At 62.8% G+C, this 225,261-nt stretch carries 204 protein-coding genes, 1 tRNA gene and 1 pseudogene (1 of these 206 only partly in view); 94 read left to right on the plus strand and 112 right to left on the minus strand.

The genetic code is table 11. From position 1 onward, the window contains the following. Positions 1-137: 137 nt before the first annotated feature. A complete protein-coding gene (locus tag ACQKPZ_RS02745; protein WP_427535434.1) occupies positions 138-2,501 on the minus strand; it encodes a penicillin acylase family protein in 2,364 nt (787 codons plus the stop codon). 86 nt (positions 2,502-2,587) lie between these two features. Here ACQKPZ_RS02745 and ACQKPZ_RS02750 point away from each other — a divergent pair, with 86 nt between their 5' ends. Then, entirely contained in the window at positions 2,588-3,154 is a 567-nt protein-coding gene (locus tag ACQKPZ_RS02750) for a sugar O-acetyltransferase (protein ID WP_427535435.1), read from the plus strand. Here the strand turns inward: ACQKPZ_RS02750 and ACQKPZ_RS02755 are convergent. Continuing rightward, positions 3,133-3,702, minus strand: coding sequence for a DUF6436 domain-containing protein (locus ACQKPZ_RS02755; RefSeq protein WP_427535437.1), 570 nt, complete (start codon positions 3,700-3,702; stop codon positions 3,133-3,135). The genes ACQKPZ_RS02750 and ACQKPZ_RS02755 overlap by 22 nt on opposite strands. A 233-nt stretch (positions 3,703-3,935) precedes the next feature. Between ACQKPZ_RS02755 and ACQKPZ_RS02760 the strand changes: the two genes are divergently transcribed. Next, complete coding sequence (locus ACQKPZ_RS02760; RefSeq protein ID WP_427535438.1) at positions 3,936-4,862, plus strand: alpha/beta hydrolase; 927 nt, start codon at positions 3,936-3,938, stop codon at positions 4,860-4,862. Here ACQKPZ_RS02760 and ACQKPZ_RS02765 read toward each other — a convergent pair whose 3' ends face one another. Further along, complete coding sequence (locus ACQKPZ_RS02765; protein ID WP_105947244.1) at positions 4,863-5,615, minus strand: DUF2059 domain-containing protein; 753 nt, start codon at positions 5,613-5,615, stop codon at positions 4,863-4,865. 113 nt (positions 5,616-5,728) lie between these two features. Between ACQKPZ_RS02765 and ACQKPZ_RS02770 the strand changes: the two genes are divergently transcribed. Both ACQKPZ_RS02770 and ACQKPZ_RS02775 read left to right on the plus strand, forming a co-directional pair. Beyond that, positions 5,729-6,361 carry a 2OG-Fe(II) oxygenase gene (locus ACQKPZ_RS02770; RefSeq protein ID WP_427535623.1) on the plus strand — a complete coding sequence of 211 codons (633 nt, stop codon included), beginning with the start codon at positions 5,729-5,731 and terminating at the stop codon, positions 6,359-6,361. Next, positions 6,348-6,851, plus strand: a complete 504-nt coding sequence (locus ACQKPZ_RS02775) for a DUF523 domain-containing protein (protein ID WP_391130492.1) — start codon at positions 6,348-6,350, stop codon at positions 6,849-6,851. The genes ACQKPZ_RS02770 and ACQKPZ_RS02775 overlap by 14 nt, the downstream gene beginning before the upstream one ends. A gap of 122 nt (positions 6,852-6,973) precedes the next feature. Here the strand turns inward: ACQKPZ_RS02775 and ACQKPZ_RS02780 are convergent, their stop codons facing one another. Continuing rightward, positions 6,974-7,462, minus strand: coding sequence for a transporter substrate-binding domain-containing protein (locus ACQKPZ_RS02780; protein WP_427535439.1), 489 nt, complete (start codon positions 7,460-7,462; stop codon positions 6,974-6,976). Positions 7,463-7,684: 222 nt separating this feature from the next. Here ACQKPZ_RS02780 and ACQKPZ_RS02785 point away from each other — a divergent pair, with 222 nt between their 5' ends. Then, positions 7,685-8,161 carry a DUF4399 domain-containing protein gene (locus ACQKPZ_RS02785; protein WP_391130486.1) on the plus strand — a complete coding sequence of 159 codons (477 nt, stop codon included), beginning with the start codon at positions 7,685-7,687 and terminating at the stop codon, positions 8,159-8,161. Positions 8,162-8,326: 165 nt separating this feature from the next. Here the strand turns inward: ACQKPZ_RS02785 and serA are convergent, their stop codons facing one another. After that, positions 8,327-9,556, minus strand: coding sequence for a phosphoglycerate dehydrogenase (gene serA, locus ACQKPZ_RS02790; RefSeq protein WP_391130483.1), 1,230 nt, complete (start codon positions 9,554-9,556; stop codon positions 8,327-8,329). Between the two features lie 171 nt (positions 9,557-9,727). Between serA and ACQKPZ_RS02795 the strand changes: the two genes are divergently transcribed. The 4 genes from ACQKPZ_RS02795 (at position 9,728) to ACQKPZ_RS02810 (ending at position 13,908) form a co-directional block, all read left to right on the plus strand. Beyond that, positions 9,728-11,125: an FAD-binding oxidoreductase gene (locus ACQKPZ_RS02795; RefSeq protein WP_427535441.1), complete on the plus strand. Its 1,398-nt coding sequence runs from the start codon at positions 9,728-9,730 to the stop codon at positions 11,123-11,125. Between the two features lie 25 nt (positions 11,126-11,150). Further along, positions 11,151-11,816, plus strand: a complete 666-nt coding sequence (locus ACQKPZ_RS02800; RefSeq protein ID WP_391130477.1) for a fumarylacetoacetate hydrolase family protein — start codon at positions 11,151-11,153, stop codon at positions 11,814-11,816. Positions 11,817-11,998: 182 nt separating this feature from the next. After that, entirely contained in the window at positions 11,999-12,916 is a 918-nt protein-coding gene (locus ACQKPZ_RS02805; RefSeq protein ID WP_427535442.1) for an SdiA-regulated domain-containing protein, read from the plus strand. 89 nt (positions 12,917-13,005) lie between these two features. Beyond that, on the plus strand, positions 13,006-13,908 hold the full coding sequence (locus ACQKPZ_RS02810) for an SdiA-regulated domain-containing protein (RefSeq protein WP_427535444.1): 903 nt from the start codon (positions 13,006-13,008) through the stop codon (positions 13,906-13,908). Between the two features lie 103 nt (positions 13,909-14,011). Here the strand turns inward: ACQKPZ_RS02810 and rpiA are convergent, their stop codons facing one another. Further along, positions 14,012-14,686 (minus strand): ribose-5-phosphate isomerase RpiA, encoded by a 675-nt coding sequence (gene rpiA / locus ACQKPZ_RS02815; protein ID WP_016502110.1) that lies wholly within the window; start codon positions 14,684-14,686, stop codon positions 14,012-14,014. Positions 14,687-14,821: 135 nt separating this feature from the next. Between rpiA and ilvA the strand changes: the two genes are divergently transcribed. Both ilvA and ACQKPZ_RS02825 read left to right on the plus strand, forming a co-directional pair. Beyond that, on the plus strand, positions 14,822-16,336 hold the full coding sequence (gene ilvA, locus ACQKPZ_RS02820) for a threonine ammonia-lyase, biosynthetic (RefSeq protein ID WP_391130469.1): 1,515 nt from the start codon (positions 14,822-14,824) through the stop codon (positions 16,334-16,336). Between the two features lie 146 nt (positions 16,337-16,482). Then, positions 16,483-16,908 (plus strand): DUF2269 domain-containing protein, encoded by a 426-nt coding sequence (locus ACQKPZ_RS02825; protein WP_427535445.1) that lies wholly within the window; start codon positions 16,483-16,485, stop codon positions 16,906-16,908. Positions 16,909-17,023: 115 nt separating this feature from the next. Here ACQKPZ_RS02825 and ACQKPZ_RS02830 read toward each other — a convergent pair whose 3' ends face one another. Beyond that, a complete protein-coding gene (locus tag ACQKPZ_RS02830; protein WP_427535446.1) occupies positions 17,024-17,680 on the minus strand; it encodes an HAD family hydrolase in 657 nt (218 codons plus the stop codon). 140 nt (positions 17,681-17,820) lie between these two features. On the opposite strand from ACQKPZ_RS02830, the gene ACQKPZ_RS02835 reads away from it, so the two are divergent. Both ACQKPZ_RS02835 and ptsP read left to right on the plus strand, forming a co-directional pair. Beyond that, positions 17,821-18,300: an RNA pyrophosphohydrolase gene (locus ACQKPZ_RS02835; protein WP_023532670.1), complete on the plus strand. Its 480-nt coding sequence runs from the start codon at positions 17,821-17,823 to the stop codon at positions 18,298-18,300. A gap of 22 nt (positions 18,301-18,322) precedes the next feature. Beyond that, complete coding sequence (gene ptsP, locus ACQKPZ_RS02840) at positions 18,323-20,602, plus strand: phosphoenolpyruvate--protein phosphotransferase (protein ID WP_391126644.1); 2,280 nt, start codon at positions 18,323-18,325, stop codon at positions 20,600-20,602. 133 nt (positions 20,603-20,735) lie between these two features. Here ptsP and ACQKPZ_RS02845 read toward each other — a convergent pair whose 3' ends face one another. Further along, positions 20,736-21,482, minus strand: coding sequence for an NRDE family protein (locus ACQKPZ_RS02845; protein WP_427535447.1), 747 nt, complete (start codon positions 21,480-21,482; stop codon positions 20,736-20,738). Between the two features lie 129 nt (positions 21,483-21,611). Between ACQKPZ_RS02845 and ACQKPZ_RS02850 the strand changes: the two genes are divergently transcribed. The 3 genes from ACQKPZ_RS02850 to ACQKPZ_RS02860 are packed head-to-tail and all read left to right on the plus strand — an operon-like array spanning position 21,612 to position 24,240. Next, positions 21,612-22,394, plus strand: a complete 783-nt coding sequence (locus tag ACQKPZ_RS02850) for a sulfite exporter TauE/SafE family protein (RefSeq protein ID WP_427535449.1) — start codon at positions 21,612-21,614, stop codon at positions 22,392-22,394. Between the two features lie 16 nt (positions 22,395-22,410). Continuing rightward, positions 22,411-23,217, plus strand: coding sequence for a prolipoprotein diacylglyceryl transferase (lgt, locus tag ACQKPZ_RS02855; protein ID WP_003249027.1), 807 nt, complete (start codon positions 22,411-22,413; stop codon positions 23,215-23,217). 51 nt (positions 23,218-23,268) lie between these two features. Continuing rightward, a complete protein-coding gene (locus tag ACQKPZ_RS02860) occupies positions 23,269-24,240 on the plus strand; it encodes a thymidylate synthase (protein ID WP_105947256.1) in 972 nt (323 codons plus the stop codon). A gap of 123 nt (positions 24,241-24,363) precedes the next feature. On the opposite strand, the gene cadR is transcribed toward ACQKPZ_RS02860, so the two are convergent. Beyond that, positions 24,364-24,807, minus strand: coding sequence for a cadmium resistance transcriptional regulator CadR (gene cadR, locus ACQKPZ_RS02865; RefSeq protein ID WP_427535451.1), 444 nt, complete (start codon positions 24,805-24,807; stop codon positions 24,364-24,366). Positions 24,808-24,890: 83 nt separating this feature from the next. Here cadR and ACQKPZ_RS02870 point away from each other — a divergent pair, with 83 nt between their 5' ends. Together ACQKPZ_RS02870 and ACQKPZ_RS02875 are read left to right on the plus strand one after the other, a co-directional pair. Continuing rightward, the gene (locus ACQKPZ_RS02870; protein ID WP_427535452.1) at positions 24,891-27,104 is read left to right on the plus strand and encodes a heavy metal translocating P-type ATPase; all 2,214 of its coding nucleotides are present in this window, start codon (positions 24,891-24,893) and stop codon (positions 27,102-27,104) included. Positions 27,105-27,113: 9 nt separating this feature from the next. Next, entirely contained in the window at positions 27,114-27,983 is an 870-nt protein-coding gene (locus ACQKPZ_RS02875) for a LysR family transcriptional regulator (RefSeq protein ID WP_427535453.1), read from the plus strand. A gap of 183 nt (positions 27,984-28,166) precedes the next feature. Here the strand turns inward: ACQKPZ_RS02875 and ACQKPZ_RS02880 are convergent, their stop codons facing one another. Both ACQKPZ_RS02880 and ACQKPZ_RS02885 read right to left on the minus strand, forming a co-directional pair. Then, complete coding sequence (locus ACQKPZ_RS02880; protein WP_427535454.1) at positions 28,167-29,216, minus strand: alkene reductase; 1,050 nt, start codon at positions 29,214-29,216, stop codon at positions 28,167-28,169. A gap of 17 nt (positions 29,217-29,233) precedes the next feature. Next, positions 29,234-29,536 (minus strand): ArsR/SmtB family transcription factor, encoded by a 303-nt coding sequence (locus tag ACQKPZ_RS02885; protein WP_391138099.1) that lies wholly within the window; start codon positions 29,534-29,536, stop codon positions 29,234-29,236. Positions 29,537-29,686: 150 nt separating this feature from the next. On the opposite strand from ACQKPZ_RS02885, the gene ACQKPZ_RS02890 reads away from it, so the two are divergent. Then, positions 29,687-30,271, plus strand: a complete 585-nt coding sequence (locus tag ACQKPZ_RS02890; RefSeq protein WP_427535456.1) for an ACP phosphodiesterase — start codon at positions 29,687-29,689, stop codon at positions 30,269-30,271. 62 nt (positions 30,272-30,333) lie between these two features. Here the strand turns inward: ACQKPZ_RS02890 and ACQKPZ_RS02895 are convergent, their stop codons facing one another. Both ACQKPZ_RS02895 and olsB read right to left on the minus strand, forming a co-directional pair. Continuing rightward, positions 30,334-31,122 carry a lysophospholipid acyltransferase family protein gene (locus ACQKPZ_RS02895; RefSeq protein ID WP_427535457.1) on the minus strand — a complete coding sequence of 263 codons (789 nt, stop codon included), beginning with the start codon at positions 31,120-31,122 and terminating at the stop codon, positions 30,334-30,336. After that, positions 31,122-31,877 carry an L-ornithine N(alpha)-acyltransferase gene (gene olsB, locus ACQKPZ_RS02900; RefSeq protein WP_403194546.1) on the minus strand — a complete coding sequence of 252 codons (756 nt, stop codon included), beginning with the start codon at positions 31,875-31,877 and terminating at the stop codon, positions 31,122-31,124. Before olsB ends, ACQKPZ_RS02895 begins: the two co-directional genes overlap by 1 nt. A gap of 159 nt (positions 31,878-32,036) precedes the next feature. Here olsB and ACQKPZ_RS02905 point away from each other — a divergent pair, with 159 nt between their 5' ends. The 6 genes from ACQKPZ_RS02905 (at position 32,037) to ACQKPZ_RS02930 (ending at position 36,893) form a co-directional block, all read left to right on the plus strand. Then, positions 32,037-32,924: an acyl-CoA dehydrogenase gene (locus tag ACQKPZ_RS02905; protein ID WP_427535459.1), complete on the plus strand. Its 888-nt coding sequence runs from the start codon at positions 32,037-32,039 to the stop codon at positions 32,922-32,924. 179 nt (positions 32,925-33,103) lie between these two features. Further along, entirely contained in the window at positions 33,104-34,183 is a 1,080-nt protein-coding gene (locus tag ACQKPZ_RS02910; RefSeq protein WP_427535460.1) for a serine hydrolase domain-containing protein, read from the plus strand. Beyond that, positions 34,180-34,485 (plus strand): amidase, encoded by a 306-nt coding sequence (locus ACQKPZ_RS02915; protein WP_427535462.1) that lies wholly within the window; start codon positions 34,180-34,182, stop codon positions 34,483-34,485. The genes ACQKPZ_RS02910 and ACQKPZ_RS02915 overlap by 4 nt, the downstream gene beginning before the upstream one ends. A gap of 44 nt (positions 34,486-34,529) precedes the next feature. Further along, positions 34,530-35,111 (plus strand): YceI family protein, encoded by a 582-nt coding sequence (locus tag ACQKPZ_RS02920; RefSeq protein WP_391138081.1) that lies wholly within the window; start codon positions 34,530-34,532, stop codon positions 35,109-35,111. 1 nt (position 35,112) lies between these two features. Continuing rightward, positions 35,113-36,270, plus strand: coding sequence for a phospholipase D-like domain-containing protein (locus ACQKPZ_RS02925; protein WP_391138078.1), 1,158 nt, complete (start codon positions 35,113-35,115; stop codon positions 36,268-36,270). 44 nt (positions 36,271-36,314) lie between these two features. Then, a complete protein-coding gene (locus ACQKPZ_RS02930) occupies positions 36,315-36,893 on the plus strand; it encodes a DJ-1/PfpI family protein (RefSeq protein ID WP_391138075.1) in 579 nt (192 codons plus the stop codon). 105 nt (positions 36,894-36,998) lie between these two features. On the opposite strand, the gene ACQKPZ_RS02935 is transcribed toward ACQKPZ_RS02930, so the two are convergent. Continuing rightward, on the minus strand, positions 36,999-37,397 hold the full coding sequence (locus ACQKPZ_RS02935) for a nuclear transport factor 2 family protein (RefSeq protein ID WP_427535463.1): 399 nt from the start codon (positions 37,395-37,397) through the stop codon (positions 36,999-37,001). Between the two features lie 115 nt (positions 37,398-37,512). Here ACQKPZ_RS02935 and ACQKPZ_RS02940 point away from each other — a divergent pair, with 115 nt between their 5' ends. Beyond that, a complete protein-coding gene (locus ACQKPZ_RS02940; RefSeq protein ID WP_427535464.1) occupies positions 37,513-38,103 on the plus strand; it encodes a GNAT family N-acetyltransferase in 591 nt (196 codons plus the stop codon). A 52-nt stretch (positions 38,104-38,155) separates the two neighbouring features. Here the strand turns inward: ACQKPZ_RS02940 and ACQKPZ_RS02945 are convergent, their stop codons facing one another. Further along, positions 38,156-39,679, minus strand: a complete 1,524-nt coding sequence (locus ACQKPZ_RS02945) for a fumarate hydratase (protein ID WP_391132221.1) — start codon at positions 39,677-39,679, stop codon at positions 38,156-38,158. A 249-nt stretch (positions 39,680-39,928) separates the two neighbouring features. Here ACQKPZ_RS02945 and ACQKPZ_RS02950 point away from each other — a divergent pair, with 249 nt between their 5' ends. Beyond that, the gene (locus ACQKPZ_RS02950; RefSeq protein ID WP_427535465.1) at positions 39,929-40,849 is read left to right on the plus strand and encodes an iron-sulfur-binding ferredoxin reductase; all 921 of its coding nucleotides are present in this window, start codon (positions 39,929-39,931) and stop codon (positions 40,847-40,849) included. 124 nt (positions 40,850-40,973) lie between these two features. On the opposite strand, the gene pyk is transcribed toward ACQKPZ_RS02950, so the two are convergent. Beyond that, positions 40,974-42,428: a pyruvate kinase gene (gene pyk / locus ACQKPZ_RS02955; RefSeq protein WP_110742660.1), complete on the minus strand. Its 1,455-nt coding sequence runs from the start codon at positions 42,426-42,428 to the stop codon at positions 40,974-40,976. A gap of 179 nt (positions 42,429-42,607) precedes the next feature. Here pyk and ACQKPZ_RS02960 point away from each other — a divergent pair, with 179 nt between their 5' ends. The 3 genes from ACQKPZ_RS02960 to sbcB all read left to right on the plus strand — a co-directional run bounded on the left by ACQKPZ_RS02960 (position 42,608) and on the right by sbcB (position 44,953). Next, on the plus strand, positions 42,608-42,994 hold the full coding sequence (locus tag ACQKPZ_RS02960) for a tetratricopeptide repeat protein (protein WP_427535467.1): 387 nt from the start codon (positions 42,608-42,610) through the stop codon (positions 42,992-42,994). 123 nt (positions 42,995-43,117) lie between these two features. Continuing rightward, positions 43,118-43,477, plus strand: coding sequence for a PilZ domain-containing protein (locus tag ACQKPZ_RS02965; RefSeq protein ID WP_391132214.1), 360 nt, complete (start codon positions 43,118-43,120; stop codon positions 43,475-43,477). A gap of 42 nt (positions 43,478-43,519) precedes the next feature. Then, complete coding sequence (gene sbcB / locus ACQKPZ_RS02970) at positions 43,520-44,953, plus strand: exodeoxyribonuclease I (protein WP_427535468.1); 1,434 nt, start codon at positions 43,520-43,522, stop codon at positions 44,951-44,953. A gap of 76 nt (positions 44,954-45,029) precedes the next feature. Here sbcB and mvaT read toward each other — a convergent pair whose 3' ends face one another. Further along, entirely contained in the window at positions 45,030-45,407 is a 378-nt protein-coding gene (mvaT, locus tag ACQKPZ_RS02975) for a histone-like nucleoid-structuring protein MvaT (protein ID WP_391132210.1), read from the minus strand. Between the two features lie 284 nt (positions 45,408-45,691). Between mvaT and purU the strand changes: the two genes are divergently transcribed. Then, on the plus strand, positions 45,692-46,543 hold the full coding sequence (purU, locus tag ACQKPZ_RS02980) for a formyltetrahydrofolate deformylase (protein WP_403194568.1): 852 nt from the start codon (positions 45,692-45,694) through the stop codon (positions 46,541-46,543). 292 nt (positions 46,544-46,835) lie between these two features. On the opposite strand, the gene ACQKPZ_RS02985 is transcribed toward purU, so the two are convergent. From ACQKPZ_RS02985 to ACQKPZ_RS03005, 5 genes and pseudogenes are all read right to left on the minus strand, one after another. Continuing rightward, complete coding sequence (locus ACQKPZ_RS02985) at positions 46,836-47,828, minus strand: lysylphosphatidylglycerol synthase transmembrane domain-containing protein (protein WP_427535470.1); 993 nt, start codon at positions 47,826-47,828, stop codon at positions 46,836-46,838. Beyond that, positions 47,825-48,589: a DUF2334 domain-containing protein gene (locus tag ACQKPZ_RS02990; protein WP_427535471.1), complete on the minus strand. Its 765-nt coding sequence runs from the start codon at positions 48,587-48,589 to the stop codon at positions 47,825-47,827. The genes ACQKPZ_RS02985 and ACQKPZ_RS02990 overlap by 4 nt, the downstream gene beginning before the upstream one ends. After that, the gene (locus tag ACQKPZ_RS02995; RefSeq protein ID WP_427535472.1) at positions 48,582-49,703 is read right to left on the minus strand and encodes a glycosyltransferase family 4 protein; all 1,122 of its coding nucleotides are present in this window, start codon (positions 49,701-49,703) and stop codon (positions 48,582-48,584) included. Before ACQKPZ_RS02995 ends, ACQKPZ_RS02990 begins: the two co-directional genes overlap by 8 nt. 235 nt (positions 49,704-49,938) lie before the next feature. Then, a complete protein-coding gene (locus ACQKPZ_RS03000) occupies positions 49,939-50,703 on the minus strand; it encodes a methyl-accepting chemotaxis protein (RefSeq protein WP_403194814.1) in 765 nt (254 codons plus the stop codon). A gap of 93 nt (positions 50,704-50,796) precedes the next feature. After that, positions 50,797-51,813 (minus strand): annotated as a pseudogene (locus ACQKPZ_RS03005) (cache domain-containing protein); the annotation flags it as partial. A gap of 170 nt (positions 51,814-51,983) precedes the next feature. Between ACQKPZ_RS03005 and ACQKPZ_RS03010 the strand changes: the two are divergent. Beyond that, complete coding sequence (locus tag ACQKPZ_RS03010) at positions 51,984-53,459, plus strand: helicase HerA-like domain-containing protein (protein WP_427535473.1); 1,476 nt, start codon at positions 51,984-51,986, stop codon at positions 53,457-53,459. A 201-nt stretch (positions 53,460-53,660) separates the two neighbouring features. On the opposite strand, the gene ACQKPZ_RS03015 is transcribed toward ACQKPZ_RS03010, so the two are convergent. After that, positions 53,661-55,133, minus strand: coding sequence for an inorganic phosphate transporter (locus ACQKPZ_RS03015; RefSeq protein ID WP_391132198.1), 1,473 nt, complete (start codon positions 55,131-55,133; stop codon positions 53,661-53,663). Positions 55,134-55,441: 308 nt separating this feature from the next. Then, complete coding sequence (locus ACQKPZ_RS03020) at positions 55,442-55,642, minus strand: hypothetical protein (RefSeq protein WP_391132196.1); 201 nt, start codon at positions 55,640-55,642, stop codon at positions 55,442-55,444. A 474-nt stretch (positions 55,643-56,116) separates the two neighbouring features. On the opposite strand from ACQKPZ_RS03020, the gene pcaR reads away from it, so the two are divergent. The 7 genes from pcaR (at position 56,117) to pcaC (ending at position 64,116) form a co-directional block, all read left to right on the plus strand. Continuing rightward, positions 56,117-56,989, plus strand: coding sequence for a pca regulon transcriptional regulator PcaR (gene pcaR, locus ACQKPZ_RS03025; protein ID WP_427535474.1), 873 nt, complete (start codon positions 56,117-56,119; stop codon positions 56,987-56,989). Positions 56,990-57,315: 326 nt separating this feature from the next. Then, positions 57,316-58,662 carry an MFS transporter gene (locus tag ACQKPZ_RS03030; RefSeq protein WP_391132192.1) on the plus strand — a complete coding sequence of 449 codons (1,347 nt, stop codon included), beginning with the start codon at positions 57,316-57,318 and terminating at the stop codon, positions 58,660-58,662. 206 nt (positions 58,663-58,868) lie between these two features. Next, positions 58,869-60,071, plus strand: coding sequence for a 3-oxoadipyl-CoA thiolase (gene pcaF, locus ACQKPZ_RS03035; RefSeq protein WP_391132190.1), 1,203 nt, complete (start codon positions 58,869-58,871; stop codon positions 60,069-60,071). Between the two features lie 187 nt (positions 60,072-60,258). Further along, a complete protein-coding gene (locus tag ACQKPZ_RS03040; RefSeq protein ID WP_025753926.1) occupies positions 60,259-61,548 on the plus strand; it encodes an MFS family transporter in 1,290 nt (429 codons plus the stop codon). Between the two features lie 9 nt (positions 61,549-61,557). Further along, positions 61,558-62,910, plus strand: a complete 1,353-nt coding sequence (locus ACQKPZ_RS03045; RefSeq protein WP_427535476.1) for a 3-carboxy-cis,cis-muconate cycloisomerase — start codon at positions 61,558-61,560, stop codon at positions 62,908-62,910. Between the two features lie 11 nt (positions 62,911-62,921). Beyond that, positions 62,922-63,713, plus strand: a complete 792-nt coding sequence (gene pcaD, locus ACQKPZ_RS03050) for a 3-oxoadipate enol-lactonase (protein WP_391132186.1) — start codon at positions 62,922-62,924, stop codon at positions 63,711-63,713. 10 nt (positions 63,714-63,723) lie between these two features. Further along, the gene (gene pcaC, locus ACQKPZ_RS03055; protein WP_012273983.1) at positions 63,724-64,116 is read left to right on the plus strand and encodes a 4-carboxymuconolactone decarboxylase; all 393 of its coding nucleotides are present in this window, start codon (positions 63,724-63,726) and stop codon (positions 64,114-64,116) included. A 105-nt stretch (positions 64,117-64,221) separates the two neighbouring features. Here the strand turns inward: pcaC and ACQKPZ_RS03060 are convergent, their stop codons facing one another. The 6 genes from ACQKPZ_RS03060 to ttgA all read right to left on the minus strand — a co-directional run bounded on the left by ACQKPZ_RS03060 (position 64,222) and on the right by ttgA (position 73,314). Continuing rightward, positions 64,222-64,734, minus strand: a complete 513-nt coding sequence (locus ACQKPZ_RS03060; protein WP_427535478.1) for a DUF962 domain-containing protein — start codon at positions 64,732-64,734, stop codon at positions 64,222-64,224. A gap of 80 nt (positions 64,735-64,814) precedes the next feature. Beyond that, positions 64,815-65,738 carry a LysR family transcriptional regulator gene (locus ACQKPZ_RS03065; RefSeq protein ID WP_427535479.1) on the minus strand — a complete coding sequence of 308 codons (924 nt, stop codon included), beginning with the start codon at positions 65,736-65,738 and terminating at the stop codon, positions 64,815-64,817. Between the two features lie 202 nt (positions 65,739-65,940). Continuing rightward, positions 65,941-67,194 (minus strand): OprD family porin, encoded by a 1,254-nt coding sequence (locus ACQKPZ_RS03070; RefSeq protein ID WP_427535481.1) that lies wholly within the window; start codon positions 67,192-67,194, stop codon positions 65,941-65,943. A 358-nt stretch (positions 67,195-67,552) separates the two neighbouring features. Beyond that, positions 67,553-69,007, minus strand: a complete 1,455-nt coding sequence (locus ACQKPZ_RS03075) for an AdeC/AdeK/OprM family multidrug efflux complex outer membrane factor (protein ID WP_427535482.1) — start codon at positions 69,005-69,007, stop codon at positions 67,553-67,555. Beyond that, complete coding sequence (gene ttgB / locus ACQKPZ_RS03080; RefSeq protein WP_391132175.1) at positions 69,004-72,156, minus strand: multidrug efflux RND transporter permease subunit TtgB; 3,153 nt, start codon at positions 72,154-72,156, stop codon at positions 69,004-69,006. Before ttgB ends, ACQKPZ_RS03075 begins: the two co-directional genes overlap by 4 nt. 3 nt (positions 72,157-72,159) lie before the next feature. Beyond that, positions 72,160-73,314, minus strand: a complete 1,155-nt coding sequence (gene ttgA / locus ACQKPZ_RS03085) for a toluene efflux RND transporter periplasmic adaptor subunit TtgA (protein ID WP_427535484.1) — start codon at positions 73,312-73,314, stop codon at positions 72,160-72,162. Between the two features lie 257 nt (positions 73,315-73,571). Between ttgA and ttgR the strand changes: the two genes are divergently transcribed. Next, positions 73,572-74,204, plus strand: coding sequence for an efflux transport transcriptional regulator TtgR (gene ttgR, locus ACQKPZ_RS03090; RefSeq protein WP_391132171.1), 633 nt, complete (start codon positions 73,572-73,574; stop codon positions 74,202-74,204). A gap of 205 nt (positions 74,205-74,409) precedes the next feature. Here ttgR and ACQKPZ_RS03095 read toward each other — a convergent pair whose 3' ends face one another. Beyond that, positions 74,410-75,861 (minus strand): MDR family MFS transporter, encoded by a 1,452-nt coding sequence (locus ACQKPZ_RS03095; RefSeq protein WP_427535486.1) that lies wholly within the window; start codon positions 75,859-75,861, stop codon positions 74,410-74,412. Between the two features lie 437 nt (positions 75,862-76,298). Here ACQKPZ_RS03095 and ACQKPZ_RS03100 point away from each other — a divergent pair, with 437 nt between their 5' ends. Further along, a complete protein-coding gene (locus ACQKPZ_RS03100; RefSeq protein ID WP_391132167.1) occupies positions 76,299-77,168 on the plus strand; it encodes an isocitrate lyase/PEP mutase family protein in 870 nt (289 codons plus the stop codon). 257 nt (positions 77,169-77,425) lie between these two features. On the opposite strand, the gene ACQKPZ_RS03105 is transcribed toward ACQKPZ_RS03100, so the two are convergent. Further along, positions 77,426-78,331, minus strand: a complete 906-nt coding sequence (locus ACQKPZ_RS03105) for a LysR family transcriptional regulator (protein WP_427535488.1) — start codon at positions 78,329-78,331, stop codon at positions 77,426-77,428. Positions 78,332-78,433: 102 nt separating this feature from the next. Here ACQKPZ_RS03105 and ACQKPZ_RS03110 point away from each other — a divergent pair, with 102 nt between their 5' ends. Beyond that, positions 78,434-79,309 carry an MBL fold metallo-hydrolase gene (locus ACQKPZ_RS03110; RefSeq protein WP_427535489.1) on the plus strand — a complete coding sequence of 292 codons (876 nt, stop codon included), beginning with the start codon at positions 78,434-78,436 and terminating at the stop codon, positions 79,307-79,309. A 27-nt stretch (positions 79,310-79,336) separates the two neighbouring features. Next, positions 79,337-79,951, plus strand: coding sequence for an NAD(P)-dependent oxidoreductase (locus tag ACQKPZ_RS03115; protein ID WP_427535491.1), 615 nt, complete (start codon positions 79,337-79,339; stop codon positions 79,949-79,951). 98 nt (positions 79,952-80,049) lie between these two features. Here ACQKPZ_RS03115 and ACQKPZ_RS03120 read toward each other — a convergent pair whose 3' ends face one another. Beyond that, positions 80,050-80,925 carry a LysR substrate-binding domain-containing protein gene (locus ACQKPZ_RS03120; RefSeq protein ID WP_427535492.1) on the minus strand — a complete coding sequence of 292 codons (876 nt, stop codon included), beginning with the start codon at positions 80,923-80,925 and terminating at the stop codon, positions 80,050-80,052. 114 nt (positions 80,926-81,039) lie between these two features. On the opposite strand from ACQKPZ_RS03120, the gene ACQKPZ_RS03125 reads away from it, so the two are divergent. Beyond that, positions 81,040-82,677, plus strand: a complete 1,638-nt coding sequence (locus ACQKPZ_RS03125) for a 5-guanidino-2-oxopentanoate decarboxylase (RefSeq protein WP_427535493.1) — start codon at positions 81,040-81,042, stop codon at positions 82,675-82,677. Between the two features lie 135 nt (positions 82,678-82,812). Here the strand turns inward: ACQKPZ_RS03125 and ACQKPZ_RS03130 are convergent, their stop codons facing one another. Beyond that, complete coding sequence (locus ACQKPZ_RS03130; protein ID WP_427535494.1) at positions 82,813-83,733, minus strand: AraC family transcriptional regulator; 921 nt, start codon at positions 83,731-83,733, stop codon at positions 82,813-82,815. Positions 83,734-83,935: 202 nt separating this feature from the next. Between ACQKPZ_RS03130 and ACQKPZ_RS03135 the strand changes: the two genes are divergently transcribed. Beyond that, positions 83,936-84,229: a putative quinol monooxygenase gene (locus tag ACQKPZ_RS03135; RefSeq protein WP_049278214.1), complete on the plus strand. Its 294-nt coding sequence runs from the start codon at positions 83,936-83,938 to the stop codon at positions 84,227-84,229. Positions 84,230-84,245: 16 nt separating this feature from the next. Then, the gene (locus ACQKPZ_RS03140) at positions 84,246-84,512 is read left to right on the plus strand and encodes a hypothetical protein (protein WP_427535495.1); all 267 of its coding nucleotides are present in this window, start codon (positions 84,246-84,248) and stop codon (positions 84,510-84,512) included. Here the strand turns inward: ACQKPZ_RS03140 and ACQKPZ_RS03145 are convergent, their stop codons facing one another. Both ACQKPZ_RS03145 and ACQKPZ_RS03150 read right to left on the minus strand, forming a co-directional pair. Beyond that, complete coding sequence (locus ACQKPZ_RS03145) at positions 84,513-85,118, minus strand: flavin reductase family protein (RefSeq protein WP_427535497.1); 606 nt, start codon at positions 85,116-85,118, stop codon at positions 84,513-84,515. 117 nt (positions 85,119-85,235) lie between these two features. Then, on the minus strand, positions 85,236-85,523 hold the full coding sequence (locus ACQKPZ_RS03150; protein WP_427535499.1) for a hypothetical protein: 288 nt from the start codon (positions 85,521-85,523) through the stop codon (positions 85,236-85,238). A 341-nt stretch (positions 85,524-85,864) separates the two neighbouring features. Here ACQKPZ_RS03150 and ACQKPZ_RS03155 point away from each other — a divergent pair, with 341 nt between their 5' ends. After that, on the plus strand, positions 85,865-86,617 hold the full coding sequence (locus ACQKPZ_RS03155) for a COG4705 family protein (RefSeq protein WP_391132145.1): 753 nt from the start codon (positions 85,865-85,867) through the stop codon (positions 86,615-86,617). On the opposite strand, the gene ACQKPZ_RS03160 is transcribed toward ACQKPZ_RS03155, so the two are convergent. From ACQKPZ_RS03160 to bglX, 5 genes are all read right to left on the minus strand, one after another. Further along, positions 86,596-87,735, minus strand: coding sequence for a Fic family protein (locus ACQKPZ_RS03160; RefSeq protein ID WP_427535500.1), 1,140 nt, complete (start codon positions 87,733-87,735; stop codon positions 86,596-86,598). The genes ACQKPZ_RS03155 and ACQKPZ_RS03160 overlap by 22 nt on opposite strands. Before the next feature lie 157 nt (positions 87,736-87,892). Continuing rightward, positions 87,893-89,212: an MFS transporter gene (locus ACQKPZ_RS03165; RefSeq protein WP_427535502.1), complete on the minus strand. Its 1,320-nt coding sequence runs from the start codon at positions 89,210-89,212 to the stop codon at positions 87,893-87,895. 277 nt (positions 89,213-89,489) lie between these two features. Continuing rightward, a complete protein-coding gene (locus ACQKPZ_RS03170; RefSeq protein ID WP_427535504.1) occupies positions 89,490-90,824 on the minus strand; it encodes a sigma-54-dependent transcriptional regulator in 1,335 nt (444 codons plus the stop codon). Continuing rightward, on the minus strand, positions 90,818-92,575 hold the full coding sequence (locus tag ACQKPZ_RS03175) for an ATP-binding protein (protein ID WP_427535506.1): 1,758 nt from the start codon (positions 92,573-92,575) through the stop codon (positions 90,818-90,820). Before ACQKPZ_RS03175 ends, ACQKPZ_RS03170 begins: the two co-directional genes overlap by 7 nt. A gap of 147 nt (positions 92,576-92,722) precedes the next feature. Beyond that, positions 92,723-95,014, minus strand: a complete 2,292-nt coding sequence (gene bglX / locus ACQKPZ_RS03180) for a beta-glucosidase BglX (RefSeq protein ID WP_427535508.1) — start codon at positions 95,012-95,014, stop codon at positions 92,723-92,725. 186 nt (positions 95,015-95,200) lie between these two features. On the opposite strand from bglX, the gene ACQKPZ_RS03185 reads away from it, so the two are divergent. Beyond that, positions 95,201-95,818 (plus strand): TPM domain-containing protein, encoded by a 618-nt coding sequence (locus ACQKPZ_RS03185; RefSeq protein ID WP_427535509.1) that lies wholly within the window; start codon positions 95,201-95,203, stop codon positions 95,816-95,818. Positions 95,819-95,981: 163 nt separating this feature from the next. Further along, entirely contained in the window at positions 95,982-97,196 is a 1,215-nt protein-coding gene (locus ACQKPZ_RS03190) for a class I SAM-dependent methyltransferase (RefSeq protein WP_427535510.1), read from the plus strand. 46 nt (positions 97,197-97,242) lie between these two features. Here ACQKPZ_RS03190 and ACQKPZ_RS03195 read toward each other — a convergent pair whose 3' ends face one another. From ACQKPZ_RS03195 to ACQKPZ_RS03235, 9 genes are all read right to left on the minus strand, one after another. Next, positions 97,243-98,253 (minus strand): DUF4917 family protein, encoded by a 1,011-nt coding sequence (locus ACQKPZ_RS03195; protein ID WP_427535512.1) that lies wholly within the window; start codon positions 98,251-98,253, stop codon positions 97,243-97,245. A gap of 79 nt (positions 98,254-98,332) precedes the next feature. Then, complete coding sequence (locus tag ACQKPZ_RS03200) at positions 98,333-98,620, minus strand: helix-turn-helix domain-containing protein (RefSeq protein WP_427535513.1); 288 nt, start codon at positions 98,618-98,620, stop codon at positions 98,333-98,335. Further along, complete coding sequence (locus ACQKPZ_RS03205) at positions 98,617-98,937, minus strand: type II toxin-antitoxin system RelE/ParE family toxin (RefSeq protein ID WP_427535514.1); 321 nt, start codon at positions 98,935-98,937, stop codon at positions 98,617-98,619. Before ACQKPZ_RS03205 ends, ACQKPZ_RS03200 begins: the two co-directional genes overlap by 4 nt. Positions 98,938-99,122: 185 nt before the next feature. Further along, on the minus strand, positions 99,123-100,829 hold the full coding sequence (locus tag ACQKPZ_RS03210) for a SulP family inorganic anion transporter (RefSeq protein WP_427535516.1): 1,707 nt from the start codon (positions 100,827-100,829) through the stop codon (positions 99,123-99,125). A 165-nt stretch (positions 100,830-100,994) separates the two neighbouring features. Further along, positions 100,995-101,068 (minus strand) — tRNA-Gly (locus ACQKPZ_RS03215). 111 nt (positions 101,069-101,179) lie between these two features. After that, positions 101,180-102,067 (minus strand): (R)-3-hydroxydecanoyl-ACP:CoA transacylase, encoded by an 888-nt coding sequence (phaG, locus tag ACQKPZ_RS03220; protein ID WP_391132127.1) that lies wholly within the window; start codon positions 102,065-102,067, stop codon positions 101,180-101,182. Between the two features lie 447 nt (positions 102,068-102,514). After that, on the minus strand, positions 102,515-103,207 hold the full coding sequence (locus ACQKPZ_RS03225; protein WP_427535517.1) for a pseudouridine synthase: 693 nt from the start codon (positions 103,205-103,207) through the stop codon (positions 102,515-102,517). Between the two features lie 9 nt (positions 103,208-103,216). After that, a complete protein-coding gene (locus ACQKPZ_RS03230; RefSeq protein ID WP_427535519.1) occupies positions 103,217-103,429 on the minus strand; it encodes a cysteine-rich CWC family protein in 213 nt (70 codons plus the stop codon). Next, positions 103,422-104,903, minus strand: a complete 1,482-nt coding sequence (locus ACQKPZ_RS03235) for a sensor domain-containing diguanylate cyclase (RefSeq protein ID WP_427535520.1) — start codon at positions 104,901-104,903, stop codon at positions 103,422-103,424. The genes ACQKPZ_RS03230 and ACQKPZ_RS03235 overlap by 8 nt, the downstream gene beginning before the upstream one ends. A 212-nt stretch (positions 104,904-105,115) precedes the next feature. Between ACQKPZ_RS03235 and ACQKPZ_RS03240 the strand changes: the two genes are divergently transcribed. Beyond that, positions 105,116-105,565 (plus strand): hypothetical protein, encoded by a 450-nt coding sequence (locus tag ACQKPZ_RS03240; RefSeq protein WP_391132119.1) that lies wholly within the window; start codon positions 105,116-105,118, stop codon positions 105,563-105,565. Between the two features lie 129 nt (positions 105,566-105,694). On the opposite strand, the gene ACQKPZ_RS03245 is transcribed toward ACQKPZ_RS03240, so the two are convergent. Continuing rightward, a complete protein-coding gene (locus ACQKPZ_RS03245) occupies positions 105,695-106,801 on the minus strand; it encodes an enoyl-CoA hydratase/isomerase family protein (RefSeq protein WP_427535521.1) in 1,107 nt (368 codons plus the stop codon). Between the two features lie 126 nt (positions 106,802-106,927). Between ACQKPZ_RS03245 and ung the strand changes: the two genes are divergently transcribed. Further along, a complete protein-coding gene (gene ung, locus ACQKPZ_RS03250; RefSeq protein ID WP_012273947.1) occupies positions 106,928-107,620 on the plus strand; it encodes a uracil-DNA glycosylase in 693 nt (230 codons plus the stop codon). Between the two features lie 120 nt (positions 107,621-107,740). Here the strand turns inward: ung and ACQKPZ_RS03255 are convergent, their stop codons facing one another. The 5 genes from ACQKPZ_RS03255 to ACQKPZ_RS03275 form a co-directional block, all read right to left on the minus strand. Further along, entirely contained in the window at positions 107,741-108,772 is a 1,032-nt protein-coding gene (locus ACQKPZ_RS03255) for an AbrB family transcriptional regulator (RefSeq protein WP_427535522.1), read from the minus strand. Beyond that, complete coding sequence (locus ACQKPZ_RS03260) at positions 108,765-110,279, minus strand: tripartite tricarboxylate transporter permease (RefSeq protein WP_391132113.1); 1,515 nt, start codon at positions 110,277-110,279, stop codon at positions 108,765-108,767. The genes ACQKPZ_RS03255 and ACQKPZ_RS03260 overlap by 8 nt, the downstream gene beginning before the upstream one ends. 3 nt (positions 110,280-110,282) lie before the next feature. Beyond that, positions 110,283-110,741, minus strand: a complete 459-nt coding sequence (locus tag ACQKPZ_RS03265; protein ID WP_391132111.1) for a tripartite tricarboxylate transporter TctB family protein — start codon at positions 110,739-110,741, stop codon at positions 110,283-110,285. A 177-nt stretch (positions 110,742-110,918) separates the two neighbouring features. Continuing rightward, on the minus strand, positions 110,919-111,899 hold the full coding sequence (locus ACQKPZ_RS03270) for a Bug family tripartite tricarboxylate transporter substrate binding protein (protein WP_201200917.1): 981 nt from the start codon (positions 111,897-111,899) through the stop codon (positions 110,919-110,921). Between the two features lie 32 nt (positions 111,900-111,931). Then, positions 111,932-113,221, minus strand: coding sequence for an OprD family porin (locus ACQKPZ_RS03275; RefSeq protein ID WP_427535524.1), 1,290 nt, complete (start codon positions 113,219-113,221; stop codon positions 111,932-111,934). A gap of 200 nt (positions 113,222-113,421) precedes the next feature. Here ACQKPZ_RS03275 and ACQKPZ_RS03280 point away from each other — a divergent pair, with 200 nt between their 5' ends. Further along, the gene (locus ACQKPZ_RS03280; protein WP_391132106.1) at positions 113,422-114,093 is read left to right on the plus strand and encodes a response regulator; all 672 of its coding nucleotides are present in this window, start codon (positions 113,422-113,424) and stop codon (positions 114,091-114,093) included. Continuing rightward, positions 114,086-115,465, plus strand: coding sequence for a sensor histidine kinase (locus tag ACQKPZ_RS03285; protein WP_427535526.1), 1,380 nt, complete (start codon positions 114,086-114,088; stop codon positions 115,463-115,465). The genes ACQKPZ_RS03280 and ACQKPZ_RS03285 overlap by 8 nt, the downstream gene beginning before the upstream one ends. A gap of 126 nt (positions 115,466-115,591) precedes the next feature. On the opposite strand, the gene ACQKPZ_RS03290 is transcribed toward ACQKPZ_RS03285, so the two are convergent. Together ACQKPZ_RS03290 and ACQKPZ_RS03295 are read right to left on the minus strand one after the other, a co-directional pair. Further along, positions 115,592-116,398, minus strand: a complete 807-nt coding sequence (locus ACQKPZ_RS03290) for an HDOD domain-containing protein (protein ID WP_427535528.1) — start codon at positions 116,396-116,398, stop codon at positions 115,592-115,594. Between the two features lie 55 nt (positions 116,399-116,453). Next, positions 116,454-117,395, minus strand: coding sequence for a YgfZ/GcvT domain-containing protein (locus ACQKPZ_RS03295; protein ID WP_427535530.1), 942 nt, complete (start codon positions 117,393-117,395; stop codon positions 116,454-116,456). Between the two features lie 133 nt (positions 117,396-117,528). On the opposite strand from ACQKPZ_RS03295, the gene ACQKPZ_RS03300 reads away from it, so the two are divergent. Together ACQKPZ_RS03300 and ACQKPZ_RS03305 are read left to right on the plus strand one after the other, a co-directional pair. Continuing rightward, positions 117,529-117,783, plus strand: a complete 255-nt coding sequence (locus tag ACQKPZ_RS03300) for a succinate dehydrogenase assembly factor 2 (protein WP_009684770.1) — start codon at positions 117,529-117,531, stop codon at positions 117,781-117,783. Beyond that, positions 117,767-118,225, plus strand: a complete 459-nt coding sequence (locus ACQKPZ_RS03305; protein WP_427535532.1) for a protein YgfX — start codon at positions 117,767-117,769, stop codon at positions 118,223-118,225. The genes ACQKPZ_RS03300 and ACQKPZ_RS03305 overlap by 17 nt, the downstream gene beginning before the upstream one ends. Positions 118,226-118,342: 117 nt before the next feature. On the opposite strand, the gene nadB is transcribed toward ACQKPZ_RS03305, so the two are convergent. Next, on the minus strand, positions 118,343-119,947 hold the full coding sequence (gene nadB, locus ACQKPZ_RS03310) for an L-aspartate oxidase (RefSeq protein WP_427535534.1): 1,605 nt from the start codon (positions 119,945-119,947) through the stop codon (positions 118,343-118,345). Between the two features lie 434 nt (positions 119,948-120,381). On the opposite strand from nadB, the gene rpoE reads away from it, so the two are divergent. The 10 genes from rpoE (at position 120,382) to pdxJ (ending at position 130,398) form a co-directional block, all read left to right on the plus strand. Further along, positions 120,382-120,963: an RNA polymerase sigma factor RpoE gene (gene rpoE, locus ACQKPZ_RS03315; RefSeq protein WP_003252049.1), complete on the plus strand. Its 582-nt coding sequence runs from the start codon at positions 120,382-120,384 to the stop codon at positions 120,961-120,963. 31 nt (positions 120,964-120,994) lie between these two features. Continuing rightward, the gene (locus tag ACQKPZ_RS03320; protein WP_391132092.1) at positions 120,995-121,585 is read left to right on the plus strand and encodes a sigma-E factor negative regulatory protein; all 591 of its coding nucleotides are present in this window, start codon (positions 120,995-120,997) and stop codon (positions 121,583-121,585) included. A 12-nt stretch (positions 121,586-121,597) separates the two neighbouring features. Beyond that, positions 121,598-122,563, plus strand: coding sequence for a MucB/RseB C-terminal domain-containing protein (locus ACQKPZ_RS03325; protein ID WP_427535536.1), 966 nt, complete (start codon positions 121,598-121,600; stop codon positions 122,561-122,563). A 209-nt stretch (positions 122,564-122,772) separates the two neighbouring features. Beyond that, complete coding sequence (locus ACQKPZ_RS03330) at positions 122,773-124,170, plus strand: DegQ family serine endoprotease (protein ID WP_403194816.1); 1,398 nt, start codon at positions 122,773-122,775, stop codon at positions 124,168-124,170. Positions 124,171-124,351: 181 nt separating this feature from the next. Continuing rightward, positions 124,352-126,151 carry a translation elongation factor 4 gene (lepA, locus tag ACQKPZ_RS03335; protein ID WP_233690152.1) on the plus strand — a complete coding sequence of 600 codons (1,800 nt, stop codon included), beginning with the start codon at positions 124,352-124,354 and terminating at the stop codon, positions 126,149-126,151. Positions 126,152-126,156: 5 nt separating this feature from the next. After that, positions 126,157-127,011, plus strand: a complete 855-nt coding sequence (gene lepB, locus ACQKPZ_RS03340; protein WP_049276347.1) for a signal peptidase I — start codon at positions 126,157-126,159, stop codon at positions 127,009-127,011. Between the two features lie 163 nt (positions 127,012-127,174). Continuing rightward, complete coding sequence (rnc, locus tag ACQKPZ_RS03345) at positions 127,175-127,864, plus strand: ribonuclease III (protein WP_391132087.1); 690 nt, start codon at positions 127,175-127,177, stop codon at positions 127,862-127,864. Continuing rightward, on the plus strand, positions 127,857-128,759 hold the full coding sequence (era, locus tag ACQKPZ_RS03350; RefSeq protein WP_427535538.1) for a GTPase Era: 903 nt from the start codon (positions 127,857-127,859) through the stop codon (positions 128,757-128,759). Before rnc ends, era begins: the two co-directional genes overlap by 8 nt. Before the next feature lie 171 nt (positions 128,760-128,930). Beyond that, on the plus strand, positions 128,931-129,614 hold the full coding sequence (recO, locus tag ACQKPZ_RS03355; protein ID WP_391132083.1) for a DNA repair protein RecO: 684 nt from the start codon (positions 128,931-128,933) through the stop codon (positions 129,612-129,614). Positions 129,615-129,675: 61 nt separating this feature from the next. Further along, entirely contained in the window at positions 129,676-130,398 is a 723-nt protein-coding gene (gene pdxJ / locus ACQKPZ_RS03360; RefSeq protein ID WP_152954894.1) for a pyridoxine 5'-phosphate synthase, read from the plus strand. 127 nt (positions 130,399-130,525) lie between these two features. Here pdxJ and ACQKPZ_RS03365 read toward each other — a convergent pair whose 3' ends face one another. Continuing rightward, positions 130,526-131,908 (minus strand): heavy metal sensor histidine kinase, encoded by a 1,383-nt coding sequence (locus tag ACQKPZ_RS03365; RefSeq protein ID WP_427535540.1) that lies wholly within the window; start codon positions 131,906-131,908, stop codon positions 130,526-130,528. Next, on the minus strand, positions 131,905-132,579 hold the full coding sequence (locus ACQKPZ_RS03370) for a heavy metal response regulator transcription factor (RefSeq protein ID WP_427535542.1): 675 nt from the start codon (positions 132,577-132,579) through the stop codon (positions 131,905-131,907). Before ACQKPZ_RS03370 ends, ACQKPZ_RS03365 begins: the two co-directional genes overlap by 4 nt. A gap of 349 nt (positions 132,580-132,928) precedes the next feature. Between ACQKPZ_RS03370 and ACQKPZ_RS03375 the strand changes: the two genes are divergently transcribed. Beyond that, positions 132,929-133,132 carry a hypothetical protein gene (locus tag ACQKPZ_RS03375; RefSeq protein ID WP_009684756.1) on the plus strand — a complete coding sequence of 68 codons (204 nt, stop codon included), beginning with the start codon at positions 132,929-132,931 and terminating at the stop codon, positions 133,130-133,132. Positions 133,133-133,201: 69 nt separating this feature from the next. Here ACQKPZ_RS03375 and cmoB read toward each other — a convergent pair whose 3' ends face one another. The 7 genes from cmoB to ACQKPZ_RS03410 all read right to left on the minus strand — a co-directional run bounded on the left by cmoB (position 133,202) and on the right by ACQKPZ_RS03410 (position 144,380). Next, a complete protein-coding gene (cmoB, locus tag ACQKPZ_RS03380) occupies positions 133,202-134,158 on the minus strand; it encodes a tRNA 5-methoxyuridine(34)/uridine 5-oxyacetic acid(34) synthase CmoB (protein ID WP_427535543.1) in 957 nt (318 codons plus the stop codon). Then, positions 134,155-134,898, minus strand: a complete 744-nt coding sequence (cmoA, locus tag ACQKPZ_RS03385) for a carboxy-S-adenosyl-L-methionine synthase CmoA (protein ID WP_427535544.1) — start codon at positions 134,896-134,898, stop codon at positions 134,155-134,157. Before cmoA ends, cmoB begins: the two co-directional genes overlap by 4 nt. A gap of 89 nt (positions 134,899-134,987) precedes the next feature. Next, positions 134,988-135,380 carry a protease inhibitor I42 family protein gene (locus ACQKPZ_RS03390; protein ID WP_427535545.1) on the minus strand — a complete coding sequence of 131 codons (393 nt, stop codon included), beginning with the start codon at positions 135,378-135,380 and terminating at the stop codon, positions 134,988-134,990. 170 nt (positions 135,381-135,550) lie between these two features. After that, positions 135,551-137,971 carry an endopeptidase La gene (gene lon, locus ACQKPZ_RS03395; RefSeq protein ID WP_427535546.1) on the minus strand — a complete coding sequence of 807 codons (2,421 nt, stop codon included), beginning with the start codon at positions 137,969-137,971 and terminating at the stop codon, positions 135,551-135,553. A gap of 261 nt (positions 137,972-138,232) precedes the next feature. Further along, on the minus strand, positions 138,233-140,644 hold the full coding sequence (locus tag ACQKPZ_RS03400) for a glucose/quinate/shikimate family membrane-bound PQQ-dependent dehydrogenase (RefSeq protein WP_427535548.1): 2,412 nt from the start codon (positions 140,642-140,644) through the stop codon (positions 138,233-138,235). 29 nt (positions 140,645-140,673) lie between these two features. Continuing rightward, positions 140,674-142,008, minus strand: a complete 1,335-nt coding sequence (locus ACQKPZ_RS03405) for a carbohydrate porin (RefSeq protein ID WP_427535549.1) — start codon at positions 142,006-142,008, stop codon at positions 140,674-140,676. Between the two features lie 323 nt (positions 142,009-142,331). Next, positions 142,332-144,380: a TonB-dependent receptor gene (locus tag ACQKPZ_RS03410; RefSeq protein WP_427535551.1), complete on the minus strand. Its 2,049-nt coding sequence runs from the start codon at positions 144,378-144,380 to the stop codon at positions 142,332-142,334. A gap of 164 nt (positions 144,381-144,544) precedes the next feature. On the opposite strand from ACQKPZ_RS03410, the gene ACQKPZ_RS03415 reads away from it, so the two are divergent. Next, positions 144,545-144,766: a VF530 family DNA-binding protein gene (locus ACQKPZ_RS03415; protein ID WP_427535552.1), complete on the plus strand. Its 222-nt coding sequence runs from the start codon at positions 144,545-144,547 to the stop codon at positions 144,764-144,766. A gap of 1 nt (position 144,767) precedes the next feature. After that, entirely contained in the window at positions 144,768-145,403 is a 636-nt protein-coding gene (locus ACQKPZ_RS03420) for a Pr6Pr family membrane protein (protein ID WP_427535553.1), read from the plus strand. Positions 145,404-145,523: 120 nt separating this feature from the next. Here the strand turns inward: ACQKPZ_RS03420 and ACQKPZ_RS03425 are convergent, their stop codons facing one another. The 3 genes from ACQKPZ_RS03425 to ACQKPZ_RS03435 form a co-directional block, all read right to left on the minus strand. After that, positions 145,524-146,285 carry a siderophore-interacting protein gene (locus ACQKPZ_RS03425; RefSeq protein WP_391132056.1) on the minus strand — a complete coding sequence of 254 codons (762 nt, stop codon included), beginning with the start codon at positions 146,283-146,285 and terminating at the stop codon, positions 145,524-145,526. Then, entirely contained in the window at positions 146,278-146,823 is a 546-nt protein-coding gene (locus ACQKPZ_RS03430; RefSeq protein WP_403194700.1) for a PadR family transcriptional regulator, read from the minus strand. Before ACQKPZ_RS03430 ends, ACQKPZ_RS03425 begins: the two co-directional genes overlap by 8 nt. 89 nt (positions 146,824-146,912) lie before the next feature. Further along, positions 146,913-150,062: a transglycosylase domain-containing protein gene (locus ACQKPZ_RS03435; protein WP_427535554.1), complete on the minus strand. Its 3,150-nt coding sequence runs from the start codon at positions 150,060-150,062 to the stop codon at positions 146,913-146,915. 392 nt (positions 150,063-150,454) lie between these two features. Here ACQKPZ_RS03435 and ACQKPZ_RS03440 point away from each other — a divergent pair, with 392 nt between their 5' ends. Next, the gene (locus ACQKPZ_RS03440; protein ID WP_391132050.1) at positions 150,455-151,873 is read left to right on the plus strand and encodes an amino acid permease; all 1,419 of its coding nucleotides are present in this window, start codon (positions 150,455-150,457) and stop codon (positions 151,871-151,873) included. A 124-nt stretch (positions 151,874-151,997) separates the two neighbouring features. Here the strand turns inward: ACQKPZ_RS03440 and ACQKPZ_RS03445 are convergent, their stop codons facing one another. Both ACQKPZ_RS03445 and ACQKPZ_RS03450 read right to left on the minus strand, forming a co-directional pair. Continuing rightward, entirely contained in the window at positions 151,998-153,617 is a 1,620-nt protein-coding gene (locus ACQKPZ_RS03445) for an FMN-binding glutamate synthase family protein (protein ID WP_391132048.1), read from the minus strand. Positions 153,618-153,942: 325 nt separating this feature from the next. Continuing rightward, positions 153,943-158,223 (minus strand): DEAD/DEAH box helicase, encoded by a 4,281-nt coding sequence (locus ACQKPZ_RS03450; RefSeq protein WP_427535625.1) that lies wholly within the window; start codon positions 158,221-158,223, stop codon positions 153,943-153,945. A 247-nt stretch (positions 158,224-158,470) separates the two neighbouring features. Between ACQKPZ_RS03450 and ACQKPZ_RS03455 the strand changes: the two genes are divergently transcribed. Further along, complete coding sequence (locus ACQKPZ_RS03455; RefSeq protein WP_427535555.1) at positions 158,471-158,884, plus strand: NUDIX hydrolase; 414 nt, start codon at positions 158,471-158,473, stop codon at positions 158,882-158,884. Here ACQKPZ_RS03455 and metR read toward each other — a convergent pair. Next, positions 158,868-159,785: a transcriptional regulator MetR gene (gene metR, locus ACQKPZ_RS03460; protein WP_403194710.1), complete on the minus strand. Its 918-nt coding sequence runs from the start codon at positions 159,783-159,785 to the stop codon at positions 158,868-158,870. The genes ACQKPZ_RS03455 and metR overlap by 17 nt on opposite strands. A 196-nt stretch (positions 159,786-159,981) precedes the next feature. Between metR and ACQKPZ_RS03465 the strand changes: the two genes are divergently transcribed. Beyond that, positions 159,982-160,977, plus strand: a complete 996-nt coding sequence (locus ACQKPZ_RS03465; RefSeq protein ID WP_391137352.1) for an alpha/beta fold hydrolase — start codon at positions 159,982-159,984, stop codon at positions 160,975-160,977. 117 nt (positions 160,978-161,094) lie between these two features. Here the strand turns inward: ACQKPZ_RS03465 and ACQKPZ_RS03470 are convergent, their stop codons facing one another. The 7 genes from ACQKPZ_RS03470 to ACQKPZ_RS03500 all read right to left on the minus strand — a co-directional run bounded on the left by ACQKPZ_RS03470 (position 161,095) and on the right by ACQKPZ_RS03500 (position 167,968). Beyond that, entirely contained in the window at positions 161,095-161,430 is a 336-nt protein-coding gene (locus tag ACQKPZ_RS03470) for a GlpM family protein (protein ID WP_025754578.1), read from the minus strand. Positions 161,431-161,455: 25 nt separating this feature from the next. Then, positions 161,456-162,784, minus strand: coding sequence for a sigma-54-dependent transcriptional regulator (locus ACQKPZ_RS03475; RefSeq protein WP_427535556.1), 1,329 nt, complete (start codon positions 162,782-162,784; stop codon positions 161,456-161,458). Then, complete coding sequence (locus tag ACQKPZ_RS03480) at positions 162,781-164,685, minus strand: sensor histidine kinase (RefSeq protein WP_403194717.1); 1,905 nt, start codon at positions 164,683-164,685, stop codon at positions 162,781-162,783. The genes ACQKPZ_RS03475 and ACQKPZ_RS03480 overlap by 4 nt, the downstream gene beginning before the upstream one ends. Before the next feature lie 73 nt (positions 164,686-164,758). Next, positions 164,759-165,493 carry an amino acid ABC transporter ATP-binding protein gene (locus tag ACQKPZ_RS03485; protein WP_003258023.1) on the minus strand — a complete coding sequence of 245 codons (735 nt, stop codon included), beginning with the start codon at positions 165,491-165,493 and terminating at the stop codon, positions 164,759-164,761. Next, a complete protein-coding gene (locus tag ACQKPZ_RS03490; protein ID WP_391137341.1) occupies positions 165,490-166,161 on the minus strand; it encodes an amino acid ABC transporter permease in 672 nt (223 codons plus the stop codon). The genes ACQKPZ_RS03485 and ACQKPZ_RS03490 overlap by 4 nt, the downstream gene beginning before the upstream one ends. Then, positions 166,162-166,908, minus strand: a complete 747-nt coding sequence (locus ACQKPZ_RS03495) for an amino acid ABC transporter permease (RefSeq protein ID WP_391137338.1) — start codon at positions 166,906-166,908, stop codon at positions 166,162-166,164. It abuts the gene before it with no gap. 142 nt (positions 166,909-167,050) lie between these two features. Beyond that, positions 167,051-167,968, minus strand: a complete 918-nt coding sequence (locus ACQKPZ_RS03500; protein ID WP_427535557.1) for a glutamate/aspartate ABC transporter substrate-binding protein — start codon at positions 167,966-167,968, stop codon at positions 167,051-167,053. A 339-nt stretch (positions 167,969-168,307) separates the two neighbouring features. On the opposite strand from ACQKPZ_RS03500, the gene ACQKPZ_RS03505 reads away from it, so the two are divergent. After that, positions 168,308-172,630, plus strand: coding sequence for an NEL-type E3 ubiquitin ligase domain-containing protein (locus ACQKPZ_RS03505; RefSeq protein ID WP_427535558.1), 4,323 nt, complete (start codon positions 168,308-168,310; stop codon positions 172,628-172,630). Positions 172,631-172,651: 21 nt separating this feature from the next. Here ACQKPZ_RS03505 and glpD read toward each other — a convergent pair whose 3' ends face one another. The 4 genes from glpD to ACQKPZ_RS03525 form a co-directional block, all read right to left on the minus strand. Next, positions 172,652-174,190, minus strand: a complete 1,539-nt coding sequence (glpD, locus tag ACQKPZ_RS03510) for a glycerol-3-phosphate dehydrogenase (protein ID WP_427535559.1) — start codon at positions 174,188-174,190, stop codon at positions 172,652-172,654. Between the two features lie 174 nt (positions 174,191-174,364). Next, positions 174,365-175,120 carry a DNA-binding transcriptional repressor GlpR gene (gene glpR, locus ACQKPZ_RS03515; protein ID WP_391137326.1) on the minus strand — a complete coding sequence of 252 codons (756 nt, stop codon included), beginning with the start codon at positions 175,118-175,120 and terminating at the stop codon, positions 174,365-174,367. A gap of 236 nt (positions 175,121-175,356) precedes the next feature. Continuing rightward, on the minus strand, positions 175,357-176,856 hold the full coding sequence (glpK, locus tag ACQKPZ_RS03520; RefSeq protein WP_427535560.1) for a glycerol kinase GlpK: 1,500 nt from the start codon (positions 176,854-176,856) through the stop codon (positions 175,357-175,359). Positions 176,857-176,906: 50 nt separating this feature from the next. Continuing rightward, positions 176,907-177,758: an MIP/aquaporin family protein gene (locus ACQKPZ_RS03525; protein WP_427535561.1), complete on the minus strand. Its 852-nt coding sequence runs from the start codon at positions 177,756-177,758 to the stop codon at positions 176,907-176,909. A 303-nt stretch (positions 177,759-178,061) separates the two neighbouring features. On the opposite strand from ACQKPZ_RS03525, the gene ybaK reads away from it, so the two are divergent. Further along, on the plus strand, positions 178,062-178,532 hold the full coding sequence (gene ybaK, locus ACQKPZ_RS03530) for a Cys-tRNA(Pro) deacylase (RefSeq protein WP_016488787.1): 471 nt from the start codon (positions 178,062-178,064) through the stop codon (positions 178,530-178,532). 120 nt (positions 178,533-178,652) lie between these two features. Here the strand turns inward: ybaK and ACQKPZ_RS03535 are convergent, their stop codons facing one another. Both ACQKPZ_RS03535 and argF read right to left on the minus strand, forming a co-directional pair. Then, entirely contained in the window at positions 178,653-179,762 is a 1,110-nt protein-coding gene (locus ACQKPZ_RS03535) for an ABC transporter ATP-binding protein (RefSeq protein ID WP_427535562.1), read from the minus strand. Then, a complete protein-coding gene (gene argF, locus ACQKPZ_RS03540) occupies positions 179,759-180,679 on the minus strand; it encodes an ornithine carbamoyltransferase (protein WP_105945840.1) in 921 nt (306 codons plus the stop codon). Before argF ends, ACQKPZ_RS03535 begins: the two co-directional genes overlap by 4 nt. Positions 180,680-181,053: 374 nt before the next feature. Here argF and ACQKPZ_RS03545 point away from each other — a divergent pair, with 374 nt between their 5' ends. Both ACQKPZ_RS03545 and grxD read left to right on the plus strand, forming a co-directional pair. Beyond that, a complete protein-coding gene (locus ACQKPZ_RS03545; RefSeq protein ID WP_427535564.1) occupies positions 181,054-183,159 on the plus strand; it encodes a molybdopterin oxidoreductase family protein in 2,106 nt (701 codons plus the stop codon). A 91-nt stretch (positions 183,160-183,250) separates the two neighbouring features. After that, positions 183,251-183,586 carry a Grx4 family monothiol glutaredoxin gene (gene grxD / locus ACQKPZ_RS03550; RefSeq protein ID WP_056802131.1) on the plus strand — a complete coding sequence of 112 codons (336 nt, stop codon included), beginning with the start codon at positions 183,251-183,253 and terminating at the stop codon, positions 183,584-183,586. A gap of 57 nt (positions 183,587-183,643) precedes the next feature. Here the strand turns inward: grxD and bfr are convergent, their stop codons facing one another. Continuing rightward, positions 183,644-184,117 carry a bacterioferritin gene (gene bfr / locus ACQKPZ_RS03555; RefSeq protein WP_427535565.1) on the minus strand — a complete coding sequence of 158 codons (474 nt, stop codon included), beginning with the start codon at positions 184,115-184,117 and terminating at the stop codon, positions 183,644-183,646. A 201-nt stretch (positions 184,118-184,318) separates the two neighbouring features. Further along, complete coding sequence (locus tag ACQKPZ_RS03560) at positions 184,319-184,537, minus strand: bacterioferritin-associated ferredoxin (RefSeq protein ID WP_045185737.1); 219 nt, start codon at positions 184,535-184,537, stop codon at positions 184,319-184,321. Between the two features lie 224 nt (positions 184,538-184,761). Between ACQKPZ_RS03560 and ACQKPZ_RS03565 the strand changes: the two genes are divergently transcribed. After that, complete coding sequence (locus ACQKPZ_RS03565; RefSeq protein WP_264360545.1) at positions 184,762-185,364, plus strand: peroxiredoxin; 603 nt, start codon at positions 184,762-184,764, stop codon at positions 185,362-185,364. Between the two features lie 158 nt (positions 185,365-185,522). Here ACQKPZ_RS03565 and rnt read toward each other — a convergent pair whose 3' ends face one another. Both rnt and pyrC read right to left on the minus strand, forming a co-directional pair. Continuing rightward, positions 185,523-186,170, minus strand: a complete 648-nt coding sequence (rnt, locus tag ACQKPZ_RS03570) for a ribonuclease T (protein ID WP_391138263.1) — start codon at positions 186,168-186,170, stop codon at positions 185,523-185,525. Between the two features lie 23 nt (positions 186,171-186,193). Beyond that, positions 186,194-187,240 carry a dihydroorotase gene (gene pyrC / locus ACQKPZ_RS03575; RefSeq protein WP_391138259.1) on the minus strand — a complete coding sequence of 349 codons (1,047 nt, stop codon included), beginning with the start codon at positions 187,238-187,240 and terminating at the stop codon, positions 186,194-186,196. Positions 187,241-187,370: 130 nt separating this feature from the next. Between pyrC and ACQKPZ_RS03580 the strand changes: the two genes are divergently transcribed. Continuing rightward, positions 187,371-188,309: a flagellar protein MotY gene (locus ACQKPZ_RS03580; RefSeq protein WP_427535566.1), complete on the plus strand. Its 939-nt coding sequence runs from the start codon at positions 187,371-187,373 to the stop codon at positions 188,307-188,309. A gap of 283 nt (positions 188,310-188,592) precedes the next feature. After that, positions 188,593-189,810 carry an argininosuccinate synthase gene (locus ACQKPZ_RS03585; RefSeq protein WP_391138253.1) on the plus strand — a complete coding sequence of 406 codons (1,218 nt, stop codon included), beginning with the start codon at positions 188,593-188,595 and terminating at the stop codon, positions 189,808-189,810. A gap of 71 nt (positions 189,811-189,881) precedes the next feature. Here ACQKPZ_RS03585 and ACQKPZ_RS03590 read toward each other — a convergent pair whose 3' ends face one another. Continuing rightward, on the minus strand, positions 189,882-190,349 hold the full coding sequence (locus tag ACQKPZ_RS03590; protein WP_427535567.1) for a hypothetical protein: 468 nt from the start codon (positions 190,347-190,349) through the stop codon (positions 189,882-189,884). A 370-nt stretch (positions 190,350-190,719) separates the two neighbouring features. On the opposite strand from ACQKPZ_RS03590, the gene ACQKPZ_RS03595 reads away from it, so the two are divergent. Next, positions 190,720-191,343, plus strand: a complete 624-nt coding sequence (locus ACQKPZ_RS03595) for a response regulator (RefSeq protein ID WP_427535568.1) — start codon at positions 190,720-190,722, stop codon at positions 191,341-191,343. A gap of 53 nt (positions 191,344-191,396) precedes the next feature. Here ACQKPZ_RS03595 and ACQKPZ_RS03600 read toward each other — a convergent pair whose 3' ends face one another. From ACQKPZ_RS03600 to metG, 7 genes are all read right to left on the minus strand, one after another. Continuing rightward, entirely contained in the window at positions 191,397-191,573 is a 177-nt protein-coding gene (locus tag ACQKPZ_RS03600) for a PA3496 family putative envelope integrity protein (RefSeq protein ID WP_391135529.1), read from the minus strand. 104 nt (positions 191,574-191,677) lie between these two features. After that, positions 191,678-192,316, minus strand: coding sequence for an endonuclease III (gene nth, locus ACQKPZ_RS03605; protein ID WP_427535570.1), 639 nt, complete (start codon positions 192,314-192,316; stop codon positions 191,678-191,680). A 4-nt stretch (positions 192,317-192,320) separates the two neighbouring features. Continuing rightward, the gene (locus tag ACQKPZ_RS03610; protein ID WP_427535572.1) at positions 192,321-192,845 is read right to left on the minus strand and encodes an NADH:quinone oxidoreductase; all 525 of its coding nucleotides are present in this window, start codon (positions 192,843-192,845) and stop codon (positions 192,321-192,323) included. Next, positions 192,838-193,440, minus strand: a complete 603-nt coding sequence (locus ACQKPZ_RS03615) for an RnfABCDGE type electron transport complex subunit G (RefSeq protein WP_427535574.1) — start codon at positions 193,438-193,440, stop codon at positions 192,838-192,840. The genes ACQKPZ_RS03610 and ACQKPZ_RS03615 overlap by 8 nt, the downstream gene beginning before the upstream one ends. After that, positions 193,437-194,411: an RnfABCDGE type electron transport complex subunit D gene (locus ACQKPZ_RS03620; RefSeq protein WP_427535575.1), complete on the minus strand. Its 975-nt coding sequence runs from the start codon at positions 194,409-194,411 to the stop codon at positions 193,437-193,439. The genes ACQKPZ_RS03615 and ACQKPZ_RS03620 overlap by 4 nt, the downstream gene beginning before the upstream one ends. Next, positions 194,408-194,956: an Rnf-Nqr domain containing protein gene (locus tag ACQKPZ_RS03625; RefSeq protein ID WP_427535577.1), complete on the minus strand. Its 549-nt coding sequence runs from the start codon at positions 194,954-194,956 to the stop codon at positions 194,408-194,410. The genes ACQKPZ_RS03620 and ACQKPZ_RS03625 overlap by 4 nt, the downstream gene beginning before the upstream one ends. 89 nt (positions 194,957-195,045) lie before the next feature. Further along, entirely contained in the window at positions 195,046-197,085 is a 2,040-nt protein-coding gene (metG, locus tag ACQKPZ_RS03630; RefSeq protein ID WP_427535578.1) for a methionine--tRNA ligase, read from the minus strand. A gap of 158 nt (positions 197,086-197,243) precedes the next feature. Here metG and apbC point away from each other — a divergent pair, with 158 nt between their 5' ends. Beyond that, positions 197,244-198,338 carry an iron-sulfur cluster carrier protein ApbC gene (apbC, locus tag ACQKPZ_RS03635; RefSeq protein WP_427535580.1) on the plus strand — a complete coding sequence of 365 codons (1,095 nt, stop codon included), beginning with the start codon at positions 197,244-197,246 and terminating at the stop codon, positions 198,336-198,338. Positions 198,339-198,523: 185 nt separating this feature from the next. On the opposite strand, the gene ACQKPZ_RS03640 is transcribed toward apbC, so the two are convergent. Next, positions 198,524-198,733, minus strand: a complete 210-nt coding sequence (locus ACQKPZ_RS03640; protein ID WP_016488765.1) for a cold-shock protein — start codon at positions 198,731-198,733, stop codon at positions 198,524-198,526. A 328-nt stretch (positions 198,734-199,061) separates the two neighbouring features. On the opposite strand from ACQKPZ_RS03640, the gene dcd reads away from it, so the two are divergent. Then, complete coding sequence (dcd, locus tag ACQKPZ_RS03645; RefSeq protein ID WP_003258001.1) at positions 199,062-199,628, plus strand: dCTP deaminase; 567 nt, start codon at positions 199,062-199,064, stop codon at positions 199,626-199,628. Between the two features lie 94 nt (positions 199,629-199,722). Continuing rightward, positions 199,723-199,950 carry a hypothetical protein gene (locus tag ACQKPZ_RS03650; RefSeq protein ID WP_264311882.1) on the plus strand — a complete coding sequence of 76 codons (228 nt, stop codon included), beginning with the start codon at positions 199,723-199,725 and terminating at the stop codon, positions 199,948-199,950. A 6-nt stretch (positions 199,951-199,956) separates the two neighbouring features. Here ACQKPZ_RS03650 and pdeM read toward each other — a convergent pair whose 3' ends face one another. From pdeM to ACQKPZ_RS03675, 5 genes are all read right to left on the minus strand, one after another. Then, positions 199,957-200,607, minus strand: a complete 651-nt coding sequence (gene pdeM, locus ACQKPZ_RS03655; RefSeq protein ID WP_427535582.1) for a ligase-associated DNA damage response endonuclease PdeM — start codon at positions 200,605-200,607, stop codon at positions 199,957-199,959. Beyond that, a complete protein-coding gene (locus tag ACQKPZ_RS03660; protein WP_427535583.1) occupies positions 200,604-203,057 on the minus strand; it encodes a ligase-associated DNA damage response DEXH box helicase in 2,454 nt (817 codons plus the stop codon). The genes pdeM and ACQKPZ_RS03660 overlap by 4 nt, the downstream gene beginning before the upstream one ends. A 67-nt stretch (positions 203,058-203,124) precedes the next feature. Beyond that, positions 203,125-204,240, minus strand: a complete 1,116-nt coding sequence (locus ACQKPZ_RS03665; RefSeq protein WP_427535585.1) for a succinylglutamate desuccinylase/aspartoacylase family protein — start codon at positions 204,238-204,240, stop codon at positions 203,125-203,127. 322 nt (positions 204,241-204,562) lie between these two features. Continuing rightward, positions 204,563-206,221: an ATP-dependent DNA ligase gene (locus ACQKPZ_RS03670; RefSeq protein WP_427535586.1), complete on the minus strand. Its 1,659-nt coding sequence runs from the start codon at positions 206,219-206,221 to the stop codon at positions 204,563-204,565. After that, the gene (locus tag ACQKPZ_RS03675; protein WP_427535587.1) at positions 206,218-207,234 is read right to left on the minus strand and encodes a ligase-associated DNA damage response exonuclease; all 1,017 of its coding nucleotides are present in this window, start codon (positions 207,232-207,234) and stop codon (positions 206,218-206,220) included. The genes ACQKPZ_RS03670 and ACQKPZ_RS03675 overlap by 4 nt, the downstream gene beginning before the upstream one ends. A 207-nt stretch (positions 207,235-207,441) precedes the next feature. Between ACQKPZ_RS03675 and ACQKPZ_RS03680 the strand changes: the two genes are divergently transcribed. Both ACQKPZ_RS03680 and ACQKPZ_RS03685 read left to right on the plus strand, forming a co-directional pair. Then, on the plus strand, positions 207,442-207,624 hold the full coding sequence (locus ACQKPZ_RS03680; protein WP_427535589.1) for a type II toxin-antitoxin system HicA family toxin: 183 nt from the start codon (positions 207,442-207,444) through the stop codon (positions 207,622-207,624). Further along, complete coding sequence (locus ACQKPZ_RS03685) at positions 207,621-208,070, plus strand: type II toxin-antitoxin system HicB family antitoxin (RefSeq protein WP_427535590.1); 450 nt, start codon at positions 207,621-207,623, stop codon at positions 208,068-208,070. Before ACQKPZ_RS03680 ends, ACQKPZ_RS03685 begins: the two co-directional genes overlap by 4 nt. Before the next feature lie 38 nt (positions 208,071-208,108). On the opposite strand, the gene ACQKPZ_RS03690 is transcribed toward ACQKPZ_RS03685, so the two are convergent. Together ACQKPZ_RS03690 and ACQKPZ_RS03695 are read right to left on the minus strand one after the other, a co-directional pair. Further along, complete coding sequence (locus ACQKPZ_RS03690; RefSeq protein WP_427535592.1) at positions 208,109-210,550, minus strand: penicillin acylase family protein; 2,442 nt, start codon at positions 210,548-210,550, stop codon at positions 208,109-208,111. 103 nt (positions 210,551-210,653) lie between these two features. Further along, positions 210,654-211,994 carry a PLP-dependent aminotransferase family protein gene (locus ACQKPZ_RS03695; RefSeq protein ID WP_427535593.1) on the minus strand — a complete coding sequence of 447 codons (1,341 nt, stop codon included), beginning with the start codon at positions 211,992-211,994 and terminating at the stop codon, positions 210,654-210,656. A 170-nt stretch (positions 211,995-212,164) separates the two neighbouring features. Here ACQKPZ_RS03695 and ACQKPZ_RS03700 point away from each other — a divergent pair, with 170 nt between their 5' ends. The 4 genes from ACQKPZ_RS03700 to ACQKPZ_RS03715 are packed head-to-tail and all read left to right on the plus strand — an operon-like array spanning position 212,165 to position 215,770. Then, positions 212,165-212,878, plus strand: a complete 714-nt coding sequence (locus ACQKPZ_RS03700; protein ID WP_427535594.1) for a serine O-acetyltransferase — start codon at positions 212,165-212,167, stop codon at positions 212,876-212,878. Next, positions 212,875-213,663, plus strand: a complete 789-nt coding sequence (locus ACQKPZ_RS03705; RefSeq protein ID WP_427535596.1) for an alanyl-tRNA editing protein — start codon at positions 212,875-212,877, stop codon at positions 213,661-213,663. Before ACQKPZ_RS03700 ends, ACQKPZ_RS03705 begins: the two co-directional genes overlap by 4 nt. After that, positions 213,660-214,871 (plus strand): MFS transporter, encoded by a 1,212-nt coding sequence (locus ACQKPZ_RS03710; RefSeq protein WP_427535597.1) that lies wholly within the window; start codon positions 213,660-213,662, stop codon positions 214,869-214,871. Before ACQKPZ_RS03705 ends, ACQKPZ_RS03710 begins: the two co-directional genes overlap by 4 nt. After that, positions 214,868-215,770, plus strand: coding sequence for a pyridoxal-phosphate dependent enzyme (locus ACQKPZ_RS03715; protein ID WP_427535599.1), 903 nt, complete (start codon positions 214,868-214,870; stop codon positions 215,768-215,770). Before ACQKPZ_RS03710 ends, ACQKPZ_RS03715 begins: the two co-directional genes overlap by 4 nt. A 29-nt stretch (positions 215,771-215,799) precedes the next feature. On the opposite strand, the gene ACQKPZ_RS03720 is transcribed toward ACQKPZ_RS03715, so the two are convergent. Genes ACQKPZ_RS03720 through ACQKPZ_RS03735 form a run of 4 tightly spaced genes read right to left on the minus strand, consistent with a single transcriptional unit; the run spans position 215,800 to position 217,457 of the window. Further along, the gene (locus tag ACQKPZ_RS03720; RefSeq protein ID WP_110679145.1) at positions 215,800-216,003 is read right to left on the minus strand and encodes an SEC-C metal-binding domain-containing protein; all 204 of its coding nucleotides are present in this window, start codon (positions 216,001-216,003) and stop codon (positions 215,800-215,802) included. A gap of 7 nt (positions 216,004-216,010) precedes the next feature. Further along, on the minus strand, positions 216,011-216,481 hold the full coding sequence (locus tag ACQKPZ_RS03725) for an LEA type 2 family protein (RefSeq protein ID WP_391135477.1): 471 nt from the start codon (positions 216,479-216,481) through the stop codon (positions 216,011-216,013). A 2-nt stretch (positions 216,482-216,483) separates the two neighbouring features. Then, positions 216,484-216,960 carry a YchJ family protein gene (locus tag ACQKPZ_RS03730; RefSeq protein ID WP_403194785.1) on the minus strand — a complete coding sequence of 159 codons (477 nt, stop codon included), beginning with the start codon at positions 216,958-216,960 and terminating at the stop codon, positions 216,484-216,486. A 2-nt stretch (positions 216,961-216,962) separates the two neighbouring features. Beyond that, entirely contained in the window at positions 216,963-217,457 is a 495-nt protein-coding gene (locus tag ACQKPZ_RS03735; protein WP_391135471.1) for a DUF6231 family protein, read from the minus strand. 159 nt (positions 217,458-217,616) lie between these two features. Between ACQKPZ_RS03735 and ACQKPZ_RS03740 the strand changes: the two genes are divergently transcribed. The 4 genes from ACQKPZ_RS03740 to ACQKPZ_RS03755 all read left to right on the plus strand — a co-directional run bounded on the left by ACQKPZ_RS03740 (position 217,617) and on the right by ACQKPZ_RS03755 (position 220,244). Further along, a complete protein-coding gene (locus ACQKPZ_RS03740) occupies positions 217,617-218,309 on the plus strand; it encodes an OmpA family protein (RefSeq protein WP_016713781.1) in 693 nt (230 codons plus the stop codon). An 89-nt stretch (positions 218,310-218,398) separates the two neighbouring features. After that, complete coding sequence (locus ACQKPZ_RS03745) at positions 218,399-219,118, plus strand: OmpA family protein (protein WP_427535601.1); 720 nt, start codon at positions 218,399-218,401, stop codon at positions 219,116-219,118. Between the two features lie 99 nt (positions 219,119-219,217). Continuing rightward, the gene (locus ACQKPZ_RS03750) at positions 219,218-219,493 is read left to right on the plus strand and encodes a DUF1145 domain-containing protein (RefSeq protein WP_012273852.1); all 276 of its coding nucleotides are present in this window, start codon (positions 219,218-219,220) and stop codon (positions 219,491-219,493) included. Continuing rightward, on the plus strand, positions 219,486-220,244 hold the full coding sequence (locus ACQKPZ_RS03755) for a collagen-like protein (RefSeq protein ID WP_427535603.1): 759 nt from the start codon (positions 219,486-219,488) through the stop codon (positions 220,242-220,244). The genes ACQKPZ_RS03750 and ACQKPZ_RS03755 overlap by 8 nt, the downstream gene beginning before the upstream one ends. A 152-nt stretch (positions 220,245-220,396) precedes the next feature. Here ACQKPZ_RS03755 and ACQKPZ_RS03760 read toward each other — a convergent pair whose 3' ends face one another. Further along, positions 220,397-220,861, minus strand: a complete 465-nt coding sequence (locus tag ACQKPZ_RS03760) for a CopD family protein (protein ID WP_274080773.1) — start codon at positions 220,859-220,861, stop codon at positions 220,397-220,399. A 98-nt stretch (positions 220,862-220,959) separates the two neighbouring features. Here ACQKPZ_RS03760 and dinG point away from each other — a divergent pair, with 98 nt between their 5' ends. Then, positions 220,960-223,104 (plus strand): ATP-dependent DNA helicase DinG, encoded by a 2,145-nt coding sequence (gene dinG, locus ACQKPZ_RS03765; RefSeq protein ID WP_427535605.1) that lies wholly within the window; start codon positions 220,960-220,962, stop codon positions 223,102-223,104. Positions 223,105-223,184: 80 nt separating this feature from the next. Continuing rightward, positions 223,185-225,261 carry the 5' portion of a beta-galactosidase gene (locus ACQKPZ_RS03770; RefSeq protein ID WP_427535607.1) on the plus strand. Its footprint extends 158 nt past the window's final position, so the window shows 2,077 of its 2,235 coding nt (coding positions 1-2,077); the start codon lies at positions 223,185-223,187; the stop codon falls past the right edge of the window.

A 225,261-nucleotide genomic window follows, 5' to 3' on the forward strand; every position in this document is an offset into this window, starting at 1 on the left:
CGTGTGCTCTCCCTATCGGGGGGCCGCTTTGCGGCCCATCGCCACACAAGGCCGCTCCTACAGGGGACCGCGCAAGTCCAGGACACGCGGCCCCGTGTAGGAGCGGCCTTGTGTCGCGATGGGCTGCGAAGCAGCCCCTACGGCGCTGGCACCAATCGCAAGGTACTCTGCGCCGGTATCATCCCCATCTGCGCCTTTTGATACTGCCCCTGCACATACCCTTCGGCCTGGTCCGCGTAATGCCGGTCGAACGGTACGCCACTCTGCCCAACGGGGTTGCTGGTCAGTGCCTGCCCGGCATCGGCAAAGTCGATCAGCCGCCGCGTAGATGGCCCATAGGTCACCGGCCAAGGTGCCGGGCCGATCTTCGCCGACAGGTTGTTCGGCACCTCGTGGGTACCAGGCGCAGCAAACGGGCCAACGTTGAACAGCAGGTTCAGCGGCTTTTTCACCCCCAGTGGATGGTTGTGGGTCAGGGTATGGGCCTTGCCCCATTGCCAGCTGGCCGGGTCGCTACCCAGAGTACCGCGCAGGTGTTTCAGGCTGGCCTGCCACGCCGTGCGCACCACCTCTGTTCGGCCAGTGCGGTGGTTGCCACCCCGGGTGTTCCACCAGGGCGAATCGGCATCCGCCGCCAGGCGGGGCAAGGCGGCGTCGATGGCGCGGGTGCTGATCAGCACCGGGAACCAGGTGTCGCCCAGTTCGTCATGCAGGGCCGCGAAGGCCACCTCATAGAGAAACTGGTTGAACAGCGTGGCGCTGGTCGAGTCCACCGGGTAGTCGCCGCGCCAGGCGGCCAGTTGCTCTACCAGTTCCTTCTCTTCGTCACCTTCGGCCACCGAGCGCAGGGTTGTCAGTAGCGGTGCAAGGGTGCGCGGGCCGTGGTCACTGGCGGTGTCCAGTTGCAAGGCCTGGCTGTTCTGCGTATCCCATTTCACCTCAGGGTTGGCCAGCTGGCGGTCGAGTTGGCGGCCACGGTCGGGCAGGTTGTAATAGCCCGGTATCGGCACCGCTGCCGGCGGCTGGTAGTTGGCCGAGACAATATAGCCACGCGCCGGGTTCTCTTGCTGCGGGTTGACGCTGAAGGGGTAGAAGCCGAGCTTGTCGGCCTGCGCGCTGGCGCCGTCGAGGATGAACGCCGGGTCGACGCCATCGGGGCGGATGGGTAGCTGCGCAGCGGCCCACCAGCCGATATCGCCCCGGGCATTGGCCCAGACAAAGTTCAGCCCCGGCGCATGGACCTTGGCCGCAGCTTCGCGCATCTTGCCCAAGGTGTCGGCGCGGTTAAGCTGATAGAAGCCTTCCAGGATCGGGTTTTCTGTTTCCAGAAACGCCCACCACATGGCGATGGGCGTAGGCCCGGCCGTGGCGCCCAGCACGTCGTTGACGATCGGGCCGTGAGGAGAACGGCGCAGGCTGAGGTTGACCGGTGCTTCGCCTTTGACCGCGATCTGCTGCTCGGTCTTCTCCAGCGCCTGCCATTTGCCATCGACCATGACCTGGTTGGCGTCGGCCGGGTTGGTGCGCTCGGCAATCAGATCTACATCGTCGTTCTGGAACATGGTCAGGCTCCAGCCGAAGTCGCGGTTGTGGCCGAGCAGGGCAAACGGATTCAGCGCCTGGAAGTAGCCATACAGGTTGAAGCCGGGCGCCGATAGCTCGGCTTCGTACCACACGGCCGGCACCGCGAAGCTGATGTGCGGGTCGCCGGCCAGCAGCGGCTTGCCACTGCGGGTATGGCTGCCTGAAATGGCCCAGGCATTGCTGCCTTCGAACTGTGGGATGCCGGCTTCGACCAGCGCCTCGTGGCTGAGGCGGGCTAGGGCTTCCAGGCTTTGCCAGTCGGCAGCGGCCAGTGGCGTACCCAGCGCCCCCTCGGGCTGCCAGCCGAGGTCGAAGATGTTCAGGTAATCGGGGCCAAGCTGGTCGCGGATGTAGGTGAGCGCAGGTTCGGTGCGGAACGCGGCGGCAAAACTGTAGGCCAGGTAGCCGGCGATGCTCAGGGTGTCTTCGGCAGTGAATGGGCGCGGGGTGATGCCGAGCAGGTCGAACTCCATGGGTTTGGGGTGGCTGGCCTGCCAGTTATTGACCCCGTCGAGGTAGGCTTGCAGGGCCTGCCAGGCGGGCGACTGCGGGTCCTGCCGGTTGGCCATCAATGCGGCCTGCTCGCGTATGCGCAGGCTGCGGAACAACGTGTCGGTGGGCAGCAGCTTGTCGCCCAGCACCTCGGCCAGTTCGCCGCGGGCCAGGCGGCGCATGATTTCCATCTGGAACAGCCGGTCCTGGGCATGCACGTAGCCCAGGGCGCGGTACAGGTCTGGCTCGTTCTGCGCTTGCAGGTGCGGCACGCCGCGGGCGTCGTAGCGCACGCTGACCGGCGCTTGCAGGCTGGCTATGGCCACCTCGCCCTCCCGCTGCGGCAGCTTGCCCTGCACGTACCAGTAACCGGCGCCGGCGGCCGCGGCAACGACCACGGCCAACAGGGTCAGGCTGCGTTTCATGCAGACTCCTTGTGCGTCAAAGCAGAAAATGTGGTCCGATCATCGGCGGATTCGCGAACAGAGCATAGCCCCGGGAAGGAGATTCCATGTCACTCAGCGAAAAACAGAAGATGCTTGCAGGCCAGCTCTACCATGCTGGTTGCCCTGAACTGCAGGCTGAGCAGATCACCAACAAACACTGGATGCACCGCTACAACAGCAGCGTCGAACTGCTCAACGATGCACGCCATGGGCTGTTGCTGGAGCACTTCGGCCAGGTTGGCGAAGGCGCGGTGATCCGTCCGCCGTTCTATTGCGATTACGGCTACAACATCAGCGTTGGCCGCAATACTTTCATGAACTTCAACTGCGTGATCCTCGACGTGATGCCGGTGCGTATCGGTGACGACTGCCAGATCGGCCCGAATGTGCAGATCTACACCGCCGACCACCCGCTGGACCCTGACCTGCGGCGCAGTGGGCTGGAGAGTGGGCGGGCGGTGACCATCGGCAACAACGTGTGGATCGGCGGCGCGGCGATCATCCTGCCGGGGGTGAACATTGGCGACAATGCAGTGGTGGGGGCCGGGAGTGTGGTCACCCGCGACGTGCCGGCCGGTGCAACGGTGGTGGGTAACCCGGCGCGGGTGCGTCAGCCCGCCCAAGGGCAATAACAGCCGACCGCCAGGGTATTGGAGGCGCTGACCTGACGGCCGTCGAGCAACGCTTTGAGGATGGGCTCGACGAAACTGTTGCTGGCGTTGCACACCGCGCCCTCGCTGTACGGGCCGAAGTAGGCGAGGTGGCCCTGTTTGTCCCAGATGGCTACGGCCGGGGAGGCGGGCAAGTGCTCGCTGCCGGGCAGGCTGGCGAGAGGCTTGAGGGTGGTGAGGTTGGCGGGCAACTGGCCGTGGCTGCCGGGCTTTTGCAGCACGTGGAAGCTTACGCCCTGGTCGGCGAACTGGCTGACCAGGTCGCCCAGGTGTTGCTGGTTGCCGACGTTGCAGGGGCAGGACGGGTCCCAGAAGTGCACCACGCGGATTGGGCCAGGGCCGGCGAGTTCGGCGGGTAGTTGCAGCTGGCTACCGTCGAACAGTGTGGCCTGGTTGTCGAACGGGCGCAGGTAGCGGGCCTGGAAGGTGGTGTAGGCCTGCCAGAGGATGACGGCGCCGACTAACAAGGCGATTACCGTGCACAGCGGTTTGATGATCCGAGTCTTCATGACGTTTCCGCGATCCCCTGTAGGAGCGGCCTTGTGTCGCGATAGGGCCGCATAGCGGCCCCGGCAGTATCAGCGTGGTGCAGAAATCCCGGGGGCGCTTCGCACCCCATCGCGACACAAGGCCGCTCCTACAGGGGATCGGTGGTTGATGTTCGATGGTGAGCAAGCTTGCCATGGCGTGGGCCAGAGCTGAATATCCCAGATCAATACTTGCTTCGCTGTGGATGTACCCGATGCCCGCTGCCTTTCACCCGGACCAAATGCGCTCCCGCCTGGCGCCATTGACCGCTCGCCAACCGTTAACGGCCGAAGCGCACGACTACCAGCGCTTCTACGGCCTGAACCTGCCGGCACAAAGCTGGCTGGGCAGTTTCCAGGCGGCGGGATTCGACCTGGTCGGGCAGGCCTGGTTACCCGAACATCCAAGCGCGACGCTGTTTCTGCTGCACGGCTATTACGACCACATGGGCCTGTATCGGCATGTGATCGACTGGGCGCTCAAGCAGGGTTTCGCGGTGATCAGCTGCGACCTGCCCGGCCACGGCCTGTCCAGTGGCGAACGGGCCAGCATCAGTGATTTCGCGGTGTACCAGCAGGTGCTGGAGGCGTTGTTCGAACAGGCGCTCACGCTGCACCTGCCGCGCCCTTGGCACCTGTGTGGGCAGAGCACTGGCGGTGCCATTGCTGTGGATCACCTGTTGCACCAAGGTGAGCGCAGCCCGATCGACGGGCAGGTCATCCTGTTGGCACCGTTGGTGAGGCCTTGCTCCTGGCGCTGGTCGAAACTGAGCTACCGCGTGCTGCGTCACTTCGTGAACGGTATCGAACGGCGCTTCAGCGAAAACACCAACGACCCGGGCTTCCTGGCATTCCTGGAGGCAGACCCGCTGCAACCGCGGCGCCTGCCTACCGCCTGGGTGGGCGCACTGATCGCCTGGGTCAAGCGCATCGAGGCCGCGCCGCGCAGTTCGCGGCGGCCGTTGATTGTGCAGGGGGAGGCCGATGGCACGGTGGACTGGCCCTACAACCTTGAAGTGCTCAAGGCCAAGTTTGCCGAGCCGCAGATATTGATGCTGCCCGAGGCACGCCACCACCTGGCCAACGAGCTGCCGGGCATTCGCCAGCGCTACTTCGACTTCATCGACCAGCGCCTGGGTTGATCACTTCAGGTCGTTGCTGCTCTGGCCAACCGCCAGCCCGGCGCGCACGGCGGCCAGGGCAGCCTGGTAGTACGCCTTGCCGTCGGGTGACTCGGCAAAGGTGGCGAACTCTTCCAGCTCGGCGTCGGACAGGTCGCGGTAAACGTACAGCAGGGTGTTGTTGAGGTCTTCGCCGATCTGGTTCATCAGGCGCTGGCGCTGGCCGTCGAGCAGGCCCTGGGCCTGGCCGCCGCCAAACAGGCCGGGGATCATCGAACTGAGGCTGTCGGCTGCCACGCCGGCGATGGCCAGGCTGACTTCGGCACCAGCCTCACGCGCGGGCAGGGCTTGTGCCAGGTGGCCGATGACCAGCAGGCGGTCGTCGCTGGCCTGGATCTTCGGCAGGCCTTTGGCATTCTTGGCCAGCTCGTCCTTGCGTGTGGCCTTCAGCTCGGCTGCCACCACCTTGCGCCCCAGCGGCGACTGGAAGAACGCCAGCGCCGGTGCCGGATTGGCCAGCGTGGCGCGCAGCTGCGCCTGGGCGCGACGGTCCACCGCCTGGGCCTGGAAGCGCTGGTTGCTGTTGTTGACCAGCGCCTGGTACACGGCGGGTGGCAAACTGTTGCGGTAGCGCGCCTGGGCGGCGGTGAGGGCATCGTTGAAGTGGGCGCGCTGGTCGGGCCAGCCGGCGGCCTTGTACAGTTGATCCAGGTTGTCTGCCCAGACAGGCATGGTGCAGATCATCAGCAGAATCAGGGAAAACAGACGGCGCATTCAGGACTCCTGTCGGCAGGTGGCTATTGTCCTTGGCCCGGCGCCGGTTTGTCGAGATATCCGCGTATTTCTCGGCCAAGTGGCGCTGTGCGCCGGCATGGCTAATGGATATGATGCGCGCCATGCACAACTCCCCCGAACACCCGATGCTTGCGGCCGTCGTCGACGATCTGGCCACCCATGGCTGGTCCCAGCAGGCGCTGTTTTTGCCTGCCGACCTGGTGCGCGCGCTGGCGGCCGAATGCCGGCGCCGTGATGCCGAAGGCGAACTCAACCCGGCAGGGGTTGGGCGCGGGGTTGCCCAGGAGGTGCGCGAGGCCATCCGCGGCGATCAGATCCAGTGGATCGACCCTGGGCAGGCAGAGGCCTGCGACCAGTACCTGGTGGCCATGGACCAGTTGCGCCTGGCCATCAACCAGGGCCTGTTCCTGGGCCTGGAAGACTTCGAAAGCCACTTTGCCCTGTATCCACCGGGGGCATTTTATCGCCGGCACCTGGACCGTTTTCGCGACGATGACCGGCGCATGGTGTCGGCCGTGCTGTACCTGAATGAAGGCTGGCAGCCGCAGGACGGTGGCCAGTTGCGCATGTTCCTGGCAGACGACGTAGAGCATGACGTTGAGCCCGTGGCGGGCTGCCTGGTGGTATTCCTGTCGGGTGAAGTGCCCCACGAAGTGCTGCCGGCCGGCCGTGAGCGGTTGTCATTGACGGGTTGGTTCAGGCGCCGTGGCAATGACCCGTTCTGATTTGCCCAAGGTGCTGGTCAGCGCCTGCCTGCTGGGGCAGCCGGTGCGTTATGACGGCCGGGCCAGCGGCCATCCCGACCTGTTGCAGCAGTGGCAGGCAGAAGGGCGCGTAGTGCCGTTGTGCCCGGAGGTGGCCGGTGGCTTGCCTACCCCGCGCCCGCCTGCGGAGATCCCGGGCGGGCAGGGCGGCGAGGTGCTTGATGGTGGGGCGCAGGTGATCACCGTGACGGGCGAAGATGTCAGTGCCGAGTTTCTGGCCGGGGCGCAGCTGGCGTTGGAGCTGGTGCGGCGGCATGGCATTGGCGTGGCGGTGCTGAAGGCGGGTAGCCCTTCGTGTGGCAACCGGTTGACCTATGACGGCACATTCAGCGGTGTGAAGGTGGCGGGGGAAGGGGTGACCACGGCGTTGTTGCGGCGGGCGGGGGTGCTGGTGTTCAGTGAGCTGGAGCTGGAAGAGGCGCAGCGGGCGCTGGCTGGGCTTTCAGTTTAAGCCTGTCCCGGCCCTTTCGCGGGCACGCCCGCTCCCACAGGATCACCACATGATTCAAGACCTGTGCAGTACCTGTGGGAGCGGGCGTGCCCGCGAAGAGGCCGGGACAGGCACTCGATAATTTACTGCCCGGCCGCAGTCTCCTGCACACCCTTGAACCACTTCTGCTCAAGCTCGGCCGTGCGGCCACTGTCCTTCAGCCGTTGCAGCGCATTGTTCACCGCGCTCTCGAACGCCGGGTTGTCCTTCTGGAACGGAATCACCAGCTTCTTTTCGCCAATCGGCAGGCTCGCATCGAGTGGGCCGTCGCCTTTTGGCGCATCAGTCGATGGCGTGAGTGCAATGTCATATTTGCCACTCTCGACGCCGCTCAGCACTTCGGCGGCTGGTGCCTCGACGAACTCGGCGCGCAAGTCCAGTTCCCGGGCCAGGTCCTGGCCAAATTCGATGTCGAAGCCCGTCAGGCGATCGTCTTGCTTGAAGGCGTACGGCGAGTTGTCAGGCTGCACGGCAATGCGCAGTTCGCCCCGGTCGGCGACTTCGTCAATCAGCTCCGCCTGGGCCAATGGACTGATCAGTACTGCCAGCAGTACCCCTATGGTCGAACGCATGAATGCCCCTTTTCTTTTAGCAGATGAGTAACTTTCGTCACGGCTTTCTTCCTCGCCGTGATCGAGCGCAGCCTATGACCTTGAAGCCTCGGCAATGTTTAACCATGACCGAAATATTTCTGTCAGACAATGTGAACACCTTGGCGAATATTTCAACTAAGGTGAACTACCGCTGCTTTTGGACACCGGCAGCGGTCATTAAGTGAATCACAGGAGAAGTGAATGAACAGCCTATTTTCGCGTGCTGCCGTTGCCGGTCTGCTGATGGGAGCGTCGGTTTTCGCCGTTGCTGCGGACGCCCTGAAGAGCCAGGAGCCGCCCAAGGAGGCCAAGGTCTTCATCGTTTCCCCCGCCGATGGTGCAACAGTCGACAAGACCTTTACCGTCAAGTTCGGCATCGAGGGTATGGGCCTCAAGCCTGCAGGTGACCAGACCCCGCACACCGGGCACCACCACCTGCTGGTGGATGTGGACAAAGAGCCGGTCGCCGACATGCCGCTGCCGACCAGCCTGATGCCAGAGGCCGGCACCGCACTGCCAGCAGGCCCGCAAGTGCTGCACTTCGGCAAGGCTCAGACCGAAACCAGCATTACCCTGACCCCGGGCAAGCACACGCTGCAACTGATTCTGGGTGACCAGTATCACGTGCCGTTCAAGCCAAGCGTCGAGTCGAAGAAGATTACTGTCGACGTGAAGTAAGCGTTGGACTCTTCGCGGGCTCGCCCGCTCCCACAGGAATCCCGTAAGCCTCGGGTTTGCGGTCATCCTGTGGGAGCGGGCAAGCCCGCGAAGCAGGAGACGCCGATTTCACAGGCAAAAAAAGGGAGGCCGTCAGGGCCTCCCTTTTTCATGCCGCCAGCGAACTTAGAACAGTACGCGGGAACGGATGGTGCCCTTGACCTGTTGCAGTTTCTCTTGCGCCAGGTCCGAGTACTCGGCGTCAACGTCGATTACCACGTAGCCGACTTTCTCGTTGGTCTGCAGGAACTGACCGGAGATGTTGATACCGTTCTCGGCGAAGACTTTGTTGATCTCGCTGAGCACGCCTGGGATGTTTTCGTGGATGTGCAGCAGGCGGTGCTTGCCTGGGTGGGCCGGCAGGGCCACTTCCGGGAAGTTGACCGAGGACACCGAGGTACCGTTGTCGCTGTACTTGACCAGCTTCTCGGCCACTTCCAGGCCGATGTTGGCCTGGGCTTCGGCGGTGGAACCACCGATGTGCGGGGTCAGGATCACGTTGTCCAGGCCGCGCAGCGGGCTTTCGAACTCTTCGTCGTTGGAGCGTGGCTCGACCGGGAACACGTCGATGGCGGCGCCGATCAGGTGCTTGTCCTTGATGGCGGCAGCCAGGTGGTCCAGCTCGACCACGGTGCCACGGGCGGCGTTGATCAGGATCGCGCCCTTCTTCATTGCACGGATTTCCTTCTCGCCGATCATCCACTGGGTGGATGGCAGCTCAGGCACGTGCAGCGAGACGATGTCGGCCAGGCCCAGCAGCTCGTTCAGGCTGGTGACCTGCACGGCGTTGCCCAGTGGCAGCTTGGTCAGCGGGTCGAAGAAGTACACCTGCATGCCCAGGTTCTCGGCCAGGACCGACAGTTGGGTACCGATCGAGCCGTAGCCGACGATGCCCAGCTTCTTGCCGCGGATTTCGAACGAGTTGGCCGCGCTCTTGATCCAGCCGCCACGGTGGCAGGAGGCGTTTTTCTCAGGGATGCCGCGCAGCAGCAGGATGGCCTCGGCCAGTACCAGTTCGGCCACCGAACGGGTGTTGGAGTACGGCGCGTTGAACACGGCGATACCGCGCTCGCGGGCCGCTTCCAGGTCTACCTGGTTGGTGCCGATGCAGAAGCAGCCAACGGCGACCAGTTTCTTGGCGCAGTCGAAGATCTCTTCGGTGAGCTGGGTGCGCGAACGGATGCCGATGAAGTGGGCATCGGCGATCTTTTCCTTCAGCTCGGCTTCCGGCAACGAACCAGTGAGGTATTCGATGTTGGTGTAGCCGGCAGCCTTGAGGGTATCGACTGCGTTCTGGTGCACACCTTCAAGAAGAAGGAACCGGATCTTGCTCTTGTCGAGAGAAGTCTTGCTCATCTGCGTAAACCTGTATCCCGGAGAAAAAATGGCGAGGGGTGATGCCAGGCGCTAGGGCAGCCTTAGCATGAACAGCGGGAGGGCTATGCTAGCATACGCGACACAATCTGAGCTTATCCCGACAGGTGAAGAGTGCTCAGGGTGACTATGAATAAGTCGAGAGTTCCAGCGATGACCCACCCCGCTGTAATTGAAGAACTGATGACCCTTGTCGACCCTGGCAAGGTCCTGACTGACGCGGCTTCCCTTGAGGCCTATGGCAAGGACTGGACCAAGCATTACCCGCCGGCGCCCACCGCCATCGTGTTCCCCAAGACAGTAGAGCAGGTGCAGGCGATTGTGCGTTGGGCCAATGCGCACAAGGTGGCGCTGGTGCCCTCTGGCGGGCGTACAGGCCTTTCTGCCGGCGCCGTGGCGGCCAATGGCGAGGTTGTCGTTTCCTTCGACTGCATGAACCAGATTCTCGGCTTCAACGCCTTCGACCGCACCGTGGTCTGCCAGCCAGGCGTGATCACTCGGCAGTTGCAGGCCTACGCCGAAGAACAGGGCCTTTATTACCCGGTGGATTTCGCTTCCAGCGGTTCAAGCCAGATTGGCGGCAATATCGGTACCAATGCTGGCGGCATCAAGGTGATTCGCTATGGCATGACCCGCAACTGGGTCGCCGGGTTGAAAGTGGTCACCGGCAAGGGCGAATTGCTGGAACTGAATAAAGACCTGATCAAGAACGCCACCGGCTACGACCTGCGTCAGCTGTTCATTGGCGCCGAAGGCACGCTGGGGCTCGTGGTCGAGGCCACCATGCGGCTGGACCGGGCACCGCGCAACCTCACGGCGATGGTGCTGGGCACGCCTGACTTCGACTCGATCATGCCGGTGCTGCATGCCTTCCAGGGCAAGCTGGACCTGACCGCCTTTGAGTTCTTTTCCGACAAGGGCCTGGCCAAGATCCTTGCGCGCGGCGATGTGCCGGCACCGTTTGCGACCGATTGCCCGTTCTATGCGCTGCTGGAGTTCGAGGCCAGCACTGAAGAAGTGGCCAACGAAGCCCTGGCTACCTTTGAGCACTGTGTCGAGCAGGGCTGGGTGCTGGACGGGGTGATGAGCCAGAGCGAAACCCAGCTGAAAAACCTGTGGAAACTGCGCGAATACCTGTCGGAGACCATCTCGCACTGGACACCGTACAAGAACGACATTTCGGTCACTGTGTCGAAAGTGCCGGCGTTCCTGCGTGATATCGACGCCATCGTCGCAGAGCATTACCCGGATTACGAGGTGGTGTGGTACGGCCACATCGGCGATGGCAACCTGCACCTGAATATCCTCAAGCCCGAACACATGAGCAAGGACGACTTCTTTGCCTCGTGCACCAAGGTCAACAAGTGGGTGTTCGATATCGTCAAACACTACAACGGCTCGATCTCGGCCGAGCACGGCGTGGGCATGACCAAGCGCGATTACCTGGCCTACAGCCGCTCACCTGAAGAAATCGCCTGCATGAAGGCGATAAAGGCCGTGTTCGACCCTAACGGCATCATGAATCCGGGTAAGATCTTCGCTCCTGAATAAAAAGCAGTATCCAGAGGAGTCGGCCATGAGTTACCAGCACCAGTACGTAGACGGCACGCGCATTCACTTCCCGCTGGGCAAGGTGGTGTGCATCGGCCGTAACTATGCCGAGCATGCCAAGGAACTGGACAACCCGATCCCCACCGAGCCGCTGCTGTTCATCAAACCGGGCAGCTGCGTGGTGCCGGCCGAGGGTGGCTTCAAGATCCCGGCCGAGCGTGGTTCGGTGCACTATGAGGCGGAAATCGCCGTGCTGCTGGGCAAGCCGCTGTCGGCCCACCCGACTGAAGAAGAAGTGCTGGACGCCATTTCCGGTTATGCCCCGGCGCTGGACCTGACCCTTCGCGACGTACAGGCCAAGCTGAAAGAGAAGGGCCTGCCGTGGGAACTGGCCAAGAGCTTCGACGGCGCCTGCGTGTTGCCGCCGTTCGTTTCGGCTGGCAGCTTCGAGGACGTGACCGACATCCCGGTGCGCCTGACCGTCAACGGCGAAGTGCGCCAGGACGGCAACAGCGCGATGATGTTGAACCCGATCGTGCCGATGATCCAGTACATGGCGGCGCATTTCTCGCTGCAGCCGGGGGATGTGATCCTCACCGGTACCCCGGCGGGCGTGGGGCCGTTCAATGTGGGGGATGAGCTGGTGCTGGAACTGCCGGGTGTGAGCCGCTTCGAAAGCCGGGTGCTCTGATTCAAGACCGGGTTGGCTTCTTCGCGGGCGCGCCCGCTCCCACAGGTACAGCGCCGCCCTTGAGTGTTGCGCGGTTCCTGTGGGAGCGGGCGTGCCCGCGAAGAGGCCAGTCCTGTTTACCGATTTTTCACACCCGATCCGGATAATGCGCGCACCTACGCCCATTTCCCCAGGAACCTCGCATGCCATCACCCTCCGCCCCGGCAACCTCCAAGCGTCGCTTCTACCTGCGCTGGCCCTTCGGCCTGGCCGTGGCGGCGGTGATCGGCTATGGCGTGGCCGTTGCCATGCACTGGGATGACCGTGGCGCGTTGTGGGTAAAAGAAAGCTTCGAAAGCACTGCCGAGCGCAGTGAAAGCGTGTGGCTGCCGGACTACCAGGTGGACATCGATGCCAAGCCGCTGCCGGGCATGGACGATGACGAAGCCTCGGACCTGGCTTTCAACCCGCGTACCCGTACCCTGTTCGCGGTAATGGGCAAGAACCCGATCCTGGTCGAGCTGAGCCTGGACGGCGATGTACTGCGCAAGATCCCGCTCAACGGCTGGAACAACCCGGAAGGCGTCGCCGTGCTGGAAGACGGGTACCTGGCGATCACCGACGAGCGCCTGCACGACCTGACCGTGGTCAAGGTGGATGCACAGACCACCTCGTTGAACCACGACGACTTCCAGAGCCACGACCTGGGCCCGTCGGTGAAAAGCAACAAAGGCTTTGAAGCAGTAGCCTGGGACCCACTGCGCCAGCGCCTGATCATCGGCGAAGAGCGCCCGCCCAAGCTTTACACCTGGAACAGCGATGGCCGCAGCCCGCTCAAGGGTGACAAACAGCCGTTGCCCAGTGATGAGCTCGATCTGCGCAACCTCTCGGCGCTGGGCGTCGACCCGCGTACTGGCCACTTGCTGGTGCTTTCGGCCGACTCCAACATGCTGCTGGAGCTGGACGAACAGGGTCAGCAAGTCAGCTTCATGACCTTGCTGGGTGGCTTCAACGGGCTTGAAGACACCATCCCGCGTGCTGAAGGCGTGGCCATGGACGACAAGGGCAACCTGTACATGGTCAGCGAGCCGGCGCTGTTCTATCGCTTCAAGAAAAACTGACAGCACCTTCAGATTTGCCTGACGCTGGCATTAAGCTTTGCTTCAGCCGTTAATGGTTAGATTCGCCATCCCTGTGTCGAGTCTGCCCTATGCGCCGTTTTGTTCGTCTGTTTCTGATACTTGCCGCCCTCGGCCTGCTCCTGCTTGGCTGGGCCGGGCAGGAGTTTCGCCTGTTCGAGCGTGGCTGGTTCAACCTGAAGACCTGGTGGCAGCCCGCCGAGCAGAGCATTGGCCTGGACCGCTACCGGGTGGTGGTGGAGGCCAAGCCGGTCGAAGGGCTGGATGACGACATCTCGGCGCTGACCTACGACCCCGACCGCAAGACCCTGTTCACCGTCACCAACGCCCGTTCGGAGCTGATCGAGCTGTCGCTGGACGGCCGCATCCTGCGCCGCGTACCGCTGACCGGTTTCGGCGACCCGGAAGCCGTCGAGTACGTTGGGCCGAACAGCTACGTGATCACCGATGAGCGTCAGCAGCGGCTGATTCGCGTGCGCCTGGAAGACGACACGATGTTCCTCGATGCCGGCGATGCCGAGCAGCTCAGCCTGGGCATCGGCCTGAACGGCAACAAGGGCTTTGAGGGCCTGGCCTACGATTCGGCGGGCAAACGCCTGTTCGTGGCCAAGGAGCGTGACCCGATGCTGATCTATGAGGTGCACGGCTTCCCGCATGACAACCCGGACAAGCCTTATGCCGTGCATGTGGTGCAGGACCGCAAGCGTGATGCGCGGCTGTTTGTGCGGGATTTGTCGAGCTTGCAGTTCGATGAGCGCAGCGGGCATTTGCTGGCGCTGTCGGACGAGTCGCGTTTGGTGCTGGAGCTGGATGTAAAGGGCCGGCCGCTCAGTACCTTGTCGTTGCGCAAGGGTTTCCAGGGGTTGCAGGCGACGGTGCCGCAGGCGGAGGGGATTGCGATGGATGAAGCGGGGACCATTTACCTGGTCAGTGAGCCGAACCTGTTCTATGTGTTCAAGCAGCCGGCTGATTGATGGATTTGAGGGCCTATTCGCGGGCGCGCCCGCTCCCACAGGTATGCCACAGGTTTCAGACCCTGTGCAGTACCTGTGGGAGCGGGCGTGCCCGCGAAGAAGGTTACTCGGCCTTCAGGCTCTTCACACCTTCAGCGGTACCCAGCAGCAGCAGATCCGCTGGCCGCGCCGCAAACAGGCCGTTGGTCACCACGCCAACAATGGCATTGATCTGCGCTTCCAGCTCCACCGGGTTGGTGATCTGCAGGTTGTGCACATCGAGGATCACGTTGCCGTTATCGGTCACCACACCCTCACGGTAAACCGGATCACCGCCCAGCTTCACCAGCTGGCGGGCCACGTGGCTGCGGGCCATCGGGATCACTTCGACCGGCAGCGGGAAGGCGCCCAGCACCGGTACCAGCTTGCTGCCGTCGGCGATGCAGATGAAGGTCTTGGCCACGGCCGCGACGATTTTCTCGCGGGTCAGGGCTGCGCCGCCGCCCTTGATCAGGTTCAGGTGCGCGTCGCTCTCGTCGGCACCGTCCACGTAGAACTCCAGCTCGCTGACGCTGTTCAGCTCGTAGACCGGGATGCCATGGCCCTTCAGACGCTGGGCGGTGGCTTCGGAGCTGGCGACTGCGCCGTCGAAGGCGGTCTTGTGCTGAGCCAGGGCGTCGATGAAGAAGTTGGCTGTCGAACCGGTACCGACGCCGACGACGCTCTTTTCATCCAGCTTGGGCAGAATGAAGTCGACAGCGGCCTGGGCGACGGCCTGTTTGAGTTGGTCCTGGGTCATGCGGGCTCCGAAAAGGGGCAGGGCGGTTTTCAAAGTTGCCTAGTATAACGGCTTGGGCGGCTTTGCTGTGGTCGCCCGACGTAGCGCTGGGGTAGACTCCCAGCCCTTGTCCCGCGGCCCAGTGATGCGTTCCCGATGCTCGAACAGTACGTCAAGAAGATCCTCACCTCGCGCGTCTATGACGTTGCCGTCGAAACCCCGCTGCAGAGCGCCGGGCAGCTGAGCAAGCGCCTGGGCAACCAGATTCTGCTCAAGCGCGAAGACCTGCAGCCGGTGTTCTCGTTCAAGATCCGTGGGGCGTACAACAAGCTGGCCCAGCTGAGCCCGGAAGAGCTGGCCCGTGGCGTGGTTACTGCCTCGGCCGGCAACCACGCCCAGGGCCTGGCCCTGGCGGCGCGTGAGATGGGCATAAAAGCCACAATCGTGATGCCCAAGACCACCCCTGAGATCAAGATCGAAGGCGTGCGGTCACGCGGTGGCAAGGTAGTGCTGCATGGCGACTCGTTCCCCGAGGCGCTGGCGTATTCACTGAAGCTGGTGGACGAAAAGGGCTTTGTCTACGTTCACCCCTACGACGACCCGCACACCATTGCCGGCCAGGGCACCGTGGCGATGGAAATCCTGCGCCAGCACCCTGGCCAGCTGGATGCCATCTTCGTGCCCGTGGGCGGTGGCGGCCTGATTGCCGGCATTGCCGCCTACGTGAAGTACCTGCGCCCGGAGATCAAGGTGATCGGCGTGGAGCCGGACGACTCCAACTGCCTGCAGGCGGCCATGGCGGCGGGTGAGCGCGTGGTGCTGCCGCAGGTCGGGTTGTTCGCCGATGGCGTAGCAGTGGCCCAGATCGGCCAGCACACCTTTGATATCTGCCGTCACCATGTGGATGAAGTCGTTACCGTCAGTACCGACGAGATCTGCGCGGCTATCAAGGATATCTACGACGATACCCGCTCGATCACCGAACCTGCCGGCGCGTTGGGCGTGGCCGGCATCAAGAAGTACGTTGAGCTGTACGGCGTGGCCGGGCAGACCCTGGTGGCCATCGACTCCGGTGCCAACGTCAACTTTGACCGCCTGCGCCATGTGGCCGAGCGTGCCGAGTTGGGTGAGAAGCGCGAGGCGATCATCGCCGTGACCATTCCCGAGCGCCCGGGCAGCTTCAAAGCCTTCTGCGAAGCCATTGGCAAGCGGCAGATCACCGAGTTCAACTACCGCAAGCACACCTCGGACGAAGCGCACATCTTTGTCGGCGTGCAGACGCACCCGGAGAGCGACCCGCGAGCGGCGCTGGTGCAGCACCTGACCGAGCAGGGCTTCCCGGTTACCGACTTGACCGACAACGAACTGGCCAAGCTGCATATTCGCCATATGGTCGGCGGTCATTCGGCCGGTGCCAGCGACGAGATGGTGCTGCGCTTCGAGTTCCCCGAGCGGCCGGGGGCGTTGTTCAATTTCCTTAACAAGCTGGGCGGGCGCTGGAATATTTCGATGTTCCATTATCGCAACCATGGCGCGGCAGACGGGCGCGTGGTAGCGGGGTTGCAGGTGCCGGAGGATGAGCGCCACCTGGTGCCGGCAGCGTTGGCCAAGATCGGCTACCCGTACTGGGACGAGACCGAGAACCCGGCCTACAAGCTGTTCCTGGGCTGAGCGGCTAAGCTAGGCCTTAGGGCCTATTCGCGGGCTTGCCCGCTCCCACAGGTACTGCGCAGGCCTCAGGCGTGTGATATCCCTGTGGGAGCGGGCAAGCCCGCGAAGAAGCCAGCACGAAATGGCCTGCTCAAGGACACAGTGACATGGAACACCTGACCACCCTGAAAACCCTGCACATCATTGCCACCGCCCTGCTGCTGCTGGGCGCCCTTGGCCTGGTTATCTGGACCGTGCGTGCCCGCAGGCAAGGTGATGCCGAGGCCTACGCCAAGCTGCTGCGCCGGCCGCTGGTGTTCGTCTGGCTGGTGATGGGCCTGTGCCTGGTCAGCATGCCGTTCACCGGCTGGTGGCTGGTGCATCTTGTCGGCTGGCCGTTGGGGCAGACCTGGGTGCTGGCGTCCAGCGTCATCTATACCTTCGGCGCGTTTGCCGTGTGGTGGCTGGTGGTGCGGCTGAACCGGCTGCGCAAGGCTGAGGTCGTGGGGTTGCGCTTTACCCTGGCGCTGGCGGTGTTCAGCGGGGTTTGCTTCCTGTCCATTGCCGGGCTGATGGGGGCCAAACCGGTCTGAGGCCGGGGGAGGGCTTCGCCCTCCATCGCGACACAAGGCCGCTCCTACAGGGATACGCATTCCCCTGTAGGAGCGGCCTTGTGTCGCGATGGGCCGCAAAGCGGCCCCGGCAATCTCAAGCCCTGAGCGAAACCACCGGCCACCCGCGCTTCTCGGCCTCGGCCCGCAGGTTCGGGTCGGGGTCCACCGCCACCGCATGCGTAACCCGCTGCAACAACGGCAAATCATTCATCGAGTCGCTATAGAAATAGCTGTCCTCAAGATCAAAGCCGTTCTCCAGCATCCACCGCTCCAGGCGCGTCACCTTGCCTTCACGGAAACACGGTATATCGGTACTTCGCCCGGTATATCGGCCGTCGTTCATCTCGCACTCGGTCGCCAGCAGCACCTTTACCCCAAGCCGCCGGGCAATCGGTGCCGTGACGAAGCGGTTGGTAGCGGTGATGATCACCAACTGATCGCCGGCTTCACGGTGCTGCTGCAGCAAGGCCAAGGCCTTGGGCAGGATGATCGGCTCGATGCAGTCGCGCATGAAATCGCGGTGCCATTCATCGAGTTGGGCCGCAGGCGTAGCCGCAAGGATTTCCATGGAGAAGGCCAGGTAGGCCTGCAAATCCAGGGTGCCGTTGAGGTAGTCCTGATAGAAGCCATCGTTGCGTTGTTTATAGGCAACCGGGTCGAGAATGCCGCGCTGGCAGAGGTAGTCACCCCAGGCATGGTCGCTGTCGCCACCGAGGAGGGTATTGTCCAGGTCGAATAAAGCCAGGCGCATCGCAGTCACTCGCATCAGCTACAGGGTGGCCCGCAGAATACGGAGTTTTCACGCGGCTGCACATAAGCTTGGCCGGCGCGTTGCTGCGCTCGCAAGCTTTGTGGAACAATGCGGTGACATGCGTTTGCGAGGTTGCTGCCGTGATCGACCCGGATGGTTTTCGCCCCAATGTCGGGATCATTCTCACGAATGATGCCGGGCAGGTGCTATGGGCTCGCCGGATCAACCAGGATGCCTGGCAGTTCCCCCAGGGTGGTATCAACCCTGACGAGACGCCGGAAGATGCCCTGTACCGCGAGCTGAACGAAGAAGTTGGCCTTGAACGCGATGATGTGGAAATTCTTGCCTGCACCCGCGGCTGGTTGCGTTATCGTTTACCCCAGCGCCTGGTCCGTACCCACAGCCAGCCGCTGTGCATCGGCCAGAAGCAGAAGTGGTTCCTGCTGCGCCTGATCAGCAACGAACAGCGGGTGCGGATGGACCTGACCGGCAAGCCGGAATTCGACGGCTGGCGCTGGGTAAGCTATTGGTACCCGCTGGGCCAGGTTGTGACATTCAAGCGCGAGGTATACCGGCGCGCCCTGAAAGAGCTAGCACCGCGCCTGCTGACGCGCGACTGACGACGGAGTTCGACCCCGAGCCATGCTCAATACGCTGCGCAAGATCGTCCAGGAAGTAAACTCCGCCAAAGATCTCAAGTCGGCGTTGGGGATCATTGTCTTGCGCGTCAAGGAGGCCATGGGCAGCCAGGTCTGCTCGGTCTACCTGCTTGACCCGGAAACCAACCGCTTCGTGCTGATGGCTTCCGAAGGCCTGAACAAGCGCTCCATCGGCAAGGTCAGCATGGCCCCCAACGAGGGCCTGGTCGGCCTGGTGGGCACCCGGGAAGAGCCGCTGAACCTGGAAAACGCCGCCGACCACCCGCGCTACCGCTACTTTGCCGAAACCGGTGAAGAAAAATTCGCCTCCTTCCTCGGTGCGCCGATCATCCACCACCGCCGCGTGGTAGGGGTATTGGTCATCCAGCAGAAGGAGCGCCGCCAGTTCGACGAAGGCGAAGAAGCTTTCCTGGTTACCATGAGCGCCCAGCTTGCCGGGGTTATCGCCCACGCAGAAGCCACCGGTTCGATCCGTGGCCTGGGACGCCAGGGTAAAGGCATTCAGGAGGCGCGCTTCGTTGGCGTGCCGGGTTCGCCGGGTGCCGCTGTCGGGCGTGCCGTGGTCATGCTGCCACCGGCCGACCTGGAGGTGGTGCCGGACAAGACCGTCGATGACATCGACGCCGAACTCAAGCTGTTCCAGAACGCCCTCGAAGGCGTGCGCGACGACATGCGCAAGCTGTCGGCCAAGCTGGCTACCCAGCTGCGCCCGGAAGAGCGCGCACTGTTCGATGTGTACCTGATGATGCTCGAAGACGCGGCCCTGGGCGGTGAGGTGACCGAGGTCATCAAGACCGGCCAGTGGGCCCAGGGCGCGCTGCGCCAGGTGGTGGGCGAGCACGTCAACCGCTTCGAGCTGATGGACGATGACTACCTGCGTGAGCGTGCCTCCGACGTCAAGGACCTTGGCCGGCGCCTGCTGGCCTACTTGCAGGAAGCCCGTTCGCAGTCGCTGGTGTACGCCGACAACACCATCCTGGTCAGTGAAGAACTGACCCCGGCCATGCTCGGCGAGGTGCCGGAAGGCAAGCTGGCTGGCCTGGTCTCGGTACTGGGCTCGGGCAACTCCCACGTTGCCATCCTGGCCCGCGCCATGGGCATCCCTACTGTGATGGGCCTGGTCGACCTGCCTTACTCCAAGGTCGACGGCATCGAGATGATCGTCGACGGCTACAAGGGCGAGGTGTTCACCAACCCCAGCGATGTGCTGCGCAAGCAGTACAGCGAAGTGGTCGAGGAAGAGCGCCAGTTGGCCAAAGGCCTGGATGCCCTGCGCGAACTGCCCTGCGTCACGCCGGACGGCCACCGCATGCCGCTGTGGGTCAACACCGGCTTGCTGGCCGACGTGGCCCGCGCCCAGCAGCGTGGCGCCGAAGGGGTTGGCCTGTACCGCACCGAAGTGCCGTTCATGATCAACCAGCGCTTCCCCAGCGAAAAAGAGCAGCTGGCCATCTACCGCGAGCAGCTGGCGGCCTTCCACCCGCTGCCGGTTACCATGCGCACCCTCGACATCGGCGGTGACAAGGCGCTGTCGTACTTCCCGATCAAGGAAGAAAACCCGTTCCTCGGCTGGCGTGGCATCCGCGTCACCCTCGACCACCCGGAAATCTTCCTGGTGCAGACCCGCGCCATGCTCAAGGCCAGCGAGGGCCTGAACAACCTGCGCATCCTGCTGCCGATGATCTCCGGCATCCACGAGCTGGAAGAGGCGCTGCACCTGATCCACCGTGCCTGGGGCGAGGTGCGTGACGAAGGCACCGATGTGCCGATGCCGCCAGTGGGCGTAATGGTGGAGATCCCGGCAGCGGTGTACCAGACCAAGGAGCTGGCGCGTCAGGTGGACTTCCTGTCGGTGGGGTCCAACGACCTGACCCAGTACCTGCTGGCGGTGGACCGCAACAACCCACGGGTCGCCGACCTGTACGACTACCTGCACCCGGCGGTGCTGCAAGCGCTGAACACCGTGGTGCGTGATGCCCATGGTGAAGGCAAACCGGTGAGCATCTGTGGCGAGATGGCGGGCGACCCGGCGGCGGCCATTTTGCTGATGGCGATGGGCTTCGACAGCCTGTCGATGAACGCCACCAACCTGCCGAAGGTGAAGTGGATGCTGCGCCAGGTGAACATGGGCAAGGCCAAGGAACTGTTGGCCGAGGCCTTGAGCCATGACAACCCGCAGGTTATCCATAGTTCGTTGCAGTTGGCGTTGAAGAACCTTGGGCTGGCGCGGATGATTGGGCCTGGGGCCAATAAAACCCTGTGAAATTTTGGGGCCGCTTTGCGGCCCATCGCGACGCAAGGCCGCTCCTACAGGGATCGCGTATCCTTGGGCAACCGCATTACCTGTAGGAGCGGCCTTGTGTCGCGAAAGGGCTGCAAAGCAGCCCCCTTGGGCCTCAAGCCTTGAGCTCCACTTCCCCCAAATGCCCACCAAACGGCCCAAAACTACGCTCAATAAGCCGCCTTTTACCCTGATCATCCACAATCAGCACAGTACTCGCCCGCGTCCCATAATTCTGGCTGGCAATAAACACACTCGACAGCAACTTCTCGGTCGCCATCCCCACGCCGGTCTCCGGTAAGTCACCATCCGCCGCAGGCTCGCCATCCGCCAGCAACGCCAGCAATCGTGTCGGCTCGGGCGTCTCCAGCAACTTCTCCAGCCCGCTTCGCGCCTTCAACAGCTTCGGCCACGGCGTATCCAGCCCGGCATTGGAAAGCCCGTAAACTCCTGCCTCAAGCAGGCGTGGCGCCGCGTCTCGGGCATTCAGGTAACCCAGTTGCCGCTCGTCACCTACCAACAGGTTGAACCCAGAATACTGCCCGCTGCGGCTGGCCACCTGGTCCAGGTAAGCCTCAACCCCTAGCTCGCCCTGTAAATACGCCGCCACCAGTTCACCCCGCGAGCGGGCCCCCAGCGGCTGGCCCGGGTCGCGGATATTGGTCAGCGCCGCAAAGCGCCCCTGCGGGCCCACGCCCAGCCAGGTACCACCGGCCTCCAGGTCGCGCCCGGCATACACCCCGGGCGCATCCTCCCAGGCCGCCAGCGCCTGGGTAGGGCGGGCATGGAACTCGTCGCGGTTGGCCGCGACGATCAGCGGCAGGGCATGCCCCGGCCGCCAGGCAAATACGATCAGGCACATCGGTTGGGCCTCTGTGTTTCTTGCCACTGTACCCACAGCGGCGGGGCGGATCCATCCTGACACAGAGTTCACTAGAGCCCCGAGCCCGGCTTCCGTTACCATGCCGGATTGTTTTTCTGGGGAAGCCGAATGGAATTCGTGCTCTATCTGCTGTTGGGCGCCTGTGCCGGTGTGCTGGCCGGGCTGTTCGGCGTGGGCGGCGGCATCATCATCGTGCCGGTGCTGGTGTTCAGCTTCACCTTGCAGGGGTTCGATGCCTCGGTGCTGACCCACCTGGCAGTTGGTACGTCCTTGGCAACCATCGTCTTTACCTCGATCAACGCCGTGCTTGAGCACCACCGCAAGGGGGCGGTGCAGTGGCCGATCTTCGCCTGGATGACCTTGGGCATCCTGCTGGGTGCTGGTGTCGGCGCCAAGACCGCCTCGCTGATTCAGGGGCCTCTGCTGCAAAAGATCATCGGCGTGTTCGCCCTGGTCATCGCCGCACAGATGGCCCTGGACCTCAAGCCCAAGGCCAGCCGTGGCGTCCCCGGCAAGCCCGCGTTGATCGGCGCCGGCGGGGTGATCGGTTGGGCCTCGGCCATTTTTGGGATCGGAGGCGGGTCGCTGACCGTACCGTTCCTGACTTCGCGCAGCCTGCCCATGCAGCAGGCGGTGGCCACGTCCTCGGCCTGTGGCCTGCCCATTGCGATGGCCAGTGCCCTGAGCTTCATGGTGCTGGGCTGGCACGAGGAGCACCTGCCGGCCCACAGCCTGGGTTACGTGTACTTGCCGGCACTGGTCGGTATTGCCGTGACCAGCATGTTTTTCGCCCGCTTCGGCGCGCGCCTGGCGCACAAGCTGTCGCCCCGTTTGTTGAAACGCCTGTTCGCAGCCCTGCTGTTCTGTGTCGGCCTCAGCTTTTTGATTTGAATCGAGAGGAAGTTCCATGCTGCCTTACCCGCAGATAGACCCCGTGGCCTTGGCCATCGGGCCGCTGAAAATCCACTGGTACGGCCTGATGTACCTGATCGGCATCGGTGGCGCCTGGCTGCTGGCCTCGCGCCGTTTGAACCGTTTTGACCCTACCTGGTCACGCGAAAAGCTGTCCGACCTGGTGTTCTGGTTGTCGATGGGGGTGATCGTCGGTGGCCGATTGGGCTATGTGCTGTTCTACGACCTGCATGCCTACCTGGCCAACCCGACGCTGATCTTCGAAGTGTGGAAGGGCGGCATGTCGTTCCACGGCGGCTTCATCGGGGTGATGCTGGCGGCCTTGTGGTTCGGCAAGCGCAACAACAAGTCGTTCTTCGAGCTGATGGACTTCGTTGCCCCGCTGGTGCCGATTGGCCTGGGGGCCGGGCGCATTGGCAACTTCATCAATGCCGAGCTGTGGGGTAAACCCACCGACGTGCCATGGGCGATGATCTTCCCGCCGTTCAGCGACCCGGCGCAGTTGCCGCGCCATCCATCGCAGCTCTACCAGTTTGCCCTGGAAGGCGTGGCGCTGTTCGTCATCCTCTGGCTGTTCTCGCGCAAGCCGCGGCCGACCATGGCGGTTTCCGGCATGTTTGCGCTGTTCTATGGCATCTTCCGCTTCATCGTCGAATTCGTCCGCGTACCGGATGCCCAGCTCGGCTATATCGCCTGGGGCTGGCTGACCATGGGTCAGATTCTGTGCGTGCCGATGATCCTGGCTGGCCTTGGCCTGATCTGGTGGGCTTATAATCGCAAGCCCACGGCGAAACCCGCCTGATTAATCCCACGGCAGGGGCGATCCCCCTGCCGTTTTTGCTACAGGTAAGCCATGAAACAGTATCTGGACCTGGTCCGCGACGTTATCGACAACGGCACGCTGCAGGAAAACCGCACCGGCATCCGCACCATCAGCCTGCCGGGCGCCATGCTGCGCTTCGACCTGCAGAAGGGCTTTCCGGCCATTACCACGCGCAAGCTGGCGTTCAAGTCGGCGATCGGCGAAATGGTCGGCTTCCTGCGTGGCGTGAAAAACGCCGGCGAATTCCGCGAACTGGGCTGCAAGGTCTGGGACCAGAACGCCAACGAAAACGCCCAGTGGCTGGCCAACCCGTTCCGCCAGGGCCATGACGACCTGGGCGAAATCTACGGTGTGCAATGGCGCCAGTGGCCGGGCTACAAGCGCATCCCGCTGAGCAACCCGGCTGCCATCGAAATGGCCGAGAAGGCCGGTTTCCGCCGCATCGCCCAGGACGAAGAGGACGGCGTCGCGTTCGTCATCCTGTACAAGGCCATCGACCAGGTGCGCCAGTGCCTGGACACCATCGCCAACGACCCGGGCAGCCGCCGCATCCTGTTCCACGGCTGGAACTGCGCGCAGCTGGACGAAATGGCCCTGCCGCCGTGCCACCTGCTGTACCAGTTCCACCCGAATGTAGAGACCAAGGAAATTTCCCTGACGCTCTACATCCGCTCCAACGACCTGGGCCTGGGCACGCCGTTCAACCTCACCGAAGGTGCGGCACTGCTGTCGCTGTTCGGCCGCCTGACCGGTTATACCCCGCGCTGGTTCACCTACTTCATCGGCGATGCCCATGTGTATGAGAACCACCTGGACATGCTGAACGAGCAGCTCAAGCGCGAGCCGCTGGAGGCGCCGAAGCTGGTGATCAGTGATCGCGTGCCGGCGTTTGCCGAAACGGGCAAGTACGAGCCGGAGTGGCTGGAGAAGATCGAGCCGAGTGATTTCTGGCTGGAAGGGTATGAGCACCATGCGCCGATGACGGCGCCGATGGCGGTTTAAGCCTTTGGATTGCCGGGGGCGCTTTGCGCCCCAATCGCGACACAAGGCCGCTCCTACAGGAGATCGCGCCCCCTGTAGGAGCGGCCTTGTGTCGCGAAAGGGCTGCAAAGCAGCCCCAGAATTTCAATGCCCGTGACTTCGCCCCACATGCGAATGCTCGGTATCCGGCACCGATACCGCCCCGTTCGTCTCCAGTTGCTGCAAAATCGCGCACTCTGCGCCCTGCGCGCTGCAGCGCCGCCGCAGCTCGACCAGTTGCTCCTGCAACGCCACCAGCCCATCGATCCGCGCCTGTACATGCTCGATATGCTCGTCGATCAGCGCATTGACGCTGCCGCATGAGTCATCCGGGCTGTCGCGCAGGCGCAGCAGGCTGCGGATCTCGTCCAGGGTCATGTCCAGCGTGCGGCAGTTGCGGATGAAGGTCAGCCGCTCGACGTGGGCCTGGGTATAGAGCCGATAGTTGCCTTCGGTGCGCGCGGGCTCCGGCAGCAGGTTTTCACGCTCGTAGTAGCGGATGGTTTCCACCGCGCAGTCGGTGGCTTTGGCAAGTTCTCCGATCTTCATCACGAAACCTCGAGCAAATGGCTTGACCCTATAGTGGCTACAGGGTGTTCACTTGGCAACAGGCTCAACTTAAGGATGACCCCATGAACCAGCCTGTCAGCCACGAACACAAGCACGACCACCACGCCCACAGTTGCTGTGGCGCTGCCGCTGCGCCCGCCAAAGTGCAGCTGAGCGAGAAGGCCAGTAGCCATTCACGGTTCAGCCGTTTCCGCATCGAGGCCATGGACTGCCCCACCGAGCAGACCCTGATCCAGGACAAGCTGGGCAAGCTGGCCGGTATCGAGCAGCTGGAGTTCAACCTGATCAACCGTGTGCTGGGCGTACGTCATACCCTGGACGGTACCGCTGACATCGAGCGGGCCATCGACAGCCTGGGCATGAAGGCCGAGCCAATGGCTGCCGAGGATGACGGCAGTGCCAGTACGCCACAACCGGCCAAGACCCGCTGGTGGCCACTGGCATTGGCGGGTATTGCCGCAGTCGCCGCCGAAATCGTGCATTTCTCCGCCGCCGCACCGGAGTGGGTGGTGGCGGCCCTGGCGCTCGCCGCGATTCTTGGCTGCGGCTTGGGTACCTACAAAAAGGGCTGGATCGCCCTGAAAAACCGTAACCTCAACATCAACGCGCTGATGAGCATCGCCGTCACTGGCGCGGTATTGATCGGCCAGTGGCCGGAAGCGGCCATGGTGATGGTGCTGTTCACCGTCGCCGAGCTGATCGAAGCGCGCTCGCTGGACCGCGCGCGCAATGCCATCGGCGGGTTGATGCAGCTGACGCCAGACATGGCCACGGTGCAGCAGGCCGATGGCCAATGGCGCGAGATGGAGGTGCGGGAGGTGGCCATTGGCGACTTGGTACGCGTGCGCCCCGGCGAACGTATCGGCCTGGACGGTGAAGTGACCAATGGGCAATCGAGCGTCGATCAGGCACCGATCACCGGCGAAAGCCTGCCTGTGGAGAAGGCAGTGGGCGACAAGCTGTTCGCCGGCACCATCAACCAGGCAGGGGCACTGGAGTTTCGCGTCACCGCCGCCGCTGGCCAATCGACACTGGCGCGGATCATCAAGGCCGTGGAGGAGGCGCAGGGCGCGCGGGCGCCTACCCAGCGCTTCGTCGACCGTTTTTCGCGCATCTACACCCCAGTGGTATTCGCCATCGCCCTGGCCGTGGCGGTGATTCCGCCGCTGTTCATGGCCGGTGCGTGGTTCGACTGGATCTACCGCGCCCTGGTACTGCTGGTGGTCGCGTGCCCGTGCGCCCTGGTGATCTCTACCCCGGTGACCATTGTCAGCGGCCTGGCCGCTGCTGCGCGCAAAGGCATCCTGATCAAGGGTGGGGTGTACCTGGAAGGCGGTCGCCACCTGGACTTCCTGGCCCTGGACAAGACCGGCACGATCACCCACGGCAAGCCTGTGCAGACCGACGCCAAGGTGCTGGAGCCGCTGTTCGAAGGCCGTGCGCAAGCGCTGGCCGCCAGCCTGGGCGAGCGTTCGGACCACCCGGTGTCCCGCGCCATTGCCCAGTTCGGCAAGCAGCAAGGCTTGGCCTTGAGCGAGGTCGATGATTTCGCCGCCCTGGCCGGGCGCGGGGTGCGTGGCACCATTGCCGGTGAGGTTTACCATTTGGGCAATCACCGCCTGGTCGAAGAACTGGGGCTGTGCTCGCCCGCGCTGGAAGCCCGACTGGATGCGCTGGAGCGCCAGGGCAAGACGGTGGTCCTGCTGCTTGACCGTTCCGGCCCGCTGGCCCTGTTCGCCGTTGCCGACACGGTCAAGGACAGCAGCCGCCAGGCCATCGCCGAGTTGCATGAGCTGGGCATCAAGACTGTCATGCTGACCGGTGACAATCCACATACCGCGCAGGCCATCGCCGCCGTGGTGGGCATTGATCGTGCCGAGGGCAACCTGTTGCCTGCCGACAAGCTGAAAACCATCGAAGCGCTGTACGCGCAGGGGCATCGGGTGGGTATGGTCGGTGATGGTATCAACGACGCGCCGGCGCTGGCCCGCGCCGAGATCGGCTTTGCCATGGCGGCCGCCGGTACCGACACCGCCATCGAGACTGCCGATGTGGCGCTGATGGACGACGACTTGCGCAAAATCCCGGCCTTCGTCAGGCTGTCGCGCCAAAGTGCGGCGATCCTCATGCAGAACATCGTTCTGGCGTTGGGCATCAAGGCGATTTTCCTGGCGATCACTTTTGCTGGCATGGCGACCATGTGGATGGCGGTGTTCGCCGACATGGGTGTGAGCCTGCTGGTGGTGTTCAACGGCTTGCGCCTTTTGCGCAAATAGAGGACGTGCATGCTGAGTTCGGAGCTGAAAGCCTTCTACATGGTGGCCCGCCTGGGCAGCATCACCCTGGCGGCGAAGAAGCTCGGGCTTAGCCAGCCCACGGTGACCACGCAGATCCGCAACCTGGAAAGCCAGTACGCGGTAGAGCTGTTCTACCGCGGCGGGCGGCGCCTGGTGTTGAGCGAAGAGGGCGTGCGCCTGCTGCCGATGGTCAAGGCGCTGTTGCAGCAGGAGGCGGACATCGAGTTCGAACTGCGCAACAGCGGTCAGGCCCAGGGCAGCCTGCGCATTGCCGCCACGGCGCCTTACTACATTCTCGACCTGGTGAAGATCTACCGCGAACGCCTGCCGCAGGTGGAAGTGGCGGTGGAGATCGGCAACTCACAGCAGGTGCTGGAAATGCTCGAGGACTATCGGGTGGATATCGCCGCTTCGTCGCAGCTGGTAGAAGACGCCCGGCTGGTGCGCCGGGTGCTGGGCACTGATCCATTGGTTGTGGCGGTGCACCGCAACCACCCGTTGGCCCACCGCCAGGCGGTGTCCATCGACGTGGTGGCCGGGCATTGCCTGCTGATGCGCGAGAAAGGCTCGACCACGCGCAAGCTGACCGAGCAAATGATGCAGGAGGCCGGGGTGACGGCCGGGGCATTGCTGGAGATTGGCAGCCGCGAGTCGATCCGTGAGGCAGTGCTGCGCAACATTGGCATCAGTGTGATTGCCCGGCATGAGGTGCCGCACAATCCTGAGTTGCGGGTACTGGCCCTGGAGAATGCGCCGGTGATGCATGAATACCTGTATTGCCTGAAAGAGCGGCGCCAGGCGCGGTTGCCGGCGGCATTCCTGGGGGTGGCGCAGGAAGTGGCGGGTTCGCACTTGTAGGAGCGGCCTTGTGTCGCGAAAGGGCTGCGCAGCAGCCCCGGCAATTCATGCGGCGAAGCTGAAATCCTGGGGCTGCTGCGCAGCCCTTTCGCGACACAAGGCCGCTCCTACAGGGGATCGCGTACCCCTGTAGGAGCGGCCTTGTGTCGCGATAGGGCCGCAAAGCGGCCCCGGCAATATCAATCAAAGCCGCGGGTAATCGATATACCCCACCGGCCCCTTGCCGTAGAAGGTCTCCGGCCGCGCCTCGTTCAACGGCGCATCCGCCGCCAGCCGCGCCGGCAGGTCAGGGTTGGCAATGAACGGCACACCAAACGCAACCGCATCGGCCTTGCCGCTGGCCAGCGCCGCATTGGCACTGGCTTTGTCAAAGCGTTCGTTGACGATGTACGGGCCGCCAAATGCTTCCTTGAGCAGCGGGCCAATGCTGTCATCCGCTTCCCGCTCACGCGAGCAGATAAAGGCAATGCCACGCTTGCCCAGTTCCCGGGCCACGTAGGTAAAGGTTTCGGCCCGGTCGGCATCACCCATGTCGTGCGCATCGGCACGCGGTGCCAGGTGCACGCCCACGCGGCTCGCGCCCCACACCTCGATGGCCGCATCGGTCACCTCCAGCAGCAGGCGAGCACGATTTTCCAGCGAACCGCCGTAACGGTCGGTGCGCTGGTTGGTGCTGCTTTGCAGGAACTGGTCGAGCAGGTAGCCGTTTGCGCCGTGGATCTCCACACCATCGAAACCGGCCGCCTTGGCGTTTTCCGCGCCGCTGCGGTAGGCCTCGACGATGTCGGTGATTTCTTCGGTTTCCAGCGCACGCGGGGTGGGGTAGTCACTCAGCGGGCGTACCAGGCTCACATGGCCCTTGGGCTGAATCGCGCTGGGGGCCACCGGCAGCTCGCCGTTCAGGTAGCTGGAGTGAGAGATGCGGCCAACGTGCCACAGTTGCAGGAAGATGCGCCCGCCTGCGGCATGTACGGCCTTGGTGACGTTGTTCCAGCCACGCACCTGTTCATCGTTCCAGATGCCAGGGGTATCGGGGTAGCCGACGCCCATGGCGCTGACCGAAGTCGCCTCGCTGAGAATCAGCCCGGCGCTGGCGCGCTGCACGTAGTATTCGGCCATCAGCGCATTGGGTACGCGGCCTTCGTCGGCGCGGCAGCGGGTGAGCGGGGCCATGATGATGCGGTTGGGCAATTGCAGGTCGCCCAGGGTGATCGGATCGAAAAGCGTGGTCATGGTGGTTACCTGCCTTGTCAAAGTGCTTGGCGCAGTTGTTCGAGGAACGCCTCGATGGTGGCCTCGTTGCGTTTGAAGAAGTGCCATTGGCCGATCTTCTGGCTGCTGATCAGCCCGGCGCGTTGCAGGGTGGCCAGGTGGGCGGAGACAGTCGACTGCGACAGGCCGCAGCGTTGGTCGATCTGCCCGGCACAGACACCGTTATCAGTGCTGTGGTACTGGTCGGGAAACTGCGTTGCCGGGTCTTTCAGCCAGCTGAGGATTTCTCGCCTGACCGGATGGGCCAGCGCTTTTATGATTTCGTCGAGATCGAGAGGCATGGGTTGAGGCTCGTTGTAGCGGTATATCGCGATAGGGCGAAATGTAAATCGCCAGGTACCGATATACAAATACGAACTCGTTCTGAGCTGAGTACGAATCGCTATATCGCGTTATAACGATATTGGCGTTGTCAGTGCTAGACTCCGCCCATGAACTACCTCGCACATTTGCACCTGGGTGGCCCGGCGCCGCAACAACTGCTTGGCAGCCTTTACGGCGACTTTGTCAAAGGTTCGCTGGAAGGCCGCTTCCCGCCTGCGCTGGAGGCAGCCATTCGGCTGCACCGGCATATCGACAGCTACACCGACCAGCACCCGCTGGTGCTGGCGGCATTGGCGCGTTTTCCGCGTGAGCGGCGGCGCTTTGCCGGTATCGTGCTGGATGTGTTCTTCGACCATTGCCTGGCGCGGCATTGGGCCGATTATGCCGAGCAGCCGCTGGATCAGTTCACAGGGGCGTTCTATCGGGTGTTGCTGGCAGAACCGGAGTTGCCGGGGCGGCTGGCGCGGATTGCGCCGTTCATGGCGGCCGATGACTGGCTGGGGGCGTATGGCGACTTTGCCACGCTGGAGCAGGTGTTCAACGGCATTGCGCGACGGCTGTCGCGGCCGGAAGGAATGGCTGGGGTGATGGGTGAGCTGGAGCGGCTGTATGAGCCGCTGATGGCGGACTTTCGCGAGTTCTACCCGCAGTTGCAGGCGTTTGCTGCGGCGGGGCGGATGTCTGACAGTTAGTTCTGTGCTGGTTTCTTCGCGGGCAAGCCCGCGAAGAGGCCGGGTCAGAAAATGCGAGAGTCTCAGGCAGCCCGCGCCTGCCGCCGTGGCGCCATCTCGATATCTTCAACCCCGAACAGCGCCAGGTGAATCGCCTGCTGCGCCTGCACCGCCAGCACCGCACGCTCCTTGCCCACGCTACCTATCGGCGGCAGCAGGTGAATGCACACCTCGCCCCGCGACTGGGCAAACAGGCGCATCAGGTGCGACACCAGGTCATCATCGCCAATGAAAGGCGCAACCGGGTCGATCTGGCCATCGCGCAAGTACTGGATAGCCACCGGTTGCACCGCCACCCCCCGATCAATGGCACCAGCCAGCAGGCGCCCGTGGAAGGTGCGCAGGGTACGGCCGCTGGTGGTGGTTCCTTCAGGGAAGATCAGCAGCGGCCGGGCCATGCCCAGTTGCCCGGCAATCTGCTCACGCAGCCGCTGGCTGTCGCCGCCGCCACGGCGGATGAACAGGGTGCCGGCCTTTTCCGCCAGCCAACCGGCTACAGGCCAGTGGCGTACTTCAGCCTTGGACAGGAACGACAGCGGCATCAACATGCCGAGCAGAGGAATGTCGGTCCAGGAAACATGGTTGCTGACCCACAGCATCGGCCGCTGCGGCAGCTCGCCGACGACCTTCACGTCGAAGGGCAGGGCAGCGACCAGGCGTTTCATGAACAGACAGGTCCAGCGCTGGCGCCGTTCGATGGGGGGCTTGAAGCCCAGGCGTTCGGCGAGGGCGATCAGGCTGGCCATCAACATGCCCAGCGCCAGTACCAACAGCAGTCGAGCCAGGCGGGCCATTACCCGCAGCTTCGGCATCAGACTGCCGCCTTGAAGTGGCGGGCGTAGCGCGGGCACAGGTCGTCGCGCTTGAGCAGGATGAAGACGTCGGCTACCTGGAAGTCTTCGTCCCAGCACGGCTCGCCACAGATTTTCGCGCCCAGGCGCATGTAGGCCTTGAGCAGCGGTGGCATTTCGGCGATGACGTTGCCGGGCAGGGCCAGGCTCGGCAGCGGGTTCTTCGGCTCGGCGCGCAGGTGTTCGGTGCACAGGTAACGGTCACGCAGGCGCTGCATCACGGCGTGAGCCTGCACGCCGCCGTCCTGCATGGGGATACTGGCGCAGCCCATGAGGTAGCTGTAGCGGCCCTCGTTGAGCACCTCGGCCAGTTCGCCCCAGAGCACCGCGATGGTGCCGCCGTTGCGGTAGTCGGGGGCGACGCAGGTGCGGCCCAGTTCGAGGATCGGCCCTTGCAGTTGCAGCAGGCCGTGCAGGCGGAATTCTTCTTCGCTGTAGAAGCGGCCCAGGCTGCTGGCGGCCTGGTGGTCGAGCAGACGAGTGGTCGCGACCAGCTCGCCGGTGCTCAGGTCACGTACACCAATGTGGCGGCAGTGCACGTCGTAGTCGTCCATGTCCAGACCCTGCTCGGCGCCCTTGAGCTTGGCCTTGAATTCTGCACTGAACACTTTGTAGCGCAGGGCCTGGGCCTCTTGCAGCGCCGCGGCGCCAACCAGGCGTTCGGCTTGCAGACGGCGTTCGGTGCTGTTGTCGCCAGCGTGAGCGATCCGAGTCATTACGAGTCTCCATAAGCCAGCCATGAAGGGTTGCGGCCGGTCGGCTTTGTTGTGCAAAGTCAGCCTAGGTAGGCGCGGTGTCACCCCTGTGAATCTTTGGTGATGCTTGCGTGACACCCCCCAAACCTTGAGCAGAATTCCCCAGCAAGGAGTCGTCTGATGGCCTGGTTGCAACGTTTGAATGACCCGTTTCGTCATGCGCTGGCGGGCACCCTGGGCGAAACCTATGGCGCACTGCTTGAGCGCCTCGGCCCGGTGGCCCCCTTCGAACTGGCGGTACTCGGCGCGCGCGCGATGGCCACGCCGGGCCTGGCCTTCCTGGTGGGTTACCAGGCTGCCTTGCGGGTGCTGTGGCCCAGTGCGCCGGCTAGCCTCGGCGCCTTGTGCGCAACCGAACGGCGCAGTGTGCGGCCGGCGGACATGCACACGCGCCTTGATGACTTGCGGCTGACGGGCAGCAAGGATTTCGTCACGGCAGGGTTGGAAGCGGAGTGGCTACTGGTGGCGGCGCGTAGCGAAGCGGCTGGCGAGGCACCCCGGTTGAACCTGGCGGTGGTCTACCCCGGGGAGCCCGGGGTGACCCTGGAGCCATTACCGACCCTGCCGCTGATGCCGGAAGTCGGCCATGGCCGGCTGTTGCTCGATCAGGCCGCGTGCGAGTTGCTGGCCGGTGACGGTTGGGATGCCTATGTAAAGCCGTTCCGCTCGCTGGAGGACTTGTACGTGCTTACCGCGTTGACAGCCTGGTTGTATGGCGTGGGGCAGGCGTGTGCGTGGCCACAGGGGTTGCGCCTGCAATTGCTTGGGTTGCTGGCCGGGTGTGCAGAGGGTGGCCGTCAGTGTGCCGACAGTGTGGGATGCCATTTGCTGTTGGGCGGACTTTTTGCGCAGTTCCAGGCGTTGCGGGGGGAGATTGATGCGGCATTGGCGGCCGGGCCGGCGCATTGGGCGCAGATCTGGCAGCGGGACCAGGGGGTGATGGCGTTGGCGACGGTGGCCCGGGAGAAGCGGCTGAACAAGGCCTGGGGTGCTGCGGGATTGTCATGAATGCCTGTTAGGGTGGCGTGAACTATTGAATCCTGGGGCCGCTTCGCGGCCCTTTCGCGACACAAGGCCGCTCCTACAGTAACGGCATCAAACTTGAGGCTGACGCGATCTTCTGTAGGAGCGGCCTTGTGTCGCGATAGGGCTGCGCAGCAGCCCCAAAATTGCGAGCCTGAAACGCGATGTTGAACGGTCTGCTGTTGCTTTTTTGCATGGTCATGGCGTCCGCCAAGGCTGAGGATTGGCCTGCCCCTGACTGGCACAACGACCCTGCTCCCCACAACTGGCAAGCCGTCGACGCCTACGCCTTCCCCCCCCGCGCCCCTGACCGCAGCGGCATCCGCACCGACGCCCTGCTGATCATCCGCGATGGCCGCATCCTCCACGAACGCTACGCCGCCCCTACCACCGCCGCCACCGCACACCTGACCTGGTCGATCAGCAAGAGCGTACTCGCCACCCTCATGGGTGTGGCCCAAGGCGAAGGGCGCTTCCAGTTGCAGGACCCGGTCACGCGTTTCTACCCCGCCATGCGCGAGCACCCGGGCGTACGCATGGTCGACCTGCTGCACTGGGCCAGTGGCCTGGACTGGCAGGAAGACTACGAATTCGCACCGCTCAAGTCCTCGGTGGTGGCCATGCTGTATACCCGTGGCCACGAGGACATGGCGGCCTATACGGCGGCGCGGGGTGCGTCGGCCAGCCCCGGTCAGCGATTCCTCTACTCCAGTGGCGACAGCAACCTGCTGGCTGCTGCGCTGCGCGGCATGCTCGATGCCGGGCAGTACGCCGATTACCCCTGGCACGCGCTGTTCACCCCCTTGGGTATCGAAAGCGCGGTGTGGGAGCGCGACCGGGCGGGCACCTACGTGGGCTCTTCCTATCTGTACCTCAGCGCCCGTGATCTGGCGCGTATCGGCTTGCTGATGCAGCGCGACGGCCAGTGGCAAGGCCGGCAACTGCTGCCCAAGGCCTGGGTGGCTTTCAACCGCACTGCGTTTGACCATGCCCAGCCTGTGCCCGGTGAAGCCAACCCGGGCGGCCACTGGTGGCTCAACCAGCCGCTGGCCGCTGCTGGGCGGCCTTGGCCCAATGCGCCCGCAGATACCTTCGCCGCCCTTGGCCACTGGGGCCAGGCGCTGTATGTAGTGCCTGCGCAAAAGCTGGTGATCGTGCGCTATGCCGATGACCGCGACGGCAGTTACCAGCACGACGAACTGCTCAAGCGGGTATTGGCGGCACTGGCCGGGGAGGGGGCATGAAGCGCTTGCTGCTGCTGGTGCTGCTGGTGCTGTTGGGGTTGCTGGTCTGGGCCTGGCACGAGCGCCAGGCACTGGCAGATTTCCCTGGCATCCTCTCGGCCTATTCGGCCAAGGAGTATTGTTCGTGCCGCTTTGTCATGGGTTTCGAGCAGGCGTACTGCCAAGGCTATGTGAAGCAATGGCTGCCGCTGAGCCTGCTGGAGGAAAACACCGCGCAACGGCAAGTCACTGCCGTGGGCCTGGGGCGGCGCAACCAGGCTGCCTGGCAGGGCCAGCGCGAGGGCTGCCGCTTGCTGCCATGAAGGCGGGCGGGTAAGGTTGGCGGCCTGGTTTCACGAGATCTGTCATGTTCAAGCTGCCCCGTCTGTTGCCCGCCTTGTTGCTGGCTTTTTGCCTGCCCGCCCATGCCAATTGGCACCTCGATGGCGAGTCTTCACGCCTGTCGTTCATTACCGGCAAGAACGGTGATACGGCCGAAGTGCATCGCTTCCTGGTGCTGCACGGCAAGGTCGACCGTAAGGGCGCGGCCGGGCTGAGCATCGAGATGGATTCGGTAAGCAGCGGCATCCCGCTGCGGGACGAACGCATGCGTGACGACCTGTTCGAAGTCGAGCGCTTTGCCGAAGCCAAGGTGCAGGCACAACTGGACCTGCGCCCGATCAACGACCTGGCCAATGGTGCACAGATCGAACTGCGCCTGCCGCTCACCGTTACCCTGCATGGCCAGTCGCACAGCTACAACGCCCTGCTGCTGGCCACCCGCCTGGATGAGCGGCGCTTTCAGGTGGTAACCCTCGAACCCCTGGTACTGCGTGCCGAGGACTTCGGCCTGCTGCCTGGCCTGCAAGCCCTGCGCAAGTTCGCCGGGCTCAAGTCCATCAACCCGTCGGTACCGGTTAGCGCGGTGCTGATCTTCACCGCCCGCTGACATGCCGGGGCCGGTCTTCCCCTGGCGGGATGGCAACCAGTTCGAACTGCTGATCGATGGCCCCGAGTTCTTTCCGCGCATGCTGGCGGCGATTGTGCGCGCCGAGGTGCAGGTCGACCTGGAGTTGTACCTGGTCGAAGCGGGGGCCTGTGCCGAGGCGGTAGTCGAAGCGCTGGAGCAGGCCGCCCGGCGTGGCGTGCGGGTGCGCTGCCTGTTCGATGACTATGGCTCGCTGGCCTTCAACAGCGCCCTGCGCCAACGGCTGGTTGACGCCGGTGTGTACTTGCGCTGGTACAACCGACTGCGCTGGAAGCGCGGCCTGCGCAACCTGTACCGCGACCACCGCAAGCTGCTGCTGGTGGATGAACGCTGGGCGGTGGTGGGCGGCACGGGGGTTACCGATGAATTCTGGACGCCGGGCGATGCGACCAGTGAATGGCACGAGGTGATGGTGCAGATCCAGGGGCCGGTGGTGAACGACTGGCAACTGCTGTTCGACCGCCAGTGGTCGGCCAACAACCGTCGCACCGCCTGGCGCCCTGCCGAAGGCTTCGGCCTGCCGCGCCTGCCCAAGGTGCCAGCGCAAGGGCAGGGCATGGGCCGGGTGGCCTATGCCGACGCCCGCCAGCACCAGGACATCCTGCATTCGCTGGTGCGGGCGCTGAACAGCGGCAAGCAACGGGTATGGCTGGCCACGCCGTACTTTCTGCCGACCTGGAGCGTGCGCCGTTCGTTGCGCCGGGCTGCCAGCAAGGGGCTTGATGTACGGTTGTTGCTGACGGGACCACGCACCGATCATCCATCGGTGCGCTACGCCGGGCACCGTTACTACCCACGGCTGCTGCGTGCAGGGGTGCGGATTTTCGAGTACCAGCCGTGCTTCCTGCACCTGAAGATGGCCGTGGTAGATGACTGGGTCAGCGTCGGTTCGTGCAATTTCGACCACTGGAACCTGCGGTTCAACCTTGAGGCCAACATCGAGGCGCTGGACCCACCGTTGACGGCGGCGGTAGTGGCCAGTTTCGAGCGCGACTTTGCCTTGAGCGAGGAAGTCGACCTTGACCACTGGCATGCCCGCCCCCTGTGGCGCCGGGTGAAACAGCGGATCTGGGGCTGGATCGACCGGCTGGTGGTCAACCTGCTCGACCGGCGTGACTGACAGCGGCTATCGTGCAGTATCTGTTAACCGAAGGAGTGGGTGCGATGACGGCTAAGAAGATTCTCATGCTGGTGGGCGACTACGTCGAGGATTACGAGGCGATGGTGCCGTTCCAGGCCCTGAGCATGGTGGGCCACACCGTGCATGCGGTGTGCCCGGAAAAGGTGGCAGGGCAAACCGTGCGCACCGCCATCCATGATTTCGAGGGTGAGCAGACCTACAGTGAAAAGCCGGGGCACAACTTTGCCCTGAACCATGACTTCGTGCGGGTGCGGGCCGAAAGTTACGACGCGCTGCTGATTCCGGGGGGCCGTGCGCCGGAGTACCTGCGCCTGGATGAAAAGGTGCTGGAGCTGGTGCGCGCCTTTGACCAGGCAGGCAAGCCGATTGCAGCGGTGTGCCACGGTGCCCAGCTGCTGGCGGCGGCGGGGGTGCTGGAAGGGCGCGAATGCAGCGCGTACCCGGCGTGTGCGCCGGAAGTGCGGTTGGCGGGTGGCACGTTCATCGATATCGCCGTGGACCAGGCGCATGTGGATGGCAACCTGGTGACCGCGCCAGCGTGGCCGGCGCATCCAGCGTGGCTGGCGGCCTTTCTCAAGGTGCTGGGCACCCGTATCGCCTGACCGGGCCTCTTCGCGGGCACGCCCGCTCCCACAGGTTCAGCACACATTTCAAAACCTGTGCAATCCTGTGGGAGCGGGCGTGCCCGCGAAGAGGCCGGTACAGGCTTAACTTACCTGCTCAACCCAGTCATTGAGGTTGTAGTAGTTGGTCACCCGGGCAATCTTGCCGCAGTGGATGTAAAAGAAAGCGCCCGCCAGCAGCACGTAGGTTTGCCCCTTGGCCGCCGGCAACCCTTCGTCATCCGCCAGGTATTCACCCTGCACCGTGAACTCCGCCGCCGCACGGCTGCCATCGGCGTTTTGCATCACCACGATGTCGGCCAGGCGTTCGCGGTAGCAGCGGTTCATCTTGTCCATGAACGCCGCAAACCGGGCCTTGCCCATCTGCCGCTCGCCCTGGTTGATGTCATGGATCACATCCTCGCTGAGCAGGGCGAGAAAGCCCGGCATGTCGCCGGCGTTGAATGCGGCGAAGTAAGCATTTACCAGCTCGGTAGCGGTCATGGAACAATACCTGTCGTGTAGGGAAAAGGCGGGTCGTTGCGCCGGATGATAGGGTTTCCCCTCAAGCCCGGCTTAGCCGAGCGCGTCATCCACATCGACAAAACGACCGCCAAGCATGGAAATACGCCTGTTGCACGGCGCCGCTATCGCGCCATACATCGATGACCTCGTTCGCCTGCGCCTGACAGTGTTCCGCGAGTTTCCCTTCCTTTACGATGGCACCCCTGAGTACGAGGCCAACTACCTTGCCACCTATGCCCGCTCCGGGCGCAGCCTGGTAGTGCTGGCACTGGACGATGGCAAGCTGGTGGGAGCCTCCACGGGCCTGCCGCTGGTGGATGTTGCACCCGAATTCCAGCAGCCGTTTCTGGCCCATGGGCGTGACCCGGCCGCTGTGTATTACTTCGGTGAGTCGCTGGTGCTGCCGGAATATCGCGGTCAGGGCCTGGGGGTTCGCTTCTTCATCGAGCGCGAGTCCTACGCGCACAAACTGGCCGAGTTCGATTACTGCGCGTTCTGCGCCGTGGAGCGCCCCGGCGTGCATCCGCTGCGGCCTGCGGACTACAAACCGCTGCAGGGCTTCTGGCGCAACCGCGGCTTCCTGCATGACCCATCGCTGCGCACCCGTTACGCCTGGCGTGACCTGGACGCGCAGGAAAGCTCGGAAAAGATCATGTCGTTCTGGACCAAGGAACTGCCAACTTGATCCTGTGAAAACAACAACGGCCCCTGTTGGGGCCGCTGTTGTTACATCAGGTTTACTTCACTTCGACTGCCAGGCTTTCGGCAATCTTGCTCTGCCACAGGGCAGGGCCAGTGATGTGTACCGACTCACCGTTGCTGTCCACGGCAACGGTCACCGGCATGTCCTTGACCTCGAACTCGTAGATCGCTTCCATGCCCAGCTCGGCGAAGGCCAAAACCTTCGACTTGCGGATGGCCTGGGCTACCAGGTAGGCAGCGCCACCTACGGCCATCAGGTACACGGCTTTGTTGTCCTTGATCGCCTCGATGGCAGTCGGGCCACGCTCGGACTTGCCGATCATGCCCAGCAGGCCGGTTTGTTCGAGGATCTGGCGGGTGAACTTGTCCATGCGGGTAGCGGTGGTCGGGCCAGCCGGGCCTACCACTTCGTCACCGACCGGGTCGACCGGGCCAACGTAGTAGATGAAGCGGCCTTTCAGGTCCACCGGCAGCGATTCGCCGCGGTTGAGCATTTCGACCATGCGCTTGTGCGCGGCATCGCGGCCGGTCAGCATCTTGCCGTTGAGCAGGATGGTTTCGCCCGGCTTCCAGCTGGCGACTTCTTCCGGGGTGATGTCGTCGAGGTTGACGCGACGGGCGCTCGGGCCGGCTTCCCAGACGATTTCCGGGTAGGCGTCCAGCGACGGCGCTTCCAGCTCGGCCGGGCCGGAACCATCGAGCACGAAGTGGGCGTGACGGGTGGCTGCGCAGTTGGGGATCATGCACACCGGCAGCGACGCGGCGTGGGTCGGGTAGTCCATGATCTTGACGTCGAGCACGGTGGTCAGGCCACCCAGGCCCTGGGCGCCGATGCCCAGCTGGTTGACCTTCTCGAACAGCTCCAGGCGGATTTCTTCCAGGCGGTTCTGCGGGCCACGGGCTTTCAGCTCATGGATGTCGATGGATTCCATCAACACTTCCTTGGCCATGACGGCGGCTTTCTCGGCGGTACCGCCGATGCCGATGCCGAGCATGCCAGGCGGGCACCAGCCAGCGCCCATGGTCGGAACGGTCTTCAGCACCCAGTCGACGATCGAGTCGGACGGGTTGAGCATGGCCATCTTCGACTTGTTCTCGGAACCGCCACCTTTGGCAGCCACGTCCACTTCAACCTTGTCACCTGGGACGATGGAGTAGTGGATGACCGCCGGGGTGTTGTCCTTGGTGTTTTTGCGAGCACCGGCCGGGTCGGCCAGGATCGAAGCACGCAGGACGTTTTCCGGCAGGTTGTAGGCGCGACGCACACCTTCGTTGATCATGTCGTCGACGCTCAGGGTGGCGCCGTCCCAGCGCACGTCCATGCCCACGCGCACGAACACGGTAACGATACCGGTGTCCTGGCAGATCGGGCGGTGGCCGGTGGCGCACATGCGCGAGTTGATCAGGATCTGGGCGATGGAATCGCGTGCAGCGGGCGACTCTTCACGCAGATAGGCCTCGTGCATGGCCTGGATGAAATCGACGGGGTGGTAGTACGAAATGAATTGCAGGGCGTCGGCGACGCTCTGAATCAGGTCGTCTTGCTTGATCACGGTCATGCAGCGCGCTCCTCTTAAAGACGGGAACATTCAAAAAGACGCATCGACGGTGCCGACCAGCATGTCGAAGCGCCTTGCAAGGCGCCGGCAGGTCAGGCCGACGGAAAAAGGCGCGGCAGTATAGCGCGCATCCGTGCCGGGTACACCTGCGGCCGGTCTGGACCATGGTCGGCAGTGCGTGGGCATCCTTTTTGCTGCCGTAGCGCGCTTGGCTTAAAGTGGACTGTGATTTGTGGAGAAAGACCGACCATGCCCGAACTTTGCGTGGGCGAGCGCCGCTGGGCGGTGCCGACCGGCAGCAACCTGCTCGACGCCTTGAATGATGCCGGGCTCAACGTGCCCTACAGCTGCCGTGCCGGCAGTTGCCATGCCTGCCTGGTGCATTGCCTGGCCGGGCAACCGCTGGATGCCTTGCCCGAGGCCCTGGCACTGGACAAGCATGCCCTGGGCTGGCGCCTGGCCTGCCAGTGCCGGGTGGTCGAGGACTTGAATGTGGCGCTGTTCGACCCGCAGCGCGATGGTGTGCCGGCGCATGTCTGCGCGCTGGACTGGTTCGGTGACGTGTTGCGTGTACGGCTACGGCCCGAGCGGGCGGTGCGTTACCAGGCGGGGCAGCATGTGGTGTTGTGGCATGGTTCGGTAGCGCGGCCTTATTCCCTGGCCAGCCTGCCGGGGGAAGATGACTTCCTGGAGTTTCACATCGATTGCCGGCGCCTGGGCGCCTTTTGCGACAAGGCTCGGGGTTTGCAGGTAGCAGATGTGCTGCGCCTGGGTGAATTCAGGGGTGGTGCCTTGCATTACGACCTGGATTGGCAGGACCGGCCGCTCTGGCTGCTGGCGGCCGGGACCGGGCTTGCGCCGTTGTGGGGCATCTTGCGTGAGGCTGTGCGACAAGGGCATCGCGGCGAGATTCGGGTGCTGCATGTGGCGCGGGACAGCGCCGGGCACTATCTGGCTGAACCACTGATGCAACTGCAGGGCGTGCAGGTCGAGTTGGTGCTGGCAGAGCAGATGGATGAAGCACTGGCGGGGTTGCGGCCGTCTTCGCGGCAGACGGTGGCGCTGGTGTGCGGGGCGCCGGGGAGCGTCGAGCGGTTTGCCCGGCGGTTGTTCATTGCCGGGGTGCCGCGGGGGCAGGTGTTTGCTGATGTGTTTGTCGAGCATGCCTGAGATAGCTGGGAGGGCTTTGCCCTCCTGTCGCGACACAAGGCCGCTCCTACAGGGGAATGCGTATCTCTTGTAGGAGCGGCCTTGTGTCGCGAAGGGCCGCAAAGCGGCCCCCTTTCAGGCAGGATCAGCCGACCAGCGGGTCACCAACGTGCAGGATCTTCATGCCGTTGGTGCCACCGATGGTGTGGTAGCTGTCGCCCTTGGTCAGGATCACCCAGTCACCTTGCTCCACCAGGCCACGCTTGAGCAGTTCGTCGACCGCTGCCTGGCTTACCTTGTCGGCCGGCAGCGATGCCGGGTCGAAGGCGATCGGGTACACGCCGCGGAACATGTTGGCGCGAGCCTGGGTAGCGCGGTGTGGCGACAGGGCGAAAATCGGCACGTGCGAGCGCAGGCGCGACATGATCAGCGGGGTGTAGCCGCTTTCGGTCAGGGCGATGATCGCCTTCACGCCCGGGAAGTGGTTGGCGGTGTACATGGCCGCCAGGGCGATGCTTTCGTCGCAGCGCTCGAAGGTGGTGTGCAGGCGGTGGCTGGACTTCTGGCTGGTCGGGTGCTTTTCGGCGCCCGAGCAGATACGCGCCATGGCCTGTACGGCTTCGATCGGGTAGGAGCCGGCGGCACTTTCTGCCGACAGCATCACCGCGTCGGTGTTGTCCAGCACGGCGTTGGCCACATCGGACACTTCGGCACGGGTCGGCATCGGGTTCTGGATCATCGACTCCATCATCTGGGTCGCCACGATCACCGCCTTGTTGTTGCGGCGGGCGTGCTGGATGATCTTCTTCTGGATGGCGATCAGCTCGGCGTCGCCGATTTCCACGCCCAGGTCGCCACGGGCAACCATGACGGCGTCAGAGGCGAGGATCAGCTTGTCGAGGGTCTCGTCGTCGGCAACCGCTTCGGCGCGTTCGATCTTGGCCACCAGCCAGGCGCTGCCGCCGGACTCGTCACGCAGCTTGCGTGCGTATTCCATGTCGCTGGCGTCACGCGGGAACGAAACGGCCAGGTAGTCCAGGTCCATTTCCGCTGCCAGCTTGATGTCGGCCTTGTCTTTCTCGGTCAGGGCCGGTGCGGTCAGGCCGCCACCTTTACGGTTGATGCCTTTATGGTCGGACAGCGGGCCACCGATGATCACCACGCAGTGCAGGGCATCTGCGGTGGCGGTTTCGACGCGCATGACCACACGGCCATCGTCGAGCAGCAGTTCGTCACCGACGCCGCAGTCCTTGACCAGGTCCGGGTAGTCGATACCGACGATGTCCTGGTTGCCTTCGGTCAGCGGGTGGGCGGTGGAGAAGGTGAACTTGTCACCAATCTTCAATTCGATGCGCTTGTTGGCGAACTTGGCGATGCGGATCTTCGGACCCTGCAGGTCGCCCAGCAGTGCAACATGGCGGCCATTCTTGGCGGCGATGTCGCGGATCAGGCGCGCGCGGGCCTTGTGTTCGTCCGGCGTGCCGTGGGAGAAGTTCAGGCGTGCCACGTCCAGGCCCGCGAGGATCAGCTGTTCGATCACTTCCGGCGAGTTGCTGGCGGGGCCAAGGGTGGCGACGATTTTGGTACGGCGGATGCTCATGCACAGACTCCTATAGTGAAGCGCAGCGAAAGGCTACTCCTGAATCTCGCTGTAGTCATTGTTCCGTTGCACTACCTGCGACCAAGGCAGGGTGGCATTTGAACGGGCAGGGTATCCTTGCAAAACCCTGTGAAGATTTGTTGGCGTTGGCCGATACACAGGCATTAAAGGAGATCCCCATGCGAGCCCTGATCGTTTTAGCCCTGGCGGCCAGCGCCGTCGGCTGCACCCGCTGGTCCATGGACCACCACCTGAACAATGCCTACCGCGCCTACGACCGTGGCGATTGCGCACGGGTGATGCTGGAGCTGTCGCAGGTCGACCGTACCAGCCGCTCGCGGCCGTTCATCCACCCCGAAGTGTCGCTGCTGCGTGGCCAGTGCCTGGAGCGCCAGGCGCTTTACGTGGATGCCGCGCAGACCTATCAGTACCTGATCCAGAAGTACCCGGGCAACGAATACGCCTACCGGGCGCGGGCGCGCCTGCAAACCCTGGAAAAACTCGGGCATTACCGCGGCGGCGAAACGGCTGTGGCCAACCCGGTGACGACTGCACCTTGGCGCTAACACCAAGGTGTGGTTTATTTCACGAGATTTGCTGCGCACGCTGCGCTAATCTGTAACTCAGCTGTTACAACAACCGCCAGTACCTTGTATTCCTGGCATCAGGTACGGAATACACTCGCGATCATGTTCAACAAGCGCCACATCGAACGTCATCAGCTGCCTTGTGTCCTCAAGGTGTTCAACCGGTTTACCAACCAGGAAATCGGCCAGCTAGGCAATGCCTCCGAAGATGGCTTGATGGTCATCAGCCAGCTGCCCGTCATGGTCGGGCCTGATTACGAACTGCAACTGCGCATGCCGTTGGTCGGCGGGGGGCATCAGTTCGTCAACCTGACTGCCAGTTGCCTGTGGTGCCGCGAAGACCAGACGCCAGGGCACTACGATTCGGGCTTCATGCTGCTGCAGGCGCCTCGCGAGTACGACGAGTTCGTGCGCTCATTGCGCGACTATTTCAGCTTCCACCCCGCCAACGCTTCTGTCTGAGGCTGCGTTAGAATCGGGTCGACCTTGATACAGGACGATCCCGTGACCTCCAGCATTTTCTGGCACGACTACGAAACCACCGGCATCAACCCGCGCTGCGACCGGCCATTGCAGGTGGCCGGTGTGCGCACCGACTTCGACCTCAACGAGATCGACGAACCGATCAGCCTTTATTGCCGGCCCTCCGACGATATTTTGCCGCACCCGGCCGCCTGCCTGGTGACCGGCATCACGCCGCAGTTGCTGGCTGAGCAGGGGCTGTGCGAAGCCGAGTTCATGACCAGGGTCCATGCGCAGCTGGCGCAACCGGGCACCTGTGGCGCTGGCTACAACACCCTGCGTTTCGACGATGAAGTGACCCGCTACAGTTTGTACCGCAACTTTTTCGACCCCTATGCCCGAGAGTGGCAGGGCGGCAACAGCCGCTGGGACCTGATCGACATCGTGCGCACTGCCTACGCCTTGCGCCCGGACGGTATTCAATGGCCGCAACAAGATGGGCGCACCAGCTTGCGCCTGGAGTTGCTGAGCAAAGCCAATGGCATTGACCATGGGCACGCCCATGAAGCGCTTTCCGACGTGCGGGCAACCATTGCCCTGGCCCGCCTGATACGGCAGAAACAGCCCAAACTGTATGACTGGCTGTTCCAGTTACGCAGCAAACATAAAGTGCTGGAGCAGGTCCGCTTGTTGCAGCCACTGGTGCATATATCCGGGCGTTTTTCGGCAGCGCGCAATTACCTGGGTGTGGTATTGCCACTGGCATGGCACCCACGTAATCGCAATGCACTGATTGTGTGCGACCTGCATCAGGAAACCCTACCGTTACTGAGGGAAAGTGCTGAAGTTTTGCGCCAGCGTTTGTACACCCGCCATGAAGAGTTGGCCGAGGGTGAATTACCGGTGCCGCTGAAACTGGTACAAATCAATCGTTGCCCGGTGCTGGCACCGTTGTCGGTATTGCGCCCTGTCGATCAACAACGGTTAGGCCTGGACTTGACGTTGTTACAATTGCGTGGCGAACAGTTGGCCAGCCAACAGGCGCAGTGGCAAGACAAGCTGGAGCACATCTACGGCAAGGAAGACTTCACCCCGAGTGAAGATCCGGAGCAACAGTTGTATGACGGTTTTATAGGGGACCGAGACCGCCGCTTATGTGAGCAAGTGCGTGCGCTGGAACCCGCGCAGTTGGGCCGTGGGCACTGGATGTTCGATGACCCGCGCTTGCCCGAACTGCTGTTCCGCTACCGGGCGCGCAACTTCCCTGAGACCTTGAACAGCGAAGAGCGCCAGCGCTGGCATGGCTTCTGCCAGCAGCGCCTGAGCGACCCGCAGTGGGGCGCACCGAATACGCTGGGTGACTTCGAGCAAGCGCGCCAGCAAGCCTGGGAGCGCGCTGACGAAGCCGGCCGACGCGTGCTGGAGGCTTGGCAAATGCATGCCCGGCAATTGCAGGCACAATTTGCAGTTGGCTGATCAACAGACAAACAAAAACGCCGGCAATGTGCCGGCGTTTTTGTTTGCGATAAGCAAAGCGCGATTACGCGGACAATCAGTCCAGCAGGGTCGCCCAGCTTTCAACCACGTCGCCGCCCCAAGTGGCTTTCCACTCTTTCAGGGTTTTGTGGTTGCCGCCTTTGGTTTCGATGACTTCACCGTTGTGCGGGTTCTTGTATTGCTTGACCTTGCGGGCACGCTTGGTGGCAGTGGCCTTGACCGCGCCGCGAGGTGCCTTGCTCAGTTTCGACTCTGGGTCGAGCAGGGCAATCACGTCGCGCAGCGACTTGGAGTATTCACCCATCAGCGTGCGCAGTTTGCCTTCGAACTCCAGTTCTTTTTTCAGCTTGTCATCCTGCGACAGGTTGGCCAGGCGGGCCTGAAGTTCCTTGATGGCTTCTTCGGTGGCGCGGTACTCGTTGATCAGGGACATGGAGTGTTCCTTAATGCGTGTTCAGAAATGTGTGGGCCAATAATAGACAGGCGATACTCACAAGTAAACATGGTACTGGGCAATTAACTGTTAATTAAGCTGTGACAATATTTCTCTACGTGAACAAAAATTTACATAAAGACCCTGCGTTTCGTCATGACGGTCAGACACTACTCGCGCAGCGATTGCTGATCCACACAGGCTATCGCAGCTGCAATCAATACTGCGTTTTTTCTGGCGGGCCGCTAGAATAGGCGCCTTTGCGAAGTTCTGGAGTCTCATTCATGCGCACCTATCGTCTGGTGATCGCCTGCCCCGACCGTGTAGGTATCGTGGCGAAAGTCAGTAATTTCCTGGCCTTGTACAATGGCTGGATCAACGAAGCCAGCCACCACTCTGATGAGCAGAGCGGGTGGTTCTTCATGCGCCATGAAATCCGTGCCGAATCGCTGCCATTCGGTATTGAAGCCTTCCGCGAGGCGTTTGCGCCCATCGCCGAAGAGTTCTCCATGACCTGGCGCGTTACCGACTCGGCGCAGAAAAAACGCGTGGTGCTGATGGCCAGCCGCGAGTCGCATTGCCTGGCCGACCTGCTGCACCGCTGGCACACCGACGAACTGGACTGCGATATCCCTTGCGTTATTTCCAACCACAACGACCTGCGCAGCATGGTCGAGTGGCACGGTATTCCGTTCTTCCATGTGCCGGTTGACCCCAAGGACAAGGCCCCGGCCTTTGCCGAAGTGTCGCGCCTGGTCAATGAGCATGCCGCCGATGTGGTGGTGCTGGCGCGCTACATGCAGATCCTGCCGCCGCAGCTGTGCCAGGACTATGCCGAGAAGGTAATCAACATCCACCACAGCTTCCTGCCGTCGTTTGTTGGCGCCAAACCGTATCACCAGGCCTCCCTGCGCGGCGTGAAGCTGATCGGCGCGACCTGCCACTACGTCACCGAAGAGCTGGACGCTGGCCCGATCATCGAGCAGGACGTGGTGCGTGTCAGCCATGCCGACAGCATCGAAGACATGGTCCGCTTTGGCCGTGATGTGGAGAAGATGGTGCTGGCCCGTGGCCTGCGTTACCACCTGGAAGACCGCGTGCTGGTGCATGGCAACAAGACTGTGGTGTTCGACTGACACAGTTGGGTTGCCTGTGAGATTTTGGGGCTGCTTTGCAGCCCATCGCGACACAAGGCCGCTCCTACAAAGTGTACGCCGTGCTTTGTGTAGGAGCGGCCTTGTGTCGCGATGGGGCGCAACGCGCCCCCGGCAATCTTGAATGGAAAACTGATGGCCAAACAGCGCAACCAACCCACCGCCTCACCCCCTCCCACCCTCGGCGAAGGCTGCCTGGCCCGCTACGACCCTGAAGCCCTGGATGAAAGCGACGGCACCGACTTCCCCGGCGCTGCCGAACTCTGGCAACAGCTCAACCCGCCTGACCCCGCCAGCGCTCCAGCAACGGACGGGCCAACAGGCACACAAACACCGGCCCACCCGCCAGCAGATAAAAGTAGTAAGTAACCGCCCGCCAGATCAGGATGGCCGCCGCTGCGGTCGAACTGCCCACCAAGGGCGTCAACAGGCTGGCCGAGGTCAGCTCGGCAGCTCCGGCCCCTCCGGGCAACAGGCTGAATTGTCCGGCGCTGAGCGACAGCATCTGCACAAGGAAGCTGGGGATCCACGCCAAGTCCACCCCCAACCCCCTCAATACCAGGTACAACACGCTATAGCGCAAGCACCAGTGAGCGCAGGTCAGGGTAAACACCAGGCTGAGCGTTCGCTTGGGCAGGCGCCAGGTTTGCGCCAGTGCGTCGATGAAGTGCAGCACTTTGCGTGCCCAGCGGCGTTTGCGCTGTTGGCTCATGCCCAGGCGCTGAAGCAACTTGCCATTAACGCGCATCACCGTGCGCCGGTAGCGCAGCAGCCCGATTACCCCGGCCAGAGCAGTGCAGAGCAGCAACGCGCTGCCCATCAGCATGCTTTCCTGGCTGCGGCCCAGGCTGTGGAATAGCGCATAGCCGGCTATGGCCAGCATGGCGCAGAAGAAGAACACCAGGTCGTTCAGTTGGTCCATGGCGAAAACGGCGCCGCTGCGTGCCGGGCCGATGCGGTGGCGCGCGAGCAAGGCCATGAGGGTCAAAGGCCCGCCGCTGCCGCCAGGGGTGGTGCAGATGGCGAATTCGGTGGCCATTACCACGCCGAGGCTGCGCAGGTGCCCAAGCCGTGTGCCTTGCTGGCCCAGGAGCAGGCGCAGGCGGATGGCGTTGATGACCCAGCACAGCAGGATCATGCCCAGCAGCATGAGCATCAGCGCGGGGTCGAAGCGCTGCAACCTTGGCAGCAACTCACTGCCACCGAGCAGGGTTGGCACCAGCACAGCGCCGAGCAGTGCCAGGCCCAGCCAGGTCAAGCGGTTCATGGGTTGGCCTGGCGGTCCAGCCAGGCCGACTTGGTCAGTGGTTCGCGGCCTTGAGCCAGCAAACCGCGCAAGGTGTTCAGCCAGTAGTCACGAGAGGTGCGGTGACGCATGTCTACCGGGTGCAGGCCCAGGCGCAGGGTGTCGGCGTCGCGCCAACGCCGGCATTGCCAGTCGCACAGCACCCTGGAAAGCCCCCGGCGCCAGGCGCTGCGGGCACTCCACACCAGCCCTGGGGCCTCGATCGCGGTGAAGTCCGGCAAACGGTACAGGTGCTGCGGTGTGCTGGTGTACCGCAGTGGCAGGCGGCGCAGGGCCTGGCGGGTACCTTCGCTCATCAACCAGGCCGGTGCGACAAAGCCGGCTACAGGCCAGCCCTGCTGGTGAAACAGGCCCAGGCCCTGCTCCAGCCGTTGCAACGCCTGCTGCTGGTCAAGGCCATGGAACTCGCCTTCGTGGGTGTAGATGCGGCGCATGAAGTATTCGCCGGGCGTGCGTGGCGGCGGGCCGTTGTCGGCGTGGTAATAGCCGTGCAGGGCCAGTTCGTCGCCCTTGGCCAGGCGCCGTTCAAGCAGGCGGCAGAAGGTGGGGGAGCGCAGCAGCAGGTTGCGCTGGTGAAAGTCCGGCACCACCAGCCATGTCATGGGGATGCCGCCGAGTGTGTCGATGGCCTCGACGAAGGGTTGATAGTCGGGCCAGGTCTCGGGCGCCACATCGTGCAGCACCAGCATCAGGCTGCGCGATGCTGGCTGCGCCTCAGCCATGGGCGCGTACCTGCGACGGGTGGCCGAGTACGGCCTGGTAGTGCTGCAGAAGGCCGCACACCACGTTGTCCCATGAGTAATGCTGCTCCACGTGATGTCGGGCCTGTGCCCCGAGTTTGCGGACACCGGCCTCGAATGCCTCACGCACGGCCGCCGCCATGGCCTGGCCATCGTTGGGGCGGCACAAGCGCCCGCACTGCTCATTCACGATTTCGCCAAAGGCGCCAGCGCGCACGGCTACCACGGGGGTGGCACTGGCCATCGCTTCAAGTATGACCAGGCCGAAGGTTTCCTGGTCCCCAGCATGCACGAGCAGGTCGGCACTGGCCATCAGCCGTGCGACCTCCGGCGCGGGGTGGAAGTGGTCGATCACGCTGACATTCTGCGGCACATTGGCCGGCATGTTGGAGCCCACCAGCAGCAGGTGGTACGGGCTACCCAGCTGCTGCATGCAGTCGAGCAGCACGGGCAGGTTCTTTTCCCGCGAGCCACGGCCGGCATAGATCAGCAGGCGGCTGGTGTCGGCAATACCCAGTTGCGCACGTAGCTGCGGGTCGCGCTTTTCGGGGTTGAAGGTGGCCAGGTCCACACCCAGGCGCTGTACATGCACATCATGTACGCCCAGGCGACGCAGTTTGTCGGCCATGACCTGACTGGGTGCCAGTACCCGGTCGAAATTGCCGTACAGCTTGCTGACATATGCTTCGACATTGGGCGTGAACCAGTTGCCCATGCGGTTGCTGACCAGCAAGGGCAGGTCGGAGTGGTAGAAGCCGATTACCGGCACATCGAGCTGACGCCGCGCCTCCAGCGCTGCCCAGGCAGTCAGGTAGGGGTCGCCAACTTCGATCAGGTCGGGCTTGAGCGTGCGTAGCGTTTTGCACCAGGGGGCCAGGCGTACCGGAAAGCGGTAGCCCTTGCCGAACGGCAGGGGTGGGGCGGGTACTTGAAAGATGCCATCGGCATGCTGGGCGCTCGCGCCGGGTATCAGCAGGCTGTGGCGTACATCATCAATGGCGTCGAGGCGGCGGTGTTTGGCATCAAGATAGGTTCGTACGCCGCCGCTGGCCGGGGCGTAGAACATGGTGATGTCGGCAATGTGCACGATCAGCATCCCTCCGGGATCGTCTTCGGGTCTGTCATGCGGCGGTAACGGGCCGGCGATGACGCGCCTAAAGGTTGACCTTTCAGAAGGATAGTTTGTTCGATCGGGCTTGGGCGGTGTAGGGCGGGGGAACTGCACCGGCTTCTTCGCGGGTAAACCCCCCACAGGTAAAACACAAACCTTCAGGTTTGTGCAGGCCCTGTGGGAGCGGGCAGGCCCGCGAAGCAGGCGACGCGGTACGTGCTTAAATGCGGAAGCTGCCCACCAGGTGTTTCAGGCGGCCGGCCTGCTGCTCCAGGTCCGAGCAGGCGCGCAAGGTGGCCTGCAGGTTCTCCACGCCTTCCTGGTTGAGCATGTTGATCTCGTTGATGTCCATGTTGATCGCCTCGACCACGGCGGTCTGTTCCTCGGTGGCGGTGGCTACCGACTGGTTCATGCCGTCGATCTCGCCGATGCGCACGGTAACGCTGTCCAGCCGCTCACCGGCCTGGTTGGCGATCTGCATGCTGTCCTGGCTGTGGCGCTGGCTTTGGTCCATGGTCTCGACCGACTCGCGGGCGCCTACCTGCAGCTCTTCGATCATGGTCTGCACCTGCTGCGCAGATTCCTGGGTGCGGTGCGCCAGGTTGCGCACTTCATCGGCCACCACGGCAAAACCACGCCCGGCTTCACCCGCACGGGCCGCTTCGATGGCAGCGTTCAGCGCCAGCAGGTTGGTCTGCTGGGAAATGCTGGTGATCACTTCAAGGATCTGGCCAATGTTGACGGTTTTGTTGTTCAGGGTCTCGATGTGCGCGCTGGAGCTGACGATCAGGTCGGACAGGCGGTTCATCGCGGCAATGTTGCGCTCGACCACTTGCTGGCCCTCTTCGGCCAGCAGACGCGCCGAACTGGCGTGCTGCGAAGCCTGGGCGGCGTTCCCGGCGATTTCCTGAGCGGCTGCGCCCAGTTCGTTGATGGCGGCGGCCACGCTGTTGGTGCGGTTGCTCTGTTCGTCGGAGTTGGTCATCGACGAGTTAGAGGCGCTGATGACACGCAGGGCCACTTCGTTGACCTGTTCGGTGGCCGAGGACACTTCGCGGATCGAACTGTGGATACGCTCGACAAAACGGTTGAAGGCGCTGCCCAGAATGCCGAACTCATCGTGGTTGTGAATGCGCAGGCGTTTGGTCAGGTCGCCTTCACCCTGGGCGATGTCCTCCATGGCGCGGGTCATGGTGTGCAGGGGCTGCATCAGCACACGGATCAGCAGGCCAAGCAGGCCGATGATGATCACCACCGCCACCACCGTGGCGATTACCGCCGAGGTGCGGAAGGTGCTGAGCATCGAGAAGGCCTTGTCCTTGTCTACCGACAGGCCGATGTACCAGTTGGCCGAAGGCAAGCCGGTGATCGGGGTGAAGGTAAGCAGGCGGGTTTTGCCTTCACTCTGTACTTCGGTCAGTTCACCGGTGAGTTTCGGGGTGTGCTGCGGGAACAGGTCCGACAGCGATTTCATCACCAGGTCCTTGTCGGGGTGCACCAGGATCTTGCCTTGGTCGTTGACCAGGAAGGCGTAGCCCATGCCGCCGAAGTTCAACGAGTTGATGATCTGCACCAGGCCGTCGAGGGCAAGGTCGCCACCGACCACACCGACACTGCTGGAAACCTTGTTGAGGATGCCGATGACCATCTTGTTGGTGGTCATGTCGATGTAGGGTTCGGTCAGCGTTGCGCCGGCGGCGCTCATGCCGTCCTTGTACCAGGGGCGGGTACGAGGGTCGTAGCCGTCGGGCATTTTGGCGTCGGGGCGCACGCTGAACCCGCCATCGACCTTGCCCAGGTACACGGTGAGGAAGCTGGAAACCAGCGCATTCTGGCCCATCAGGGTTTCGGCGTTGGCCGGGTCCTGGGCTATGTTCTGTGCCAGGTTTTCCACCAGTTTGATACGGCCTTCGAACAGGTTGCGGATGTTGGTCGAAGTGGAGGCGCCCATTTCAGCCAGATAGTTTTCCAGGTCCTCGCGGATCGCATTACGCTGGAGGTAATCGTTGTAGAGGGTGAAAAGGCTGAAGGCGAGCATCACGATCAATGATGCCGCCAAAAGAATCTTGTGGCTGAAACGAAGGCTTTTGTTCATGGCGTAATCGGTTCCGCTAAGGTTTTATATCAGGCGTTCGCACGGGTGAAGCGGTAAGGATGTGCAATATCCCGAAAAGTCCCTTTTCGGTTGTTCCTCTCTGATTAAGGCAAATATCACCCAAAGGTATCGGCCGAATTAAGGTAAAGCTTGAGCAGAGGATTAATGAGATGTCGGAATCTTCGACCATCGTTGTAGGTGCAGGCCCGGATGGCCAGCCAGTAGGGCAAGCAATGCGGTTGGCCAACCGTCACGGACTGGTGGCGGGCGCGACGGGTACGGGCAAGACCGTGACTTTGCAGCACCTGGCGGAGGTGTTCAGCGATGCGGGGGTGGCGGTGTTCGCGGCCGACGTCAAAGGCGACCTGTGTGGGCTGGGGGCTGCCGGCACGCCGCAGGGCAAGGTGGCTGAGCGCATCGCAGGCATGCCCTGGCTGGGGCACGCGCCTCGGGCCTACCCGGTGAGTTTGTGGGATATTGCCGGGCAGTCCGGCCACCCGCTGCGCACCACGCTCAGTGAAATGGGGCCGCTGCTGCTGGGCAACTTGCTGGAGCTGACCGACAGCCAGCAGGCGGCGCTATACGCGGCGTTCAAGGTGGCCGACCGTGAAGGCCTGTTGCTGCTGGACCTGAAGGACCTCAAGGCGCTGCTTGCGCATCTTAAGGACAACCCGCAGTTGCTGGGTGAAGACAGTGCGCTGATGACCACTGCATCTACCCAGGCCTTGTTGCGTCGGCTCGCCACCTTGGAGCAGCAGGGCGCTGAAGCCTTGTTTGGTGAACCGGCTTTGCAGCTGGAAGACTTGCTGCGGCCGGACACGGACGGCCGTGGGCGCATCCACCTGCTCGATGCCAGCAGGCTGGTGCATGAGGCACCCAAGGTTTATGCGACTTTCCTGCTGTGGCTGCTGGCTGAGTTGTTCGAGCAGTTGCCCGAACGTGGCGATGCCGACAAGCCGGTATTGGCCCTGTTCTTCGATGAAGCGCATTTGCTGTTCAACGGTACGCCCAAGGCGCTGCAGGACCGCCTGGAGCAGGTGGTGCGGCTGATCCGCTCCAAGGGCGTGGGGGTGTATTTTGTCACCCAGTCACCGGGTGACTTGCCGGATGCGGTGCTGGCCCAGTTGGGCTTGCGCATTCAGCATGGCTTGCGGGCGTTTACTGCCAAGGAGCAGAAATCGTTGCGCGCGGTGGCCGATGGTTTTCGCCCCAACCCGGCGTTTGACACCCTGGCGGTGCTGACCGAGTTGGGGATTGGCGAGGCGTTGGTGGGCACGCTGGAGGAGAAGGGCACGCCGGCCATGGTGCAGCGGGTGCTGGTTGCGCCGCCGCAATCGCGGATCGGGCCGTTGTCTGCAACCGAACGCACTGCACTGATTGCCGCTTCGCCACTGGCGGGGCGTTATGACAAGCCGGTGGACCGTGAATCGGCCTATGAAATGTTGACCCAGCGCAAAGGCGAGGCGGTGGAGCCTGCGCCGCAACCCAAGGCAGATGAGGAAAGCCTGGCCGACAAGGCGGGCGAATTCTTGCAGAGTGCAGCGGGGCAGGCGATCAAGTCGGCTGTGCGCCAGGCGGCCAACCAGTTGGGGCGGCAGCTGGTGCGCGGGTTGATGGGGTCGCTGCTGGGGGGCAAGAAGAGGTAGTCAGCGTGAGGGCTTGCGCTGTATCTGTAGGAGCGGCCTTGTGTCGCGATGGGCTGCGCAGCAGCCCCGGCAATATCTGCTGGAACCAAGATCCCGGGGCTGCTGCGCAGCCCATCGCGACACAAGGCCGCTCCTACAAGGGGGCGCGTCAGGCACAAAAAAAGGCGCCTGCGAAGGCGCCTTTCTCTATGCGGGTATCACTCAGCCAATGGCTTTGGACGCCAGCCAGAACAGGCCGGCTGCCAGGCCCATCGAGGCCGGCAGGGTGAGTACCCAGGCCAGCAGGATGGTCTTCACGGTGCCGCCTTGCAGGCCGCTCTTGTTGGCGACCATGGTGCCGGCCACGCCGGACGACAGCACGTGGGTGGTGGATACCGGCAGGGCGAACACGTTGGCCATGCCGATGGCACAGGCTGCGGTGATCTGTGCCGACATGCCCTGGGCATAGGTCATGCCCTGCTTGCCGATCTTCTCGCCAACGGTCAGTACCACGCGCTTCCAGCCAACCATGGTGCCCAGGCCCAAGGCCAGGGCAACGGCCACGATGACCCAGAACGGCGCGTACTCGGTAGTGGCGGTCAGGTCTTTACGCAGTTTTTCCAGGTCGGCCTTTTCACGGGCTTCCAGGCCAGGCAGCTTGCCAACCTTTTTCGCCGTGTCATCCAGGCACAGCAGGTAGCGGCGCACTTCAACGCGCTTGTCTGCACTCAGGCTGTGGTAGTCGGTCACGCCCTGAAGCGAGGACTGCAGCGCGGCAATGGTCGGCTCGGTCTGTTGCGGGTTGCAGCTGAACTGCTCCGGCAGGTCGCTGGCCTTGGCTTTGCCCAGTGCCAGGAACTCGCCCAGGGTGGCGGCGTTACGCTGGTAGAACTGGCTCATGTGCAAGGTGGCGTCGCGGGTACGCTCGATCTGGTAGGTGGTGCTGTTCAGGTCGAGGACGAACTTGGCCGGGACGATGCCGATCAGTACCAGCATGATCAGGCCGATGCCCTTCTGGCCATCGTTGGAGCCGTGTACGAAGCTCACGCCCATGGCCGAAACCACCAGTACCATGCGGTTCCAGAATGGCGGGTGCTTCTTGTCGTCGAGCTTGCGGCGCTGGTCGGGGGTTTTGTGCATCTTCGACAGCGGGCGCCACCATTTCAGGCCAATCAGCACCAGGGCTGCAACGGCGAAGCCGGCCATTGGCGAGACCACCAGCGACATGGCGATGTCGATCGCCTTCTGCCAGTTCACGCCGTCGCCCAGCGGGATGTCGTTGATCAGGGCGTTGGCCAGGCCAACACCGAGAATGGAGCCGATCAGCGTGTGCGAGCTGGAAGCGGGGATGCCGAAGTACCAGGTGCCCAGGTTCCAGGTGATGGCCGCGGCCAGCAGCGAGAAGACCATGGCCAGGCCGTGTCCGGTGTTCACATTGATCAGCAGCTCTACCGGCAGCAGGTGCACGATGGCATAGGCCACCCCGACACCGCCCAGCAGAACGCCAAGGAAGTTGAACACGCCGGAGAAGAACACGGCGAGGTGCGGCGGCATGGCTTTGGTATAGATGACGGTAGCTACCGCGTTGGCGGTGTCATGAAAGCCATTGATGAACTCGAAGGCGAGTACGAAGGTCAAGGCGAGCAGCAGGCTCACCAACACCCAGGCATCCAGTCCGCTGAATAAATCGATCATGAAGGTTGTCTGGCGGTCATAGGGGGGCGGGATTATGCCAGAAAACCTTGGCAATCGATGCACCTGCTACAGACCGATGGCAATCTTCCGGGTGAGCACGCGCTGTGCGCATCAGGGCTTCGAGGCAGAGAAATGTCCGTTAAATGGCCCTAAATCTGGCGAAATCCTGCAAAAAGCTCAACAAATACCCGTTCTTCCGATATTCAAACGGATGTATGAAATTTGTGTAATTCCATTTCACCTTCGGCCTGACGGTAAAGATAGACCGCGCCCAGGGCCGGGCGGCGACGCGCTGGCGTGGCCCGAGGTCAGGGATTGTCGCCGCGCAGTTCCTTCTCCATACGTTCCAGTTCCTGGCTGAAGGACTGGTCACGGATGCTGGCACGTTTGCGCCAAGGTTTGCGTTCCGGGTCCGGTTGTGCGGCGTAGGTGGTGACTTCGCCACCGTAAACATCTTTGAAGCGTTCAGCCTGGCGCTCGAGTTCTGCGCGCAGTTCGTCTTTTGTCACATGCAGTACCTGAAAAAGTGTGATGACTGTTGTTATGCGTTGTGCAGCGTGCACATGCCTTGTTGGCCGCATTGGCCTGATACCGCGGAAGGTTGTACTGCCACGGAAGCGTCGGGCCTGCACCATCGATTATAGCAACCGATAATTTACCGAACATCGTTATTTACCCAACACTGACATCATCTGACATAAGTAAAGGGCGGTGCCGGCAAACTGTTTGCACCCTTCGTACATGTTTGAAAGGCATGGCGGATAAAAGTTCGCTGCAATGCGGGGCAAGGCCCGAATGAAAAACGGCCTCGCCAAAAGGCGAGGCCGTTGCCTGGGGACTTCTACGGTGGGTACCTGACCAGTCTCTCCAAAGAAGCCACAAGTGGCCAGAGAAAGGTATAAGCAAAAGTGTCGGCGGTCAATTGCGATTATCGGCCGTTTGTTCGATAATCGCACGAATGGGCGTTTTTTTTGAGGTGTGCGATGAGTGACGAAACCCTGGCCAACGATTCCGTCAATCCGGAGCCTGCGCGACCCGCTTCGGCCATGGCACCACCGATCGTGGCCTCCCCCGCCAAGCGCATTCAGGCGTTTACCGGCGACCCGGATTTCATGACCTCCCTGGCACGTGGCCTGGCCGTGATCCAGGCTTTCCAGGAGCGCAAGCGCCACCTGACCATCGCCCAGATCAGCCACCGCACCGAAATCCCGCGCGCAGCGGTGCGCCGGTGCCTGCACACGTTGATCAAGCTGGGTTACGCCACCACCGACGGGCGTACCTATTCGTTGTTGCCCAAAGTGCTGACGCTGGGGCATGCCTACCTGTCGTCGACGCCGTTGGCGATTTCTGCGCAGCCATATCTGGACCGTATCAGTGATCAACTGCACGAGGCCGCCAACATGGCCACCCTCGAAGGTGACGACATTCTTTATATAGCCCGTTCGGCCACGGTCGAGCGGCTGATATCGGTCGACCTGTCGGTGGGCGGGCGCCTGCCGGCCTATTGCACATCGATGGGGCGCATTCTGCTGGCGGCGATGGACGACACCAGCCTGCGTGAGTACCTGGAGCGCGCAGACCTGAAGGCGCGCACCAGCCGCACCCTGAATGACCCTGAGTCACTGTTCGCCTGCATCCAGCAGGTGCGGGCCCAAGGCTGGTGCGTGGTGGACCAGGAGCTGGAGCAGGGGCTGCGTTCGATTGCAGTGCCGATCTATGACGCATCGGGGCAGGTGCTGGCGGCGTTGAACGTGAGCACCCATGTCGGGCGGGTGACGCGTAGCGAGCTGGAGCAACGTTTCCTGCCGATTTTGCTGGCTGCCAGCCGCGACCTCTGCCATCAGTTGTTTGGCTGAGAATGCCGGGGGGCGCACAGCGCCCCATTCAAAAATTGAACAGGCAAAACCGTTTCTTGTGCGATAAACGCACAGTGTCGTTCCGGGTGAATTGCTTCACCAGCGCCCGCTGATTAATGTTTCTCGCAACGGTCGGCCCTGCCGACCGAACAAGAAAAACATAAGAGGCACTTACCATGAATACTGTCCCCTCGCTGCCGCGGCCGCACCCGCGCGCAGTTCCGTTGTATCCAGGCTGACGCAGGCCATATTCCCCAATCATCGCCCTCTGTGCCGGTTGCCCGTGTGCAGTGGTCTGGCTGTGCCCTACATTCTGGATAACAACAATGAACCAAGCGCAAAACAGCGTCGGCAAAAGCCTCGACGTTCAGTCGTTCATCAATCAGCAGCCTTTGTCCCGCTATCAATGGCGGGTTGTGCTGTTGTGCTTCCTGATTGTCTTCCTCGATGGCCTGGACACCGCCGCCATGGGCTTTATCGCCCCGGCGCTGTCGCAGGAGTGGGGGATAGACCGCGCCAGCCTCGGCCCGGTAATGAGTGCCGCGTTGATCGGCATGGTGTTCGGCGCCCTGGGCTCCGGGCCGCTGGCTGACCGCTTCGGCCGCAAGGGCGTGCTGGTAGGTGCAGTGCTGGTGTTTGGCGGCTTCAGCCTGGCCTCGGCCTACGCCACCAACGTTGACCAGCTGCTGGTGCTGCGCTTCCTGACCGGCCTGGGCCTGGGTGCGGGCATGCCCAACGCTACCACGCTGCTGTCCGAGTACACCCCCGAGCGCCTGAAGTCGCTGCTGGTGACCAGCATGTTCTGCGGCTTCAACCTGGGCATGGCCGGTGGTGGCTTCATTTCCGCCAAAATGATCCCGGCCTATGGCTGGCACAGCCTGCTGGTGATCGGTGGCGTGCTGCCATTGCTGCTGGCGTTGGTATTGATGGTATGGCTGCCGGAGTCGGCACGGTTCCTGGTGGTGCGCAACCGCGGTACCGACAAGGTGCGCAAGACCCTGTCACCCATCGCGCCGCACGTGGTGGCCGAAGCGGGCAGCTTCAGCGTGCCAGAGCAGAAGGCCGTTGCAGCACGCAACGTGTTTGCCGTCATTTTCTCCGGCACTTATGGCCTGGGCACCGTGCTGCTGTGGCTGACCTATTTCATGGGCCTGGTGATCGTGTACCTGCTGACCAGCTGGCTGCCAACCCTGATGCGTGACAGCGGCGCGAGCATGGAGCAGGCCGCGTTCATCGGTGCGCTGTTCCAGTTTGGCGGTGTGCTGAGTGCTGTGGGTGTGGGCTGGGCCATGGACCGCTTCAACCCGCACAAGGTGATCGGCATCTTCTATCTGCTGGCCGGGGTATTTGCCTACGCAGTGGGGCAGAGCCTGGGCAACATCACCGTGCTGGCCACGCTGGTGCTGATTGCCGGCATGTGCGTGAACGGGGCGCAGTCGGCGATGCCGTCACTGGCGGCACGCTTCTACCCGACCCAGGGCCGGGCCACCGGTGTATCGTGGATGCTGGGTATTGGCCGGTTTGGCGCGATCCTCGGCGCCTGGAGTGGCGCGACACTGCTGGGCCTGGGCTGGAATTTCGAGCAGGTGCTGACCGCGCTGCTGGTGCCTGCCGCACTGGCGACCGTGGGTGTGATCGTGAAAGGGCTGGTGAGCCACGCGGACGCGACCTGAGCAGTATGCGGGGCCGCTTTGCGGCCCCTTGCAGCGCGTTGATTTAAGGTTAGCAAGGCAACAAATTGTTCGTTAATCGCACAAATAGTCGATTATCGGATTGTAAGCCACCCGCCTGTCTCCTTAATCTGAGCTCACCGAAGCACCCTGACCAGTAGCCTCCAAACGTACCGCCGCGGCCCATGGCCAGTGGCAGGAGAAGCCTAATGCGCGACGTATTTATCTGTGACGCCATCCGCACCCCGATCGGCCGCTTCGGCGGCGCGTTGGCGGGTGTGCGTGCCGACGACCTGGCTGCCGTGCCGTTGAAAGCGCTGATTGAGCGCAACCCGACTGTGCAGTGGGACCAGGTTGACGAAGTGTTCTTCGGCTGTGCCAACCAGGCCGGTGAAGACAACCGCAACGTAGCGCGCATGGCGCTGCTGCTGGCCGGCTTGCCCGACAGCATCCCGGGCGTCACCCTGAACCGCCTGTGCGCGTCGGGCATGGATGCCATCGGCACCGCTTTCCGCGCCATTGCCAGTGGCGAAATGGAGCTGGCGATTGCTGGCGGCGTCGAGTCGATGTCGCGTGCGCCGTTCGTCATGGGCAAAGCCGAAAGCGGCTATTCGCGCAACATGAAGCTGGAAGACACCACCATCGGCTGGCGCTTCATCAACCCGCTGATGAAGAGCCAGTACGGCGTGGACTCCATGCCGGAAACTGCCGACAACGTGGCCGATGACTACCAGGTTTCCCGCGCTGACCAGGACGCTTTTGCCCTGCGCAGCCAGCAGAAAGCTGCAGCCGCACAGGCTGCCGGTTTTTTTGCCGAAGAGATCGTGCCGGTGCGCATCGCGCACAAGAAGGGCGAAATCATCGTCGAGCGTGACGAGCACCTGCGCCCGGAAACCACGCTCGAGGCATTGACCAAGCTCAAACCGGTCAACGGCCCGGACAAGACCGTCACCGCTGGCAACGCCTCGGGCGTGAACGACGGTGCTGCTGCGCTGATCCTGGCGTCGGCGGAAGCAGTCAAGAAGCACGGCCTGACCCCGCGTGCCCGGGTACTGGGCATGGCCAGCGGCGGTGTTGCACCACGGGTTATGGGCATTGGCCCGGTGCCGGCGGTGCGCAAGCTGACCGAGCGCCTGGGTGTGGCGGTAAACGATTTTGATGTGATCGAGCTTAACGAAGCGTTCGCCAGCCAAGGTTTGGCGGTGCTGCGTGAGCTGGGTGTGGCCGATGATGCGCCGCAGGTGAACCCTAACGGCGGCGCAATCGCCTTGGGCCACCCGCTGGGCATGAGCGGGGCGCGCCTGGTGCTGACTGCGCTGCACCAATTGGAGAAAAGTGGCGGGCGTAAGGGCCTGGCGACCATGTGTGTAGGGGTTGGCCAGGGTCTGGCTTTGGCCATCGAGCGGGTTTGACCTGTACCGGCCTCTTCGCGGGCACGCCCGCTCCCACAGGGGAACCACGCCTCCCGCTGTGGGAGCGGGCGTGCCCGCGAAGAGGCCGGTATGTTCGACTCAAGGCCAATTGCCAGCTTCAAAGCGGAACGAGTGTGTTACCAGGTATGTCTAGACTTACCTAGGACCCTCCAGGAGTAAACCCGTCATGACCTCAACCTATTACACCGGCGAAGAACGCAGCAAGCGTATCTTCGCTATCGTTGGTGCCTCATCAGGCAACCTGGTGGAATGGTTCGACTTCTACGTCTACGCCTTCTGCGCCATCTACTTTGCCCCGGCCTTCTTCCCCTCCGACGACCCGACCGTACAGCTGTTGAACACGGCGGGGGTATTCGCCGCTGGCTTCCTGATGCGTCCTATCGGTGGTTGGATTTTTGGCCGCCTCGCTGACCGCCATGGTCGCAAGAATTCCCTGATGATCTCGGTGCTGATGATGTGCTTCGGCTCCCTGATGATCGCCTGCCTGCCTACCTATGCCAGCATTGGCACCTGGGCACCGGCGCTGCTGTTGCTGGCCCGCCTGATCCAGGGCCTGTCGGTGGGCGGCGAGTACGGCACCACGGCCACCTACATGAGTGAAGTGGCCCTGCGCGGTCAGCGCGGCTTCTTTGCTTCGTTTCAGTACGTCACCTTGATCGGCGGCCAGTTGCTGGCGGTGCTGGTGGTGGTGATCCTGCAACAGTTGCTCACTGAAGATGAACTGCGTGCCTGGGGCTGGCGTATCCCCTTCGTGGTGGGCGCCATCGCCGCGCTGATCTCGCTGATGCTGCGCCGCTCGCTGCACGAGACCAGCAGCGCCGAAACACGCCAGGACAAGGATGCCGGCACCATCAAGGGCCTGTTCCGCAATCACGCAGCAGCCTTTGTTACCGTGCTCGGCTACACCGCCGGCGGCTCGCTGATCTTCTACACCTTCACCACTTACATGCAGAAGTACCTGGTCAACACTGCCGGCATGACCGCGAAGAACGCCAGCTATGTGATGACCGGCGCGCTGTTCCTGTTCATGGTGCTGCAGCCGTTCTTCGGCATGTTGTCCGACCGTATTGGCCGGCGCAATTCGATGCTGCTGTTCGGCGCCTTGGGTACCCTGTGCACCGTGCCGCTGCTGATGGCGCTGAAAACCGTGACCAGCCCGTTCATGGCCTTCGTGTTGATCAGCCTGGCGTTGTGTATTGTCAGTTTCTACACCTCGATCAGCGGCCTGGTGAAGGCCGAGATGTTCCCGCCACAAGTGCGTGCGCTAGGTGTGGGCCTGGCCTATGCAGTCGCCAACGCGGCATTCGGCGGCTCCGCTGAGTACGTCGCCCTTGGCCTGAAGACCCTGGGCATGGAAAACACTTTCTACTGGTACGTGACGGCCATGATGGCGATTGCCTTCCTGTTCAGCCTGCGCCTGCCGAAGCAGGCGGCATACCTGCACCACGATGATTAAGGACGTGGCATGACCAATCAACTGTTCGACGCCTACTTCACCGCGCCGGCCATGCGCGAGATTTTCTCCGACCGTGGCCGCTTGCAGGGCATGCTCGATTTCGAGGCCGCGCTGGCCCGCGCCGAAGCCGCTGCCGGGCTGGTGCCGCACAGCGCCGTGGCTGCCATCGAGGCGGCGTGCCAGGCCGAGCGCTATGACGTTGGCGCGCTGGCCAATGCCATCGCCACTGCTGGCAACTCGGCGATCCCGTTGGTGAAGGCGTTGGGCAAGGTGATTGCCAGTGGCGTGCCCGAGGCTGAGCGCTACGTGCACCTGGGTGCCACCAGCCAGGACGCGATGGACACCGGGCTGGTGCTGCAACTGCGCGATGCCCTCGACCTGATCGAAGCCGACCTGGGCAAGCTGGCCAATACCCTGTCGCAGCAGGCCTTGAAGCATGCCGATACGCCCTTGGTGGGCCGCACCTGGCTGCAACATGCTACCCCGGTGACCCTGGGCATGAAACTGGCCGGCGTGCTGGGGGCATTGACCCGCCACCGCCAGCGCCTGAGGGAACTGCGCCCGCGCCTGTTGGTACTGCAGTTCGGCGGCGCTTCGGGCAGCCTGGCCGCCCTGGGCAGCAAAGCGATGCCGGTGGCCGAGGCGCTGGCCGAGCAACTGAAGCTGACCCTGCCTGAGCAACCCTGGCATACCCAGCGCGACCGCCTGGTGGAGTTTGGCTCGGTGCTGGGCCTGGTGGCCGGTAGCCTAGGCAAGTTTGGCCGCGATATCAGCTTACTGATGCAGACCGAGGCGGGGGAGGTGTTCGAGCCTTCCGCGCCGGGCAAGGGGGGGTCTTCCACCATGCCGCACAAGCGTAACCCTGTGGGCGCGGCGGTACTGATTGGCGCTGCCACCCGTGTGCCTGGCCTGGTGTCGACCCTGTTCGCCGCCATGCCTCAGGAGCACGAGCGCAGCCTGGGCCTGTGGCATGCCGAGTGGGAAACCCTGCCGGATATCTGCTGCCTGGTCTCCGGCGCGCTGCGCCAGGCCCAGGTGATTGCCGAAGGCATGGAAGTGGATGCAGCGCGCATGCGCCGTAACCTCGACCTGACCCAAGGGTTGGTGCTGGCCGAAGCGGTGAGCATCGTCCTTGCCCAGCGCCTGGGCCGCGACCGCGCCCACCACTTGCTGGAGCAATGCTGCCAGCGTGCAGTGGCCGAACAGCGCCACCTGCGTGCCGTGCTGGGTGACGAACCGCAGGTCAGCGCCGAGCTGTCTGCCGAGGAACTCGATCGCCTGCTCGACCCTGCCCATTATCTGGGCCAGGCCCGCGTCTGGGTGGCGCGTGCCGTATCCGAACATCAACATTTCACTGCCTGAAGGAGACTGCTGTGGCGCATTTGCAACTGGCCGATGGCGTTTTGAACTACCAGATCGATGGCCCGGAGAACGCCCCGGTGTTGGTCCTGTCCAACTCGCTGGGCACCGACCTGGGCATGTGGGACACCCAGATTCCGCTGTGGAGCCAGCACTTGCGTGTGCTGCGCTACGACACCCGTGGCCACGGTGCCTCGTTGGTCACCGAAGGCCCCTACAGCATCGAACAGCTGGGCCGCGACGTGCTGGCCCTGCTCGATGGCCTGGATATCCAGAAAGCGCATTTCGTCGGCCTTTCGATGGGCGGCCTGATCGGCCAGTGGCTGGGCATCAACGCCGGTGAACGCCTGCACAGCCTGACCCTGTGCAACACCGCCGCCAAGATCGCCAATGACGAGGTGTGGAACACCCGTATCGACACCGTGCTCAAAGGTGGCCAGCAGGCCATGGTCGACCTGCGCGATGCCTCCATCGCCCGCTGGTTCACTCCGGGCTTTGCCCAGGCCCAACCAGAGCAGGCCCAGCGCATTTGCCAGATGCTGGCGCAAACCAGCCCGCAGGGCTATGCCGGCAACTGTGCAGCGGTGCGTGATGCCGATTACCGTGAGCAACTGGGCCGCATCCAGGTACCGGCGCTGATCGTGGCCGGTACCGAAGACGTGGTCACCACCCCCGAGCATGGCCGCTTCATGCAGGCTGGCATCAATGGTGCCGAGTACGTCGACTTCCCGGCGGCGCACCTGTCCAACGTCGAAATCGGTGAGGCCTTCAGCCGCCGTGTGCTCGACTTCCTGCTGGCTCACTGAGGACAACGCCATGGACGAGAAACAACGTTACGACGCCGGCATGCAAGTACGCCGTGCGGTACTTGGCGATGCCCACGTGGACCGCAGCCTGGAAAAGCTCAACGACTTCAACGGCGAGTTCCAGGAGATGATCACCCGCCACGCCTGGGGGGATATCTGGACCCGCCCGGGCCTGCCGCGCCATACCCGCAGCCTGATCACCATCGCCATGCTGATCGGCATGAACCGCAACGACGAGCTGAAACTGCACCTGCGTGCGGCGGCCAATAACGGCGTGACCCGTGACGAGATCAAGGAAGTGCTGATGCAGAGCGCGATCTATTGCGGCATTCCGGCGGCCAACGCCACGTTCCACATGGCCGAGTCGGTGTGGGATGAGCTGGGCGTAGAATCGCGCAGCTGACTGTTGTGGGAGCGGGCGTGCCCGCGAAACTGGCGACGCGGTGGATGGCACCGGCGCTGCCGGTGTTCGCGGGCACGCCCGCTCCCACAGAGACCGCGTAAGTTTTTACAGGGCGCGCACGGCCACCGGCCCTGCGTTGGCTTCGACAGCGCGCTTCAGGGCCGGGCACAGGCCCAGCATGAATGCTGCTTCTGCCACCACGAACAGCGGCCCGATGATCAGGCCGCTGACATCGTCGACAAATGCAGGTTTGCGGCCTTCGTAGTAATGGCCGACGAACTGGATGACCCAGCCCACTACGAATGCCCCCAGCCCGGCGCTGAGCCATAGCGCTGTTGTCTGTACGGCCAGCACCTGGCCGACCCATAGGCACAGGCCCAGCAACAGCCCCATCACCAGCCCGAAGCGCAGGTCCAGGCGCAGGTAGAACCACACCGAGGCCGCCGCTGCCAGCAGGGCAGGGGATAGCCACATGCCAGCCATCTCCCAGCCTGGGCGCGACAGCAGGATGGTGACTGCCAGCACGATCATGGGGATGCCGACGAAGTGGGTGGCGATGTTGCGTGGGTCGCGGTGGTAGCTGGCGTATTGGCTCAGGTGGTCGACGAGGTTTTTCATTGTTGTGCCTACCTGTTCAGTGTTGTTTTGCCTGTACTGGATAGTGATCAGGATAGCCCGCAGCCACCACTATCATCAGCTCAGCGAATGGCAGCAGCCCGTACTGGCGTATCCAGCCCCACCAATGTGTCTATCATCGCCCGCGCTGCAGGCGACAGCCGGTAACCGCTACGGCTGACCACCCCGCAACGCACGCTCAGCACCTCCAGCGCCGGCGGCAGGTTGCGCCAGTGCAGGCGCACCAGTGTGCCGGCAGCCAGGTCTTCGGCCACCGCCTCTTCGCTGGCAGTGCCAACCGCATCGCTGGCCTGCACAACACTGCGCAGCACCGCCAGGTGTTCGGTTTGCAGGTGCGGGGTGAAGTCGCTGCGCCCACTGAGGTTGGCCAGGCGTTTGCGCACACCGGGAGCTAGCAGGGCACTGGCAAGTGGGTAGCTGAACAAGTCGTTGGTCGACAGGCTGTCCTTGGCCAGCAACGGGTGGCCCGGGCGGCAGAAAAACAGGCCGGGGCGTGGCGACAGGGGCTCGGTGTGGAAGTAGGGGTCGGCTTCGAACGGGCGGATATCGTCGACGAAAAACTCGATCTGTTCACGGCGCAGGGCCTGACCCAGGCGTTCGGCATTGTCCACCAGCAGCGAGGTGCGGATGCCCGGATGGCGCTCGATGAAGTGGCGCAAGGCGTCCGGGACCAGGCGCACGGCAAGCGCCGGGCCACTGCCGAAATGCAGCTCGCCGGCGTCGAGCTTGGTCATTTGCAGCACTTCGTTGCTCAGTTGCGCGGCACCCTGTACCAGGCGGCGTGCATGTTGCAATACCACCAGGCCCTCGGGGGTGGGTGGCAGGGCTTTGCTGGCGCGGTCGACCAGCGGGCAGCCGAAGGTGTGTTCCAGGCCTTGGATGGCGCGGCTGAAGGCGGGTTGGGTAATGCCCATGGCCTCGGCGGCACGGACGAAACTGCGGTATTCGGTGAGGGCGATGAAGTAGCGCAGCTGGCGGAGGTCCATGTCACGGCTCTGGGGCGGGGGTCAGGGGCCTATTCAAGCTGTTACAGCTTATGTCGTCAAAGAAGGTTTATGGATTTAGTTATTTCTTATAGTTATTTACAAGGGCTTCTGGCCTCTTCGCGGGCAAGCCCGCTCCCACAGCTAGGGCGCACGATTCAAGACTGGTGCAATCCCTGTGGGAGCGGGCTTGCCCGCGAAGAATTTAAAGGAGATTCAGCGGGTAGCTGACAATCAGGCGGTTCTCATCGAACGCGTTGGTGCTGAAGTCCCGACGCATGGTGGAGTTGCGCCATTTCACCGACAGGTCCTTGAAGCTGCCCGACTGCACCACGTACGCCAGTTCGGTCTCCCGTGCCCATTCCTTGCCATCATCCACGCTGCCCACGGTAACGTTGTCGCCCTTGATGTAGCGGTTCATCAGGGTCAGCCCAGGCACGCCAACGGTCGCGAAGTTGAAGTCATGGCGCACCTGCCAGGACCGCTCCTTGGCATTGTCGAAGCTGGAGTTGTAGCTGTCGTTGGCCAGGGTACCGCCACTGGTGCCGTTGACCCGCATCCAGGCATCGTCACCGCTGACCTTCTGCAAGCCCACGTAGACGGTGTGGCCTTGGTAGCGCGCCGAAAGCATGGCGGAGGCGGTGCGGTTGTCCAGCTTGCCGGCGCGCTCTGCGCCGTCTTCCTTGCCGATGAAGTAGCCCAGGTTGGCGCCCAGGGTCCAGTCGCCCAGCGGCTGGCTGTGCGTCAGGTTGAGGTATTGCTGGCGGTAGATGTCTTTGAGCTGGGCATCCCACAGGCCGATCATGGTGCGCTTGTCATTGAAGGTGTACTCGCCACCGCCAAAGTTGAAGCGATCGGAGGTGAACGCGCCTTTGCCGGTCATCGACATGTCTTCCATGCTGGCGTCGTTGCGCGGGCTGTTGCCGCGGAACTGGCCGGCGTACAGCGTCAGGCCGGCAATCTCCTTGGAGGTCAGCTGGCCACCACGGAAGGTCTGCGGCAGCGAGCGGCCATCGTCCGAGCGCAGGATGGGTAACACTGGCATCCATTCACCGACTTTCAGCTCGGTTTCCGACAGCTTGGCTTTCAGCGCTACACCCAGGCGACCAAAGTCATCAGCCGGGCGGCCGTCGTCGTGCACGGGCAGCAGGTGCGTGTTGGTGGTGCCTTTGCCGCCGTCGAGCTTGACCGAGTACATGCCTAACACGTCCACCCCGAAGCCGACGGTGCCTTGAGTGAAGCCGGAGCGGGCGTCGAGAATGAAACTTTGCGTCCATTCTTCGGCCTTGGCCTGTGGGTGAGCCGGGTCGACGAAGTTGCGGTTGATGTAGAAGTTACGCAGGTTAAGCGTGGCCTTGGCGTCCTCCATGAAACCGCCCTCTGCGGCGAACAGGGGGAAGGCGCAGGACATGGCCAACAGGCCGGGCAGCAGCTGGCGTGCGGTGTGCGAAGTGCTCATCTGTCGTGGATCTCTTGTTTTTATGGGTGAGCCGGTGCGCTGCAGGATGCGGCCTGCAGGTGCGGGGCTTTTTTGATGAACTTGGGCAACGTTGCGTGGGGGGATGGTGCGCGGTAGCGCAGGGGTGAGGCAATTCGCCGCAAACGGAACGGGGCGATAATCGAACGGAATGTTCCAGTTGGTTAATTAGTTGCCAGTACCGGCCTCTTCGCGGGCTTGCCCGCTCCCACAGGATCACCACAGCCTTTGAAACTGTGAGGACCCTGTGGGAGCGGGCAAGCCCGCGAAGAGGCCGGCACTGGCAACATAAAACAAAAAGCCCACCGCGAGGGTGGGCTTGATGCTGCTACAAGCTCAATCAGCCTTTCGGTGCTTCCACCGATGCCTGCTGGTTGGCCTGCCCGGTCTGCTCATACCAGCCACCGCCAAGCGCCTTGTACAGGTTGACCTCGCTAGTCAGCTGCGACAGGCGGTCGGTAATCAGCGACTGCTGCGCGCTGAACAGGTTGCGCTGGGCGTCGAGGAAGGTCAGGTTGCTGTCGATACCGATGCGGTAGCGGCGTTCGGCCAGGCGGTAGTAGTCCTGGTTCGCCTGCACCAGGTCGCGCTGCGCCTGCAACTGCTCTTCGAAGGTCTTGCGCGCCGCCAGGCCATCGGAGACTTCCTGGAAGGCGGTCTGGATGGTTTTTTCGTACTTGGCGACGTTGATGTCCTTCTGGATCTTCGAGTAGTCCAGGCTGGCTTTCAGGCTGCCAGCGTTGAAGATCGGCAGGTTGATCTGCGGCTGGAACAGCCAGGTGCCTTGGCCACCTGCGAACAGGTGACCCATGTCGGGGCTCAGGCTGCCCGCATTGGCTGTGAGGCTGATGCTGGGGAAGAACGCTGCACGGGCGGCGCCGATGTTGGCGTTGGCGGCCTTGAGCAAGTGCTCTGCTTCCTGGATGTCCGGGCGACGCTGAAGGATGTCCGACGGCAGGCCGGCGGGTACTTCGGCCAGCTGGTCGGCATCCAGCTGCAGCGGCTTGGCCAGGTCGGCCGGAATGCCGGTGCCCAGCAGCACGGTCAGGCTGTTGACGTCCTGGGCGACCAGGCGCTGGTACTGCGAGTACTTGACCCGTGCGCCTTCCACGGCGGTGCGGGCCTGGCTCACATCCAGTGCCGAAGCCACGCCGACTTCATTGCTGCGACGGGTGAGGTTGTAGCTTTCCTCGTAGGTCTTCAGCGTTTCTTCGGTCAGCTTGAACAGCGCCTGGTCGGCCTGCCAGGTGTAATAAGCGTTGGCCACGCTGGCCACCAGGGCGATCTGCGTGGAGCGACGTGCCTGCTCGCTGGACAGGTAGGTTTCCAGTGCTTGCTCGGTCAGGCTGCGCACGCGGCCGAACAGGTCCAGCTCATAGGCACTGACGCCCAGGGTGGCCGAGTACTGGCTGGTGATGCCCGATTCACCGGTTTGCGACATGTTCGCCGGCACCCGTTGGCGGCTGCCGCTGCCGGTGGCCGAAACCGCCGGGAACAGGTCGGCGCGCTGGATGCGGTATTGCGCGCGGTAGGCGTCGATGTTCAATGCCGCAACGCGCAGGTCGCGGTTGTTGACCAGCGACGTCTGGATCAGCTGCTGCAGCGCCGGGTCGTGGAAGAACTGGCGCCAGCCCTGTTCGGCAGCGGCAACGTCTGCCGACTGGGTCGGCGAGTACGCAGGGCCTTGCGGCCACTGCGCTGCCACCGGCGATTCCGGGGTCTGGTAGTCAGGGATCAGCGAGCAGCCGCCAAGAATGAAAGCGGTTACCGCCAGGGACAACAAAGACTTGGTCATTGCCCAGCCTCATAACGTGGAGTTTCAGGGGTGGCGTCTTTTTCCGGCTCTTTGCTGCCGAACAGCGACGACACTGCGACGAAGAACAGAGGTACCCAGAAGATAGCCAGCACGGTCGCACTGATCATGCCGCCAATTACACCGGTACCGATGGCATGCTGGCTACCGGCGCCCGCGCCACTGGCGATGGTCAACGGTACCACGCCGAGGATGAATGCCAGCGAGGTCATGATGATCGGGCGCAGACGCATGCGGCACGCCTCGATCGCCGCGTCATACAGGCTGCGGCCTTGCTCGTGCAGCTCCTTGGCGAACTCGACGATCAGAATGGCGTTCTTCGCCGCCAGGCCGATGGTGGTCAACAGGCCGACCAGGAAGTACACGTCGTTGGACAAGCCGCGCAGGCTGGTGGCGATCAGTGCACCGATGATACCCAGCGGTACCACCAGGACGACGGCGATCGGGATCGACCAGCTTTCGTACAGGGCTGCCAGGCACAGGAACACGAACAGGACCGAGAGGGCAAACAGCGCCGGCATTTGCGAACCGGAGAGTTTTTCCTCGTAGGACATGCCGGTCCAGGAGAAGCCGACGCCGCTTGGCAGTTCGCCAGCAATGCGCTCGACTTCGGCCATGGCTTCACCGGTACTGTAGCCTGGCGCTGGCGCACCCAGGATTTCCATCGCCTCTACACCGTTGTAACGCGACAGCTTCGGCGAACCGTAGGTCCATTCGCCCTTGGCGAAGGAGGAGAACGGCACCATCTCGCCAGCGCCATTGCGCACATACCACTTCTGCAGGTCTTCCGGGCTCATCCGTGCGTTTGGCTCGCCCTGGATGTACACCTTCTTGACCCGGCCGCGGTCGATGAAGTCGTTGACGTAGCTGGCACCCAAAGCAATCGACAGGGTGTTGTTGATGTCGGCGATGGTCACGCCCAGGGCGCTGGCACGTTCGTCATCAATGGTCAGCTGGTACTGCGGCTCGTCGTTCAGGCCGTTAGGGCGCACAGCCATCAGGATTTTGCTTTGTGCTGCCTTGGCCAGGAACTGGTTGCGCGCTTCCATCAACTTCGCGTGGCCAATACCGCCGCGGTCCTGCAGGAACACGTCGAAGCCGGTGGCGTTACCCAGTTCGAGCACTGCTGGCGGGGCGAAGGCGAACACCATCGCATCGCGGAAGCTGAAGAAGTGCTGCTGGGCGCGTTGGGCCAGGTTGAACACACTGTTCTCGGCAGAACGCTCGCCCCACGGCTTGAGCATGATGAACGCCATACCCGAACTCTGGCCACGGCCGGCGAAGTTGAAACCGTTGACGGTGAACACCGAGGCCACCGTGTCGGCTTCTTCTTTCAGCAGGTACTCACGCATCTGGTCGACGACCACCTGGGTGCGCTCGGCGCTCGAACCGGCCGGCGTCTGCACCTGGGCGAACAGTACGCCCTGGTCTTCTTCCGGCAGGAACGCGGTGGGGATGCGGGCGAACAGCCAGATCATGCCGACCACGATCAGTGCATAGGCCAGCAGGAACGGCACCTTGTTGCGCAGGATGGTGCCGACACTGCGCTCGTAGCCGTTTACGCTGCGGTCGAAGTTGCGGTTGAACCATCCGAAGAAGCCACGCTTGGCCACATGGTGCTCGCCCTTCTTCAGCGGCTTGAGCATGGTGGCGCACAGGGCCGGTGTGAAGATAAGCGCCACCAGCACCGACAGGCCCATGGCCGAGACGATGGTGATGGAGAACTGCCGGTAGATCACACCTGTGGAACCACCGAAGAAGGCCATGGGCAGCAGTACCGCCGACAGCACCAGGGCGATACCCACCAGGGCGCCCTGGATCTGCTCCATCGAGCGCTTGGTCGCCTCTTTGGGCGGCAAGCCTTCTTCAGACATGACCCGTTCGACGTTTTCCACCACGACGATGGCATCGTCCACCAGCAAGCCGATGGCAAGCACCATGGCGAACATGGTGAGGGTGTTGATGCTGAAGCCTGCGGCGGCAAGGATGCCGAACGTACCCAGCAATACCACCGGTACGGTCATGGTGGTGATGATGGTGGCGCGGAAGTTCTGCAGGAACAGATACATCACCAGGAACACCAGGACCACGGCTTCGATCAGGGTGTGGATCACGCCGCTGATCGACTCGGTGACCACCGGGGTGGTGTCATACGGGAACACAGCCTTCACGCCAGGCGGGAAGAACGGCTCCAGGTCGGCGATGGTCTGGCGCAGTGCCTTGGCGGTGTCCAGGGCGTTGGCACCAGTCGCCAGTTTTACCGCAAGGCCGGAAGCCGGCTTGCCGTTGAACTGGGCGCTGACCGCGTAGTTTTCACCGCCCAGGCCGACCTGGGCTACGTCACCCAGGCGTACTTGCGAGCCGTCATTGTTGACCTTGAGCAGGATCTTTTCGAACTGCTCGGCAGTCTGCAGGCGGGTCTTGCCGATAATGGTGGCGTTCAGCTGGGTACCCGGCAAGGCCGGGAGGCCACCGAGCTGGCCGGAGGACACCTGCACGTTCTGCGCAGCCACGGCGGTCTTGACGTCGACCGGGGTCAGCTGGAACTTGTTCAGCTTGGCCGGATCGAGCCAGATACGCATGGCGTACTGCGCACCGAACACCTGGAAGTCACCCACACCGGCCGTGCGCGAGATCGGGTCCTGCATGTTGGAGACGATGTAGTTGGCCAGGTCGTCCTTGGTCATGCTGCCGTCTTCGGACACCAGGCCGATCACCAACAGGAAGTTTTTGACTGCCTTGGTCACACGGATACCTTGCTGCTGCACTTCTTGCGGCAGCAGCGGGGTAGCCAGGTTCAGCTTGTTCTGTACCTGCACCTGCGCGGTGTCGGCGTTGGTGCCTTGCTCGAAGGTAGCGGTAATGGTCATGCTGCCGTCGGAGTTACTTTCCGACGACACATAACGCAGGTTGTCGATACCGTTGAGCTGCTGCTCGATCACCTGAACCACGGTGTCCTGCACGGTTTGCGCCGAGGCGCCCGGGTAGGTCACGGCGATGGCGATGGCCGGCGGCGCGATGCTGGGGTACTGGTTGATCGGCAGCTTCAGGATCGACAAGGCGCCGACCAGCATGATCACCAAGGCGATCACCCAGGCGAAGATCGGGCGATCGATAAAGAACTTCGACATGGTTTACTCCGCTTTGGCGTCTGCTTTCGTCGCGTTGGCCTGATCAGGGCTACCCGGCTTCTTGACGTTGGTGGCTTCGCTGACCTTGACCTCGACACCTGGGCGCACGTATTGCAGCCCTTCGGTGATCAGGCGGTCACCCGGGTTGAGGCCTTCTTCGATCAGCCAGTCGCTGCCCAGGGTACGGTTGGCCTTGAGCTGGCGCAGTTCGACCTTGTTCTCCTGGTTGACCACCAGTGCGGTCGGTGCCCCTTTGAGGTCACGGGTTACGCCTTGTTGCGGGGCCAGAATGGCGTTCGCGTTGACCCCGGCCTTCAGCCGCGCATGCACGAACATGCCTGGCAGCAGGGTGTGGTCGGGGTTGGGGAACAGGGCGCGCAGGGTGACCGAACCGGTGGTTTCGTCCACGGAAACTTCGGAGAACTCCAGGCGACCTTCCTGCTTGAACAGGCTGCCGTCTTCCAGTACCAGCTGCACCGAGGCGGCGTTATCGCCGGCCTTCTGCAGTTGGCCGCTTTCCAGGTCACGGCGCAGCTTGAGCAGCTCGGCGGTGGACTGGGTGACGTCGACGTAGATCGGGTCCAGTTGCTGGATAGTGGCCATGGCGTTGGTCTGGCCATTGCTCACCAGTGCACCTTCGGTGAACGAAGAACGCCCGATGCGGCCACTGATCGGTGCCAGCACCTTGGTGTAGCGCAGGTCGATCTGTGCACTTTTCAGCGAGGCATCGGCCTGCAATCGTTTGGCATTGGCGTCGTCGTATTCCTGCTTGGACACCGCCTGTTCGTCGATCAGCTGCTTGTAGCGTTCGGCCAGCGAGCGGGTAGCCTGCAGGTTGGCCTGGGCATTGGCCAGGTTGGCTTCGTATACGGCAGGGTCGATCTGGTAGAGCTGCTGGCCTTCCTTGACCTCACTGCCTTCCTTGAACAGGCGCTTGAGGATGATGCCGTTGACCTGCGGGCGCACTTCGGCGACGCGGTAGGCACTGGTACGCCCCGGCAATTCCGAGGTCAGGGTGAAGGCTTGGGGCTGAATGGTCACGACGCCGACCTGAGGAGCCTGCGCCGCTGGCGCTGCTTCTTCTTTCTTACAGCCACTGAGCAGGGTTGCCAGGGCGACGGCGGAAACCAGAGCGGTAACGGCTGGCTTGAATTGCATGAGGATCCTCGGGTCGCTGGAGCAGGGAGACGCTCAAGAGTAGTGGAAGAGTCTTGATCTGGAAAAATTGCTATCCGGTGGATAAATAGCTTGCTAAGGAATATACTTACATTCATGGTTGTTTGTAAATACCGCTGGGTTGTACCTGGTTACTGCCACAGCCCTTGATTAGCTCATCCGCGAGGCGCCCTGCAGAGGCGCCCCCGGAGCGTTCCCCGCACGCACTGCGCGTTCGGGCCAGATGAGGTTGTACTGCCATGGTCCGTCGAACCAAAGAAGAAGCCCAGGAAACCCGCGCCCAGATCATAGAGGCGGCGGAAAAGGCCTTCTACAAGCGCGGGGTTGCGCGAACCACCCTGGCCGACATCGCCGAACTGGCGGGGGTGACGCGCGGGGCGATCTACTGGCACTTCAACAACAAGGCCGAGCTGGTGCAGGCGTTGCTCGACAGCCTCCACGAAACCCATGACCACCTGGCGCGGGCGAGTGAAAGCGAGGACGAACTCGACCCGCTTGGCTGCATGCGCAAGCTGCTGTTGCAAGTGTTCAACGAGCTGGTGCTCGATGCCCGAACCCGGCGTATCAATGAAATCCTGCATCACAAGTGCGAGTTCACCGATGACATGTGTGAAATTCGCCAGCAGCGCCAGGGCGCGGTGCTGGATTGCCACAAGGGCATTACCTTGGCGTTGGCCAATGCCGTGCGCCGGGGCCAGTTGCCTGACGCGCTGGATGTCGAGCGCGCAGCGGTGGCCATGTTTGCCTATGTCGATGGCCTGATCGGTCGCTGGCTGTTGCTGCCTGACAGTGTCGATCTGCTAGGTGATGTCGAAAAATGGGTCGACACCGGGTTGGATATGCTGCGCTTGAGCCCGGCGCTGCGCAAATGACACTTTGTTAAGGATTGTGAGGGAGTGTTTCCTCTTTGTATTAACAGTGGATTAATAAGACAGGCACAGATCCTGTAGGAGCGGCCTTGTGTCGCGATCGGGCTGCATAGCAGCCCCGGCAATTTTGCTACTGCTGCTGAAATCCTGGGGCTGCTGCGCAGCCCGATCGCGACACAAGGCCGCTCCTACAAAAACGCGCAGGTTCTTAACGGCCGCGTAGTTGCCGATCCGGCAATGCCACTGCGGCAACCAGGCCGAGCACCGCAATCAGTGCACTCCCCATCAGCAAATGTCGGAACGTCTCCAGCAGGCGCCCTTGCGTGACCAGGTCCACTTCACCGGCCTTCAGGCTCCCTAGCAACGGGTTACCCAGCATTTCAAATCCGCCCTGATGCAGCAGCGCCAGCAACAGGCTGGACATGCACGCCACGCCCATGGCCCCGCCCAGCGAACGGAACAGGTTGGTGGTGCTGGTGGCCACACCAATGTCCTTGCTGTCCACCGCGCTTTGCGTGCCTACCAGCGATGTCGGGAACTGCAACCCGCAGGCAATCCCGGTCAGCAGCATGAACAGTGCGCTGAGCGAAGCGGATTGTGGAGGGGTCAGCGCCATGGCGAAAATGGCCGCTGGCATCAGCAAGGCACCCGCGAGAATCTGCGGCTTGTAGCGCCCGGTGCGGCTGGTCATGCGGCCCCCGGTGAAGGCGCCCAAGGGCAGCCCCATGGCCAGTGGCAACAGGTGCAGTGCGGCGCTGTCGGCGCCAGCACCCGTGATGCCCTGGTAGCGCAAAGGCATGAGCATCGTCAGGGAAATCGACTGGAAGCTGGCGAAGAAGATCACACCCCAGCACAGCACCGCCACGCGGTTGCTGAACAGGCCCAAGGGTAATAGCGGCTCCGGGCAGCGCCGCTCATGTGTGATGAACAACGCCAGGCCCAGTACAGCGCACGTGAACAGGGCCAGTACGGCAGGGTCAATCCAGGCGTGCCCCTGACCGACAAGGGTGATGCCCAGCAACAAGCTGCCCAGGCCAAGGATCAGCAGCAGGGCGCCGAGGTAATCCACCTGGGCTTCCCGTCGCTGCGCCGGCATGCCACCGAGGGCACGGCGGATCGCCCACAACGCAACCAGCCCCAGCGGCAGGTTGATCCAGAATACCCAACGCCACGACAGGTACTCGGTCAGCCAGCCGCCCAGCACTGGCCCGGCGACGCTGGCCACGGCATACATGCTGCTGAAATAACCTTGGTAGCGGCCGCGCTCACGCGGTGGCACGAAATCGCCGATGATCGCCTGGCTGACCGAGACCATGCCGCCCGCGCCAATGCCCTGCAGTACACGGGCCAGCACCAGCTGCTGCATGTCCTGGGCCATGGCGCACGCGATGGAGGCCAGGGTAAACAGGCTGATACCGGTCAGGATCATCCGGCGCCGTCCGTACAGATCGCCCAGTTTGCCGTAGATCGGCACGGCCACGGTCATCGCCACCATGTAGCCGGAGATGACCCACGCCAGCAGGCCGACATCGTTGAACCGGGCCGAGATTGCCGGCAGCGAGACGGCGACGATGGTCTGGTCCAGTGCGCCGAGGAAGATCGCAAGCATCAGGGCGGTGAGCACGTTGCGCAGGGTGGTGGGGGGCAGGGCGGCGGTCACGGTAATACCTTGTAATCGGTTGTGGCTTCTTCGCGGGCATGCCCGCTCCCACAGATAACACTCAGGATCAAGGCAGGTGCTGTACCTGTGGGAGCGGGCGTGCCCGCGAAGAGGTCCTCGAATTGTAACCTGAGTTAGGTAGCTTCCTATGTACTATCTGCATCCCCTATGCCGAATCGGCATTGGCGCATTCATCCAGTGCTGCATGGCTGCGTGATATCGTTGGTATGCCACAGAGGCTGAAATTCGCGGCCTGCACCAGCTTGGTGCAACATTCTGCCGCAGGTTTTTCAGTGTGCTGTCTCCCACACCTTTTATTCCTCTGCCTGCATGTCGAGCATGACCGCCCAGATGGCGACGGTTGGAACAGGTCAGGTAGACCCGATTACAGGGGTCGGTAGTTACCGTTCAAATTTCAACTTATTTGCGGAGTGATCATGCCCAAGGCTTCCCATCAAGATCTGCGTTTTGCCTTCCGCGAGCTGCTCGCTTCAGGTTCCTGTTACCACACCGCATCGGTGTTCGACCCGATGTCGGCGCGTATTGCCGCAGACCTGGGCTTCGAGGTCGGTATCCTCGGTGGTTCCGTTGCTTCGTTGCAGGTATTGGCCGCGCCGGATTTCGCCCTGATAACCCTCAGCGAGTTCGTGGAGCAGGCCACACGGATTGGTCGGGTAGCGCAACTGCCGTTCCTGGCTGACGCCGACCATGGTTATGGCAACGCATTGAACGTGATGCGCACGGTGATAGAACTGGAACGCGCCGGCGTGTCTGCACTGACCATCGAAGACACCCTGCTGCCGGCCCAGTTCGGGCGCAAGTCCACCGACCTGATACCGGTCGAAGAGGGTGTTGGCAAGATTCGTGCGGCGCTGGAGGCCCGGGTCGATTCGTCGTTGGCCATCATTGCCCGCACCAACGCAGGTGTGCTCACCACCGAAGAAGTCATCGTCCGCACCCAGAGCTACCAGAAGGCCGGTGCCGATGGCATCTGCATGGTGGGCGTGAAAGATTTCGAGCAGCTAGAGCAAATTGCCGAGCACCTGACGGTACCGCTGATGCTGGTCACCTATGGCAACCCGAACCTGCGCGATGACGAGCGACTGGCGCGCCTGGGCGTGCGTATCGTGGTCGATGGCCACGCGGCCTACTTTGCTGCGATCAAGGCCACCTACGACTGCCTGCGCCTGCAACGCGGCCAGCAAAACAAGTCGGAAAACCTCAGCGCGACCGAACTCTCGCACACCTACACCCAGCCAGAGGACTACATCCGCTGGGCCAAGGAATACATGAGCGTCGAAGAGTGACCGGCGGCGCGCCGTCAACTCAACGGACGGCGCTCAAGGTTGCGGTGTGAGGCACGCAATGTGCCTGCACGCAGCTGTTGGCGGCACTGGGCTGGCTACGTAGCAGCTCGGCGCGCCAGCAGGCTGAGCCGTACAGCCCTGCGACAGCAGTCAAGGCCATGACAAGGGCGACTCTTCTTGATTTGATGCCCATGGTGCTCACCTCCTGTTACAGCGACAGGTGACACCTTTAAGCGTAGGCTATTTCTGGCATTACATCACAGGTCCCGATCCCACTCCGGCTCGTCCTTGAACCGTTGCACGAGGAAATCCAGCATGCTGCGCAAGGTCGCCGGCATGTGCTTGCGCGACGTGTACACCGCATTCAGGTTCAGTTCACGGGGCTTGGCCTCGGGCAACAGGCGTACGAGTTCGCCCCGGCGCAGGGCCTCGGCGGCCTGGTAAGTCGGCAGCATGGCGATACCCGCGCCAGCCAGCGCCGCCTTTTGCAGTGTCATCGCCTCGTTGGCGCTGATGTTCCCCGTCACGGGTACGGCGACCTGATGGCCGGTGACCTCGAAATGCCACAGGCTGTGGCCAAAGTAGGCATGGGTCAGGCAATTGTGCCGGCTCAGCTCTTCTACCTGTTGCGGGGTGCCATGCTCGTGCAGGTAAGCCGGTGCTGCGCATACCACCGAACGGCATACACTCAGGCGCCGGGCGATCAGGTTGGGGTCCAGGTCGTTGCTGGTGCGGATGGCCAGGTCGATGCGCTCGTCCACGAGGTTGACCGTACGATCGAGCATTTGCAGCTCTACTTTCACACCCGGGTAGCGTCGCACATAGGCCGCTACCGCATCCACCAGTTGCGCCTGACCGAAGGAGGTACTGACGCTGATGCGCAATGCCCCCTTGGGCGCATCGTCCGGTTGTTGCACGGCGGCCTGCAGGTCGCCGGCCAACTCCAGTAATTGCCGACAGCGGGGCAGGGTTTCCTGGCCGGCGGCGGTCAGGCTGAGCTTGCGTGTGGTGCGCTGCATCAACCGCGCACCCACCCAGTCTTCAAGCTCTGCCAGGTAACGCGACACTACCGGCCGCGACAGTTGCAGATGGTCTGCCGCTGCCGACTGGCTGCCCAAGTCGACGACGGTGACGAAAACGCGCATGGCGTTGAGACGGTCCATGATTTGCCCGGTTTCAGAAACAAACTATGTCCGAGCATCGCATTTTTTGTGACGGATCGGGCAACTAAGCTGTTGGGCATTGTTCTTCTGAAGGCTTTTCCCATGTCCTTGTTCACTCCCTTGCGTGGCCTGTTGCTGGCTTGCATAACCCTGGCCGGCCCGTTGCGGGCTGCCGAACCTTTGCAACTGGACGTCTATAACCCAGGGCATGAGGCGATTTTCCCGGTCAGTTCGGTGATCGTCAGTGGTGAGCACGACGCCGTGCTGGTCGATGCCCAGTTCGGCAAGGCCCAGGCCGAACAGTTGGTGCAGCGCCTGCGGGCAGGCGGCAAACGCCTGACCAGCATCTATATCAGCCATGGTGACCCGGATTACTACTTCGGCCTGGATACCCTGACCCAGGCCTTCCCCGATGCCAAGGTGCTGGCTTCTGCCGCCACTGTCGCGCATATCCGCCAGACCATGGACGCCAAGCTGGCGTACTGGGGCCCGCAGATGGGGGCGGATAAACCGGCACGGCTGGTGCTGCCACAGGTACTGAAAGGCAATCGATTGACGCTGGAAGGGCAGGCCCTTGAGGTGGTTGGCCTTGACGGCCCGCAACCAGATCGCAGCTTTGTGTGGATCCCGTCGATCAAGGCGGTGGTCGGCGGCGTGGTGGTGTCTGAGCACATTCACGTGTGGATGGCCGATACCCAGACGGCCAAGTCCCATGCCGACTGGCTCGGTACCTTGGCGCACATCGAAGCACTGGCGCCGCGTACGGTGATCCCGGGGCATTACCTGGGGGACAGCAGCCGCTCGTTGGAGGCCGTGCGTTTCACCGCAAACTACATACGTGACTTCGATGCCGAAGCGGCCAAGGCAAAAGACGCTGGCGCGTTGATCGAGGCCATGAAGCAACGTTACCCGGGCCTGGCCGATGAAAGCTCCCTGGAGCTGGGGGCCAAGGTCGCCAAGGGCGAGATGAAGTGGTAATTCCGTTCAATTGATGGAGAGTTTCCCATGAGCAAGATCGCAATCATCGGTGCCACTGGCCGCGCTGGCAGCCAGTTGCTGGAAGAAGCCCTGCGCCGTGGCCACAATGTGCTGGCCATTGCCCGTGACCCTTCGAAACTGGAGGGCCGGGACGGGGTGACCGTAAAGGCGGTGGATGCCAAGGACAGCGCGGCCCTGCAAGCTGCGGTCGCGGGTGTGGACGCTGTGCTGAGCGCAGCGCATTTCTCGACCATCGAGCCGCACGCAATCATCGAACCGGTCAAGCGGGCCGGGGTCAAGCGCTTACTGGTGGTGGGCGGTGCGGGCAGCCTGCTGCTGCCCTCGGGGCACCGGGTGATCGATAGCCCGGACTTCCCGGAAGCCTACAAAGCCGAAGCCACTGCCGGGGTGCGTTTTCTGGAGGCGTTGCAACGGGAGCCGAACCTGGACTGGACCTTCCTGTCGCCGTCGGCGGAGTTCGTTGAAGGTGAGCGCAGAGGGCGGTATATGTTGGGCAAGGATCATTTGCTGATTGGTGCGGATGGCAAGAGCTGGATTACCTTTGCCGATTATGCGATTGCCCTTCTGGATGAACTGGAAAAGCCGGCGCATTCGCGGCAGCGGTTTACAGTCGGGTACTGAGTCGCCTGCTTCGCGGGCATGCCCGCTCCCACAGGTACTGCACAGCTTTCAAATCCTGTGCTGTACCTGTGGGAGCGGGCGTGCCCGCGAAAGGGCCCTCACAGGCGGGCCTGGCCCTCCAGCCAATCCAGCAACTCCAGCAACCCCGGCGGCAAGCTTCTCGCCTGGCTCACCAGATAATATCCCTTACCGGTCACCACCTTGAGCGCAAACGGCATGCACAGCCGCCCGCCGCGCAAGTCATCACCAATCAGCGACCAGTCGCCAATGGCTATGCCCGTCCCCTGCGAGGCCATGGCCATCGCCATGTCCAGCGTCTCGAAATGCTGCTTGGGCCCATGAGTGGCCAGCGTGACCCCAGCTGCCTGTAACCACAACTGCCAGTCATGCTCATCCCGCGAGGGGTGCAGCAACATGTGCCGCGCCAGGTCGTCCACTTGCTGCAACGGTATCGGCCCCTCACGCAGCGACGGTGCACACACCGGCGTCAGCTGTTCATCGAACAACTTGCGTACGTGTAACCCATGGTTCGGCGGGTCGCCATAGACCACCGCCGCATCGAAGCCCTCCCGGCGAAAGTCCACCCCGTGCTGCACCGTGGTGGTCAACTCGACCGGCACATCCGGGCGCAATGCCTGCCACTCCATCAGGCGCGGCAGCAGCCAGCGCATCACGCAGGTCGGCGCCTTGAGCTGCAAGGTTGTGCTGCGTCCGCCCACCTCATGCACGCCTTGCTCGATCAATGCAAACACCTGCTGCACCCGTGGCAGCCAGTCCTGGCCTTCACGGGTCAGGCTCAGCCCGCGGGCCTGGCGCTGGAAAAGCGCATAGCCCAGGTGCTCCTCCAGGGCCGCGATCTGGCGACTGACGGCGCCTTGCGTGATGTGCAACTGTTGCCCGGCACGGGTGAAGTTGCAGTGCTGGGCGGTCACCAGAAACGTGTGCAGGGCGGGCAGGGGCGGTAGGCGTTTCATTGCGATAAGCCATGATTACAGGACATGGCTAGTATGTGTTTTTTTGCATTGTGGTGGTAGTCATGGGTTGGGTCCAATAAGCGCATAACCCAACCAGATTCATGGTGAACCCTGATGGCAACTTGCGGCGAAGTATTGGTCAAACTCCTTGAAGGCTATGGCGTGGACCATGTCTTCGGCATTCCCGGTGTACATACCGTGGAGCTTTACCGTGGCCTGGCGGGTTCGTCCATTCGCCACATCACCCCGCGCCACGAGCAGGGTGCCGGGTTCATGGCTGACGGCTATGCGCGCACCCGTGGCAAACCCGGGGTGTGCTTCATCATCACCGGCCCGGGCATGACCAACATCACCACTGCCATGGGCCAGGCCTATGCCGACTCGATCCCTATGCTGGTGATTTCCAGCGTGCAGTCCCGTGACCAGTTGGGCGGTGGCCGTGGCAAGCTGCACGAACTGCCCAACCAGGCAGCGCTGGTGTCGGGCGTAGCAGCGTTTTCCCACACGTTGATGAGTGCAGCAGACCTGCCACAGGTGCTGGCCCGTGCATTTGCCGTGTTCGACAGCGCACGGCCACGTCCGGTGCATCTCGAAATACCGCTTGATGTGCTGGTGGAACCTGCCGATTTCCTGCTGCCGGGCCGGCCCGTACGCGGCAGCCGTGCGGGGGCTGCGCCGCAAGCCGTAACACAAATGGCCGAGCGCCTGGCCGGTGCCAAGCGGCCGTTGATCCTGGCCGGCGGTGGCGCGTTGGCAGCCGGTGCTGCATTGGCACGCCTGGCCGAACACCTTCAGGCACCGGTGGCGCTCACCATCAATGCCAAGGGTTTGCTGCCGGCCAGCCACCCGCTGCAGATTGGCTCTACCCAGTCGCTACCGGCTACACGGGCGCTGGTGGCAGAGGCTGACGTGGTGCTGGCGATTGGTACCGAACTTGCTGAAACCGATTATGACGTGACCTTCAAGGGTGGTTTCGAGATCCCGGGCAGCTTGCTGCGTATCGATATCGACCCGGACCAGACCGTGCGCAATTACCTGCCAGAGCTGGCGCTGGTGGCAGATGCCGAACTGGCCGCCGAAGCCTTGCTTGGTGCTTTGCAGGCCCAGCCGCAACCGGTACGCCAAAGCACTTGGGGTGTGGCCCGTGTGGCCAGCTTGCGCCAGGCACTGGCGGCAGGCTGGGACCAGCCGACATTGAGCCAGACGCGCTTGCTGAACGCCATTCTCGAGCGCCTGCCCAACGCCATTCTGGTGGGCGACTCGACCCAGCCGGTATACACCGGCAACCTGACCCTGGACATGGATCAGCCACGTCGCTGGTTCAATGCTTCGACCGGCTACGGCACCCTGGGTTACGCGTTGCCGGCGGCCATGGGCGCCTGGCTCGGGAGCGCGGAGCAAATCGGCCAGCGTGCGCCTGCGGTGTGCCTGATTGGCGATGGCGGTATGCAGTTCACCCTGCCTGAGCTGGCCAGCGCGGTGGAGGCGCAGGTGCCGTTGATCGTGCTGCTGTGGAACAACCAGGGGTACGAGGAAATCAAGAAGTACATGGTCAACCGGGCGATCGAGCCAGTGGGCGTGGATATCCATACCCCGGACTTCATCGGTGTGGCACGGGCCTTGGGCGCGGCTGCGGAGAATGTGGAGGATGTGGCGCAATTGCAGGCAGCACTGGCGCAAGCGGTTGAGCGCAAGGGGCCGACGTTGATTCAGGTTGATCAGAATCAGTGGCAAGGGACAGTTTCGGGTTGAAGTGAAGCTGTTGTCTGTGCCGGCCTCTTCGCGGGCTTGCCCGCTCCCACAGGTACAGCACAACTTTCAGAGTATGTGCAGCACCTGTGGGAGCGGGCAAGCCCGCGAAGAGGCCGGCACAGACAACACTAAGTGCTAGCCTGCAGTGGCTCTCAATCTGGCCACATCGCGAATCGGCGGCGCTCCATACAGCCTGCTGTACTCCCGGCTGAACTGCGACGGGCTTTCGTACCCCACCCGATAGGCGGCCACCGCCGCTTCAAGCCCGTCATTGAGCATCAGCCGCCGCGCCTCTTGCAGGCGCAGTTGCTTCTGGTACTGCAACGGGCTCATGGACGTCACGGCCTTGAAACGGTGGTGCAAGGTCGAGGTGCTCAGGTTTACCTCACGGGCCAGGTCCTCGATACGCAAGGGCAGCTGGAAATTCTGGTTGAGCCAGGTGATGGCCTGGCAAACCCGGTGCGTCTGGCTGTTGGCCAAGGCGATTTCGTACAACCGGTAACCCTGTGGCCCCCGCAGCAGTCGGTAGAGAATCTCTCGGCGGAACAGCGGCGCCAGCATCGCGATATCGCGCGGGGTGTCCAGCAGGCGGATCAGCCGTAGCAGGGCGTCGAGCAACGCTGCGTCGGTCTTGTCCACATACAGGCCGCGGCCGGAAGGCCGGTTAGGCACCAGCATCGGCCCGCTTTCGGCAATCAGCTGGCTGATCTCTGCCGGGTCCAGGTCCATGCGCAACCCCAGGCTGGGGTGCTCGGGGCTGGCGTCGAGCTTCACACCACTTAGCGGCAAGGTTACCGAGACCACCATGTAGTGCAACGGGTCGTAGGCGTACTGTTCGTCACCGAGGAACAGGCTCTTGCTGCCCTGGGCCAGGATGCACAGCGCGGGTTGTGCCAGGGTCGGTACCGAGCGCACGTTCTCGGTGTAGCGCACCAGGTACAAGTCATCAATAGCCGACGCCGGGCCGTGGGGGTCACCGGCATGTCGGCGGATCAGCTCCGCAAGCTCCTGGCGCTGCATTTCCAGGGTCGGGTCGGTGGATGTGGCGGTGGTCATGATGGCTTTCCTCTACTGACCGACGCAGCATAGGTTTGGGCAATGGCGGGCGCTAGTCGAAAGCTGCACGCCGATTGCCTGATCCTGCCGTTCTGCAGGATCAGGCAATCGGCGTGCAGTAATGGCCTAACGCGTCGCGCGGGTGAGCCCCTAACCTTGGCAGCCTGGCTTTTCTGTCCGCCTGCTTCAAGGAGATTGTGCAATGACCTTAAAACAACCGGTCACCCACCTTGCTTTCATCCGTGCCAGCAGCGGGCGCTCGGCGGAGCTGGGTGCACGCCTGCGTGACTTGCTCGAGCCCTCGCTGCGCGCACCGGGTTGCCTCAGTTTTACGGTGCAGCGCTCCCAGGCCGATGCCGACTTGTGGTTGCTCAGTGGCAGCTGGCAGGATCAGCAGGCGATGAGTGGCTACTTCGCTTCGCCGACCCTGGACGTGTTTGGCGAACTGGTGCAGGCGCAGGTTGTCAGCAGCCTGGACTTGCATACCTTCGATTGAGGGTGAATGAGGTAAAGTGACGCCCTTGTTCAACCAGGTGGATAGCAACATGGCACGTAGGGAATTCACTCATTTCGAAGCGGTATCGGCGATGGTGCCGGTGGAGGGTGGCGGCTACAACGCGGCCATTGCGGTCAAGGCCTTGAACATGGGCGGCGCACCGCGCTTTCACAAGGTGCTCGACGGCGAGGTGTTCAAGGGCGCCGTGGCTGCCGACGAAGCGGCCACGGCCGAGTTGCAGCGCCTGCAGGGCGTCAGCGAAGAGGGCGAGCTGATCTGGTGATCAGGCCGATGGGCGGGCCATCTTGAACAGGTTGCCCAGCTCGAAGTAGTCCGCCGGGCCACCACCACGCAGGATCGGTTCGGCGGCAGCAGTGTCGTAGATGCCGTTTTTCAGCAGATGCTCGGCAATGTGCACTGCCACCACCTCACCCAGTATCAGCCAGCTCGGCACCGGTTCCTGGTCGGCACGTTTGAGCTGGATAATCTGGCTGACCTTGCATTCGAATGCCACCGGGGTTTCGCCTACACGGGGCACGCCGACGATGCGTGACGGCGTGGCAGTGAGGCCGCTCAACTCAAACTCGCTCACCTCGGCCCCAACGGGCGCGCAGCTCTGGTTCATCTGCTCGGCCAGTGGGCGGGTGGCCAGGTTCCAGACGAATTCGCCGGTCTGCTCGATGTTGTTCAGGCTATCTTTGCGCCCGACGCTACAGAAACCGATGATTGGCGGGATGTAGTTGAAGGCGTTGAAGAAGCTGTAAGGCGCCAGGTTCAGGCGGCCTTCGCGGTCTTGCGAGGAGATCCAGCCGATAGGGCGGGGGCCGACGATGGCGTTGAACGGGTCGTGGGGCAGGCCGTGGCCTTTGGCAGGTTCGTAGTAGTACATCTGTGCTGGGCTTGTAGGCCCACCTCCTGGGTGACGAGGTGCCTAGTGTGCCAAGCCTGTGCCCGCCTGAAAATGATCAAGCCCGGCCAAGGCCGGGCTGGGTGCTCGTATCAGGGATCAGCTGATGCGGTGGGCGTTGGTGCGGTCGAAACCGTCTTCGGCGAAACGCTGGCCGCCAGTGCGGTCGAAACCGTCTTCGGCAAAACGCTGGCCACCGGTGCGGTCAAAACCGTCTTCGGCGAAACGTTGGCCACCAGTGCGGTCAAAACCGTCTTCAGCGTAGCTGGCGGACTGGCTTTGCACCGCGGCAAAGCTGTGAGCGTTGGTACGGTCGAAGCCATCTTCGGCGAAGGCGCCAGCTGCGAAAACCGAGAGGGCCAAGGTGAGGATCAGTTTGTTTTTCATGGTCGTTGCTCCAGGGGTTCGTGAGTTGTTTGTTTCTATGGGTTTAATGCTACGCCGATTAATTTGATTAAAAAGCGCAAAAAATAGCAGTAATAAATCTAATATATCGATGTATATGCGTGCTTATACCGTGAATCAGGCGGTTGCCTGGCTCAGGGGGCGTCGACGCATGCGCCAACGTTCTGCCAGCCATTGCAGCTTGATAGGGGTGAATTAATGGGGCGTTAAGAAGGAAAAATCTTACGGAGATGGCTGGTGAACGTATTTTTCATCTACCACCAACCGATTTTTCAGACGTCGCTCAGCACCATCGCCGCACCTCAAACTGGAGCGGCACAACAATGAACAAACTTCCGCAAATCACCTTGGCCTTCTGGGTCATGAAGATCTGCGCTACTACCCTTGGCGAGACGGCAGGCGACTTGTTGTCGATGACGTTGAATGTGGGCTATGCCGTCAGCTCGCTGATGCTGATCAGCGTGTTCCTGCTGACGTTGCTCGGCCAGCTCTACTCGCGCCGCTACCACCCGATGCTGTATTGGCTGGTGATCCTCTCCACCAGCACTGCTGGCACCACCATGTCCGACTTCATGGACCGCACGCTCGGCCTGGGTTATGCCACGGGGTCGGCCGTGCTCATCGGTATCCTGCTGCTGACCTTCCTGGTCTGGCGCCTGAGCGGCAACCCGCTGGATGTAACCCGTATCAAGAATCGCTCGGGCGAGTTGTTCTACTGGGTGGCGATCCTGTTTTCCAACACGCTTGGCACCGCCCTGGGCGACTACCTGGCCGATGATTCGGGGCTTGGTTTTGCCGGCGGCGCACTGCTGATCGGCAGCGCCATCGCATTGGTGGTAGTGGCCCGCTACTGGACGCGCATCCCTGGTGTGGTGTTGTTCTGGGTAGCGTTCGTGCTAACCCGCCCGTTTGGCGCCACCTTGGGCGACTTCCTTACCAAACCTCACGAAAAGGGCGGCCTGGACTTCGGTACGATCGGTTCGTCGGCAGTGCTGGGCGGGGTATTGCTGGTACTGGTGCTGATGGCCAGCTGGTACCAGCGCCGTGAGCCACGTCAGGCGTTGGAGATGTCCTGAGTGTTGATACGGTAACGGGTACTGCGGCCCCCGCCTGGCAACCGGACCAGGCAAGCCTTGTCGAGCAGATCGGTAAGGTGGCGGGTCGCAGTGGCCTTGGATACCTTCGCCACTGCCTGGTATTGCGTCGCGTTGATGCCGTCTTCGAAGCCGCGCGGCCCACCATCGAGTAACCGGTTGAGCACCTTGACCTGTTCGGGCAGCAAGCCATCTGCCCGATGCGCCTGCCAGAACCTGGCCTTTGCCAGTATGCGGTCGATGTTTACCAGTGCCTGTTCAAGGCTGCGTAGCAGGGTGGCGAGAAACCAGTTCAGCCACCGGGTGATATCCAGGCCGCCTCTCTGGCTACTTTCCAATACCTGGTAATAGCCGGCCCTGTCGTCAAGGATGCTGGCGGACATGGCATAGAAGCGAATGGCCTGGCGCTCGCCTTGGGCCAGGGCCAGGTCGGTGATCGCTCGGGTCAGCCGACCATTTCCATCGTCAAACGGATGCAGCGTGACAAACCAGAAGTGGGCAATGCCGGCGCGCAGTAGCGGGTCCAGGTTGGTGGTATCGCGGCTCTCGGCAAACCAGGCGAGAAATTCGGCTAGCTGGGTTTCGAGGCCGTCACGCGGTGGCGCCTGAAAGTGCACGGTGGGCTTGTCGAGGCGGCCGGAAATCACCTGCATGGGCACTTCATCACGCAACTGCCCGACCAGAACCGCTTTGCTCAAGGTGACTTGTTCAAGCGGGAACAACCACTGGTGCCAGTTGAACAGGCGTTGCAAGGTCAGCGGTTGGTCATACCCTTGCGTTGCATCCAGCATCAGTTCGGCCAGCCCCTCACTGCGGGCATTGGTCGCCCCTTGTTCCTCGATGCCCAGCCTGCGAGCGAGGGAAGAGCGCACCGAGCCCACATTCAACTGTTCTCCTTCGATTGCCGAGGAGGTGACAATGTTCTGCAGCAATGTATCGAGGACGTTCTGGCACTCGCTCAACTCGTCGACGCTGCCAATCTTGCCCAGCAAGCGGCCTTGCATATCTATGCAGTTACGCAGCAGCGGGGTGAGGGCTTCATTTTGCCAGGTGAAGTTTGGCCAGTCAGGCTGCTGCCAGATCCACAAGGGGCTGTTCATGATAGTTGCCAATCCATCCAGTGAGCCGAATAGTAGCGCTATTCGGCTCATCTTGTGAGCCGAATAAGGCTGTCAATCGGCTCAGAGATTACTGGTTGTCATGAAAAAGGGGCGCCCGATGCAACGGAGCGCCCCTTTCGGTACTACCTACCCAGCATCACTCAGTAGTAATCCGCGAGTGCTGCTTGGTGTCCTTCATGGTCGCGTAAACCAGCAGCGAACAGGCGATACAAGCGGTGACGTACCAGTAGAAGCCGCTCTCCATACCGGCGCTCTTGAACCACAGGGCCACGTACTCGGCGGTGCCGCCAAAGATCGACACGGTCAGGGCGTACGGCAGGCCCACCCCCAGTGCGCGGATTTCCGTCGGGAACAGCTCAGCCTTGACCACGGCGTTGATCGAGGTGTAACCGCTGACGATAATCAGCGCCGCCATGATCAGGAAGAACGCGCCCCACCAGGTCTGGATGGTGTGCAAGGTGCTGAGGATCGGCACGGTGAACAGGGTGCCGAGTACACCAAAAGCGATCAGGATCGGGCGACGGCCGATCTTGTCGGACAGGCCACCGATCACCGGCTGCAGGCACATGAACAGGAACAGCGTGGCGGCCGAGATGGTGGTCGAGTCACTGATGCTCATACCCACGGTGTTGACCAGGTACTTTTGCATGTAGGTGGTGTAGGTGTAGAAGGCCAGGGTGCCGCCCATGGTCAGGCCAACCACGGTCATCAGCTCCTTGGGGTGGCGCAGCAGGGTGCGCATCAGGCTTTCCTTGGCCTTTTCCTTCTTGGTGAACGAGGCGGTTTCTTCCATGCCGCGGCGCAGGTAAAGGGCAACCACTGCGCACAGCGCACCGATCACGAATGGCACGCGCCAGCCCCAGGCATACAGCTGCTCGGTGGTCAGGGTCTGTTGCAGGATAATCAGTACCGCCAGGGCAATAAGCTGGCCAGAGATCAGGGTCACGTACTGGAAGCTTGAGAAGAAGCCACGGCGGTCCTTGCTGGCCATCTCGCTGAGATAAGTGGCCGAGGTGCCGTACTCGCCACCCACCGACAGGCCTTGAAGCAGGCGTGCGATCACCAGCAGGATCGGTGCGGCGACACCGATGGTTTCGTAGCCCGGGGTCAGGGCAATGACCAGCGAGCCTGCGCACATCAGCAGCACCGAGGCCATCAGCGCGGCCTTGCGCCCTTTGCGGTCGGCGTAAAGGCCCATCAGCCAGCCACCGATCGGGCGCATGAGGAAGCCCACGGCGAAGATTGCGGCGGTATTGAGCAATTGCGCGGTGGAGTCACCGGCCGGGAAGAAGGCCTTGGCGAAGTACAGCGAGAATGCGGCGTAGACGTACCAGTCGTACCATTCGACCATGTTGCCGATGGACCCGCTGAAGATCGACTTCAGGCGGCTGGCGGTGGTTTTTTCTGCGGCAGGCGCGGTGGCCGCCCCAGCGGGCAGGGAGGTGGCGTTATCCATCAGGGATACCTTCTCGTTGTTTTTGTGGAGCGCGCCGTGGCGCAGCTTGCACAGGTGATTGCAGAAGGTGTGCCAAATGGGTGCGTGATGATCCATATGGGGGCGCGTTGCACCCCTTGCGGGCATGCCCGCTCCCACAGGGACCGCGCAATCCCTGTTGTTCAACATTTCGGTGCGGGAGCGGGTGTGCCCGCGAAGGGCTGCAACGCAGCCCCCAAAAAACCTGGCTATGAGCGGTTTTTTGCTTGTCGGCTTGGGGTGGTAGGCGGATTTCCGCTCATTCGCGCCCGACAAAATCCTCCCGCACCAATCCGTGCCGCTGCATCTTTTCGTTCAGCGTCCGCCGCGGTAGCTGCAATGCCTCCATCACCGCACTGATCGCTCCCCCATGCTGACGCAGCGCCGCGCGCAAGCACTGCGCCTCGAATGCTTCCATCTGCTCACTCAGCGACTGCCCGGCAGGTGCCACCTCGATGTTCGGCGAACTCAGCCCCAGTGCATGCCGCTCAGCCGCGTTAGCCAGCTCACGCACATTGCCTGGCCAGTCATGCGATAGCAGCTGCGCCAGTTGTGCCCCTGAAAGCGGCGGCGCGGCACGCCCAAGCTTGTCGCCGGCGGCACGGGCAAAGTGCTCGAACAGCAGTGGAATGTCCTCACGCCGCTCGCGCAGTGGCGCCAGGCGCAACTCGGCCACATTCAGGCGGTAGGCAAGGTCTTCACGGAAGCGCCCTGCACGAGCCTCTTCGAGCAGGTCCGGCTTGGTCGCGGCAATGATCCGCAGATCGATGCTGATGCTCTGGTTGGCCCCCAGTCGTTCCAGTTTCTGTTCCTGGATTACCCGCAACAGTTTGGCCTGCTGGGCCAGCGGCATGCTCTCGATTTCGTCGAGGAACACCGTGCCACCATTAGCGTACTCCAGCTTGCCGATGCGCTTGCCCTGGGCGCCGGTAAACGCGCCGCTCTCATGGCCAAACAGTTCCGCCTCGAACAGCGATTCGGGGATGGCTGCGCAGTTGAGGGCAACGAAAGGCTTGTCGGCGCGAGGGCCGAAATCGTGCAGGCAACGGGCCACGCGTTCCTTGCCACTGCCAGTTTCGCCACGGATCAGCACGTTGACCGGCAGGCTGGCCAGGTCCAGTACCTGCCGGCGCAGCTGTTGCAGGCCTTGAGACATGCCCAGCAGGGTGTTTTCCAGGCGTGACTTGAGGTCGGCCTGTTCATGCAGGCGGCGGTTTTCCAGTACCAGTTGACGCTTTTCCAGCGCCCGGCGCAGGCTGCCCAGCAGGTGCTGTGGGGTAAACGGCTTTTCCAGAAAGTCATAGGCCCCGCCACGCATGGCGTCCACCGCCATCGGCACATCGCCGTGGCCGGTCAGCAGAATCACCGGCAGGTCGGGGTCGTCTGCCTGCAGGCGTTCGAGCAGTTGCAGGCCGCCCATGCCTGGCATGCGCACATCGCTGATGATCACCCCGGGGAAGTGCTGCGGCAGCTGTGCCAGGCACGCTTCGGCGCGGTCGAACAGTTGCACGCTGAAGCCCGACAGGCTCAGCCACTGCTCGACCGCAGTGCGGATACTGGCTTCATCATCGACGACGATTACTGAATTCAACATACAGGCTCCAGATCGCGGGGCAGGGTAAGGCTCAGGCGCGCGCCGCCAGGCAGGTTTTCGGCCTGCAACTGGCCGCCGGCCTCGTGGACGATGCCGTAGGAAATGGCCAGCCCCAGCCCCAGCCCCTCACCGACCGGTTTGGTGGTAAAGAACGGGTCGAAGACCTTGGCCAGATCAGCCTCGGCGATACCCCCGCCCGAATCCAGTACGCTCAGGCGCCACAGCTCGCCATCAGGTTCGATGCGGACCTCCAGGCGCTTGTAGCGTTTGTCGGCCATAGCGTCGAGGGCATTGCGCAGCAGGTTGATGAGTACCTGCTCCAGGCGGATGGCGTCGCCGCGCACCCAGGCCGGGCGTGCCAGGTACAGGGCCACCTCTACTTCCTCGCTGCGGATGCGGGTTTCCAGCAGGTGCAAGGCCTGGTCGACCACGGTGGCCAGGTCAAGGCGCTCGCGCAGGCCCACCGGGCTGTTGCGGGCAAAGGTTTTCAGGTGGCTGGTGAGGGCGGCCATGCGCGTGAGCATTTGCTCAAGCGGTTCCAGGGCCTGCCGCGCTTCGTCATGCCGGCCATGGTCGAGCAGCAGGCGCAAGGTTTCCAGTTGCATGCGTTGGGTGGTCAGCGGCTGGTTGATTTCGTGGGCCATGGCTGCGGACATCTGGCCGAGGGCGGCCAGTTTGGCCGATTGCACCAGGCCCTCCTGCGCGGTACGCAGCTCGCGGGTGCGCTCTTCGACCTGGCGCTTGAGCTCTTGCCTGCTGCGCTGGCGCAGGCGGGCCAGGCGCAGGCGCTGGCTGACGAACAGGGCGGCGAACACCAGGCTCAGCCACACGGCCGCGGCGCCCAAGGCAGCATTGCGGCCATCGGCGGCCACCTGCGGCTTGCGCAGCAGGTGCAAGGTCCAGCTTTCACCTTCCAGCGGCAGGCTCTCCCACAGGTATTGCGCACTACCCTCCGGGCCTTGCACGCGGCTAAGTGTGCTGTACTCGGCAAAACGGGTCAGCACCTGATGCTGCAAGGGCACCAATGGCTGCTTGTCGTATTGGCGGGTCTCGGCCAGCTCGGCACGGTCAGCGCCACTGAGTGGCTGCAGCTCGCGATAGCGCCAGCCGTCCTGGTTGGCGATGAAGGTGATGCCGCGGGCGTCGCTGACCAGCAGGATGTCGCTGCCCTGGCGCCACTCGCGCTCCAGCTCGGGGAACTCCAGCTTGACCACCATGGCGCCGAGGAAGCGGCCATGCTCGTCATTTACCGCGCTGGCCAGGAAGTAACCCGGCACGCCACTGGTGACGCCCACGGCGTAGAAGCGGCCACTGCCCTGGCTGCGGGTTTGCTTGAAGTAGGGGCGGAAACCGTAGTTGGAGCCGACGTAGCTGCTGGGCAGCCGCCAGTTGCTGGCGGCGATGGCCAGGCCGGTGCGGTCGAGCAACTCCAGGGTAGAAGAATTGGCGGCGCCGTTGATGCGCTCAAGCTTGCGGTTCAGGGCGTCCTGTACCTGTTCGGTAACCGGGCCGCGCAGGGCGGCGATCAGTTCCGGGTCCAGTGCCAGCACAGCGGGCAGGGCGCGGTAGCGGTCGATCAGGGTGTGCAGGGCATTGGCGTACAGGCCCAGTTGTTGGCTGGCACGCTGGGCGTCGTCTTCCATGGCCTGGCGCTTGGCCTGGTGCATGGCCCAACCGGCACTGAGCGCGGTGCCCAGCAGGATGAGCAGGGTGATCAGCCCCAGACGCAGGGCGCGAAAGGAAATGGGCATCGGGGCGGATCCGGAAGATTGGGATATCAGGGCCGGCCTCTTCGCGGGCTTGCCCGCTCCCACAGGATACTCACAGCCCAATGGATCTGTGCAGTACCTGTGGGAGCGGGCAAGCCCGCGAAAGGGCCGGTACAGGCTACCTTTCAGTTACAGCAGTTCGAAGCTCTGCTGCTGCACCGCCTGAGAATCCAGCCCTACCTGGACATTGAATTCCCCTGGCTCGGCAACCCGCTGCAACTGGCCATTGTAGAACTTCAGGTCGTCCTCGCTGATGCGGAAGGTCAAGGTTTGCGACTCGCCAGGCTTCAGCATCAGTTTCTGGAAGTTCTTCAGTTCCTTGACCGGGCGGCTCATCGATGCCGACACATCCTGCAGGTACAGCTGCACTACGGTTTCGCCTGCCACCTTGCCGGTATTCTTCACCGTCACCTTGGCTTCCAGGTTCTCACCGCGCTTGAGCTCCTTGTTCGACAGCTTCAGGCCCGACAGCTCGAAGCTGCTGTAGCTCAGGCCATAGCCGAACGGGTACAGCGGGCCGTTTGGCTCTTCGAAGTACTGCGAGGTGTAGTTGCCCGGCTTGCCCGGGGTGAACGGCCGGCCAATGCGGGTGTGGTTGTAGTACATCGGAATCTGCCCGACGGAGCGCGGGAAGGTGATGGCCAGCTTGCCGGACGGGTTGTAGTCGCCAAACAGTACATCGGCAATGGCATTGCCGCCTTCGGTGCCGGCGAACCAGGTTTCGAGGATGGCGTCAGCCTGCTCGCGTTCCCAACTGATCGAAAGCGGTCGGCCGTTCATCAGCACCAATACCAGCGGCTTCCCGGTAGCCTTCAGGGCCTTGATCAGCTCACGCTGGCTGGCGGGGATTTCCAGGGTGGTGCGGCTGGACGACTCGTGGGACATACCGCGCGATTCGCCGACCACGGCCACGATCACGTCGGACTGCTTCGCCGCCTTGACGGCTTCGTCGATCAGGACCGCAGGTGGGCGCGGGTCGTCGACGATTTCCGGGGCATCGAAGTTGAGGAAGTTCAGGTAATCGAAAATCGCCTTGTCGCCGGTGACGTTGGACCCTTTGGCGTAGACCAGCTTCGCCTTGCCCTCCACGGCGCGGCGCAGCCCTTCGCGCACGGTCACCGAGTGCACCGGTTTACCGTCGGCAGCCCAGCTGCCCATCATGTCGATCGGGGCATCGGCCAACGGGCCGACCAGGGCGATGGTGCCGGCCTTCTTCAGTGGCAGGGTCTGGTTGTGGTTCTCCAGCAGTACCAGGCTGCGGCGTGCCACGTCGCGCGCGGCGTCGCGGTGCAGGCGGTCGTTGCCGTAGTAGTCTTTCAGGTCGGTTTCGGCCTTGCCGATGCGTACGTACGGGTCCTTGAACAGGCCCATGTCGTACTTGGCGCCCAGCACTTCACGTACCGCCTGGTTGAGCTCGGCCTGGGTCACTTCGCCGGACTTCAGCAGGCCTGGCAGCTCTTCGCCATACAAGGTGTCGTTCATGCTCATGTCGATGCCGGCCTTGATCGCCAGCTTGGCGGCTTCGCGGCCATCACGGGCTACGCCGTGACGGATCAGCTCCTGGATGGCGCCGTGGTCGCTGATGGTCACGCCCTTGAAGCCCCACTCCTTGCGCAGCAGGTCGTTCATCAGCCAGGTGTTCGAGGTGGCTGGCACGCCGTTGATCGAGTTCAGCGCCACCATCACCCCGCCGGCACCGGCGTCGAGCGCCGCCCGGTATGGCGGCAGGTAGTCGTTGTACATTTTCGGCAGGCTCATATCGACGGTGTTGTAGTCGCGCCCGCCTTCCACTGCGCCATACAGGGCGAAGTGCTTGACGATGGCCATGATGCTGTCGGGGTTGGCCGGGCTGCTGCCCTGGAACGAGCGCACCATCACCTGGCCGATTTTCGAAGTCAGGTAGGTGTCCTCGCCGAAGCCCTCACTGGTGCGGCCCCAGCGCGGGTCGCGGGCGATATCGACCATGGGTGCGAAGGTCATGTCCAGGGCGTCGGCCGAGGCTTCGATGGCCGCGGTGCGGCCGACCTTGGCAACGGCGTCCATGTCCCAGGTGGCGGCCATGCCCAGGCCAATCGGGAAGATGGTGCGCTCGCCATGGACGGTGTCGTAGGCGAAGAACATCGGGATCTTCAGGCGGCTGCGCATGGCCGCGTCCTGCATCGGCCGGTTTTCAGGCGCGGTGCGCGAGTTGAAAGTGCCACCGATACGGCCAGCGGCGATTTCCTCGCGGATCTTTTCGTGTGGCATTTCCGGACCGATGCTGATCAGGCGCAACTGGCCGATTTTTTCGGCTTCGGTCATCTGGCTGATCAGATGGTCGATGAACGCCTGCTTGTCCTGCAGGGGCGGGGCGGTGGGGGCGGCGAGGGCCGCCTGACTGGCAAGGCCCATGGCCAGGCCCAGCAAAGACAGTTTCATCATCAATTCCGTTGTGGGGCCTGTGCCGTATCCAGGGTGATACGCGCGCGGCCGAAGTTTTCAGGCGGCTATTGTTGTACGATTCGCAGGCTTACTTTCCAGCAGCGGATTATGCCTGAATATGTCGCCTGCGGATGAAGCCCCGAATGCCGGGACAACAACTATAAGAACGCCCAAGAGACCGACGGCATGACCCCCTTCGACGAGTACCATCAACGGCAGATTGCCGAAGCGATTGCCCGTGCCGAACGGCGCACCGATGCCGAACTGGTGACCGTGCTGGCGCGTCGCGCCGACGATTACGCCTATTGGCCGCTGTTCTGGGCCGCCGTGCTGGCACTGGCTGTGCCAGGCCTGTTGCATTGGCTGCTGGGTTGGCCCGGCATGCGTGGCTTGCTGGTCGCCAACGTGCTGCTGTTCGTCGGCCTGTGCCTGCTGCTGCGTCAGCCGCGCCTTGCCGGCTGGATGATCCCCCGAGCCCTGCGCCGCTGGCGCGCCTCCAGGCTGGCTCGCCAGCAGTTTCGCGAGCAGAACCTGCAGCGCACCGCAGGCGCAACCGGTGTGCTGATTTTCGTCAGCGAGGCGGAGCGGCATGTGGAGATCCTGGTTGACTGCGGTATCGAGCACTATCTGGATGTCACCGCCCGGGCGGCCATCGTCGCCCGCTTTACCGAACAAGTACGTCAGGGGCGGACCTTGCAAGGTTTTGTCGAGTGCATCGATGCCTGCGGCGAGTTGCTCAGCGAGCACGTACCGCCCACTCATGCGCGCAACGAGTTGCCCAACCGCCTGGTGATCCTCGACTGAAGAATAATGCAGCCTTGCTGGGGACCCTGTGGGAGCGGGCGTGCCCGCGAACACCGGCGAAGCCGGTGCCAGGCACCGTGTCGCCTGTTTCGCGGGCACGCCCGCTCCCACAGGGTACTTGGGGCGCGTTAGAATATGCGTTCCGCTACTTAAGGCCCTTTTCATGTCCGCCAGTACTTCCGCCCCCTCCGCGCCGGATGCGCGCGCTCAGTTTCTCGACCTGCTGAACGCCGCCCTGCACGGCAACACCTTGGTCAAACTGGTGCTGGCGCGCCATGTCGGTGCCGACCAGACCTTGCAACGGATCATCGCCAAACGGCTGCAGGTCAAGGGCCAGGCATGTCTGTCGCTGGTCTACCGTCACCAGACCCGCGACATCACCCGCAACCTGCCGCTGGATCAGGCGCAGGCGCTGGTGGCCGAACTGCTGCCGGACAGCTTCCGCAATGCCCACCTGTTCGATGCTGACGGTGAGGTGCAACTGACGTTCAGCAAGAAGGGCAAGCCAATGCTGCAACGTCACGGCGCGCAGGCGCCACGCGAGGCAATGGCGAGCAGCGGCCATGACCGCGAGAAGAAGCGCTACCTGGATTTGTCCAGGCCGTTCCTGCGTGACCTTGGCGTGACCGATGCACAAGGTGCATTGATCCCGTCCATGTCGCGCAAGTGGAAGCAGATCAACAAGTTCATCGAGGTGTTCGATCACGCCCTGGCCAGCGCGCCGGTACCTGCGCAGCAGGCATTGCGGGTGGCCGACTTCGGCTCAGGCAAGGGCTACCTGACCTTTGCCATGCATGACTACCTGAGCAACAGCCTGGGCCGCGAGGCACAGGTCACCGGTGTTGAACTGCGCCAGGACATGGTCGACTTGTGCAACGCCGCTGCTTCGCGCCTGGAGCACCCGGGCCTGGAATTCCAGTGCGGCGATGTACGCAGCGTGGTGCCCGAGGCCATCGAAGTGATGATCGCCCTGCATGCGTGTGACATCGCCACTGACTACGCCATCCACACCGGTATCCGCTGCAACGCCGCGATCATCATGTGCTCGCCGTGCTGCCACAAGCAGATCCGCCCGCAACTGCACAGCCCGGGGTTGCTGCAACCCATGCTGCAATACGGCCTGCACCTGGGCCAGCAGGCCGAAATGCTCACCGACAGCCTGCGCGCGCTGTACCTGGAAGCCTGCGGTTACGAGACCAAGGTGTTCGAGTTCATCTCGCTGGAACACACCAACAAGAACAAGATGATTCTTGCGGTGAAGCGGCAGAAGGCGGGGGGCAACGAGGCGTTGCTGGAGAAGATTGGCCAGCTCAAGGCGTTCTATGGGGTGCAGGAGCATTGCCTGGAAACGTTGTTGCGGGCGGATGGGTTGCTTTAAAAGCAACCCAGCAAGCCTGTTGGCAGCGCTCCTGCCGGTGAGCGTGCTAGCCTCGAGCAGCTGGTAACTTGATCGCCAGATCTGCCGACCCCAGCGGATGCGTACTGGCATCAAAGAAATGTACCTGCGTCCCGGCCAAATCTCCAAACCGATCAACAAAATGCTGCTTCTGGTTGATTACCGACGCTTCGCTCACCGGCCGAATAGCAATCGAAAGCTGCTTCGGTTGTGCCTGTCGGATGGCTTCGAGCAGGTGCTGGTCGCTGCTGTCCAGGTGCTGCCCGAACAGGCACAACCCTTTGCTCTCCTGTGCCAGTTGCCCAAGGCACCAGCTCAAATAATCGGAGTGGCGGATGGCCCGCAGTTTTTCGTCACGGCGGTCTTCGTTGACGAACAGTGGCACTTCACCTGGGATGTTCACGGCAAAGCCGTCAAGCAGTTCGGCACTGTCGGCGCTGCGCTGGCGGGTGGTGCCGTCGGGCAGCTTCAGCAGGTGCAGGCCACCGTGCAGGTGCACCACCCGGGTGCCTTTGCTGCGGGTGCGGCGCACGTCGAAGAAACCTTGCTCGTCGAACAGTTCGGCAAAGCCTTGCGGAGCGTGTTGCACGGCCCACGGCAACAGCAGGTCGTAGTTGCTGGTGTAGACGCTGCGGTAGCCACGCAGGGCCTGGTTGAGCGTCGCCAGGGTGGCTGACGGCATTAGCGACCACGGCAGGTGCACCGTGCGCACGGCGTGGATCAACGCTTCCTTGATCGAGTAATAGCGGTTCAGCGGCGCGGTGGAGTTGATGGCCAGCGCAGCGTTGGCGCGCACGGTGGTGTTGAGGGCGCTGAGTACGGGTTCGAACAGTTCCGTGCCCAAGGACTTGAACAGGGCCTGGTCACTGACCGCCAGGCCTTTCTTGCGGCCCGCGCGTTGTGCTTCCTCGAACAGCGAGAAATAGCCGAACGGTTTCCACACTGCGCGGCTGGCGCCGTTGCCCAGCAGCAGGGCATCGCAGGGGTGGCGGGCGGCGAGTTCTGGCCAGGGGGTGAGGGTGGCGTCAAGTGCAGGCATGCTGGAGTCCGTTGGGTGGAGCGGGGAGCGGGGGGACTTTAGCATGTCGTGCCGGGTGTGCGATGCCTACAGGCCCTTGTCAGTGCGCAAGGGCCTTTAATACATGATCAGGATCATTACGTATTGCGCGTAGTAATGCTTTGGCAGGCCCGGTAGGTTCTCGCCGCCCTTGTTCCCAATTCCTCAATGTTGCTACCTGAACATCGATGATCTCGGCAAAGCGTGCTTGCGTGAGCCCCGTTGCCTTGCGGATGTTACGCACCAGGAGTGCATCGATCTCGAATTCTCGAGAAGGCGCCTGCTTTGCTCGGACGATGTCGTCCATTTGTTGCACGCTTTCCATCAGTTCGTCAAAAAAGCGGTTCATGCGTGCCTCCAGTGTTCAATGATCGACCTCAGCGCTTTGCGTTGCTCGGTGGACAGGTCGGGTTGGTCATTTTTGCGGTAGATGTACAGCATGGCTATCTGTGACCTGGCGATGAAGTGGTAGTAGATAACCCTGGCACCACCGCGTTTTCCGTGGCCGTTTGCGGCCACACGTAATTTGCGCAGGCCGCCTGTTCCCTCGATCAGGTCACCTGCCTCAGGTGAAATCATGAGCCGGACTTGGAGTAAGCGATAGGCATCGTCATCAAGGAGTTCCTTGACTCGCTTGGTGAACAAGGCAGTTTCGGTAAAAAGCATAGCAGGTTGTACGCCATTGGCGTAGCTGCTGGTTGTCCAGCGCCACGGAGAAGGATTGCCCGGCCTTATTCAGGATCGGATCAGCGAGGCTAGCGAATCCGCTCCTCACTGGGCGATCATCCTTTTCCGGGGGGCGGGTAGTCCTTTTCTCTGTAGGGGCCGCAAGGGTTGCGATAGCGTTCAGTTCAGCTCTGCCCGGCAATGTGCGTGCTGCGGTTGCGGTTACGCCAAACCCGATATGCCCGAATCCCCGCCCGCACCGAGCCGAACAGCAGCTTGTCTTCCATCTCCCGCGCCATCCCCGAGCGCACAAGCATGCGCAGGAACGTGCCGCGGGCGCGTGCGATTGCAAAGAAGATGCCCTGCGCCGCCAGGGTGTCGCGCACTTCGCGCAGGGCAGCGATGCCGCTGACGTCAATGTTGGTGACCGCTTCGGCATCGAACAGCACGGCTTTGGGCTGGTCCTGGCTTTGCACGGCTTCGAGCAAACGCATCTTGAAGTAGTCGGCGTTGAAGAACAGGATCGCGTCGTCGAAGCGGTAAACCACCAGGCCGGGCACGGTGCGGGCGTCCTTGAATTTGCGGATGTCGACCTGGCCCTCGGTGCCTGGTAGCCAGCCCAGCACGGCATCGGTGGGCTGGTAGATGCTGTACAACAGGCGCAGGATCGCCAGGGTTACAGCAAACACGATACCAGGCAGCACACCCAGCCCCAGCACGCCGACCGTGGTCAGCAGGCACAGCCAGAACTCGAAGCGGCTCAGGCGGCGGATGCGCCCCAGCGACTTGATGTCGATCAGCCCCCAGCCGGCCATCAGCAGCACAGCACCCAATGCAGCCTGCGGGATCCACGCCATGGGTGCGGTGAAGAACAGCAGGATCAGGGCAATCACCAGCGCAGCGATGATGCCCACCAGCTGGCTTTTACCCCCCACCATGTCATTGACAGCGGTGCGTGAGTCGGCGCCGCTGATGGCAAAACCCTGGGAGACCCCGGCTGCCAGGTTGCTCACGCCCAGGGCGACGAATTCATGGTTGGCGTTGATCGCATAGCCGTGCCGTGCGGCAAAGCTGCGGGCAGTGAGCATGGCGCTGCAGAAACTGACGGTGGCGATACCCAGGGCGTCCCGCAACAGGCTTTTCATTTCTGCCAGATTACTGTGCGGCCAGGCCAGTTGCGGAATGCCGGCAGGCACGGGGCCGAGGATGGCGACGCCAAAACGGTCCAGGCCAAACAGGCCGACCAGCAACATGAACAGTGCCACTACGGTTAGCGCTGCGGGCAGGCGCGGGTAGCGCCGGGGCAGCCAGATCAGCAGGCCCAGGGCGGCCAGGCCGATCAGCAACGTGACCCAATGGATTTCACCCAGGCGCTGGAGGAAGTTGACCAGGCTAAGGATAAAACCGTCGCCTTCGATCTTGAACCCTACGACCTTGGACAACTGGCCGGCGATCAGGCTCAGGCCGATGCCATTGAGGTAGCCGATCAGGATCGGCCGCGAGAAGAAGCTGGCGATGAACCCGGCACGGGCCAGGCCCGCCGCGATCAGCATCACCCCGACCAGCACGGTGACGATCACCGACAGTTCGGCAATACGCTGCGTGTCGCCCAGGGCCAGCGGCGCCACGGCGCCGGCGATCATCGCGCAAGTGGCGGCGTCGGGGCCGACCATCAGCTGGCGCGAGCTACCGATAAACGCGTAGACCATCATGGGCAGCACGCAGGCGTACAGGCCGTACTGTGGCGGCAGGCCGACGATCTGCGCGTAGGCAATGGCGATGGGGATCTGGATGGCCGCGACCGAGAGCCCAGCCTGCAAATCGGCATGGAGCCATTCGCGGCGGTAGTGCAACAGGTTGGCAAGGCCCGGTAGCCAGCGGGAGAGAAACATGCGTGGTCCTTTCGAAATGCTTCACGTAACCATCTACGCATTGAAGCGGATCGACAGGCAATTGGCCATGGGCCAGGTCAAACCGGGAGGGCTAAAACGAAAAAAGGAGCCAAGGCTCCTTTTGACTGCGATGACGTTACCGGAACGCCATGCGGGAATGCGGTGTGGAGCGGGTAGAGGGAATCGAACCCTCAACTAAAGCTTGGGAAGCTTTCGTTTTGCCACTAAACTATACCCGCGTCTGCGCAGCACTTTTTACCAGAACCTTCAACGAATTAGAAGCCCAAGTTATAAAAAAGCTTGTCGGCACCCTGTGGCCTGCGGGTATCTGCCAAAGGGCGCCGAGCTGCTCAGATGGCCAATGCATGCTGCCCCTGTTGTACTTGCTGGTAGCGATGACGCGTTTCACGCACGGTCGGCTTGAGGAAACCGAGCAGGACGCTGCGAGTATCTTCACAGGCAGTTTTATTCTCCATGTCCAGGAAGTGGCCAGCGTCACGGATCACGCTGAACTGGCTCTTGCCCACATGCTTGCCGAACTGCCGGGCATCCTCGACCGTGGTGTACTCGTCGCGGTCACCGTTGACGAACAGCACCGGGATGTCGATATTGCGCGCGCCCTGCAGCGCTCGCTCCAGGTCGTGTTGCAGCACCTCGTTGATGTGGAAGTGCATCTGCGCATACTCGTGGCTGTCCAGGCTGCTGACGTGCCGGTAGTTGAAGCGTTTGAACAGTGACGGCAGGTGCTTGCCGATGGTGTCGTTGACCAGGTTGCCGACCTGATACCGGTCGCAGGCAGCCAGGTACTGGCAGCCACGGTCCAGGTAGTCGCGCATCGGCTCGTTGATCACCGGCGAGAACGAACTCACCACTGCTTTCTTCACGCACCGTGGCTGGTGCGCCAGCGCCAGCAGCGTGCTTGCGCCACCCCACGAGAACGACATTACGTGGTCTGCCTGGAAGTGCTCGATCAGCTCAAGCAGGATATGCGCCTCGGTCTCCTTGCTGATCAGGCGTTCCTGGCGGTTGTGCGGCTTGGACTTGCCGGCATACGGCTGGTCGAACAGTACTACGTTGAACTGCGGGTGCAGGTTACGTACCGTTTGGGCGAACGAGGCGGTGGTAGCCAGCGAGCCATTGATCAGGATGATCGTATTCTCGGCCGCTTCCGCGCGATAGAACTCCGTGTAAACCCGATACTGACCTTGGATATCAAGTACAGCAATTTCTGGCCTCATGTCATCGACTCCTGGCGCAAAAAGGGTATTCGCGTCACCTAGGGTGCACGTTCTTTATGACAGGTAGGCATTTGCCTGAAGAGAAACCGGGGGCCCTGTGTCGATCCTTGGCACGTGCGTCGACGGTATTGTTTTTGGCGGGCAATTTGCCGTGCCCCAAGGCATCTAGGCCTTGGGTAGCCGGCAAAAGGCGTCTTCGACTGCGGGCGTGACTTGGTAGTCACATGCAGACTGACGATTTGGATTCAAGCAGTGGGTCAGCGTTCCTGCAAGTGCCGTTCGGGAGATTTTGTGACTTTTGTCGCTGAGCGGTCGTATGACGACCCTGGGCTGTCTGTTCCGGCCCTTTCGCGGGCACGCCCGCTCCCACAGGGATAGCACATGTCCTGAACCGTGTGGGGTACCTGTGGGAGCGGGCGTGCCCGCGAAGAGGCCCGAGCAGGCGACCTAGACGGTGGCTATTTCCTCGGCCGTCAGCTCACGAAACTCCCCGGGCGCCAAACCAGGGTCCAGGCGGATCGCCCCCATGCTCTCCCGATGCAACCCCACCACCTTGTTGTCGAAGAACCCGAACATGCGCTTGACCTGGTGATAACGCCCTTCGACGATCGCCAGTCGGGCCTGGCGCGGGCCAAGGATGTCCAGTTGGGCGGGTAGGGTGGTGAGGTCTTCAAAGGCGAAGTAGAAACCCTCACGGAACTTGGCCTGGTAATGCTCGCCAATCTCGTCCTCGGTTTGCACCAGGTAGTGCTTGGGCAGCTTGGTAGCAGGCTGGGTCAGGCGCCGTGACCATTGGCCATCGTTGGTCAGGATCATCAGGCCGGTGGTGTTGAAGTCCAGGCGCCCGGCGATATGCAGGTCGGCCCGCAGCGTATCGGGCAGCAGGTCGAGCACGGTTGGGTGTTGCGGATCCTGGGTGGCGCTGACGCAACCAGCGGGTTTGTGCAGCATCAGGTAACGCGCCGGGCGGCCAGCCTGCAGCAACTGGTCGTCCAGTTGCACACGGCTGAATTCACGCACCTCGGTCAGCGGGTCGCTGGTTACTTGGCCATCCACTCGCACACGGCGTTGCGCCAGCATCAGGCGCACTTGCTGGCGGTTGTGGTTGGGCAGGTTGGCGAGGAAACGGTCGAGGCGCATTGCAACAGGTCAGTGAGCAGTGGTTGATCGGAGTTGTTCTTCAACGGCGGCGCAGCGCGGGCACAGGCAGGCTTTGTTTCGCAGTTCGGCGGGCAACGCCTGGAGCACGGCCGGGTCGATACTCACGCTGAAACACCAGCAGGCCTGGGTGGCGCGACGAGGGTCGGCCAGGCTGCATTGGTTGAGGGCGCCGCAAGCGGGGCAATGTTGGTTGTCATTCATCTTGGGTTTCACTGCAGACGCGGTTGCGGCCGGCCTGCTTGGCACGATAAAGCGCACGGTCGGCGCGGGTCAGCAGGGCATGCAGGGTGTCCCCTGGCTGCAGGCTGCTCAGGCCGATGCTGGTGGTCAGGCGCAGCGGTTGTTCGTCGTAGCTGAAGGTGAGTTGTTCGGTACGGCGGCGGATTTTTTCCGCCACTTCGATGGCCTGCCGGCCTTCGGCTTCACGCAGCAGCACGATGAATTCTTCGCCGCCCCAACGGCAGAGTATATCTGACTGTCGCAGGCTGACTTGCAGCACATTGGCGAACTGGCGCAGCACTTCGTCGCCTGCCAGGTGGCCGTGGGTGTCATTCAGTGCCTTGAAGTGATCCAGGTCGATCAGCAGTGCCACCAGCGGGCCGCTGTCGCGTTGGGCTTCATGCAAGGCTTGGGCAGCGAGCAGGTCGAAGCTGCGCCGGTTGGGCAGGCCCGTGAGGCTGTCGAGGGTGGCCAAGGTCTCGATGCTGGCCTGATGGCGGCGGACCATGGCATGCACCAGCGCCAGCACCACCAGGGTGATCATCGCGCAGATCGCCAGGTTCAGGTACAGCGAGTGGCGGATGCGGTCGAGGGCGCCGGTTTCGCGCTTGTCCACCAGCAGGTACCAGTCCAGTTCGGGCAGGTGGCGCACGTTGAGGAAGTGGCTGTGGTTGGCGCTGTCACGGTACTCGTGGCTGCCTTCGGCGGGCACTGGCTGCTGCGCCAGCAGGTCACTCAGCTCGGGGTTTTCGCCCAGTGGCTGGCCAACCCTCAAACCATGCGGCCCCCCTTCGGAGCCGGTGAGCAATACCTTGCCCTTGCCATCGATGAACAGCACTGAACGCTGGTAGCGGCGCTGGTACTGATCGATTAGCCTGACCACCGACGAAACGCTCAACCCCACCCCGGCGGCGCCGATGAAGCGGTGCTGGTAGTCATGTACCTGGTAGTTGATGAACACGGTCAGGCTGTCCTGGTTGGCCATGTCCAGGTCGACGTTGATTTCGTAGGGGGCCTTGAGACCGCGCAGGCGGAAATACCAGGCATCGCGCCAGGTACCTGGCTCTACGTGCTTGAGTACACCTTTGGCCTGGTAGTACGTCAGTGTGCGGTCAGACACGAAAAAGGACGTGAAGGTGTCCTGCTTGCCCATGACTTCGCCAAGGTAACGCGTCATGCGCTGGGTGTCCTTTTCACCCGACAGCACCCAGTCACGCAGGAAGGTGTCCTGGGCCATCATCGAGGCGATCAGTACCGGGCGGATCAGGTCTTTCTGGATTTCCGAATAGACCGTGTCGGAGGTCAGCGGCAGTTCGGTATTGATGATGCCGTCGCGTATGGCACTGCGCGAGGCGAAGTAGCTGAGCAGGGAAGTGGCGAGGAAACCGCAGGCCAGTAGCATGAGCAGGGTCAGGATCAGCGAGCGCTGCGAAAACAGAGCGGAACGTAAGGGCATGATCTTCCCATGATGTGTGCCTGGGCGCTCATTCTAGTGAGATGACCGATAAATGACCGCAAGTTTTTCAGGGTTGTCGCACCTGTATCAAATTTTTGCAAAAAGGGCACTGCACCTCGGCGCTGCGGTCTTATTCAATGTCGATGAACGTATTACGCATCGACGCTCGCCAGCGCCGCTGTTCGGGCACTCCAGCGGTCCAGGAGGCCGCCATGTCCTATCGAATCCTGTTGATCGCCCTGCTAGGGCTGATGACTTCCGCCTGTGCTCCGTACTACGAGAGCGGGGGCTATTATCGTTCGGATTACTACTCCACCGACCGCTATGTTTCGCCTGGCTATTACCGCTACGACCGCTATTACGTGACGCCGCAACCACGTTATTACTACCAGCCGGCGCCGCGCTATTACTACCGGCCAGCGCCTGCGCCGCAATACCGGCCATACCCACAGCCGGGGGTGAACCGGTGGCACGGCAACCCGCGCTATGACTATGGCAATCGCCAGCGGCAAGACTACAGGCAGGATCGTGATCGGCATGACTATCGCGATGGCAGCCAGCGCTACCAGCATGGCGATTCGCACTCCAATGGGCCGGGGAACGGCGGCGGGCGCTGGGATGGCCGGCGTGGGCAGGGCCAAGGAGGCAACTGGCAGCGTTAGGTGAATGAAAGCGGGGGGCGCTGTGCGCCCCTTTGGCGACACAAGGCCGCTCCTACAACGAGATCGCGGCCCCTGTAGGAGCGGCCTTGTGTCGCGATAGGGCTGCAAAGCAGCCCCAAATTATCGAACCTAACCCAGATCCGCCAACGGGTGCCGCCCCTCCCATACCTTGGCAAAATGAGCCTCGACCACCGCCGCGGGCACCTGCGCCACGTCAGGCCAGTGCCAGTGCGGCTGGTCGTCCTTGTCCAGCAAGCGCGCGCGTACGCCTTCGCTGAACTCAGGGTGGCGGCAGCAGTTCAGGCTCATGCTGTATTCCATCTGGAATACCTGAGCCAACGACAGATACCGTGCCCTGCGAATTTGCTCCCACACCAGGTGTGCCGTGAGCGGGCAACCCTGATGCAGCCGTTGGCCGGCATCAGCCAGCAGCGGATCGTCATGATGCTTGAGCCCTTCCAGCGCGCGCCAGGCCGCTGCCGCATCGGCCACGTCGAGCAACGCATCGATCACCTGCCGCCGCGGCAGCCACTGGGCTTCGGGTAGCTCGGCGCAGGCGCGGTGCTGTTCGGCCTTGAGTAGGCTGTTCAATTGCAGCGCCGTTTGTTCCTGCCAGTTCAGTTGCAGCAACTCTTCGATCAACGCCTCTTGCTGGTGCTCGCCCAGAAAACGGTCGGCCAGGCCCAGGTCGAGGGCGTCGCGGGCGTTGATTGGCGCGCCTGTCAGCCCCAGGAACAAACCTAGCTTGCCCGGCAGCCGAGCCAGGAACCAGCTGGCGCCCACGTCCGGGTACAGGCCGATGCTGATTTCCGGCATGGCCAGCCGGCTGCTGGGCGTGACGATGCGCACATTGGCACCTTGCAGCAGCCCCATGCCGCCACCCAGCACATGCCCATGCCCCCAGCACAGCAGCGGTTTGGGGTAGGTATGCAGGGAGAAGTCCAACCGATATTCGGCGGCAAAGAAGCTCACGGCCAGAGGCGGTACGCTACCGGGGTGGTCACGGCAGCCTTGTGCCAGGGCGCGTACATCGCCACCGGCGCAAAAGGCTTTGGCGCCGTTGCCACGCAGCAGCACGCAGACGATGCCCGGGTCGTGTGCCCAGGCATGCAGTTGTTCGCCCAATACTTCGATCATGGGCAAGTTGATGGCATTGAGTGCCTTGGGTGCATCCAGGGTGGCAATGCCGATGCGGGCGCCATCGGCGCCGGTGAGTACCTCGCAGTGAATGGCCATGGACTACCTCGCTCAAGTCATCGCTCAAGTATGGCCTGCCTGGCCGAACATGCCGGTCGTCGGTCGGATCGTTTGACAAGCGGGGAGGGCTTACCTAGTGTCGCGCCATTGATTACGGATGGCCCCATGACTGACGACGATCGCATCAAACTCGAACCCAGCTGGAAGGCCGCACTGCGCGGCGAATTCGACCAGCCCTACATGCATCAGCTGCGCGAGTTCCTGCGTGGCGAGTACGCTGCCGGCAAGGAGATCTACCCGCCTGGCCCGCTGATCTTCAACGCACTCAATTCGACACCGCTGGACCAGGTGAAAGTCGTGATTCTTGGCCAGGACCCTTACCACGGGCCCGGCCAGGCCCATGGCCTGTGCTTCTCGGTACAACCGGGCGTGGCCACGCCGCCGTCGCTGGTCAACATCTACAAGGAACTGCAGCGCGACCTGAACATCCCGATTGCCAGCCACGGCTACCTGCAAAGCTGGGCCGAGCAGGGCGTGCTGCTGCTCAACACCACCATGACCGTGGAGCGTGCCAATGCCGCTTCGCATGCCAAGAAAGGCTGGGAGTTCTTTACCGACCGGGTCATCCAGGTGGTCAGCGAGCAGTGCCCTAACGTGGTGTTCCTACTGTGGGGCGCGCATGCACAGAGCAAGCAGAAGCTGATCGACGGGACCAAGCACCTTGTGCTGAAGTCGGTGCACCCGTCGCCGTTGTCGGCTTACCGAGGGTTTCTGGGCTGCGGGCATTTCAGCCGGACCAACAGCTTCCTCGAACAACGGGGCATGGCGCCGATCAATTGGGCGTTGCCGCCGTTGTGATGATCTGACAGACCGCGTCGCCTGCTTCGCGGGCTTGCCCGCTCCCACAGGTACAGCGCCGCCCTCACGGCTTGCGCCAAACCTGTGGGAGCGGGCAAGCCCGCGAAGCAGGCGACACGGTTATTCCGGGGTTGTGTTCCACAAGCGGAACAACGGCTCCGCCAGAAACAGCACGAATAACAACCGCATCACCTGCAGCGCCGTTACCAGCGGAACCGACAGTTGCAGGGTCTCCGCGGTCAGGCTCATTTCAGCAATCCCTCCCGGCATCATCCCCAGTGTCAACGAGCGCAAATCCAGCGCGGTCATCACGCTAAGCACCCATGCGGCGCTGGCGGCAATCGCCATGCACAGCGCGGTGGCCACCAGGGTACGCCCGAGGAATGACGGTGCCCGGCGGAAGAACGCACGGTTGAAGTGGCAGGCAAGGCCACTGCCAATCAACCACTGGCCAATCTGGCTGGCGCCATTGGGCAGGGCGATTTGCAGGTTGCCGGCCAGGCTCACCGTAGCCGCCACCAGCAATGGCCCGAACAGCCAGGGGTTAGGCTGACGCAACCGCTGCCACAGCAGCGCAACGGCAACGCCCAACGGCGCGATCAAGGCCAGCCAGCCCCAGCTGACGCTGCCGGCGTGATTCAGCGGCTCCCCGTCACCCAGCAAGAACTTGAACAGCGCCGGTACGCACAGCACCACCGCCAGCACCCGCAAGCTCTGTGCTGCGGCCACCTGGCTGAGTACTGCGCCGTTACGTGCGCCGAGGTTGACCATCTCCCCCGATCCGCCAGGCATGCTGGCGAAAAACGCCGTGGCGCGGTCTTCGCCGGTGCGTCGCAGCAGCCACACGCTGATCACGCTGGACAGGGTAGTGAACAGCGCGCCGAAGAATATCAGCGCAAAATGGCTGCCCACCTGCTCGATCACGGCCGGGGTAAAGTGCAGGCCAATGCCGATGCCGATGATGCACTGCCCGCACTTGCGGCCATTGGGGATTTCCGACAACTGCCAGGGCGTGAGGCAGCGCACCAGGATGATCGCCAGCAACGAGCCGACCATCCACGGCAAAGGCCAGCCGACCTTGCTGGCGATGTAACCGCCAGCAAGGCCGACCAGCCCGGTTGCAATAAACAGCGGCAACGGTCTATCAGGCATCGGCCAGGGCCCTGCGCTGCTGGCTGCGTTTGCGCCAGATGCGCAGCAGCGGCAGGGCGAGCATGAGCACCACCAGTGCCCAGACGCCCATGCTGATCGGGCTCGACCAGAGGATGCCCAGTTCACCGTTGGAGATCGACAGCGCGCGGCGCAGGTTCTGCTCCATCAGCCCGCCGAGGATGAAACCGAGCAGGATCGGCGACAACGGGAAGTCCAGCTTGCGCAGGATGTAGCCCATGATGCCGATGCCGACCATCAGGAACAGGTCGAAGGTGGTGGCATGCACGGCGTACACGCCGATGGCGGTGATGATGGCGATCACCGGTACCAGCGCCCAGTTTGGCACGGCAAGGATGCGGGTGAAGATGCGGATCATCGGGATGTTGAGGATCACCAGCATGATGTTGGCGATGAACAGCGAGGCGATCAGGCCCCATACAATGTCCGGCTGCTGTTCGAACAGCAGTGGGCCGGGGGTGATGTTGTAAAGGGTGAGGGCGCCAATCATTACTGCAGTGGTGCCAGAGCCAGGTACCCCCAGGGTGAGCATCGGTACCAGGGCGCCACAGCAGGACGCGCCAATGGCGGTTTCCGGTGCGGCCAGGCCACGGGCATCACCCTTGCCGAACTTGCCGCTTTCCCCAGCCATGCGTTTCTCGGTCATGTAGGCCACGGCACTAGCCAGCGTGGCGCCTGCGCCGGGCAGCACGCCCATGATGAAACCGAGCAGGCCGCAACGGATGTTGACCACGAACACCGAGGCTGCTTCCTTGAAGTTGAACAGCATGCGCCCGGTGGCTTTTACCGCCTGGTGGCCATGGTGGGTCTTTTCCAGCAGCAGGAGGATTTCGCTGATGGAGAACAGGCCCAGTACCAACACCACGAACTGGATGCCGTCGGCCAGGTGCACGCTGTCACCGGTAAAGCGGTAGACGCCGCTGTTGGCATCGATGCCGACGGCGGAAAGGAACAGGCCGATCAGCGCGGCAATGAAGGTTTTCAGGGGTTTGTCACCTGCCATGCCGCCCAGGGCGACGATGGCGAATACCATCAGCACGAAGTACTCCGCCGGGCCGAAGGCAATGGCCCATTTCGCCAGCAGCGGTGCGAACAGCACCATGCCGCAGGTGGCGATAAAGGCACCGATGAACGAACTCCAGGCCGACAGCGAAAGCGCCACGCCGGCCAGGCCTTGGCGGGCCATCGGGTAACCGTCGAGGGTGGTCATCACCGTCGAGGCCTCGCCCGGGATGTTCAGCAGGATCGAGCTGATACGGCCGCCGTATTCGCAGCCCAGGTATACCGCTGCCAGCAGGATCAGTGCCGACTCTGGCGGCAGGCCCAGGGCGAAGGCGATGGGAATCAGCAGGGCCACGCCGTTGATCGGGCCCAGGCCCGGCAGCAGGCCGACCACGGTGCCGATCAACGTGCCGGAGAGGGCGGTGACCAGGTTATAGGGGGACAGGGCGACGCCGAAGCCCTGGCCCAGGTAGCTCAAGGTATCCATGTGTCAGTTCTCCAGTACGCTCAGCAGGCCAAGGGGCAGGGGCACGTCCATTACGCGGTCGAACAGCCAGTAGAGGAAGATGCTCATGCCGACCACCACGATGGCGCTGTACAGCCAGCGGCCGCCGTACAGGCGGGCCATGGGCAAACCGACCAGGATGGCGCTGAGGATAAAGCCAAGGGGCTCGAAGGTAGCGGCGAAAACGACCAGCAGGCCGACACAGGCGGCGATCTTGGTCAGGGTTTCGCGGTCCAGTTCCGGTTCGTCGTCCTTGCGCACGATAGGCGTGGGGCGAAACACCAGGTACAGCAGGCCAAGGCTCATGAGGCCGAGCATCAGCAGCGGGTAGGCACGTGGGCCCACCGGTTCATAGGAAAACGCCGCCTGGTAGGGCCAGGCCATCACGGCCAGGGCGGCGCACACCGCCAGCAGGGCCAGGGCGAAGATGCGTTGCAGGATCATGAATGAATCCTCTTGTTGTGAGGCATGACGCAGATCCTTTGTAGGAGCGGCCTTGTGTCGCGAAAGGGCCCCACAGGGGCCCCAGGATTTCAGCGGTGCTGCACAAATCGCTGGGGCTGCTTTGCAGCCCTTTCGCGACACAAGGCCGCTCCTACAAAGAGCGAATGGCGTTAAGGCTTACTGAATCAGGCCAAATTCCTTGGCCAGTGCCTTGTAGTCAGCCACTTGCTTCTTCACATAGCCGTCCAGCTCTTCGCCGGTCATGGCGAACGGGAACAACTCACGCTGGTCACGCAGCTGGGCGAAGTCTTCCGAAGCCAGCATCTTGTCGAACGACTGCTTCCACCAGGCGTAATCCTCGTCGCTCACCTTTGGCCCCAGGTAGAAGCCGCGTACCACCGGCCAGACGATGTCGTAGCCCTGTTCCTTGGCCGTGGGGATGTTCTTCATCTCGGGTTCGTCCAGGCGGTTTTCCGAGAACACCGCGAGGATGCGCATGTTGCCGCTCTGGATGTGTGGCATGGAGTCGGAGATGTCGGTAGAGCCCACCTGGATGTGGCCGCCGAGAAGCGCCGTGGCAATTTCGCCACCGCCTTCCAGGGCCACGTAACGCAGGTCACGCGGGTTGATGCCGGCAGCCTTGGCGATCAAGGCGGTCTGCATCCAGTCCTGGCTGCCGACCGTGCCGCCGGAGCCGATTACCACCTTGCTCGGGTCTTTCTTCAGTGCCGCAACCAGGTCATCGAGGGTTTTGTAGGGCGAATCGCTTTTCACCGCGATGGCGCCGTAGCTGGTGCCGACGGCGGCCAGCCACTTCACTGCGTTTTCGTCGAAGCGGCCGAACTTGCCTTGTGCCAGGTTCAGCAGCGAGCCGCTGGACCAGGCCACCAGGGTGCCGGCATCGGCCGGACGCTGAGCTACCACGGCATTGTAAGCCACCGCGCCGACGCCGCCGGGCATGTAGGTGACGCGCATCGGTTTGCTGAGGATCTTTTCCTGCACCAGGGCGCTTTGCACCAGTTTGCAGGTCAGGTCGAAGCCACCGCCGGGCGAGGCGGGGGCGATGCATTCAGGGCGTTTCGGTTCAGCAGCCAGGGCGTTGCCGGCCAACAGCAGGCAGCCGGTAGCGAGGACGAGGCGGCGCAGTGAAAAGGTCATCGTCTATCTCCGTGAGCATTGTTGTTATTGGGTTACCACAGGGCGACGCTATAGCTCACCAGCAACCGCACCTCGTCCGCGTCGCGGGCAAAATTGGAGCGGAAGGTGGCGTTGCGCAGGCGCACGGCGACGTTCTTCAACGGGCCGCTTTGTACCACGTACTTCAGTTCGGTGTTGCGTTCCCATTCCTTGCCTTCGCCACCCGCGGCGCGGCTGACGTTGTCGCCGCTGATGTAGCGGGTCATGAAGGTCAGGCCGGGCACGCCGAGGGCGGCGAAGTTGTAGTCGTAGCGCGCTTGCCAGGAGCGCTCGTCGGCGCCGGCAAAGTCGTTGATCTGGACGAAGTTGACCAGGTACGGGTCGGCGCCATCGACGTATGGGAAGGCGCTATCCCCGGACAGCTGCTGCCAGGCGGCGCTGACCTTGTGCCCTCCCAGGGCGTAGCTGAGCATGCCGTTGACGGTGGTGTTGTCGATGTTGCCGGCCTTGGCGGCACCGGCGTCGTCGCTCACGGCCAGGCGCAGGTCGGCGCCGAAGGTGCCCGGGCCCCACGGCTGGGTGGCGACCAGGCCAATGAAGTGCTGGCGGTAGATGTCATCGAGCTGAGCAAAGTGATAGCTGCCGGTGATGCGGTCGGTGAACTGGTAGTCCAGCCCGCCCAGGGCCAGGTTGTCCGCGCTGAACGTGCCACCAAAGCGGCCGTTCTTGTTGTTCAGCGCCAGGTCTTCCCAGTTGGTGTCGTTGCGGTCCTTGGCCTTGTCCAGGCGCCCGCCGGTGAAGGTCAGGCCCTTGATTTCCTTCGAGGTGAGCAGGCCGCCTTCGAAGGTTTGCGGCAGGATGCGCCCGTCGTTGGGCTGCAGGGTCGGCAGCTCCGGGATCAGGGTGCCGATTTTCAGTTCGGTCTGGGAGATCTTCACCTTGCCGGTCAGGCCGAGCTTGGAATACTCGTCGGCAGCCTTGCCGTCATCGTGGGTGGGCAGCAGGCCGGTATCGGTGCGGTCGGGGCTGGAGTCGAGCTTGATGCCGAGCATGCCCAGCGCGTCCAGGCCAAAGCCTACGGTGCCATCGGTGTAGCCGGACTCGAAGTTGAGGATGAAGCCCTGGGCCCACTCGTCGCGCTTGGATTGCTGCGCACTGGTGCCATCGCGAAAGTCACGGTTGAAGTACATGTTGCGGGTTTCGAAGGTGGCTGTGCTGTCTTCGAAGAAGGCGGCCTGGCTCATCGGGGCGACACCGGCAAGCGCAAGGGCGCTGGCGATGGCGGAGGGGCGTGCGGCAAAGGAACGGGTAGGCGTGAGCGCCTGCGGCTGCGATGACAGCATCGTCGATGACTCCGTTTATTGTTCTTATTTGTTGCACCTTGCTGGTGCTTTTTTCGGCGCGAAGCGCGACCGTGGTGCGATGCTAGGCAACGAACCTTTCGCTAACCTTTCAGCGAGAAAGGTTTGTTACAAGGGGCTTCACAGGCTTGGCGACAGCGGTACACTCCGCGCCACCGCCCCACTCGAGCAGGGAGAATCCGATGCGTGTGCTGCTGGTCGAAGACCACCTGCAACTGGCCGAAAGCGTGGCCCAGGCCTTGAAGAGCCACGGCCTGACCGTGGATGTGCTGCATGACGGCGTGGCTGCCGACCTGGCCCTGGCCAGCGAGGAATACGCCGTGGCTGTGCTGGATGTCGGCTTGCCGCGCATGGACGGCTTCGAGGTGCTGGCGCGCCTGCGCGGTCGTGGCAAGACCGTGCCGGTGCTGATGCTGACCGCGCGCAGCGACGTCAAGGACCGGGTCCATGGCCTGAATCTGGGGGCCGATGACTACCTGGCCAAACCGTTCGAGCTGACCGAGCTGGAAGCGCGGGTCAAGGCCCTGTTGCGCCGCAGCGTACTGGGTGGCGAGCGCCAGCAACGCTGCGGGCCGCTGGTCTACGACCTGGATACCCGGCGCTTCACCCTTGGCGATGACAACCTGACCCTGACCTCGCGCGAGCAAAGCGTGCTGGAAGCGCTGATTGCCCGCCCGGGCCGGGTGATGAGCAAGGAGCAACTGGCCGCCCAGGTGTTCGGCCTGGACGAAGAAGCCAGCCCCGATGCTATCGAAATCTACATCCACCGCCTGCGCAAGAAGCTCGACGGCCACCCGGTGGCCATCGTCACCTTCCGTGGGCTGGGCTACCTGCTAGAGCACCGCGATGCGTGACAACGGCAGCCTGCGTGGGCGCCTGCTGGGCAACCTGGCCCTGCTGCTGGTGGTGTTGATGCTGGCCAGCGGCCTGAGCGCTTACTGGAATGGCCGTGAGGCGGCCGACACTGCCTACGACCGCACCCTGCTGGCCTCGGCGCGGACCATTGCTGCCGGCCTGTCGCAGCGAGACGGGTCGCTGAGCGCGGATGTGCCCTACGTGGCCCTCGATACCTTCGCCTACGACAGTGCCGGGCGCATCTACTACCAGGTGCTGGACATCAAGCAGCGGCTGATTTCCGGTTACGAGAACCTGCCGCCACCGCCGCCGGGCACGCCACGTACCGACGACTACCCCGCCTTGGCGCGGTTCTACAACGCCACCTACCTTGGCCAGGATGTGCGTGTGGTCAGCCTGCTGAAGGCGGTGACCGAGCCGAACATGAACGGCATGGCGGAAATCCGTGTGGCCGAGACCGAGGAGGCGCGGGTGCGCATGGCCCGTGGGCTGATGGCCGATACCCTGCTGCGCCTGGGCATGCTGGCGCTGGGAGCGCTGGTGATGGTGTGGTTTGCCGTGAGTGCGGCGCTGCGGCCCTTGGAGCGGCTGCGTACGGCGGTGGAAGAGCGCCAGCCGGACGACCTGCGGGCGTTGCCGGTGGTGCAGGTGCAGCGTGAACTGGGGCCGCTGGTGCGGGCCTTGAACCACTTTACCGAGCGCCTGCGCGGTCAGTTCGAGCGCCAGGCGCAGTTTATTGCCGATGCTGCTCACGAACTGCGTACGCCGCTGGCGGCCTTGAAGGCGCGGGTGGAGCTTGGCTTGCGCTCATCCGCGCCGCAGGAGTGGCGGCAGACGCTGGAGTCTGCGGTTCAGGGCACAGACCGCCTGACCCATCTGGCCAACCAGTTACTGTCGCTGGCGCGGGTCGAGAATGGCGCACGGGCGATTGCCGAAGGTGGCGCACAGCGCCTGGACCTGAGCCAGCTGGCACGTGAGCTGGGCATGGCGATGGCGCCTCTTGCGCACAAGCGCGGGGTGGCGTTGGCACTGGAGGCCGAGGCGCCTGTGTGGCTCAAGGGCGAGCCGACGCTGCTCAACGAACTGCTGAGCAACCTGGTAGACAATGCCCTGGCGCATACGCCACAGGGCGGTAACGTGATCTTGCGGGTGGTGGCGCCAGCGGTACTGGAGGTGGAGGACGATGGGCCAGGCATTCCCGAGGCCGAGCGCGAGCGGGTGTTCGAGCGCTTCTACCGGCGCAGTGCCCAGGGCAGTGGGCTTGGTCTGGCAATTGTCGGCGAGATCTGCCGGGCGCACCTGGCGCAGGTGAGCCTGCATGATGGGGCCAATGGCGGTTTGCGGGTGCGGGTGAGCTTTATTGCCGATTGATGGGTTGCCTGTGCTGGCCTATTCGCGGGCGCGCCCGCTCCCACAGGGACGGCGCAGCCCGTTAAAGCAGTGAGGTCCCTGTGGGAGCGGGCATGCCCGCGAAGAGGCCGGCAAGGTTGATACTCTTTAGCGCAACATGCTCCGCGCCTCAAACAGCTCATCCACCTCCAGCTCAGTACCAAACGGCAACCCCAGGTGGCGGTACGCCGGCAGCGCCGCCAACGGTCGATGACGCCCACGCTGGCTGATGCAGCGGGCGATCTGCACGATGTCGATGTAGTCGACCTTGTCGGTTTGCCGGTCCAGGTCCTGAAGCTGGCTGGGCAGGTTGACCAGCTGTTCTGGAAACTCCCAGGCCTTGAGGATCTTGTCCCCCAGCACTGGCTGGATCTGTTCGATCACGTAATGCAGGCAAACCGGGTCTGACAGCAGCTCATTGTGCTCCTCTGCGTAGATGAGCACCGGCAGTGCGCCAATCTGGTTGACCAGCCCGCCCAAGGTGGCCTGGTCGGGCTTTAGCTGCGTGTAGCGCCGACATATTTCGTAGCTGATACCCGCAACCTCAAGGCTGTTGGCCCAAATATCCCGCAGTTTTTGCTCTACCGCTGAAGAGCGGGCATGGAAGATCTGCTCGATCACCAGGCCGATGGCCAGGTTGCAGCTGTAGTTGATGCCCAGCCGCGTGATGGCGGTGTGCAGGTCGGTAACCTCGACCGCTGCACGCAGCAGCGGGCTGTTGACTACCTTGATCAGGCGCGCTGAAAGGGCCGCGTCGCGACCGATCACCTTGCTCAGGGCCGCTACGCTGATCTCGCTGTCTTCCGCTGCCTCACGGATGCTCAAGGCAACCTCAGGCAGGGTCGGCAGGACCAGGTCATCCTTTTCGATGGCATCGAGCAACTGTGCTTGAACCATCTCGGCCAGCTTGTTCATGGGCGTGTCTACCGCAGTGGTGGTGCGGCCCCGCCGCAGAGGCGGGGCAGGCTGGTCAGCGCTGGATTTCCCGGTCGCGGTCCAGTTCGTAAGGCAGGGTCAGCACTTGCAGGCGCGGGCCTTCCAGGCTGCCCAGGTGCAGGTTGTCGTCTTCCACTGCCTCGGCGCTGAGCACTGCAAGCAGCTCGCTGCCAGCGCCATTGCCGGCTGCAATGACCACTTCACCGACTGACGAACCATGGGTCGGCGAGAAAATCTCGGCACCCGGGGCCGGAATGGCCTGCTGGTCCAGTGCCAGGCGGTACTGGCGGCGCTTGAGCTTGCCCAGGTACTGCATGCGGGCGACGATTTCCTGGCCGGTGTAGCAGCCTTTCTTGAAGCTGACGCCGTCAACGGCTTGCAGGTTGATCATCTGCGGGATGAACAGTTCGCGGGTCGGCCCCGTGACCTGGCCGATACCGGCGCGCACCTGCCCCAGCAGCCAGTCGTTGAGGCTGCCCTCAGGCAAGGCGCTGGCGAGGGCCTGGCGTACCGTGTCGGCATTTTCCGCCGGTACCCACAGCTCTGCCCGGCCGGTAGAAACGGCAATGGCGATCAGGCCTTCATGGCGCACGGTGCTGCCAGCGGCTGCGGGCACGTCGAGGCCCAGCGCCTGCAACGCAGCTTCGCCACCTTGCAGGCCAAAGCGTGCCCAGGCGGCGCTTTCATCGGTCAGCGTGGCCTTGGAGAACACGGCGTACTTCTTCAGGTCGGCCAGTTGTGCTTCAAGCAGTTCGCTGGCCATGGCCAGCAGGTAGCCGTTGCCTTCGGGCAGGATGCGGAAACTCGACTGCATGCGCCCCTTGACCATGCAGCGGGCGCCGAGGCTGGCGTGTTCCTGGCTGAGGTAGTTGATGTTGCAGGTCAGCTGGCCTTGCAGGAACTTGCCTGCATCGGAGCCGCGGACGGCGAGGATGCCCTCGTGGGACAGGGGGCAGAAGAAAGCGGAATCGGCCATGGGTCATCGCGGTGGCTAAAGACTAGCGGCCATCATAGAACGCCAGTAACAAAATAGGTAGGTGACTAGACCAACGCCCGGTGTCGCATCGCTCGCCTGGCTGTATACTGGCGGGCCATTCGAGGAGGGCCCCATGGTCGAACAAACTGAACTCAACCGGCTTTTCTGGCACAGCCGCCGCGGCATGCTGGAACTGGACGTACTGCTGGTGCCTTTCACCCAGGAAGTCTACCCGACGCTCAACGAGGCCGATCGCGAACTGTACGTGCGCCTGCTGAGCTGCGAGGATCAGGACATGTTCGGCTGGTTCATGGAGCGCACCGAGTCCGAAGACCCGGAGCTGCAACGCATGGTCCGCATCATCCTGGACCGTGTCCAGCCCAAGTGAGTGTTTCGAGTGCCGCTGGCAAGGCTCGCGCCTGCTGCTAGCGGCCTACCTGGCTTGCCAGGTGTTGGCGTGGCTTGCCGTGTGGGCGAGCCCGCTGCCTGGGTGGTTGGCCCTTGCCATTGCCGCCGCCTGTATTGCCCACGCTGGCTGGGCCATTCCCCGACGTATCCTGTTGACGCATGCGCATGCCGTTGTCGGCTTGCGCCGTGATGTGCGCGGCTGGCAGGTGTTCAGCCTTGCCCGTGGCTGGCAGCCGGTGCGGTTGTGCAGGGACAGCGTGGCGGTGCCTGGGCTGGTGGTGTTGCGCTTTGAGCGGGCGGGGCGAAGGGTAGGGGAGAGCCAGTGCATACCGCGGGATGCGCTGGGGGCGGATGAGCATCGGCGCCTGCGGGTGCGGTTGAAGTTCAGTCGGCGCAGGTGGGCCGAGGTGCCCCGGGCATAGATCAAGACCGGGTTGGCTTCTTCGCGGGCATGCCCGCTCCCACAGGTGCTGTGCAAGGCTGCAAGGCATTGGCTACCTGTGGGAGCGGGCAAGCCCGCGAAGGCCGTTACGCCGACCTCAGAGCGGGCTGAGGATGGTGTCCTTCGCCTCGTCCAGCATGCCCGGGTAATCCAGCGTGTAGTGCAAGCCACGGCTTTCCTTGCGCTGCATCGCCGACAAGATCATCAGCTCGGCCACCTGCGCCAGGTTGCGCAGTTCGATCAGGTCACGGCTGACCTTGTAGTTGCTGTAGAACTCGTCGATTTCGTCCAGCAGCAAGCGAATGCGGTGCTGGGCCCGTTGCAGGCGCTTGCTGGTACGCACGATGCCCACGTAGTCCCACATGAAGCGCCGCAACTCGTCCCAGTTGTGCGCAATGATCACGTCTTCATCCGAATCGGTCACCTGGCTGGCATCCCAGCCGGGCAGCGCCTTGGGCATGGCCACTTGCTCCAGGTTCGCCTCGATGTCGGCAGCTGCGGCACGCCCATAGACGAAACACTCCAGCAGCGAGTTGCTGGCCATGCGATTGGCGCCGTGCAAGCCGGTGAAACTGGTTTCGCCAATGGCGAACAAACCGGGTACGTCGGTGTGGCCACGGTCGTCGACCATCACTCCGCCGCAGGTGTAGTGCGCTGCCGGTACCACCGGGATTGGCTGGCGGGTAATGTCGATGCCAAATGTCAGGCAGCGCTCGTACACGGTAGGGAAGTGACCCTTGATGAAGTCGGCCGGCTTGTGGGTGATGTCCAGGTACACGCAGTCCACGCCCAGGCGTTTCATCTCGTGGTCGATGGCGCGGGCCACAATGTCGCGTGGCGCCAGTTCTTCACGCGGGTCGAAGCGTGGCATGAAGCGCTCGCCATTGGGCAGGCGCAGCAGCGCGCCTTCGCCGCGCAGGGCTTCGGTGACCAGGAAACTCTTGGCCTGTGGGTGGTACAGGCAGGTCGGGTGGAACTGGTTGAACTCCAGGTTGGCCACCCGGCAACCGGCCCGCCAGGCCATGGCAATGCCATCGCCGCAGGCGCCGTCGGGGTTGCTGGTGTACAGGTAGACCTTGGCCGCACCGCCGGTGGCCAGTACGGTGAAGCGGGCACCGAAGGTGTCCACCTCGCCAGTGTTGCGGTTGAGCACATAGGCCCCCAGGCAACGTTCGCCCGCCAGGCCCAGGCGGCGTTCGGTGATCAGGTCGACCGCCACGCGCTGCTCCAGCAACTGGATGTTCGGGCGCAGGCGGGCCTGTTCCAGCAGCGTGGTGAAGATGGCTGCGCCAGTGGCGTCGGCGGCGTGGATGATGCGCCGATGGCTATGGCCACCCTCGCGGGTCAGGTGGAACTCGAAGCCGCCGTCGTCGACGCTGTAGTGCTCGTCGCGGGTAAAGGGCACGCCTTGCTCGATCAGCCACTGGATGGCTTCGCGGCTGTGCTCGACGGTGAAGCGCACCGCGTCTTCATGGCACAGGCCGCCGCCAGCGTTGAGGGTGTCCTCGACATGCGACTGAACGGTATCGGTGTTGTCCAGCACGGCGGCAACGCCGCCTTGGGCCCAAAAGGTCGAGCCGTTGGCCAGGTCGCCCTTGCTGAGCACGGCAACGCGCAGGTGGCTTGGGAGGTTAAGTGCCAGGCTGAGACCGGCGGCACCGCTGCCGATCACCAGGACATCATGTTGGAATTGTTGGCTCATGTCGGGACACTAGTAATCTTTAGAGGGGGCGCGGCACAATAGTCACGCGCAGATGGCATTGTGAAACTATCGTTAAACTTGGCCGGGATGCCTTTATAGCAGCCCCGGGTGGCCAATTTCCATGCCACTTGCCGGGTCGCGACAACCTTTGTGGGAACTTTCCGACATTGCCGGAAATCCTATGAAGGCTGTCCGCACGTCACAATTTGCCGCGGCGACGCAGGGTGGCAGGCCTGTCCGGACTGCTTCTGCGTATTCAGAACCTGATTATCGACGTAGCCGGCCGTGACCGTGCCGCGTCTTCCGTGCAAGCCGACCAAGGGCTGCAGGAAACTTGCTTGGAGGGGAGAACTTTTGCGTAAAGCCCGAGTCTATGGTTGCAAGCCTGAACGATGGCTGTTGCAACGCTCCTTCGAGTTCACTGAGGAGTGTTCATGCTAACCCAGGAAGAGGATCAGCAGCTTGTCGAGCGTGTTCAGCGCGGTGACAGGCGAGCGTTCGATCTGTTGGTGCTGAAGTATCAGCACAAGATTCTCGGGTTGATCGTGCGGTTCGTTCACGATACCCACGAGGCCCAGGATGTAGCACAGGAAGCCTTCATAAAGGCCTACCGTGCGCTTGGCAATTTCCGCGGTGACAGTGCGTTTTATACCTGGCTGTACCGCATCGCCATCAACACGGCGAAAAACTACCTGGTGTCCCGTGGAAGACGGCCGCCAGACAGTGATGTGAGCTCCGAGGATGCGGAGTTTTACGACGGCGATCATGGTCTCAAGGATCTCGAGTCCCCAGAGCGCTCGTTGTTGCGGGATGAAATCGAAGGCACTGTCCATCGCACCATCCAGCAACTGCCCGAAGACCTGCGTACGGCCCTGACCCTGCGCGAGTTTGACGGACTGAGTTACGAGGACATTGCCAGCGTCATGCAATGCCCGGTGGGTACCGTGCGCTCTCGAATCTTTCGCGCTCGGGAGGCCATAGATAAAGCCCTGCAGCCGTTGTTGCAGGAAACCTGAGACAGCGGCGACAGCCAAGAGAGGAACCGCCATGAGTCGTGAAGCTTTGCAGGAATCGCTGTCCGCGGTGATGGATAACGAAGCGGACGAACTGGAACTGCGTCGGGTGCTGAGCGCCGTCGACGATGCCGAAACACGTGCCACCTGGTCGCGCTACCAGGTTGCCCGGGCAGCCATGCACAAGGAGCTGCTGCTGCCCAACCTGGATATCGCCTCGGCGGTTTCTGCGGCGCTGGCTGATGAAGCCGTGCCGGCCAAGGTCAAGAAAGGCCCGTGGCGCAGCATTGGCCGCCTGGCGGTCGCGGCTTCCGTCACCGTGGCCGTGCTGGCTGGGGTACGCATGTACAACCAGGACGAGATCACTGGCGCCGAGCTCGCCGCCCAGCAACCAGCCCAGCAAGGCCTGAGCGTGCCACAAGCACAGGGCCCGGCTGTTTTGGCAGGCTATAGTGAGAGCAGTGAGCAACCGACCGGGCCGATGGCCAACGGCGTGCTGCAGAACCAGGCCGGCTGGGATCAGCGTCTGCCGGGCTATCTGCGCCAGCATGCCCAGGAGTCTGCGCTCAAGGGCACTGAAACGGCATTGCCGTATGCCCGCGCCGCCAGCCTGGAAAACCGCTAAGTAAGGAGGATCATGCGCGCGCTACCTCTCCTGTCGCTGCTGATTGGCAGCTGCATGACGGTGCCAGCATTGGCGGCCAACTCTTCGCCCCAGGCGAGTGAGTGGTTGAACAAGCTGGCACAGGCCGAGCAAAAGCAGAGCTACCAAGGCTCTTTCGTCTACGAACGCAACGGCAGCTTCTCTTCCCATGACATCTGGCACAGGGTCGAGGGTGGCAAGGTCAGCGAGCGGCTGTTGCAGCTCGATGGCGCCGCCCAAGAGGTCGTGCGCGTGGATGGGAAGGTGGAATGTGTCAGTGGCGCCTTGGTGAGCAGTGTGGCGGCCCCGCCAGACACCGCGCCGCGTGTGCTTGATCCGCTGAAATTGATGGGCTGGTACGATTTGAGCGTGGCGGGCAAGTCACGGGTCGCCGGGCGCGACGCCGTGATCGTGACGCTCACGCCTCGCGACCAGCACCGCTATGCCTTCGAACTTCATCTGGACCGTAATACCGGCCTGCCACTGCGTTCGTTGATGCTCAACGACAAAGGGCAGTTGCTGGAGCGCTTCCAGATGACCCGCCTCGATACCGACCAGATGCCCAGCGAGGATGACTTGCGCCCCAGTGCTGGCTGCAAGCCGGTGCAGCATGTTGCAGCTGCCAGCAATGATGCCGTCGCCGGCTGGCGTTCGGACTGGCTGCCGCCCGGGTTCGAGTTGGTCAACAGTTCGGTACGTCGTGATCCCAAGCTCGACAGCGCGGTCAGCAGCCTGATGTACGACGATGGCCTGGCGCGCTTCTCGGTGTTCCTTGAACCTGTGAAGGATGATGGCGGTACCGACATGCGTACGCAGTTGGGCCCGACCTCCGCGGTTTCGCGCCGCCTGAATACGCCGAAGGGCAAGGTCATGGTCACCGTGGTCGGCGAAATTCCGCTGGGTACGGCAGAACGCGTCGCGTTGTCGATGCGCCCTCAGGATGCCCAGGCGCGCCAGTGATGGCGTGCTTTACCGGGCTGTGCCAAGGCGGGCTGGCATGCGGCTGAAATGAAATTAAAGCATTGTCATTTGCAATCCACCGGCAAATTTTCTATAGGTCAGGCTTTCAGGAGCCTGGCCTTTCCTGCGTTGTGCAGGGGCCTTTCTAAACTACCGCTCGTTGTGACGGGAGTCGTATGTCAACACCACGCTTGAAATCCTACCTATCGATGTTCGCCGCCGTGCTGATGCTCGGCCAGGTGCTCACCGCCCAGGCCGAAGAAGCCCTGCCGGACTTCACCACGCTGGTCGAGCAGGCCTCGCCGGCCGTGGTCAACATCAGTACCAAGCAGAAACTGCCGAACCGCGTTGCTTCCGGGCAGATGCCCGACCTGGAAGGCCTGCCGCCGATGTTCCGCGAATTTTTCGAGCGCAACATGCCGCAGCAGCCTCGTTCGCCGCGTGGCGACCGCCAGCGTGAGGCCATGTCGCTTGGCTCGGGCTTCATCATTTCCAGCGATGGCTATGTGTTGACCAACAACCATGTGGTAGCCGATGCCGACGAGATCATCGTCCGCCTGTCGGACCGCAGCGAGCTGCAGGCCAAACTGATCGGCACCGACCCACGTACCGACGTGGCCCTGCTGAAAGTCGAAGGCAAGAACCTGCCCACGGTAAAGCTGGGTGATTCCGAGAAACTCAAGGTGGGCGAGTGGGTGCTGGCCATCGGTTCGCCGTTCGGCTTCGACCATTCGGTGACCAAGGGTATTGTCAGCGCCAAAGGCCGCACCCTGCCGAACGATACCTATGTGCCGTTCATCCAGACCGACGTGGCCATCAACCCGGGTAACTCCGGCGGCCCGCTGTTCAACATGAAGGGCGAAGTGGTGGGTATCAACTCGCAGATCTTCACTCGCTCCGGCGGCTTCATGGGCCTGTCGTTCGCCATCCCGATCGACGTGGCGATCGATGTGTCGAACCAGTTGAAGAAAGACGGCAAGGTCAGCCGTGGCTGGCTGGGCGTGGTGATCCAGGAGGTCAACAAGGACCTGGCTGAATCCTTCGGCCTGGACAAACCGGCCGGCGCCCTGGTGGCCCAGGTACTGGAAAACGGCCCGGCAGCCAAGGGCGGCCTGCAGGTGGGTGACGTGATCCTGAGCATGAACGGTCAACCGATCGTCATGTCGGCCGACCTGCCGCACCTGGTCGGCAGCCTGAAAGATGGCGAGAAGGCCAAGCTGGAAATCATCCGTAACGGCAAGCGCCAGACCCTGGATGTAGCCGTGGGTGCGATGCCGGATGATGACGCCGACATTGGCACCGGCGCCGAGGGCAGTGCAGAGCGTAGCAGCAACCGCCTGGGTGTATCGGTCGCCGACCTGACCGCCGAGCAGAAGAAATCCCTGGAGCTCAAAGGCGGTGTGGTCATCAAGGAAGTGCAGGATGGCCCGGCAGCCCTGATCGGCCTGCGCCCGGGTGACGTCATCAGCCACCTGAACAACCAGGCGATCGGTTCGGCCAAGGAATTCACCGAAATCGCCAAGGAACTGCCGAAGAACCGTTCGGTGTCGATGCGCGTGCTGCGTCAGGGTCGTGCCAGCTTCATTACCTTCAAGCTCGCTGAGTAAGCGGTCTGGCAAGCAGAAAAGGGCAGCTTCGGCTGCCCTTTTTCATGATTATTCACAATTGCGGGGGTGTTTGCTGTGTACAGTCGGACAGAGGAATCTCCCATATCCCAGCAGCTTAAGGTACAATTCCCGGCTATTTTTCGGCGGGCGTCCGGCTCGCAGCCTTTTCGAGTGTTGACCCGTGAGTGATTTGAGTCATATCCGCAATTTCTCCATCATCGCCCACATCGACCATGGCAAGTCGACGCTGGCCGACCGTTTCATCCAGATGTGCGGTGGCCTGTCGGCACGCGAGATGGAAGCCCAGGTGCTCGATTCCATGGACCTGGAGCGTGAGCGCGGTATCACCATCAAGGCCCACAGCGTCACGCTTCATTACAAGGCGCAGGACGGCAAGACCTATCAGTTGAACTTCATCGACACCCCCGGTCACGTCGACTTCACCTACGAAGTCTCGCGCTCGCTGGCGGCCTGTGAAGGTGCACTGCTGGTGGTCGACGCCGGCCAGGGTGTCGAAGCCCAGTCGGTTGCCAACTGCTACACCGCCATCGAGCAGGGCCTGGAAGTCATGCCGGTCCTCAACAAGATGGACCTGCCCCAAGCCGACCCGGACCGCGTCAAGGACGAGATCGAGAAGATCATCGGTATCGATGCTACCGACGCCGTGGCTTGCAGCGCCAAGAGCGGCATGGGCGTGGACGAGGTGCTCGAGCGCCTGGTGCAGACCATTCCTGCTCCGGAGGGCGAGATCGATGCCCCGCTGCAGGCGCTGATCATCGACTCCTGGTTCGACAACTACCTGGGCGTGGTCTCGCTGGTGCGTGTGCGCCAGGGCCGCGTCAAGAAAGGCGACAAGATCCTGGTCAAGTCCACCGGCAAGGTGCACCTGGTCGACAGCGTCGGCGTATTCACCCCGAAACACACTCAGACCGCTGATCTGAAAGCCGGTGAAGTAGGCTTCATCATCGCCAGCATCAAGGACATTCACGGTGCCCCGGTAGGTGACACCCTGACCCTGTCCTCGACCCCAGAGGTCGAAGTGCTGCCAGGCTTCAAGAAGATCCAGCCGCAGGTGTACGCCGGCCTGTTCCCGGTCAGCTCCGACGACTTCGAGGACTTCCGCGATGCACTGCAGAAGCTGACCCTGAACGACTCGTCGCTGCAGTACATGCCGGAAAGCTCCGACGCCCTGGGCTTCGGCTTCCGTTGCGGCTTCCTCGGCATGCTGCACATGGAGATCATCCAGGAGCGCCTGGAGCGCGAATACGACCTGGACCTGATCACCACCGCGCCTAGCGTGATCTATGAGCTGGAGCTGAAAACCGGCGAAACCATCGTCGTCGACAACCCGTCCAAGCTGCCGGACGTTTCTGCTGTCGCAGACTTCCGCGAGCCGATTGTCACCGCGACCATCCTGGTGCCGCAGGAACATCTGGGCAACGTCATCACCCTGTGCATCGAGAAGCGTGGCGTGCAGCGCGACATGCAGTTCCTCGGCAGCCAGGTGCAGGTGCGTTACGACATGCCGATGAACGAAGTGGTGCTGGACTTCTTCGACCGCCTCAAGTCCACCAGCCGCGGCTATGCTTCGCTGGATTATCATTTCGATCGCTACCAGTCGGCCAACCTGGTCAAGCTGGATGTACTGATCAACGGCGACAAGGTCGATGCGCTGGCATTGATCGTGCACCGCGACAACGCGGCCTACAAAGGCCGTGCGTTGACCGAAAAGATGAAGGAACTGATCCCTCGGCAGATGTTCGACGTGGCGATCCAGGCAGCCATTGGCGGCCAGATCATCGCGCGTACAACCGTCAAGGCGCTCAGAAAGAACGTACTGGCCAAGTGCTACGGTGGTGACGTCAGCCGTAAGAAGAAACTGCTGGAGAAGCAGAAGGCCGGTAAGAAACGCATGAAACAGGTCGGCAACGTGGAAATTCCACAAGAAGCCTTCCTCGCCGTGCTCAGGTTGGATAGCTAGGTCCTATGTCGCTAAATTTCCCGCTGTTGCTAGTCATTGCCGTCTTCGTCTGCGGCCTGCTGGGCTTGATCGACCTGCTGTTCCTGGCCCCGCGCCGGCGTGCGGCAATCGCCAACTACCAGGGCAGCGTCAGCCAGCCCGAGATGGCCGTGGTCGAACGCCTGAACAAGGAGCCGTTGCTGGTCGAGTACGGCAAGTCGTTCTTTCCGGTGCTGTTCATCGTGCTGGTACTGCGCTCGTTTCTGGTCGAGCCGTTCCAGATCCCTTCGGGGTCGATGAAGCCGACCCTGGAAGTGGGTGATTTCATCCTGGTGAACAAGTTCTCGTACGGTATTCGCCTGCCGGTGATCGACAAAAAGGTCATCGAGGTCGGTGACCCGCAACGCGGTGATGTGATGGTGTTCCGTTACCCGAGCGACCCGAACGTCAACTACATCAAGCGTGTAGTCGGCCTGCCGGGCGACCAGATCCGTTACACCAACGACAAGCGGCTGTTCGTGAATGGCCAGCCGATTGCCGAACAACTGGTGGGTACCGAACCGGGCACCCTGGGCAGCGCCGAGCTGTACAAGGAAAAGCTCGGCGAGGCCGAACACCTGATCCGCAAGGAGATGAGCCGTTATCGCATGCCGCCGGACCAGCAGTGGACCGTGCCGGCAGGCCATTACTTCATGATGGGCGACAACCGCGACAACTCCAACGACAGCCGTTACTGGGATGACCCGAACATTCCCAAGGAACTGCACGGCATGGTTCCGGACCGGAACATCGTCGGCAAGGCCTTCGCAGTCTGGATGAGCTGGCCAGAGCCCAAACTCAGCCACTTGCCCAACCTGTCGCGGGTCGGCCTGATCCATTGATACCCATCGGCGCTGTCCAGCAGACAGCGCCGAATGCATTTCTGACATAGGCTGTGTTCTCAGGGATCGGGAGATTCGCCGCAGATCGCGCGGCGGGCCACAGCCAAACAGTCTTTCAGGATGTTGATTTGAACAACGCGTTGAACAACGAACGGGTGGCCGCATGAGTGCTTCCCTTGCCCCTCTGGAGCGAAAGCTCGGTTATACCTTCAAGAACCAGGACCAGATGCTCCTGGCGCTGACCCATCGTAGCTACGCCGGGCGCAACAATGAGCGTCTGGAGTTTCTCGGTGACGCCATTCTCAACTTCGTCGCCGGCGAAGCGCTGTTCGAGCGCTTCCCGCAGGCCCGTGAAGGCCAGCTGTCGCGCTTGCGTGCGCGCCTGGTCAAGGGTGAGACCCTGGCCCGTCTGGCGCGTGGTTTCGACCTGGGCGATTACTTGCGCCTGGGGTCGGGAGAACTCAAGAGTGGCGGCTTCCGTCGCGAGTCGATCCTGGCCGACGCCCTGGAGGCACTGATTGGTGCCATCTACCTGGACGCCGACATGGACACGGCCCGGGAGCGCGTGCTGGCCTGGCTGGCTGATGAGTTCGAAGGCCTGACCCTGGTCGATACCAACAAGGACCCGAAAACCCGCCTGCAAGAGTTTTTGCAATCGCGCAGCTGTGAGCTGCCGCGTTACGAAGTAGTGGATATCCAGGGTGAACCGCACTGCCGTACCTTCTTCGTAGAATGCGAAGTCGTGCTGCTGAACAACAAGAGCCGTGGTCAGGGCGTTAGCCGGCGTATTGCCGAGCAAGTCGCCGCCGCGTCTGCACTGATCGCCCTGGGCGTGGAGAATGGCAATGACTGATAGCAACCCGACTCGCTGCGGCTACGTGGCCATTGTCGGCCGCCCCAACGTGGGCAAGTCGACCCTGCTCAACCATATCCTCGGCCAGAAACTGGCGATTACCTCGCGCAAGCCGCAGACCACCCGCCACAACATGCTCGGCATCAAGACCGAGGGTGACGTGCAGGCGATCTACGTGGATACCCCCGGTATCCACAAGGCCAATGACAAGGCCCTGAACCGCTACATGAACCGCAATGCGTCGGCGGCCCTGAAGGACGTCGATGTGGTGATCTTCGTGGTTGACCGCACCAAGTGGACCGACGAGGACCAGTTGGTACTGGAGCGTGTGCAGTATGTGACCGGCCCGGTGATCATCGCGGTCAACAAGACCGACCGCATGGAAGAAAAGGCCGAGTTGATCCCGCACCTGCAGTGGCTGCAGGAGCAACTGCCGAATGCTGAGGTGATGCCGATCTCCGCGCAGCAGGGGCATAACCTGGATGCGTTGGAAGCCCAGATCGCCAAGCATCTGCCGGAAAACGACCATTTCTTCCCGGAAGACCAGATCACCGACCGCAGCAGCCGCTTCCTGGCTGCCGAACTGGTGCGCGAGAAGATCATGCGCCAGTTGGGTGCAGAGCTGCCGTACCAGATCACCGTGGAAATTGAAGAGTTCAAGCAGCAGGGCCACGTTCTGCATATTCACGCGCTGATCCTGGTAGAACGCGACGGCCAGAAGAAAATCATCATTGGCGACAAGGGCGAGCGCGTCAAGCGCATCGGCTCCGAGGCGCGCAAGGACATGGAGGTGCTGTTTGACTCCAAGGTCATGCTCAACCTGTGGGTCAAGGTGAAAGGCGGCTGGTCCGACGACGAGCGCGCCCTGCGTTCGCTGGGTTACGGCGACCTGTAACCAAAGCACCGCAGCCCCCTGTAGGAGCGGCCTTGTGTCGCGAAAGGGCCGCGAAGCGGCCCCAGATTCTCAGCTTGGCAGCATAAATCGCCGGGGCTGCTGCGCAGCCCTTTCGCGACACAAGGCCGCTCCTACAAGGGCCAGTGCAACCTTGGGGCGAGTGATCTTTTCATGGAACAACCTGTCGGGCAGCCAGCCTACGTGCTGCATAGCCGTGCCTACAAGGAAACCAGCGCGCTGGTGGACTTCTTCACGCCGCAGGGCCGTATGCGCGCCGTACTGCGCCGCGCGCGTGGCAAGGGCGGCAGCCTGGTGCGGCCGTTTGTGCCGCTTGAGGTAGAGCTACGCGGCCGCGGCGAGTTGAAAAATGTCGGGCGGATGGACAGCGCCGGCATCGCTGCCTGGTTGAACGGCGATGCCTTGTTCAGCGGTCTGTACCTCAACGAACTGCTGATGCGCCTGCTGCCCGCCGAGGCGCCGTTCCCGGCCCTGTTCGAGCACTACACCCTGACCTTGCAGGCGCTGGCAGCCGGGCGCCCGCTGGAGCCGCTGCTGCGTTCGTTCGAATGGCGGCTGCTGGACGAACTCGGTTATGCGTTTTCCTTGAACCACGACGTGAACGATCAACCGATCGCGCTCGACGGCCTTTACCGGTTGCGTGTGGATGCCGGCCTGGAGCGGGTCGAACTGGTACAACCCGGGCTTTTCCGCGGCACCGAGCTCTTGGCGCTGGCGGAAGCTGACTGGGACGCCCCCGGCGCCTTGCTCGCCGCCAAGCGCCTGATGCGCCAGGCCCTGGCCGTTCACCTGGGCGCAAAACCGCTGGTCAGCCGGGAACTGTTTCGCAAGCGCTGATCACGACGTATGCTGTGGGGCTCAATCTTCAGGAGAGCCTTTCGTGACTCACAGCAACCGCATGCTTCTTGGCGTAAACATCGACCACGTGGCGACCCTGCGCCAGGCCCGGGGCACGCGTTACCCTGACCCGGTCAAGGCCGCCTTGGACGCTGAAGAGGCCGGCGCCGATGGCATCACCGTGCACCTGCGTGAAGACCGCCGGCATATCCAGGAGCGTGACGTGGTGCTGCTCAAGGATGTGCTGCAGACGCGCATGAACTTCGAAATGGGCGTCACCGAAGAGATGATGGCCTTTGCCGAGAAGATCCGCCCGGCGCATATCTGCCTGGTTCCCGAAACCCGCCAGGAGCTGACCACCGAAGGTGGCCTGGATGTGGCTGGGCAGGAAGCGCGGATCAAGGCGGCCGTCGAGCGGTTGTCGCGTACCGGTGCCGAGGTGTCGTTGTTCATCGATGCTGACGAGCGGCAGATCGAGGCCTCGCGCCGGGTGGGCGCGCCAGCTATCGAACTGCACACCGGGCGTTACGCCGATGCCGAAACCCCGACTGAAGTTGCTGAAGAGCTCCAGCGTATTGTCGACGGCGTGGCCTTTGGCGTGGGGCAGGGGCTGATCGTGAATGCCGGCCACGGCCTGCATTACCACAACGTCGAGGCGGTGGCGGCGATCAAGGGCATCAACGAGTTGAACATTGGCCACGCGCTGGTGGCGCACGCCCTGTTCGTTGGCTTCAAGGCCGCAGTGGCCGAGATGAAGGCGCTGATCGTGGCGGCTTCGCGCTGATTTAAAGGTCGCCTGTACCGGCCTCTTCGCGGGCAAGCCCGCTCCCACAGGTGTCTCATAAGCCTCAGGCCTGTGAAGTTCTTGTGGGAGCGGGCTTGCCCGCGAAGGGGCCGGTACAGGCGGTGCATTACTCGGCAGGAAACACCAAGGTGAAGCGAGTGGGCCCCAAAGGGCTGCTGTTCACCTCAACCCGCCCACCATGCAACTGCATGATCGACTGCACGATCGCCAACCCCAAACCGGTCCCGCCTTCCAGCCGCGAGCGCCCCGAGCCCACCCGGTAAAACCGCTCGAACAGGCGCGGCTGGTGTTCGGCAGCAATGCCAGGCCCTTGGTTCTGCACGGATAGCCACACTTCGCCGCCCGAACGTTCGATACGCAATTCCACGGGCGTACCGTCAGGGCAGTGTCGTATTGCGTTGCTCAACAGGTTTGACAACGCACGCTGAAACATCAGCCGATCACCCAGTGCCGTGCCCCAGCCCTGAACACGCAATTCAACGTCTTTCACCTCGGCGCTGTAGGCAAAAAGCTCGACAACCCTTGCAGTCTCGTCAGCCAATGCCATGGGTTTGCGAGCGATCTGTGTCTGGGGCTGGCTGACCTGGGCGAGAAACAGCATGTCGTTGATGATGCGGTTGAGCCGGGTCAGTTCCTCGATGCTGTCTTCCAGCACTTCCCGGTAGTTGGCGTTGTCCCGTTCACGGGCCAGGGTCACTTGGGCCTTACCCATCAGATTGCTCAATGGCGTACGCAGTTCATGGGCCAGGTCGTCGGAGAACTGCGACAACTGGCTCACACCCTGATCGAGGCGGTCGAGCATCACGTTGATGCTGGTGGCCAGTTCTGCCAGTTCTTGTGGCAGGCCGATAGTGGGCAGGCGATGTTGAAGGTGCTGGGCCGACACTTGCCCTGCAATGCGCCGGAAGCGCCGCAGCGGCTTCAGGCCGCGTTGCATGAGCCACCAGGCGCCTGCGCCAATCAATACCAGCAGCAGTGGCAATGCGAGCAAGGTTGAATGCAGGTAGGCCTGCAACAGGGCGTTGTCGTCGGCGCGGTTGAGCGACATCATCACCTTGACTGGCGTGTTGTCACGCAGGTGCATCAGCCGCGTCACGGTGAGCATCTGGTTGCCACTGCTGTCGCGCCATTCATGAAAAGCCAGGCGGGCATCGGTGGGCAAGTCACCCACCCGCGACTCCAGGGCCGGGCCGAGGCTGAGCAGGTGCGGGTGGCGGCCTTCCAGGGCCAGCACGCTGAGGCTGAGGTTGTCATGCCCCATCACCAGGTCGAGCAGTGGATGGGCGCGGCTTCCCAGGTCCTCGCTGCGCAGGTCGACGCGCAGGTTGTGCTCGACTTGCAGCATCTTGCGCGCCAGGTCCTTGCGTGCGCGGCTGTCCAGCTCGTGATCCAGGGCGAACACTGCCAGGCAGGCCAGCAACAGCACCAGTGCGGCCCCCATCAGCGTCACGCTCAGGCCCAGGCGTAGCGACAGGCTGGCGTTTTTCAAAAGCGCGCCTCAAGTACATAGCCTACGCCACGCAGGGTATGGATCAGCTTGTCGTCGAACGGGTCGTCGATTTTCGCCCGCAGGCGCCGTATCGAGACCTCCACCACGTTGGTGTCACAGTCGAAATTCATGTCCCATACCAACGAGATGATCTGTGTGCGCGAAAGCACTTCGCCTGTCTGGCGCATCAGCAGGTGCAGCAGGGCGAACTCCTTGGCCGTCAGGTCGATACGCTGCCCGGCGCGGTAGGCGCGGTGGCGACCGGGATCAAGCTCCAGGTCGGCGACGCGCAGGGTACTGGGCAGCATTTGCTGGTCGTTGCGGCGCAGCAGGCTGCGGATACGGGCCAGCAGCTCCGGGAACTCGAAGGGTTTCAACAGGTAGTCGTCAGCACCCAGGTCCAGGCCTTTGACCCGGTCGGCCAGGCGGCCGTGGGCGGTCAGCATCATGATGCGCGTGGCTGACTCGGCGCGCAGCCGTTGCAGCACGGTCCAGCCATCAAGTTCCGGCAGGTTGACGTCGAGGATGACAAGCTCGTAAGCGTGCTGGCGGGCCAGGTGCAGGCCGTCGGTGCCGGTATGGGCACAGTCGACTACATAGCCGTTTTCGCGCAGGCCCTGTTGCAGGTAGTCGGCGGTACGCAGTTCATCCTCGATGATCAGTAGGCGCATTGGGGGCTCGGGGTAATGAGAAGGGGGCGATTCTCGACCCTGTAGTGACATCAGGGTCAAGGGGCAGGATGTTACGGCATGAGTAAGGGCCGGCGGTGCAGATAACGGATTTGTAATCCTGGCGTTATCTGGCTGCCTGTTCCGGCCTCTTCGCGGGTAAACCCGCTCCCACAGGTAAACAACAACATTCAGTATCTGTGTTGTACCTGTGGGAGCGGGCTTGCCCGCGAAGAGGCCGGAGCAGACGAAACAAGCCCACATTGCAGGACTGTAATCCCCACCTCACCTTGCTGTTAGCTGCCCCTCGCTAGGATGGCCGTGTCTGATCGGTTATCACGAGGCAAATACGATGAACCTGACCAAATACCTGCTGTTGGCCACCCTTGCCCTGGGCAGTGCCAGTGTTTACGCCGAGGGCGGTGCGGAGCGCTCAAGACAGTTCTGGCAAGCGTTTCGCGAAGACCAGCAGCGCCTGCATGGCGACAAGCAACAAGCTGTTGCCGAACGCGAGCGCAAAGCGCAGGAAAAGGCCCGCGAAGTGGCCAAGGATTGAAGCAACAGCACCTGCGCTGCGACTGCTCCTCGTCGCAGGTGTATTCAGGCGCCCAACCGGGCGCCTTTTTTATTTGCGTGCCAGCAGCGTGGCGCGGCGTGGGGCAGGCAGCCCTTCGATGGTCTTGCTGTGGTCGTTCGGGTCGAGGAAGTCACCCAGCGACTGGTAGCGCATCCACTCGGTGCTGCGCTGTTCCTCGACGCTGGTCACGCTGACATCGACGCAACGCACATCGCTGAAACCGGCACGGCGCAACCAGCGTTCCAGGGCCGGTACCGATGGCAGGTACCACACGTTGCGCATCTGCGCGTAGCGGTCTTCTGGTACCAGTACCTGGTTTTCGTCGCCTTCGATTACCAGCGTTTCCAGTACCAGTTCGCCCCCTTTGACCAGGCAGTCTTTCAGCGCCAGCAGGTGCTCGATGGGGGCGCGGCGGTGATAGAACACGCCCATGGAAAACACCGTGTCGAAGCCTTCCAGGTTGGCAGGCAGGTCTTCCAGGGCGAAGGGCAGGTGCCAGGCCGGTAGCTCCGGCAGGTACTGCTGCACGGCCTGGAACTGGCAGAAGAACAGCCAGTTGGGGTCGACACCAACCACCATGTCGGCGCCGGCGCCGAGCATGCGCCACTGGTAGTAGCCGTTGCCACAGCCGACGTCGAGCACGCGCTTACCCTTGAGGTCCAGGTGCGGGCTTACCCGTGACCATTTCCAGTCCGAATGCCATTCGGTGTCCACATGCACGCCGAACAGATCGAACGGCCCTTTGCGCCAAGGCGACAGGCCCATGAGCGCCTGGCGCATCTGCGCGCGGGTTGCGTCATCGCAGTCGCAGTCCAGGCGCAGCCCGTTGACCAGGTCGACTTCGCTGGGTTGCAGGGCGGGCAGCGCTTCCAGCGCGCCGCGCCAGCGGTCGAGGTCACCGTGGCCTTTCTCCAGCTTGGCTTCCAGTTGTGCTTGCAGGCCTTGCGACCAGGAAGCCAGGGGCGTGCCCGCCAGGCGGCGGACAAGGGGGGACAGATCGATCATGGCAGGGCTATCAACGAGGCAAAGTTAAGGCATTGGAACCACGGTACCACCTTCGAGAAGCCGGCGGCACGCAGGCGCTCCTGGTGGGCTTCAAGGGTGTCGGGCCTCATCACGTTTTCGATGGCGCTGCGCTTCTGGGCAATTTCCAGTTCGCTGTAGCCGTTGGCACGCTTGAAGTCCAGGTGCAGTTCATTGAGCAGGTCCTGCTCTTGCTCATCGGCGAAGCGCAGCTTTTCCGAGAGGATCAGCGCGCCGCCGGGCAACAGTGCCTGACGGATACGGCCGAGCAGTTCCAGGCGCTGGTCGGGGGCAATGAACTGCAGGGTGAAGTTCATTGCCACTACCGAGGCGGGCTCGAAGGGCAGGGCCAGGATATCGGCTTCCAGTACTTGCACCGGTAGCAGCTCCTGGAACATCGAGTCCTGGGCGGTGAGGTACTGGCGACAGCGCTCGACCATGGCGGCGGAGTTGTCGACGGCAATGACCCGGCAACCGTCACTGCGCACGTGGCGGCGCAGCGACTGGGTGACGGCACCCAGGGATGCACCCAGGTCGTACAGCGCGGTGTGCGGTTGGGCAAAGCGCGCGGCCAGTACGCCGAGGTTTTCGACGATAGTGGGGTAGCCGGGCACCGAGCGCTTGATCATGTCCGGGAACACGCGCACTACGTCTTCGTTGAAGACGAAGTCGGGGACCTGCTCCAGAGGTTGGGCAAAAAGACGGTCGGGTTGTTTGCTCACGGCGAATCCAGGCGGCTGGTGATATGCAGGGGGCGCATTCTAGCCAAACCGCAGCGTGGATGCATGGTCGGCTGACCAGCGCTGTGCGTTCAATGTACCCGAATGGCGCAATCGAAGGTCTGCACCGGGGGCACTTCTGGGGCCCAGGGCTGCTGGTAGACCAGTACCAGGTGGCCTTCGCCAGTTGCGCGGGCCTGGTAGCGCCAGGTCGAGATGCCCGAGTTGCCAACGATACCGGCGTCTTCAGGGGCGCTGTAGACCTCGGGGCCAAGGCTTTGCAGCACGTTGGTTGCCGGGTTTTGCACCAACCAGCGGTAACCCGTGGTGGGGTTGCTGGGCAGCGTCAGGGTAAGGCTCTGGCCGACTTGCAGCCGCGTTGGGCATTCACTTTCGGCATCCAGTTCGACGGGCTGCGTGGGTTGTTGTGCGCAGGCAGAAAGCAGGGCGAAGCTCAGGGGAACGAGCAGACGGGGGGCGGTCATGTTGGCTCCGGGGGCTGGCGATGGCCTGAGGATAACCGATGATCGAGGAGTTTTGTGTTGTCTGTGCCGGCCCCTTCGCGGCTAAAGCCGCTCCCACAGGGGCACCGACGCCTTCAAGGGCAGTGACATTCCTGTGGGAGCGGCTTTAGCCGCGAAGAGGCCGGTGCAGGCTAGAACAGGACTTTGGCCACGTCGGCAAAGCGCTTGGCGAAATGCACCGTCAGGCCTTCACGCAGGTAATCGGGCAGTTCGTCGAAGTCGCCACGGTTTGGCTCAGGCAGGATCAATTCCAAAATCTTCTGCCGCCGCGCCGCAATCACCTTCTCGCGCACACCGCCAATCGGCAGCACCTGGCCGGTGAGGGTCAACTCGCCGGTCATGGCCACGCCTTTTTTCGGAGCCTGGTCGCGGGCCAGCGACAGCAGGGCACTCGCCATGGTGATGCCGGCACTCGGGCCGTCTTTTGGCGTGGCACCTTCAGGTACGTGCAAGTGAATGAACGCTTCATTGAAGAACCCAGGGTCACCACCAAACTGCTTGAGGTTGGAGCTGACGTAGCTGTAGGCAATCTCGGCCGACTCTTTCATCACATCCCCCAGCTTGCCGGTCAGCTTGAAGCCACGGTTGAGGGTGTGGATGCGGGTCGCCTCGATGGGTAGCGTGGCGCCGCCCATGCTGGTCCAGGCCAGGCCAGTGATCACGCCTTTGCCAGCCAGTACCTGCTCGCTGCGGAACACCGGGGTACCGAGCGCGGCCTCCAGGTCCTTGGTGCCGATCTTCAGCTTGGCTTCAGGGTCCTCCAGCAACCTGATTACCGCCTTGCGCACCAGCTTGCCCAATTGCTTCTCAAGCTGGCGCACGCCGGCTTCTCGGGCATAGCCTTCGATCACCATACGCAAGGCACTGTCGCTGATACTGAGGCTGGTCTTGGCCACGCCTGCCTTTTCCAGCTGTTTGGGCCACAGGTGGCGCTTGGCGATGGCCAGCTTTTCTTCGGTGATGTAACCGGACAGGCGGATCACTTCCATGCGGTCGAGCAACGGCCCGGGGATCGAGTCGAGGGTGTTGGCGGTGCACACGAACAGCACTTTGGACAGGTCCAGGCGCAAGTCGAGGTAGTGGTCGAGGAAGTCGACGTTCTGTTCCGGGTCGAGGGTTTCCAGCAACGCGGAAGCCGGGTCGCCCTGGTAGCTCTGGCCCATCTTGTCGATTTCGTCGAGCATGATCACCGGGTTCATCACTTCGACGTCTTTCAGCGCCTGCACCAGCTTGCCGGGCTGGGCGCCGATGTAGGTACGCCGGTGGCCCTTGATCTCGGCTTCGTCACGCATGCCGCCAACGCTGAAGCGGTAGAACGGCCGGCCCAGCGACTCGGCTATGGACTTGCCGATGCTGGTCTTGCCCACCCCGGGTGGGCCTACCAGCAGCACGATCGAGCCGCTGATCTCGCCTTTCCAGGCGCCCACGGCGAGGAATTCGAGGATGCGTTCCTTGATGTCGTCGAGGCCGGCGTGGTACTGGTCGAGCACTTTGCGCGCATGCTTCAGGTCGAGCTTGTCCTTGCCATAAACGCCCCACGGCAGGGCGGTGGCCCATTCGAGGTAGTTGCGGGTTACGGCGTATTCGGGCGAACCGGTTTCGAGAATGCCCAGTTTGCCCATCTCTTCATCGATGCGCTTGCGTGCCTGGGGGGGCAGGGTCTTGCCTTCGAGGCGTTGTTCGAACTGTTCCAGGTCGGCGCTGCGGTCGTCCTTGGTCAGGCCCAGCTCCTGCTGGATGACTTTAAGCTGTTCCTTGAGAAAGAACTCGCGCTGGTGTTCACCGATCTGCCGGTTGACCTCGGCCGAAATCTCGTTCTGAAGCCGCGCGACTTCCACCTCTTTGCGCAGCATCGGCAGGACCTTTTCCATGCGTTTGAGCATGGGTACGCAGTCGAGTACTTCCTGCAACTGGTTGCCGGTGGCCGAGGTGAGTGCGGCGGCGAAGTCGGTGAGCGGCGAGGGGTCGTTGGGGCTGAAGCGGTTGAGGTAGTTCTTCAGCTCTTCGCTGTACAGCGGGTTGAGCGGCAGCAGCTCTTTGATCGCGTTGATCAGTGCCATGCCGTAGGCCTTGACCTCGTCGGTCGGTTCGGCGGGCTGGCGCGGGTATTCCACTTCGACCAGGTAGGGCGGGCGGTGGTGCTTGAGCCAGCTGCGGATGCGTACCCGGGTCAGGCCTTGGGCGACGAATTGCAGCTTGCCGTTTTCGCGGCTGGCGTGGTGCACCTTGACCAGCGTGCCGTACTGCGGCAGCGCCGAGGTATCGAAATGGCGATGGTCTTCTGGCGGGGTGTCCATGAAGAACAGTGCCAGGCAGTGGTCCGGTGACTTGGCCACCAGGTCGAGGGTTTCGGCCCAGGGTTCTTCATTGACGATGACCGGCAGTACCTGGGCCGGGAAGAACGGGCGGTTGTGGATCGGGATGACGTAGACCTTGTCCGGCAACTGTTGGCCGGGCAGGGCGAGGGCGTGACCGGTTTCGGCCTGGGTAGTGGTGTGCTCGACTTCGCTGTGTTCGTCGGGGTGTTCCGGGAAATCCTGCTGGTCGCTCATGGGGCACCTGCGTGAATGACTATGGTGCTTAGATGGGGCGGGGCGTGATGGGTTTCAATGGTAGATGAACGCAGCAGGCAGGGCTTTCATCTTGAGAACCATTCAGCGATGCCATCGTTGTAGGAGCGGCCTTGTGTCGCGAAAGGGCTGCGGAGCAGCCCCTGCTGGATTTGCAACAACGCTGAAATCCTGGGGCCGCTTTGCGGCCCTTTCGCGACACAAGGCCGCTCCTACAGGTGCTACAGCTGATGATGCGGAGCGTTATTCAGCGAGTTTGTAAGCGATGATGTAATCGCCCATCTTTGTACCCAGCGAGCCATGGCCGCCGGCAGTCACCAGCACATATTGCTTGCCATCCTTGCCGGTGTAGGTCATTGGCGTGGCCTGCCCACCTGCTGGCAGGCGGGCACTCCACAGTTCCTTGCCGTTGTTCACGTCATAGGCGCGCAGGTACTGGTCCAGGGTGCCGCTGAGGAAGCCCACGCCACCGGCGGTGACAATCGAGCCGCCCATGCTCGGCACGCCAACTGGCAGGCCGATTGGCACCGGGGTGCTGTCGCGGGTGGTACCGTTCTTGTGCTTCCACACCACCTTGTTGGTGAACAGGTCGATGGCAGCCACGTAACCCCAAGCCGGAGCCTGGCACGGTACGCCCAGTGGCGACATGAACGGGTGCATGGTCACGGCATAGGGGGCGCCGGTATTCGGCTGCACGCCGCTGGTCTCGCTTTCGCGCTTGCTGCCTTCGGCAACCTGCTCACGCGGCACCATTTTCGACACGAAGGCCATGTAGTTGGGCGAGGTGAACAGCAGCTGGCGTACCGGGTCAACCGACACGCTGCCCCAGTTGAACACGCCGACGTTGCCTGGGTAGATCAGCGAGCCCTGCTCGGACGGCGGGGTGTACTGGCCTTCGTAGCGCAGTTCGCGGAACTGGATACGGCACAGCATCTGGTCGAACGGCGTGGCGCCCCACATGGCCTGTTCGGTCAGTTCAGGGCCGAGCAGGTTGAGGTCGGAGCGGGCCTGGGTCGGCGAGGTATGGTCACCCTTCACCGCACCTTGCGGGGTGGGGATTTCGCGGATCGGCACGATCGGGGTACCGTCGCGGCGGTCAAGCACATACAGGCTGCCTTGCTTGGTCGGTACGATGATTGCCGGTTTCACGCCATCGTCTGTCTTCAGGTGGACAAGGGTGGGCTGGCTGCCGACGTCCATGTCCCACAGGTCGTGATGGGTGAACTGGTAGTTCCAGCGGGCCTTGCCAGTGGCCAGGTCCAGGGCGACTACGCCAGCGCTGTACTTCTCCGCGCCTGGGGTGCGGTCGGCGCCCCACTGGTCCGGGGTCTGGTTGCCCAGTGGCAGGTAGATCATGCCAAGGTCTTCATCAACGCTGGCGATCGACCACATGTTGGCCGAATTACGGCTGTACTGCTCGCCGGGGGCCAGTGGTTTGGTGTCGTCCGGATTGTTGCTGTCCCAGTTCCACACCAGATGGCCGTCGTGCACGTCGTAGGCGCGGATCACGCCAGATGGCTCGTTGGTCGACTCGTTGTCGGTGACGTGGCCACCGATGATCACCAGGTCACGGGTGACCGCAGCCGGCGAGGTGGAGTAGTAGCCGCCGGCAGTGAACGGGCCGATGCCGGTGGTCAGGTCGATCACGCCCTGGTTGGCGAAGCCTTCGCAGACTTTGCCGTTGTCGGCGTTGATGGCGATCAGGCGGGCATCGGCGGTTGGCAGGTAGAGGCGACGTGGGCAGGCCTGGGCCACGGCCTGGCCGGCGTCGGTGATTTTCGGTACCGGGCTGCCGTCGCGGCTGACGTAGCGGTTTTCGTCATAATACGAAACGCCACGGCAGGTCATGTGGGCAAAGCCTTTGAAGGTGCCGACCGGGCTTTTGACCTGAGGGTCGTAGCGCCAGATTTCCGCACCCGTGTCCGGGTCCAGGGCCAGCAGGCGGCTGTGTGCGGTGCAGGCATAGAGCATGCCGTTGACCTTCAGCGGGGTGTTCTGGTTGGTCAGCTCCACCGGGTCGTTTTCGGTTGGCAGGTCACCGGTACGAATACGCCAGGCTTCTTCCAGGCGGTAGGCGTTCTGCGGGGTGATCTGGCGCAGTGGCGAATAGCGGTCGCCATGCTCGGTGCGGCCATAGGCCTGCCATTCACCATCGGGCATGGCCGGGGCGGCGCTGGCCATTTCGCTGCTTTCGCGGCCCAGTTCGCCAAACACTTCACCGGGGTGGGTGAACTGGCTGGCGATTGCGCAAGCACCCGAAGCCACCACTGCAACGCTGAGCAAAGCGGTATTGGCTTTGACAGCAGGGCCGATCAGCGGGCGACGTGCCCATGGCAGCAACAGCACTACGCCGATGGCAAACCAGATGGCCAGGCGTGGCACCAGTTGCCACCAGTCCAGGCCCACCTCAAGCAAGGCCCATACCGTGCTGCCCAGCAGCACCAAGCCGTACAGGCCCAGGGCAATGCGACGCTGGGCCAGCAGCAGGATGCCCGACAGGGCAAAGCCGATACCGGCGATCAGGTAGTACAGCGATCCGCCCAGCTGGCTCAGCTTGATGCCGCCAGCCAGCAGGGCCAGGCCCATCAGCAACAGCAACGCGCCGACCAGGCGCGGTAGCCAGCGGCTTCCATTGTTGGCACTTTCAGTGCTCATCGTAGGTTCTCCGTCAGGTCAAAAAGGGGTTAGAAACTGCTCTGGATCTTCAGGCCGCCGACCAGGGCGCCATCGACCTGCGACACCCCGCCCGGGTGGCGGATGTACTGCAGGTTGGGGCGTACCGTGAGCCAGTCGGCCAGATGGATGCCGTAGTACAGCTCAGCGCTGTACTCGGTGTCCTGCACGGGCAGGTAACCGGGGGTGTCGTAGTCGTCGAGGCCGGCGGCCTGGTTGGCCAGGCGGGCGTTCTTGCGGTAGGCAGGGTTGACGTGCACGCGGGCCAGGGCGAAACCGATGTCGTCCTTGGCGCGGGCGTCGAAAGGCCCTTTGTATACCAGTCCTGCCTGCACATAGTTGTCGATGGCATTGGTCTTCTTGTCGTGCATCGTGGCGTTGGCGAACAGGCTCAGGCCGCGCGACTGGTCTGACGCCAGCGAGGTCACCTGCTGCTGGGCGCCGAGCCACATGCCGTGCTTGCTCGAGCTGCTGCGGTAGGCGGCGCCGCTGAGGGCTGCCGGCTGACCGTTGCTGTCCTTGAGAACATCTTGTGCCTTGGCATTACTGTAGTAGTAGCCGGCGCGATATTCCCCTTTCAGGCCTTGGATACGTGGGGTCCATACCAGTTCGACTGGCATTACCGCGCCCTGGGTGCCGCTGCCGCTGAGCTTGAAGCCGTTGCCGGATTCGAGGTTGGAGGGGTTCTGCTCGAACACGCCGACCTGTGCGTACAGTTCGGGGGTGAGGTTGTAGCGCACGCGCAGGGCCCACTGGCTGACGGGCCAGTTGTACCAGATGCCGCCGACCCAGTTGCCCACCTGCGAGCCGCAGAAGGCCAGGTTCTGGAAGTCGCAAGGGAAGCTGTTGAAGTCTTCGCCTTCGCCGAAGCGGCCGAATTTAACGTCCAGCGCGCCATCGAAATACTTCTGCTTGATCCACATCTGCGTCAGCCGCCAGGTTTCGCCACGGCCCCATACTTCCTGGGCCGAGGTGAAGCCGCCGACGCGTGGGTCGTTGATACGGTCGTTGCTGATGTTGTCGCCGTGACGTTCAGTGATGGTCAGCTGGAATTCGGTGTCGTGCCAGCCGAGGATCTTGTCCAGATCCAGGTGGCTGCCGAAGGTGAACTGGTCGCTGTAGCGCGCAGTGCGGTCGTGGTCGTAGCCGCCGTGCAGGTTGCTGCCCATCTCGCCGGTGTAGCCGAGGGTGAAGTCGTAGCCTTTTTCCAGCAATTCGCTGCGGGTGCCGCCCCAGTCGCCGAGCATCCATGGAGAGTCGCTGGCGAACATTTCGCTGGCGCCGACGGGGGTGGCCAAGGCACTGAGGGCAAGGCCGATGTAACAGGTTTTGGGCAGTTGGAGCATGAGATAGCGCTATCTTTTGATTATTGAAAAAACGGCAAGCGCATCGAAGGGCGGGCCCTTCAATGGATATGGCGACAAGATGGTTTCGGTGAAGCGTTTCAGCTTGAGGTGGGGAGGATATAGCGGAAGTTGTAAGAAAAAAAGACAAATTGTCGCAGTTGATTGTTGCTGATCTGGCAATAGTCAATGCCGGCGATCGAAACCTGAAAGCTTGCCAGGACTCTGTGGGAGCGGGCATGCCCGCGAACACCGGCGGAGCCGGTGCCATCTACCGCGTTGGATTCTTCGCGGGCATGCCCGCTCCCACAGATGCACGTTCGCAATTAGAAAGTGGTACGCAAGCCCACTTCCACACTACGCCCCGGCGCCGGTGCGATGTCGCGCAGGATCGAGCTGGCGTAGCGTACGGTCTGGTCGGTCAGGTTCTCGCCGCGCACAAACGCCAGCCACTGGCTTTGACCGATGTCGAAGCGGTAGCCAACGCTCGCCCCCAGTGTGGTGTAGCCATCGGTGCTGGTTTCGTTGGCCGGCTTGCGGTGCTGCGATGCTGCATGCTGCACATCGACCCGTGCCTGCCAGCGGTCCAACTCCCACACCAGGCCGCTGTTAAGGCGCAGTGGGGCAATGCGTGGCAGCGGTTCGCCACTGTCGAGGTTCTTGGCGCGGGTGTAGTCACCGGAAAGTTCCAGCGCGAAGCTGCCGTAACGGTTCTCGACCAGTTGCCAGCGGTCCTGGGCTTCGATGCCGTAGAAGCGCGCCCGTACGCCCTGGTACTGGTACTCCGGGAACCCGTCGTGGTCATGATCGTGGTCGTGGTCTTCTTCGTCATGGTCGTGGTCATGCCCGCCTTCGCGGATGTTGCCGGTGCCAATCAGCCCGATGTAGTTGCGGAAGTGGCTGTAGAACACCCCGACACTGCCTTTGTGGGTGCCATTGTCGAAGCGCAGCGCCAGGTCGGCGGAAATGGCTTTTTCCTTGTTCAGGCTGGCATCACCGACTTCAAATGCACCGGTAGCCACATGGGCACCATTGGCGTACAGCTCGTAGAAGGTCGGGGCGCGTTCGGTGTAGCCGAGGTTGGCAGCCAGCGACCAGACCGGGTCGAGTTGGTACACCGCGCCGGAAGACAGGCTGAAGGCGTTGAAGCTGCTGGCGCTGTCGGCGTCGACGAAATTTTCGTTGCCTTTGGCATCCGGGTCGACCCGCGTGTGCTCCAGGCGTGCACCCAGGCTCAGGTTCAGGCGCTCGGTGGCCTGCCACTGCTCCAGCATGAACAGGGCCAGGCTGTCGGTATTGGTGTGCGGGACGAAGGCTTCCTCGCCCAGGGCGGAGAATTCGTTGCGGCTGACCTGCGCACCGATCACCCCTTCGACCGGCCCGAGCGGTTGATGGCGGGCTTCGATGCGGGCTTCGTAGCCCTTGTTCTTGAAGGTGGTGTGCACCTCGCCTTCTTCGATCTCACGGTGTTCGTAATCGGTATAGCCGGCATCGACCTTGACCGAGCTGAAAGGGCCGTCGAGGTCACGCACCTCGGAGGCGAAGGCGTAATGGTCCTGTTTCATGTCCAGGCGTACACCGGATTCGGCCACCGAGCCGTAGTTGCTGTCGTAGCCGCTGTACGACAGGCCGGCGTAACCGTGATCCCAATGGTACGCGCCACCGATTGCACCACCGTCCTGGCGACCGTCGCTGTTTTCCAGGCGGTGTTTGTTGCCGGGCTCATCGGCGTCACGTACCTTGGAGCTACGTGCGTAACCGGGGATGCGCAAGTCGTTGAACTGGCGGCTGTTGGCATCCAGGTGCAGTGCGAAGGTGCCGTTACCGGCCTCGAGCTTGCCCGCGCTGCTGCGGGTGGTGTCGGCGCCGCCGTAGCGCAGTTCGCCGGCACCGTGGATGCCTTCGATGGGCGCATCCGGGATGCGGTTGTCGAAGGTATTGACCACGCCACCGATGGCGTTGCCGCCATACAGCAGGGCGGCCGGGCCGCGAACGATCTCGACGCGGTCGACAGTGACCGGGTCCAGCGGCACGGCATGGTCGTAGGACAGCGACGAGGCATCCAGGGCGCCGACGCCATTGCGCAGAATGCGAATACGGTCGCCGTCCAGGCCGCGGATTACCGGGCGGCTGGCGCCAGGGCCGAACCAGGTGGAGCTGACACCGGGCTGCTTGTTCAGGGTTTCACCGAGGCTGCCGTGCTGTTGCTGCAACAGGCTGTCGCCTTCAAGCACGGTACTGGGAGCCGCCAGCTGTTGGTTGCCCAGCGGGTTGGCGGTGATGACCTGGGGTTGGAGTTCCACGGCCTGGCTGGGTGAGGCAGCCAGCCAGAGCGCGACGGCAAGGGGGGAGAGGCGAAGCGGTGCGTACAACATGGGGATGGGGCGTTCCTTGGCAGATGCTTTTGTAATGTTACAACATAACATATCTATTTCATCACAGAGGTTTTGCCCATGGCCAGCGGTTTTTCTGTCGACACCACTGATCCCACCCGCCACTACACTCGTGTAAGGTGCGCATCTTTCCTACGGAGCACAGCATGAGCACGGCCCACCACAACGCGCTGCACGGCAAGACCCTTGAACAGATCCTCACCGAGCTGGTAGCGCACTACCAATGGCAAGGCCTGGCCGAGCGCGTCGATGTGCGCTGCTTCAAGAGCAACCCGACCATCAAGTCGAGCCTGACCTTCTTGCGTAAGACACCGTGGGCGCGGGAAAAGGTCGAGCAGCTGTATGTGAAGCTGCAGCGTCAGGCCTGAAATGCCGCAACGTCCCTGGCTGACTGGCGTGGCCGTGCTGGGCTGGTTCGGTTTGACCGTTCAGATCTACCTGGTGCTTGTGGCTCGCTGGCAGGAGCAGGCCAGCCTGATTGGCGGCCTGATCAATGTGTTCGGCTATTTCACCGTACTGAGCAATACCCTGGTGGCGACGGTGCTCAGCTATGCGGCATTTGGGCGGGAGGGGCGTGGCAGGCGTTTCTTCCTGTCGCCTTCGGTGAGTTCAGCAATTGCTGCCAGCATCCTGCTGGTTGCGTTGGCCTATAGCTTGTTGTTGCGCCATTTGTGGCAGCCGCAAGGCTGGCAGTGGCTGGCGGATGAACTGCTGCACGATGTGATGCCGGTGCTGTATGCCTTGTACTGGTGGTGCGCGGTGCCCAAGGGCACGTTGCGGCTATGGCACCTGGCGGTCTGGGCGATTTACCCGGCGCTGTACTTCGGCTATGCGCTGTGGCGGGGCAGCGAGATTGGTGTGTATGCCTACCCGTTCATCGATGTGGCGAGCCTGGGGTATGGGCAGGTGATGCTCAATGCCCTTGGGGTGCTGGCGGGGTTCTGGGGGATAGGGCTGGTGTTGCTGGGGCTGGACCGGTGGCGCGGGGTGCGGAAATTTGCTTAGCCTGTGCTGGCCTCTTCGCGGGCACGCCCGCTCCCACAGGTACTCCACTGCCCTCGGGATATGTGCAGTGCCTGTGGGAGCGGGCGTGCCCGCGAAGAGGCCAGCACAGGCAGAAAACAATCACTCGTCGTCCGCAGTCCCGTCGGCCCGCCAATAGGCCGCAGCCTTCAGCGCATCTTCCGGCACGCCTTTCTCAAGCAACAACGCCTTGGCCTGGCGGGTGAGTGCCTTTTCCAGCGCCACCCAACCATACAGCCGGCCTTGCGGCAACGTCAGGTTTTTCACCAGCGCCAGCAAATCTTCCTGCTGGCGGCGCACCCAGATCACTTCGACTTGTGCCTTGCTCGGCAGTGGCTGGCGCTCCTGTTCGTCTTCGATCTGGATCACTGCCAGCACCTGGCGGCCTGCCGGCAGTTCTTCCAGTCGGCGACCAATCGCCGGTATGGCCGTTTCGTCACCGATCAGCAGGTAGCTGTCGAACATATCCGGCACCACCAGCGATGCCCGTGGCCCGGCGATGTTCAGGGTTTGCCCCGGCGCGGCCTGCGCAGCCCAGGTGGAGGCGGGGCCATCGCCGTGCAGTACAAAGTCGATATCCAGTTCATTGGCCACCAGGTCGATGCGCCGTGGCGTGTACTCGCGCATGGTGGGCCGTGCACCACCGTCCCGGCCCATGTTCCGGGCCTCGATGGCCTGCTGTTGCTCCGGCGTTTCGGCGAACAGCAGCTTGATATGGTCGTCGCTGCCTACGCTGGTGAAACCTTGCAGTTCATCACCGCCGAGGGTGATACGGCGCATGCGCGGGGTGAGGTCGGTGACCCGCAGTACCTGCAGGCGGCGCTGGCGGATCTCGTGGTTGACGCGGTGGATGGTGTCACTCATGGGAAGTCTCCCTTGCAGGTTCAGCCGGCCCTGAGGCGATGGCCTTGGCAGTTTGGTTGAGCAAGTCGCGAACCCGTTCGATTTCTTCCGGTGTCCAGCGGCCGCTGTGCATGTGCAGCGCGTGGCGCAGGTTGCCGACGGCTTCATGAATCTCTGGCGGGCGGTCATGGCCGCGCAGGGCGCGTTTGCTGACTTCAATGCGCATGCGCACGCCGTCCAGCGCGACGGCCTGTTCAGCCAGGGCTGTGCGGCCGGCATCGGTAATGGCGTAAAGGCGTTTGCTGCCCTGCACCTGGCCGCTGATCAACTCGGCTTCCTCAAGAAAGTTCAGCGTGGGGTAGATCACCCCGGGGCTTGGGCTGTAGCTGCCGTCGAACAGGTTTTCGATCTGGCGGATAAGGTCATAGCCGTGGCCAGGCTGCTCGGCAAGCATGGCCAGCATCAGCAGCTTGAGGTCACCGGGGGCAAACACGCGCGGGCCGCGTTCGCCACGGCCGGGGCGCCGCTCAAAGGGGTCATGGGGGGTGTGTTCGCGCATGGGGGCAGGGCTCCGTCGTTTGCGATATATCGTAAGATATTACTCAAGATATATCTAAAGACAAGCCCTTATATGCGGATGATTATCATCTACTCTTTCGATACATCCCCTTTTGGTGCGGTGGTGCTCACCGCTACCTGTGGCGGCTTGCATTCATTCGGATTGCCCGGCTGCAGGTACGGCATGAGTATCGGAGCCATGCCTTTGAGCACCTGTACCGGCAGTGCCGAGGTGAATTTGAATGCCTCTGCCGAGCGCCCCGGCACAAAGGCGGTGAGGGTGCCGAAGTGGTTGTCGCCCAGGAAGAACACGAAAGTGGCGGTACGGTTGAGCGAGCGCGAACCGATCAGCCGACCGCCGGCGCCGAAGCTTTCGATGCGGTTGTCACCGGTACCGGTCTTGCCGCCCATCACCAGTGGGGTGCCATCTTGCAGCTTGAAGCTGCCGGAAATACGCCGCGCAGTGCCTGCATCCACCACTTGCGACATGGCGCCTTTGAGCGCACGCGCCACCTCAACCGGCAGGATCCGCACACCCCGGTCCGGGTCGGTGATCAACTTGGTTTCGTAAGGTGTGTCGGCAGCAAAGTGCAGGGTATCGATGCGCAGGGTTGGCAGGCGAATGCCGTCGTTCTGGATGATACCGACCAGCTCCGAGAGGGCGGCAGGGCGGTCGCCCGAGCTGCCGATGGCGGTGGCGAGCGAGGGCACCAGGTGGTCGAATGGATAGCCCACGCGTTTCCAGCGTTGGTGGATGTCGAGGAAGGCTTCGATTTCGACCATGGTTCGGATGCGGCTGTCGCGGGCGCCTTGGTAGCGGCTCTTGAACAGCCAGCCGTAGACCTCCTGGCGCTCGAAGCGGCTGGCGTTGACCATCTCGGTCAGGCTTGAACTGGGGTTTTTCAGCAGGTAGCCGAGCAGCCACAGGTCCAGTGGGTGAACCTTGGCGATGTAGCCTTGGTCAGGCAGGTCGTACTTGCCTGGGCCGTACGCGTCGTACATCTCCGACAAGCGCCCATCGGTCAGCTTGCCCAAGGCAATCTTGTCACCCTTGAGGTGGGCTCGCACGAAGGCATTGAAGGTTTCCTGCCCGGCATCCGGGAACAGGTAGCGATGCACCGCGGCCAGCCGCTGCGGGGTCACGCGCATGCTGTCGAGGAACGTGTCCAGCCGTTGTTGCGAGGTCTTGCGCTGGTATTTCTTCCAGAAGCGCATCAGGTAATTGGTGCCCTCCTTGTCGGCGAAACGGGCCAGGTACTCCTGGCGGCGCGGGTCGGCGTCGTCCTTTAGCAACGGCACGCGGTTGAACGGCTGCTGGTAGGTCACGTAACGCACCAGGTCGCGCATCAGGCGGATGAACGGCAGGTTGATCGATTCGCGCAGGGCATCCTTGAGGGTCGGGTTGCGGTTGTTGTCTTCTTTGCGGAAGTTGTTGAACACATGCATGCCACCGCCGGTGAAGAAGGCTTCGCCGGTGTTGGCGGAGTACTTGCGTTCCAGCGCGGCGTCGAGCATGGCATCCAGGCTCTGGTTCTTGCTGTTTTGCGCCAGCCATTCCAGCGACCACTGGGTGATGCGGTCCAGCTCCGCCACCTCGACCTTTTTAAGTTCGGCGGCGGGCTTGCCGGCGTATTTGTCGTGCAGCTCGGCGATGATCTCCAGATACGTGGTGAGCACCCGCAGTTTCGCGGTGGAGCCCAACTCCAGCTTGCTGCCTTCATTGATATCGAAGGGCTGGTTGGTGCTATCGGTCTGTACCCGCACCCGGGAGCCGTCGGCAGTGCGCTCGAACAGGGTAAAGCTGTAGCTCACCTGGTCGGTGGTCTTGCTGGTTAGCAGGCGCTCGCCGATCAGGCCCATTTGCGCAGCGAACGCGGGGTCGGCAAGGTTCTTCAGGTACTGGCTCACCTGCAACTGCAAATCTGCCTGCAGGGTGCTGGTGGCAGACACGTCAAGGCGGTCGAGGTCGTACAGTGGGCGGTTGAGCATGGCAGCCATGCGGTTGCGCGCCAGGCTGATGCCCTTGTTGGTGACGATTGGCACGATGGTCGGTTGTGCCACCCAGTCGCGGTACACCGCTTTGCTGGCCAGCGCGGCATCGGCCAGCGACTGCTCGACCACCTTGTTGGCGGCGAGCACGCGGATATGCGAGTCGGTGAGTTCGGCCAACTCGACGCGGCCCTTGGACAGGTAGTGTGAAGGGCGGCGCTGGGCAATCATCAGCGACAGTACCTGGCGCAGGGCCAGGCCGCGTGCAGCCATGCTCTCGGGGTCGCTGGCGGTGGAGGTCAGGGCCTGGTTGACCTGGTCGAAGTCGGCGCCGTACCACACCCGCAAACCTTCGGCCATGCCGTGCACTTCGCCATGTCCAGGCACCGCAGACAGCGGCACGCTGTTGAGGTAGTCACGCACGATGCGCTGGCGCGCTTCAGTGGTGTCAGGCCCCCCCTGGTAGGCGCGCACACTGGCGGAAATCATCTGCCGTATTTTCTCGGCGCCTGAAACGGTCAGGCCGTCCGGTGAGTGGCGGTACTTTTCCAGCTGCGTGGCCAAGGTACTGCCCCCGGCAGACTGGCCAGGCAGGGCAAGGTACTTGGCCACCTGGCTGTAGGCAGCCTTGGCAAAGCGTGGCCAGTCCACCGCCGGGTTGTTGCGAGGGTCCTGGGTATCGAGCAGGTCGCGGTTCTCGATGAACAGCAAGCTGTTGACCATCACTGGCGGAATCGCCGCGAAGTCCGGATACAGGTGCTGCGGATAGTTGTACTGGTACAGCATGTCGCCACGGCAGTCGGTGATTGACAGGCCGGCCTGGATTTTCTCGATGTAGGGCACGAACAGCCCGTGATCAACGTAGTTCATCAACGCAGGTGAGAACTTCACCTGCTCGCTGATCATGTAGTCGCGTTTGAGCAGGCGTGGCAGGAATTCGCCCAGGGCGCTGTAGCCCAGGCGTTTGTCGAAGGGGCCTTCACCGGGGTAGACGATGGCGTCGCTAGGGCCGGGCTGCAGCGAATAAGTCAGCGTGCCGGCCAGTTTGCTGAATTCTCGCGATTGCAGTTCGGACGTGCGGAATTCGTCATACGCAGCAAAGCCGATGGCCACCAGCGCCACCAGCAGGATGAGAATGATCAGGCGCCACCATAGCCGACGCTGACGGGGTGACTTGGGCTGTGGCGTCTCGGCCGGAGGTATCTCGGGTGCTTCCGTTCTGCTTGGTTCCGATTGCCACAGTGCGCCCATAGTCTTCTATCCGGCCAGGTATTTTCGTGTTGCTTGTCTGAAGCTTAGACGTTGAGCGGCTGAGGTGAAAAATTTGTAGGACGCGGAGAAAAGTAGCGTAGGGCTATGCGGCTTTGGTGTGGGTTTATTCGGGGAACGATGTTGCTATGGTGCCTGGGAGAGCGGGGGAACAGCTTCACGCCCCCGGATTTCTCGCCAAATTTCTGCACATATACAGTGAAAACCCCTACAACGGTCTTCCTATACTGCTCGCCCCCTTCGCCCTGCCGGGCGCTCTAACCCGGCACACGGGCCGGCCCACAAGGCCAGCCTGGCAAGCCAACGCTACGCCTATCGGCATGGCCGGTGCTGCACGAAGGTCAAATCCAATAACAAAATGAGGTTGTATTGCTATGCCAGTCGGCAACCACCCTGCCCACGGCCCTGCCACTGAAGGCGGCCCGCTCAAGCGTGAACTGGGCGAACGGCACATCCGCCTGATGGCGCTGGGCGCCTGTATCGGCGTCGGTCTCTTCCTGGGTTCGGCCAAGGCCATCGAAATGGCCGGCCCTGCCATCATGCTTTCCTACATCATTGGCGGCCTGGCCATCCTGGTCATCATGCGCGCCCTTGGTGAAATGGCCGTGCACAACCCTGTCGCCGGATCTTTCAGCCGCTATGCACAAGACTACCTCGGCCCGCTGGCGGGCTTCCTTACCGGCTGGAACTACTGGTTCCTCTGGTTGGTGACCTGCGTTGCCGAAATCACCGCGGTGGCCATCTATATGGGCATCTGGTTCCCCGATGTACCACGCTGGATCTGGGCCCTCGCGGCGCTGGGCAGCATGGGCGCGGTCAACCTGGTGGCGGTAAAGGCCTTTGGTGAGTTCGAGTTCTGGTTTGCGCTGATCAAGATCGTCACCATCATCGCCATGGTGCTGGGCGGTATCGGCGTCATTGCCTTCGGCTTTGGCAATGACGGCGTGGCTTTGGGCATTTCCAACCTGTGGAGCAACGGTGGTTTCATGCCTAATGGCATGACCGGTGTGTTGATGTCGCTGCAGATGGTGATGTTCGCCTACCTGGGCGTGGAAATGATCGGTTTGACGGCCGGCGAGGCACGCAACCCGCAAAAGACCATCCCGCAGGCCATTGGCTCGGTGTTCTGGCGCATCCTGCTGTTCTACGTCGGCGCATTGTTCGTGATCCTGTCGATCTACCCGTGGAACGAAATCGGCAGCCAGGGTAGCCCGTTTGTCATGACCTTCGAGCGCCTCGGTATCAAGACCGCCGCGGGCATCATCAACTTCGTGGTCATTACCGCGGCATTGTCGTCGTGCAACGGTGGCATTTTCAGCACCGGGCGCATGCTTTACAGCCTGGCGCAGAACGGCCAGGCACCAGCGGCCTTCGCCCGTACGTCGAAGAACGGTGTACCGCGCAATGCGCTGCTGTTGTCGATTGGCGCGCTGCTGTTGGGCGTGCTGGCCAACTACCTGGTGCCGGAAAAGGTCTTTGTCTGGGTCACTTCGATCGCTACCTTCGGCGCGATCTGGACCTGGGTAATGATTCTGCTGGCGCAGCTCAAGTTCCGCGCAGGCCTTACCACCGCTGAGCGCAAGGCACTCAAGTACCGCATGTGGCTGTGGCCGCTGAGTTCCTACCTGGCCCTGGCGTTCCTGGTGCTGGTGGTCGGCCTCATGGCGTACTTCGAGGATACCCGCGTGGCCCTGTACATCGGCCCGGCGTTCCTGGTGTTGCTGACGGTGTTGTATTACGCGTTCCGGTTGGCGCCGAAAGAGGCGCAGGGCGTAGCCAGTACCGCTTCCTGATCTGAAATTGCCGGGGCCGCTTTGCGGCCCATCGCGACACAAGGCCGCTCCTACAGGAGACCGCGTATTTCTGTAGGAGCGGCCTTGTGTCGCGATCGGGCTGCGCAGCAGCCCCATGGTTCGATCAGGCAGCCACCTCACTGTGCGGCTCAAAGCTGTCCGCCCGCGCCAGTTGCCACATACGCGAATAGAACTGGCCATTCACCTCACCGGTCAGTAACTCTCCCGGTTTCAAGAACACATGCATCTGCGAGAACAGCTTGATCTCGGTGGCCGAGATGCGCCGCACCAGATGCTTGGCTTCCAGTTGTGCCGGGTGCTCCAGGCCTGCCGCGGCGAGCATTTCAGCCAAGGCTCGCAACGTGTTGTGGTGGAAGTTAAGCACCCGCTGGGCCTTGTCCGGCACTACCAGCGCACGCTGGCGTAGCGGGTCTTGCGTTGCCACGCCGGTCGGGCACTTGTTGGTGTGGCAGCTCTGCGACTGAATGCAGCCGATGGCGAACATGAAGCCGCGCGCCGAGTTGGCCCAGTCAGCGCCAATGGCCAGCACGCTGGCGATGTCGAAGGCGCTGACGATCTTGCCGCTGGCGCCCAGCTTGATCTTGTCGCGCAGGTTCAGGCCGACCAGGGTGTTGTGTACGAACAGCAGGCCTTCACGCAGCGGTACACCGATATGGTCGGTGAACTCCACCGGTGCCGCGCCGGTACCGCCTTCCTTGCCATCGACGACGATGAAGTCGGGCAGAATGCCGGTTTCCAGCATGGCCTTGGCAATGCCCATGAACTCCCAGGGGTGGCCCAGGCAGAACTTGAAGCCTACCGGTTTGCCGCCGGACAGCTCACGCAACTGGGCAATGAACTGCATCATCTCGATCGGGGTGGAGAATGCGCTGTGGCGCGATGGCGAGATGCAGTCTTCGCCCATCAGCACACCACGGGTTTCGGCAATTTCCTGAGTGACCTTGTGTTTCGGCAGGATGCCGCCATGGCCGGGTTTGGCACCTTGGCTCATCTTGATTTCGATCATCCGCACCTGCGGGCTGCGCGCCTGGGTGGCGAAGCGTTCGGGGTCGAAGCGCCCGTCCGGCGTGCGGCAGCCGAAGTAGCCACTGCCCAGTTCCCAGACCAGGTCGCCGCCGTGCTCACGGTGATACGGGCTGATACTGCCTTCGCCGGTGTCATGGTGGAAGTTGCCCAGCTTGGCGCCCTGGTTGAGGGCGCGGATGGCATTGGCGCTGAGCGACCCGAAGCTCATGGCCGAAATGTTGAAGATCGATGCCGAGTACGGCTGGCTGCACTGCGGCCCGCCGACGATGATGCGGAAGCTGGCCGGGTCGGCCAGCGGCGCAGGGCGCATGGAATGGCCGATGAATTCGAAGCCGGATTCATACACATCGATCAGGGTGCCGAACGGTTTGTCCGACGCCTCGTTCTTTGCCCGCGCATACACCAGTGAACGTTGGGCACGGGAGAACGGCAGGGCATCGCTGTCCGATTCCAGCAGGTACTGGCGGATTTCCGGGCGGATGGCCTCTACCAGGTAGCGGATGTTACCCAGGATCGGGTAGTTGCGACGGACCGCATGGCGTTGCTGCAGCAGGTCGAACAGGCCGATCAGGCTGAGGATGCCCGTGGTCAGGGTGAACGGCCATAACCATTCGTGGTGGGTGAAGGGCAGGCTCGCCAGGGTGAACAGCACACAGGCGGCGAAGAAGGCATAGCGGCTGAGAAGTGACAGGCTCATACGGGGTCCTTGCGATGGCGCGGTCAGGCTCAGGGCCTGGGGGCAAACCCCGACCATAGCCAAGTTGCCGGGCGCTGCAAATTAAAATCGGGGTAGCGAAAATCATTCTCGAATCGGGCCGAATTGCCCGTGCGCTGTGAGGCCAACGACGCATTCGCGGGTAAACCCGCTCCCACAGACCTGCACATCACTTACTGATTTAGCAGGGAACCTGTGGGAGCGGGCGCGCCCGCGAACACCGGCGCAGCCGGTGCCATGCACCGCGTTGGATTCTTCGCGGGCACGCCCGCTCCCACAGGGTACGCGGTGCGCCTGGGGTTTTCGTTTATGCCCAATGCATGTCGCGCAGCAGTTTCTGCCGCCAGCTTTCCTGCTCCTGTGCGGGGGCCTCGATCAGGTACGAATAGCGCCCGGCCACCCGCACCGCCACCGGTACCCCGTCGCGGTACAGCAGGCGATTTCCACTCACCGCCGGTACCTTGGCCCCTGGCAGCAGCGAGCCGATCAGGTTCAACGGGTCACTGGCGCTCACCACCAGCAACGCCCCGTCCGGCTCGCGGCGGCGCACCTGGCGCAGCAGCCCCACCGCCTCCTCCAAGGCGAACTGCTCACCTGCCAGCCCGGCAATGAATCGCCCGCCACGGATCTCGCCACGTGCCTCCAGCCGGTGATAGCAGCGCAGCAGTTCACGCCAGGGCGGCAGCACATCGCTTTCACGCTCCAGCAGCCGCCAGCAAACCACGCCATAGCGGCGTAACAGCGTGCGGGCGATATGTTCCAGGCGCTGACTGTCATCCACTGTGCCCCTGCGCAGCAATGCCCAGCGCCCGGCATGGGCCATGCTGCTGGACAGTGGCGCATGGCCGCGTCGGCTGTTGCGTGACGTGCGCTTCGCCGCTGGGGTAATCAGGCTGCGCAGGCCGGTAAAGCTGTCGGCGCCCGCAAGGCCGGCACCAACCAGTTCCTGCAGTGCTGTTTCCAGTTCACTGGGCAGCAGGTGTGCGTCTTGTGTCAGTTCGTCAAAAAACAGCGCGCCATGTGCCTGCAGCACCCCGTGCACGCGCTGCGCCCGCGCCCCGAGGCTTTCCGGGGCGGGTACAGAGGCAAGGCTGCGCCACAGGTTCAGGTGTTCACGCGGCAGCAGCACCAGCGGTGTGCTGGACAACGTATTGCTCGCCACGGTTGCGGCCAGCCGGCTCCAGGCGAACTGCCCGTTGCGGCAGGCATCATCGAGCCAGTGCGGGCTGTAGTCCTTGATGCGCGCCGGCAGCAACTCGGCTTCCCAGGCCCCGGCCGCGCTGGGGAAGCCCTGCAACTGGCCCAGTACCTCGGCCACCGCTTGCGGGCCACGCAGGCGTTCGTCGGGCGCCATATGCTGCCAGTCGAACAGGAAACGCATGAAGTCCTGCAAGCTGACCGGTTCGATCTCGCGACGCAGCCGTTTGACCGTGTAGCGGTGGATGCGCGCCAGCAGATGGCGTTCGCACCATTGCAGGTCGCTTGCACCGGGGCTGAAATGCCCGCGCAGCACATAGCCTTCGGTTTCCAGGCGGGCCAGGGCCTGCCCGATGTCGCTTGCCGACTTGCCCAGCGGCGCCGCGATTTGCGCCTGATACTGCGGGCCGTGACCGCTCATGCGGGCACGCAGTAATTCGCTCAGTGCACTGTCCGGGTCAAACGCCTGGTCGAAACCGGGTAGCAGTTGCAGCGCAGGTTCCAGGCGCGCTGCCGGGTAAAGCGCCACCATCAGGTTCAGGCGTTCGCGGGCCAACCACAGTGCGTGATCGGCCAGGCGCAAGGCACGCCCGGCCTTGGCCAATTGCGTGAGCAGCAGATCCCAGCCGGGATTAGCCTCGATTTCCGCCTGGCTGATGGCGCCCAGGGTCATCAGCGCTTCGTGCATTTCGTCGGCATTGCCCGGCTGTGGCCACGCCTCGGCCGCGACCGCGGCAATGGCATCGGCGTCCAGTGCACCCAGGTCGTCGCCGCACTGCACTTCGTTCCAGCGCCGGTTCAGCACCGCCTGGGTACGCCGCTCCTCCAAAGGCGCATCGTCGAGGAAGGCGTACGGCCGGGCATTGAGAATCGCCGCAGCCAGCGGCGAAGGGGCGGGCAGGTCGCGGCTCAGCAGGCGCACTGCGCCGCTTTCCATACGCCGCAACAGGGCCAGCCAGCCTTCGCTGTCCATCGCTTCATGCAGGCAATCGTCGAGGGTTTGTTCGACCAGTGGGTGATCGGGAATCTGCCGCTCGCCGGCGATGTTTTCCAGGCAGGCGATCTGGTCGGGGAACACGGCAGCTACCAGGTCCTCGCTCTTCATCCGCTGGATCTGCGGCGCCACCTTGCGCCCGCCCACGAAGCGCGGCAAGGCCATGGCCACGCTGGCATTCCAGCGCCAGCGCACGCCAAACAGCGGCGCATCGAGCACGGCTTGAACAAGAATCGGCTCGGCGCTGCGGCTATTCAGGTAACGCCACACTTCGTCCAGCTCGAAACTGTGGCTGGTCGACAGCGACAGGACGATGGCATCTTCGCTGGCGGCAGCCTGCAGCTCGAAGTTGAAGGTGCGGCAGAAGCGCTTGCGCAGGGCCAGGCCCCAGGCACGGTTGATGCGGCTGCCGTAGGGCGAATGGATGATCAGCTGGGTACCGCCGGACTCGTCGAAAAAGCGCTCCATCACCAACGTATCCTGCGAGGGCAGGGCGCCAAGCACCTCGCGGGTGCGGGCCAGGTAGTCGAGCAACTGGCTGGCGCTGTCTTCGCCCAGTTCAAAGGTAGACTGCAACCAGGCCAGTACCTTGAGGATATCGCCGCCAGTCTGGGTCAGATGCTGGTCGATTCGCGCCTGTAACCGGGCCACGGCGGCAGACAGCTCGTTACTGCGCCCCGGCGCTTCCCCCAGCCAGAACGGAATGGTCGGCGGCAGGCCATAGGCATCTTCCACCCGTACCCGGCCGGGCTCGACGCGCAGGATGCGGTACGAGGCGTTGCCCAGCTGGAAGATATCGCCGGCAATGCTCTCCACGGCAAAGTCTTCATTCACGCTGCCGATGTTCAGCGCCTGCGGTTCCAGCACTACGGCGTAGTCGGCGTTGTCGGGGATGGTGCCGCCGCTGGTCAGCGCTGTCAGCTGGCTGCCACGCCGGCCACGCAGCGTGCTGCTGACCGCATCGCGGTGCAAATAGGCGCTGCGCACGCCCTGGCGGCCGTTATAGCCCTCGGCGAGCATGCTGAGCAGCGCCTGGTAGTGGCGCTGGTCGAGTTCGGCATAGGGTGTGGCTTGGCGCAGGCAGTCGAACAGGGCTTGTTCATGCCAGTCCTGGTTGCTGGCTTCGGCCACAATCTGCTGGGCCAGCACGTCCAGCGGTGCCCGGGGGATGTGCAGTTGGTCCAGTTCGCCTTGGCGCACGCAGTCCAGCAGGGCCACGCATTCGATCAGGTCATCACGTGAGGTGGGGAACAGGCGCCCTTTGGGCACGCCGTCGACCTGGTGGCCGGCGCGGCCGACCCGTTGCAGGAAGGCGGCAATCGAACCCGGCGAGGCGATCTGGCACACCAGGTCGATATCGCCGATGTCGATGCCTAGTTCCAGCGACGCGGTGGCTACCAGCACTTGTAGTTGGCCGTTTTTCAAGCGTTGCTCGGCATCCAGGCGCAGCTCCTTGGACAGGCTGCCATGGTGCGCGGCGACCGCCTCCTTGCCCAACCGGTCGCTGAGGTGGCGGGTGATGCGCTCGGCAAGGCGCCGGGTGTTGACGAATATCAGCGTGGTGCGGTGTTCGCGGGCAAGGCTGGCCAGGCGGTCGTAGACCAGGCCCCAGACATCGGTGGCCATCACCGCGCCAAGTGGCACCGGCGGGACTTCGATGGCCAGGTCGCGTTGGCGCGCATGGCCGACATCGACAATGGCGCAGGGGCGCCCGCTACCGGTCAGAAACTGTGCCACCCGCTCGACCGGGCGTTGTGTGGCGGAAAGCCCGATACGCCGCAGTGGCCTTTTGCACAAGGCTTGCAGGCGTTCCAGGGTCAGCGCCAGGTGGGCCCCACGCTTGTTGCCGGCCAGGGCGTGGATTTCGTCGACGATTACCGTGTGCACGTTGCCCAGGCCTGCACGGCCTGAAGCAGAGCCCATCAACACGTACAGCGATTCGGGCGTTGTCACCAGGATGTGCGGGGCCAGTTTGCGCATGGCGCTGCGTTCTTTTTGCGGCGTATCGCCCGTGCGCACGGCCGTGGTGATGCGTGGGGCGTTCAGGCCTTGCTCTGCGAGGGCCTGGCTGATGCCTTCGAGCGGAGCTTGCAGGTTAAGGCGTATATCGTTGGACAAGGCCTTCAGCGGTGAAACGTAGATCACCTGGGTTTGTGGGGGCAGTTCGCCCTGCTGCTCGAGGCCCTGGCGGAACAGCTCGTCGAGCACGGTGAGGAACGCACTGAGGGTTTTGCCCGAGCCGGTCGGGGCGGCCAGCAGCATCGACTGGCCCGCATGGATCAACGGCCAGGCCTGGGCCTGGGCATCGGTGACCGTGGCGAAGTGGCGGCGGAACCAGGCGCTGACGGCGGGGTGGAACAGCTCCAGCACCGGGTGGTGTTTGGCGGGCAGGTTCATCAGTTGGTTATGGCGGGTGTGGGGCGGGTTGGCAAGGGGCCGTTCGTCTGGCAGGGCAGTCATGGCCTGTGCCGGCCTCTTCGCGGGCACGCCCGCTCCCACAGGTACTGCGCAGCTTTCAAAGCCTTCGGTAATCCTGTGGGAGCGGGCGTGCCCGCGAAAGGGCCGGTACAGGAAACACTGGCCTTGTCAGGCCAATCAACCCCATGGGATCCTCCCCGGCCAAATTTTTCAGCGAACCCAGCCCATGCCCAACACCATCCGCATCGCCGCCGCCCTGCTGATCGACCCTCAGGGCCGCACCCTGTTGGTACGCAAGCGTGGTACCGAGGCCTTCATGCAGCCAGGCGGCAAGATCGATGCCGGTGAAACGCCGGTGCAGGCGCTGGTGCGCGAACTGCACGAGGAACTGGGCCTGCACATCGACCCGGCCCAGGCCGTGCACCTGGGCCAGTTCAGTGCCCCGGCCGCGAACGAACCAGGCTTCGAGGTGCAGGCCGAACTGTTCCGTGTCCACAGCGCCGCAGCCGTGGTGCCGGCTGCGGAGATCGAAGAGGTGGTCTGGCTGGCCGCTGACCAGGCGCCCGTCATGCAACTGGCGCCGCTGACCCGCGACCTGATCCTGCCGCTGTACCGCCAGGCGGTCAGCGCACCGCGCTGACGCCGTCGAGGGTGGCGAACGAGGTGTCCTTGGCGGTCAGCAGGAAGTCGCGCATGTACGGCGCATCGAGCATGTCGGTGCGCACGGCAGCATAAAGGGTGGCAAACAGGCCTTTCTCACCCAGGCGCTTGCCCTTCACATAGCCGCGCGAGCTGTACTCGTGCAGCGCCCAGTGCGGCATGCCGCACACACCACGGCCGCTGGCCACCAACTGCATCATCATCACTGTCAGCTCCGAGGTTCTCACCGCGGCCGGCTCGATGTCGGCCGGCTCGAGGAAGCGGGTGAAGATGTCCAGGCGGTCGCGCTCCACGGGGTAAGTGATCAGCGTCTGGTCGAGCAGGTCCTGCGGCACGATGTACGGCTTGCTGGCCAGCGGGTGCTGGTTGGCCACCGCCAGCATCGCCTCATAGGTGAACAGTGGTACATAGGTGATGCCTGCCAGGTCCAGCGGGTCGGACGTCACCACCAGGTCAAGATCGCCGCGGGCCAGGGCCGGCAGCGGAGCAAAGGCAAACCCGGAGGCCAGGTCCAGCTCCACTTCCGGCCAGGCATCACGGAACTGGTCGATGGTTGGCATCAACCACTGGAAACAGCTGTGGCATTCGATGGCCATGTGCAGGCGGCCTGCGGTGCCACCGGCCAGGCGCGCGATGTCACGCTCGGCACCGCGCAGCAGCGGCAGGGTGGCATCGGCCAGTTGCAGCAGGCGCAGCCCGGCACTGGTGAAGCGTATCGGCTTGGTCTTGCGCACGAACAGCGGCAGGCCAAGGCGTTCTTCCAGCTCCTTGAACTGGTGCGACAACGCCGACTGGGTCAGATGCAAACGATCGGCGGCCTCTACCAGGCTGTCGGCCTCGCGCAAGGCATGAAGGGTTTTCAGGTGACGGATCTCCAGCACAGCTGACTCCGGGGTGTGGGATTGAACAAGCAGGGGATGAGTTGAGTTTCTCTCATGTTGCTACGGCTGTCGACTGGGCGTTCGGCCGCACCGCCTGGCGGGAGTCATGAAACTGTCACCGAACTGTGGCAGCGCGCCCGAACAGAATTCATCAGACTCGCGTTCTACTGGGGATCTGCATTCTGGTGTTTCTTTCATGCGGGCTTTTTGGCTTTTTCTTTTCTTCCTGATCAGCGTACCTGCGAGTTTTGCCGAACAGCGTTGTGACGCCCATGTTCCGGTACAGCGCGCCGACCTTGGCGCCGTCAGCCTGGTGTACCAGAGCGTCGGTGCCCCGCGTGACCCGGCTTTGTTGCTGGTCATGGGCCTGGGTGGGCAACTGATCCATTGGCCGGACGATGTGGTCGAGGCGTTGTGCCGCCAGGGCTTTCGGGTCATCCGTTATGACAACCGCGATGTAGGCCTGTCACGCTGGAACCAGGTGCCACCGTCGGCCAACCTCACGGTCGAGCTGTTGCGCTACAAGTTGGGCCTGCCGGTGGCGGCGCCCTATACGCTGACTGATATGGCCGATGACGGCTTGCGCCTGATGGACGCGCTGGGTGTACGCCAGTTTCATGTACTGGGCGTGAGCATGGGCGGCATGATCGCCCAGCACCTGGCAGCCATGGCACCCGAGCGTGTACGCAGCCTGACGTTGGTCATGTCCAGCTCAGGCGCGGCGGGGCTGCCGGCGCCGGATCCGGCGCTGGTGCAGTTGCTGGCCCGGCGCAGCGCGCCCAACCGCGAAGTGGCCATCGAGCAGCAGGCCGACCTGCTGGCGGCCTTGGGCAGCCCCGAAGTGCGGGACGACCGCGCGGCGTTGCTGCACCAGGCGGCGGTGGCTTACGACCGGGCGTTCAACCCTGACGGGGCCAAGCGCCAGATCATGGCGATACTGGCCGAGCCGAGCCGGGTCGAGCTATTGAACCAGTTGAGGGTGCCGACACTGGTGGTTCACGGCACGGCTGACCCGCTGCTGCCGGTGATGCATGGCGTGCATCTGGCGGCGCATATCCAGGGCAGCCAGCTGCGCTTGATCCCGGGCCTGGCGCACCGCTTTCAGGAGCCGTTCAAGGCGCCGTTGCTGGGGGCAGTGCTGCCTTACCTGCAGGCGCATCGGCAGGATGTCACGCATATCGCCGGGCTTTGAGCCGGCGGCGCCTGCTTCGCGGGCACGCCCGCTCCCACAGGGATAGCGCCAGCCTCGGATCGTGCGCGGTACCTGTGGGAGCGGGCGAGCCCGCGAAAAGGGTCACGCCGATGCCGGTCAGTGCATCCGCACCCACAAGGTAACCAGTACGGTCGCGGCCATCAGCCAGGCCACCGTGGCCAGTGCCAGCGAGGCCTCCAGGCGCAGCCGGTCGACCAGCACATACAGGGTTGCCAGGTACACGAAATACGGAATGATCGACCACATGCCGAACAGGATGGTGGTCTTCAGGTCGGCAATGCTGCGCCCCTTGCCCACGATGTAGTGGGCAATCAGGGCAAAGGTCGGGAACAGGGGTACCAGGCCGGCTATGTAGTAATTCCGTGTCTTTGACAGCACTGCCAGCAGCAGCACCACGCCAGCGCCCAAGGCAGCTTTGAATACCAGGTCCACGTTGTCTTTCCAGTTTGGGTTGAGGTCAGCCGAGGCCGTATTTCTTTACTTTGTCGAACAGGGTGGTCTTGGCCATGCCCAGTTCCTGGCTGGCCTGGCTCAAGTTGCCACCGGTGCGCTGCAGGGCATCGCTGAGCAGGTTGCGCTCGAATGCCTCCACTGCCTCGGCAAAGCCCAGCCCCTGGCTGGCGCCGCCGCTGGGGCCTTTCTTGAATGCTGGCAGGCCGAGTGCATAGCGTTCGGCCACGTTGCGCAGCTCGCGCACATTACCCGGCCAGTCGTGGGCCATAAGCCGAGACAGGGTCTGGCTGTCCAGCGTCGGTGTTTCCCGGTCGAAGCGCAGGGCTGATTGCTGCAGGAAGTGCTCGAACAATTGCAGGATGTCTTCGCGTCGCTCGCGCAGCGGCGGCAATTCCAGAGTCACCACATTCAGCCGGTAGTACAGGTCGCTGCGGAACTGGCCGCTCTGGCCCATGCTGTCCAGGTCGGCTTTGGTCGCGGCGATCACCCGGCAATCCACCGGGATGCTCTGGTTCGAGCCCAGGCGCTCCAACGTGCGCTCCTGCAGCACGCGCAACAGCTTGATCTGCAGGTTGATCGGCATGCTCTCCACCTCATCGAGGAACAGCGTGCCGCCGTTGGCGTGCTCGATCTTGCCGATACGGCGTTTGCCGGCGCCAGTGAAAGCGTTGGCCTCATGCCCGAATATTTCGCTTTCGAACAGGTTTTCCGGCAGGCCGCCACAGTTCAGTGCGACGAAGGGTTGGCCCTGCCGGCGGCTGAAGTCATGCAGGCAGCGGGCGACCAGTTCCTTGCCGGTACCCGTCTCGCCTTCAATCAGCACGTTTGCCGAGGTATCGGCGACGTTGGCGATCAATTCGCGCAGGTGTTCCATGGCCGCCGAGCGACCGATGATCCGCCCCTCCAGGCTGCTCTGTTCGCTCAGCTGACGGCGCAGGGCCACCACCTCGCGTGACAGCCCACGCTGTTCGAGGGCGCGGCGCACCACGTCGACCAGACGCTCCGGGGAGAACGGTTTTTCCATGAAGTCGTAGGCGCCATTGCGCATGGCGCCGACCGCCATGTCGATATCACCGTGGCCGGTGATCAACACCACCGGCAAGCTGCGGTCCCGGGCCTTGAGGCGGTTGAGCAGCTCCAGGCCATCGATGCCCGGCAGGCGGATATCGCTGACGACGATGCCGGCGAAATCCTCGCCGATGCGTTCCAGCGCTTGTTCAGCGCTGCCCACGCCCTCGCAGGCGATGTCCTCAAGGGCCAGTGCCTGCTGGCAGCCGAGCAGCACATGCGGGTCGTCTTCGACGATCAGGACGGTAAGAGGCGCTTGGTTCATGGGTGCTCTGCCGATTCGCTAGGAGGTGAAACCAGGGGCAGGGCCAGGACGAAGGCCGTGCCGCCGGTGGCGGGGTGCTCGACGTTGAGGCTGCCCTTGGCGGCGGCGGCGAGGCTCGCAGACAGGGTCAGGCCCAGGCCCAGGCCATGTTCGCCCGGTTTGGTGGTGAAGAAAGGTTCGAACAGGTGCTTGCGCGCCTCGGCGTCGATGCCGTGGCCATTGTCGCGCACCTGCAAACGGTACTTGTCGCCCTGCAGCTCGCCTTCCAGCCATAGCTCGGGCAACGGTTGCGTGGCCATGGCATCGAGGGCATTGCCGATCAGGTTGACCAGAATCTGCTCAAGGCGGGTCTGGTCGATGGCCAGTTGCTGGTCCTCGAACTGGTGGTGCAACTGCAAATGGCAGGCACTGATGCGGTTGGCCAGTACCTGCAAGGTGGCCTCCACCGCCTTGGCCAGCGAGGCCTGGCCGCTGTCGTCGCCACGCCGGGCGAACGAGCGCAGGCTGGCGGTAATACGGCCCATGCGGTCGATCAGGTCGTTCATGGTGCGCAGGTTGGCGCTGGCGGTTTCCAGCGCCCCGCGCTCGAGGAAACGCACGGTGTTGCCAGATAGCGTGCGCAGCGCGGCCAGCGGCTGGTTCAGCTCATGGGCAATGCTGGTGGACATCTGCCCGATGGCGGCCAGCTTGCCAGCCTGCACCAGCTCGTCCTGGGCGTGGCGCAAGGTTTGCTCGGCATGCCGGCGCTCGCGAATCTGGCCTTTCAGGCGCTCGTTGCTGGCACGCAGGTCGGCTGTACGTTCGGTAATCCGCCGCTCCAGCTGGCTGTTGGCTTCCTCAAGGGCTTCACGGGCTGCCAGGCGAGTGGCAATGACCTTGCGCCGTTCGTTCCAGGCGATGCCGAGAATTGCCAGCAGGGCAAAGGCCACGCCCACCAGGATACCCTGCACCATGGATTCGCGGCGCAGGTCCTGCAGGGGCGTCAGCAGGGTGAAATGCCAAGGGGTATCCACCAGGCGACGGGTCTGGGCCAGGTAGGAAACCTCGTGGGGTTTGCCCGTTGCGGTTTCGCTGTTGGCCGGGAAGGTGAGTTTTTCCACGCCATCGGCCAGGGTTTCCCGGGCCAGTGGCTGCAGCTCGTTGAGCGGCCACCAGTAGTACTGCAGGCTGCGCGCCAGGCGCTCCTTGATTTGCGGGGTGAGCGGGCGCACCGACTTCAGGCGCCGGGCCGGGTCGCTGGAAAGGATGATGATGCCGTTCTCGTCGCTGACGAACGCCTCCAGGCGGGCACGCTGCCAGCGCTCTTCAAGGGTGTCCAGGCGCACCTTGATGACTGCCACGCCAATGATCTTGCCGTGTTCTTCCAGGCCATGGGCCAGGTAGTAGCCGGCTTCGCCAGTGGTGCTGCCGATGCCGTAGAAGCGCCCTGGCTCGCCGCGCACGGCGGTCTGGAAGTAGGCGCGAAATGACAGGTCTTCACCGAGGAACGAGTCGGCGTCGCGCCAGTTGCTGGTTGCCTGGACGCGGCCATTGGTGTCGAGGACGAAGATGGCCCGGCTGCGGCTGCGCCGGTTCAGGCCTTCAAGGTATTCGTTGACGGTTTGCCGTGAGCCGCCATCAGGGTCGGTCAGCAGGTGCGAGACGCTGTCTTCCAGCTCCAGCAGGCTCGGCAGGTAGGTGTATTTGCTGATTTCGCTTTCGACCGTGCGCGCGTGCAGCTCCAGTTGGCGCTCGCCATTTTCGCTGAGCGTGCGAATACCGTTGCTCTCGCTGACCAGGTAGCCAGCCAACCCCAAACCGACCATCAGCAGGATGATCAGGGGCGGCAACAGCAATTGGCGGAGCAGGCGGGAATTCACGGCAGGCTTGGCAGGGAGAAGAAGCGAAGGGTCGCATTTCATCACAGTGGCCTTGTCACGACCAGCGCCAGCTGCCCGAAAGGGCAGCGGCACCGACCGGTTCAGTGAGGCAAAATCAGTGTTGCAGGATCTTGCTGAGGAAGTGCTGGGTACGTTCGTGGCGGGCCGACGGGTTGCCGAAGAAGTCTTCCTTCTGGCAGTCCTCGATGATGTTGCCCTTGTCCATGAAGATGACGCGGTTGGCCACTTTACGGGCAAAGCCCATTTCGTGGGTCACGCACATCATGGTCATGCCTTCGTGGGCCAGTTCGACCATTACGTCCAGTACTTCGTTGACCATTTCCGGGTCCAGGGCCGAGGTCGGTTCGTCGAACAGCATGACGATCGGGTCCATCGACAGGGCGCGGGCGATGGCTACACGCTGCTGCTGGCCACCGGACAGCTGGCCGGGGTGCTTCTTGGCGTGGGCGCCGAGGCCGACGCGGTCGAGCAGGGCCAGGCCCTTCTTGGTCGCTTCCGCCTCGCTACGGCCAAGCACCTTGCGCTGGGCGATGGTCAGGTTTTCGGTGATGGACAGGTGGGGGAACAGTTCGAAGTGCTGGAACACCATGCCAACCCGCGAGCGCAGCTTGGGCAGGTTGGTCTTCGGGTCGGCAATCGAGGTGCCATCGACCACGATGTCGCCTTTCTGGAACGGTTCCAGGGCGTTGACGCACTTGATCAGGGTGGACTTGCCCGAACCCGAAGGGCCACAGACCACCACCACTTCACCCTTCTTGACCTCGGTGCTGCAGTCGGTCAGTACCTGGAAGTCCCCGTACCACTTGTTGACGTTCTTGATGGAAATCATACGGTGATCCTTTTTTGCAGGCGCTTGACCAGCCACGAAGCGGAGAAGCTGATGAGGAAGTACACGACACCGGCGAAGATCAGGAACTCATGTGAGCGCCCGATGATGTCGCCGTTGGAGCGTGCCGAGTTGAGGAAGTCCACCAGGCCCACGGTGTACACCAGCGAGGTGTCCTGGAACAGGATGATGCTCTGCTGCAGCAGCAGCGGGGTCATCTTGCGGAAGGCCTGGGGCAGGATGATCAGGCGCATGGTCTGGCCGTAGGTCATGCCCAGTGCCTGTGCAGCGCCCATCTGGCCCTTGGAAATCGACTGCACGCCGGCGCGGACGATTTCGCAGAAGTACGCAGCCTCGAACATCATGAACGCCACCACGCACGAGGTGAAGGCACCCACCGGGGTGTCCTCGCCGGTGATCCAGCGCAGCACGAATGGCACCGCCAGGTAGAACCAGGTGATCACCAGCAGCAGCGGGATGGAGCGGAAGTAGTTGACGTAGGCGCCGGCCACGCGCGACAGCAGCTTGCTCGACGACAAGCGCATCAGGGCCAGGATGGTGCCCAGCACGATACCGCCTACCACGCCCATGACCATCAGTTGCAGGGTCATGACCATGCCTTCCCACAGGGCCGGCAGCGCAGGGATGATTTCGCTGAAGTCCATTTCCATTTATTTGCCCCCCACGGAAATCAGGCCAGGCACGGCGACTTTCTTCTCGACCATGCGCATCAGCAGCATCAGGCCCATGTTCAGGGTGAAGTAGATCAGCGTGGCCAGGGTGAACGCCTCGAACAGGTTGGCCGAGAACTCAGCGGTCTGTTTGGTCTGCGCCAGCAGCTCCATCAGGCCGATCAGCGACGCCACCGAGGAGTTCTTGAACACGTTGAGGAACTCGGAGGTGAGCGGCGGGATGATGATCCGGTAAGCCTGCGGAAGCAGCACATTGGTATAGATTTGGGGCAGGCTGAAGCCCATGGCGCGTGCAGCGGCTTCCTGGCCTTTGGGCAGCGCCTGGATACCGGTACGCACCTGTTCGCAGACGCGGGCGGCGGTGAACAGGCCAAGGCAGATGACCACGCTGATCAGTGCCGAGGTAGTCGGATTGAGGTCTTGCTTGAACCATTCCTGCAGGCCCTCAGGCAGCAGGTCCGGCACCAGGAAGTACCAGATGAACAGCTGCACCAGCAGCGGCACGTTGCGGAACAGCTCCACGTAGGCGGTGGCGATACCGGATACCACGCGGTTTGGCACGGTACGCATGACGCCGAGCACCGAGCCCAGCAGCAAGGCGATGATCCAGGCGGAAATGGCGATGGCGATGGTCCAGCCCAGACCGGTGACATACCAGTCCAGATAAGTCTCGCTGCCCACGCCGGTGGACTTGAAGAACACGCCCCAGTCCCAGTTGTAATTCATCGGGATTTCCCCTCAGACGGTTGTTTCACGGGCACCTTCCAACATCCGAGGGCGTTAAGCCCTCGGATGAAAGGTTAGACACTAACGGGTGGCCTGCAGGTTTAATTCGCGCTTTGCAGCGCCGCAGGCCACAGGCTGGGGGTCAGGACTTCTTCTCGTCCGCCGCCTTGTCGGTCGGCTCGGCGATCAGTTTCTTCAGCTCGTCGCTCATCTTGAACTGCAGGTTCAGGCCCTTTGGCGGGATCGGCTGCTGGAACCACTTGTCGTAGCTCTTCTGCACTTCGCCCGACTTGTAGTAGGCAACGATGGCGTCATCGACCGCCTTCTTGAAGGCTGCGTCATCCTTGCGCACCATGCAGCCGTAGATTTCGTACGACTGTGGGGTGCCAGTGATGACCCAGTCCGACGGTTTGCGTGCCTTGGCCATTTCACCGGCGAGCAGGGCGTCGTCCATCATGAAGGCTACGGCGCGGCCGCTTTCGAGCATGTTGAAGGCTTCACCGTGGTCCTTGGCGGAAATCACGTTCATCTTCATCTGCTTGTCGGCATTCATCGCCTTGAGCAGGCGCTCGGAGGTGGTGCCGGCGGTGGTCACCACGTTCTTGCCGGCCAGGTCCGGGAAGTCTTTGTACGCAGGTTGACCGTCCTTGACCTTGGTCAGCAGACGGGTACCGACTTCAAAGATGCCCACGGTGAAACCGACTTGCTGCTGGCGCTCGACGTTGTTGGTGGTGGAGCCGCACTCCAGGTCGACGGTGCCGTTCTGCACCAGCGGGATGCGGGTCTGGGAGGTGACCAGGTTGTAACGGACCTTGATGTCCGTACCCAGTTGCTTCTTCAGGGCGTCGACGACAGCCAGCTGGATGTCATGCGAGTAGCCCACGGGCTCGGGTTTGCCGGCCAGGTAGGAAAACGGGATGGAGGAGTCGCGGTGGCCCAGGGTGATGGTGCCCGAATCCTTGATCTTCTTCAGGGTGCCGGTCAGTTCTTCGGCCATGGCCGGCGAAGCGATCACAGCGGCCGCGATGGCGGCGCCCAGCAATTGACGAACGATACGCATCAAATTTTCCTCGACGTGTTTGTTTTTTTTATGGAGCCGTTGGCGGACTCTTTCGTTCAACGAATACAGCAAGAAGCGAGTGCATTCGGCTACCAAGTGTAGAGCATGACTCGTGCCAAGCCATGGTGTCGACCTTAAAGGCGCATGGTGACGCGGCTTTGACAGTTTCAGGTTGTGTCGCGAGCGTTCGTAAAGCCGAATGAATTGCACAAGATGCAATCGGCAATCCGAACGGTTTGCTCTGGCTGGGTGGCGGCGGCAGGAAGGGTGGCAGCTATGCAGTGCGTCCAGGGGGCGGGAGGGTGGTGTGCTGGCGTTTCTATCCACAGAGATGCCGACATGACTGATGCACTAGCCAACCCCGAATCCATCGACAGCCTGATCGCCCAACGTGTGCCAGGCTGGCTGGTCGACCATGCCAACCCTGACCGGCTTCAGGCGCTGCGCCGGGCGCTACGCCGACAGGCGCACAATACGCGCAGCCTGGAACGCGTGCTGGGCGCCATCCCTCCCCTGGATACCTTCGTCGCAGACTTGCTTGATGATGCCCTGCGCAGGGCAGGCATTGCCCACCCCGATGTGCGTCAGAGCAAAGTGCGGGTCTCGCAACGCTTGGTGCTGCCGACCGGATCGCCCGTGCTGCCGCAACCCATGTTCGTCCGGCGCTCCAAGCGTTCTTTGCTGGAAGCGGCACTGCACAACTTTCACCGCAGCGAAACGCGGCCCGCACCGCACCGCAGGGGCGACCTGATTGACCGTAACGGTCGCCGCCTGCCGTTGGGCCTGGAGGCTTTTGCCGGGGTGTGTCGCGAAGTGGACGCTGGTCGCCGTTATCAGGAAGCGTTGAAAGAACACCTTGAACCGCCCAGTGCGTCAGGGGAGGCGCAAGGCGACGCGACCGCGCGGCTGAATACGTTGATCCAGGAATGTTTTCGTAACAATTTTGAGGTGGCCGTGCGTATAGCGGCGCTGAAACGTGACCTTGATGAGCGCGCCTTCCTGCTGATGCTGCCGATCATGGCCGAGCAACCGGTGGTGCCCGCACTTGAAGCCAGCGTGGTGCCGCGTCAGCTGTATCTGATGGGGCGGCGCATCTTCGGGGTTTTGACCCTGGAGCTGCGGCCTGCGCCTGACCAGCCCGTGGAGGCGGTGATTCTGTGGATACCAGACGATCCACAAACCCCCGTATCGTGCCATGCCAGTTGGGCCGCGCTGAACCGCTGGCTGGGGCTGCGTTTTCTCGACCCTGCCTACCGCAGGTTCTTTGCGCGCTTCATCGCCGAGCGCGATCGTATCAACTTCTACCGGGTGCTGGCCGCGCGCGTCGACCAGGCCCCGGCCGCCAGCGTGGAGCTTGATGCCAGGGACGCACCGATCGCCATGCCAATCTTCGAGTACCTGCGCAAGCAATACGTGGACAAGCGTATCGACGATGCCATGGTGCTCGCAGTGCCTACTGGCGTGGAAGACGAAGCCGACCGCAATGCACGGCTGCAGGGTTACCTCGAACTGGGCCTGAACGTGCTGAACCTGGCAGGCTTTTTTGTGCCGGGCCTTGGCGAGGTGATGCTTGTGGCCAATGTGCTGCAGATTGCCGACGAGGTTTACGAAGGCTACCAGGACTGGCGTATCGGTGATCGTGAAGGGGCAATGGATCATCTTTTCAATGTTGCCGAGAACGTGGTGATTGGTGCTTTGATCGCCAAGGGCAGTCAGCTTGGCCAGCGGGCGCTGGAGCGCGTTGCCTTCGTCGATGGACTGGTGCCGGTGCAGGCATCGGCCGGTCACACCAGGTTGATGGCGGCGGACCTGCCCGGTTACCACGCCCAACCCCGGCCAGGCTCAGGGGGTAGTGAATGGGTGTGGCGGGTGAATGAGCGTCACTACAGGGTTATCGATGAGCCGAAAGAGGGGGCGTCGAGAATCCAGCATCCTGGCCGTTCCAACGCGTATCAGCCGTTGATCGAGGCCAACGGCAGTGGTGGGTGGCGGCACGAGCTGGAAGCGCCTCAGCTGTGGAGCGGGCGGGCAAACCTGGTGCGACGCTTCAGTGCGCGGCTGTCTGAACTCCCGGATGCCACCTGTGAGTACCTGTTGCAGGTGACCGGCCTCAGCGAGGCGCAGCTGCGCCGCCTGCACGTGGAGAACGTGGAAGCCCCTGCGCGTTTGCTGGATGCCTTGGAGCTCAAGCACGTGCACGACCTGCATCCGGACCTGAGCGCGCCGGCCGTTGCGCAGCATGTAGCGGCGCGGCAAACGCAACCGAACGCCAGTGAACGCCTGTTGCAGCGTGCGTTTCCAGGCTTGTCGACGCGCGCCACGCAGGAAGTGCTGCAGCAAAGTACTGGCGCGCAGCTCGACATGATGGGCGAGCTGCGGCGCATCCCCTTGGCCGTGGCGGAGCGCGCGCGCTGGATGTTGCGTGAAAGCCGGTTGGACAAGGCCTGCGCTGGTTTGCAACTGCCGCGTTGTGTAAACCCCGATACCGAGCGCTTGGCGCTGGGTTTGCTGGAGCGCCTGAATACCTGGCCTGACAGCCTGCGGGTAGAGCTGCGCGAAACCAGCCCCAACGGCCGGGTGCTGGCCAGTGCAGGCCGCGACGGCGCCGGGCATGTGCGCTGCATCCTGCGCACCGGCAGTGAATACAGGGTTGTCGAGCCACCCGTAACGGGGACATTCATGCAAGCCCTGCTGGCCACCTTGAGCGATGAGCAGAAGTCGGCACTGGGTGATGCGATAGTCACGCCCGCCGCCTTGGGCGAGCGTTTGGCCGAAGCCGCCTCGCAGAACCGTACACAGGCAGCCGAACTCTGCGCCATGGTGCGCCTGGGCGAGGGGCTGCGCCCACCGCGCCGGCTAGGGGACGGGCGCCTCGGCTATACCCTCAGCGGTGGCCAAGGCAGTAGCCGTAGGGCTATCGCCCGGGGAATTCATCAGATTTTTCCCACCTTGGAAGAGGGCGAGCTGGACGCCTATCTGCTGGACCTGATGAGCCGGAGGGTGGGCTTGTGGGCGCACTACAGCCAACTCAGGGATCAGCTGGCGGGTTTACGCGCCAGCCTTCGGCAGTGGCGGCGTGACACGGGCAACCCACTGGAGGCCATGCGTCGTCGACGGGTTGCCACCGCATTGCGACGCAGTTGGCGGCGCAAGATCACCGATCTGGGCGGTGACTATGTGCTGGTGATTGACGGTGAGCGAGTCGGCAGCCTGCCTGACCTGCCCCCCGGCGTACGCTATGACCATGTGCGGCGCCTGGTGCTACGTGACCTGGGGCTGCAGGAAATCTCTTCCGACTTTCTCCAGCGTTTCCCCAACCTTGTGGAGCTGGACCTCTCCGGCAACCGTTTGACCACGGTTCCCCAGGGCATCGAACAGATGCAGAGACTGCGTCGGTTACACCTGCAAGGTAACAGGGTGGTGCTCGATGCCCCTGGAGAACTGCGCTTGACCCGGCTCGATTCACTGCAGCAACTGGACCTGAGCCATAATCCGCTGGGTCGTGCCCCGGTTCTGACCCGCCTTGCCCACCTGCGTGAAGTGAACTTGCGATGGGTCGGCCTTTCGGAATTTCCCGATCGGGTGTCATTTCGCGCCACTGTCGACCTGCGCAACAACCGTATCCGGGAACTGCGTCAGGAGCTGCGTCAGTTACGCCTGCAGATAGGCCAGATGTCATTGCATGACAACCCGTTGGGCGAAGCTGATGAGGCCTTGCTGGACGAAGCCCGTGGCGTAACAGCAGGGCAGCGTGGCTCTTCCACCGTGCGGCATCAGCCGCTCACGGACGAGCTGTTCGACACCTGGGCTGGCATGGCGACGGGCACGGAGCGCGATCGCCAACTGGCTACTTGGCAGGACCTGCGGCAGGAACCTCAGTCCATCGGCCTGTTCCGCTTTCTTGCCGACTTCGCCAGCGCGGATGATTTCGAGCGTCACCCCGGGCATTACCGTACCCGTATCTGGCGGATAATGGAGGCCTGCCGGCACCATGAGCAGTTGCGGCAGCGGCTTTTCCTGGAGGCGTCTGGACCACGTACGTGTGAAGACAGGATGCTGTTCCTGCTCGAACAACTGGAACTCGGCGTGACGGTGGAGCGTGCGCTGGAGGACGCGCTGCCTGCACAGCGGGAAGCCCGCCTGCTAGGCCTGGCGCGTGGCCTGTACCGCCTGGATGAGGTCGACCGGCTTGCTACGTTGCACATTCAGCGTATGCATGCCGAGCAGCTCGTATTGGTCGACGAAATCGAGGTGAGGCTGTTCTATCGCCTGCGGCTCTCACGTGCACTCGGCTTGCCAGTCGAGAGTGATGACATGCACTACCCGGGCTTTGCCAATGTTACCCCCCGTGACCTGTTACGGGTTCAGGACCAGGTGCTGGAGGCTGAAAATACCGATACGTTGATTGCCTCGCTGTCGCAACGGCCATTCTGGGAGCAGCATGCACGAGAGGCCTACGCGCAGCGTTTCGAAGAAGCCCTGCAGCCATTGCAGGCGCGTCTGGAGTCACTGCAGGCCCAGGCGGACGAAAACGTGATCGATGAGTGGCAATACCTGCAGCGGTGTCAAGCGTTGAAGGCCGATTACGAACAGGCTGAGCGTGCATTGATTGCACGTTTGGCGCGGGAAGCCTACCAGCGGTGGTTGCACAACAACCGCTGAGGCTTCCCTGTGCGGGGGTAGTCAGGCAGCGCGGCTGTCTGCGCGCGCCTTGCTGGCGCGTTGCAGGTAGCCCAGCAGTACCTGTTGCTCCTGTGCGGTCAGCGACAAGCCGAGTTTGCTGCGACGCCACAGAATGTCATCGGGGTGTTCGGCCCATTCTTCCTGAATGAGGTAATCGACCTCCCGGGCGAAGAGGCCGGCGCCAATCGCCTGGCCCAGGTCTTCGGGGCCGTGGACACCGTCCAGCAGGCGCCACACACGGCTGCCGTAGGCCAGTACCCAGCGTTTGGCGATATCTGCCGGGAGCCAGCCACAGCGTGCCTGCACCGCATCGGTCAATGCCTGCACGGTGGTCATGTTCTCGCCACCCGGCAGGGGCGCCGTGGCCGTCCAGCTGTCGCGCATCTGCGGGAAGAATGGCTTGAGTTCCGCCATCGCCGACTCGGCCAGCTTGCGGTAGGTGGTCAGCTTGCCACCGAACACAGACAGCAACGGCGCCTGGCTGTCGCTAGCGGACAGCGCCAGGGTGTAGTCACGGGTAACGGCGGACGGGTTGTCCGACTCATCGTTACACAGGGGGCGAACACCGGAGTACGTGTGCAGGATGTCGCTGCGGCTGAGAGGTTGGTTGAAGTGCGCGTTGACTACGTTCAGCAGGTAGTCGGTTTCCTGATCGGTGATTGCAACCTTGGCCGGGTCGCCGCTGTATTCCCGATCGGTAGTGCCGATCAGGGTAAAACGCTCCAGGTAGGGGATGCAGAAGACGATTCGCTGGTCCTCGTTCTGCAGGATATAGGCGTGTTCGCCTTCATACAGGCGCGGCACGATCAGGTGGCTACCCTGGATCAGGCGGATGCCATACGGTGCGTCGAGCTTGAGGTCGTCCTTGATGAAACTGGCAACCCAAGGGCCGGCAGCATTGACCAGGGCGCGGGCCTGAATGGTCTGTAAGGTGCCATCGGCATGTTGCAGTTCGACTCGCCACAGGCCGTCGATACGCTCGGCGCGCAGGCAGCGGGTGCGGGTGTGGAGGTGCGCGCCATGTTCACGGGCAGCCATGGCGTTGAGTACCACCAGGCGGGCGTCGTCGACGGCGCAGTCAGCGTACTCGAAACCACGGGTGATCGAAGGTTTCAGCGGATACCCCGGGCCAAAGCGCAGGCTGCGCGAGGCACCCAGGCGCTTGCGCTTGCCCAGATGGTCGTACAGGAACAGGCCGGCGCGAATCATCCAGGCCGGGCGCAGGTGTGGGCGGTGTGGCAGCACGAAGCGCATTGGTTTAACGATGTGCGGGGCCTTGGCCAACAACACTTCGCGCTCGGCCAGTGCCTCGCGGACCAAGCGGAACTCGTAATGCTCCAGGTAACGCAGGCCACCGTGGATCAGCTTGCTGCTGGCCGAAGAGGTGTGCTGGGCCAGATCGTCCTTTTCGCAAAGGAAAACCTTCAGGCCACGACCCGCGGCGTCGGCAGCGATGCCCACGCCATTGATGCCACCGCCAATCACGGCGAGGTCATAGCAGTCGGCGAGTGGTGGCTGGGACGAAACGGGCTGGGACACGGGCAAGGCCTCCTGAGGCTGGCAGCATCGAATATGAACATCGATGTTCGTTTGCGAAAATACTAGCGCAACAGAAGGCCGGTCGCCAGTCAGTCTTTATAGAAAAAACTGATCAGATGACAATAAAGTGAACATTATCGAAAATCACGGGCCGCCAGACGGCCCGTTTGCTGCTCAAACCACGTCGAGGCGTATCTTGTACTGGTTGAGCAACTGGGTGAGGGTGGGGGTGGGCGCCTGGTCGGTCACCAGGCAGTCGACCAGGCTGATGGAGCCCAGGCGCACCATGGCATTGCGCCCGAATTTGCTGGAGTCGGCAGCGAGGATCACTTGCCGGGCATTGGCGATGATCGCCTGGGATACCCGCACCTCCTGATAGTCGAAGTCGAGCAGGCTGCCGTCCTCGTCAATACCGCTAATCCCCACCAGGGCGAAATCGACCTTGAACTGGTTGATGAAGTCGACGCTGGCCTGGCCCACCACACCACCGTCGCGGCGCACCGTGCCACCCGCCACCAGCACTTCGAAATCGTCCTTGGCGGCCAGGATTGCAGCCACGTGCAAATTGTTGGTGATGACCTTCAGGTGGTTGTGGTTAAGCAGTGCACGGGCGATGGATTCAGTGGTGGTGCCGATGTTGATGAACACCGAGGCATGATCGGGAATCTGTCGGGCCACGGCTTCGGCGATGCGTTGCTTTTCGTCGCGCATCTGGTCGGCACGCATCGCGTAGGCAGTGTTTTCGATGCTCGAATCGTAAGCCGCGCCGCCGTGGTAACGGCGTAGCAGATTGAGCTCGGCAAGCTGGTTGATGTCACGACGGATGGTTTGCGGTGTCACGACGAACAGCTGCGCCATTTCTTCGATACTGACATAACCGCGCTCGCGCACCAGTTCGAGGATTTGTTGTTGGCGGGGGGGCAGATTCATGGGCGGTCCTTTGGGGCTGCCGGACAAATTCTGCAATGATGCCGTAGGAAGAGGATGACGGCCAGTGGACCATGGTGCATTCGCGCAGGGTTGTTGTGGGAGCGGCCTTGCGTCGCGAAAGGGCTGCAAAGCAGCCCCAGCAACATTTGTCATGACGCGAAAATCCCGGGGCCGCTTTGCGGCCCTTTCGCGACGCAAGGCCGCTCCCACAGGTACCGCCCGTCGTCATGCAGGCTTTACGCCTCGTGATCTTCCCAGTCACGGGTACGTTCGACGGCCTTCTTCCAGCCGGCATACAGCTTCTCTTTTTGCGTTTCATCCAGTTGTGGGCTGAACTCGCGCTCGATGATTGCCTTGTCCCGCAGTTCGTCCAGCCCGCTCCAGAAGCCACAAGCCAGGCCGGCCAGGTAAGCGGCGCCCAGGGCTGTGGTCTCGCGCATTTTCGGGCGCTCGACGCAGGTACCCAGGATGTCGGCCTGGAATTGCATGAGGAAGTTGTTGGCCACCGCGCCACCGTCCACGCGCAGCTCGGACAGGCGCTGGCCACAGTCCTGCTGCATGGCATCGAGCACGTCGCGGGTCTGGTAGGCGATCGACTCCAGCGCGGCGCGGATGATGTGGTCCACTTTCACGCCACGGGTGAGGCCGAACAGCGCACCGCGGGCATACGGGTCCCAGTATGGCGCCCCCAGGCCGGTGAAGGCGGGTACCAGGTATACGCCATTGCTGTCCTTGACCTTGCTGGCAAAGTATTCGGTATCCAGCGCGTCGTTGACGATCTTCAGCTCGTCGCGCAGCCACTGTACGGTGGAACCACCGTTGAACACCGCACCTTCCAGTGCATAGGCCACTTCGCCGCGTGGGCCGCAAGCGATGGTGGTGAGCAGGCCGTGGGACGACTTCACCGCTTGGGCGCCAGTGTTCATCAGCAGGAAGCAACCGGTGCCATAGGTGTTCTTGGCCTGGCCCGGCTCCACGCACATCTGGCCGAACAGCGCCGATTGCTGGTCACCTGCGATACCGGCGATGGCAATGCCGCTCTTGGTGTGGCCGTAAACCTCGGAGGAAGGGCGAACCTCGGGCAGCATCTGCCGCGGGATACCCAGGATTTCCAGCAGCTTGTCGTCCCACTGCAGGTTATGGATGTTGAACATCAGCGTGCGCGAGGCGTTGGTGTAGTCGGTGACGTGCACCTTGCCGCCGGAAAACTTCCAGATCAGCCAGGTATCGATGGTGCCGAACAGCAGTTCGCCGCGCTCGGCGCGTTCACGGGCACCTTCGACGTTGTCGAGGATCCACTTCAGCTTGGTGCCGGAGAAGTACGGGTCGGTGACCAGGCCGGTGGTTTCGCGAATGTAGTCCTCATGGCCGTCACGCTTGAGCTGGGCACAGATTTCGGTACTGCGGCGGCACTGCCAGACGACGGCGTTGTACACCGGGCGGCCGGTTTCCTTGTCCCACACCACGGTGGTTTCACGCTGGTTGGTGATACCGATTGCGGCAACCTGGGCGTGGCTGATGCCAGCCTGGGCCAAGGCCTCGACCATGGTCGCGCTCTGTGTGGCGAAGATTTCCATCGGGTCGTGTTCAACCCAGCCCGCCTGCGGGTAGTGCTGGGCGAACTCGCGCTGGGAGGTACCCACCACATTGGCATCGCGGTCGAAAATGATGGCCCGCGAACTGGTGGTGCCCTGGTCCAGGGCGATGATGTAGTTCTTATCCTGGGTGTCTGTCATGGTCGTAGGCCTTGCAAAAATAGGGGTCAGGGCTGGGCGTGATGCCGGCATCAATTGACTTGAGTATCGCCCTGGCGGTTGTCATTTGTCTCAGGGTTCGCGGTAGGCGCCATCGGCAGGTTGCGGGCAATCAGGCCGCGATAGGTCGCGGCGCCCAGGCAAGCGCCAAGGATCGGTGCCAGTACCGGAACCAGGAAATAAGGAATGTCTCGCCCGCCAGTGAAGGCGATTTCGCCCCAACCGGCCAGGAAGGTCATGAGTTTTGGCCCGAAATCGCGGGCAGGGTTCATGGCAAAGCCGGTCAGCGGGCCCATGGCGCTGCCGATCACGGCGATCAGCAGGCCGATCAGCAGGGGTGCCATGGCGCCGCGGGGCAAGCCGTTGTTGTCGTCGGTCAGGGCCATGATCACCGCCATCAGGATGGCAGTGATCACCACTTCAACCAGAAACGCCTGGCCGGTGGACAGTGAAGGGTGTGGGTAGGTGGAGAACACCGAGGCCAGTTCCAGGCTGGCTTCGCTACCGCGCAACATGGCGTGGGCCTGTTCGAAATCGAAGAACAGGCTGCTGTACAAGGTGTACACGAGGGCAGCGCCACAGAACGCACCGCATACCTGGGCCAGCATGTAGAAAGGCAGCTTGCGTTTGTCAAAACCGGCGAACAGGGTGAGGGCGATGCTGACGGCCGGGTTCAGGTGTGCACCGGAAATGCCGGCAGTGAGGTAGATGGCCATGCTTACGCCGACGCCCCAGATGATGCTGATTTCCCACAGGCCGAAGCTGGCGCCAGCGACCTTGAGCGCGGCAACACAGCCGGTACCGAAGAAGATCAGCAGTGCGGTGCCGAGGAACTCGGCCAGGCATTGGCTGGACAGCGTGGGTTGGCGTAGAGCAGTCGTCATGTATGACCTCGTTTTTTTTGTTGTGAGGCGCGTGGCGCTCGACAGCAAAGCCCGGTGCCGATCCCCATTGACCCCGGGCAGATACAGGAAACGCACCTTAAAAGTGCGCCATTTGTTCAGAAGCGAAAAAATATAGACAAGAAACGCTGATGTCAAAGGTCGAAAGTGAACGACCAGTCACGAAATGGCCGCTAAAATCGGCTGCGGATCCCCGTACTAGACGTGCGCGATTGCGGTGCGCTGGCTGCACTGTGGGAATTGTCCTAAAGTAGCCGCCGAGCCGTCCCAGACCGGAGCCCTTGCATGACCCCCGCCCTAGACCTGTTGAAGAAGCACCGTGCCGAGCACCGCGTGCACAGTTACGAGCATGACCCGAAATCGGCCTCCTACGGCCTGGAGGCGGCGGAAAAGCTGGGGCTTGATCCGCAGCAGGTGTTCAAGACCTTGCTGGCAAGCAGTGAGAAGGGCGAGCTGCTGGTGGCGGTTGTGCCGGTGGTCGGTACGCTGGACCTCAAGGCCCTGGCCCATGCTGCCGGGGTAAAGAAATGCGAGATGGCGGACCCTGCGGCAGCGCAACGGGCCACGGGTTATCTGGTCGGCGGGATCAGCCCTTTGGGGCAGAAGAAACGTCTGCGCACGTTCATCGACGATTCAGCGCAGAACTTTGCAACCATCCATGTCAGTGCTGGACGGCGTGGGCTGGAGGTGGAGTTGGCGGCAGCGGTGCTGGCCGAGCATACCCAGGGCAAGTTTGCCGGGATTGGCCGGGGCTGAGATTTTTGGGGCTGCCCTGCAGCCCTTCGCGACACAAGGCCGCTCCTACAGGAATCTCGTACCCCTGTAGGAGCGGCCTTGTGTCGCGATGGGCCGCAACGCGGCCCCATGGATGCTGGGTCAGGTCGCCGAACTGTACCGCCGTACGCCATTCTCCTGCCGCGGCAACTGCGCCGCCACACTGCCCGGCACCGGGAACAGCACCAGGTGATCGGCCTTCACCGCAATCCCCACATCGCCACCCACCTGATGGTCCACATGGCTGGGGAAAATCGCTTCCAGCTGGCTGCCAGTTGGCAACTGCAGGCGGTACAAGGTCGATGCCCCAAGGAAACTCTTGCCAACGATGGCCGCCCGCAGCGCGCTGTCTGGCGCATAGACGATATCGTCGGGGCGCAGCAGCACATCCACCGAGCTGCCCGGCGCCATGGTGTAGGCGCGGTTGCCGCGCAGTTCACCCAGTTCGGTATTGACCGCTTCGTGGCTGCTCATCTGTCCACGGATGAAGTAGCCCTGGCCAACGAAGCTGGCCACGAACGGCGTCTGCGGCTCGTGGTAAAGATTGTAGGGCGTATCCCACTGCTCCAGCCGGCCCTCCTTGAACACGCCTACCTGGTCGCTGACGGCAAAGGCTTCTTCCTGGTCATGGGTCACCAGGATGGCGCTGGTGCCGCGGCTCTTGAGAATGTCGCGAACCTCATGGCTCAGGCGCCGGCGCAGCTCGACGTCGAGGTTGGAAAACGGTTCGTCGAGCAGCAGCAGCTGGGGTTCAGGCGCCAGCGCACGGGCCAGTGCGACCCGTTGCTGCTGGCCGCCAGAAAGCTCATGGGGATAACGCCCGCCCAGGCCGCCCAGCTTGACCAGCTCGAGCATCTCTTCGATGACCTCGGCCTGTCGCGGGTGCTTGGCGATGCCAAAGGCAATGTTCTGCGCCACGGTCAGGTGCGGGAACAGCGCGTAGTCCTGGAACACCATGCCGATGCGGCGCTTTTCCGGGGCCAGGGTGAAGCCAGCGCGGGAAATGACGTCCCCAGCCAGCTGGATCTCACCTTCGTGTACCGGTTCGAAGCCGGCAATCGCGCGCAGGGTAGTGGTTTTGCCACAACCGGATGAACCCAGCAGGCAACCGATGTCGCCTGCGTTCAGGTGCAGGTTGAGGTTCTGGACGATACGCTGGTCGCCATAGCCACAGGCGAGGTTGCGCAGGTTGAGCAGTAGGGGTTGACTCATGCGTGGTGGTAAGCCGGTTCTACAAGGAATTCGAGAAGCGCCTTCTGTGCATGCAGGCGGTTTTCAGCCTCGTCCCAGGCGACCGAACGTGGGTCGTCGAGCAGGTCCTGGCTGATTTCCTCGCCACGGTGGGCGGGCAGGCAGTGCATGAAGAGGACATCGGGTGCCGCCAGGTCGAGCAGTTCGCGGGTGACCTGGTAAGGCGCGAAATGCGCCAGGCGCCGTGCAGTTTCCTCCTCTTGGCCCATCGAAGTCCAGACATCGGTGACAACCAGGTGTGCGCCGCGCACGGCTTCCTTGGCATCACGGATGATCTGCACGCGGTCGCCGCCCAGGGCCATGAAGCGTTCATCCGGCTCGTAGCCTTCCGGGCAGGCGATGCGCAGCTGGAAATCGAACTGCCGGGCGGCCTCGATGTAAGAGTTGCACATGTTGAAGCCATCGCCGATCCAGGTCACGGTCTTGCCCTGGATCGAGCCGCGGTGTTCAAGGAACGTCTGCATGTCGGCCAGCAGCTGGCATGGGTGCGACTCGTCGGACAGGCCGTTGATCACCGGCACGCGCGATTTGGCGGCGAATTCGGTCAGCGTGCTGTGGGCGTGGGTACGGATCATCACCACGTCGAGCATGCTCGACAGCACGATGGCGCTGTCACCAATCGGCTCGCCACGGCCCAGTTGCGTGTCGCGTGGCGACAGGAAGATGGCCTGGCCACCGAGCTGGATCATGCCGGCCTCGAACGATACGCGGGTGCGGGTCGAGGATTTCTCGAAGATCATGCCCAACACGCGGTTCTTCAGGGGCTCGAACAGCACGCCTCGCTTGCGCAGGTCCTTCAGCTCGATGCCGCGGCGGATCACCCCGAGCAATTCGTCGGTGGTGAAGTCCAGCAGGGAGAGAAAGTGCCTAGCGCTCATGATTGACTACCTTATCTGCAACGGTATGCAGGTCGACCGTATGGTTTTTTTTGACAACGGGAGTGACCTGCGGCGTAAGCCGCACGGGGCGGACGAAATAGGGAAAGGCGCAATACTATAAGTAAATGTCGCCTGAAGCCAAGGGGGGAAACAGCGGCCTATTCGAAAGGATGTTGCAAAGGGTGTCTCTACCCGCTGGCCGGTGCTGTTTTTTATTTACTACACAGGGTTGTACACGGCTTGCTGGCAATTTGGCAAATGGCTGTCGCAAATCGTGCGCCTGATGTCGGTGGATTCACGCGGCGAAGCGCGCTGGCCGGCAGAGGGGGCCGGGCGCATAGTCACAGTTCGACAACAACAAGGCAGAGGCGGCCATGACCAAGACCCTGCACCACCGTGCCTGTCACCTGTGCGAAGCGATCTGCGGGCTGAACATTGAAGTCAGCCATGAGGAAGACGGGCGGGCGCTTGTCAGTTCGATCAAAGGCGACCCCCAGGACCCATTCAGCCGTGGCCACGTCTGCCCCAAGGCGGTGGCCTTGCAGGACATCCAGAGCGACCCCGACCGCTTGCGTCAGCCGCACAAGCGGGTGGGTGAGCGCTGGGAAGCCATTGGCTGGGATGAGGCCTTTGCCTTGGCCGCCGACAAGTTGTGGGCGATCCAGCAGGCGCACGGGCGCAATGCCGTGGCGGTGTACCAGGGCAACCCGAGCGTGCATAACTATGGCTTGATGACCCACAGCAACTACTTCCTCGGCCTGCTCAAGACACGCAATCGTTTTTCGGCCACCTCGGTGGACCAGTTGCCACAACATTTGGTCAGCCACCTGATGTATGGCCATGGCCTGCTGCTGCCGATCCCGGACATCGACCATACCGACTTCATGCTGATTCTCGGTGGCAACCCGCTGGCTTCCAACGGCAGCATCATGACCGTGCCAGATGTGGAAAAGCGCCTGAAGGCCCTGCGTGGGCGGGGCGGGCGCCTGGTAGTCGTAGACCCCCGGCGCAGCGAAACGGCGGCGATTGCCGATACACACCTGTTTATCCGCCCGGGTGGGGATGCGGCCCTGTTGTGCGGCCTGCTCAATACCCTGTTCGAAGAGGGCCTGGGGCAGGGCTCGCATTTATCGGTGAATGGCCTGCAGCAGGTGCGCGAAGCACTGGCGCCGTTCAGCGCCGAGGCCATGAGTGCGCACTGCGGTATTGCCGCGACGGATATCCGCCAGCTGGCACGTGATTTCGCTGCCGCTGGAAAAGCCGTGTGCTACGGCCGCATGGGTGTCTCCACCCAGGCCTTCGGTACGCTCTGCCACTGGCTGATGCAACTGATCAACCTGGTGACCGGCAACCTCGATCGTGAAGGCGGCGCGTTGTGCACGGAGCCTGCTGTCGACCTGGTCGCCACCACCTCTGGCGGCCACTTCAACGCCTGGAGTCGGGTATCGGGCTTGCCCGAGTACGGTGGCGAACTGCCCGTAGCGGCCCTGGCCGAAGAGGTGCTGACACCTGGCGAAGGACAGGTGCGTGCCCTGGTGACAGTGGCCGGCAACCCCGTGCTGTCCACGCCTAACGGTCGCCAACTGGACGCGGCGCTGGAGGGGCTTGAATTCATGCTCAGCATCGACCTCTACATCAACGAAACCACCCGCCATGCCGACCTGATCCTGCCCTCCACCTCAGCGCTGGAAAATGATCACTACGACAGCACCTTCAACCTGTTGGCCGTGCGCAACGTCACCCGCTTCAATCGGGCGATCCTGGCCAAGCCGGAAGGCGCGCTGCACGATTGGGAAATCTTCGTCGGCCTGGCGCAGGCCTTTGCCAGGCGAGCCGAGCTGGAGTTGAAACCGACCTGGGCCCCGGCGCAGATGATCGACATGGCCTTGCGCAAGGGGCCATACGGCGAGGCAACGCCTTGGCAGCTCTCGCTGGCAACGCTGGCCAATCACCCGCACGGGCTTGATCTCGGCCCTTTGCGCAGCAACCTCGCTGCGCGCCTGGCAACTGCCAGCAAGGCTGTGGAAGCGGCGCCCCAAGTGTTGCTGGACGACTTGCAGCGCCTGGCGCAACAGGCGCCCCCGACAGCCGGCGAACTGTTGCTGATTGGCCGCCGACATGTGCGCAGCAACAACTCGTGGATGCACAATTTCCATCGCCTGGTGAAAGGCAAGCCGCGTCATCAGTTATTGATGCACCCGCAAGACTTGCAGCAGCGGCACTTGCAGGACGGCCAGCGGGTGCGTATCCGTTCGCGTACGGGTGATCTGGAAATCGAGGTGCAGGCCTGCGAAGACATGATGCCGGGGGTCGTCAGCCTGCCCCATGGCTTCGGTCATGGCCGCGAGGGCGTGCACATGCAGATCGCCCAGGCACAACCGGGCGTGAGCGCCAATGACCTGACCGACGAGCGCTTTCGGGATGCGGTTTCCGGCAACGCTGCACTCAATGGCGTGCCTGTGCAGGTAGAGGCCGCATGAGCGATGGTAAGGCCGAGCACGCTGCTCGGCTTTCCGTTACAATGCGCCACCGTGCCGACGACCGCGTCGGAAAGTTCAGCCGAGGTGCTACATGGATATCATCGAAACGATCAAAGAGCAGATTGCCAACAACACCATTCTGCTTTACATGAAAGGCTCGCCGAATGCCCCGCAGTGCGGGTTCTCGGCCAAGGCATCGCAAGCTGTGATGGGTTGTGGCGAGAAGTTCGCCTACGTCGACATCCTGCAGAACCCGGAAATCCGTGCCAACCTGCCAAAATACGCCAACTGGCCGACCTTCCCGCAGCTGTGGGTAGCCGGTGAGTTGGTAGGCGGCAGCGACATCATGCTGGAAATGTTCGAGAAGGGTGAGCTGCAAACCCTGATCAAGGAAGCGGCTGCCAAGGCCAAGGCTTCCGAAGCCTGATATTCCGGCAAGCATAAAAAAACCCGCGGATCGCGGGTTTTTTTATGCGGTGAAGAATTACTCTTCGCCCATCTGCGACTGCAGGTAATTCTCGATAGTGATCTTGTCGATCAGCCCCAGTTGGGTTTCCAGCCAGTCGATGTGCTCTTCCTCGGACTCGAGAACATCTTCAAGCATGTCACGCGAGCCGAAGTCGCCAGCCGTTTCGCAATGCGCAATGGCTGCCTTGAGGTCTACCAGGGCTTTCTTCTCGAGCTTCAGGTCACACTCGAGCATTTCCTTGGTGTGCTCGCCGATCATCAGCTTGCCCAGGTCCTGAACGTTCGGGATGCCTTCGAGGAAGAGAATACGCTTGATCAGTTTGTCAGCGTCCTTCATCGCGTGGATGGATTCCTTGTACTCGAGCTTGCCGAGTTTGTTCAGGCCCCAATCTTCGTACATGCGTGCGTGCAGGAAGTACTGGTTGATCGCGACCAGCTCGTTTCCGAGGATCTTGTTGAGATGCTGGATGACGCTTACGTCGCCTTTCATTGCGGGTTCCTGCCCTGTAGAAGTGTGCCAATACAGTGAAGTTTGAGCCCGATACTTAGGAGTGTCAAACCTAAGTTGTTGAATAATAAGTGAAAATTAATAGGAATAAGAATGTTTGTGAACCGCGTTGCGGGGCTAACTTATTGAATTTAAGGCATAAAAAAACCGGACACAGGGTCCGGTTCTTTGAATTCTGGGTTTTCAGGCTGCGGTAAATTCTACGGGGTAGGGCAAGGCTGCCTGGCTGACCTGAAGCTCTGTGAGGGTCTCGCGGACCACCTGCTTGGCCAGGCAGGCACATTTGCCACACTGGCTGGCGACGTTCGTCGCGGCTCGCACTTCCTTGTAACTGCAGCATCCTTCATAGATCGCATCGCGGATCTGTCCGTCGGTGACGCCGACACAAAGACACACATACATAAGGGCTGACCATCGCTGGTTGAGTCGATGGGTTGGAGCTTAATGTTAATGAGAATGCTTGTCAAAATACTTTCTGGAAGGGCCGTGTTTGAGCGACCGGCGGTTGCTTTGCCGAGGGATTCGGCCTGTCATCAGAAGCCGTGTATGATGGTCGGCCTTTGTTGGATGTCGGGCAAGCCCGTCTGGCCCGGCAAACGGTTTTTCACCCTCATCAGGAGATTACAATGAGCGTACTCGTTGGTAAGAAAGCCCCCGATTTCACCGTTCCGGCTGTGCTGGGCAATGGCGAGATCGTCGACAGCTTCAACCTGGCTTCGGCCATCAAGGGCAAGTACGGCCTGGTGTTCTTCTACCCGCTGGACTTCACCTTCGTCTGCCCGTCCGAGCTGATCGCCCTGGACAACCGCATCCCTGACTTCCAGGCCCGCAACGTTGAAGTGATCGGCGTGTCGATCGACTCGCACTTCACCCACAACGCCTGGCGGAACACCCCGGTCAACAACGGCGGCATCGGTCAGGTGAAGTACACCCTGGCTGCCGACATCACCCACGAAATCTGCAAAGCCTACGACGTCGAGTCCGAAGGCGGCGTAGCCTTCCGTGGCGCCTTCCTGATCGACACCAACGGTGTTGTCCGTTCGCAGATCGTCAACGACCTGCCACTGGGCCGCAACATGGACGAGCTGCTGCGCCTGGTTGACGCCCTGCAGTTCCACGAAGAGCACGGCGAAGTTTGCCCTGCCAACTGGAAAAAAGGCGACAAAGGCATGAACGCTTCGCCAGAAGGCGTTGCTGCCTACCTGAGCGAGAACGCCGGCAAGCTGTAATTGCCGCTCGCATGAAAAAACCGGCCTTCATGGCCGGTTTTTTTATGCCGTGCTGTGCCGGCCTCTTCGCGGGTCCGCCCGCTCCCACAGGTTCTCTGCATGCCTGACGGCACAGGTGAACTTGTGGGAGCGGGCATGCCCGCGAATACTTTTGCAGATCAATCGTTGAAATCGCGCCAGCCGCCCATCTCTTTCCAGCGGTTGACGATGCCGCAGAACAGCTCGGCCGTCTTCTCGGTGTCATAACGTGCCGAATGCGCCTCACGCCCGTCGAAGTCGATGTCGGCGCTTTGGCAGGCCCGTGCCAGCACGGTCTGGCCATACGCCAGGCCCGCGAGGGTAGCGGTGTCGAAGCTGGAGAACGGGTGGAACGGGTTGCGCTTCAGGTCGTTGCGCGCCACCGCCGCATTGAGGAAGCCCAGGTCGAAGCTGCTGTTGTGACCAACCAGGATCGCCCGCTTGCAGCCGTTGGCCTTGAGCGCCTTGCGTACGCCGCGGAAGATATCTGTCAGCGCGCTTTCCTCGCTGACAGCCATGCGCAGTGGGTGGTCAAGCTTGATCCCGGTGAACTCCAGCGCCGCTTGCTCGATATTGGCGCCTTCGAACGGTTCTACCCGGTGGAAGTAGGTGTGCTCGGGGAACAGGAAACCTTTCTCGTCCATGCCGATAGTGACTGCGGCAATTTCCAGCAGGGCATCGGTGGCGCTGTTGAAACCGCCCGTCTCCACGTCCACCACTACCGGCAGGTAGCCGCGAAAGCGCTCGGCCATCGGGTGGCGCGGGCCGCCGCTGCCTTGGCTGTCCATGTCGTCTTCGTAAAGGTCTTCGCTCACGCGTTGTCCTCCAGCAGGCGCCAGCGCAGTTTTTCACCCGCGCGCAACGGGATTACGGTCTGCTCGCCAAACGGCAGGCTGTCCGGGGCGGTCCATTCTTCACGCACCAGGGTAATGGTGTCGGTGTTCGCCGGCAGGCCGTAGAAGGCTGGGCCGTGCAGGCTGGCAAAGCCTTCCAGCTTGTCCAGCGCGTTACGCTGCTCGAACGCTTCGGCGTACATTTCGATGGCCGCGTAGGCGGTATAGCAACCGGCGCATCCGCAAGCCGCTTCCTTGGCGTGACGGGCGTGCGGCGCCGAGTCGGTGCCGAGGAAGAACTTCGGGTTGCCACTGGTGGCCGCGTCCAGCAGCGCCACCTGGTGGGTGTTGCGCTTGAGGATCGGCAGGCAGTAGAAGTGCGGGCGAATACCGCCAACCAGCATGTGGTTGCGGTTGTACAGCAGGTGCTGCGCGGTGATGGTTGCCCCCACGTTGGCCGAGGCCTCGGTGACGAACTGCGCGGCATCGCTGGTGGTGATGTGCTCAAACACCACTTTCAGCGTGGGGAAGCGTTCGACCACACGGCGCATGTGCTCGTCGATGAAACGCTTTTCGCGGTCGAAAACGTCGATCTCGCTGCGGGTCACTTCGCCATGCACCAGCAGCGGCATGCCGACTTCTGCCAGCGCCTCGATGGCCGGGAAGATGTTGTCGATGCTGGTTACGCCTGAGTCGGAGTTCGTGGTGGCGCCTGCCGGGTACAGTTTGGCGGCGTACACGATACCGCTGGCCTTGGCCGCGCGGATGTCTTCAGGGCTGGTGCGGTCGGTGAGGTACAGCACCATCAGCGGCTCGAAGCGGCTGCCGGCAGGGCGGGCGGCCAGGATGCGCTCACGGTAGGCGCCGGCCTCGGCGGCATTGCGCACTGGCGGAACCAGGTTAGGCATGATGATGGCACGGGCGAAAGTGCGCGCCACGTCGCCAACGGTGTGGGGCAGGACGGCACCATCGCGCAGATGGATGTGCCAGTCGTCGGGGCGCAGGAGGGTCAGGCGATCGGACATTGGGGATTCCAGGCGGGTCGAACTCAAGCCCCAATGCTACCGGAAAACCCTTGGGCGAGCACGGCTATCAAGTTTTCCGGCCAGCGTCCGATAGCCTGCAGGTAAGCCGTCAGAATTTGTGGAGCCGCCCGTGCGCCAGCGTTACCTAGCCCTGTTGACCCTGTTCGCCAGCCTGCCGGCCGGCGCACTGACTTTCCAGACGCGCATGGAGAACATTGCCTGGAAGGTCGAGGGTGACCAGTTCGAGTGCCGACTGATCCAGCCGATCGAAGGTTTCGGCAGTGGAGAGTTCGTGCGCCGGGCGGGTGAGCAGCCGGTGTTCCAGTTGCGTTCGGATAGCAACGTACTGGGTGCAGGCACCGCCAGCCTGCTGGCGGCGGCCGCGCCGTGGCAACCTGGGCGCGGCGACATCAACCTTGGCACTGTGCGCATGGCCCGTACGGGTGTGCTGTTCAGCTCATCCCAAGGGCAGGCCAGCCGCCTGATCAACGGCCTGCTCGACGGGCGCAGCACCGTGGTGCGCAATTATACCGGTGAAGCGGGCAGAGCGATGGAGGTGCGCGTGTTGCCGGTCAGCTTTGCCAAGGCCTACAGCGACTATCAGGTGTGTGCTGGCAAGCTCCTGGCGATGAACTACGACCAGGTACGCCAGACACAGGTGGGCTTCCCGGGGGGCGGCATTGATCTGGATGACGCCGCCAAGGCGCGGTTGGACCTGATCCTCGATTACATGAAAGCCGACCCGACCGTTAACCACATCGAACTCGACGGCCACTCCGACAACAGTGGCAACCGCCTGACCAACCGTGACCTGTCGCGTCGTCGTGCATTGGCGGTTGCGGATTACTTCAAGGCCCATGGCTTGAAGGAAGAGCAGATCATCGTGCGCTTCCATGGTGAGCAGTACCCGGTGGCAAAAAACAACAGTCCTGCCAACCGGGCGCGCAACCGCCGGGTGAGCATCGAGCTGGATCGGGTGGCGGTGGTTGAGAAGCCGGTGGAGAAACCGGTTGAGAAACCTGCCGAAAAAGCCCCTGAGCCAACGGCCTCTGCGCCAGCGGCCAAGTAAACCGCGCTTTTCCTGGGCACAAGAGCTTGCTCGATCTCCAGCGTTTGCGCGGTCTCTGTGGGAGCGGGTTCACCCGCGAACACCGGCTCAGCCGGTGCCATGCACCGCGTTGCCTTCTTCGCGGGTAAACCCGCTCCCACAGGTTCGGCGTCCTGCTCAGTGGCGCCGTCGCCCTTCCGACACTTCCTGTCGCTTTGTCGTCAGAAGCTGTCGCCCCACTGTAAATTTGTCCGCAAGGCCGTTAGAATCGATCCCTTTCCGTACAACCCCGTGGAGTGATGGCATGGCGGACGTAAAAAAGGTCGTACTGGCGTATTCCGGCGGCCTTGATACTTCGGTGATTCTCAAGTGGCTGCAGGATACCTATAACTGCGAAGTGGTGACCTTCACCGCTGACCTCGGTCAGGGCGAAGAGGTCGAGCCGGCCCGTGCCAAGGCCCAGGCAATGGGCGTTAAAGAGATCTACATCGACGACCTGCGCGAAGAGTTCGTGCGTGATTTCGTGTTCCCGATGTTCCGCGCCAACACCGTCTACGAAGGCGAGTACCTGCTGGGTACTTCCATCGCCCGCCCGCTGATTGCCAAGCGCCTGATCGAAATCGCCAACGAAACCGGCGCTGACGCCATTTCCCATGGTGCTACCGGCAAAGGCAACGACCAGGTTCGTTTCGAACTGGGTGCCTACGCCCTGAAACCAGGCGTCAAGGTCATCGCCCCATGGCGTGAGTGGGACCTGCTGTCCCGCGAGAAACTGATGGATTACGCCGAAAAGCACGGTATCCCGATCGAGCGTCACGGCAAGAAGAAGTCGCCGTACTCGATGGACGCCAACCTGCTGCACATCTCCTACGAAGGCGGTGTCCTGGAAGATACCTGGACCGAGCACGAAGAAGACATGTGGAAATGGAGCGTCTCCCCAGAGAACGCCCCGGACCAGGCTACCTACATCGAACTGACCTACCGTAACGGTGACATCGTTGCCATCGATGGCGTCGAGAAGTCCCCGGCCACCGTCCTGGCCGACCTGAACCGCATCGGTGGTGCCAACGGCATCGGCCGCCTGGACATCGTCGAGAACCGTTATGTCGGCATGAAGTCGCGTGGCTGCTACGAGACCCCGGGCGGTACCATCATGCTCAAGGCTCACCGTGCCATCGAGTCGATCACCCTGGACCGTGAAGTCGCTCACCTGAAAGATGAGCTGATGCCGAAGTACGCCAGCCTGATCTACACCGGCTACTGGTGGAGCCCGGAGCGTCTGATGCTGCAGCAGATGATCGACGCTTCGCAGGTCAACGTGAATGGCGTGGTACGCCTGAAGCTGTACAAGGGCAATGTCACCGTGGTCGGCCGTAAGTCGGACGACTCGCTGTTCGACGCCAACATCGCGACCTTCGAAGAAGATGGCGGCGCCTACAACCAGGCCGACGCTGCCGGCTTCATCAAGCTGAATGCACTGCGCATGCGCATCGCGGCCAACAAGGGCCGTTCCATGCTCTGATAGCTGGCGCTTGCTTTAAAAACCCCGGCTCAGGCCGGGGTTTTTTTATGCCTGAAGAAACGCCAGGGTAATCAGGGGTGGTCGCCTGCAAGATCATCTTCGAGCGTGCTGATCGACAGCTGTGCACATTGGTGTCTGTTCAGATTGCAAAAGCGCCAGGTACGCGCTGGCACGGCGGGTTGGGCAAGTGCAGACAAAAGTTGCTGCTCCATCATGCGGCTGGCGTCGGGGCCGGAAAAAATGAATGTCATGGGCTCGCCTTTAACCGCCTCACGGGTATCACTTGGGGCAGCAGTCATACGCTGGGTGTTGTCGTTTGTCACGCTGCTTACTGGTGGGCTGTAGAACGACTTGTAGTTGAAGTTGAGCGTGAGAAAGAACAGCGCCGTGAGGAAGAACGGGAAACCCACCAGAAACCAGGTGTAGAGCTTTTGGCTGGCCTCGCTGAGAAACGGCAATGTGGCAAGGGCGGAGGCTTCGATAATTCCCGCGAAGATGGCAATGATCGTCAGCGGGGCGACAGGTTGTGCTTGAGTCATATGGGCCGTCTCCAGCGGTTTTGCCCATCTTTACCTTACCGTTGCACTCAACTAAAGACTGGACTGGTTTCCCGGGGAGGAATAATCGCCAGATGTTTTGATCGCCTTGAGTTTTCATCTTGTTTGAATTGGATTTTTCTACAGCTGAGTGTCAGTTTTCAACTGGTACATGGTTGGAGTCGGGTGATAACGTCGGTTTGGTAATAAAGAATTTGATTGTTACAACTGCTTTCGTAATTTGTAGGAAATTTCTGCAAGTGTTGTAAGTTTTATCTGCTCATGAGTTTCGCCGGGAATTCGCCGCGCCATCGAGCGCTCTGTCGGTTATCGTGGCGTGCCAAAGCAAAAATAATGAAAGAATGGATATCGCATGAATAAAGTGCTTATCGTGGATGATCACCCGGTCATACGCCTGGCCGTGCGCATGCTGATGGAGCGGCATGGGTATGACGTTGTGGCGGAGACCGACAATGGGGTAGCTGCCTTGCAGCTCACCCGGCAACATCTGCCGGATATCGTGGTGCTCGACATTGGCATCCCCAGGCTGGATGGCCTGGAAGTGATTGCGCGCATGGCCACCTTCAGCCCTGCCAGCAAAGTGCTGGTGCTGACGTCGCAAGCGCCCGGCAACTTCTCCATGCGCTGCATGCAGGCGGGTGCCTCGGGTTATGTGTGCAAGCAACAGGAACTCACCGAGTTGCTGAGCGCGATCAAGGCCGTCTTGTCGGGTTACAGCTATTTTCCCAACCAGGCCCTGCATGCGTCGCGCGGCAGGGGTGGGGGTAGCGAGACAGATATGGTGAAGCGCCTGTCGGCGCGCGAAATGACAGTGTTGCAGCAGCTGGCACGAGGGCGTTCGAACAAGGAAATTGCCGATAGCATGTTCCTGAGTAACAAGACGGTCAGCACTTACAAGTCCCGGCTTTTGCTCAAGCTCAATGCGCGGTCGCTGGTCGACCTGATCGAGTTGGCACAGCGGCAAGGCCTTAACTGACCGCCACGTGGCAAAGCCTCGGCTGGAGGCTTTGCCAGGGCTGCCGGCCTTGACTACAGGTCGTAGTCGAAATCGGCCAGCTGTTTTTGCAGGCGCCGTTCTTCCAGCATGTTGTCGATGGTGCGGCGCTTGCTCAGGTTGGTCTTTGCGCTCTCCACCTGGGGTTCCGCGTCATCTTCTGTGGCAACAAAGTCATCTTCGATCGACAGCTCGTCTTTATCGGTGCTCATGAGTCGCTCCAAGCCAAGGGGCCATTGGCCGTCCTTATAACCAGAAAGCAGGCGCTGGTAAAAAAGATTTTTTCAATCGTGGCAAGCGGTTTCTTGCTATCGGCTCAATCGTCGCTGGTTTTGTGCTTGTAGTCGCACAGGTCTTCGATCCGGCAACTGCCACACCTTGGCTTGCGTGCCTGGCATACGTAGCGTCCATGCAGGATCAGCCAGTGGTGGGCGTCGAGCAGGTAATCCTTGGGCACGAACTTGACCAGTTTCTTCTCCACTTCCAGCACCGTCTTGCCTGGCGCAATGCCCGTGCGGTTGCTGACCCGGAAGATATGCGTGTCCACCGCCATGGTCGGCTGGCGGAATGCTGTGTTCAGCACCACGTTGGCGGTCTTTCGGCCCACCCCGGGCAGTGCCTCCAACGCTTCGCGGGTTTGCGGCACCTGGCTGCCGTGCTGCTCTATCAGTATCCGGCAGGCCTCGATCACGTTCTTGGCCTTGCTGTTGTACAGCCCTATGGTCTTGATGTATTCGCTCAGTCCTGCAACGCCAAGGGCATAGATCGCTTCGGGGGTGTTGGCGACGGGGAACAGGCGGGCGGTGGCCTTGTTGACGCCCACGTCGGTGGATTGCGCGGACAATGTCACGGCGACCAGCAGTTCGAACGGGGTGGTGTAGGCCAGTTCGGTCTTCGGGTCGGGGTTGTCTTCGTGCAGCCTGCGAAAAATCTCCAGGCGTTTGGCGGCATTCATGAAATCAGAGCTTTCCTTGACGACGTGGGTGGGCGGGGCCCGGACGCAGGCGATTGTACAAGGCCAGCAGCAGTCCGAGCAGTAGCAGCGCGCCAGGGGCCAGGCTGGCCAGGTGCAGCCCGGCGGCGTCAGCCAGCCATTGGCGGCAGGCGCCGAGCAGCAGGCAAGTGGCAAACAGGGTGCATAGGTATCTGGCCAGAAGGCGCCAGCGCCCTTCGCGGGGCAGCAGATGGTCGGTGGCCAGGCAGTGCAGGCACAACAACGCAGGGTAAGGGCCAAGGGCAAGCGCAAGTGGCAGTTGCCACGCACGCAGTGCCAGTTGCAGGCAGCTGGCCAGGGCTGCCAACAGCAGCAGGCTGGCCATCACGTACGCCCAGGTGGCCAGCCGCTGGCGCAAGGGGGTCAGCAACACCTGGTGCAGGCTGTTCATCACGATCGCGCACACGCCGATGGCGATACTTTCGCGCAGTGTACGAGTGGCGCCTAATACGGGCACAAGGCTTGCGGCCATGAAGTACACACTATTCATGCGCAGAGCTCCCCAGCAGCACGGTGCGCTGTTCATCGAAATAGCTCAGGGCTTCCTGCAAGGCTGTGATCACGGCGCGTGAGGTCACGGTTGCGCCGGCCAGTTGATCAAAGTCACCCTGGTCTCGCTTGAGTGCCCAGCGGTCGGCCAGTTGGCGGTTGCTGAACTGCTCCAGCCAGTGCACCTGCGGGTCTGCAAGGCGTGCGCCCAATCCCGGGCTTTCCTGTTGTTCGACCACTTGGCTGCCAATCAGTCGGCCGTCCGGGGTGATGGCGACGCTGAGCACGATTGGCCCGGCGTACCCCTGGGCTTGGGTGACAAGGATGATTGCGCTGGGTTTGCCTGCCCGCATGGCGCGGTAAGCCGCCAGGATCCGGCTGTTCGGCCGTTGTGCGGCGGGCTTTGGAAGGGGGGTGTCCAGGGGCTGGTTGTCGTAACTGCCTTGCGCTAGCAGCGCCAGTCGTTGCTGGCTTTGCAGCCGTTTCTCGGCGGTGGTGATGGCAGTACTGGTCCAGTGTCGCCATGCCAGCGTGGCACACAGTGCCAAAGCCGCGGTCAGCAACAGCAGGCCCGCATCACGCCCCAGTCGTTTCATCGGGTGGCCTGCTGGCGCTGCAAGGCCAGGCGCTCAAGGCTCGGTGCCACGAGGTTCATCAGCAGAATGGCGAACGCCGTGCCGTCCGGGTAGCTGCCCCAGGTGCGAATCAGGTAGATCAGCAGCCCTGCTCCCACGCCGAAGCTTAGCCTGGCCCATTCGCTCCTGGGGCCGGACACCGGTTCGGTGGCAATGAAGAACGCCGCCAGCATGGTCGAGCCGGAGAACAGGTGCAGCAAAGGTGAGCCGTTGGAATCGGACCCCGAACCGTTCCAGCCCAACAGGCTGAACACGAACAGCCCTGCCAGCAAGCCCGCAGGCGCATGCCAGCTGATGACTTTGCGCTGCAGCAGGAACAGGCCGCCGAGCAGGAACGCCAGGTTGGCCCATTCGCTACCCTTCCCGCCGATGCTGCCGAAGCCCGGGTGGCTGGCAAACAGCTCATCAATGGTGAGGCTACGGTTGTGGCGCAGGCCGTCGAGCAGTGTCGGCCGGGCCCAGGCATCAATGTGTTCGCCCCCCGCGAATATCTGCTGCAGGCTGTCCAGCAAGCCAGGTGCCGGACCTGGCCAATGGTTCATCTGCAACGGGAAACTCAGCAATACGAAGGCATAACCGACCATGGCCGGGTTGAACAGGTTACGTCCGACCCCACCAAAGGCCTGCTTGCCAATGCCGATGGCAACACTGGCGGCGACCATGGGTAACCACCACGGGGCCAGAGTGGGCAGGGCGCATGCGAGCAATACGGCAGTCACTACTGCGCTGCCATCGCTCAGCGCCGCTTTCAGCGGTTGTGAGCGCATGCTCAGCAGCAACGCTTCGCACAACAAGGCCGCACTGGTGCACAGCAACAGGTTTACCAGAAAACCCCAGCCGTGTAGCCACAGCAGCGTCAGCAAGCCGGGCATACAGGCCAGCAAGACCAGCCCCATGCTGGCGCGTAGTCGCGGATCGGGCGTAGCGTTCATTGCACGAACAGCCCATTGAAGCCGGAAAACGCCATGGCCATTACCCCAGCACCGATCAACTCGATGGGCAGGCCGCGCAGTGCGCCAGGCACATCGGCGTGCGCGCTGCGTAGGCGCAGGTCGGTGAACAGGCTCAGCGCCAGCCAGAAACCACCACCCGCCAGCAGGCCTTGCAGCAGTGTGGCAAGCCAGGTGCTGTTGTCGCGGGTTTGCTGAAGTGCCAGCCCCAACGCTGCGGCGTTGCCCAGCAGCAGCGCTGGCAACCCCGTCACTGGCCAGCTTGGGCGCCACTTGGCCAGCAGCGTGGGTACGCCCCAGGCGAGCAAAGCCAGCCACGGTAGCAGCACGAACAGGGCAAGGTCGGGGATGCGCAACGGTACAAGCACCCCTCGCATCAGCAACTGGGCGCCGATCACGCCCAAGGCTATGCATAGCGCGCACGCCAGGCCGTGCACATGCAGGTGCAGCCGGGGGGCTGGTTGTTGCAACAGGCACAGGTGATTGACCAGCGCGGCGCTGATCAGGACCAGAATGTAGTCGCTCATGAGATGACGATAGCCGGGAATCAGGGTGATTGTCCGGCAATCAAGCTACAGAAGGAACTGCCCCGGCACGAGGGCCGGGGCAGGGGGCGTTACTTGATGCGCTGGCCTGGCTTGGCGCCGCTGTCCGGGCTCAGCAGGTAGATTTCTTCACCACCAGGGCCGGCAGCCATGACCATGCCTTCGGACACGCCAAAGCGCATTTTCCGTGGCTTGAGGTTGGCGACCATCATGGTCAGGCGGCCTTCCAGCTTGGACGGGTCAGGGTAGGCCGACTTGATACCGGAGAACACGTTACGGCGCTCATCGCCGATGTCCAGGGTCAGTTGCAGCAGCTTGTCGGCACCTGCTACGGCTTCGGCCTTGACGATCAGCGCCACGCGCAGGTCGACGGCGGCGAAGGTGTCGAACTCGATTTCTGCCGACAGCGGGTCCTTGGTCAGCTCGCCGTTGCCCGCCGGGGCCTTGGCTTCGGCGGCCAGCAGGTCTTCCTTGCTGGCTGCGACCATGGCTTCTACCTTGGCCGGTTCGATACGGCTCATCAGTGCCTTGAACGGGTTCAGCTGGTGGTTTTCCAGGCGCGACTGGTGGTCGTTCCAGGCCAGTGGGGCAACGTTGAGGAAGGCCTCGGCGTCGGCGGCCAGTACTGGCAGCACTGGCTTGAGGAAGATCACCAGCTGGCGGAACAGGTTGATGCCCTGGGCGCAGATGGCCTGCACTTCATCCTGTTTGCCTTCCTGCTTGGCCAGCGACCAGGGTGCCTTGTCGGCGATCCAGGCATTGGCGCGGTCGGCCAGTGCCATGATCTCGCGCATGGCGCGGCCGAAGTCGCGGCCTTCGTAGGCCTCGGCGATCGACGGGGCGGCAGCGAGGAAGGCTTCGGTCAGTTCGGGGGCGGCATCGCCAGCGACCATCACACCTTCATTGCCTTTGTGGATGAACCCGGCGCAGCGGCTGGCGATGTTGACCACCTTGCCAACCAGGTCGGAGTTGACCTTCTGCACGAAGTCTTCCAGGTTCAGGTCCAGGTCATCGACGCCACGCCCCAGCTTGGCTGCGTAGTAGTAACGCAGGTATTCCGGCTGCAGGTGGTCGAGGTAGGTGCGGGCCTTGATGAAGGTGCCGCGCGATTTGGACATCTTGGCGCCGTTGACGGTCAGGTAGCCGTGCACGTTGACGGCGGTCGGCTTGCGGAAGCCGGCGCCTTCGAGCATCGCAGGCCAGAACAGGGCGTGGAAGTTGACGATGTCCTTGCCGATGAAGTGGTACAGCTCGGCCTTGGAGTCTTCCTTCCAGAAGGCGTCGAAGTCCAGCTCCGGGCGGCGTGCGCACAGGTTCTTGAAGCTGGCCATGTAGCCGATTGGCGCATCCAGCCATACGTAGAAGTACTTGCCCGGCTCGCCCGGGATCTCGAAGCCGAAGTACGGCGCATCGCGGGAGATGTCCCACTCTTGCAGGCCGGAGTCCAGCCATTCGGCCAGCTTGTTGGCCACTGCGTCCTGCAGGGTGCCGCTGCGGGTCCACTGCTGCAGCATGGCCTGGAAATCAGGCAGCTTGAAGAAGAAGTGCTGCGAATCGCGCAGTACCGGGGTGGCACCGGAGATCGCCGACTTGGGTTTTTTCAGCTCGGTAGGCGCGTAGGTGGCGCCGCATTTTTCGCAGTTGTCGCCGTACTGGTCTTCGGCCGCACACTTGGGGCAGGTGCCCTTGATGAAACGGTCGGCCAGGAACATGCCTTTTTCCGGGTCGAAGTATTGGGTGACCGAGCGGGTGGCAATGTGCCCGGCTTCACGCAGGCGCGTGTAGATCAGGCTGGACAGCTCGCGGTTTTCTTCACTGTGGGTGGAGTGGAAATTGTCGAAATCCACCAGGAAGTCGGCGAAGTCGCCGCTGTGCTCGGCCTGGACGTTGGCAATCAGCTGTTCCGGGGTGATGCCTTCCTTTTCGGCACGCAGCATGATGGCCGAGCCGTGGGCGTCGTCGGCGCAGACGTAGATGCACTGGTTGCCGCGCATTTTCTGGAAGCGGACCCACATGTCTGTCTGGATGTACTCGAGCATATGGCCTAGATGGATTGATCCATTGGCATAGGGCAGGGCGCTGGTGACGAGAATCTGACGTGGCTCGGACATGGTGGCTCGGCTACTTATCTGGCTACGGGTAAAAATTAAGGGTGATCGGCCACTATAAAGGGCTGGCGAAGATATTTCACCCAGCAGAAGCATATGCTGACGATTGACGGGTTACGATAGGCGCCTGTTTTACATTCAGTTTGCCAATGGGAGTCTCCATGAGTGCCGTCACCCGTGCCGCCGTCGAAGGCGTGCTTCGCCAGTACACCGACCCCTACCTGAACCAGGACCCGGTCAGCGCCGGCTGCGTGCGCGCCATCGATATCCAGGGCGGGCAAGTCAGCGTGCAGCTGCAACTGGGCTATGCCGCAGGGTTGTTCAAGAACGGTTGGGCCCAGGTGCTGCAGACCGCCATCGGCAACCTCGAGGGCGTCAGCAACGTGCAGGTGTCGATCGATTGCCAGGTCGCCGCGCACAAGGCTCAGGCCCAGGTCCCGGCCATGGCCAACGTCAAGAACATCATCGCCGTGGCCTCGGGCAAGGGCGGTGTGGGCAAGTCGACCACTGCGGCCAACCTGGCCCTGGCCCTGGCCCGTGAAGGCGCGCGGGTGGGTATTCTCGATGCCGACATCTACGGCCCTAGCCAGGGTGTGATGTTCGGTATCGCCGAAGGCACCCGGCCGCAGATTCGCGAGCAGAAGTGGTTTGTGCCGATCAAGGCCCATGGTGTGGAGGTCATGTCGATGGCGTTCCTCACTGATGACAATACGCCGATGGTCTGGCGTGGCCCGATGGTCTCCGGCGCACTGTTGCAACTGGTCACCCAGACGGCCTGGGACGACCTGGATTACCTGGTGATCGACATGCCGCCGGGCACCGGTGATATCCAGCTGACCTTGGCGCAGAAGGTGCCGGTGGCCGGCTCTGTGATCGTGACCACCCCTCAGGACCTGGCGTTGCTGGATGCCAAGAAGGGCGTGGAGATGTTCCGCAAGGTCAACATCCCGGTGCTGGGTGTGGTCGAGAACATGGCCGTGCATATCTGTTCGAACTGCGGCCATGCCGAGCACCTGTTCGGCGAAGGCGGCGGCGAGAAGCTGGCTAGCCAGTATGGCGTCGACCTGCTGGCATCGTTGCCGTTGTCGATGCTGATCCGTGAGCAGGCCGACAGCGGCAAGCCGACGGCGATTGCCGAACCGGAAAGCCAGATTGCCATGGTCTATCAGGAGCTGGCGCGTCAGGTGGGTGCGCGTATTGTGCTGCAGGAAGCCGCGGCGCCGGCGATGCCGAGCATTACCATCAGCGAAGATTGATCGCAGACCAAGTCGCCTGCTTCGCGGGCTTGCCCGCTCCCACAGGTACAGCGCAGCCCGTAAGTGCCGTGCGGTTCCTGTGGGAGCGGGCAAGCCCGCGAAACAGGCGACTCGGTCTTTTTGCCAGGCATAAAAAAACCCGCCAGAAGGCGGGTTTTTTTTGAAAGCGAGGAAGCTAAATCGACTTAGGCGATTTGAACTTCTTCAGCCTGCATGCCTTTCTGGCCGCGGGTAGCGACGAAAGTAACAGCCTGGCCTTCTTTCAGGGTTTTGAAGCCGTCAGCTTGGATGGCTTTGAAGTGCACGAACAGGTCATCGCCCGACTGAGGGGTGATGAAGCCGTAGCCTTTCTCATCGTTGAACCACTTAACGGTACCGGATTGACGGTTGGACATTTTTCTGTCTCCTTGGACAATTTGATAACGGTCAGGAAAATTCCTGCCCGGGACTGAGCGCAAAGAGAGCAGAAAATTCAGCGATGGGCCGATCAGGATCGTGCATCAAACTAGAGATTCTCGGTGTCACGTGCAGCACAGTGGCGCCACCTTACCCCACTTTCCACAACCTGCCAATGGTCACGAGGCGCTTTACGCAAATTCGGATCGACGGCGGCTGCAGCCCCCGTCCGGCGCGGGATGAGGCATAGAACTTTAACCTGGGCGCCGGGACCGGTAAGATGCGCGTCACGATTTTCACCACGCAACTCTTCAGGACACCCCCGCCATGAGCATCAAATCGGACAAGTGGATTCGCCGCATGGCGCAGGAACACGGCATGATCGAGCCGTTCGTCGAGCGCCAGGTGCGCGGCGAGCAGGACAGCCGGGTGATTTCCTTCGGTGTTTCCAGCTACGGCTACGACGTGCGCTGCGCCGACGAATTCAAGGTGTTCACCAACATCAATTCGGCCACCGTCGACCCCAAGAACTTCGATGCCGGCAGCTTCGTTGATATCAAGAGCGACGTGTGCATCATTCCGCCAAACTCCTTTGCCCTGGCCCGCACCGTCGAGTACTTCCGCATCCCGCGTGACGTGCTGACCATCTGCCTGGGCAAAAGCACCTATGCCCGCTGCGGCATCATCGTCAACGTCACCCCGCTCGAGCCTGAGTGGGAAGGCCACGTGACGCTGGAGTTCTCCAACACCACCACGCTGCCGGCGAAGATCTACGCCAACGAAGGCGTGGCGCAGATGCTGTTCCTGCAGTCTGACGAAGAGTGTGAAGTGTCCTACAAGGACCGGGGCGGCAAGTACCAAGGCCAGCGCGGCGTCACCCTGCCGCGTACCTGAGCCGACAAACGCGGGGAATTCCCCGCGCCTATGGCACTCCAACGCAGTAATGCCGGTGCGCATGACGTGCATCGGCCTTCGTCAGGAGCAGCCAATGAAACTCCATCCCGCAATCAGTGCCAAGCTGGCAGGCCTGCAGCCCAACCACGTCGGGTTGTTGCCCTGGTCACTGCTGGCGCACCCGCTGCCCATGCAGGCGGGGGGCGTGCCCCACCAGCCTGACCCCGACACGCCGCAGCCACCCGAGCCGGGTGAAACGCAGCCTATGGAACCGGGCGAGCCGACCTTGCCAGACGAACCGCCTCCAGCACCTGTAGCCTGAACGCCGTCAAAGCGGCCAGACGCGCCCTGCGCCGGCCAGGTAAACGCGGCTGCCCTTGGCGGGCGTGATTTTCCAGCCGCCGGTGAACTCACCGAACGCCGGCAGCAAGCTGACCTGGTCATCCATCAGGAAGCACGGCAGGCGCAGGCGTTGCCGGGCCTTGCTGCGCAGCACGAAAACCGGGTGTACATGGCCGGCCAGCACTGGGTACGTCAAGTGGGGGTGGGCTTCGTGCTGCAGTGCGAAGGGTTCCATGACCCACGGTTCGTCCTTGACCTCGATGTGCAGTGAAGCGGGCGGATCGCCGGCGTTGCGATCATGGTTGCCGCGTATCAGCACGATTCTCAGCTGCTCATGCCGTTCACGCCACGCATGCAGGCTGGCCAGCGTCGCGGGTGCACGTGCGGTGCGGGCATGCAGGAAGTCGCCAAGGATGACCAGTTGGTCGCAGTCATGTTCGGCCAGCAGGGCATCCAGCCGGGCGAGGGTCTCGGCAGTAGTACCGCGTGGTACCGGTTGATGCAGGGCACGAAAGCTTGCCGCTTTGCCAATGTGCACATCGGCTACCAGCAGGGCTTTGCGGGCAGGCCAATAGAGGGCTTTGTCGGGCAGCAGCCAAAGTGTTTCACCACAGTGCTCGATGGGGTGATGGGTCATTCGGGCCCACCTGCTGCGCGTTCCAGGTCTGCCACCATCCGCGCAATCCGGTCCGCCAGCTTCTCGGTGCTCAGCGTCTCGCGCATGCCCTCCACCAGCAAGGCAAACGCCAGTGGCCCTGGCCTCTTCAACACTCGCACGTCCAGTTGCAGTCTGCCCATTTTCAACAACTGCCGGTGCAGCCGATCGATTTCCAGTTCTTCTGCCAATACCTCATCCCGTGCCTGGCCAAGCAGCAGGTTGCCTGCATCATGCTTGCGGAACACCTCGTAAAACAGCCCGCTGGACGCCTGGATCTGCCGGGTGCTCTTCTGCGCTGCGGGATACCCGCCAAATACCAGTCCGGCAATCTGGGCGATTTCACGAAAGCGCCGCAGCGCCATCTCCCCTGCATTCAGGCTGGCCAGCACATCTTCCAGCAGGTGCTCGGTATCGAGCGCCTGGGGCAGGTGCGTAGCCCAGTCCACTTCAGCGGGGCTGAGCAGTTCAAAGCCGTAATCGTTCACCGCTATGGATACTGACAGCGGCTGCACGCGGCTCACCCGCCAGGCAATCAGGCTGGCCAGGCCCAGGTTGGCCATGCGCCCGGCAAACGGGTACAGGAACAGGTGCCAGCCCTGGCGGGACTTGAAGGTTTCGGCCAGCAACGTGCCCGTGGTGGGCAACGCCGACCATTGTGCCTGTAAGGCCAGCAGCGGGCGCACCGCTCGCATTTCCGGGCCGTCGAAGCGTCCATGGGCTGCGGCGTCAAGTTGTTCGACCAGCGCGTCGGCCAGCTCACTCGAAAGCGGCATGCGCCCGCCGTTCCAGCGCGCCACCGCAGCCTTGCGAGCGGTGCTGCGGCGCACATAGGCTGTCATGTTTTCCACGCGAACCAGTTCCAGCACGCGGCCGGCAAACACCAGCGTATCGCCGGGGCGCAAGCGGGCGATAAAGGCTTCTTCGACACTGCCCAGCGTCTTGCCACCGCCACCCTTGCTCCAGTATTTCAGTTGCAGGTTGGCATCGCTGACAATGGTGCCGATACTCATGCGGTGGCGCCGCGCCAGGCGTTCGCTGGCCACCTTATATACCCCGTCGGCCTGGCGTTCGACACGCTGGTAGTCCGGGTAGGCACTGAGTGTGTTGCCGCCATGGCAGACGAAGTCCAGCGCCCACTGCCACTGGCTGTCGCGCAACCCGGCGAATGCCCAGGTGCTGCGTACTTCGGCCAGCAGCGTGTCGGGGTGAAAACCACTGCCCAGGGCCATGCTGACCAGGTGCTGCACCAGCACATCCATGCCCAGCCGTGGCGAGACCCGAGCTTCGATGTGCCCGGCTGCCAGTGCCTGCCGAGCCGCAGCGGCTTCCACCAGTTCCAGCGTGTGAGTGGGCACCAGGGTTACCCGCGAGCACCGCCCCGGTGCATGCCCGGAACGACCGGCCCGCTGCATCAACCGGGCAATGCCCTTGGCCGAGCCGATTTGCAGCACCCGCTCCACCGGCAGAAAGTCCACGCCCAGGTCCAGGCTGGAGGTACACACCACCGCTTTCAGGCTGCCTTGCTTGAGGCTGCGTTCGACCCAGTCACGGGTATCCCTGGCCAACGAGGCATGGTGCAAGGCAATCAGCCCAGCCCAGTCGGGGCGGGCTTCAAGCAGGGCCTGATACCAGAGTTCAGCTTGGGCGCGGGTGTTGGTGAACACCAGGCAGCTGGCGCTGGCATCGATCTGCTGGCCGACCTGGTCGAGCATCTTCAGGCCCATGTGCCCGGCCCAGGGGAAGCGCTCGATCGCAGTCGGCAGCAGGGTATCGACCTGCAGCGCCTTGTCCTGTCGCCCCTTTACCAGCAGGCCACCTTGCGGCAGCAGTACGTCGAGCGCGTGTTGCAGGTTGCCGAGGGTGGCGGACAGGCCCCAGGTCACCAGGCCAGGGTGCCATTGGCGCAGGTGGGCCAACGCCAGTTGCAGTTGTACCCCGCGTTTGTTGCCCAGCAGTTCGTGCCATTCATCCACCACCACCAGGCGTAGCGTGGCGAAATCCTCGCGGGCCTGTGCCCGTGTCAGCAGCAAGGTCAGGCTCTCGGGTGTGGTGACCAGTACACTGGGCAAGCGCCGGGCCTGCCGGGCGCGTTCGGCACTGCCGGTGTCGCCGCTGCGTACGCCCACGCTCCAGGCCAGCCCCAGTTCGTCCACGGGGGCCTGCAAAGCGCGGGCAGTGTCGGCGGCCAGGGCGCGCATGGGCGTAATCCACAGTACCTGCAATGGTGCAGGCTGGCGGCCTTGGGGCTGGGTGCTGAACGCGCGAAGCGCAGCAAGCCATACCGCATAGGTCTTGCCGGCGCCGGTGCTGGCGTGCAACAGGCCAGACTCACCGCGCTCCACGGCTGCCCAGACGCGTCGCTGGAAAGCGAACGGCTTCCAGCCGCGTTTGGCGAACCAGGCATTGGCAAGGTCGGTTGCGGCGGGCATGAGGCAGTGGGTCCGTTGAAGGTTGTGCTTCTACAGACCACCTGCCGAGGGCAATGGTTTTACCGAATCAGTTGCCCAGCAGGTAGCCGCTGCGGCACACCTGCTCGCCGGCTACATGGGCCACGACCATGCCGGCGGTGGCCATGCGCCTTACGCTGCGCGCATACAACAGGCCAGGCTGGCTGTTGCGCACGGCGGTCACCCGGTCGTTGAGCGGGTCGATGATTTCAGCGATCAACTGGCCAGCCTCCAGGTACTGCCCGGGCTTGGCGTGGTACACCAGCAGCCCGCCCAGTGGCGTGGCCACAGGTTCCACGGCAGCCAACGGTGTAGCAGGGCAGAGCAGTTCAGGCAGGGCAGGGCTGGAGCCCTTGATAACGCCCGTGTGGGTCAGGAAGTCGAGTATCGCCTGGCAGTCCTTGCTGGCCAGGTCATGGCTGACATCGGCCTGGCCGCGCAGCTCGACCGTGACCGCACTGCAGCCGAGCGGTATCGGGAAGCGCTTGCCGAAGCGTTGCTGCAACTGCCACCAGACCAGGCTGAAGCATTCATCGAACGACTGCCCGCCCGAGTCGGTGGCCAGCAGGCTGGCCTGGGCGCCGAGGTAGCGGGCCAGGGGTTCGATCTGTGGCCAGGCGTCTGGCGTGGTATACAGGTGTTCGACGGCTTCGAAGTCGCAGTGCAGGTCCAGCACCATGTCGGCATCGCAGGCCAGGCGCTGCAGGATCAGGCGCTGGGCCTGGAGCGGCGTGCGGGCCGGGTGCGCATCCAGCCCACGGCGCAGGTACTCGCGGATCAGCGCAACGTTGTGCGCCGGGTCCTGGGTCAGGTGTTCTTCGATCTGGTCGCCAATGCTGTCGGTGAGGTCGACGAAGTTGCGGTTGAAGTTCTCGCCGCTTTGCAGTTCGAAGCGCCCCAGGGGCGCATCCAGCAGCACTTGTTCCAGGCCAACCGGGTTGGCCACGGGTACCAGGGTGATTTCACGCTGCAGGCGGCCTTGCTCCTCCAGCTGCACGAGGCGGCGCTTGAGGTGCCAGGCCACCAGCATGCCCGGCAGCTCGTCGGCGTGCAGCGAGGCCTGGATATACACTTTGCCACCACCGCGGGGGCCGAAGTGGAAACTGTGCAGCTGGCGAGTGATGCCTGGAACGGGCGAGAGCAGTTCGTGGGTTGAATGGTGCATGGTGGTCCTGGGTGCGTGGCGAATACGGTCTGCGACACGGGTCGGCTCAAAGATAGAAGCATAGTTTCAGGCCTTGCGCCTCAGTCGATGGGGGCAATAGCACCGTGCTGGCTTCTTCGCGGGTAAACCCGTTCTCATAGAACTGCACATCACTTACTGATTTAGCAGGGACCCTGTGGGAGCGGGCAAGCCCGCGAACACCGGCGCAGCCGGTGCCATGCACCGCGCTGGATTCTTCGCGGCGGTTCGACGCCTCGACGCGCCCGCTCCCACCGGGACAGCGATAAAGCTGAGGGAAGCCAGCACGGCCTCAAAGCTTTTCTCAGGTCAGCAACGCCTGCAACGTGGCCAGGTCATCCGCCTCTTCCACAGGTTTATCCTGCCGCCAGCGCAGCATGCGCGGAAAACGCACGGCTATGCCGCTCTTGTGGCGTTTCGACAATGCGATGCCTTCGAAGCCCAGTTCGAACACCAGCGTCGGTGACACGCTACGCACCGGGCCGAAGGTTTCCACCGTGGTCTTGCGGATGATGGCGTCCACCTTGCGCATTTCTTCGTCGGTCAGCCCGGAGTAGGCCTTGGCAAAAGGCACCAGTGCGCGCCCAGGCGTGCCGACCGGTGCGTCCCAGACCGCGAAGGTGTAGTCGCTGTACAGGCTGGCCCGTCTGCCATGACCGCGCTGGGCATAGACCAACACGGCATCGACGCTGAACGGGTCGATCTTCCACTTCCACCAGATGCCCATGTCCTTGGTGCGCCCCACGCCGTAAAGGGCTTCGCGTTGCTTGAGCATCAAACCCTCGACACCCAGGCTACGTGATTGCTCGCGTTGGCGTGCAAGGTCGGCCCAGTCGGGGCCTGCAAGCAGGGGCGACAGCAGTACTGGGGCAAGCGGGTAGTTCTCCACCAGTTGTTCCAGTTGTCGACGGCGTTGGTACTGTGGCCGGTTGCGCCAGTCCTCGCCTTGCCACTCCAGCAAATCGTAGGCCTGCAAGACCACCGGTGCATCGTTCAGCAGTTTTTTACCGAGTGTCTTGCGGCCAAGGCGCTGCTGTAACAGCGCAAAAGGCTGGACGGCCAGGTCAGCAGGGCTATCGCCTGTCTTCCAGACCAGGATCTCACCATCCAGTACTACGCCATCGGGTAACATTTGCGCCAGGCTGTGCAGTTCCGGGAAACGCTCGGTAACCAGCTCTTCGCCACGCGACCACACCCATAGTTGGCCCTCACGCTTGACCACCTGGGCGCGGATGCCGTCCCACTTCCACTCGATCTGCCAGGCACTCGGCGGCCCCAGCAATGCGTCGAACTGTTCGGTTGGCACTTGCAGCGGGTGAGCCAGGAAGAACGGATAAGGCTGGCCGCCGCGCTGGCGGTGTTCTTCAGCCGACTCGGCAGCCACCAGCCGCTGATAGCTGGCTGGCGTGGGGCGGTGGCTGATATCGGTGTAGCCAACCAGCCGTTGGGCCACGCGCTTGGTATCCAGCCCGGCCAACTGCGCCAGGGCGCGGGTGACCAACAGCTTGGACACGCCCACGCGAAAACTGCCCGTGATCAGTTTCAGGCAGAGCATCAGGCTTGGGCGGTCCAGACGGGCCCATAGCGGTGGAAGGCGCTGCTGGATCTGTTCAGGTGGTAACCCGCGCAGGGGGAGCAGGTGTTGCTCCACCCAGCATGCCAAGCCCTCTTCAGTAGCATTGGTGCTCTGGGGGAGTAGCAGCGAAATGGTTTCGGCCAGGTCGCCTACGGCTTGGTAGCTTTCTTCGAACAGCCAGTCTGGCAGCCCGGCCAGGGCCATGGCCATTTCCCGCAGGAGGCGAGTAGGTACCAGCTGGCGCGGGCGCCCGCCGGCCAGAAAGTACACAGCCCAGGCCGCATCTTCGGCAGGGGCATTGGCGAAATAGTCGCGCAGTGCCTCCAGCTTGGCGTTGCTGGACGTGGTCGCGTCCAGGCGCAGGTACAACGTGGCGAAGGCTTTCATGGCGTGGGTTCGGCAGCGTTAACGTCGTCCTCGTTGCCGTACTCGGTGACGAAGGCGCGGGCATCGAGGCCTTGTTCATTGAGGTAGCGCACCAGCACGTTGACCGAACCGTGGGTGACCATCACCCGCTCGGCGCCGGTCTGGCCGATTGCCCACAGCAGGCCGGGCCAGTCGGCATGGTCCGAGAGCACGAAGCCCCGGTCCACGCCGCGGCGCCTGCGGGTGCCGCGCAGCAACATCCAGCCGCTGGCGAAGGCATCGCTGTACTCGCCGAAGCGGCGCATCCAGCTGCTGCCACCGGCCGAGGGAGGCGCCAGGACCAGCGCCTGGCGCAGGAGAGGGTCATTGCGCGGGATATCGCCGGCATAGCGGGTCTCCGGCAAACGTATGCCCGCGTCTCGGTACACCCGGTTGAGCGGCTCGACGGCGCCATGCACAAGGATCGGGCCGATGCTGTCGTCCAGCCCATGCAGAATCCGCTGGGCCTTGCCGAAGGCATAGCAAAACAGCACGCTGGCTTTTCCCTGTTCACTGTTTGTCCGCCACCACGCGTTGATGTCGGCAAAGATTTCGCCCTGGCTGGGCCAGCGGTAGATCGGCAGGCCGAAGGTCGATTCGGTGATGAAGGTGTGGCACGACACCGGTTCGAAGGGGGTACAGGTGCCATCGGGCTCAACCTTGTAGTCACCGGACGCAACCCAGACTTCACCCTGGTACTCAAGCCGCACCTGCGCCGAGCCCAGTACATGCCCGGCCGGGTGAAGGCTCAGAGTCACCCCGTGGTGCAGCAGACGCTCGCCGTAGGGCAAGGTCTGCAAGTTGATGTCCTGGCCCAGGCGGCTGCGCAGGATGCCGGCGCCTGGGGCGGCGGTCAGGTAATGGGCGTTGCCGATCCGTGCGTGATCACCATGGCCGTGCGTGATCACGGCGCGGTCCACGGGCCGCCACGGGTCTATGTAGAAATCACCGGGCGGGCAGTACAGGCCTTCGGGGCGTGCGATGACGAGGTCCATGGCGTGGGCGCTGGTTGCCGAGGGTACTTGTTAGGAGCTCGGAACTGATTTGAGAGTTCGAACGGATTATTGAGCGAAATGGACTACACGCCATTCAGAAATGCCGAAACGCCTTCTGCGGTTAACTGGATATTCAGGCCGAATGGGTGCAACAAAAATGTTGCGCCAAGCCGGTGCGTGGTGCACATTGGGTCTACGAAGGATTGCATGAAATACAGTGAATTTCGCCGATGGTTGCGAGGCCAGGGTGCTACGTTCGTAGCTGCCAAGGGCAGTCATTTCAAGGTTTATCTGGGTAATCGCCAGACAATCTTCCCAGACCATGGAGCAAAGGAAATAAGTGAAGGCCTGAGAAAAAAGATCCTGAAAGATCTGGGGTTGAATGTATGAAGGTTTTGGAGGGGCAGGTGATGATGTTCGAGTATTCGGTAGTCATCCATCAGGAAGACGGCAGTGTTTGGGTGAGTTGTCCCGATGTGCCCGAGATGGCTTGTGCCGGTGATACTTCGGAAGAGGCGCTGTTCGATGCCGTGGATGCGTTGGAGTCCGCGCTTTCGTTCTATGTGGATCAGAAGCAGGCTATTCCACTACCAGCAGCCGCAAGGGCTGGTCAGCCCGTGGTCCGTCTGCCTGCCCTGACGGCTGCGAAAGCGGCGTTGTGGAATACGATGGTGGCACAAAAAATCAGTAAGACCGAGATGGCTCGCAGGTTAGGGGTAAACCGTCCCCAGGTTGATCGTCTGGTCGATCTGTTGCACCGCTCCAAGATCGAACAGGTTGAGCATGCGTTGCATGTGTTGGGGCAACGGATCGAACTTTCAGTCGTGGCCGTTTGAGGCCTGAGCCGCCACTGCTGGCGGCTCAGGCTGACGCGTTACTTGCCAGGCACCAAGGTCAGTCGCTGGCTGCCATACGCCCGGCCAAAGTTCTGCTGCTGCAGCGGCAGGCTCATGAAGCGCCCTTTGAACCAGGCATCCAGCCCGTCACTGTAATGCGCGCTGGCCGGGTTGCCGGACTGGCCACTGCTGGTCAGCACCTGCAACGGTTCGGTCTGGCCGAAGTCGACGATCATGCGTGCCGAGGCGGGCAGGCGGGTGTCGAAGTCGCTGCCCCAGGCGTAGGGCGTGAGGGCCAGGGTAGTGAAGTCGCCACCTGCGGCCAGCGGCGCACGGTTTAGTGCATCGCCCAGGCCATGGTAGGCCGGGGCCGGCCAGCGATACTGGTGCAGCTTGCCCCACTGCCAGGCGCGGCGGTCGGCGCCGAGTTGCGTGGTGCCGGCATCTACTGCACCTGCCAGGCTGCGGGCGAGGATGGTGGGTTTGTCTTCTTTCTGCGGGGTGTTGCGGTCGTCCCAGAACGGGCTGTCGTCGCGGCCCAGCAGGTGATCGGCCTGCGCCGAGAACGACAACCGGGCATTGCTGACGAAGGCCTGCCAGGCTGGGCCGGACTCCGGGCCGAGGTCGTCGAGGAACGTCTGCCGGGCAACTTCTTGCAGGAACAGTTCGTACAGCGCGGCATCCGCCGACACCGGGCTCAGGCGGCCGTCGAAGGCCTTGAGCCGGGCCAGCGCGTCTCGGGCCTTGTCGCGCTGTGCGCCGGGCAGGGCATCAATCGCCTGCTTGAGTGGCTGGGCCATGCCAGGGGCGTCGAACATCTGCTTGAGCTTGTCGGCCAGCAAGGTCACCTGGTCGTTTTGCAGCGCCATCAGGCTGCGGCTGTCGTGGCGGCCATTACCGGCCAGCTGCGCCAGGCGCTCGGCACGCTCCGGGTAGTACCAGGTGCTTGAAAGCTGCATGCCATAACCGCGCGGCAGGCTGCGCTGGTTGGCGTGGCCGATCCAGCCGGCAGGTGGGTCCTGGTCGTAGGGGTGCAGCATGGGGTCGGCATAGCCGTCCCAGTCGTAGCGCCCTTCCCAGCCCGGCGAGGGCAGCAGGCCCTGGCCTTCGCGGCGGTTGGGGTAACGGCCGCTGACCTGCCAGCCGATATGCTCAGGCTCGGCGAACACGAAGTTGAGGGCGGCGGCAGTCACTTCACGGGTGCTGTCGAAGGCGCGCTCCACGTTTTTGGCCCGGGTCAGGTCGAACAATGCATCCAGGCTGCGGTCAGCCTTGTACTGCGGCAAGTTCAGCGCCAGGCCCAGGCTGGCGTTGTCGGGCTGGGCCAGCAGGGTGCCGTGGCGGGTGTCGTACATCACCTCGCGCAGCGGGCGCTGGCCACGGACGAAGAAGGTTTCGCTACGGGCGCGGGCCGGCAGCCATTTGCCATCGGCCAGGTAGCTTAGCTGGCTGCCCTGGCGGCGCAGTTGCTCCAGGTACAGGTCCTGGTTGTCGGCCATCACTGCGCTGCTGCTCCAGGCCAGCTTGCCGTTGTAGCCGGCCAGCACAATCGGCAGGCCGGGCAACGACAGGCCGGCGACCTGGTACTTGCCGGTATGGATCTGTATCGGGCTCAGGGCCCAGGCGGCGCGGCTGTCGCTGGCCAGCAGGCTCTTGCCACTGCGGCTGCGCTGCGGGCCCAGGGCCAGGTTGGCCGAACCCGGGCTGCCGAGCAGGTCGAGGTCGGCCAGCTTCTGGCTGGCAGCGGCCAGTGCTGGCAAGCCCGGCAGCTGGCTGGCCAGGTTCAGGCCTTTGAGTTTGTCCACTTCGCCGTCGGCCAATGGCTCGTCCGGGGCGCCGGGCAGCAGCCAGGCCAGTTTGTCGCTGCCGGCCTTCTGCGCCAGGGTCAGGGCGCTGAGTTCTTCCTGCAGGTTCACCGACTGGCTGAACGCGTACAGGCTGAAGATCAGCGCCGAGTCTTCAGGCTTCCAGTACTCCGGGCGATAGCCACTGTTGGCCAGGCCGGCAGGCAGTTTGTCGCGGTAGCGGAACAGGTAGGCATTGACCCCGCGTGCGTACACTTCAAAGAAGCGCTTGAGCCGTGGCGATGCGTCGGCATATTGCTGGGCAGCGCTCTGCTTGAGGTTGGCGGCGCGCATCAGGCGGTCGATGTCCAGCGCGTCGCTGCCGGCAAGTTCCGCCAGGCGGCCCTGGGCAAGCAAGCGCATGGCGACCATCTGTTCGATGCGATCACCTGCGTGCACGTAGCCCAGGCTGAACAGCGCGTCATGGAAGCTGCTGCTTTCGATCAGCGGGGCGCCCATGGCGTTGCGGCGCACCGAGACGTTCTGTGCCAGGCCCTTGAGCGGCTGCACGCCGCTGGTCGGTGGCACGCTGTCCTGGTAGCCGCCCGTCTGGCAGCCGGCCAGCCCGAGCATGCCGAGCAGCGTGGCAGCGGTTGCAAACCGCGGGCGGAAGGGAGGAAGGGCGGGGGCGGCCATGGCAAGGGCTCCTGCAAGGCGTGGCGGGTTTCGAAAGGCGCTAAGGTAGTAAGCGCGCAGGCGCCGTGCAAGGTCCGTGGGCGGTTTATTTGTCAGCGCTGACTCAAACGATGAAGTGGTCTGCCAGCGTGTCGGAGAAGTGCGTGCAGTTGATACGTGCATAGCGGCGGTAGTCACGGGTGACGGCGAACGCCGAGCCGGGCATCAGCAGGATCTTGTGTTGTTCCAGTTTGCGCACCAAGGGTTGCAGGTCTGGCAGGTCTGGGTGATACACCCAGAGGAACATGCCCCCTTGCGGTGCGATTTCAAACTGCCAGCCGCGCTCAAGCAGTAACCGTTGGGTCTGCACCTGCTGCCTGATCATGCGCTGCTGCACATCTTTCATATGCCGCGCATAGGTGCCATCCGACAGTATGGTGTTGACGAAGCGTTCGCAAAACGCCGGTACCGCAACGCAGGTCAGCAGTTTCAGGCGTGTCAGCGGTTCTATCAGGTCTAGCGAGCAGGCGATGAAACCCACGCGCAAGGATGCCGACAGGCATTTCGAGAAGCTGCCGATGTAGATCACCCGGTCCAGGTTATCCAGCTCGGCGAAAGTCTGGCGCACGGCAGGGCTGAAGTCGCCATACACGTCATCTTCGACCACGAAGAACTCATGCTCCACCGCCAGGCGCAGCACGCTGAACGCGTTGTGCGGGCTGATGTTGCTGCCGGTCGGGTTGTGGAAGGTGCTGTTGCAGAAAAACGCCCTGACCTTGTTGTGCACCAGGTAGCGCCGCATTTCTTCTACATCCGGGCCGTCCTGAGTACGCCGAACGCCGACCACATGCCCGCCGGCCAGCTGGATGAGCTTGATCAGGTTGCCGTTGCCCGGCTCGTCCACGAAAACGTGATCGCCTGGTTTTATCAGCAGCCGCGCGACCAGGTCCAGGCCTTGTGTGGCGCCCAGCGTGGTCAGCAACTGGTTGGGCCGCACATCGACACGGGTCAGCCGCTTCATGTGCACGCACAGTTGTTTGCGCATGGGCAGGTAGCCCTGGATGTCGCCGTACTCAGCCAGCGAGCTCTGCTCCAGCCGCGCCGTGCGGCGAATGGCCTTGGCCAGCAACTCGGTGTCACGCCAGGCGGGGGGGAGCCAGCCGCTGCCCAGCTTGGTGTAGTGCTGGCCACCTTGCAGCAATTTGAACAGTGGGTCGCCTGCCATGCACTCGGGTTCGTGGATCACGCCTGTTTGCCGTGACCGGGTTGCGACGAAGTAGCCGCGGCCCGGCGATGCCGTCAACACACCCTCGCTGACCAGCTGGGCATAGGCCGATACAACGTCGTGATAGCTGAATTCGACCGCAGCCGTCAGTTTCCTGATGGAGGGCATGCGCTGCCCGGGCAGCCACTCCCCCGCATCCAGGCGTTGTTTCAACTGATGATGAAGGCTGCTGGGGTTCATGGCAGGTCTCGAACCGTTAGAAAAAAAGCCTAACAGTTAACGGAAATGCTTGTCGACTGTTCGTTTGCAAATGGCCAGTACATGCCACTATCCCTATGTCGGAAGTTTTGGCTGCCCGCCCAGGCAGCACCTTTAGCGTCTGTGCAACCAGACAACTGGATATCGAGCCCATGCACTCTATGGATATGCAATCAGCCGTCATTGCCAGGCTACCTGTGCCTGATGAACTGGAAACATTCAAGGTTGTAAGGAACCTTGTTACATCGGCGCTATTGGAGTGTTGTTCAGTTGATGAATTTGAAGCCTTGAAAGAAACCACGGTTATTCAGTGCGTCACCGAACAAGCCCATGCTGATTTGCAGGCCTTTGCCCTGAAGGACCCGGCGGCTGGCCGCGACCTGGTATTCATTGCAAAAACCTACACTTCGTATTCTGCGGTTTTACATTATCGGCTTGCCCACTGGATCTACAACAATACAACTGCGGCCTACGGCGCCGGTGGCCAATGCCTGGCGGCGATGATCTCCAGGCGCGGGAAAATGCTCTCGGGAGCGGAAATCCACTTCCGCAGCCGCATCGGCGCGCGCTTCATCATCGACCACGGCATGGGCACTGTCATCGGCGAAACGTCGACCATTGGTGACGATTGCTACGTGCTTGGCGGCGTCACGCTGGGTGCCCGGGGTATCAGTGGCAACCCGTCGAGCCGCAGGCACCCGACCCTGGGCAACGGCGTACAAGTCGGCGCTTTCGCCAGTGTGCTGGGGGCTATTCACGTGGGTGACGGCGCATTTATCGGGCCGGGTTGCATTATTACCAAAGATGTACCAGCCGCTGCCCGGGTACAGGTTAAAACATCATTGCAGGTGGTACTCGAATCATGAACGCTCTGAACTATGAAGTTTTGCGCAATACCGAAAAACTGTATTACAAAGACCAATACCTGGCGGTTGCGAATACTCAAGTAACGCGGGTGCATGGTGACGGTATCGAACTGCACAGTACCGTGGCTTATCCGGAAGGTGGCGGTCAGGAAGCTGATATTGGCACCATTGAATTACCGATAGGGACCGTGCGTTTCGTCTGGGTTAAAAAACTCTATGGCAGCCCTATTCGACTTGAAGGTTTCAAAGGCGGAAAACTGGGCGGGATCATTATTCATAGCGTGCACCCTGATGACCTGCACCTGCTGGATGAGGTCACTGTAGGCATGCCTGCCCGGGTCACTATCGATATCGAACGGCGCGAACGGCTGACGCTGTCCCACAGTGCCAGCCACTTCCTGTATGCCGCTGCCATCGGGCTGCGTGAAGAACTGAAGCAATGGACCATCGGCTGCCACATCAAGGAGGATTCGGCACGTTTCGACTTCCTGGTAGAGGACGCCTTCACCGCCGAGGAGGTGGTTGAGATAGAGCGTCGGGCCAACGAACTGATCGGCTGCGATGCGCCCATCGAGCACTATGCGGTCGAGGGCCTGGAAGACGCGCGCTTGTGGACCTACAACGGTATCGAGATTCCGTGCGGTGGCACGCACCTCGATTCACCTCGGCGCATCGGGCGCCTGAGCGTCAGGCGCAAACGCCTGGGCAAAGGCAAGGAGCGGCTGATCTGCGCGTTCCCCGATGCCGAAGTTGACGTGTCCACCTACCACGAGCACGCACTATGAACAGCACGTTACCGCGGCGCACGTACCTGTACTTCACCGCACAGTCGATCAACCTGACCACTGCCGTCATGTCAGTGACCATGGCCGCCATCGTCGGCGCGGCGCTGGCGCCAGACGCTGCATGGTCGACGGTGCCATACGGCTTTCAGTTTTTGAGCCTGATGCTGGCAACCTACCCGGTTTCCCGGCTGATGAGCCGCATCGGCCGCAAGAAGGCCTTCATGCTGGGCGCAATTCCCTTGGCATTGTCTGGTGTCAGTGGCTTTCTGGCCGTGGAACATCAGCACTTTGCAACCTTGGTACTCAGCCACTCGGCGCTGGGTGTGTATATCGCCTTCGCCAACTTCAACCGTTTTGCGGCCACCGACAACCTGCCCCAGGCCCTGAAGCCCAAAGCCCTTTCGCTGGTAGTGGCAGGGGGCGTTCTGGCCGCTGTGGTCGGGCCGACGCTTACGGAATGGCTGCGGGATGTGGGGGGCTACCCACTGTTTTCGCTGTGTTATGCAGCCTTCGTCGGCCTGGCGCTGCTGTCACTGCTGATTGCCTTGTGCCTGCCCGACGATGCCGGTGTGGCCCGCGCGGTCAACAGCGCCGCGAAGGCGGCTGACGCGCGTGCCGAGCCGCCAAGCCCAAGCGTGGTCGTGGCAATGGCCGTTGCGGCGCTGGGCTACGGAATCATGAACCTGCTGATGATCCAGGCTTCGATGCACATGAAACACATGCATGAGGACTTTTCTGATGTGCGCCTGGCCATCCAGTGGCATGTGATTGCCATGTTCGCCCCGTCGTTCTTCACCGGTGCGATCATCCAGCGGTTAGGCATCAAGACCACCATTTGCGCGGGCCTGGCCCTGTTGATCGGCTGCTCGGCGCTGAATATCTGGTCGCACAGCTACGCGATGATGACCTTGGCACTGATTGCCCTGGGGCTGGGGTGGAACCTGACGTATGTGGGCGGCGGCGCCTTGCTGGCCCAGTCGCTGCAGAACAGCCCGGCGGCGATGCAGATGCAGGGCAAGAACGACCTGGCCATCGCCATCTTCGCCACCCTGGGTGCGTTCAGCCCGTCGCTGTTGTTGAGCACGGTCGGCTGGGACGGCACCAACGCCATCTGCATGGCCCTGTGCATCGGGCTGCTGGTTGCCACTGCCGGCCTGCTGCAGAACAAGGCCAGCCTGCATACTTCAATGGAAGGTAGCCGCAAATGAGCGAGCTCATCAGCGTCAGCGATCGCATCTATACCAAGCTGGAGATGAACAACCCGGGTGGGAGCCACAAATACCGGGCAGCACAGCGTATCGTCGAGCATGCCGTGCGCAATGGCGACATCATTCCCGGGGTGACAACCGTCATCGAAAAAACCGGTGGCAGCTTCGGTTTTGGCTTGCTGGCGGCGTGCCACAAGTACCAGGTCGCCGTGGAGCTGGCGGTCGGGCTCAGTTTCAGTCAGACCAAGCGGGATCTGCTTGAGTGTTTTGGTGCCCGGCTGATTGGCAAGGAAATGCTGATCGCTGGTGCCACCCCCAAGGATGTAGTGATGCATCACCTGGATAACCAGGCAGCGCTGGGCAGGTCATACTTCTACACCGATCAGTTCAACAACCCGGTGGCCATCGAGGCCCATCGTTACCAGACAGCCAGCGAATTGGCCGTGCAGCTGACCAACGCCGGGGCAGGGCGGGAAGTCCTGTTTGTGGGGTGCGCAGGTACAGGTGCCAGTTTCACAGGCATTACCCTGGGGCTGAAGGATCATGGCTTTGAGGTGTCGACGGTGTTGGTCGACCCCAGCGGGTGTGACTCACGGGCGGGGGTGTTTGCCGATCATCGCTTCGAAGGCATGGCGGTGGGCGTATGCCCGCCCTTCATGGACTGGTCGCTGGTGGATGAGCGGGCGCAAGTGCAGCATGCAGAAATGCTGGCCGCACAGCGCTGGTTCTACATGCAAAGTGGCATTTTCGTCGGCAACACCGCCGCTGCCTGCCTCGCCGTTGCCCAGCGTATGGCCCAGCACCCGCGCTATGCCGCGACCACCGTGGTGACCATCGCCTACGACGCCGGCCTCTGGTACCAGGACCTGCTGGGGGCAAGCCGGCGCAAGGCCGCCTAGGGCAGAGCCCGCAGCAGGGGGCGGTCAGGTCAGGCGCCGTGGCACTTCTTGAATTTCTTCTCGCTACCGCACGGGCACGGGTCGTTACGGCCAACGTCCTTCAGGGCGTTGCGTACCGGCTCCTGGTGGCCGTGGTTGCAGTGCGGGCCGTGTACATGGCCATGGTCATGGTCATGGTGGTGATCATGATCGTGGTTGCAGTCAGGGCCATGAACGTGGGGTTGTTGGGACATTGCAGGGTTACTCCGGGATGTGATCGCCGGGGATTATCTCACCACTGCGCGATAAGTGCAGGTCTCGATGGATAAGCAACCCGGTCGCCAGTTCGCCCTGCAGGGTGTAGTGCAGCGGCTGTTTGCTTCTGAGTAGCTTGGCCAGTGGCTTGAGGTGCTGCCACAGGTTGGTTCGCGCGGTGATCTTGAAGGTGCGCCGGGCATGCCCGCCCACGCTGCGCCATACGCTGGTTTCATCCTGTACCAGCAGCAGGTCGTTGAGGCGTATGGCATACGACAGGTTGCGGATGAACAGGCGGCTGTCATTGGGGTTGTCGACCCGCAGGTGCAGCACGAATTCCTGCTCCAGCAACCTGGCCTTGACCGTTTCGACCTCGACCAGGTGCACCTCGGGCTCGCGCCACTCGTCACCGCCCCAACTGGCACAGCCCGCCAGCAGCGCCAGCAAGGGGGCGAGCAACAGCAGGCGGGCGCTCATGCTTAGCTACCCACGTAACTGGCGCAGCATTTCTTGAACTTCTGCCCGCTGGCACAGGGGCAGGGGTCGTTGCGCCCGGCCTTCAGGCCAACGGTTGGGTCGATGAAGTACCAGCGCCCGCCATGCTGTACGAACGCTGAGCGTTCACGGTGCTGGTGATCGCCCTCCTGGTCGTGCCAGCGCGCGGTAAAGGTGACAAAACCGTGCTCTGGCTGGCCACCCAGTACCTCTGCGCTTTCCACCTCCAGGCCCAGCCAGGTGCTCTGGGCGCTCCAGGCAGCCATGCCGGCACGGTCCAGTTCGGCTTGCTGGGCGGGCAGGGTGGTGGCTACCAGGTAGTCGACCAGGCCAAGCACGTAGGCACTGTAGCGTGAGCGCATCAGCGTCTGGGCATCCGGTGCCGGGGTACCGGCATGGTAATGCCCGCAGCAGGCATCGAGCAGGTTGCCACTGCCACAAGGGCAGACCGAGACACTCATCATCACCACCAGTACTTGCCGAAGTTTTCAGGGTTGGCCCAGAACCTGGCGTTAAGCCAGTCCGGGACTTGCTTGTAGTCATGTAGATCATAGGTGAACAGGCTCAAAACCTGCTGGTCACGGCAGAATTTCTCGCTGGCCGACATGGCCAGGGCGAAAAAGTCGGTGTCCTGCCAGCCGCTGGCGGCCAGATCCGCCAGCACCGCAACCCGGCTGGCATTGAGGTTGCGAATGCCGCCGAGCAGTTCCAGCCCGGTGCGCTTGGGCAGATGCTCCAGGCAGTCCACCAGTACCGCCAGGTCAAAACGCTGGGCCGCCAGCTCGGCGGGCAGCGGGCCCGGTGCCGCCGTGGCGATGGTCACCTGCGGGTGTGCCTGGGCGAAGGCGTCCAGCGCCGGGAAGCGTGTGCCTACCAGCAGCAGGCGTTGCGGGGTGAAACGCTCCAGCAAGGCCGCCAAAGCTTGCTGTGGGGTGCGTTGGGAGAAACCTTCGGTCATTGCCTGTCCTCATTGAAGTCGTCCAAGACTAGCGGTCCGCAGCCCGCGGGCAAAGAGGCATGTGGCCACGTCGTGGCTTATTGCTGGCAGGGTTGGAATGCGCGGTCTTTACTCCCAGAGATCGGTCTTATGCCGATTCCCCCTAGGAGAAGCAATGAAATGAGCATAGTACGCACAGCGATACCCCTGGTACTGCTCACCAGTGTGTTGACTGGTTGTGCAGGTTTGCAAAAAACCGACTGGCCGAAGTGTGCTGCCGTCGGGGGTGTAGGCGGCGCCGCGTTGGGCGCGATTGAAAGTTCCAGCTGGGCTGGCTGGGGTGCGTTGCTGGGCGGTGGCCTGGCGGCGGGCTACTGCTGGGCCCATGGCGATGGCGACGAGGATGGCGACGGCGTGCCGGACAGCCGGGACAAGTGCCCGGGCACGCCGCGTGGTGTGCAGGTCGATGCCAACGGGTGCCCGCCAGAGCCGGCAGCCGTGGTCGAGGAAGTGGTGGTGCAGAAGGAAGAAGTCATCGTCATCCGTGATGTGCACTTCGAGTTTGACTCTGCGAAGCTGACCGCCCGCGACAAAGAGCGCCTCAATACCATTGCCACGCGTCTGAAACAGGAAGCGCCATCCGCCCGCCTGAGCGTCAGCGGCCATACCGACAGCGTCGGCTCCGACAGCTACAACCAGAAACTGTCCGAGCGCCGTGCCCACTCGGTGACCGATTACCTGGTCGAGAGCGGCGTACCGCGCAGCAGCTTCGTGTCGGTGGTCGGTGCTGGTGAAACCCAGCCAGTGGCAGACAACGCTACAGCCGAAGGGCGTGCCATGAACCGCCGTACCGAGATCAAGATCCAGCGGTAAGCCGGCGTGCGCCCGTGCCTTGAGCAGTGGCACGGGCGCGTGTTGATGCCGGTTAGCCGTTTGTGGCCAATGACACAGGAGCATTCAGCATGAGTGTGACGTCGAAGGCGGCATTGCCGCTGTTGGTGGCAGCCAGCCTGCTCGCAGGCTGCGCCACGCACAGTGATGGCAGCGCGCCCCTCAACCAAAGGACCTGGCCTGTTTGCAGCCTGCTGGGCGGCCTGGTCGGTGGCGGCCTGGGCGCTATCGAAAGTTCTGCCTGGGCCGCAGGTGTCGGGGCCCTGGGTGCCGTCACCGGGGGGCTGATCTGTTACGCCCAGGATGGTGACGAAGATGGCGACGGTATTTTTGACCGCCGCGATCACTGCCCTGACACCCCCGCCAACACGGCGGTCGACCACATGGGCTGCCCGTTGAAGGAATACCCGGCAGCGCCGCCTGCCACTGCGCCCGAACCGTCACCTGAAGTGATCATCCTGGATGACAACGGCGCGGTGATGTTCGCCTTCGATTCAGCCGACCTGACGCCGGCTGCCCAGCAACGGCTGCAAGGCCTGGTGGCGAAGCTCAATTCACCGACAGTAGCCAAGGTTGCCGTGATCGGGCATACCGACAGCGTCGGCTCCGACAGCTACAACCAGGCGCTTTCCGAGCGCCGTGCCAGCAGCGTGGCCGAATACCTTATCAGCCAGGGGCTGGAGGCGGGCAAGGTCACCAGCCAAGGGCGTGGGGAAAGCGAGCCGATCACCGACAACGAAAGCGAAGAGGGGCGCGCCCGCAACCGACGGGTGGAGCTGCACCTGAACTGAGCGGTGCTGGCGCCTGCCTTGGCATTGCAGTTAATGTTGGCCGCACGGCCCGCTCGAACGGGCCGTCTCGACATAACAACAATCCATAGGGGGCGGGGTATGAAGTTCATCCTGGGCCTGGGCAAGGTCCTGACAGTCGCTTTCTGGGGTGTGGTGTTGTTCAATCAGTTGATGCCACAACCCTTGCCCTTCAATCTGCTGATCAATGCCGCTGGTATCTTCCTGTTCGGCCTGCACCTTCTCGAAGTGCTGTTCTTCAATGGCAGCTTGCGTGGGCGTAGCCACCGCTGGTTCGACCGCTTGCAGATCCTGTTGACGGGTATCTTTCATGTCATGTCCATTCCCCGTGCGCAGGAGGCGCCGCGAAATGCGTAATCTGATGTTGCTGGCCATGTTGGCCGCACCCCTGGCCCAGGCCGAAAGCCTTGAGGTCGCCGCCAATTCCATGCTGCGCCTGCCTGACAAATCGGCCAGCGTGCACCTCACGCACCTGCGTGTCGCTGATTCGGCAACCCTGCTGCTGCCAGCCTCGCTTGCGCAATTGACGGTCGACCAGCTGGAACTGGGGCGTGATGCGCGTATCGCCATTGCCCCTTCCGACAGCCCGTTACTGATCGAGGCGCGGAGCGCGAGGTTGGGCGAGGGCAGCGAATTCAGTGCCCCCGGGTCGGCGGGCAATTATCAGCGGGCAGCCCGCTCAGGCCGCAGCCTGGACCTGAAACTGGCTGAACTGGATGCCGAACGGGTGGCGATCGATGCACGCGGTGGCGCGGGCGCGCCGGGTTACGTGGGGCTTGATGGCGGCAACGGCCAGGCCGGGGGCTGTACCTGGGGCCAGGCCAGCCGCGGTGCCAATGGCGATGACGGCGGTAATGGGCACGACGGCGCACCGGGTGGGCGCATTCGCCTGAGCCTGCCGCAGGGCTTCCCGCAGGAGCACATCGTGGTGCGTCTGGACGGCGGGGCACCGGGCAAGGCCGGGGCGGCCGGCAAGGCAGGTAAAGGCGGGGCGAGCAAAGGGTGCCTGGTGTACCGCACCGACGCTGGCGCCAATGGCCGGCCGGGTCAGCCTGGGCAGCCTGGTCTGGCGGGGGCCGCGGGGGAGTTGATCTTGCAGCGCCTCTAGAAGCCTTATCGCGTCCCGTTGTAGGAGCGGCCTTGTGTCGCGACGGGCTGCGCAGCAGCCCCGGCAAATTATGCAAAAACGCTGAAATCCGGGGGCTGCTGCGCAGCCCGTCGCGACACAAGGCCGCTCCTACAGGGACCGCGTAGAGCCTGTCAGAACATCAGCCGCGAACTGGCAACTGCAACGACCGCCAGGCCCAGCAGCAGGTTGATGCCCACCATCCGCCGAATCCGCCCCAGCACTGCCGCACCCGTCGGCCAGTCCTCGGCCTGCACCGCCGCCTTCAACTCTGGCAACAGCAACGCCTGAATGCGCATGAACAAGGCAAACATGGCGATCCCACCACCGATCATCACCTGCACGTACTTCGGCGCAGTCTCGAAGCCACTGAAGCGCATGTGCAACATGCCGATACCACTTATCGCCAAAATCGCCACGGCCAGCCAGACCCAGCCGAAGAAGCGTCGGAAAACTTCCACCCACAGGCGCAACCGCGCAGGCCCTTCAAGGGCTGCAACCGTTGCCGGGCGCAGCACCAGCCAGGCGAAGAACATGCCGCCGACCCATACCAGGGCGGCCAGAACATGCAGTGTGTAGGGCAGGGCAAAGGCGAGCATCCGGATCTCCATGCGGCATAAAGGGCAATAGCGGGGTATGATAGCCGCCCCATGCGAAACACTGAAAATATATCCAGCCCTCCGGGCACCTGCAGACCATGATCAGCAACGAACTCAAAGCCACCATCCAGGGCGCCTACTCGCGTTTTCTAGAAGCCAAGAGCCTCAAGCCACGCTACGGCCAGCGCCTGATGATCGCCGAAGTGGCCAAGGTGCTTGGCGACATCGCCTGCGACGACGAAGGCCGCCGTGCCGGCGAGCCTGCCGTGGTGGCGGTCGAGGCAGGCACCGGTACCGGCAAGACGGTGGCCTACAGCCTGGCTGCCATTCCAGCGGCCAAGGCTGCTGGCAAGCGCCTGGTCATTGCCACTGCGACCGTGGCCCTGCAGGAGCAGATTGTCTTCAAGGACCTGCCCGACCTGATGCGCAACAGCGGGCTCAACTTCAGCTTCGCCCTGGCCAAGGGCCGTGGCCGCTATCTGTGCCTGTCCAAGCTCGACATCCTGTTGCAGGAGGGTCACGCCCAGTCGGCCACGGCCCAGTTGTTCGAGGAAGAAGGCTTTCGCATCGAAGTCGACGAGCGCAGCCAGAAGCTGTTCAACAGCATGATCGAGAAGCTTGCCGGCAACCGCTGGGACGGCGACCGTGACAGTTGGCCCGAAGCCCTGGAAGACCAGGACTGGGCACGCCTGACCACCGACCATGGCCAATGCACCGGCCGCCACTGCCCGAACTTCCAGCAGTGCGTGTTCTACAAGGCCCGTGAAGGCATGGGCAAGGTCGACGTGATCGTCACCAACCACGACATGGTGCTGGCCGACCTGGCCCTGGGTGGCGGCGCGGTGTTGCCCGACCCACGCGACACCCTGTACGTGTTCGACGAAGGCCACCACCTGCCAGATAAGGCCATTGGCCATTTCGCCCACTATTCGCGCCTGCGCTCCACGTCCGACTGGCTGGAGCAGACGGCCAAGAACCTGACCAAGCTGCTGGCCCAGCACCCGCTACCCGGCGACCTGGGCAAGTACATCGAGCAGGTGCCAGAGCTGGCGCGGGAAGTACGCACCCAGCAGCAGTTCATGTTCACCCTGTGCGAGCAGGTTGCGGACTTCCGCCCCAGCGAGGACACCGAAGGCCGCGAACGCCCGCGCTACCGTTTCGAGGGCGGCGTGGTGCCAGAGCAGATCCGCGAAGTGGGCATCGAGCTGAAAAAGGGCTTTGCCCGCCTCAACGACCTGTTCACCCGCCTGGCCGACCTGCTCAAGGAAGGCATGGATGGCGAGGTCAGCATCGGCATCGCCAGCCACCAGGCCGAGGAGTGGTATCCGCTGTTCGGCAGCCTGGTCACGCGGGCCCAGGGCAACTGGGAACTGTGGACGGCCTTTACCGCCGAAGACCCGGAAGACAGCCCGCCCATGGCGCGCTGGCTGACGCTGGCCGAGAGTGGTGCGATGTTCGATATCGAAGTCAACGCCAGCCCCATTCTTGCCGCCGAAATGCTCCGCCGCAGCCTGTGGAGCGTTGCCCACGGTGCGTTGGTGACGTCGGCGACATTGACCGCGCTGGGTAAATTCGACCGCTTCCGGATGCGCTCCGGCTTGCCGCGTGATGCAGTCACCTGCGTGGTGCCCAGCCCGTTCGTACACGGTGACGCCGGCTTGCTGCGGGTTCCCGACCTCAAGGCGGACCCCCGCGATGCGGCGGCACACACCGCGGCGATCATCCGCGAATTGCCGAACATTGTCGAAGATGCCCGCGGCGCATTGGTGCTGTTCTCCTCGCGCAAGCAGATGCAGGACGTGTTTGATGGGCTGGACCGTGACTGGCGCAAGCTGGTGCTGATCCAGGGCAACCTGTCCAAGCAGGAAACGCTGAACAAGCACAAGGCGCGGGTCGACGATGGCCAGCACAGCGTACTGTTTGGCCTGGCCAGCTTTGCCGAGGGGGTCGACTTGCCTGGTGCGTACTGCGAGCACGTTGTCATCGCCAAGATTCCCTTTGCCGTTCCCGATGACCCGGTCGAGGCTGCGCTGGCGGAGTGGATCGAGGCACGAGGCGGCAACCCGTTCATGGAAATTGCCGTGCCCGACGCCTCGCTGAAGCTGATCCAGGCCTGTGGCCGCCTGCTGCGTACCGAACAGGATCGCGGCGTCATCACCTTGCTTGACCGTCGCCTGGTCACCCAGCGCTACGGCAAGGCTATTCTCAACGCGCTGCCGCCATTCCGGCGGGAGATTTCCTGACCGCCGGAGCAATTGCTCCGGCGTGCTGTCCATTCCTCAGTCTTGGGCCCATGAGGGGCCTGAAGGAGAGCCCCAGCCTTATGGTCCGCCACACCCTGCCTGCCGTTTTTGCCCTGTTGTTCAGCTCGCCCTTGCTGGCTGGGCAGCAGACGCTGTTCAGCTTCGTGCGCCCGGCCTCGGTGGTCAATGTGGCGACCGAGGATACCGGCATGCCGCAGTACAACGCGGAGCAAACGGCCGAGGGCGAGGTACTGCGGCGCGTGGTGTTCAACCCGGCCGAGCGGCCGACCTTGCGCCTGAGCCCGCAAGGCGGGGTGTGGGACTGGTCTGCCGGGCAGTTTCTCACCTTGCGCCTGCAAAGTGCCATGGACTGGGCGCTTACTGTGGATGTCACGGTGCAAGGCAGCGATGGCCGCACATTGACCAGCCGTATCGACCTGCCTGCCGGCCCTGCGCAAACGGTGATGGTGCCCCTGACTGCCAGCTCGCCGCTGAGCCAGGGCATGCGCGCCGGTCCACCCATGCCATGGAACCATGGCGGTCAACGCTTGCTGTTGACCAGCAGTGCTGGCGCGGTAGACCTCAAGCAGGTGGCTTCGGTGAGCCTGAGCATACCTAGCCCCAAGGTGGCGCAGAACCTGCTGATCGAGCGGGTGGGTATTCAGGATGACGACCAGGCTTACAAGGCGGCGTACCAGGAGCTGATCGATGCTTATGGACAGTCCACTCGCGCCAACTGGCCGGAAAAGGTTGGCAATGACGAGCAGCTCAAGGCGGCCGATACGCGCGAACAACAACAGCTCAAGGGCTGGCTGGCTGAGCGCGCAAAGCAGCACCTGGACGAATATGGCGGGCTGCTGGCCGGGCCTGCGTTCGAGGCCAAGGGCTTCTTCCGCACCGAAAAGCGTGACGGCCGCTGGTACCTTGTAACGCCAGAGGGGCACCCGTTCTATTCCCTGGGGGTCAACGCGGTAGCAGCAGACGGCGGGCGCACATACGTCGCAGGCCGTGAGGGCATGTTCAAGGCGTTGCCGGGCGAAGGTGATGCACTGGCCGCATTTTATGGCGAAGGCAACAACGACGATGGCAACGCCTCGTCGCAAGGGCGCAACTTCAAGCAAGGGCGTTGGTTCGATTTCTACGCCGCCAACCTGCAGCGCACCTACGGCAAACCGTGCCCGCCCGCCGTAGAAGGGCAGCCAGCCAACTGCCCGCCACTGGTGCTCGATGCCGACCGCTGGCAGGCACATGCACTCGACCGTTTGCAGGCCTGGGGTTTCAATACGGTCGGCAACTGGAGCGAGCCCGCCCTGGGCCAGGCCAAGCGAATACCCTACACCTTGCCGCTGTCGATCGTGGGTGATTACGCCAGCATCAGCACCGGCATGGACTGGTGGGGCAGCATGCCCGACCCGTTCGACCCGCGTTTTGCCATGGCTACCGAGCGCGCCGTGGCGATCGCTGCACGTGATCACCGTGACGACCCTTGGCTGATCGGCTACTTCGCCGACAACGAACTGGCCTGGGCGGCACCGGGTAATGACCCCAAAGCCCGTTATGGCCTGGCCTACGGCACCTTGCGCCTGACCACCGATGTGCCAGCCAAGCGCGCCTTTCTCAAGCAGCTTCGCGACAAGTACCGCAACCAGCAAGGGCTTTCCAAGGCCTGGGGCATTGAACTGACCGCTTGGGAACTGATGGAAGACCCGGGCTTCGAGGCGCCGTTGCCCAACCCGGAGCACCCGGAAATCGAGCGTGACTACCAGCACTTCCAACAGGTATTCGCCGAGACCTACTTCAAGACCATTGCCGATTCCTTGAAGTGGCACGCCCCCAATCACCTGCTGCTCGGCGGCCGCTATGCGGTCAGCACGCCGGAGGCAGTCAAGGCCTGTGCCGAGTTCTGCGATGTGCTCAGCTTCAACTTCTATACCCTCAAACCGCAGGACGGCTACGACTTTGCCCTGCTTGCGGAGCTGGACAAGCCGGTGCTGGTATCCGAGTTCCAGTTCGGCTCGCGTGACCGCGGGCCGTTCTGGCCGGGGCCACTGGAACTGGCGCGGGAAGAAGACCGTGGCCCGGCCTACGGCAACTTCCTCAAGGCGGCCCTGGCGCAGCCGATGATCGTGGGTGCGCACTGGTTCCAGTACCTCGACC

Source organism: Pseudomonas sp. NPDC089547, from assembly GCF_050280665.1.
Taxonomy (GTDB): Bacteria; Pseudomonadota; Gammaproteobacteria; order Pseudomonadales; family Pseudomonadaceae; genus Aquipseudomonas.

Coding starts and splice junctions, on each gene's coding strand:
- ACQKPZ_RS03415 (WP_427535552.1), top strand. CDS start 144,545: ATGAGCACGGCCCACCACAACGCGCTGCACGGCAAGACCCTTGAACAG.
- ACQKPZ_RS03160 (WP_427535500.1), bottom strand. CDS start 87,735: ATGAACAGCCCCTTGTGGATCTGGCAGCAGCCTGACTGGCCAAACTTC.
- ACQKPZ_RS02920 (WP_391138081.1), top strand. CDS start 34,530: ATGTTCAAGCTGCCCCGTCTGTTGCCCGCCTTGTTGCTGGCTTTTTGC.
- ACQKPZ_RS02885 (WP_391138099.1), bottom strand. CDS start 29,536: ATGCCTCTCGATCTCGACGAAATCATAAAAGCGCTGGCCCATCCGGTC.
- ACQKPZ_RS03390 (WP_427535545.1), bottom strand. CDS start 135,380: ATGACCGCCCCCCGTCTGCTCGTTCCCCTGAGCTTCGCCCTGCTTTCT.
- ACQKPZ_RS03425 (WP_391132056.1), bottom strand. CDS start 146,285: ATGAGTGACACCATCCACCGCGTCAACCACGAGATCCGCCAGCGCCGC.
- ACQKPZ_RS02810 (WP_427535444.1), top strand. CDS start 13,006: ATGCGCCGTTTTGTTCGTCTGTTTCTGATACTTGCCGCCCTCGGCCTG.
- ACQKPZ_RS02765 (WP_105947244.1), bottom strand. CDS start 5,615: ATGCGCCGTCTGTTTTCCCTGATTCTGCTGATGATCTGCACCATGCCT.
- ACQKPZ_RS03625 (WP_427535577.1), bottom strand. CDS start 194,956: ATGAGCGACTACATTCTGGTCCTGATCAGCGCCGCGCTGGTCAATCAC.
- ACQKPZ_RS02850 (WP_427535449.1), top strand. CDS start 21,612: ATGGAATTCGTGCTCTATCTGCTGTTGGGCGCCTGTGCCGGTGTGCTG.
- ACQKPZ_RS03755 (WP_427535603.1), top strand. CDS start 219,486: ATGCGTAATCTGATGTTGCTGGCCATGTTGGCCGCACCCCTGGCCCAG.
- ACQKPZ_RS03075 (WP_427535482.1), bottom strand. CDS start 69,007: ATGACCAAGTCTTTGTTGTCCCTGGCGGTAACCGCTTTCATTCTTGGC.
- ACQKPZ_RS03705 (WP_427535596.1), top strand. CDS start 212,875: ATGAACGCTCTGAACTATGAAGTTTTGCGCAATACCGAAAAACTGTAT.
- ACQKPZ_RS03690 (WP_427535592.1), bottom strand. CDS start 210,550: ATGGCCGCCCCCGCCCTTCCTCCCTTCCGCCCGCGGTTTGCAACCGCT.
- ACQKPZ_RS03525 (WP_427535561.1), bottom strand. CDS start 177,758: ATGACGACTGCTCTACGCCAACCCACGCTGTCCAGCCAATGCCTGGCC.
- era (WP_427535538.1), top strand. CDS start 127,857: ATGACTGATAGCAACCCGACTCGCTGCGGCTACGTGGCCATTGTCGGC.
- ACQKPZ_RS03010 (WP_427535473.1), top strand. CDS start 51,984: ATGTCGGAATCTTCGACCATCGTTGTAGGTGCAGGCCCGGATGGCCAG.
- ACQKPZ_RS02895 (WP_427535457.1), bottom strand. CDS start 31,122: ATGCCGAAGCTGCGGGTAATGGCCCGCCTGGCTCGACTGCTGTTGGTA.
- ACQKPZ_RS03485 (WP_003258023.1), bottom strand. CDS start 165,493: ATGATTTCCATCAAGAACGTCAACAAGTGGTACGGGGACTTCCAGGTA.
- ACQKPZ_RS02985 (WP_427535470.1), bottom strand. CDS start 47,828: ATGAACCGCTTGACCTGGCTGGGCCTGGCACTGCTCGGCGCTGTGCTG.
- ACQKPZ_RS03300 (WP_009684770.1), top strand. CDS start 117,529: ATGGTCGAACAAACTGAACTCAACCGGCTTTTCTGGCACAGCCGCCGC.
- ACQKPZ_RS02785 (WP_391130486.1), top strand. CDS start 7,685: ATGAACAGCCTATTTTCGCGTGCTGCCGTTGCCGGTCTGCTGATGGGA.
- dinG (WP_427535605.1), top strand. CDS start 220,960: ATGATCAGCAACGAACTCAAAGCCACCATCCAGGGCGCCTACTCGCGT.
- ACQKPZ_RS03465 (WP_391137352.1), top strand. CDS start 159,982: ATGCGGGCTTTTTGGCTTTTTCTTTTCTTCCTGATCAGCGTACCTGCG.
- ptsP (WP_391126644.1), top strand. CDS start 18,323: ATGCTCAATACGCTGCGCAAGATCGTCCAGGAAGTAAACTCCGCCAAA.
- ACQKPZ_RS03735 (WP_391135471.1), bottom strand. CDS start 217,457: ATGACCGAAGGTTTCTCCCAACGCACCCCACAGCAAGCTTTGGCGGCC.
- ACQKPZ_RS03675 (WP_427535587.1), bottom strand. CDS start 207,234: ATGGACCTCGTCATCGCACGCCCCGAAGGCCTGTACTGCCCGCCCGGT.
- grxD (WP_056802131.1), top strand. CDS start 183,251: ATGGATATCATCGAAACGATCAAAGAGCAGATTGCCAACAACACCATT.
- ACQKPZ_RS03270 (WP_201200917.1), bottom strand. CDS start 111,899: ATGACCTTTTCACTGCGCCGCCTCGTCCTCGCTACCGGCTGCCTGCTG.
- pcaR (WP_427535474.1), top strand. CDS start 56,117: ATGAGTGACGAAACCCTGGCCAACGATTCCGTCAATCCGGAGCCTGCG.
- ACQKPZ_RS03700 (WP_427535594.1), top strand. CDS start 212,165: ATGCACTCTATGGATATGCAATCAGCCGTCATTGCCAGGCTACCTGTG.
- ACQKPZ_RS02800 (WP_391130477.1), top strand. CDS start 11,151: ATGAGTTACCAGCACCAGTACGTAGACGGCACGCGCATTCACTTCCCG.
- pyk (WP_110742660.1), bottom strand. CDS start 42,428: ATGAGCATCCGCCGTACCAAAATCGTCGCCACCCTTGGCCCCGCCAGC.
- ACQKPZ_RS03620 (WP_427535575.1), bottom strand. CDS start 194,411: ATGAACGCTACGCCCGATCCGCGACTACGCGCCAGCATGGGGCTGGTC.
- ACQKPZ_RS03195 (WP_427535512.1), bottom strand. CDS start 98,253: ATGCCTGCACTTGACGCCACCCTCACCCCCTGGCCAGAACTCGCCGCC.
- ACQKPZ_RS03420 (WP_427535553.1), top strand. CDS start 144,768: ATGCCGCAACGTCCCTGGCTGACTGGCGTGGCCGTGCTGGGCTGGTTC.
- ACQKPZ_RS03565 (WP_264360545.1), top strand. CDS start 184,762: ATGAGCGTACTCGTTGGTAAGAAAGCCCCCGATTTCACCGTTCCGGCT.
- ACQKPZ_RS02830 (WP_427535446.1), bottom strand. CDS start 17,680: ATGCGCCTGGCTTTATTCGACCTGGACAATACCCTCCTCGGTGGCGAC.
- ACQKPZ_RS02860 (WP_105947256.1), top strand. CDS start 23,269: ATGAAACAGTATCTGGACCTGGTCCGCGACGTTATCGACAACGGCACG.
- ACQKPZ_RS03560 (WP_045185737.1), bottom strand. CDS start 184,537: ATGTATGTGTGTCTTTGTGTCGGCGTCACCGACGGACAGATCCGCGAT.
- cmoB (WP_427535543.1), bottom strand. CDS start 134,158: ATGATCGATCTGTCCCCCCTTGTCCGCCGCCTGGCGGGCACGCCCCTG.
- ACQKPZ_RS03105 (WP_427535488.1), bottom strand. CDS start 78,331: ATGGACCGTCTCAACGCCATGCGCGTTTTCGTCACCGTCGTCGACTTG.
- ACQKPZ_RS03230 (WP_427535519.1), bottom strand. CDS start 103,429: ATGAATGACAACCAACATTGCCCCGCTTGCGGCGCCCTCAACCAATGC.
- ACQKPZ_RS03280 (WP_391132106.1), top strand. CDS start 113,422: ATGCGTGTGCTGCTGGTCGAAGACCACCTGCAACTGGCCGAAAGCGTG.
- ACQKPZ_RS03505 (WP_427535558.1), top strand. CDS start 168,308: ATGACTGATGCACTAGCCAACCCCGAATCCATCGACAGCCTGATCGCC.
- ACQKPZ_RS03295 (WP_427535530.1), bottom strand. CDS start 117,395: ATGGCCGATTCCGCTTTCTTCTGCCCCCTGTCCCACGAGGGCATCCTC.
- nadB (WP_427535534.1), bottom strand. CDS start 119,947: ATGAGCCAACAATTCCAACATGATGTCCTGGTGATCGGCAGCGGTGCC.
- ACQKPZ_RS02890 (WP_427535456.1), top strand. CDS start 29,687: ATGAACTACCTCGCACATTTGCACCTGGGTGGCCCGGCGCCGCAACAA.
- ACQKPZ_RS02950 (WP_427535465.1), top strand. CDS start 39,929: ATGCCCGAACTTTGCGTGGGCGAGCGCCGCTGGGCGGTGCCGACCGGC.
- ACQKPZ_RS02845 (WP_427535447.1), bottom strand. CDS start 21,482: ATGTGCCTGATCGTATTTGCCTGGCGGCCGGGGCATGCCCTGCCGCTG.
- ACQKPZ_RS03155 (WP_391132145.1), top strand. CDS start 85,865: ATGAACAAACTTCCGCAAATCACCTTGGCCTTCTGGGTCATGAAGATC.
- ACQKPZ_RS03015 (WP_391132198.1), bottom strand. CDS start 55,133: ATGATCGATTTATTCAGCGGACTGGATGCCTGGGTGTTGGTGAGCCTG.
- ACQKPZ_RS03590 (WP_427535567.1), bottom strand. CDS start 190,349: ATGACTCAAGCACAACCTGTCGCCCCGCTGACGATCATTGCCATCTTC.
- ACQKPZ_RS03150 (WP_427535499.1), bottom strand. CDS start 85,523: ATGAAAAACAAACTGATCCTCACCTTGGCCCTCTCGGTTTTCGCAGCT.
- ACQKPZ_RS03165 (WP_427535502.1), bottom strand. CDS start 89,212: ATGGATAACGCCACCTCCCTGCCCGCTGGGGCGGCCACCGCGCCTGCC.
- ACQKPZ_RS03255 (WP_427535522.1), bottom strand. CDS start 108,772: ATGCCTGATAGACCGTTGCCGCTGTTTATTGCAACCGGGCTGGTCGGC.
- ACQKPZ_RS03725 (WP_391135477.1), bottom strand. CDS start 216,481: ATGAGCGCCCGCCTGCTGTTGCTCGCCCCCTTGCTGGCGCTGCTGGCG.
- ACQKPZ_RS03190 (WP_427535510.1), top strand. CDS start 95,982: ATGTCCGCCAGTACTTCCGCCCCCTCCGCGCCGGATGCGCGCGCTCAG.
- ACQKPZ_RS03290 (WP_427535528.1), bottom strand. CDS start 116,398: ATGAACAAGCTGGCCGAGATGGTTCAAGCACAGTTGCTCGATGCCATC.
- ACQKPZ_RS03030 (WP_391132192.1), top strand. CDS start 57,316: ATGAACCAAGCGCAAAACAGCGTCGGCAAAAGCCTCGACGTTCAGTCG.
- ACQKPZ_RS03045 (WP_427535476.1), top strand. CDS start 61,558: ATGACCAATCAACTGTTCGACGCCTACTTCACCGCGCCGGCCATGCGC.
- ACQKPZ_RS03205 (WP_427535514.1), bottom strand. CDS start 98,937: ATGCTTTTTACCGAAACTGCCTTGTTCACCAAGCGAGTCAAGGAACTC.
- ACQKPZ_RS03265 (WP_391132111.1), bottom strand. CDS start 110,741: ATGATCCTGCAACGCATCTTCGCCCTGGCCCTGCTGGCGGTGTGCGCC.
- ACQKPZ_RS03325 (WP_427535536.1), top strand. CDS start 121,598: ATGCGCGCGCTACCTCTCCTGTCGCTGCTGATTGGCAGCTGCATGACG.
- ACQKPZ_RS03500 (WP_427535557.1), bottom strand. CDS start 167,968: ATGCGTATCGTTCGTCAATTGCTGGGCGCCGCCATCGCGGCCGCTGTG.
- ACQKPZ_RS03110 (WP_427535489.1), top strand. CDS start 78,434: ATGTCCTTGTTCACTCCCTTGCGTGGCCTGTTGCTGGCTTGCATAACC.
- cadR (WP_427535451.1), bottom strand. CDS start 24,807: ATGAAGATCGGAGAACTTGCCAAAGCCACCGACTGCGCGGTGGAAACC.
- ACQKPZ_RS03120 (WP_427535492.1), bottom strand. CDS start 80,925: ATGAAACGCCTACCGCCCCTGCCCGCCCTGCACACGTTTCTGGTGACC.
- ACQKPZ_RS03665 (WP_427535585.1), bottom strand. CDS start 204,240: ATGCACCATTCAACCCACGAACTGCTCTCGCCCGTTCCAGGCATCACT.
- ACQKPZ_RS02930 (WP_391138075.1), top strand. CDS start 36,315: ATGACGGCTAAGAAGATTCTCATGCTGGTGGGCGACTACGTCGAGGAT.
- bglX (WP_427535508.1), bottom strand. CDS start 95,014: ATGATGAAACTGTCTTTGCTGGGCCTGGCCATGGGCCTTGCCAGTCAG.
- ACQKPZ_RS03235 (WP_427535520.1), bottom strand. CDS start 104,903: ATGCCCTTACGTTCCGCTCTGTTTTCGCAGCGCTCGCTGATCCTGACC.
- ung (WP_012273947.1), top strand. CDS start 106,928: ATGACTGACGACGATCGCATCAAACTCGAACCCAGCTGGAAGGCCGCA.
- apbC (WP_427535580.1), top strand. CDS start 197,244: ATGAGTGCCGTCACCCGTGCCGCCGTCGAAGGCGTGCTTCGCCAGTAC.
- ACQKPZ_RS02940 (WP_427535464.1), top strand. CDS start 37,513: ATGGAAATACGCCTGTTGCACGGCGCCGCTATCGCGCCATACATCGAT.
- nth (WP_427535570.1), bottom strand. CDS start 192,316: ATGAATGCCGCCAAACGCCTGGAGATTTTTCGCAGGCTGCACGAAGAC.
- ACQKPZ_RS03000 (WP_403194814.1), bottom strand. CDS start 50,703: ATGACCAACTCCGACGAACAGAGCAACCGCACCAACAGCGTGGCCGCC.
- ACQKPZ_RS03400 (WP_427535548.1), bottom strand. CDS start 140,644: ATGAGCACTGAAAGTGCCAACAATGGAAGCCGCTGGCTACCGCGCCTG.
- lgt (WP_003249027.1), top strand. CDS start 22,411: ATGCTGCCTTACCCGCAGATAGACCCCGTGGCCTTGGCCATCGGGCCG.
- ACQKPZ_RS02770 (WP_427535623.1), top strand. CDS start 5,729: ATGCGCGCCATGCACAACTCCCCCGAACACCCGATGCTTGCGGCCGTC.
- ttgR (WP_391132171.1), top strand. CDS start 73,572: ATGGTCCGTCGAACCAAAGAAGAAGCCCAGGAAACCCGCGCCCAGATC.
- ACQKPZ_RS02905 (WP_427535459.1), top strand. CDS start 32,037: ATGGCCTGGTTGCAACGTTTGAATGACCCGTTTCGTCATGCGCTGGCG.
- ACQKPZ_RS03670 (WP_427535586.1), bottom strand. CDS start 206,221: ATGAAAGCCTTCGCCACGTTGTACCTGCGCCTGGACGCGACCACGTCC.
- ACQKPZ_RS03245 (WP_427535521.1), bottom strand. CDS start 106,801: ATGGCCATTCACTGCGAGGTACTCACCGGCGCCGATGGCGCCCGCATC.
- ACQKPZ_RS02995 (WP_427535472.1), bottom strand. CDS start 49,703: ATGCTGATCGTGCACATTGCCGACATCACCATGTTCTACGCCCCGGCC.
- pcaF (WP_391132190.1), top strand. CDS start 58,869: ATGCGCGACGTATTTATCTGTGACGCCATCCGCACCCCGATCGGCCGC.
- ACQKPZ_RS02755 (WP_427535437.1), bottom strand. CDS start 3,702: ATGAAGACTCGGATCATCAAACCGCTGTGCACGGTAATCGCCTTGTTA.
- mvaT (WP_391132210.1), bottom strand. CDS start 45,407: ATGTCCCTGATCAACGAGTACCGCGCCACCGAAGAAGCCATCAAGGAA.
- ACQKPZ_RS03375 (WP_009684756.1), top strand. CDS start 132,929: ATGAACCTGACCAAATACCTGCTGTTGGCCACCCTTGCCCTGGGCAGT.
- ACQKPZ_RS03710 (WP_427535597.1), top strand. CDS start 213,660: ATGAACAGCACGTTACCGCGGCGCACGTACCTGTACTTCACCGCACAG.
- ACQKPZ_RS03060 (WP_427535478.1), bottom strand. CDS start 64,734: ATGAAAAACCTCGTCGACCACCTGAGCCAATACGCCAGCTACCACCGC.
- ACQKPZ_RS02965 (WP_391132214.1), top strand. CDS start 43,118: ATGTTCAACAAGCGCCACATCGAACGTCATCAGCTGCCTTGTGTCCTC.
- ACQKPZ_RS02745 (WP_427535434.1), bottom strand. CDS start 2,501: ATGAAACGCAGCCTGACCCTGTTGGCCGTGGTCGTTGCCGCGGCCGCC.
- ACQKPZ_RS02870 (WP_427535452.1), top strand. CDS start 24,891: ATGAACCAGCCTGTCAGCCACGAACACAAGCACGACCACCACGCCCAC.
- ACQKPZ_RS03480 (WP_403194717.1), bottom strand. CDS start 164,685: ATGAAATGCGACCCTTCGCTTCTTCTCCCTGCCAAGCCTGCCGTGAAT.
- ACQKPZ_RS03285 (WP_427535526.1), top strand. CDS start 114,086: ATGCGTGACAACGGCAGCCTGCGTGGGCGCCTGCTGGGCAACCTGGCC.
- ACQKPZ_RS03130 (WP_427535494.1), bottom strand. CDS start 83,733: ATGACCACCGCCACATCCACCGACCCGACCCTGGAAATGCAGCGCCAG.
- ACQKPZ_RS02925 (WP_391138078.1), top strand. CDS start 35,113: ATGCCGGGGCCGGTCTTCCCCTGGCGGGATGGCAACCAGTTCGAACTG.
- argF (WP_105945840.1), bottom strand. CDS start 180,679: ATGAGCGCTAGGCACTTTCTCTCCCTGCTGGACTTCACCACCGACGAA.
- ACQKPZ_RS03115 (WP_427535491.1), top strand. CDS start 79,337: ATGAGCAAGATCGCAATCATCGGTGCCACTGGCCGCGCTGGCAGCCAG.
- ACQKPZ_RS03585 (WP_391138253.1), top strand. CDS start 188,593: ATGGCGGACGTAAAAAAGGTCGTACTGGCGTATTCCGGCGGCCTTGAT.
- ACQKPZ_RS03185 (WP_427535509.1), top strand. CDS start 95,201: ATGACCCCCTTCGACGAGTACCATCAACGGCAGATTGCCGAAGCGATT.
- ACQKPZ_RS03455 (WP_427535555.1), top strand. CDS start 158,471: ATGCCCAACACCATCCGCATCGCCGCCGCCCTGCTGATCGACCCTCAG.
- glpK (WP_427535560.1), bottom strand. CDS start 176,856: ATGACAGACACCCAGGATAAGAACTACATCATCGCCCTGGACCAGGGC.
- ACQKPZ_RS03475 (WP_427535556.1), bottom strand. CDS start 162,784: ATGAACCAAGCGCCTCTTACCGTCCTGATCGTCGAAGACGACCCGCAT.
- pdeM (WP_427535582.1), bottom strand. CDS start 200,607: ATGACCCATCACCCCATCGAGCACTGTGGTGAAACACTTTGGCTGCTG.
- ACQKPZ_RS03170 (WP_427535504.1), bottom strand. CDS start 90,824: ATGTTGAATTCAGTAATCGTCGTCGATGATGAAGCCAGTATCCGCACT.
- serA (WP_391130483.1), bottom strand. CDS start 9,556: ATGAGCAAGACTTCTCTCGACAAGAGCAAGATCCGGTTCCTTCTTCTT.
- ACQKPZ_RS03430 (WP_403194700.1), bottom strand. CDS start 146,823: ATGCGCGAACACACCCCCCATGACCCCTTTGAGCGGCGCCCCGGCCGT.
- ACQKPZ_RS03145 (WP_427535497.1), bottom strand. CDS start 85,118: ATGTACTACTACGAACCTGCCAAAGGCCACGGCCTGCCCCACGACCCG.
- ACQKPZ_RS03320 (WP_391132092.1), top strand. CDS start 120,995: ATGAGTCGTGAAGCTTTGCAGGAATCGCTGTCCGCGGTGATGGATAAC.
- ACQKPZ_RS03750 (WP_012273852.1), top strand. CDS start 219,218: ATGAAGTTCATCCTGGGCCTGGGCAAGGTCCTGACAGTCGCTTTCTGG.
- ACQKPZ_RS02960 (WP_427535467.1), top strand. CDS start 42,608: ATGCGAGCCCTGATCGTTTTAGCCCTGGCGGCCAGCGCCGTCGGCTGC.
- ACQKPZ_RS02780 (WP_427535439.1), bottom strand. CDS start 7,462: ATGCGTTCGACCATAGGGGTACTGCTGGCAGTACTGATCAGTCCATTG.
- pcaC (WP_012273983.1), top strand. CDS start 63,724: ATGGACGAGAAACAACGTTACGACGCCGGCATGCAAGTACGCCGTGCG.
- bfr (WP_427535565.1), bottom strand. CDS start 184,117: ATGAAAGGCGACGTAAGCGTCATCCAGCATCTCAACAAGATCCTCGGA.
- ACQKPZ_RS02990 (WP_427535471.1), bottom strand. CDS start 48,589: ATGGCTGAGGCGCAGCCAGCATCGCGCAGCCTGATGCTGGTGCTGCAC.
- ACQKPZ_RS03065 (WP_427535479.1), bottom strand. CDS start 65,738: ATGGACCTCCGCCAGCTGCGCTACTTCATCGCCCTCACCGAATACCGC.
- ilvA (WP_391130469.1), top strand. CDS start 14,822: ATGCTCGAACAGTACGTCAAGAAGATCCTCACCTCGCGCGTCTATGAC.
- ACQKPZ_RS03135 (WP_049278214.1), top strand. CDS start 83,936: ATGACCTTAAAACAACCGGTCACCCACCTTGCTTTCATCCGTGCCAGC.
- ACQKPZ_RS03200 (WP_427535513.1), bottom strand. CDS start 98,620: ATGAACCGCTTTTTTGACGAACTGATGGAAAGCGTGCAACAAATGGAC.
- ttgB (WP_391132175.1), bottom strand. CDS start 72,156: ATGTCGAAGTTCTTTATCGATCGCCCGATCTTCGCCTGGGTGATCGCC.
- recO (WP_391132083.1), top strand. CDS start 128,931: ATGGAACAACCTGTCGGGCAGCCAGCCTACGTGCTGCATAGCCGTGCC.
- ACQKPZ_RS03545 (WP_427535564.1), top strand. CDS start 181,054: ATGACCAAGACCCTGCACCACCGTGCCTGTCACCTGTGCGAAGCGATC.
- lepB (WP_049276347.1), top strand. CDS start 126,157: ATGTCGCTAAATTTCCCGCTGTTGCTAGTCATTGCCGTCTTCGTCTGC.
- ACQKPZ_RS03070 (WP_427535481.1), bottom strand. CDS start 67,194: ATGAGCACTTCGCACACCGCACGCCAGCTGCTGCCCGGCCTGTTGGCC.
- metG (WP_427535578.1), bottom strand. CDS start 197,085: ATGTCCGAGCCACGTCAGATTCTCGTCACCAGCGCCCTGCCCTATGCC.
- phaG (WP_391132127.1), bottom strand. CDS start 102,067: ATGAGGCCAGAAATTGCTGTACTTGATATCCAAGGTCAGTATCGGGTT.
- ACQKPZ_RS03445 (WP_391132048.1), bottom strand. CDS start 153,617: ATGAGCCTGTCACTTCTCAGCCGCTATGCCTTCTTCGCCGCCTGTGTG.
- ACQKPZ_RS03640 (WP_016488765.1), bottom strand. CDS start 198,733: ATGTCCAACCGTCAATCCGGTACCGTTAAGTGGTTCAACGATGAGAAA.
- lon (WP_427535546.1), bottom strand. CDS start 137,971: ATGAGCGACCAGCAGGATTTCCCGGAACACCCCGACGAACACAGCGAA.
- ACQKPZ_RS03040 (WP_025753926.1), top strand. CDS start 60,259: ATGACCTCAACCTATTACACCGGCGAAGAACGCAGCAAGCGTATCTTC.
- ACQKPZ_RS03615 (WP_427535574.1), bottom strand. CDS start 193,440: ATGAAACGACTGGGGCGTGATGCGGGCCTGCTGTTGCTGACCGCGGCT.
- ACQKPZ_RS03330 (WP_403194816.1), top strand. CDS start 122,773: ATGTTCGCCGCCGTGCTGATGCTCGGCCAGGTGCTCACCGCCCAGGCC.
- ACQKPZ_RS03225 (WP_427535517.1), bottom strand. CDS start 103,207: ATGCGCCTCGACCGTTTCCTCGCCAACCTGCCCAACCACAACCGCCAG.
- pyrC (WP_391138259.1), bottom strand. CDS start 187,240: ATGTCCGATCGCCTGACCCTCCTGCGCCCCGACGACTGGCACATCCAT.
- ACQKPZ_RS03720 (WP_110679145.1), bottom strand. CDS start 216,003: ATGTCCCAACAACCCCACGTTCATGGCCCTGACTGCAACCACGATCAT.
- ttgA (WP_427535484.1), bottom strand. CDS start 73,314: ATGCAATTCAAGCCAGCCGTTACCGCTCTGGTTTCCGCCGTCGCCCTG.
- purU (WP_403194568.1), top strand. CDS start 45,692: ATGCGCACCTATCGTCTGGTGATCGCCTGCCCCGACCGTGTAGGTATC.
- ACQKPZ_RS03210 (WP_427535516.1), bottom strand. CDS start 100,829: ATGTTTCTCTCCCGCTGGCTACCGGGCCTTGCCAACCTGTTGCACTAC.
- ACQKPZ_RS03685 (WP_427535590.1), top strand. CDS start 207,621: ATGAAGGTTTTGGAGGGGCAGGTGATGATGTTCGAGTATTCGGTAGTC.
- ACQKPZ_RS03650 (WP_264311882.1), top strand. CDS start 199,723: ATGAAACTCCATCCCGCAATCAGTGCCAAGCTGGCAGGCCTGCAGCCC.
- ACQKPZ_RS03370 (WP_427535542.1), bottom strand. CDS start 132,579: ATGCGCCTACTGATCATCGAGGATGAACTGCGTACCGCCGACTACCTG.
- ACQKPZ_RS03730 (WP_403194785.1), bottom strand. CDS start 216,960: ATGAGTGTCTCGGTCTGCCCTTGTGGCAGTGGCAACCTGCTCGATGCC.
- ACQKPZ_RS03695 (WP_427535593.1), bottom strand. CDS start 211,994: ATGAACCCCAGCAGCCTTCATCATCAGTTGAAACAACGCCTGGATGCG.
- ACQKPZ_RS02825 (WP_427535445.1), top strand. CDS start 16,483: ATGGAACACCTGACCACCCTGAAAACCCTGCACATCATTGCCACCGCC.
- ACQKPZ_RS03715 (WP_427535599.1), top strand. CDS start 214,868: ATGAGCGAGCTCATCAGCGTCAGCGATCGCATCTATACCAAGCTGGAG.
- ACQKPZ_RS03495 (WP_391137338.1), bottom strand. CDS start 166,908: ATGAATTACAACTGGGACTGGGGCGTGTTCTTCAAGTCCACCGGCGTG.
- ACQKPZ_RS02875 (WP_427535453.1), top strand. CDS start 27,114: ATGCTGAGTTCGGAGCTGAAAGCCTTCTACATGGTGGCCCGCCTGGGC.
- rnc (WP_391132087.1), top strand. CDS start 127,175: ATGAGTGCTTCCCTTGCCCCTCTGGAGCGAAAGCTCGGTTATACCTTC.
- rpiA (WP_016502110.1), bottom strand. CDS start 14,686: ATGACCCAGGACCAACTCAAACAGGCCGTCGCCCAGGCCGCTGTCGAC.
- ACQKPZ_RS03740 (WP_016713781.1), top strand. CDS start 217,617: ATGAGCATAGTACGCACAGCGATACCCCTGGTACTGCTCACCAGTGTG.
- ACQKPZ_RS02775 (WP_391130492.1), top strand. CDS start 6,348: ATGACCCGTTCTGATTTGCCCAAGGTGCTGGTCAGCGCCTGCCTGCTG.
- ACQKPZ_RS03275 (WP_427535524.1), bottom strand. CDS start 113,221: ATGCTGTCATCGCAGCCGCAGGCGCTCACGCCTACCCGTTCCTTTGCC.
- ACQKPZ_RS02750 (WP_427535435.1), top strand. CDS start 2,588: ATGTCACTCAGCGAAAAACAGAAGATGCTTGCAGGCCAGCTCTACCAT.
- rnt (WP_391138263.1), bottom strand. CDS start 186,170: ATGGACAGCCAAGGCAGCGGCGGCCCGCGCCACCCGATGGCCGAGCGC.
- ACQKPZ_RS03660 (WP_427535583.1), bottom strand. CDS start 203,057: ATGCCCGCCGCAACCGACCTTGCCAATGCCTGGTTCGCCAAACGCGGC.
- pdxJ (WP_152954894.1), top strand. CDS start 129,676: ATGCTTCTTGGCGTAAACATCGACCACGTGGCGACCCTGCGCCAGGCC.
- ACQKPZ_RS03490 (WP_391137341.1), bottom strand. CDS start 166,161: ATGGAAATGGACTTCAGCGAAATCATCCCTGCGCTGCCGGCCCTGTGG.
- ACQKPZ_RS02915 (WP_427535462.1), top strand. CDS start 34,180: ATGAAGCGCTTGCTGCTGCTGGTGCTGCTGGTGCTGTTGGGGTTGCTG.
- ACQKPZ_RS03745 (WP_427535601.1), top strand. CDS start 218,399: ATGAGTGTGACGTCGAAGGCGGCATTGCCGCTGTTGGTGGCAGCCAGC.
- ACQKPZ_RS03405 (WP_427535549.1), bottom strand. CDS start 142,008: ATGCTCCAACTGCCCAAAACCTGTTACATCGGCCTTGCCCTCAGTGCC.
- ACQKPZ_RS03680 (WP_427535589.1), top strand. CDS start 207,442: ATGAAATACAGTGAATTTCGCCGATGGTTGCGAGGCCAGGGTGCTACG.
- ACQKPZ_RS03125 (WP_427535493.1), top strand. CDS start 81,040: ATGGCAACTTGCGGCGAAGTATTGGTCAAACTCCTTGAAGGCTATGGC.
- ACQKPZ_RS02935 (WP_427535463.1), bottom strand. CDS start 37,397: ATGACCGCTACCGAGCTGGTAAATGCTTACTTCGCCGCATTCAACGCC.
- glpR (WP_391137326.1), bottom strand. CDS start 175,120: ATGAATCTGCCCCCCCGCCAACAACAAATCCTCGAACTGGTGCGCGAG.
- ACQKPZ_RS02910 (WP_427535460.1), top strand. CDS start 33,104: ATGTTGAACGGTCTGCTGTTGCTTTTTTGCATGGTCATGGCGTCCGCC.
- ACQKPZ_RS03610 (WP_427535572.1), bottom strand. CDS start 192,845: ATGAATAGTGTGTACTTCATGGCCGCAAGCCTTGTGCCCGTATTAGGC.
- ACQKPZ_RS02805 (WP_427535442.1), top strand. CDS start 11,999: ATGCCATCACCCTCCGCCCCGGCAACCTCCAAGCGTCGCTTCTACCTG.
- ACQKPZ_RS03595 (WP_427535568.1), top strand. CDS start 190,720: ATGAATAAAGTGCTTATCGTGGATGATCACCCGGTCATACGCCTGGCC.
- dcd (WP_003258001.1), top strand. CDS start 199,062: ATGAGCATCAAATCGGACAAGTGGATTCGCCGCATGGCGCAGGAACAC.
- ACQKPZ_RS03450 (WP_427535625.1), bottom strand. CDS start 158,223: ATGAACCTGCCCGCCAAACACCACCCGGTGCTGGAGCTGTTCCACCCC.
- olsB (WP_403194546.1), bottom strand. CDS start 31,877: ATGACTCGGATCGCTCACGCTGGCGACAACAGCACCGAACGCCGTCTG.
- ACQKPZ_RS03435 (WP_427535554.1), bottom strand. CDS start 150,062: ATGGGCGCACTGTGGCAATCGGAACCAAGCAGAACGGAAGCACCCGAG.
- ACQKPZ_RS02760 (WP_427535438.1), top strand. CDS start 3,936: ATGCCCGCTGCCTTTCACCCGGACCAAATGCGCTCCCGCCTGGCGCCA.
- ACQKPZ_RS03100 (WP_391132167.1), top strand. CDS start 76,299: ATGCCCAAGGCTTCCCATCAAGATCTGCGTTTTGCCTTCCGCGAGCTG.
- ACQKPZ_RS03600 (WP_391135529.1), bottom strand. CDS start 191,573: ATGAGCACCGATAAAGACGAGCTGTCGATCGAAGATGACTTTGTTGCC.
- ACQKPZ_RS03410 (WP_427535551.1), bottom strand. CDS start 144,380: ATGTTGTACGCACCGCTTCGCCTCTCCCCCCTTGCCGTCGCGCTCTGG.
- ACQKPZ_RS02945 (WP_391132221.1), bottom strand. CDS start 39,679: ATGACCGTGATCAAGCAAGACGACCTGATTCAGAGCGTCGCCGACGCC.
- rpoE (WP_003252049.1), top strand. CDS start 120,382: ATGCTAACCCAGGAAGAGGATCAGCAGCTTGTCGAGCGTGTTCAGCGC.
- ACQKPZ_RS02795 (WP_427535441.1), top strand. CDS start 9,728: ATGACCCACCCCGCTGTAATTGAAGAACTGATGACCCTTGTCGACCCT.
- ACQKPZ_RS03260 (WP_391132113.1), bottom strand. CDS start 110,279: ATGGATACCTTGAGCTACCTGGGCCAGGGCTTCGGCGTCGCCCTGTCC.
- ACQKPZ_RS03440 (WP_391132050.1), top strand. CDS start 150,455: ATGCCAGTCGGCAACCACCCTGCCCACGGCCCTGCCACTGAAGGCGGC.
- ACQKPZ_RS03175 (WP_427535506.1), bottom strand. CDS start 92,575: ATGCCCATTTCCTTTCGCGCCCTGCGTCTGGGGCTGATCACCCTGCTC.
- ybaK (WP_016488787.1), top strand. CDS start 178,062: ATGACCCCCGCCCTAGACCTGTTGAAGAAGCACCGTGCCGAGCACCGC.
- ACQKPZ_RS03760 (WP_274080773.1), bottom strand. CDS start 220,861: ATGCTCGCCTTTGCCCTGCCCTACACACTGCATGTTCTGGCCGCCCTG.
- ACQKPZ_RS03535 (WP_427535562.1), bottom strand. CDS start 179,762: ATGAGTCAACCCCTACTGCTCAACCTGCGCAACCTCGCCTGTGGCTAT.
- ACQKPZ_RS03240 (WP_391132119.1), top strand. CDS start 105,116: ATGTCCTATCGAATCCTGTTGATCGCCCTGCTAGGGCTGATGACTTCC.
- ACQKPZ_RS02880 (WP_427535454.1), bottom strand. CDS start 29,216: ATGACCACGCTTTTCGATCCGATCACCCTGGGCGACCTGCAATTGCCC.